Annotated in this window: 218 protein-coding genes, 5 tRNA genes, 3 rRNA genes and 1 riboswitch (2 of these 227 cut by a window edge); of the genes, 116 read left to right on the forward strand and 110 right to left on the reverse strand. The window is 37.8% G+C overall.

The annotated features are described in order from the left end of the window. Window positions 1-233, reverse strand: the beginning of a protein-coding gene (locus NOX80_RS07625) for a KpsF/GutQ family sugar-phosphate isomerase (protein WP_256552695.1). The gene continues 733 nt to the left of window position 1, outside the view; the window shows 233 of its 966 coding nt (coding positions 1-233); the start codon lies at window positions 231-233; its stop codon lies off the left edge, out of view. Between the two features lie 87 nt (window positions 234-320). On the opposite strand from NOX80_RS07625, the gene recQ reads away from it, so the two are divergent. Beyond that, complete coding sequence (gene recQ / locus NOX80_RS07630; RefSeq protein WP_256552696.1) at window positions 321-2,516, forward strand: DNA helicase RecQ; 2,196 nt, start codon at window positions 321-323, stop codon at window positions 2,514-2,516. Window positions 2,517-2,576: 60 nt separating this feature from the next. Here the strand turns inward: recQ and NOX80_RS07635 are convergent, their stop codons facing one another. Then, on the reverse strand, window positions 2,577-2,813 hold the full coding sequence (locus NOX80_RS07635; protein ID WP_256552697.1) for a hypothetical protein: 237 nt from the start codon (window positions 2,811-2,813) through the stop codon (window positions 2,577-2,579). A 127-nt stretch (window positions 2,814-2,940) separates the two neighbouring features. On the opposite strand from NOX80_RS07635, the gene NOX80_RS07640 reads away from it, so the two are divergent. Then, a complete protein-coding gene (locus tag NOX80_RS07640) occupies window positions 2,941-4,503 on the forward strand; it encodes an NAD(P)/FAD-dependent oxidoreductase (protein WP_256552698.1) in 1,563 nt (520 codons plus the stop codon). Between the two features lie 77 nt (window positions 4,504-4,580). Here NOX80_RS07640 and NOX80_RS07645 read toward each other — a convergent pair whose 3' ends face one another. Both NOX80_RS07645 and NOX80_RS07650 read right to left on the reverse strand, forming a co-directional pair. Further along, complete coding sequence (locus tag NOX80_RS07645) at window positions 4,581-5,516, reverse strand: S41 family peptidase (RefSeq protein ID WP_256552699.1); 936 nt, start codon at window positions 5,514-5,516, stop codon at window positions 4,581-4,583. A gap of 87 nt (window positions 5,517-5,603) precedes the next feature. After that, window positions 5,604-6,068, reverse strand: a complete 465-nt coding sequence (locus NOX80_RS07650; RefSeq protein WP_256552700.1) for a GNAT family N-acetyltransferase — start codon at window positions 6,066-6,068, stop codon at window positions 5,604-5,606. Between the two features lie 151 nt (window positions 6,069-6,219). On the opposite strand from NOX80_RS07650, the gene idi reads away from it, so the two are divergent. The 7 genes from idi to NOX80_RS07685 all read left to right on the forward strand — a co-directional run bounded on the left by idi (window position 6,220) and on the right by NOX80_RS07685 (window position 9,313). Further along, on the forward strand, window positions 6,220-6,747 hold the full coding sequence (idi, locus tag NOX80_RS07655) for an isopentenyl-diphosphate Delta-isomerase (RefSeq protein WP_256552701.1): 528 nt from the start codon (window positions 6,220-6,222) through the stop codon (window positions 6,745-6,747). 6 nt (window positions 6,748-6,753) lie between these two features. Continuing rightward, the gene (locus tag NOX80_RS07660) at window positions 6,754-7,164 is read left to right on the forward strand and encodes a 6-pyruvoyl trahydropterin synthase family protein (protein ID WP_256552702.1); all 411 of its coding nucleotides are present in this window, start codon (window positions 6,754-6,756) and stop codon (window positions 7,162-7,164) included. A gap of 2 nt (window positions 7,165-7,166) precedes the next feature. After that, the gene (locus NOX80_RS07665) at window positions 7,167-7,622 is read left to right on the forward strand and encodes a peroxiredoxin (protein ID WP_256552703.1); all 456 of its coding nucleotides are present in this window, start codon (window positions 7,167-7,169) and stop codon (window positions 7,620-7,622) included. Between the two features lie 83 nt (window positions 7,623-7,705). Beyond that, complete coding sequence (locus NOX80_RS07670; protein WP_256552704.1) at window positions 7,706-8,674, forward strand: type I phosphomannose isomerase catalytic subunit; 969 nt, start codon at window positions 7,706-7,708, stop codon at window positions 8,672-8,674. A 56-nt stretch (window positions 8,675-8,730) separates the two neighbouring features. After that, the gene (locus tag NOX80_RS07675) at window positions 8,731-8,997 is read left to right on the forward strand and encodes a hypothetical protein (protein ID WP_256552705.1); all 267 of its coding nucleotides are present in this window, start codon (window positions 8,731-8,733) and stop codon (window positions 8,995-8,997) included. Window positions 8,998-9,077: 80 nt separating this feature from the next. Further along, window positions 9,078-9,151 (forward strand) — tRNA-Thr (locus NOX80_RS07680). A gap of 88 nt (window positions 9,152-9,239) precedes the next feature. Then, a tRNA-Thr gene (locus NOX80_RS07685) sits at window positions 9,240-9,313 on the forward strand. Between the two features lie 89 nt (window positions 9,314-9,402). On the opposite strand, the gene NOX80_RS07690 is transcribed toward NOX80_RS07685, so the two are convergent. From NOX80_RS07690 to htpG, 11 genes are all read right to left on the reverse strand, one after another. Beyond that, window positions 9,403-10,137 carry a DUF4369 domain-containing protein gene (locus NOX80_RS07690; protein WP_256552706.1) on the reverse strand — a complete coding sequence of 245 codons (735 nt, stop codon included), beginning with the start codon at window positions 10,135-10,137 and terminating at the stop codon, window positions 9,403-9,405. Window positions 10,138-10,288: 151 nt separating this feature from the next. Next, on the reverse strand, window positions 10,289-12,136 hold the full coding sequence (locus NOX80_RS07695; protein ID WP_256552707.1) for a M61 family metallopeptidase: 1,848 nt from the start codon (window positions 12,134-12,136) through the stop codon (window positions 10,289-10,291). A gap of 45 nt (window positions 12,137-12,181) precedes the next feature. Further along, window positions 12,182-13,129: an alpha/beta hydrolase family protein gene (locus tag NOX80_RS07700; protein WP_256552708.1), complete on the reverse strand. Its 948-nt coding sequence runs from the start codon at window positions 13,127-13,129 to the stop codon at window positions 12,182-12,184. 14 nt (window positions 13,130-13,143) lie between these two features. Beyond that, window positions 13,144-15,726, reverse strand: coding sequence for a toxin-antitoxin system YwqK family antitoxin (locus NOX80_RS07705; RefSeq protein ID WP_256552709.1), 2,583 nt, complete (start codon window positions 15,724-15,726; stop codon window positions 13,144-13,146). A 120-nt stretch (window positions 15,727-15,846) separates the two neighbouring features. Continuing rightward, window positions 15,847-16,128: a TIGR03643 family protein gene (locus NOX80_RS07710; RefSeq protein WP_256552710.1), complete on the reverse strand. Its 282-nt coding sequence runs from the start codon at window positions 16,126-16,128 to the stop codon at window positions 15,847-15,849. A 437-nt stretch (window positions 16,129-16,565) separates the two neighbouring features. Continuing rightward, entirely contained in the window at window positions 16,566-17,246 is a 681-nt protein-coding gene (aqpZ, locus tag NOX80_RS07715) for an aquaporin Z (protein ID WP_256552711.1), read from the reverse strand. A gap of 416 nt (window positions 17,247-17,662) precedes the next feature. After that, window positions 17,663-18,559, reverse strand: a complete 897-nt coding sequence (locus NOX80_RS07720) for an EamA family transporter (RefSeq protein WP_256552712.1) — start codon at window positions 18,557-18,559, stop codon at window positions 17,663-17,665. Between the two features lie 172 nt (window positions 18,560-18,731). Beyond that, window positions 18,732-19,523 carry a hypothetical protein gene (locus tag NOX80_RS07725; protein WP_256552713.1) on the reverse strand — a complete coding sequence of 264 codons (792 nt, stop codon included), beginning with the start codon at window positions 19,521-19,523 and terminating at the stop codon, window positions 18,732-18,734. Window positions 19,524-19,650: 127 nt separating this feature from the next. Beyond that, entirely contained in the window at window positions 19,651-20,817 is a 1,167-nt protein-coding gene (locus NOX80_RS07730; RefSeq protein WP_256552714.1) for a DUF1501 domain-containing protein, read from the reverse strand. A gap of 19 nt (window positions 20,818-20,836) precedes the next feature. Beyond that, window positions 20,837-22,198, reverse strand: a complete 1,362-nt coding sequence (locus tag NOX80_RS07735) for a DUF1800 domain-containing protein (protein WP_256552715.1) — start codon at window positions 22,196-22,198, stop codon at window positions 20,837-20,839. 186 nt (window positions 22,199-22,384) lie between these two features. Beyond that, a complete protein-coding gene (gene htpG / locus NOX80_RS07740) occupies window positions 22,385-24,265 on the reverse strand; it encodes a molecular chaperone HtpG (RefSeq protein ID WP_256552716.1) in 1,881 nt (626 codons plus the stop codon). Between the two features lie 176 nt (window positions 24,266-24,441). Here htpG and NOX80_RS07745 point away from each other — a divergent pair, with 176 nt between their 5' ends. Beyond that, window positions 24,442-24,918: a lipocalin family protein gene (locus NOX80_RS07745; protein ID WP_256552717.1), complete on the forward strand. Its 477-nt coding sequence runs from the start codon at window positions 24,442-24,444 to the stop codon at window positions 24,916-24,918. A gap of 13 nt (window positions 24,919-24,931) precedes the next feature. Next, the gene (locus tag NOX80_RS07750) at window positions 24,932-25,627 is read left to right on the forward strand and encodes an OmpA family protein (protein ID WP_256552718.1); all 696 of its coding nucleotides are present in this window, start codon (window positions 24,932-24,934) and stop codon (window positions 25,625-25,627) included. Between the two features lie 56 nt (window positions 25,628-25,683). Here the strand turns inward: NOX80_RS07750 and NOX80_RS07755 are convergent, their stop codons facing one another. Further along, window positions 25,684-26,466: an alpha/beta fold hydrolase gene (locus NOX80_RS07755; protein WP_256552719.1), complete on the reverse strand. Its 783-nt coding sequence runs from the start codon at window positions 26,464-26,466 to the stop codon at window positions 25,684-25,686. Window positions 26,467-26,477: 11 nt separating this feature from the next. Then, complete coding sequence (locus tag NOX80_RS07760; RefSeq protein ID WP_256552720.1) at window positions 26,478-27,383, reverse strand: EamA family transporter; 906 nt, start codon at window positions 27,381-27,383, stop codon at window positions 26,478-26,480. 162 nt (window positions 27,384-27,545) lie between these two features. Here NOX80_RS07760 and NOX80_RS07765 point away from each other — a divergent pair, with 162 nt between their 5' ends. After that, window positions 27,546-28,007, forward strand: coding sequence for an Lrp/AsnC family transcriptional regulator (locus tag NOX80_RS07765; RefSeq protein WP_256552721.1), 462 nt, complete (start codon window positions 27,546-27,548; stop codon window positions 28,005-28,007). Here the strand turns inward: NOX80_RS07765 and NOX80_RS07770 are convergent. After that, window positions 27,996-28,373, reverse strand: coding sequence for a winged helix-turn-helix transcriptional regulator (locus NOX80_RS07770; RefSeq protein WP_305880318.1), 378 nt, complete (start codon window positions 28,371-28,373; stop codon window positions 27,996-27,998). The two genes, NOX80_RS07765 and NOX80_RS07770, sit on opposite strands and share 12 nt — an antisense overlap. A gap of 80 nt (window positions 28,374-28,453) precedes the next feature. Between NOX80_RS07770 and NOX80_RS07775 the strand changes: the two genes are divergently transcribed. From NOX80_RS07775 to NOX80_RS07805, 7 genes are all read left to right on the forward strand, one after another. Continuing rightward, on the forward strand, window positions 28,454-29,332 hold the full coding sequence (locus NOX80_RS07775) for an NmrA family NAD(P)-binding protein (protein ID WP_256552722.1): 879 nt from the start codon (window positions 28,454-28,456) through the stop codon (window positions 29,330-29,332). A 178-nt stretch (window positions 29,333-29,510) separates the two neighbouring features. Then, window positions 29,511-30,182, forward strand: coding sequence for a TetR family transcriptional regulator C-terminal domain-containing protein (locus NOX80_RS07780; protein ID WP_256552723.1), 672 nt, complete (start codon window positions 29,511-29,513; stop codon window positions 30,180-30,182). A gap of 11 nt (window positions 30,183-30,193) precedes the next feature. Continuing rightward, on the forward strand, window positions 30,194-31,507 hold the full coding sequence (locus NOX80_RS07785) for an ABC1 kinase family protein (protein WP_256552724.1): 1,314 nt from the start codon (window positions 30,194-30,196) through the stop codon (window positions 31,505-31,507). Window positions 31,508-31,577: 70 nt separating this feature from the next. Continuing rightward, complete coding sequence (locus NOX80_RS07790; protein WP_256552725.1) at window positions 31,578-32,522, forward strand: ABC transporter ATP-binding protein; 945 nt, start codon at window positions 31,578-31,580, stop codon at window positions 32,520-32,522. A gap of 10 nt (window positions 32,523-32,532) precedes the next feature. Beyond that, on the forward strand, window positions 32,533-32,922 hold the full coding sequence (locus tag NOX80_RS07795; RefSeq protein ID WP_256552726.1) for a hypothetical protein: 390 nt from the start codon (window positions 32,533-32,535) through the stop codon (window positions 32,920-32,922). Between the two features lie 137 nt (window positions 32,923-33,059). Then, complete coding sequence (locus NOX80_RS07800) at window positions 33,060-33,269, forward strand: hypothetical protein (RefSeq protein WP_256552727.1); 210 nt, start codon at window positions 33,060-33,062, stop codon at window positions 33,267-33,269. Next, on the forward strand, window positions 33,253-33,531 hold the full coding sequence (locus NOX80_RS07805; RefSeq protein ID WP_256552728.1) for a hypothetical protein: 279 nt from the start codon (window positions 33,253-33,255) through the stop codon (window positions 33,529-33,531). The genes NOX80_RS07800 and NOX80_RS07805 overlap by 17 nt, the downstream gene beginning before the upstream one ends. 305 nt (window positions 33,532-33,836) lie before the next feature. Here the strand turns inward: NOX80_RS07805 and NOX80_RS07810 are convergent, their stop codons facing one another. After that, window positions 33,837-36,254: a S9 family peptidase gene (locus NOX80_RS07810; protein ID WP_256552729.1), complete on the reverse strand. Its 2,418-nt coding sequence runs from the start codon at window positions 36,252-36,254 to the stop codon at window positions 33,837-33,839. A 223-nt stretch (window positions 36,255-36,477) separates the two neighbouring features. On the opposite strand from NOX80_RS07810, the gene NOX80_RS07815 reads away from it, so the two are divergent. Beyond that, window positions 36,478-37,485, forward strand: a complete 1,008-nt coding sequence (locus NOX80_RS07815; RefSeq protein ID WP_256552730.1) for a 3-oxoacyl-ACP synthase III family protein — start codon at window positions 36,478-36,480, stop codon at window positions 37,483-37,485. 198 nt (window positions 37,486-37,683) lie between these two features. Further along, window positions 37,684-38,352, forward strand: coding sequence for a sterol desaturase family protein (locus NOX80_RS07820; protein ID WP_256552731.1), 669 nt, complete (start codon window positions 37,684-37,686; stop codon window positions 38,350-38,352). 70 nt (window positions 38,353-38,422) lie between these two features. On the opposite strand, the gene NOX80_RS07825 is transcribed toward NOX80_RS07820, so the two are convergent. Then, window positions 38,423-40,813 carry a TonB-dependent receptor domain-containing protein gene (locus NOX80_RS07825; RefSeq protein ID WP_256552732.1) on the reverse strand — a complete coding sequence of 797 codons (2,391 nt, stop codon included), beginning with the start codon at window positions 40,811-40,813 and terminating at the stop codon, window positions 38,423-38,425. A gap of 298 nt (window positions 40,814-41,111) precedes the next feature. Between NOX80_RS07825 and argS the strand changes: the two genes are divergently transcribed. The 5 genes from argS to NOX80_RS07850 all read left to right on the forward strand — a co-directional run bounded on the left by argS (window position 41,112) and on the right by NOX80_RS07850 (window position 47,817). Continuing rightward, window positions 41,112-42,887, forward strand: coding sequence for an arginine--tRNA ligase (gene argS / locus NOX80_RS07830; RefSeq protein WP_256552733.1), 1,776 nt, complete (start codon window positions 41,112-41,114; stop codon window positions 42,885-42,887). Window positions 42,888-42,917: 30 nt separating this feature from the next. After that, window positions 42,918-44,378: a hypothetical protein gene (locus NOX80_RS07835; RefSeq protein ID WP_256552734.1), complete on the forward strand. Its 1,461-nt coding sequence runs from the start codon at window positions 42,918-42,920 to the stop codon at window positions 44,376-44,378. Then, the gene (locus NOX80_RS07840) at window positions 44,368-45,789 is read left to right on the forward strand and encodes a GDSL-type esterase/lipase family protein (protein WP_256552735.1); all 1,422 of its coding nucleotides are present in this window, start codon (window positions 44,368-44,370) and stop codon (window positions 45,787-45,789) included. Before NOX80_RS07835 ends, NOX80_RS07840 begins: the two co-directional genes overlap by 11 nt. 14 nt (window positions 45,790-45,803) lie before the next feature. Then, window positions 45,804-47,489, forward strand: coding sequence for an MBOAT family O-acyltransferase (locus NOX80_RS07845; RefSeq protein ID WP_256552736.1), 1,686 nt, complete (start codon window positions 45,804-45,806; stop codon window positions 47,487-47,489). 124 nt (window positions 47,490-47,613) lie between these two features. Then, on the forward strand, window positions 47,614-47,817 hold the full coding sequence (locus NOX80_RS07850; RefSeq protein ID WP_256552737.1) for a hypothetical protein: 204 nt from the start codon (window positions 47,614-47,616) through the stop codon (window positions 47,815-47,817). Window positions 47,818-47,913: 96 nt separating this feature from the next. On the opposite strand, the gene NOX80_RS07855 is transcribed toward NOX80_RS07850, so the two are convergent. Beyond that, window positions 47,914-48,828, reverse strand: a complete 915-nt coding sequence (locus NOX80_RS07855; protein WP_256552738.1) for a DUF7687 domain-containing protein — start codon at window positions 48,826-48,828, stop codon at window positions 47,914-47,916. Beyond that, on the reverse strand, window positions 48,806-49,066 hold the full coding sequence (locus NOX80_RS07860) for a helix-turn-helix domain-containing protein (protein ID WP_256552739.1): 261 nt from the start codon (window positions 49,064-49,066) through the stop codon (window positions 48,806-48,808). Before NOX80_RS07860 ends, NOX80_RS07855 begins: the two co-directional genes overlap by 23 nt. An 80-nt stretch (window positions 49,067-49,146) precedes the next feature. On the opposite strand from NOX80_RS07860, the gene NOX80_RS07865 reads away from it, so the two are divergent. Next, window positions 49,147-50,025, forward strand: coding sequence for a DNA adenine methylase (locus NOX80_RS07865; protein ID WP_256552740.1), 879 nt, complete (start codon window positions 49,147-49,149; stop codon window positions 50,023-50,025). 158 nt (window positions 50,026-50,183) lie between these two features. Here the strand turns inward: NOX80_RS07865 and NOX80_RS07870 are convergent, their stop codons facing one another. The 3 genes from NOX80_RS07870 to NOX80_RS07880 form a co-directional block, all read right to left on the reverse strand. Beyond that, window positions 50,184-50,639 carry a GNAT family N-acetyltransferase gene (locus tag NOX80_RS07870; RefSeq protein WP_256552741.1) on the reverse strand — a complete coding sequence of 152 codons (456 nt, stop codon included), beginning with the start codon at window positions 50,637-50,639 and terminating at the stop codon, window positions 50,184-50,186. 15 nt (window positions 50,640-50,654) lie between these two features. Next, window positions 50,655-52,199, reverse strand: coding sequence for a rhomboid family intramembrane serine protease (locus NOX80_RS07875; protein ID WP_256552742.1), 1,545 nt, complete (start codon window positions 52,197-52,199; stop codon window positions 50,655-50,657). Window positions 52,200-52,368: 169 nt separating this feature from the next. Continuing rightward, window positions 52,369-53,640: an NAD(P)/FAD-dependent oxidoreductase gene (locus NOX80_RS07880; protein ID WP_256552743.1), complete on the reverse strand. Its 1,272-nt coding sequence runs from the start codon at window positions 53,638-53,640 to the stop codon at window positions 52,369-52,371. 394 nt (window positions 53,641-54,034) lie between these two features. Here NOX80_RS07880 and ffh point away from each other — a divergent pair, with 394 nt between their 5' ends. From ffh to rrf, 8 genes are all read left to right on the forward strand, one after another. Beyond that, on the forward strand, window positions 54,035-55,372 hold the full coding sequence (gene ffh, locus NOX80_RS07885; protein ID WP_256552744.1) for a signal recognition particle protein: 1,338 nt from the start codon (window positions 54,035-54,037) through the stop codon (window positions 55,370-55,372). Window positions 55,373-55,436: 64 nt separating this feature from the next. Then, complete coding sequence (locus NOX80_RS07890; RefSeq protein WP_256552745.1) at window positions 55,437-56,324, forward strand: bifunctional 5,10-methylenetetrahydrofolate dehydrogenase/5,10-methenyltetrahydrofolate cyclohydrolase; 888 nt, start codon at window positions 55,437-55,439, stop codon at window positions 56,322-56,324. Continuing rightward, complete coding sequence (locus NOX80_RS07895) at window positions 56,325-56,819, forward strand: GNAT family N-acetyltransferase (RefSeq protein WP_256552746.1); 495 nt, start codon at window positions 56,325-56,327, stop codon at window positions 56,817-56,819. It begins immediately after the preceding gene. Between the two features lie 783 nt (window positions 56,820-57,602). After that, a 16S ribosomal RNA gene (locus NOX80_RS07900) occupies window positions 57,603-59,118 on the forward strand. A gap of 157 nt (window positions 59,119-59,275) precedes the next feature. Continuing rightward, window positions 59,276-59,349 (forward strand) — tRNA-Ile (locus tag NOX80_RS07905). A 95-nt stretch (window positions 59,350-59,444) separates the two neighbouring features. Then, window positions 59,445-59,518: transfer RNA gene (locus NOX80_RS07910), tRNA-Ala, on the forward strand. Between the two features lie 113 nt (window positions 59,519-59,631). After that, window positions 59,632-62,511, forward strand: a 23S ribosomal RNA gene (locus NOX80_RS07915). A gap of 111 nt (window positions 62,512-62,622) precedes the next feature. Continuing rightward, window positions 62,623-62,732: ribosomal RNA gene (gene rrf / locus NOX80_RS07920) — 5S ribosomal RNA — on the forward strand. The 16S, 23S and 5S rRNA genes sit together here with 2 tRNA genes alongside, the layout of an rRNA operon. 145 nt (window positions 62,733-62,877) lie before the next feature. On the opposite strand, the gene rluF is transcribed toward rrf, so the two are convergent. Genes rluF through NOX80_RS07940 form a run of 4 tightly spaced genes read right to left on the reverse strand, consistent with a single transcriptional unit; the run spans window position 62,878 to window position 66,516 of the window. Continuing rightward, window positions 62,878-63,693 carry a 23S rRNA pseudouridine(2604) synthase RluF gene (gene rluF, locus NOX80_RS07925; RefSeq protein WP_256552747.1) on the reverse strand — a complete coding sequence of 272 codons (816 nt, stop codon included), beginning with the start codon at window positions 63,691-63,693 and terminating at the stop codon, window positions 62,878-62,880. Between the two features lie 54 nt (window positions 63,694-63,747). Continuing rightward, on the reverse strand, window positions 63,748-64,605 hold the full coding sequence (locus NOX80_RS07930) for an alpha/beta hydrolase (protein WP_256552748.1): 858 nt from the start codon (window positions 64,603-64,605) through the stop codon (window positions 63,748-63,750). Between the two features lie 33 nt (window positions 64,606-64,638). After that, on the reverse strand, window positions 64,639-65,418 hold the full coding sequence (locus NOX80_RS07935; protein ID WP_256552749.1) for a zinc ribbon domain-containing protein: 780 nt from the start codon (window positions 65,416-65,418) through the stop codon (window positions 64,639-64,641). A 3-nt stretch (window positions 65,419-65,421) separates the two neighbouring features. Further along, on the reverse strand, window positions 65,422-66,516 hold the full coding sequence (locus NOX80_RS07940) for a Nif3-like dinuclear metal center hexameric protein (RefSeq protein WP_256552750.1): 1,095 nt from the start codon (window positions 66,514-66,516) through the stop codon (window positions 65,422-65,424). 100 nt (window positions 66,517-66,616) lie between these two features. Between NOX80_RS07940 and lpxK the strand changes: the two genes are divergently transcribed. Together lpxK and NOX80_RS07950 are read left to right on the forward strand one after the other, a co-directional pair. Then, the gene (gene lpxK / locus NOX80_RS07945; RefSeq protein WP_256552751.1) at window positions 66,617-67,642 is read left to right on the forward strand and encodes a tetraacyldisaccharide 4'-kinase; all 1,026 of its coding nucleotides are present in this window, start codon (window positions 66,617-66,619) and stop codon (window positions 67,640-67,642) included. Continuing rightward, window positions 67,614-68,426 carry a purine-nucleoside phosphorylase gene (locus NOX80_RS07950; RefSeq protein ID WP_256552752.1) on the forward strand — a complete coding sequence of 271 codons (813 nt, stop codon included), beginning with the start codon at window positions 67,614-67,616 and terminating at the stop codon, window positions 68,424-68,426. The genes lpxK and NOX80_RS07950 overlap by 29 nt, the downstream gene beginning before the upstream one ends. Here NOX80_RS07950 and NOX80_RS07955 read toward each other — a convergent pair. The 3 genes from NOX80_RS07955 to lipA are packed head-to-tail and all read right to left on the reverse strand — an operon-like array spanning window position 68,423 to window position 72,562. After that, window positions 68,423-70,615, reverse strand: a complete 2,193-nt coding sequence (locus NOX80_RS07955; RefSeq protein ID WP_256552753.1) for a tetratricopeptide repeat-containing hybrid sensor histidine kinase/response regulator — start codon at window positions 70,613-70,615, stop codon at window positions 68,423-68,425. The two genes, NOX80_RS07950 and NOX80_RS07955, sit on opposite strands and share 4 nt — an antisense overlap. 35 nt (window positions 70,616-70,650) lie before the next feature. Beyond that, a complete protein-coding gene (gap, locus tag NOX80_RS07960) occupies window positions 70,651-71,655 on the reverse strand; it encodes a type I glyceraldehyde-3-phosphate dehydrogenase (RefSeq protein WP_256552754.1) in 1,005 nt (334 codons plus the stop codon). Window positions 71,656-71,689: 34 nt separating this feature from the next. Next, window positions 71,690-72,562 (reverse strand): lipoyl synthase, encoded by an 873-nt coding sequence (gene lipA / locus NOX80_RS07965; protein ID WP_256552755.1) that lies wholly within the window; start codon window positions 72,560-72,562, stop codon window positions 71,690-71,692. A 171-nt stretch (window positions 72,563-72,733) separates the two neighbouring features. Here lipA and nhaA point away from each other — a divergent pair, with 171 nt between their 5' ends. After that, window positions 72,734-73,879, forward strand: coding sequence for a Na+/H+ antiporter NhaA (gene nhaA / locus NOX80_RS07970; protein ID WP_256552756.1), 1,146 nt, complete (start codon window positions 72,734-72,736; stop codon window positions 73,877-73,879). Window positions 73,880-74,069: 190 nt separating this feature from the next. Here the strand turns inward: nhaA and NOX80_RS07975 are convergent, their stop codons facing one another. From NOX80_RS07975 to recF, 7 genes are all read right to left on the reverse strand, one after another. Further along, complete coding sequence (locus NOX80_RS07975; RefSeq protein WP_256552757.1) at window positions 74,070-74,891, reverse strand: energy transducer TonB; 822 nt, start codon at window positions 74,889-74,891, stop codon at window positions 74,070-74,072. A gap of 163 nt (window positions 74,892-75,054) precedes the next feature. Beyond that, entirely contained in the window at window positions 75,055-75,621 is a 567-nt protein-coding gene (locus NOX80_RS07980; protein ID WP_256552758.1) for an RNA polymerase sigma factor, read from the reverse strand. Continuing rightward, window positions 75,612-76,718 (reverse strand): glycosyltransferase, encoded by a 1,107-nt coding sequence (locus NOX80_RS07985; RefSeq protein WP_256552759.1) that lies wholly within the window; start codon window positions 76,716-76,718, stop codon window positions 75,612-75,614. Before NOX80_RS07985 ends, NOX80_RS07980 begins: the two co-directional genes overlap by 10 nt. A gap of 88 nt (window positions 76,719-76,806) precedes the next feature. Beyond that, complete coding sequence (locus NOX80_RS07990; protein WP_256552760.1) at window positions 76,807-77,421, reverse strand: FMN-binding negative transcriptional regulator; 615 nt, start codon at window positions 77,419-77,421, stop codon at window positions 76,807-76,809. Between the two features lie 3 nt (window positions 77,422-77,424). Next, window positions 77,425-78,438, reverse strand: a complete 1,014-nt coding sequence (gene murB, locus NOX80_RS07995) for a UDP-N-acetylmuramate dehydrogenase (protein ID WP_256552761.1) — start codon at window positions 78,436-78,438, stop codon at window positions 77,425-77,427. 94 nt (window positions 78,439-78,532) lie between these two features. Continuing rightward, a complete protein-coding gene (locus NOX80_RS08000) occupies window positions 78,533-80,638 on the reverse strand; it encodes an ATP-binding response regulator (protein WP_256552762.1) in 2,106 nt (701 codons plus the stop codon). Between the two features lie 218 nt (window positions 80,639-80,856). Next, a complete protein-coding gene (gene recF, locus NOX80_RS08005) occupies window positions 80,857-81,936 on the reverse strand; it encodes a DNA replication/repair protein RecF (protein ID WP_256552763.1) in 1,080 nt (359 codons plus the stop codon). A gap of 135 nt (window positions 81,937-82,071) precedes the next feature. Between recF and NOX80_RS08010 the strand changes: the two genes are divergently transcribed. From NOX80_RS08010 to NOX80_RS08035, 6 genes are all read left to right on the forward strand, one after another. Further along, the gene (locus NOX80_RS08010) at window positions 82,072-82,854 is read left to right on the forward strand and encodes a tetratricopeptide repeat protein (RefSeq protein WP_256552764.1); all 783 of its coding nucleotides are present in this window, start codon (window positions 82,072-82,074) and stop codon (window positions 82,852-82,854) included. A gap of 3 nt (window positions 82,855-82,857) precedes the next feature. After that, a complete protein-coding gene (gene ribH, locus NOX80_RS08015) occupies window positions 82,858-83,346 on the forward strand; it encodes a 6,7-dimethyl-8-ribityllumazine synthase (protein WP_256552765.1) in 489 nt (162 codons plus the stop codon). Between the two features lie 181 nt (window positions 83,347-83,527). Continuing rightward, complete coding sequence (mutL, locus tag NOX80_RS08020) at window positions 83,528-85,453, forward strand: DNA mismatch repair endonuclease MutL (protein WP_256552766.1); 1,926 nt, start codon at window positions 83,528-83,530, stop codon at window positions 85,451-85,453. Further along, the gene (locus tag NOX80_RS08025) at window positions 85,450-86,202 is read left to right on the forward strand and encodes a rhomboid family intramembrane serine protease (protein ID WP_256552767.1); all 753 of its coding nucleotides are present in this window, start codon (window positions 85,450-85,452) and stop codon (window positions 86,200-86,202) included. Before mutL ends, NOX80_RS08025 begins: the two co-directional genes overlap by 4 nt. Before the next feature lie 54 nt (window positions 86,203-86,256). After that, on the forward strand, window positions 86,257-87,126 hold the full coding sequence (locus NOX80_RS08030) for a rhomboid family protein (RefSeq protein WP_256552768.1): 870 nt from the start codon (window positions 86,257-86,259) through the stop codon (window positions 87,124-87,126). 44 nt (window positions 87,127-87,170) lie between these two features. Further along, entirely contained in the window at window positions 87,171-88,247 is a 1,077-nt protein-coding gene (locus tag NOX80_RS08035) for an endonuclease/exonuclease/phosphatase family protein (RefSeq protein WP_256552769.1), read from the forward strand. A gap of 6 nt (window positions 88,248-88,253) precedes the next feature. Here NOX80_RS08035 and NOX80_RS08040 read toward each other — a convergent pair whose 3' ends face one another. The 15 genes from NOX80_RS08040 to udk form a co-directional block, all read right to left on the reverse strand. Then, window positions 88,254-88,865, reverse strand: coding sequence for a WbqC family protein (locus tag NOX80_RS08040; RefSeq protein ID WP_256552770.1), 612 nt, complete (start codon window positions 88,863-88,865; stop codon window positions 88,254-88,256). A 113-nt stretch (window positions 88,866-88,978) separates the two neighbouring features. After that, on the reverse strand, window positions 88,979-90,532 hold the full coding sequence (gene lepB / locus NOX80_RS08045) for a signal peptidase I (RefSeq protein ID WP_256552771.1): 1,554 nt from the start codon (window positions 90,530-90,532) through the stop codon (window positions 88,979-88,981). Between the two features lie 24 nt (window positions 90,533-90,556). Then, complete coding sequence (dapB, locus tag NOX80_RS08050) at window positions 90,557-91,258, reverse strand: 4-hydroxy-tetrahydrodipicolinate reductase (protein ID WP_256552772.1); 702 nt, start codon at window positions 91,256-91,258, stop codon at window positions 90,557-90,559. Window positions 91,259-91,269: 11 nt separating this feature from the next. Then, the gene (locus NOX80_RS08055) at window positions 91,270-91,842 is read right to left on the reverse strand and encodes a DUF5683 domain-containing protein (RefSeq protein ID WP_256552773.1); all 573 of its coding nucleotides are present in this window, start codon (window positions 91,840-91,842) and stop codon (window positions 91,270-91,272) included. Continuing rightward, complete coding sequence (locus tag NOX80_RS08060; protein ID WP_256552774.1) at window positions 91,842-92,741, reverse strand: ParB/RepB/Spo0J family partition protein; 900 nt, start codon at window positions 92,739-92,741, stop codon at window positions 91,842-91,844. Before NOX80_RS08060 ends, NOX80_RS08055 begins: the two co-directional genes overlap by 1 nt. A gap of 5 nt (window positions 92,742-92,746) precedes the next feature. Then, on the reverse strand, window positions 92,747-93,514 hold the full coding sequence (locus tag NOX80_RS08065) for a ParA family protein (RefSeq protein ID WP_256552775.1): 768 nt from the start codon (window positions 93,512-93,514) through the stop codon (window positions 92,747-92,749). A 308-nt stretch (window positions 93,515-93,822) separates the two neighbouring features. Then, entirely contained in the window at window positions 93,823-94,704 is an 882-nt protein-coding gene (locus NOX80_RS08070; RefSeq protein ID WP_256552776.1) for an SDR family oxidoreductase, read from the reverse strand. A gap of 155 nt (window positions 94,705-94,859) precedes the next feature. Continuing rightward, window positions 94,860-97,061 carry a multicopper oxidase domain-containing protein gene (locus NOX80_RS08075; RefSeq protein ID WP_256552777.1) on the reverse strand — a complete coding sequence of 734 codons (2,202 nt, stop codon included), beginning with the start codon at window positions 97,059-97,061 and terminating at the stop codon, window positions 94,860-94,862. Window positions 97,062-97,065: 4 nt separating this feature from the next. Next, window positions 97,066-97,911: a DUF3347 domain-containing protein gene (locus NOX80_RS08080; RefSeq protein WP_256552779.1), complete on the reverse strand. Its 846-nt coding sequence runs from the start codon at window positions 97,909-97,911 to the stop codon at window positions 97,066-97,068. An 85-nt stretch (window positions 97,912-97,996) separates the two neighbouring features. After that, window positions 97,997-98,389: an HYC_CC_PP family protein gene (locus tag NOX80_RS08085; protein WP_256552780.1), complete on the reverse strand. Its 393-nt coding sequence runs from the start codon at window positions 98,387-98,389 to the stop codon at window positions 97,997-97,999. 68 nt (window positions 98,390-98,457) lie between these two features. Beyond that, window positions 98,458-99,591, reverse strand: a complete 1,134-nt coding sequence (locus NOX80_RS08090) for a methionine aminotransferase (RefSeq protein WP_256552781.1) — start codon at window positions 99,589-99,591, stop codon at window positions 98,458-98,460. 197 nt (window positions 99,592-99,788) lie between these two features. Further along, window positions 99,789-101,912, reverse strand: coding sequence for a methylmalonyl-CoA mutase (scpA, locus tag NOX80_RS08095; protein WP_256552782.1), 2,124 nt, complete (start codon window positions 101,910-101,912; stop codon window positions 99,789-99,791). A 39-nt stretch (window positions 101,913-101,951) separates the two neighbouring features. Further along, on the reverse strand, window positions 101,952-103,319 hold the full coding sequence (locus NOX80_RS08100) for a methylmalonyl-CoA mutase subunit beta (protein WP_256552783.1): 1,368 nt from the start codon (window positions 103,317-103,319) through the stop codon (window positions 101,952-101,954). A gap of 9 nt (window positions 103,320-103,328) precedes the next feature. Then, complete coding sequence (locus NOX80_RS08105; RefSeq protein WP_256552784.1) at window positions 103,329-103,676, reverse strand: FtsB family cell division protein; 348 nt, start codon at window positions 103,674-103,676, stop codon at window positions 103,329-103,331. A gap of 22 nt (window positions 103,677-103,698) precedes the next feature. Then, the gene (udk, locus tag NOX80_RS08110; RefSeq protein WP_256552785.1) at window positions 103,699-104,307 is read right to left on the reverse strand and encodes a uridine kinase; all 609 of its coding nucleotides are present in this window, start codon (window positions 104,305-104,307) and stop codon (window positions 103,699-103,701) included. 156 nt (window positions 104,308-104,463) lie between these two features. Here udk and NOX80_RS08115 point away from each other — a divergent pair, with 156 nt between their 5' ends. Next, entirely contained in the window at window positions 104,464-105,033 is a 570-nt protein-coding gene (locus NOX80_RS08115) for a Crp/Fnr family transcriptional regulator (RefSeq protein ID WP_256552786.1), read from the forward strand. Between the two features lie 49 nt (window positions 105,034-105,082). On the opposite strand, the gene NOX80_RS08120 is transcribed toward NOX80_RS08115, so the two are convergent. Beyond that, window positions 105,083-105,226 (reverse strand): hypothetical protein, encoded by a 144-nt coding sequence (locus NOX80_RS08120; protein ID WP_256552787.1) that lies wholly within the window; start codon window positions 105,224-105,226, stop codon window positions 105,083-105,085. Window positions 105,227-105,354: 128 nt separating this feature from the next. Between NOX80_RS08120 and NOX80_RS08125 the strand changes: the two genes are divergently transcribed. From NOX80_RS08125 to NOX80_RS08145, 5 genes are all read left to right on the forward strand, one after another. Next, window positions 105,355-106,323: a quinone oxidoreductase family protein gene (locus NOX80_RS08125; protein ID WP_256552788.1), complete on the forward strand. Its 969-nt coding sequence runs from the start codon at window positions 105,355-105,357 to the stop codon at window positions 106,321-106,323. 87 nt (window positions 106,324-106,410) lie between these two features. Next, window positions 106,411-106,692 (forward strand): putative quinol monooxygenase, encoded by a 282-nt coding sequence (locus tag NOX80_RS08130; protein WP_256552789.1) that lies wholly within the window; start codon window positions 106,411-106,413, stop codon window positions 106,690-106,692. Between the two features lie 9 nt (window positions 106,693-106,701). Continuing rightward, the gene (locus NOX80_RS08135; protein ID WP_256552790.1) at window positions 106,702-107,376 is read left to right on the forward strand and encodes a TonB family protein; all 675 of its coding nucleotides are present in this window, start codon (window positions 106,702-106,704) and stop codon (window positions 107,374-107,376) included. Window positions 107,377-107,425: 49 nt separating this feature from the next. Beyond that, window positions 107,426-107,929, forward strand: a complete 504-nt coding sequence (locus tag NOX80_RS08140; protein WP_256552791.1) for a hypothetical protein — start codon at window positions 107,426-107,428, stop codon at window positions 107,927-107,929. Between the two features lie 106 nt (window positions 107,930-108,035). Continuing rightward, window positions 108,036-108,959: a hypothetical protein gene (locus tag NOX80_RS08145; protein ID WP_256552792.1), complete on the forward strand. Its 924-nt coding sequence runs from the start codon at window positions 108,036-108,038 to the stop codon at window positions 108,957-108,959. A gap of 309 nt (window positions 108,960-109,268) precedes the next feature. Here NOX80_RS08145 and NOX80_RS08150 read toward each other — a convergent pair whose 3' ends face one another. Both NOX80_RS08150 and NOX80_RS08155 read right to left on the reverse strand, forming a co-directional pair. Continuing rightward, window positions 109,269-109,469, reverse strand: coding sequence for a hypothetical protein (locus NOX80_RS08150; RefSeq protein WP_256552793.1), 201 nt, complete (start codon window positions 109,467-109,469; stop codon window positions 109,269-109,271). A gap of 70 nt (window positions 109,470-109,539) precedes the next feature. Beyond that, complete coding sequence (locus NOX80_RS08155) at window positions 109,540-110,388, reverse strand: tetratricopeptide repeat protein (RefSeq protein WP_256552794.1); 849 nt, start codon at window positions 110,386-110,388, stop codon at window positions 109,540-109,542. 220 nt (window positions 110,389-110,608) lie between these two features. Here NOX80_RS08155 and NOX80_RS08160 point away from each other — a divergent pair, with 220 nt between their 5' ends. The 9 genes from NOX80_RS08160 to NOX80_RS08200 all read left to right on the forward strand — a co-directional run bounded on the left by NOX80_RS08160 (window position 110,609) and on the right by NOX80_RS08200 (window position 119,211). Next, window positions 110,609-112,015: an aminotransferase-like domain-containing protein gene (locus NOX80_RS08160; RefSeq protein ID WP_256552795.1), complete on the forward strand. Its 1,407-nt coding sequence runs from the start codon at window positions 110,609-110,611 to the stop codon at window positions 112,013-112,015. 47 nt (window positions 112,016-112,062) lie between these two features. Then, on the forward strand, window positions 112,063-112,605 hold the full coding sequence (locus NOX80_RS08165; RefSeq protein ID WP_256552796.1) for a hypothetical protein: 543 nt from the start codon (window positions 112,063-112,065) through the stop codon (window positions 112,603-112,605). Window positions 112,606-112,799: 194 nt separating this feature from the next. Then, entirely contained in the window at window positions 112,800-115,556 is a 2,757-nt protein-coding gene (locus tag NOX80_RS08170; RefSeq protein WP_256552797.1) for a hypothetical protein, read from the forward strand. A 3-nt stretch (window positions 115,557-115,559) separates the two neighbouring features. Then, window positions 115,560-116,072 (forward strand): hypothetical protein, encoded by a 513-nt coding sequence (locus tag NOX80_RS08175; protein WP_256552798.1) that lies wholly within the window; start codon window positions 115,560-115,562, stop codon window positions 116,070-116,072. Window positions 116,073-116,236: 164 nt separating this feature from the next. Continuing rightward, a complete protein-coding gene (locus tag NOX80_RS08180; protein ID WP_256552799.1) occupies window positions 116,237-116,905 on the forward strand; it encodes a hypothetical protein in 669 nt (222 codons plus the stop codon). Window positions 116,906-117,082: 177 nt separating this feature from the next. Further along, entirely contained in the window at window positions 117,083-117,589 is a 507-nt protein-coding gene (locus NOX80_RS08185; RefSeq protein ID WP_256552800.1) for a hypothetical protein, read from the forward strand. A gap of 123 nt (window positions 117,590-117,712) precedes the next feature. Then, the gene (locus NOX80_RS08190) at window positions 117,713-118,321 is read left to right on the forward strand and encodes an imm11 family protein (RefSeq protein ID WP_256552801.1); all 609 of its coding nucleotides are present in this window, start codon (window positions 117,713-117,715) and stop codon (window positions 118,319-118,321) included. 32 nt (window positions 118,322-118,353) lie between these two features. Further along, a complete protein-coding gene (locus NOX80_RS08195) occupies window positions 118,354-118,527 on the forward strand; it encodes a hypothetical protein (protein WP_256552802.1) in 174 nt (57 codons plus the stop codon). Between the two features lie 3 nt (window positions 118,528-118,530). Continuing rightward, entirely contained in the window at window positions 118,531-119,211 is a 681-nt protein-coding gene (locus NOX80_RS08200; RefSeq protein WP_256552803.1) for an imm11 family protein, read from the forward strand. A gap of 13 nt (window positions 119,212-119,224) precedes the next feature. Here NOX80_RS08200 and NOX80_RS08205 read toward each other — a convergent pair whose 3' ends face one another. Next, entirely contained in the window at window positions 119,225-119,785 is a 561-nt protein-coding gene (locus NOX80_RS08205; RefSeq protein WP_256552804.1) for a hypothetical protein, read from the reverse strand. A gap of 640 nt (window positions 119,786-120,425) precedes the next feature. Here NOX80_RS08205 and NOX80_RS08210 point away from each other — a divergent pair. Further along, window positions 120,426-121,748, forward strand: a complete 1,323-nt coding sequence (locus tag NOX80_RS08210; RefSeq protein ID WP_256552805.1) for a HEPN/Toprim-associated domain-containing protein — start codon at window positions 120,426-120,428, stop codon at window positions 121,746-121,748. 17 nt (window positions 121,749-121,765) lie between these two features. On the opposite strand, the gene NOX80_RS08215 is transcribed toward NOX80_RS08210, so the two are convergent. The 3 genes from NOX80_RS08215 to NOX80_RS08225 form a co-directional block, all read right to left on the reverse strand. Next, on the reverse strand, window positions 121,766-122,839 hold the full coding sequence (locus tag NOX80_RS08215; protein ID WP_256552806.1) for a DUF3800 domain-containing protein: 1,074 nt from the start codon (window positions 122,837-122,839) through the stop codon (window positions 121,766-121,768). A gap of 141 nt (window positions 122,840-122,980) precedes the next feature. After that, window positions 122,981-126,748, reverse strand: a complete 3,768-nt coding sequence (locus NOX80_RS08220) for a YecA family protein (protein WP_256552807.1) — start codon at window positions 126,746-126,748, stop codon at window positions 122,981-122,983. 481 nt (window positions 126,749-127,229) lie between these two features. After that, window positions 127,230-127,304 (reverse strand) — tRNA-Pro (locus NOX80_RS08225). A gap of 169 nt (window positions 127,305-127,473) precedes the next feature. Here NOX80_RS08225 and trxB point away from each other — a divergent pair. After that, a complete protein-coding gene (trxB, locus tag NOX80_RS08230; protein WP_256552808.1) occupies window positions 127,474-128,421 on the forward strand; it encodes a thioredoxin-disulfide reductase in 948 nt (315 codons plus the stop codon). 61 nt (window positions 128,422-128,482) lie between these two features. Here the strand turns inward: trxB and NOX80_RS08235 are convergent, their stop codons facing one another. The 6 genes from NOX80_RS08235 to NOX80_RS08260 all read right to left on the reverse strand — a co-directional run bounded on the left by NOX80_RS08235 (window position 128,483) and on the right by NOX80_RS08260 (window position 133,708). Beyond that, complete coding sequence (locus tag NOX80_RS08235; RefSeq protein WP_256552809.1) at window positions 128,483-129,316, reverse strand: GIN domain-containing protein; 834 nt, start codon at window positions 129,314-129,316, stop codon at window positions 128,483-128,485. A gap of 121 nt (window positions 129,317-129,437) precedes the next feature. After that, entirely contained in the window at window positions 129,438-130,181 is a 744-nt protein-coding gene (locus tag NOX80_RS08240) for a head GIN domain-containing protein (protein WP_256552810.1), read from the reverse strand. 106 nt (window positions 130,182-130,287) lie between these two features. Next, complete coding sequence (locus tag NOX80_RS08245) at window positions 130,288-132,024, reverse strand: PspC domain-containing protein (protein ID WP_256552811.1); 1,737 nt, start codon at window positions 132,022-132,024, stop codon at window positions 130,288-130,290. A 2-nt stretch (window positions 132,025-132,026) separates the two neighbouring features. After that, entirely contained in the window at window positions 132,027-132,359 is a 333-nt protein-coding gene (locus NOX80_RS08250) for a PadR family transcriptional regulator (protein ID WP_256552812.1), read from the reverse strand. A gap of 79 nt (window positions 132,360-132,438) precedes the next feature. Further along, window positions 132,439-132,894, reverse strand: a complete 456-nt coding sequence (locus NOX80_RS08255) for a DUF4870 domain-containing protein (RefSeq protein ID WP_256552813.1) — start codon at window positions 132,892-132,894, stop codon at window positions 132,439-132,441. Window positions 132,895-133,318: 424 nt separating this feature from the next. After that, window positions 133,319-133,708, reverse strand: coding sequence for a DUF302 domain-containing protein (locus tag NOX80_RS08260; RefSeq protein WP_256552814.1), 390 nt, complete (start codon window positions 133,706-133,708; stop codon window positions 133,319-133,321). Between the two features lie 354 nt (window positions 133,709-134,062). Here NOX80_RS08260 and NOX80_RS08265 point away from each other — a divergent pair, with 354 nt between their 5' ends. Together NOX80_RS08265 and NOX80_RS08270 are read left to right on the forward strand one after the other, a co-directional pair. After that, a complete protein-coding gene (locus NOX80_RS08265; RefSeq protein ID WP_256552997.1) occupies window positions 134,063-134,515 on the forward strand; it encodes a DUF4442 domain-containing protein in 453 nt (150 codons plus the stop codon). A gap of 132 nt (window positions 134,516-134,647) precedes the next feature. After that, complete coding sequence (locus NOX80_RS08270) at window positions 134,648-135,556, forward strand: TIGR01777 family oxidoreductase (protein ID WP_256552815.1); 909 nt, start codon at window positions 134,648-134,650, stop codon at window positions 135,554-135,556. Window positions 135,557-135,621: 65 nt separating this feature from the next. Here NOX80_RS08270 and NOX80_RS08275 read toward each other — a convergent pair whose 3' ends face one another. After that, window positions 135,622-136,287 carry a YceI family protein gene (locus NOX80_RS08275; protein WP_256552816.1) on the reverse strand — a complete coding sequence of 222 codons (666 nt, stop codon included), beginning with the start codon at window positions 136,285-136,287 and terminating at the stop codon, window positions 135,622-135,624. Between the two features lie 287 nt (window positions 136,288-136,574). Here NOX80_RS08275 and NOX80_RS08280 point away from each other — a divergent pair, with 287 nt between their 5' ends. The 8 genes from NOX80_RS08280 (at window position 136,575) to NOX80_RS08315 (ending at window position 145,256) form a co-directional block, all read left to right on the forward strand. After that, entirely contained in the window at window positions 136,575-137,117 is a 543-nt protein-coding gene (locus tag NOX80_RS08280) for a nucleotide exchange factor GrpE (protein WP_371926084.1), read from the forward strand. A gap of 73 nt (window positions 137,118-137,190) precedes the next feature. Further along, a complete protein-coding gene (dnaJ, locus tag NOX80_RS08285) occupies window positions 137,191-138,318 on the forward strand; it encodes a molecular chaperone DnaJ (RefSeq protein WP_256552818.1) in 1,128 nt (375 codons plus the stop codon). A 168-nt stretch (window positions 138,319-138,486) separates the two neighbouring features. Then, window positions 138,487-139,410: an ABC transporter ATP-binding protein gene (locus NOX80_RS08290; protein WP_256552819.1), complete on the forward strand. Its 924-nt coding sequence runs from the start codon at window positions 138,487-138,489 to the stop codon at window positions 139,408-139,410. Next, window positions 139,410-140,714 (forward strand): ABC transporter permease, encoded by a 1,305-nt coding sequence (locus NOX80_RS08295; protein WP_256552820.1) that lies wholly within the window; start codon window positions 139,410-139,412, stop codon window positions 140,712-140,714. The genes NOX80_RS08290 and NOX80_RS08295 overlap by 1 nt, the downstream gene beginning before the upstream one ends. A 44-nt stretch (window positions 140,715-140,758) precedes the next feature. Continuing rightward, entirely contained in the window at window positions 140,759-141,550 is a 792-nt protein-coding gene (locus tag NOX80_RS08300; protein ID WP_256552821.1) for a mechanosensitive ion channel family protein, read from the forward strand. A gap of 94 nt (window positions 141,551-141,644) precedes the next feature. Beyond that, the gene (locus tag NOX80_RS08305; protein WP_256552822.1) at window positions 141,645-142,808 is read left to right on the forward strand and encodes a sigma-54-dependent transcriptional regulator; all 1,164 of its coding nucleotides are present in this window, start codon (window positions 141,645-141,647) and stop codon (window positions 142,806-142,808) included. A gap of 41 nt (window positions 142,809-142,849) precedes the next feature. After that, window positions 142,850-143,500 carry a DEAD/DEAH box helicase gene (locus NOX80_RS08310; protein WP_256552823.1) on the forward strand — a complete coding sequence of 217 codons (651 nt, stop codon included), beginning with the start codon at window positions 142,850-142,852 and terminating at the stop codon, window positions 143,498-143,500. A gap of 124 nt (window positions 143,501-143,624) precedes the next feature. Beyond that, window positions 143,625-145,256 carry an ABC-F family ATP-binding cassette domain-containing protein gene (locus tag NOX80_RS08315; RefSeq protein ID WP_256552824.1) on the forward strand — a complete coding sequence of 544 codons (1,632 nt, stop codon included), beginning with the start codon at window positions 143,625-143,627 and terminating at the stop codon, window positions 145,254-145,256. 77 nt (window positions 145,257-145,333) lie between these two features. On the opposite strand, the gene NOX80_RS08320 is transcribed toward NOX80_RS08315, so the two are convergent. The 5 genes from NOX80_RS08320 to NOX80_RS08340 form a co-directional block, all read right to left on the reverse strand. Then, on the reverse strand, window positions 145,334-146,488 hold the full coding sequence (locus NOX80_RS08320; protein WP_256552825.1) for an ABC transporter permease: 1,155 nt from the start codon (window positions 146,486-146,488) through the stop codon (window positions 145,334-145,336). 4 nt (window positions 146,489-146,492) lie between these two features. Beyond that, the gene (locus NOX80_RS08325) at window positions 146,493-147,446 is read right to left on the reverse strand and encodes an HlyD family secretion protein (protein ID WP_256552826.1); all 954 of its coding nucleotides are present in this window, start codon (window positions 147,444-147,446) and stop codon (window positions 146,493-146,495) included. A 10-nt stretch (window positions 147,447-147,456) separates the two neighbouring features. Then, the gene (locus tag NOX80_RS08330) at window positions 147,457-148,839 is read right to left on the reverse strand and encodes a TolC family protein (RefSeq protein WP_256552827.1); all 1,383 of its coding nucleotides are present in this window, start codon (window positions 148,837-148,839) and stop codon (window positions 147,457-147,459) included. Window position 148,840: 1 nt separating this feature from the next. Then, entirely contained in the window at window positions 148,841-149,287 is a 447-nt protein-coding gene (locus NOX80_RS08335) for a MarR family winged helix-turn-helix transcriptional regulator (RefSeq protein WP_256552828.1), read from the reverse strand. 232 nt (window positions 149,288-149,519) lie between these two features. Continuing rightward, window positions 149,520-150,353, reverse strand: a complete 834-nt coding sequence (locus NOX80_RS08340) for a DUF6929 family protein (RefSeq protein ID WP_256552829.1) — start codon at window positions 150,351-150,353, stop codon at window positions 149,520-149,522. Between the two features lie 130 nt (window positions 150,354-150,483). On the opposite strand from NOX80_RS08340, the gene NOX80_RS08345 reads away from it, so the two are divergent. Beyond that, on the forward strand, window positions 150,484-151,362 hold the full coding sequence (locus tag NOX80_RS08345) for a PPK2 family polyphosphate kinase (RefSeq protein ID WP_256552830.1): 879 nt from the start codon (window positions 150,484-150,486) through the stop codon (window positions 151,360-151,362). 30 nt (window positions 151,363-151,392) lie between these two features. Here the strand turns inward: NOX80_RS08345 and NOX80_RS08350 are convergent, their stop codons facing one another. The 3 genes from NOX80_RS08350 to NOX80_RS08360 all read right to left on the reverse strand — a co-directional run bounded on the left by NOX80_RS08350 (window position 151,393) and on the right by NOX80_RS08360 (window position 152,888). Beyond that, window positions 151,393-151,818, reverse strand: a complete 426-nt coding sequence (locus NOX80_RS08350) for an META domain-containing protein (protein ID WP_256552831.1) — start codon at window positions 151,816-151,818, stop codon at window positions 151,393-151,395. Between the two features lie 6 nt (window positions 151,819-151,824). Beyond that, on the reverse strand, window positions 151,825-152,286 hold the full coding sequence (locus NOX80_RS08355) for a copper resistance protein NlpE (RefSeq protein WP_256552832.1): 462 nt from the start codon (window positions 152,284-152,286) through the stop codon (window positions 151,825-151,827). A 110-nt stretch (window positions 152,287-152,396) separates the two neighbouring features. Continuing rightward, complete coding sequence (locus tag NOX80_RS08360; RefSeq protein ID WP_256552833.1) at window positions 152,397-152,888, reverse strand: hypothetical protein; 492 nt, start codon at window positions 152,886-152,888, stop codon at window positions 152,397-152,399. Window positions 152,889-153,116: 228 nt separating this feature from the next. On the opposite strand from NOX80_RS08360, the gene NOX80_RS08365 reads away from it, so the two are divergent. Beyond that, window positions 153,117-154,517, forward strand: coding sequence for an MATE family efflux transporter (locus NOX80_RS08365; protein WP_256552998.1), 1,401 nt, complete (start codon window positions 153,117-153,119; stop codon window positions 154,515-154,517). 20 nt (window positions 154,518-154,537) lie between these two features. Further along, window positions 154,538-154,765, forward strand: coding sequence for a hypothetical protein (locus NOX80_RS08370; RefSeq protein WP_256552834.1), 228 nt, complete (start codon window positions 154,538-154,540; stop codon window positions 154,763-154,765). A gap of 2 nt (window positions 154,766-154,767) precedes the next feature. On the opposite strand, the gene meaB is transcribed toward NOX80_RS08370, so the two are convergent. From meaB to NOX80_RS08385, 3 genes are all read right to left on the reverse strand, one after another. Further along, window positions 154,768-155,853, reverse strand: a complete 1,086-nt coding sequence (gene meaB, locus NOX80_RS08375; RefSeq protein ID WP_256552835.1) for a methylmalonyl Co-A mutase-associated GTPase MeaB — start codon at window positions 155,851-155,853, stop codon at window positions 154,768-154,770. Window positions 155,854-155,946: 93 nt separating this feature from the next. Continuing rightward, window positions 155,947-156,594, reverse strand: a complete 648-nt coding sequence (locus tag NOX80_RS08380; protein ID WP_256552836.1) for an NAD(P)-dependent oxidoreductase — start codon at window positions 156,592-156,594, stop codon at window positions 155,947-155,949. A gap of 46 nt (window positions 156,595-156,640) precedes the next feature. Continuing rightward, a complete protein-coding gene (locus NOX80_RS08385; protein WP_256552837.1) occupies window positions 156,641-157,048 on the reverse strand; it encodes an RrF2 family transcriptional regulator in 408 nt (135 codons plus the stop codon). A 123-nt stretch (window positions 157,049-157,171) separates the two neighbouring features. On the opposite strand from NOX80_RS08385, the gene NOX80_RS08390 reads away from it, so the two are divergent. Genes NOX80_RS08390 through NOX80_RS08400 form a run of 3 tightly spaced genes read left to right on the forward strand, consistent with a single transcriptional unit; the run spans window position 157,172 to window position 161,055 of the window. After that, a complete protein-coding gene (locus tag NOX80_RS08390; protein WP_256552838.1) occupies window positions 157,172-158,410 on the forward strand; it encodes a multidrug effflux MFS transporter in 1,239 nt (412 codons plus the stop codon). A 7-nt stretch (window positions 158,411-158,417) separates the two neighbouring features. Continuing rightward, complete coding sequence (locus NOX80_RS08395) at window positions 158,418-159,632, forward strand: MFS transporter (RefSeq protein WP_256552839.1); 1,215 nt, start codon at window positions 158,418-158,420, stop codon at window positions 159,630-159,632. 25 nt (window positions 159,633-159,657) lie between these two features. After that, window positions 159,658-161,055 (forward strand): FAD-binding oxidoreductase, encoded by a 1,398-nt coding sequence (locus NOX80_RS08400; protein WP_256552840.1) that lies wholly within the window; start codon window positions 159,658-159,660, stop codon window positions 161,053-161,055. A gap of 72 nt (window positions 161,056-161,127) precedes the next feature. On the opposite strand, the gene NOX80_RS08405 is transcribed toward NOX80_RS08400, so the two are convergent. From NOX80_RS08405 to NOX80_RS08470, 14 genes are all read right to left on the reverse strand, one after another. Further along, the gene (locus tag NOX80_RS08405) at window positions 161,128-162,372 is read right to left on the reverse strand and encodes a cation:proton antiporter (RefSeq protein ID WP_256552841.1); all 1,245 of its coding nucleotides are present in this window, start codon (window positions 162,370-162,372) and stop codon (window positions 161,128-161,130) included. Between the two features lie 141 nt (window positions 162,373-162,513). Further along, entirely contained in the window at window positions 162,514-165,876 is a 3,363-nt protein-coding gene (gene secA, locus NOX80_RS08410) for a preprotein translocase subunit SecA (protein WP_256552842.1), read from the reverse strand. A gap of 82 nt (window positions 165,877-165,958) precedes the next feature. Next, entirely contained in the window at window positions 165,959-166,180 is a 222-nt protein-coding gene (locus NOX80_RS08415; protein ID WP_002986941.1) for a DUF2795 domain-containing protein, read from the reverse strand. A gap of 173 nt (window positions 166,181-166,353) precedes the next feature. Continuing rightward, complete coding sequence (locus tag NOX80_RS08420; protein ID WP_256552843.1) at window positions 166,354-166,926, reverse strand: cob(I)yrinic acid a,c-diamide adenosyltransferase; 573 nt, start codon at window positions 166,924-166,926, stop codon at window positions 166,354-166,356. A gap of 43 nt (window positions 166,927-166,969) precedes the next feature. Beyond that, on the reverse strand, window positions 166,970-167,659 hold the full coding sequence (locus NOX80_RS08425) for an ABC transporter ATP-binding protein (RefSeq protein ID WP_305880319.1): 690 nt from the start codon (window positions 167,657-167,659) through the stop codon (window positions 166,970-166,972). A 104-nt stretch (window positions 167,660-167,763) separates the two neighbouring features. Beyond that, the gene (locus tag NOX80_RS08430; RefSeq protein WP_256552844.1) at window positions 167,764-168,543 is read right to left on the reverse strand and encodes an O-methyltransferase; all 780 of its coding nucleotides are present in this window, start codon (window positions 168,541-168,543) and stop codon (window positions 167,764-167,766) included. Window positions 168,544-168,606: 63 nt separating this feature from the next. Then, entirely contained in the window at window positions 168,607-170,058 is a 1,452-nt protein-coding gene (locus tag NOX80_RS08435; RefSeq protein WP_256552845.1) for a nicotinate phosphoribosyltransferase, read from the reverse strand. Window positions 170,059-170,143: 85 nt separating this feature from the next. Next, window positions 170,144-170,878: a metallophosphoesterase family protein gene (locus NOX80_RS08440; RefSeq protein ID WP_256552846.1), complete on the reverse strand. Its 735-nt coding sequence runs from the start codon at window positions 170,876-170,878 to the stop codon at window positions 170,144-170,146. Further along, the gene (locus tag NOX80_RS08445) at window positions 170,875-171,417 is read right to left on the reverse strand and encodes an RNA 2'-phosphotransferase (protein ID WP_256552847.1); all 543 of its coding nucleotides are present in this window, start codon (window positions 171,415-171,417) and stop codon (window positions 170,875-170,877) included. Before NOX80_RS08445 ends, NOX80_RS08440 begins: the two co-directional genes overlap by 4 nt. Further along, a complete protein-coding gene (locus NOX80_RS08450) occupies window positions 171,414-171,941 on the reverse strand; it encodes an O-acetyl-ADP-ribose deacetylase (RefSeq protein WP_256552848.1) in 528 nt (175 codons plus the stop codon). Before NOX80_RS08450 ends, NOX80_RS08445 begins: the two co-directional genes overlap by 4 nt. A 2-nt stretch (window positions 171,942-171,943) precedes the next feature. After that, window positions 171,944-172,486: an NADAR family protein gene (locus NOX80_RS08455; RefSeq protein WP_256552849.1), complete on the reverse strand. Its 543-nt coding sequence runs from the start codon at window positions 172,484-172,486 to the stop codon at window positions 171,944-171,946. A gap of 2 nt (window positions 172,487-172,488) precedes the next feature. Further along, window positions 172,489-173,331 carry a ribose-phosphate diphosphokinase gene (gene prs / locus NOX80_RS08460; protein WP_256552850.1) on the reverse strand — a complete coding sequence of 281 codons (843 nt, stop codon included), beginning with the start codon at window positions 173,329-173,331 and terminating at the stop codon, window positions 172,489-172,491. Between the two features lie 126 nt (window positions 173,332-173,457). Next, window positions 173,458-174,156 (reverse strand): NUDIX hydrolase, encoded by a 699-nt coding sequence (locus NOX80_RS08465; RefSeq protein WP_256552851.1) that lies wholly within the window; start codon window positions 174,154-174,156, stop codon window positions 173,458-173,460. Between the two features lie 45 nt (window positions 174,157-174,201). Further along, window positions 174,202-176,055 (reverse strand): ABC-F family ATP-binding cassette domain-containing protein, encoded by a 1,854-nt coding sequence (locus NOX80_RS08470; RefSeq protein ID WP_256552852.1) that lies wholly within the window; start codon window positions 176,053-176,055, stop codon window positions 174,202-174,204. A 111-nt stretch (window positions 176,056-176,166) separates the two neighbouring features. Here NOX80_RS08470 and NOX80_RS08475 point away from each other — a divergent pair, with 111 nt between their 5' ends. The 3 genes from NOX80_RS08475 to NOX80_RS08485 all read left to right on the forward strand — a co-directional run bounded on the left by NOX80_RS08475 (window position 176,167) and on the right by NOX80_RS08485 (window position 179,183). Next, entirely contained in the window at window positions 176,167-176,571 is a 405-nt protein-coding gene (locus tag NOX80_RS08475) for a hypothetical protein (RefSeq protein WP_256552853.1), read from the forward strand. Window positions 176,572-176,631: 60 nt separating this feature from the next. After that, on the forward strand, window positions 176,632-177,795 hold the full coding sequence (locus tag NOX80_RS08480; RefSeq protein ID WP_256552854.1) for a glycosyltransferase family 2 protein: 1,164 nt from the start codon (window positions 176,632-176,634) through the stop codon (window positions 177,793-177,795). Between the two features lie 83 nt (window positions 177,796-177,878). Beyond that, entirely contained in the window at window positions 177,879-179,183 is a 1,305-nt protein-coding gene (locus tag NOX80_RS08485; RefSeq protein WP_256552855.1) for a dihydrolipoamide acetyltransferase family protein, read from the forward strand. 40 nt (window positions 179,184-179,223) lie between these two features. On the opposite strand, the gene NOX80_RS08490 is transcribed toward NOX80_RS08485, so the two are convergent. Further along, a complete protein-coding gene (locus tag NOX80_RS08490) occupies window positions 179,224-180,237 on the reverse strand; it encodes a helix-turn-helix transcriptional regulator (RefSeq protein ID WP_256552856.1) in 1,014 nt (337 codons plus the stop codon). A 285-nt stretch (window positions 180,238-180,522) separates the two neighbouring features. Here NOX80_RS08490 and NOX80_RS08495 point away from each other — a divergent pair, with 285 nt between their 5' ends. The 14 genes from NOX80_RS08495 to NOX80_RS08560 all read left to right on the forward strand — a co-directional run bounded on the left by NOX80_RS08495 (window position 180,523) and on the right by NOX80_RS08560 (window position 192,526). Further along, a complete protein-coding gene (locus NOX80_RS08495; RefSeq protein WP_256552857.1) occupies window positions 180,523-182,040 on the forward strand; it encodes a TROVE domain-containing protein in 1,518 nt (505 codons plus the stop codon). Between the two features lie 640 nt (window positions 182,041-182,680). Next, window positions 182,681-183,481 (forward strand): nucleotidyltransferase domain-containing protein, encoded by an 801-nt coding sequence (locus NOX80_RS08500; RefSeq protein ID WP_256552858.1) that lies wholly within the window; start codon window positions 182,681-182,683, stop codon window positions 183,479-183,481. Further along, on the forward strand, window positions 183,438-184,499 hold the full coding sequence (locus NOX80_RS08505; protein WP_256552859.1) for a DNA polymerase beta superfamily protein: 1,062 nt from the start codon (window positions 183,438-183,440) through the stop codon (window positions 184,497-184,499). The genes NOX80_RS08500 and NOX80_RS08505 overlap by 44 nt, the downstream gene beginning before the upstream one ends. A 2-nt stretch (window positions 184,500-184,501) precedes the next feature. Next, complete coding sequence (locus NOX80_RS08510; RefSeq protein ID WP_256552860.1) at window positions 184,502-185,926, forward strand: RtcB family protein; 1,425 nt, start codon at window positions 184,502-184,504, stop codon at window positions 185,924-185,926. A 210-nt stretch (window positions 185,927-186,136) separates the two neighbouring features. Continuing rightward, window positions 186,137-187,318 (forward strand): WG repeat-containing protein, encoded by a 1,182-nt coding sequence (locus tag NOX80_RS08515; protein ID WP_256552861.1) that lies wholly within the window; start codon window positions 186,137-186,139, stop codon window positions 187,316-187,318. Window positions 187,319-187,496: 178 nt separating this feature from the next. Further along, complete coding sequence (locus NOX80_RS08520; RefSeq protein ID WP_256552862.1) at window positions 187,497-188,273, forward strand: 3'-5' exonuclease; 777 nt, start codon at window positions 187,497-187,499, stop codon at window positions 188,271-188,273. Window positions 188,274-188,291: 18 nt separating this feature from the next. Beyond that, the gene (locus tag NOX80_RS08525; protein ID WP_256552863.1) at window positions 188,292-188,903 is read left to right on the forward strand and encodes a fumarylacetoacetate hydrolase family protein; all 612 of its coding nucleotides are present in this window, start codon (window positions 188,292-188,294) and stop codon (window positions 188,901-188,903) included. Continuing rightward, window positions 188,903-189,247: an Hpt domain-containing protein gene (locus tag NOX80_RS08530; RefSeq protein ID WP_256552864.1), complete on the forward strand. Its 345-nt coding sequence runs from the start codon at window positions 188,903-188,905 to the stop codon at window positions 189,245-189,247. Before NOX80_RS08525 ends, NOX80_RS08530 begins: the two co-directional genes overlap by 1 nt. Window positions 189,248-189,313: 66 nt before the next feature. Next, window positions 189,314-190,561 (forward strand): competence/damage-inducible protein A, encoded by a 1,248-nt coding sequence (locus NOX80_RS08535; protein ID WP_256552865.1) that lies wholly within the window; start codon window positions 189,314-189,316, stop codon window positions 190,559-190,561. 79 nt (window positions 190,562-190,640) lie between these two features. Further along, a complete protein-coding gene (gene rpmB / locus NOX80_RS08540) occupies window positions 190,641-190,877 on the forward strand; it encodes a 50S ribosomal protein L28 (RefSeq protein WP_136403294.1) in 237 nt (78 codons plus the stop codon). Window positions 190,878-190,902: 25 nt separating this feature from the next. Continuing rightward, complete coding sequence (gene rpmG, locus NOX80_RS08545) at window positions 190,903-191,085, forward strand: 50S ribosomal protein L33 (RefSeq protein ID WP_008253902.1); 183 nt, start codon at window positions 190,903-190,905, stop codon at window positions 191,083-191,085. Between the two features lie 9 nt (window positions 191,086-191,094). Beyond that, window positions 191,095-191,247 carry a DUF4295 domain-containing protein gene (locus NOX80_RS08550; protein ID WP_091308981.1) on the forward strand — a complete coding sequence of 51 codons (153 nt, stop codon included), beginning with the start codon at window positions 191,095-191,097 and terminating at the stop codon, window positions 191,245-191,247. A gap of 136 nt (window positions 191,248-191,383) precedes the next feature. Further along, window positions 191,384-192,337, forward strand: coding sequence for a signal recognition particle-docking protein FtsY (ftsY, locus tag NOX80_RS08555; RefSeq protein WP_256552866.1), 954 nt, complete (start codon window positions 191,384-191,386; stop codon window positions 192,335-192,337). A 6-nt stretch (window positions 192,338-192,343) separates the two neighbouring features. Further along, entirely contained in the window at window positions 192,344-192,526 is a 183-nt protein-coding gene (locus tag NOX80_RS08560; protein WP_256552867.1) for a hypothetical protein, read from the forward strand. 5 nt (window positions 192,527-192,531) lie between these two features. Here the strand turns inward: NOX80_RS08560 and NOX80_RS08565 are convergent, their stop codons facing one another. Next, a complete protein-coding gene (locus NOX80_RS08565; RefSeq protein WP_256552868.1) occupies window positions 192,532-193,623 on the reverse strand; it encodes a serine hydrolase domain-containing protein in 1,092 nt (363 codons plus the stop codon). Between the two features lie 121 nt (window positions 193,624-193,744). Between NOX80_RS08565 and NOX80_RS08570 the strand changes: the two genes are divergently transcribed. The 3 genes from NOX80_RS08570 (at window position 193,745) to NOX80_RS08580 (ending at window position 195,108) form a co-directional block, all read left to right on the forward strand. Next, window positions 193,745-194,164, forward strand: a complete 420-nt coding sequence (locus NOX80_RS08570) for a lipocalin family protein (RefSeq protein WP_256552869.1) — start codon at window positions 193,745-193,747, stop codon at window positions 194,162-194,164. A 4-nt stretch (window positions 194,165-194,168) separates the two neighbouring features. Next, window positions 194,169-194,462 (forward strand): DUF721 domain-containing protein, encoded by a 294-nt coding sequence (locus NOX80_RS08575; RefSeq protein ID WP_256552870.1) that lies wholly within the window; start codon window positions 194,169-194,171, stop codon window positions 194,460-194,462. Between the two features lie 91 nt (window positions 194,463-194,553). Next, entirely contained in the window at window positions 194,554-195,108 is a 555-nt protein-coding gene (locus tag NOX80_RS08580) for a hypothetical protein (RefSeq protein WP_256552871.1), read from the forward strand. 44 nt (window positions 195,109-195,152) lie between these two features. On the opposite strand, the gene NOX80_RS08585 is transcribed toward NOX80_RS08580, so the two are convergent. From NOX80_RS08585 to bshC, 4 genes are all read right to left on the reverse strand, one after another. After that, a complete protein-coding gene (locus NOX80_RS08585; protein WP_256552872.1) occupies window positions 195,153-197,075 on the reverse strand; it encodes an amidohydrolase in 1,923 nt (640 codons plus the stop codon). 27 nt (window positions 197,076-197,102) lie between these two features. Next, window positions 197,103-198,536, reverse strand: a complete 1,434-nt coding sequence (locus NOX80_RS08590) for a hypothetical protein (RefSeq protein ID WP_256552873.1) — start codon at window positions 198,534-198,536, stop codon at window positions 197,103-197,105. Between the two features lie 281 nt (window positions 198,537-198,817). Then, on the reverse strand, window positions 198,818-199,237 hold the full coding sequence (locus NOX80_RS08595; protein WP_256552874.1) for a nucleoside-diphosphate kinase: 420 nt from the start codon (window positions 199,235-199,237) through the stop codon (window positions 198,818-198,820). A gap of 100 nt (window positions 199,238-199,337) precedes the next feature. Next, on the reverse strand, window positions 199,338-200,927 hold the full coding sequence (gene bshC, locus NOX80_RS08600; RefSeq protein ID WP_256552875.1) for a bacillithiol biosynthesis cysteine-adding enzyme BshC: 1,590 nt from the start codon (window positions 200,925-200,927) through the stop codon (window positions 199,338-199,340). Between the two features lie 558 nt (window positions 200,928-201,485). Here bshC and NOX80_RS08605 point away from each other — a divergent pair. The 3 genes from NOX80_RS08605 to NOX80_RS08615 are packed head-to-tail and all read left to right on the forward strand — an operon-like array spanning window position 201,486 to window position 204,100. Continuing rightward, window positions 201,486-202,877 (forward strand): RtcB family protein, encoded by a 1,392-nt coding sequence (locus NOX80_RS08605; RefSeq protein WP_256552876.1) that lies wholly within the window; start codon window positions 201,486-201,488, stop codon window positions 202,875-202,877. 3 nt (window positions 202,878-202,880) lie between these two features. Further along, window positions 202,881-203,570 carry a peptide chain release factor H gene (gene prfH / locus NOX80_RS08610; RefSeq protein WP_256552877.1) on the forward strand — a complete coding sequence of 230 codons (690 nt, stop codon included), beginning with the start codon at window positions 202,881-202,883 and terminating at the stop codon, window positions 203,568-203,570. After that, entirely contained in the window at window positions 203,567-204,100 is a 534-nt protein-coding gene (locus NOX80_RS08615; protein ID WP_256552878.1) for a tetratricopeptide repeat protein, read from the forward strand. Before prfH ends, NOX80_RS08615 begins: the two co-directional genes overlap by 4 nt. A 49-nt stretch (window positions 204,101-204,149) precedes the next feature. On the opposite strand, the gene NOX80_RS08620 is transcribed toward NOX80_RS08615, so the two are convergent. Both NOX80_RS08620 and NOX80_RS08625 read right to left on the reverse strand, forming a co-directional pair. Next, entirely contained in the window at window positions 204,150-204,692 is a 543-nt protein-coding gene (locus NOX80_RS08620) for a YceI family protein (RefSeq protein ID WP_256552879.1), read from the reverse strand. A 13-nt stretch (window positions 204,693-204,705) separates the two neighbouring features. Beyond that, window positions 204,706-205,071, reverse strand: coding sequence for a hypothetical protein (locus NOX80_RS08625; protein ID WP_256552880.1), 366 nt, complete (start codon window positions 205,069-205,071; stop codon window positions 204,706-204,708). Window positions 205,072-205,160: 89 nt separating this feature from the next. Between NOX80_RS08625 and NOX80_RS08630 the strand changes: the two genes are divergently transcribed. Both NOX80_RS08630 and NOX80_RS08635 read left to right on the forward strand, forming a co-directional pair. Further along, window positions 205,161-205,556 carry an OB-fold protein gene (locus tag NOX80_RS08630; protein ID WP_256552881.1) on the forward strand — a complete coding sequence of 132 codons (396 nt, stop codon included), beginning with the start codon at window positions 205,161-205,163 and terminating at the stop codon, window positions 205,554-205,556. A 44-nt stretch (window positions 205,557-205,600) separates the two neighbouring features. Next, complete coding sequence (locus NOX80_RS08635; RefSeq protein ID WP_256552882.1) at window positions 205,601-206,479, forward strand: DUF5777 family beta-barrel protein; 879 nt, start codon at window positions 205,601-205,603, stop codon at window positions 206,477-206,479. 78 nt (window positions 206,480-206,557) lie between these two features. Here NOX80_RS08635 and NOX80_RS08640 read toward each other — a convergent pair whose 3' ends face one another. Together NOX80_RS08640 and NOX80_RS08645 are read right to left on the reverse strand one after the other, a co-directional pair. Then, entirely contained in the window at window positions 206,558-208,567 is a 2,010-nt protein-coding gene (locus NOX80_RS08640; RefSeq protein ID WP_256552883.1) for an FG-GAP-like repeat-containing protein, read from the reverse strand. 39 nt (window positions 208,568-208,606) lie between these two features. Continuing rightward, window positions 208,607-209,728, reverse strand: coding sequence for a hypothetical protein (locus tag NOX80_RS08645; RefSeq protein ID WP_256552884.1), 1,122 nt, complete (start codon window positions 209,726-209,728; stop codon window positions 208,607-208,609). A 575-nt stretch (window positions 209,729-210,303) separates the two neighbouring features. On the opposite strand from NOX80_RS08645, the gene NOX80_RS08650 reads away from it, so the two are divergent. Then, window positions 210,304-211,218: a T9SS type A sorting domain-containing protein gene (locus NOX80_RS08650; RefSeq protein ID WP_256552885.1), complete on the forward strand. Its 915-nt coding sequence runs from the start codon at window positions 210,304-210,306 to the stop codon at window positions 211,216-211,218. Window positions 211,219-211,374: 156 nt separating this feature from the next. Here NOX80_RS08650 and NOX80_RS08655 read toward each other — a convergent pair whose 3' ends face one another. From NOX80_RS08655 to NOX80_RS08665, 3 genes are all read right to left on the reverse strand, one after another. Further along, on the reverse strand, window positions 211,375-211,920 hold the full coding sequence (locus NOX80_RS08655) for an acyl-CoA thioesterase (protein WP_256552886.1): 546 nt from the start codon (window positions 211,918-211,920) through the stop codon (window positions 211,375-211,377). Window positions 211,921-211,923: 3 nt separating this feature from the next. Then, a complete protein-coding gene (gene rmuC, locus NOX80_RS08660) occupies window positions 211,924-213,291 on the reverse strand; it encodes a DNA recombination protein RmuC (protein ID WP_256552887.1) in 1,368 nt (455 codons plus the stop codon). 241 nt (window positions 213,292-213,532) lie between these two features. Next, window positions 213,533-213,901, reverse strand: coding sequence for a helix-turn-helix domain-containing protein (locus NOX80_RS08665; RefSeq protein ID WP_256552888.1), 369 nt, complete (start codon window positions 213,899-213,901; stop codon window positions 213,533-213,535). 288 nt (window positions 213,902-214,189) lie between these two features. On the opposite strand from NOX80_RS08665, the gene NOX80_RS08670 reads away from it, so the two are divergent. The 6 genes from NOX80_RS08670 to NOX80_RS08695 all read left to right on the forward strand — a co-directional run bounded on the left by NOX80_RS08670 (window position 214,190) and on the right by NOX80_RS08695 (window position 220,082). Continuing rightward, a complete protein-coding gene (locus tag NOX80_RS08670; RefSeq protein WP_256552889.1) occupies window positions 214,190-214,417 on the forward strand; it encodes a hypothetical protein in 228 nt (75 codons plus the stop codon). 139 nt (window positions 214,418-214,556) lie between these two features. Continuing rightward, window positions 214,557-215,771, forward strand: a complete 1,215-nt coding sequence (locus tag NOX80_RS08675; RefSeq protein ID WP_256552890.1) for a lanthionine synthetase LanC family protein — start codon at window positions 214,557-214,559, stop codon at window positions 215,769-215,771. Window positions 215,772-215,790: 19 nt separating this feature from the next. Continuing rightward, on the forward strand, window positions 215,791-218,016 hold the full coding sequence (locus NOX80_RS08680) for a lantibiotic dehydratase family protein (protein ID WP_256552891.1): 2,226 nt from the start codon (window positions 215,791-215,793) through the stop codon (window positions 218,014-218,016). A gap of 7 nt (window positions 218,017-218,023) precedes the next feature. Further along, entirely contained in the window at window positions 218,024-218,911 is an 888-nt protein-coding gene (locus tag NOX80_RS08685) for a thiopeptide-type bacteriocin biosynthesis protein (RefSeq protein WP_256552892.1), read from the forward strand. Window positions 218,912-218,956: 45 nt separating this feature from the next. After that, complete coding sequence (locus NOX80_RS08690; protein ID WP_256552893.1) at window positions 218,957-219,538, forward strand: pseudouridine synthase; 582 nt, start codon at window positions 218,957-218,959, stop codon at window positions 219,536-219,538. 112 nt (window positions 219,539-219,650) lie between these two features. Next, on the forward strand, window positions 219,651-220,082 hold the full coding sequence (locus NOX80_RS08695) for a VOC family protein (protein WP_256552894.1): 432 nt from the start codon (window positions 219,651-219,653) through the stop codon (window positions 220,080-220,082). 44 nt (window positions 220,083-220,126) lie between these two features. Here the strand turns inward: NOX80_RS08695 and NOX80_RS08700 are convergent, their stop codons facing one another. The 4 genes from NOX80_RS08700 to NOX80_RS08715 are packed head-to-tail and all read right to left on the reverse strand — an operon-like array spanning window position 220,127 to window position 223,907. Continuing rightward, a complete protein-coding gene (locus tag NOX80_RS08700) occupies window positions 220,127-220,897 on the reverse strand; it encodes a dienelactone hydrolase family protein (protein WP_256552895.1) in 771 nt (256 codons plus the stop codon). 43 nt (window positions 220,898-220,940) lie between these two features. Continuing rightward, window positions 220,941-221,729, reverse strand: coding sequence for an ABC transporter ATP-binding protein (locus tag NOX80_RS08705; protein WP_256552896.1), 789 nt, complete (start codon window positions 221,727-221,729; stop codon window positions 220,941-220,943). Next, window positions 221,729-222,760: an iron ABC transporter permease gene (locus NOX80_RS08710; RefSeq protein WP_256552897.1), complete on the reverse strand. Its 1,032-nt coding sequence runs from the start codon at window positions 222,758-222,760 to the stop codon at window positions 221,729-221,731. Before NOX80_RS08710 ends, NOX80_RS08705 begins: the two co-directional genes overlap by 1 nt. 1 nt (window position 222,761) lies before the next feature. Further along, the gene (locus NOX80_RS08715; protein WP_256552898.1) at window positions 222,762-223,907 is read right to left on the reverse strand and encodes an ABC transporter substrate-binding protein; all 1,146 of its coding nucleotides are present in this window, start codon (window positions 223,905-223,907) and stop codon (window positions 222,762-222,764) included. Window positions 223,908-224,012: 105 nt separating this feature from the next. Further along, a riboswitch (cobalamin riboswitch) is annotated at window positions 224,013-224,252 on the forward strand. A 31-nt stretch (window positions 224,253-224,283) separates the two neighbouring features. Between NOX80_RS08715 and NOX80_RS08720 the strand changes: the two genes are divergently transcribed. From NOX80_RS08720 to NOX80_RS08750, 7 genes are all read left to right on the forward strand, one after another. Then, window positions 224,284-226,110, forward strand: a complete 1,827-nt coding sequence (locus NOX80_RS08720) for a TonB-dependent receptor plug domain-containing protein (protein WP_256552899.1) — start codon at window positions 224,284-224,286, stop codon at window positions 226,108-226,110. Between the two features lie 5 nt (window positions 226,111-226,115). After that, entirely contained in the window at window positions 226,116-227,195 is a 1,080-nt protein-coding gene (locus tag NOX80_RS08725; RefSeq protein WP_256552900.1) for a YncE family protein, read from the forward strand. 11 nt (window positions 227,196-227,206) lie between these two features. Further along, complete coding sequence (locus NOX80_RS08730) at window positions 227,207-228,253, forward strand: YncE family protein (protein WP_256552901.1); 1,047 nt, start codon at window positions 227,207-227,209, stop codon at window positions 228,251-228,253. A gap of 119 nt (window positions 228,254-228,372) precedes the next feature. After that, window positions 228,373-229,338, forward strand: coding sequence for a T9SS type A sorting domain-containing protein (locus NOX80_RS08735; RefSeq protein WP_256552902.1), 966 nt, complete (start codon window positions 228,373-228,375; stop codon window positions 229,336-229,338). A 151-nt stretch (window positions 229,339-229,489) separates the two neighbouring features. Then, window positions 229,490-230,008 (forward strand): RNA polymerase sigma factor, encoded by a 519-nt coding sequence (locus NOX80_RS08740; protein WP_256552903.1) that lies wholly within the window; start codon window positions 229,490-229,492, stop codon window positions 230,006-230,008. Continuing rightward, a complete protein-coding gene (locus NOX80_RS08745) occupies window positions 229,986-230,426 on the forward strand; it encodes a hypothetical protein (RefSeq protein ID WP_256552904.1) in 441 nt (146 codons plus the stop codon). Before NOX80_RS08740 ends, NOX80_RS08745 begins: the two co-directional genes overlap by 23 nt. A gap of 26 nt (window positions 230,427-230,452) precedes the next feature. Further along, window positions 230,453-230,686, forward strand: the 5' portion of a protein-coding gene (locus NOX80_RS08750; RefSeq protein WP_256552905.1) for a DUF4252 domain-containing protein. 306 nt of this gene lie beyond the right edge of the window; 234 of the gene's 540 nt are visible here — the first part of the coding sequence; its start codon is at window positions 230,453-230,455; the stop codon falls past the right edge of the window.

Genomic DNA, 230,686 nt, shown 5'->3' on the forward strand with positions numbered 1-230,686 from the left:
GCATGCAGGAACATAGATGGAGTGCCTGTAGAGTTTAATGTAGCTACTATTTTAGTGGCAATAATGGCGCTTTTTCCGATACCGGTAACGACCAATCGTCCATTGCTGTTATAGATGATATTTACGGCTTTTGCAAAATCCTCGTCAAGGTAGTGAATCAAGTTTGCAATGCTCTCACTTTCAGATTGTATTGTTTTTCTGGCTGTAGCCAAAATGCTTTCGATTGTGCTCAAATCAGAAGTTTTATAAAATTTGTATGTATTAAAGATTTTTGTATCTTTATATTCTGCAAATTTATGTAAAATACTGTATAATAAATAATGAAACTAACCGAAATTGACTTACACAAAGAGTTAAAAAAGTATTTTGGTTTTAACCAATTCAAAGGTTTACAGGAGGACGTTGTTCGAAGCATTATTACAGGTAATAACACTTTTGTTATCATGCCTACCGGTGGTGGAAAATCCCTATGTTACCAACTACCGGCATTGGTGTTAGACGGTACGGCAATTGTTGTTTCTCCGTTGATTGCTTTAATGAAGAATCAGGTCGATGCGATCAGAAGTTTATCTTCTGAAGCGGGCGTTGCCCACGTATTGAACTCTTCATTGACTAAAACAGAAATTAATCAGGTAAAAAAAGACATTACTTCAGGTCTGACGAAATTGCTATATGTAGCACCGGAGTCGCTGACAAAAGAAGAATATGTGCATTTTTTACGGGAAGTACCTCTGTCTTTTGTCGCGATTGACGAAGCACACTGTATCTCGGAATGGGGACATGATTTCCGTCCGGAATACCGAAACCTAAGAAATATCATCAAGCAGCTAGGCGATGTTCCGGTTATCGGACTAACAGCTACAGCTACCCCTAAAGTGCAAGAGGATATTTTGAAAAACCTGGATATGTCGGATGCTAATACTTTTAAAGCATCCTTTAACCGTCCCAATTTGTTTTATGAAGTACGAACAAAAACGAAAAATGTCGAGTCGGATATTATTCGTTTTATCAAACAACATAAAGGAAAATCAGGTGTTATCTATTGCCTGAGCCGAAAGAAAGTGGAAGAAATTGCACAGGTACTTCAAGTAAACGGAGTAAGTGCTGTTCCTTATCACGCCGGACTGGATGCGAAAACCAGAGCCAAACATCAGGATATGTTCCTTATGGAAGATGTTGAAGTAGTAGTAGCAACTATTGCTTTTGGTATGGGTATTGATAAACCGGATGTACGCTATGTGATCCATCACGATATACCAAAATCGCTGGAAAGTTACTATCAGGAAACCGGAAGAGCCGGACGTGATGGAGGCGAAGGACATTGTATCGCATACTACTCGTATAAAGACATTGAAAAACTCGAGAAATTCATGTCGGGTAAACCTGTTGCCGAACAGGAAATCGGTTTTGCATTGCTACAGGAAGTTGTAGCTTATGCGGAAACGTCAATGTCGCGTCGTAAATTCCTGTTGCATTACTTCGGTGAAGAATTTGACGATGTTAACGGTGAAGGTGCCGATATGGATGATAATGTTCGGAATCCGAAAAAGAAAATCGAAGCGCAGGATCAGGTGGTCACTTTGCTGGAAACAGTGCGTGATACCAAACAATTATACAAGTCCAAAGAAATTATATTTACGCTGATCGGTAAAATCAATGCGACGATTAAAGCGCATAGAACGGATGCACAACCCTTTTTCGGAAAAGGTCAGCACTTTGAAGAAAAATACTGGATGGCATTGATTCGTCAGGTTTTAGTGGATGGTCTTTTGTCTAAAGATATCGAGACGTATGGTGTTTTAAAGCTGACGCCAAAAGGAGAGACATTTATTAAAAAACCGAGCTCCTTTATGATGTCGGAAGATCATGAGTATAGTGAAGCGGATGATGAAGCGGTTGTAACGGCGTCTAAATCGACAGGAACGGCTGATGAAGCGCTGATGGGAATGTTGAAAGACTTGCGTAAAAAAGTAGCGAAAAAAATCGGTGTTCCGCCATTTGTAGTGTTTCAGGATCCTTCTCTGGAAGATATGTCGCTTAAATACCCGATTAACCTGGAAGAACTAAGTAATGTTCACGGGGTTGGTGAAGGTAAAGCTAAAAAATACGGAAAAGAATTTGTTGAGCTTATCGCCCGATATGTGGAAGATAATGATATTGTTCGGCCGGATGATCTGGTTGTGAAATCAACAGGGGCAAACTCGGCGTTAAAACTGTATATTATCCAGAATATCGATAGAAAACTATCGCTTAACGATATCGCAGCAGCGAAAGGTTTGGATATGGATGCGCTACTGAAAGAAATGGAGCAAATCGTATATTCCGGAACCAAATTAAATATCAAATACTGGATTGACGAAATATTGGATGATGATCAACAAGAAGAAATCCATGATTATTTTATGGAATCGGAATCAGATAATATTAAAGATGCCTTAAAAGAATTTGATGGCGATTATGATACGGAAGAATTACGTCTGATGCGAATCAAATTTATAAGCGAAGTCGCTAATTAATTTGATGATCAATTAATAAAATGAAACACCTGACAGATTTAAAGCTTGTCAGGTGTTTTTTTATTCGTATAGTTCACCGCGGTGTGGCTTTAAGGCGTCCCGAACGGAAATCATGGTTTCGTCAGTTACCACTATATAAGCAATGGCGTGCATGTCATTTAGGATTTCAAATCCGGTTATCGTAAGCGGAAGTTTTTCCATAGCGATATATTCTTTTAGATGAATTTCGTGATGCTCGGCTGTTTTAGCTGCTGCCGGACCGCGGAAATCCCAAATCAGTTTTATTTGTCTGGACATGTTATTAAATTTAAAAGACAAAATTACAAAGGATCATCAAACTGTAAAACTGAAAAATAGAATCAGCTGAAACATTTCTGTTTCAAATCACTATTTTTGCAGTCTGATTTAAAATCAACTCCATAAAATGCCAAGAGAAATACAAATACAGGTTACTCCGGATGTAGCAGCCAGCCAGGAATTATTACAGGAATATATTGCAAAACTGGTGCAAACGAACAGCTCGGATATTCAACATGTTTCAATATTGAAACGTTCTATTGATGCCCGCCAGCGATCGGTGAAAATCAATCTGAAAGTAGCGGTTTATTTCCGGGATGAAAATTTTACGGAGTTAAAGATCGATCTTCCGGATTATAAAAATGTAGCGAATGCGCAGGAAGTAATTGTTATAGGTGCCGGACCGGCCGGACTTTTTGCTGCACTGCAGTTAATCGAACTCGGATTAAAGCCTGTTGTGATAGAAAGGGGAAGAGATGTTCGCGGTCGACGCAGGGATTTAAAAGCGATTAACCGGGATCATGTTGTTGATGAAGATTCGAACTATTGTTTCGGGGAAGGTGGTGCCGGTACGTATTCAGACGGAAAACTGTATACCCGTTCCAAAAAGAGGGGTGATGTTAATCGTATTCTCGAATTATTAGTGGCTTATGGTGCTTCTCCGGATATATTGGTAGAAGCGCATCCGCATATCGGAACAAATAAATTACCGAAAATTATACAGGATATCCGGGAGAAAATTATTGAATGTGGAGGAGTAGTGCTATTTGAAACCCGGGTAAATGATATTTTGGTTAAAAATAATGAAGTATACGGAGTCGAAACGCATACCGGAGAACAGATTTTGGCGCAAAAAATCATATTGGCTACCGGACATTCGGCCCGGGATATTTTTGAATTACTGGATCGAAAAAAAATACTGATTGAAGCAAAACCTTTTGCATTAGGCGTTCGGGCTGAACATCCGCAATCGTTAATTGATAGTATTCAATATTCTTGTGATTTCAGAGGCGAATTTTTACCGCCTGCACCGTATTCAATCGTAAAACAGGTAAACGGAAGAGGAATGTATTCGTTTTGTATGTGTCCGGGTGGTGTTATTGCACCTTGTGCTACGAGTCCCGGTGAAGTGGTGACTAACGGATGGTCGCCTTCTAAGAGGGATCAGGAAACGGCTAATTCCGGTATTGTGGTGGAATTAAAACTCGAAGATTTTAAACCGTTTGCTAAATTCGGCGCATTAGCCGGAATGGAATTCCAAAAAGCGATCGAGCAAAAAGCATGGCATCTGGCCGGAGAAACGCAGAAAGTGCCGGCGCAACGAATGGTTGACTTTACGCAACAAAAAATATCAACATCCATCCCGAAAACGTCTTATGTTCCGGGTACAACCTCAGTGGAATTAGGTCAGGTTTTTCCTGGTTTTTTAACGCAGATTATGCGGGAAGGTTTTGTGGCTTTCGGAAAATCGATGAATGGCTATTTAACGAATGAGGCAATTCTGCATGCACCGGAAAGTCGTACCTCATCACCGGTTCGTATTCCGCGTGATAATTACACTCTGGAGCATTTACAGATAAAAGGTTTGTATCCTTGCGGAGAAGGTGCCGGATATGCCGGCGGGATTATTTCTGCTGCGATCGATGGTGAAAAATGTGCCCAGAAAGCGGCTGAAAGTATTGTAAGCTAGTTTTTTTTGCAGTTTTCATAGTCGACTATTTGTAGTATTTGTCTTGTTTTTAAGAAGGTGTATTCTAAATAAACAAGCTATTTTTGTTTTTGTAGCCAGGTTAAAGCGGCTTTAATCGTTTGGTTGGGTAAACTTTCCTGATCGGGTGTAACACCGTTTCGATATTCTTTTTGATTGCGATCAGCAAAAAATGCAACGGTAATTGTTAGTGTAGCGCCGTCTGAAAGCGTATAGGTTTCATTTGTAGAAGTGTGGCCATATGTACTAGCTCCGAAACTTCTGGTGTTGGGACGGCTTTTAAAGGCTACTGCTATAGCTTCTCCTGAATTTCGGGTGGTATTGTCGGTTATTACAGCAACCGGAGGAGTATTCCTTTTTAATTGGTGGAATTGGTAGATGTCTTCTATAATAGTAGTTCCGTATTGTACTTTTCCGTTTTCAATAATCCACGGTTCAGAAGAGTTTCCGTCTGTAAAATAACCAACAGTTCCGTTACCTAAAACCGGAGCTATCGAGGCGAGCATCGGACTGAGCGGGCCTGTAATATTACCTCTTAAATCAACGATCCAACCTTTTACATTGCGATTGTCCTGTGCGGTAATCTGTTGAATCAGATGTTGACGGTACATTTCAATCTCATCTTCGTCTTTTGGAAACCCTGTTAAATGCAGATAACCTATATTTTTCGGGATCGTTTCAGTAATAGTTGACGGTTGTGCAGTGTCGTTGTCGAAATCGTCTGTTTTCGGCGTGTTAAAAGAACTGTTCGGATCCTGTAATAGCTGTAAGGCATATACGATAGTAGCATGCGTGTCTTTATTCGAATCAGCGTGTGACAGTACATCGGCTTTAAATTGCGGCCAATTGATTTTATGTCGGTTTACGGATTTCGTTTCTAATAAAGTAAGTACTTCTTTCAGGTATGTTTTGGTTTCCGGAGCTATAGGCTGTTCTGCTTTTCGGCAACCGGATAATACGGTTACTACCAATAATATTGTGAATAATGATTTCATGATGTAGCTTCAATTACCGGTAAAGGTACTACATCTGTTAACTGAAAAAGGTATGCTTTAACGCTTTATTCAGATTTAGAGGCGTACTTATTTGTCGACCGGATGAAATAACGGACGCTCCATGCGTACCAGATCAAAACCGATATCCCAAAAATCTTTGACTATCTCTTTGGTTTCGAAACCGAACTTTTCGTAGAACGGATAAACTAATTGGGAGGTTCGCACTGAAATTAATTGAATGCCACCTAACTTCTGGATTTCCTGAATTCGGAATCGGGTTAGAGCAGATCCGAGACCTTTGCCTTGACTGTCCGGATGAAAGAGATCCCATGATATTTTAGCGGTTTTCAGATCTTCTGTTCGGTTAAATCCGCCGGAGCCTAAAATGATGCCATCAACTTCAACCACAAAATAATAGTCGAGATGATGTTCCAGGTATTCCTCAAAATCGGCTTCTTCATCCGGAGCAAAATAGTCAGGAATATTCAAACGGATTAAAGTCATAAGCTGACTTTTGTCGTTGCTGTGATAGGGACGGATATTGAGATTCATTTGTTGTGCAGTATTTTGTGATGAATAGGAGAAAGGTAATAAAAGTTTTGCTTATTATAAGAAAATACGCTTGTTTTTTAATAAGGAGACAATCGAGATACGTTTATTTAAACCGTTTCTTTTTTGTAATTTTGGCAGGTAATCCAAAACTATGATAGAAGAAAAAGTAATTTTAGTTAATGAAAACGACGAACCGATAGGGTTGATGCCGAAAATGGAAGCGCATGAAAAAGCGATGCTGCATCGTGCTTTCTCGGTATTTGTGCTGAATGAAAAAAACGAAATCATGCTGCAACAGCGAGCACATCACAAGTATCATTCGCCGTTATTGTGGACCAATACCTGTTGTAGTCATCAAAGGGAAGGGGAAAATAATATTCAGGCCGGATCAAGAAGATTACAGGAAGAGATGGGATTTACAACAGAATTGAAAGAGCTTTTTTCATTTATCTATAAAGCGCCTTTCGATAACGGATTAACGGAACATGAGCTGGATCACGTAATGATCGGATATTATAACGATGTACCGCAAATTAACCCGGAAGAAGTAGAAAGTTGGAAATGGATGACGATTGAAGCGGTTAAAGAAGATATGGAGCGCAATCCGGATATTTATACGGTTTGGTTTAAAATTATTTTTGACAAGTTTTATCATTATCTGGAAGCACATAAAGTTTAAAATACCATGAGAGTAACTGTAAGCCGAAAAGCCCATTTTAATGCCGCACACCGATTGTACCGGAAAGATTGGACGTTTGAAAAAAATCAGTCCGTTTTCGGGAAATGTAACAATCCGAATTATCACGGCCATAATTATGAGCTCATTGTAAGTGTGACCGGAGAAATAGATACGGAAACAGGTTATGTAATGGATCTTGGGGAATTGGCAACAATCATTCATCAGGAAGTAGAAGAAAAGCTGGATCATAAAAATCTGAATCTGGATGTCCCGGAATTTGAAAATCTGAACCCGACGGCGGAACATATCGCAGTAGTGATCTGGAATAAACTCAGAGCCAAAATCGCGTCTGATAAAGAGCTGGAAGTAGTTTTATATGAAACACCGAGAAATTTTGTAACCTATAACGGAAAATAAAGATGAGTTTAAAAGTAGGCGACCGTATTCCGGAATTTGAAACAACCGATGCGAAAGGAGAAGTTTTTACGATAAACACTGTATTAGGAAAAAAAGCGTTGGTGATTTACTTTTATCCGAAAGATGATACACCGGGCTGTACAAAAGAAGCCTGTGCTTTTCGGGATAGCTATGAAGATTTTCTTGATCTCGGTGCCGAAGTGATCGGTATCAGCGGCGATAGTAGTGCTTCTCATGAAAAATTTGCCGCACGTTATAATTTACCTTTTATCTTATTGGCTGATAAAGGCAATAAAATCCGAAAACAATTTGGTGTTCCGACGAATTTACTCGGATTACTTCCCGGACGTGTTACTTATGTGGTAGATAACAAAGGCGTTATTTGTTCTGTCTTTAATAGTATGAATGCCGCACAACATATGCCGCAAGCACTCGAAGTGCTTAAAGCGATGAAATAAGTTTTAACACAACTAAAAAGAATTGCTTTTGGTTATTTCCAAAAGTTTTTTGCATTTTTGCTGACCTAACGAATTTTAGATTTATGACAATAAATTGGTATCCGCTTGTTTTTAAACCCATTTTAAAAGATAGAATTTGGGGAGGAGCCAAATTATCCTCATTACTTCATAAAGATATTATATCGGAAACGACCGGTGAAAGCTGGGAAATTTCGACCGTTCCCGGTGATGTAAGCGTAGTAAAAAACGGTGCGTTGGCCGGAAAATCCCTGAACGAACTTTTAGAATTAGCTCCGGAAGCATTACTGGGAGAAAAAGTATATTCGAAATTCGGAAAAACATTTCCGTTGTTGTTTAAATTCCTTGACGCTAAAGAGGATTTATCGATTCAGTTGCACCCTAATGATGAATTGGCACGTAAACGGCATAATTCATTCGGGAAAACCGAAATGTGGTATGTTATGCAAGCCGATCCGGATTCCCGGATAATAGTAGGTTTTGAAGAAACTTCTTCGCCGGATGAATATCTGTATCATCTGGAACATAAAACACTGACCAAAATATTAAAAGAAATAAAAGTAGCTCCGGGTGATGTTTTCTTTTTGGAAACCGGAACGATACACGCTATCGGAGCAGGAATTGTAATCGCTGAAATTCAACAGACATCCGATATTACGTATCGTGTATACGATTGGGATCGCGTGGATGCACAAGGGAAATCAAGAGAGTTACATATCGAACTGGCATTGGATGCGATCGATTATTCAGTTTCGGATGCAAAATGTAAATATGCACAAACGGTTAATGTTTCCAATCCGGTTATTGACTGTCCTTATTTTACAACAAATTTTATCCCGTTAAACGGACAGCAGACTTTCTATAAGAATGGTGATTCCTTTACGGTTTTAGTTTGTACCAAAGGCACTTTTTCAATAATGGTCAATGATGTTGCCACTGCGTTCCGGGAAGGCGATACGATATTGATACCGGCAGTAATAACTGATTTTCAATTAAGCGGAGAAGCCTCATTGTTAGAAATATTCATTTCTTAATCTTTAATCAAAAGAATAGTTGTAATTTTGCCATCGAAATTTTAAACATTAGAAAAATGGCAAGCGTTAGAAATTTAAAAAAAGACATCAACTACGTTTTAGGTGATATTATTGAAGCAGTTTACATTTGGGAAATGACTACTACAGGAAAACCAACTGAAGCTTCTGACGACTTAGTAACGGAAGCGATCGCAACATTTGATAATTTGGTAACAAAAGTGAATCAAAAAAATGTTGAAAATAAAAAAGCGCATTTTAAGCAAATTAATAAAGAATTAGAAGAGGCTGCAAATCAGTTGGTTGATAAAGTTAACGCCCTGTAGTCTGAAAAATCAATAAAAAAGTGCTCAAAAAATATTTGGAAGTTTAAAAAACAACCTTATATTTGCAACCGAATTGAGACGCCGGTGTAGCTCAGCTGGCTAGAGCAGCTGATTTGTAATCAGCAGGTCGTGGGTTCGAGTCCCTCCATCGGCTCAATTTTTTTACCACAGTAATGTGGGCTTTTATTGAAAAATGAATATAAGGAATTTTGTAGAACCTTATGTTTAAACTGTATTGAGACGCCGGTGTAGCTCAGCTGGCTAGAGCAGCTGATTTGTAATCAGCAGGTCGTGGGTTCGAGTCCCTCCATCGGCTCAATCATCTACTTTAAGCCACTTGAAGAGAGTGGTTTTTTTATTTATAAAGGTTTAAAGCGGCTTATGAAAATAAGCCGCTTTTTTGTTTTATTGTGCGGAAGTTGTAGCTTCTTGTTGCTTGCGCTTGCCGATATACTCCTGTAATAATTTTCCGTAATGCGAACGGGTTACTTCCGGAGATAACGATTTCTGAATGGTATCCAGATATTTGATATTAGCGTCATAGATGTCGGTTAAGGCTATATAAGGTGCAACATCATATTTAGCGTTGTTTACGGCAAAATTAACGGCGCTAAGGTAACGTCTGATCACCAGTTTGTCACTACGATCTCTAAGACTGTCCAACATTTTTGTATCCCGCATCTTCTGGGCAAATAATGTCATACTTAAAGCCTGGTTCTCTTCGTCAGTATAACGGGACTTAATTTTTTTGTAATCTTCATACAAATCATTGTTTTTTGATCCGGTAACCTTTGCTTGGGCATAAAACTCTTTTAAATCGGTTTTAATAGTCATATTACCCGGTTCGGCAAAAAACATCAGACTGTTGTCTTTCGAATTACTTGTACCACGATCAATAAACAGATAATACATTTCCGGTGAGTCTATTTTAATAGTGCTTTCGAAATCAGAATTTCCTTTAATGGTAAAGCTGTCTATTGTAACAAAAGAGGTGTCAACTATTTTCTTCAGATATAACTTACCCTGCTTTAGTCCGTTTACAGTTCCTGTAAGGTGAAGGCTGTTTTCGGTCGCATCGTCTTTTTTACAGGCTGTAACTAATAGCGCTAAAGAACATAAGGTTATCAGTGTTTTTCTCATTATAATGTTGTTTTTTAAAGATTGCAAAGTAAAGAAAAAAAAGTTCAGTTCCTGTGTAGGAGCTATAAATAGTGTCCTTTACTTTCAGGTATAAAAAAAACCTGTCCGAACGAACAGGTTTTTATCAGTTTTGCAGATTACTGTATGATAGTTATCCTTTTAACCAGGCTTCTTTTATTTTGGCTTTGGAAGCATCAGTAAAATGTAATCCTTCCACATCTTCCATACTAAGGCTTACTTTTCCTTTTAAGGTTTGTTCTTTATTATTGCGTTTGATCTGAATTGTGATCGGATCGTTTTCTTTCCATTCCATACTTGACATAATCATTTCATAAATGTTGTCCAGATTGTATGCCGTTCCGTTGATCGAAAGAATAGTATCACCGTTTTTCAAACCGATTTTTTTCATAAAACCGCTTAACTCAATTCCCGGAAGTACTACGATTTCTTTAGTCGACGGATTAATTGTGATATAAGGCGTTTCTCCTTTTAAGAACGGATTAGACGGTTTTTTAACGGTTCCTTTTTTAACGCCTACTTTAGCAAAATAGACATCGTAAGGAATTGGGGTGTCACCGGCTACATATTTATTTAGGAATTCACCGATTTCCGGATAAGTCAATGCTGTTATTTTAGCAAATAGCTCATTATCATTAAACGGACGGTTATTTCCGTATTCTTTTGATAAAGCCTGCATCAGACTTAAAATACCACGCTGACCGTTACTGCTTTCGCGCATCTGAATGTCGATACACATTGCGATTAAAGCTCCTTTCTGATATACGTTATAGTAGGAATCTTTATATTGCTTGTCTAAAATGTTTTTACTCATTTTGGTGAACGGCATTTTATCATCAAAACGTCTTGCCGTTTCAATTTTTTCTTCCATTCGGGTATAAAATTCATCTTCATCAATCAAGCCCTGATTCACCTGGAACAGATTCGCAAAATATTCGGTTACACCTTCGTACATCCATAAATGCTCGGACATTTTTGGCGTATTATAGTCAAAATACTGAATCTCGTTCGAGTGAATGCTCAATGGTGTTACAATATGGAAGAATTCGTGGGAAACCACATCTTTTAATTGTTCAACAAGTTGTGCTTTCGGCATCATTTCCGGCATTACTACCGTTGTAGAAGTGGTGTGTTCTAATGCTCCGAATCCTTTAGCATCCGGTTTTTTCATATCTGAAAGATACAATAGAACGCTGTATTTTTTAGTCGTATTAAAAGGACCTAGGAATTTCTTTTGAGCGCGCATCATTGTTTCCATTTCCGGAGTGATGTCTTTTGCTGTATAAGTTCCATTAGGGGAATATACGCTGATCAAAATTTCCATACCGTCTACAGTAAAAGTAGTGTAATCCGGTTTAGAATACATAATCGGATTATCAACCAGCTCTGCATAACGCGATGTGGTAAATACATCTTGTTCGTTGCTTGGATCGGTATCGGTTAATGAAGTTGCTCCCCATAAAGTTGCCGGGTGAGAAACGGTTACGGTGTATGGAATTTCACCTTTTCCCTGGAAATAGCCAACAAAACCGTGTGTGTTTAGCATAAAATTCTCATTGGCTGCGATATTGGTACCAGCCGGTGAGAAAATTTCATGAGTTCCTTCTACATCATAGGTGTCATTAACCCAATAGGTTACTTTTGCTAATGTTTTTGCATTGGAAATCTGCCAGGAATTATCATCGGTTTTATTTACTGCCAATAGGTTCCCTTTAGCATCATAAGCTTTGAAGTCTTCGATAAACTTACCGTAATCGTCTTCTGAGTAAGTTCCCGGAATAATTTTGGGGATATGAAAGGTTGCTGTTTCAGTAGTAAAAGTCGGTGCCATGATCGTAACCATTACTTTGTCGTCTTTTACATTCTTTAAATCTATAGCAACTTTTACATCATTTACCGCAGTAGCAGCTTGTGGTTGCTGAGCTGTTTTACAACTCATAACCATTACGGCCATTGCAAGGGTGCAGATAAGTTTTTTCATTGTAAAGTTTTTAATTTATTATAGGTACGTTTTATTGCAGTTTTGTTACAATTTATTCTTCTTTAAAAAAAGATTTATCGATTTGGCCAGTTCAGGCGCATTTTTTAGATCAGGTTCGGCATATGAAGCTTTGTTTTCAGTATCATCTCCGGTTATTATTTTTAAAACATGGTTCATGTTGTCAATTATAACCAGTGTAGCATCCGGCTTTGCTTTTTTTAGCTTTTCCGCTTCGTTTGTCGTTACCTGAAGATCTTTTGTTCCGTTAAGCAATAATACCGGAATTTTTAATTTTTGAATCTCCAGTTGCGGATTGTATTTTAACCACGATCGCATATAAGGTTGGATACTTTCCCGTAATAAGGAATTAAGAAAAGGGCTTTTTACGGTGAATGATTCTCCTTTTTTTAATTTTTCGAGACTGGTAACGAGTTCTTCTTTTGCAATCGGTGCGATACGAGAAATCTGTTCGGTTAGAATTTCATCAATCGGACTTCCCGGCCCGGCAATCGATATAAAAGCATCAGCATTAGCTTCCCGGGCAGCTACCATTCCCACAAGCGATCCTTCACTATGTCCGGCAAAAACAATTTTACGGTAATTAGCGGTTTTTCTAAAATAATCCAAAACCGATTTGGCATCGGTAATAGTATCGTCAAAAAGCATTTCTTTTTCGTTAACATTTCCGGCGATGATTTGAGCGATTACTCGTTTGTCGTAGCTAAAAACAGCATATTTTTCTTTTGACAAATCTTCAGCCAGGTATTTTAACGAGTTATTTTGCATGCCGATCTGATTGCCGTTGCGATTGGTCGGACCCGAACCGGCTATCAGAATGATTAGTGTCGGTTTTCCGTTTTGAGGAACCGGTGTATACAAATCTCCTTTAATCAAAGGGTTAATCTGTACTTCGGTTATCGTATATGGTTTTTCCTGTGCGATACTGCTAATGAAGCTGCAAAGTAAAAATGTTGTAAAAAATTTTTTGATCATAATTAGTAATAGTTTTAATGGGTATTGCTATTTGTTGTATTGTCCAGATCTTCCGGTGCCAGATACAACTGATCAGATGAAAGTTCCTCTATTTCAGATAATCCGGAATTCTTTTTAGCATTGGAAATTGTGGATTTTGTAAAAGTTACGTTTCCGTCTTTACCGATTCCCGTAAGAATAATAGTGTTGTTGTTTTTTTCGATTTTAATGTATTTTGAATTGGTTTTGTTGAACGATTGGATAGGCGTTATCCATAATGTACCGTTTACAATAGTACCGTCTTTCATTGTGGCTTCATATTCCTTTTTACCGGCTGCGTTTATATAAAGCACTTTACCATCTAGCACATCCCCTTTTTCGGTATAGTGTATTTTTAGTTTACCGTCGCTGTGATACGCTTCAGTTTGATACCGTTGTTCGGATTCATCTAATAAAATGACTTTACCGGACAAAACATTGTTTGTAAAAGTATACTTTTCAATTATTTCTCCGTTGCGATATACTGTTTTGGAAGTTATAATTCCATTTTCGTATTGGACTTCCGTACCGTTTATCGCTTCTCCGTTTTCGTAAGTGACTTTTGCAGTTTCTTTTCCGTCGGAGTCATAATAAATTGCTTCCCCGTGGGCTAAGTCATTCACATAGGGCGTTGTGCTGATAATCGAATTATTGTAAAAATCAGATGCCAGAATCAACTTTTCGTTTTTGTAAACGGTTTTTCGGATAACCTGCTCCGTTTGTTCATTATAAAGTAACTGCTCACCATCCAGAATACCGTTTACATAATTTTCAATCCTTTTATAGTAGTAATCACCGTCATCATCGGTTACGACTTTACCGTTATAGGGGTTACCGTTTTTATAAGTGGCAGTATACGTCGGTTTTCCTTTTACATTGAAAATACCGGACTTATTATAATCAATTTCCCGGATTACTGTTGGAATTGACGGTGTGGAAGGGTTGTATACCATTACCTTTTCATATTGTAAAGTTCCGTTAGTATATTTTTCAATTGTGTTGATCATATCGTTTTCTTCGAAGAAAGTATAGCGGGTTCCGTCCAGTTTTACGTAATCGAATTCACTGATTTTTTTACCCTTATTGTTGAAAAAAGTTCCCTTTTTTTCATGTGAATCGCTAAATAGAATATCCGATTTTGTTTTTCCGTTTTTATAATATTCGAGTTCGCGGGTGATGGCGTTTTCGGTGTAAAAGGTTTCTTTTAACGGTAACAGTTCTTTGTCGGAAAAGTATTCAACCTTATAGATTAACTTGCCGTTTTGATGTCGGGACATCCATTTGATGGTATTCTTCTCTAAAGAATAGGCATCACCGGCATAGTAATGTTCGTAAGCCCCTTTGTTGTAAGGATCATAATATTCCAACTTCCCGATGATTTTCCCCTTTTTGTCATAGAAAGTAGCTTGTTTTCCTTCAAATTTTTTGAAAACGGTTTTATCATCGTAGTATACTGTTTCCGATATTATATTTCCGGCCTGGTAAACGCGAACACTGTTTTCCGTAATTTGTGTGCCTTCATAAGGATCTGAACTCTCATTGTAATAAGTAAGCTGATGACTAAAATTGCTTTTTGTATCGTAATTTTCGGTTTTGAGATATTCTCCTAAATCGTCATAATAATCTATTTTTAGAATACTTCCATCCGGGCGTAATTGTTTCACTTGAATCAGCTCGTAATTTTTATACAGATTGATGTATTCTACATTGTCAGAATCCTGACCGTTTTTCGGATCATCTGTAAAATAAAGAAACAGAGTACCGTTTTTTGGATTTGAGGCGTCAAGAGTATCAAGATCCGTTTCCAGCTCAGCAATTATTTGACCATTTTGATCATAAAATGAATCTGTACCATTTTTGTCTTTCTGCGGTTCGATAGTTCTTTGTTTTACTTTTCCGTTTTTGAAATAGTACGATTTTTCAATGTTTTTTTGGTTTTTTATTACATAAGTATTGATAAGGGTAAAAGGGGAGTAGTCATACAGTGCCATAATTCCATCAATAAAGGCTCCGTCAATAAGCTTTGTGTCGCCTATTACTTTCCCGTCTTTATCATACGAAATAACTCGTGTAGGAATTTTTCCTTTATAAAAAATCTTTTGACCGATTTTTGGATTATTAATACCGAAAATTCCGGTGTGATTATAATTACCGTCTTTTACATCCATAGTAACGCGATAATCTTCGGCCTCGTAAGCTACTGTTCCGTTATATAGTTCTCCATTTTTATAGATGCCTTCGCTTTTGGTACCGTCTTTTAGGAAAAATTCAGCTTTCCCTTCCGGTTTGTTGTTAACTAGGGTAACAATCGTGGCTATTTTTCCTTCCTCATTGTAAAATCGGACAGGGCCGATAAAAATATCACCGAATTTTTCAGTAGCAGTTCGCTCGTATTTTTTCTTCCCGGTTATGTAATATTCGGTTGAAGTAAAGGTTTTATTCTTATTTGGAAGATCAATTCTGTAACCTTCTGCTAAATAATTTTCAATCGGATTACTGTTTTTGTCTATCCAAAGGGTATCTTGCGACCAACCGGATACAACCGAAAGGAATATAAAAAATAATAAAAATTGTCTCATTTGTGTGATATAAAAAAGCGTTGTGAATTTACATCTAAATTTGAAAATGCAAAAAGCGAATGTAAAAAGAATAATACAAAGGAATGCTTATAAAAAAAGCCCGAATGTTCGGGCCGGGATTTAATCAAATTTATTTTTAAAGTAGTACTTACTATCTAAATCGTCATCTTCAAGTTCGTTATATCGTTGAAGCTTTGGTTTGGGTTTGTTGGCGGCAACCTTCTTTTTCCAAAGCTCAAAATTGTCTTTTGATAACTTTTTGCGCACCATTTCGGTAACTTCATTTTCAGAAATTCCAAATTCTTCCTTTAATACCTCAAAAGGTTTTCTTTCCTCCTGAGCCATAGTGACAATTCTTTCAATTGTTTCCTTGTCAAACTCTAAAACTTTGCTTTTTTTCATCAGATGAAAAATTAATCAAATAAATGTTTTTAATGGTTTAATTATATACTCAATATTACTAAAAAAATGAATTAGCAAATAGCGTAAAATCATTTTTTCAGAATTTTCAAAAATCAAGCCAAAAAGTTTTTCGCTTTTGAAGAAATGAAAAAAAATATATTGTATCAGTGCTATTTAGATGGGTTTTTGCATTGTTTTTTTGCTTTTTTATTTCAGAAACAAAAAAAAAAAAGGATGATTTATTGCTATAATGAATCGAATAATAGTAAAGGTAAAGGCTTTTTGAACTTGTAAATTAATGTATGCTAAAATGTATGGTGCAAAATGCGGTTTTTAGAAGATGATGGCTCGTTAATCAAAAAAACCTGTCCGGTTAATAATACGGGACAGGTTGTAAATGATAATAGTAAGGAAACTTTTTGTGTATTTTTAATTCATTATTCTTTACTAAAGATTGATTTGTATACAATACCGGCTATCAGAGCGCCAATAATAGGAGCTACAATAAATAACCACAGCTGACTTAAAGCTTCTCCGCCAACAAAAACGGCCTGGCTGATACTTCTGGCCGGATTTACAGAGGTGTTGGTTACCGGAATACTGATCAGGTGAATTAGTGTCAAAGCTAATCCGATGGCTAACCCGGCAAAACCTTTGGGTGCTCTTTCATCAGTTGCTCCTAAAATGACGATAAGGAAAATAAAAGTCATCACAACTTCTGTTAGAAAGGCTGCATTCATACTGTATTTTCCGGGAGAAAGTTCTCCGTATCCGTTGGATGCAAATCCGCCAATATCATTACCGTTACCGGTTGCAATAACATATAAAATCGCAGCAGCAGCTATACCGCCTAATACCTGTGCGATAATATACGGAATCAGTTCTTTTGCATCAAAACGACCACCAACCCATAAGCCGATGGAAACGGCCGGATTTAAATGTGCTCCGGAAATGTGTCCAAGTGAATAGGCAATCGTTAGAACGGTAAGACCGAAAGCTAGAGCAACTCCGGCAAAACCAATTCCTGCATCAGGGAAATTGCAGGCCAGTACGGCGCTACCACAACCGCCTAATACCAACCAAAATGTTCCGATAAATTCTGCAATAAGTTTTTTCATAAAAAATAAAGGGATTAGTTAAACAATTGGTAATAAATGTATTTTTTGGAAAAAGGACATGCTACACGTTAAGGCTGGTAGGGATAATTGACTAAAACGGTTCGTTTTTAGGATATACATACGAAACAGTTGTATCCGATTAACCGGTAAACGGGCGGAAAAAATAGAAATAACAGGTATGACCCACAATGAATACAGCTTTACGGCAATACCATTGCGATCTGCATATTGAAGGGAATCGGGTAAATAAAAAGGGAAAATTTTAGTATATAATCGTATACTTCTGTAATGACCGGCAATTTTGAAGCTTAGAAGCGAAAGAAGAAAGTGTGATTGCCAGGTTAAACTCATTTTCAGGTAGTTAAATGATTATATCCGTATTACGAATATAATCATTTTTACCAGAAAATTCTATATTAATTCTTTTTTTTGAAAGAAATGTTCATAATGATAATTGCCAGAATTATCAGGGCAATACCGGCCCATTGCGATAATACTACCGTTTCGTCAAGGATCACATAGGCCATCATTACGGAAACCGGTAATTCTAATGAAGAAACAATACTTCCTAAACCGATTCCGGTATGAGGAAATCCGGAGTTCATTAGCATAGGAGGGATGATGGTTCCGAAAAGCGATAAAACAATACCCCATTTTAAAAAGATATCGAAATTATACGGTGTGGTCTGTGTGAATATTCCGAATCCGAAAACAATAACAGCTCCGCCTAAAAGCATATACAAACTTCTTTGTGCCGATGATATTCCTGTTGCAACACTATTAGCAGTAAACATTGTAGTGGTAAATGAAGCTGCTGCAAGCATTCCCCACATTAAACCGCGCCAGTCAAGCTGGATTTCATTTTTAAAAATATTAGTTGCTAATGCCGTACCGCCTAAAACAATAAGTACAGAAATGACTTTTTGTAAGGAAGGTAATTTTTTATCGATAAACATTTCGAGTAAAACACCCATCCAAACGGTTTGCATCAATAAAACGATTCCGATGGAAACCGGAATGTATTTTACAGCCAGATAATAGAAAACACTGGTCATCCCTAATGATGTACCGGCCAACATTAAATGGAAAATATTCTTTTTTGTAGCTTTTACTACTGTGCCTTTATTTTTAGATTTTTGAAAAGCATTGATAATTAAAACACCGATGATCCCCAAAATAAACTGGGAAGAAGTAACCTCGGCTGTGGTGTAGTTTTCCTGGTAGGCTAACTTAACAAATGTAGCCAGCATTCCATAGCTGGTTGCACCTAATCCTACTAAAAAAACTCCTTTTAAAACTTGGTTTCCTGACATTATTATTTGATTTTAAAACAGCCTGCAAAGATAGGGTATCCCGTTTATTTAGAAGTGTCTATCGGGAAAAAAATACGTAATTGTGATTAAATGTGTTGATTTTTAGTGTTATATATAAAAAAATAAGGATTGATCCGAAGAGCAATCCTTATCCTTCTATAGTATTTCGGGATTATTCCGACCAGTATACTAAAGTAACTTCGATAATACCGTTAGCATTAACAAGGCTGTCTGATAAAGTTACTGTAGTGGAAGAAGCACCGCTGAAATAACCGTTATAAGCAGCAAAAGTATAAGTACCCGGTGCTAAGTTATCGTAACAATCACCGTAGTTTTCAGGGTAAAAATAAGCGTTAGACTGATTGTATGCATAATAACCGTGTAAGTCATTGTATGTTACCGGATTTCCAAGATAGTCTACTAATTTGATACAAACATTATACGTTTTAATTGAGCTGGCAACAGAATTGATTGCATCGATCAAGTCATTTGTAGTTGTATATTGCTTATCCAATACGCTTTTTACATTTGGAATCAAATTTAAAGCAGTAGTATTATCATTAGCCGCTAATGCATCGTTGATTTGATACGTTAAACCGATAAGGATATCATTCAGATTGACCAATTCGGCTGTAATAGCGTTGATTCCGGCTGTTGAAAAAGCATTTTGTGATGCCGTACGAGCCTCGTTTACGAAATAGTCCACATCGTCTGAATTATTCTGAACAGACGCTACCTGTGTAAACATGGCATTATAAAATTGTTGTGCATTCGGAGCATTTAAAATGGCAATCTGTTTCGCCAGTTGTATTGCAGCTCCTTTAGCGGTTGGAGTGTCCTGCTGAATGTTTTCAGCCGACTGAATTGCATTGTTTAAATTTTGTTGCGCTGTAGATTGTGCAAAAACAGTGCTGGTTACTAATGACACAAATAAGGTCATAGCATAAAAAGTAATTTTTTTCATAAAATAGATTTAAGGTTTTGTATACCAAATGTATTAAAATGTCTTAAATCAATTACATATTGAGTATTATTATTGTATTAATAAAATATTATTTGGGGCGAATTGCGTTTTGTTTAAGGGTGAAATATCAAAATAATGATGCTAAAGGTCGGTTTTGAATACCGATTTTCGCAGGATCAAAATGAAGTTTGTTTTGTAATAAACCGGCATATACACTTCTGAAGTCGGTTTCAAATCGTAAATCACCTTGATCAAGGTTTTGCAAGTCGGGATTTTGGCCGATTATTGTTCCTTTGTTTTGACCGCCAATTACAAACATAGGTGCTGCTGTTCCGTGATCGGTTCCGTTTCCGTTGTCTTTTACACGTCTGCCGAATTCGGAAAATACAACAAGCGTTACGTTCTGTAACAGGTTGGCTTGTTTTAAATCGGAATAAAAACTATAAATCGCATCGTTTAACTCAGACAATTTATTTTTATGAATTGAAAGCTGATTATCGTGGGTGTCAAAACCGTTTAGTGAGGTGTAATATACTTTTGAATTTAGATTTCCTTTAATTAATCGGGAAATCCACTCCAGATTTTTAGCTAATCCGGTTTTCGGATAACTTATGGCTGTAGTCGATTTAGACAATGCCTGTTGAATTTCCTCTGCGCCTTCGGTTACGGAACCGGCTATCTTTCGCACAAAATCCAATTGCGGATTATCAGATAGTTTTTTATCGGATTCATTGTTTTTGCGAACCAAAAAACGTTGCGGATCTTTTACCGTGATGGAATTCGGTTCTTCTCCTTTTAAAGCAAGATTGTCGATATTGTCAATGTTAACGCCGGCCGTAGGTTGGTGTTCTTTGCATTGTAAATCAAGGTAACGTCCAAGCCAACCGTCATTCAGGTATTCGGACGAGGAAGAACCGGTTTGCCATATTTCCTGACTTCGGAAATGAGAACGATTCGGTTGCGGATAACCAACATTTTGAATAATACTCAAATCACCGTTTTGCTGGATATTAGCCAGATCTTTTAATGCCGGATGAAAGGCCATTCCTTTGTGAGATGCAATTACGTCTTCTTTGGATAGGGCTATCTTCGGACGATTGGCATAGTATAGCGGATCGTCAAACGGAATAAAAGTATTTAATCCGTCATTTCCACCATTCAATTGGATAAAAACAAGACATTGCTCACCTGTTACAAGCGTACTTTGTGTTGCATATGAATACAGGAAATCCGGCATCAGTAAAAGACCTCCGGTACAGGTTCCTGTAAGTTTAAAGAAGTTACGTCTGTTCATCTCAGGAAATTTTGAAGTGTTATATTAACTGATATTCGGGAGTTTTAATCATTGCGTTAAAAAGGCGTAACACGGCCAGATCAGCATTGTCTGCTTTCGGATTAAAATCATACTTTAGAATGTTTTCAAAATCCTGCTGCAAGTTGGAGTCCGTTTGAAACAAAAGACGCTCTTTTAATTCCGTGATAATGGTTTTATTAGTTCCGTTTGGATTCCATTTCAGGGAAACCGCTATGGATTTGTCGTTGTCTTTATTCGGATTAACAAACCTTCCGCGGCATAACAGATCGGCTACTGTATTGCGTTGCAGATAAACTTGTGAGGTAAGCCACGATTTTCCGCCGTCCCATCCTTTAACGTTGGGCTGGTTAAAAAGATCCATTTGTTGCTGTCTTAAAAAAACGGCAATTGCTTTTAAATTCGGCTCGCTAATGTGTAATTCGTCTAAAAGCGGGAGGATATATTCCAACGGATTTTTAATTTTTGAACCGGCGTTTTGTTTGTCGTATTCTTCAGTAAACATCTTGATCAATAGTGGTTGAATTTCGAAGTTCTGTTTCCTTAAATAGTCGCCGTAATATTGTACCAGTTCTTCTTTCGGATTGTCATAGATAAACCATTTTAAAAGTTTACGTGTGATGCGATAGGGACTATTTTTTTGTTCGAAAATAATATCGACTAGATCATCGGCTTTGAATTTTCCTGTTTTACCCAAATAAGTTATCGTGTCGGGATCTTCGAATAGGGGGCGGTATTGTGCGTTTTTTTCGCCTAAACCTAAACCGGAAAGCGCTTTTGCTCCGTTTTTTATGTCATCTTCTGTATAATTTCCGATTCCAAGTGTAAATAATTCCAGTAATTCCCGACTTAAATTTTCATTGATTTTGCCTCGTTTGTTGTCCACATTATCAAGATAGCGAACCATTGCATTGGTTTGAATGACCTTTTTGGTCAGTGTTTTAAAATTACCGAAAGCCTGTTCGCGTAATAATTGATTGTGAAGATAAATCCAGTAATTCACTTTTACTTTTTGAGAAGTGGACACAAAATGATTGTGCCAGAAACAAACCATTTTTTCCCGTAGCGGATAAGTATCATTGATCATTTTGTCCAACCACCAGGTTTTTAATTCCAGACTGTTTTGCAGCTGATCACGTAACATTTTTTTACTTTCATCAGAATCGGCATTTTTAATCCGGTCGCGAAAGTCTTTTAGTTCGGCTAATGTTTTGGGATCATCTGACAAAAATGCAGGTTCTTTTGTGTCGAAGGAAGCAGCAAAAGAATCTTTCAAGAAACCTTTTATACCTTTTCGGGTAATACTATCGGACTGCTTTCCTGAAAATCCAAGTCGTAAGGACCAAAGTGTGTCTGTTTTCATAAACATTGGACTGTTATTGCGAAATAAAGTTTAATAAAGGTAGTAAAGTGACACTAAAAAAGATAACGGATTTTGTTGTAAGGTTATTGTTGAAAGGACTGAAAGTCAAAAGGAACCGTTTTTTAATAAAAAAAGCAGCAAGATATCTTGCTGCTTTTCCCTATAAATCGAATATAATAAGCGGAGTTATTTAATTAACTCGAAACTTCTTTTTACAAAGGCTGTCAGTTCTTCTCCTTTTAATAGGTTTTGTGACAGTTTGGCTAAATCCAATGCTTGTTTTACCAAGCCTTCCTGTGTTGTCTTATCGGAAGTAGTAAGGATGGTTGTCGCTAAATCTGAATTGGTATTCACAATCAGATTGTACATTTCCGGGAAATTCCCCATACCAAACATACCGCCGCCACCGGATTGACTCATCTCTTTCATTCGGCGCATAAACTCGGGCTGTGTAATGATAAACGGTGCTGCTTTACTGTCCATCGCTTCCATTTGAACCGTATAAGTCGTTTTCGGAACAAGTTCTTCCAATACTGTTTTCAGACTGTTTTGCTCGTCTTCTGATAATTTAGAAATCGGATTGTCATCTTTTTTAATCAGATTGTCTACATGATCCGAATCCACACGGGTGAAAGTCAGCTTTTCATTGTCCGCTTCCAGTTTTTGAATCAAGTGAGAAACAATCGGACTGTCTAATAGCAACACTTCATAACCTTTTTCTTTAGCTGTTTCAATATAACTGTGCTGCGTATCTTTGTTTGAAGCATATAAAACAACCAATTTGTCGTCTTTGTCGGTTTGGTTGTCTTTTAAAGCTTCTTTTAATTCTTCTAAAGTATAATATTTGCCATCCACTGACGGATATAAAACAAAAGAACCGGCTTTTTCGTAGAATTTCGGTTCGGAAAGCATACCATATTCCAATACGATTTTGATATCATTCCATTTCGTTTCAAAATCCTCACGGTTTTCAGTAAACAAGGATTTTAATTTGTCGGCTACTTTACGGGTAATGTAGTTCGAAATTTTCTTTACGTTACCATCAGCCTGAAGATATGAACGGGAAACATTTAACGGGATATCCGGAGAATCGATAACTCCTTTTAGCATTGTTAAAAATTCCGGAACGATTCCTTCTACATTATCGGTTACGAAAACCTGATTCTGATAAAGTTGAATTTTGTCTTTCTGAATTTGTAAATCAGCTGACATTTTCGGGAAATACAGAATACCGGTCAGGTTAAACGGATAATCAACATTTAAGTGGATGTTGAATAAAGGTTCTTCAAACTGCATCGGATATAATTCACGATAGAAGTTTTTATAGTCTTCATCTGTCAGATCACTTGGTTGTTTGGTCCATGCCGGATTCGGATTGTTGATAATGTTATCTACGGTAATCGTTTCTTCCTGTGTATCATCTCCTTCACCGGTTGTTACCTTTTCAGTACGGGTTCCGAATTTAATCGGCACCGGCATGAATTTATTGTATTTAACCAATAACTCACGGATTTTTCCTTCTTCAAGGAAATCCAATGAATCTTCGGCAATATGTAGGATAATTTCAGTACCTCTTTCGGATTTATCAGATGAAACAAGCGTGAATTCCGGGCTTCCGTCACAAGTCCAGTGTGCTGCCGGTTCGTCTTTATAGGATTTGGTGATGATTTCCACTTTTTCCGCTACCATAAATGCAGAATAGAAGCCCAACCCGAAATGACCGATGATACCGGAATCTTTTGCCGTGTCTTTGTATTTTTCAAGGAATTCTTCAGCACCTGAAAAAGCAACCTGATTGATGTATTTTTCAACCTCTTCCGCGGTCATACCCAATCCCTGATCAATAATGTGTAACTTCTTATTGTCTTTGTCAATCTTTACTTCAATAACCGGATTGCCGTAGTCAACTTTAGCTTCGCCAATACTCGTCAGGTGTTTTAATTTTAATGTAGCATCCGTAGCATTTGATACCAGCTCACGAAGAAAAATTTCGTGGTCACTGTATAAAAATTTCTTGATTAGAGGAAAGATGTTTTCTACCGATACATTAATTTTTCCAGTAGTCATAGTATAAAATGTGTTTTTTTGTTAAACTTTTCCTGATTCGTACAAATTAGATACCAAACCAAAGAAATGTGACAAAATGACGGAAATGCAATCTTAACGGAAAAATTCTTACTCAAAATTTAACAAATTAATTCTGTAGGTAGTATATTTGTGATAGTTATTTTAAAGCGCTCGATATGAAAAAATTAATTTTGTTAAGTGCACTTACAATGATGCTGTTTGCATGTAAGTCAACATCTGTAACCAACACGAAGCTGGACCGAACTTCACAGGTTGCAATCAAAGGTAATTGGGTGTTAAGCTCCGTTAGCTACCCTGGTTCTGAATACATAAAGGTGAATTCTTTTCAAATCGCCGATTCTAAGTGTTTTGAAGGAAGTAGCTGGAAATTTATTTCAAACAACAATAAAGGAGAAATGGCGCTGGAAAAAGCAAATTGTCCTGCTTTCAGTTCTTCGTTTACCTGGTTTGTAAATAAAGAAGGTGAGTTTGTTCTGAAACTTCTGAATGCCGGTGAAAAAGCCAAAAAAGTAAGAGACGGGTATGTACTGAAGTTGGCTAACCAGTCGGAAACTTCTTTCCAGTTGGTTGATAAAATCAATGTAGGTGGCAAACTGACAGACGTGGTTTACCAATTTGAAAAACTGAACTAATAAAACAAAGAATATGAAAAAGATAACAATTTATACATTAGCGGCAGTATTCATGATCGGATCTGTTTTTATAAGCTGTGAATCGGTTAAAAATGCTAATAATACGCAAAAAGGAGCCGGTATAGGAGCTGTAGCAGGTGCGGTTTTAGGAGGTGTATTAGGAAATAACATCGGTAAAGGTGGAAACGGTGCTTTAGGAGCAGTTCTTGGAGGTGTTGTTGGAGGTGTTGCCGGAGGTGTTATCGGTAACAAAATGGATAAGCAGGCTCGTGAAATTGAGCAGGCAATCCCAGGTGCTGAAGTAGAGCGTGTTGGTGAAGGAATTAAATTAGTATTAGGTGAAAATGCCGTGCGTTTTGATACCAATAAATCGACTTTAACAGCTGCTGCAAAAGCAAATCTTGATAAATTGGTTCCGGTATTCCAAAGCTATCCGGATACTGATATCGTAATCTACGGTTATACTGATAATACCGGTAAAGCAGAATACAACCTGACATTGTCAGAGCAAAGAGCTGCTTCTGTAAAGAGCTACCTTGCAGGAAAAGGATTATCCGGTAATCGTTTTAAAACAAGCGGTATGGGAATCGCTGATCCGATTGCTACAAATGATACTCCTGACGGAAGAAGCAAAAACCGTCGTGTAGAATTTGCTATTACGGCTAACGATAAAATGGTTCAGGATGCTAAAAAGCAAGCCGGAAACTAATCTTCATTGATAATAATATAAATGGCTGTCTTTCGGACAGCCTTTTTTTGTGGTTCTTATTTTAAATTTTCAATAAAACGCTTTGCAGCCAGTAGGGTTAATTCCGGGGCTTCTTTATGTGGAGTATGACCAATATCGGGAATAAGATATGTTTCCGATTTTCCGGAAACCTGGCGGATGGTTTTGTGTACTTGTTCTAAAGTTCCGTATTCATCTGCTTCTCCCTGTATAAATAAAAGCGGACAGGTAATTTGAGGTAACAGCGATTCGATATTCCAGTTTTTAAAATCAGAACGTGTCCAGGTTAATGTCCAGGCTTTAAAAAGCAGATCCACTTTATCACCGTGGTATTTCTGAAGGCGAAGCGGTAAGTCGGTTGACGTATACGCTTCCATGGCTTCGCGAATTCCCTTTAGGGTAACCTCTTCTACAAAAATATGAGCAGCTTCTGCAATTACAGCTTTGATTCGTTCGGGATATTGAGCCGCAGTGATTAAAGCAATCGAACCGCCGTCACTATGTCCGAATAGAATAATAGCATTGATGTCAAGTTGGGTTAACAACTCGTTTAATACAGAAGCTTCTTGTTCAAGGTAATTAACTGCTCTTTCATAAGTGGGCATCGGGTCGGATTTACCGTATCCTAATCGGTCATAGGCTAATACGTTACATTGTGTCGCTTCCGCCAATTTTTCAGGGAAGTCACGCCATAATTGCGTGCAGCCTAACGAATCGTGTAAAAAAACAAGTGTCGGTTTTTGGGAATCGAAATTTTGATGGTATACATAAAGCGCCTTTTCATTTATGTGTATTTGGGTAGCGATCGGATTAGGTGTCATAGCTGGTTATACTAATGGGGGTTATGATTGGATTTTATTGTTTTCGATTTTCTAAAATTGACCAGGTTGAGGTAGGTAATGGCGCTCAACATCACAATAATTCCAAATAGTTGTACAAATGTAATGTTTTCACAAAGTAAAATATGGGCACAAAAAACGGCAACCGGTAATTCAAGAGTTAGTAGGATAGAACTTAGTCCGGCACCGATTTTTGGCATACCGATACTAAAGCATACGGGAGGAATAACGGTACCGAAAACAGCGAGAAATAATCCCCATTGTAATAATCCGAAATCCAAATGATTGCTGGTGGTTATCGATTGTAAATTAATCACGAATATAATCATCGCGGAACCGCTCATCATCAAGGCACTTTTTTCAAATACAGGTGTTTCTTTTCCGAGTTTACTGGTGAAAATAATAGATATACTGTAAATTACGGCTGATAGTAAGCCCAATAAAATGCCGATTACCGATAGGTCTGCCTGTTTTACAGCGGATAAATTTCCGGCTAATATCGTTCCTATGATGATAAAAACAGTCGCAAATATCGTTGTCGGAGAAAGCCGTTTTTTAAAAACCAGCCATTCTACCACATTGCCGATCCATGTAATTTGCATCAGTAGTACGATGGCAAGTGAAGCCGGAATATAGGAAACGGAAAGATAGTAGATATATGTAGTGACCCCTATCGAGGTTCCGGCTAAAAGTAATTTCCAACCTTCAACAATTCGGAATGTTTTCTTTTTTATACTTCGGAATATAACAGCTCCCCATAATAAAAGCGCACCCAAAAAAGCTTGCGCAAGTGTGATTTCACCGGCGTTATAACCTTCTTTGTATGCGATTTTGGCAAAGGAAGCTAACATTCCGTAACTAATGGCGCCCAGGATAACGATGATGATATATTTAAGCATAAATCAATGTTTTTATTGTGTTTTATCCTGACAAATCTATTTATATATGAAATAAGTTGTTTGTTTTGAATTTAAATACGTAAATAATTCTTTAAAACTGGTATTTTTAATTTTTCTGTTCAAAATGGTCTTCTTTTTTGTAAATTGAGCGGAAAAAATCCGATGGAAGAATTAAGTAAACAAGAAGTAGAGTTGTTGCGTATACTCCAGAAAAACGCTCGTTTTGATATCACTGATCTTACCGAACGACTCCATATGTCCCGTACTTCGGTTTATGACAGAATAAAAAAATTGGAACAGGAAGGATATATTAAAAATTATGCAGCTATAGTCGACCATAAAAAGGTTGGACTAAATTTTATAGTGATTGTCACTGTTTCACTTAACAGTCAGCGATTAGATTATGTAGAAGAATTTTCCAGACAGGTTGCCATGCTGGACGAAGTGGTTGAAGCGTATGTAACCGGTGGAATTTTTGATTACATATTAAAAGTAATTGTTAAAGACCCTGAAGCGTTTAATGATTTTATAGCAACTAAATTATCGGTGATTCCGAACATCAGCAAAATTAAAAGTTCGTTTGTGATGAACTATGTCAAACAGTCTACCGTGTTACCGATCTGATGACGGGGTAAAACCGCCCTCCATATCCTGGAAAGCCCATTGTGCCATTGCCTCAATTACCGGTAATAAACCAACACCAGCATTGCTTAAACGATACGTAACAAATGGCGGAACTACCGGTTTGGCTTCCCGGATCAGCAGATTATCGTTTTCCAACTGCTTTAAATGTTGAATCAAAACCTTTTCAGTTATCGCCGGAATGGCTCTTTTTAATTCACTATAGCGTTTATCTCCTTTTGATAGATGGTATAAGATAATCGGTTTCCAATAACCGCCGATTCTTTCCATAACATAACTCACCGGACATTTTTCCAGTGCATATCGTTTATTCTCCTGTATTGTTGATGTTTCTTTAATTGCTGTCATAATACATACTTTGGGGTAAGTACTTGTATAAAAGTAAGTGCAAATATACCTTTGTTTTGTCAAATTAAAAACACTTTTATATGAAAATAACAATCTCAGGTTCTTTAGGGAATATAGGAAAATCATTGGCAACCCAATTAGTTGCAGTCGGACATGATGTAACGGTTATCAGTAGTGCAGCCGACAGAAAAGAAGCAATTGAAAAATTAGGAGCTAAGGCGGCAATCGGATCGGTTAGTGATCCGGAATTTTTAAAAGAAGCTTTTGTCGGTGCCGATGCTGTTTTTGCGATGACACCGCCAAATATGGGTGGCGCCAATATTATTGCGAATACTGTTGAAGCCGGAAAAGCATTTGCTAAAGCGATTACCGAATCGGGAGTAAAACGAGTTGTGATGTTAAGTAGTATTGGCGCGGATCTGCCAACCGGAAACGGACCGATTGCCGGATTGTATCATATCGAAAATTTATATCGCGATTTACAAGCGGTTTCAGTAACGTTCCTTCGTGCCGGTTTATTCTTTACAAACTTTTATAATGACATTCCATTGATCAAAGGAATGGGAATAATGGGAGCAAATTATCCGGGGACGATACAGGTACCGATGGTGTATCCGGAAGATATTGCAACTGCCGCTTCGGAAGAACTTCAGAAAAACACCGAAGGAAAAAATATTCGGTATATCGTTAGTGATGTCCGTACACCAAATGAAGTGGCACAAGTATTCGGAGCAGCGATCGGAAAACCGGAATTGCCATGGGTAGAATTCACAGATGAACAATCGTTACAAGGAATGATTCAGGCCGGATTGCCGAATGAAGTGGCTCATTTATATACTGAAATGGGAACCGGATTCCGAAACGGAACTATCCCGGCTGATTTCGAACTTCAGGGTTCACCGGTAAACGGATCGACTAAACTGGAAGATTTTGCTCAAATCTGGGCAACTCGTTTCTAAAAATAATAAATCAAACTTAACTGCGGCCTGACAGGATTTATAGAATCTGTCAGGCCTTGTTGTTTACGATCCTGTTGTTCATTTTTTATGAAAGATATTTAACAAATATTTTGTTTATTTTTTAGGGTATGGAGTTAAACGCTTTGTAACTTTACAAAAGCTTTAAAAAAAACATAGTATGGCGGTAACGAAAAGAACCAACGGAAAGAAAGAAACGATTACGGAAGATGCCATTATTGCAAATTATATGAATCAGGTACTGGAGAATCACCAGGAGCCGACAAGTGTATATCTCTTTTGTAAAGAAAATAAAATTGAAGAAACCGTTTTCTACAGTTTCTTCACCACATTAGACGGAATAAAGGAAACCATCTGGATTAAACTGTTTGAAAATGCAGTAACCAGTCTGAAAAATGATGAGTCCTTTGCTACGTATTCCAATCGAAATAAATTACTGGCACTTTATTTTACCTTTTTTGAAGTGCTGACTTTAAACAGGAGCTATGTGTATTTTGTTTTAAAAGAAAACAAACAAGGTTTACATAATCTGAAACAGTTGCGAAAGCTTCGTAGCCGTTTTAAAAAGTTTATCAAAGAAGAAGTGCAGGTAGCATTAATCGAAAAACAGGAAAAGATCGATAAGATTGCGAAACCGGTATTGTCGGAAGCAGCTTGGGTACAATTCCTTTTTATCCTGAAATTCTGGCTGGAAGATACTTCAGTTGGTTTTGAAAAAACCGATATCATGATTGAAAAAGCGGTAAAAGCGACTTTTGATGTATTGGATACAACGCCGTTGGAAAGCCTTTTTGATTTAGGTAAATTCGTCTGGAAAGAAAGATTTAATTAAGCTTCAATCGTATGAAAACACTCAATAAAATCCCGACAAACAAAATGGAACGGGCAGGAGCTCTTGTGAAAACCGGATTGAAAGTAGGAGGAAATTATCTGGCCTATTATGGCGAAAAAATGGTAAATCCGTCATTGAGTAAAGAGAAGCTCAATGAGAATAATGCGGAAGATATCTATGACGGATTAAAAAACCTGAAAGGAAGTGCGCTTAAAGTAGCGCAAATGTTGAGTATGGAAAAAAACATTATGCCGAAAGCATATGTGGAAAAATTTTCATTGGCTCAATTCTCCGTACCGCCATTGTCGGCTCCGCTAGTGCGAAAAACATTTAAAAAATATCAAGGCGACTATCCGGAAGCGTTATACGACACTTTTACACCCGATTCAGTTAACGCAGCGAGTATCGGACAAGTACATAAGGCAACTAAAAACGGAAAACAACTGGCCGTAAAAATCCAGTATCCCGGAGTAGCCGACAGTATTAGTTCGGATCTGGCAATTGTAAAACCTTTTGCAATAAAAATGTTTAACCTTCAGGGAAAAGATTCTGATAAATATTTTAAAGAAGTCGAACAAAAACTACTTGAAGAAACTGATTATAAACTGGAATTAAAACAAGGTGTGGCTATCGCCAAAGCCTGTGCGGCTATAGAAAATCTGAAATTCCCGGTATATTATCCGGAATGGTCATCCGAAAAGATCATCACAATGGATTGGATGGAAGGACTACATTTATCGGAGTTTGCGGCTATCAATAATGATCAGGCTAAAGGAGACCGAATCGGACAGGCATTGTGGGATTTTTATATGTTCCAGATGCATACTTTAAAACAGGTTCACGCCGATCCGCATCCGGGAAATTTCCTTGTGGATACTGAAGGTAATCTGGTTGCAATCGATTTTGGTTGTATCAAACAGGTTCCGGAAGATTTTTATATTCCGTATTTTGAATTGGCTCGACCGGAAGTGATTAATAATCCCGAACAATTCCGCGAAAAACTCTATGAACTCGAGATATTAAGACCGGATGATACAGAAGAAGAAATAGCTTATTTCTCCGATTTATTCCATCAGCTGTTAAGTTTGTTTACACAACCGTTTCACGGTGATTATTTTGATTTTTCTAATGCAGAATTTTTCGAAAATATTGCCAAAATGGGAGAAGCTTTTTCTAAAGATACACAACTCAGAAAAATGAACGGAAACCGGGGATCCAAACACTTTTTATATATCAACAGGACTTTTTTCGGATTGTATAATCTGTTACACGACCTGAAAGCACGGATTGATACCCGAAATTTTGAAAAATATACAGTTTCCTGACAATGATTATAATCACGTTAGTATTATCGGATTAGGAAACTTTGTAATTTTGCGCCTTTAAAAATTAAGAATGCTACACGTTAAAAATATATCGTTCGGTTATAACGAAAAAACGATAATTAAAAATATAGATTTTACCATCGAAAAAGGACAGCATATAGCGGTTATCGGTGAAAGCGGATGCGGAAAGAGTACGCTTTTAAAATTGATTTATGGCTTATATGATCTGGATGAAGGACAGATTTTTTGGAATGGTACTGAAGTACTCGGACCGAAATTTCATTTGGTTCCGGGTATGCCGTTTATGAAATACCTGGCTCAGGATTTTGATCTGATGCCCTATGTGACAGTGGCGGAAAATGTCGGAAAGTTTTTATCTAATTTTTATCCGGAAGAAAAAAAGCAACGTATAAAGGAATTATTGGAAATTGTTGAAATGACGGAATATGCAGATGTTAAAGCAAAATTCCTAAGTGGCGGTCAACAACAACGGGTGGCATTAGCCAGGGTTTTAGCATTGGAGCCGGAAGTGTTAATGTTGGATGAGCCGTTTAGCCATATTGACAATTTTAGAAAAAATGCATTGCGCCGTAATTTGTTTGCTTATCTGAAAGCAAAAAAAATTACTTGTATTGTGGCAACACATGATAGTACGGATGCGCTGTCTTTTGCTGATGAAACTTTTGTGTTGTATGACGGCAAGATTGTCGATCGCGGACCTTCTACGATTGTCTATAATAACCCGGTGAATAAATATACGGCTTCTCTTTTCGGGGAAGTGAATGAATTAAAACTTTCGGATATTGTTGAAGTAGATGGTGAAGATGAAACCGTATTGTTATATCCGCATCAGTTACGGGTGGTGGAAAACGGTAAAATGAAAGTAATAGCAAAACAATCCTATTATAAAGGAAGCCATTATTTGATTAAAGGTGTTTTTGAACGTAAAGTAATCTTTTTTGAAAACGATACGGAACTGGAACTTAATCAGGAAGTAACTTTAATGATCAGTTAAATAAAATAAGATGCCGAGAGAAGATAGTTTAATGCGCCAGATAAGTGAGCTGGGATTTGCTTTGAAACGTTTGATGGAACGAATGAAAGGGGGAAAAGCAGGCGGCGGACTTACATTGGATTCCGATACGGTAAACGGGGCTATGAACGAAGAACTTGGTTTTGATCTGAATAGATTACTTGCCGTTGAACGTGAAGATCTAATTCCGTTGCTATTGGAAAATCCGGGTTTTTCAGCAGACAATCTGGAGTTTTTTGCCGACTATCTTGTGGATTTGGGAACTGGTAATAATAATCAGGAAAATCTGTATGGTAAAGCCGCCGTGATTTATGAATATGTCGATAAAATTACAGCGACCTTTTCAATGGAACGTTTTAACAAGTTGCAAAAGATCCGTTAGAAACAGAAAACTAAAAATAGAGATCCCTTTACTGTATTCGGTAAGGGGATTTTTAATTTGTACCGGTTCTTATTCTGATTTGGGTTCTGATTTTTGTTTTTCTACTTTTAAAAATAATCCATTTAAAAAGGGGAAAGATGAAGTTTAAAATTGCATTGGAAACAATTAGAAAAGCTAATGACAATCTTATAAAGAGTGGCATTACGGTTAAAGGTACGGAAAAATTTCGCGGAGTAATTACGGCCCGAATTAACTTAGACGGTATAATCTTGATTAGAGAGATCAGTCATGACAAGATTAACGAGGCATATGGTAAAGCATTGAAAAAATATGCAGCGAAATTATAACGATATCTATTCAAAGTTGGTTGGGAATGAAATGGATGTCTTGGGACATATTGCATATTCACTTTATAAAGAAAATAAAATAGAGTATATAGAAAAGCAGGAGTTAAGAGGTTACTGCGTTACGGATCAGGATTTAGTTCCGTTTAATCATTTTTCGTCTTCAGATACTACTGTTCATAATTATAAAATAAGAGCGGAACTGATTTTACAGGAATTTGTTGATAATATGCTTCTGGAAGAATTAAAGGATTATGATGTATAATTAACGCATCGGCAAACGGAAATTCTAAAGGACATTATCGCACCGTTAGCACCATCGTTTTGGAATAATATCGTTATAGGCGTCATAAGCTCGTTTGTGTTTACTTTACTGATTGTGTTTTTGACAATTATAGCAGAGCATAAGGATTCGGCTATTCATATTACTGTCGGTAAGATACAAGTACCAACGGGAACAAATAAGTAAGGATATTTGCCTAATATCCATAAAAAAGGATTGCTTTGCTGCAATCCTTTTCTTTTTAGGAATAAAACGTTTTCGAAAGGGAATCCGCTTTATTTTGAAATTTAATTTTTAAGATATTTTTCCAAAAACTGATCTTGTTCCCAAAGCAGGTGAAAGATGTTTTCTTTAGCTACATATCCGTGTGATTCTTTCGGAAGGATAACCATTCTGGCCGGTGCACCTAAACCTTTTAACGCCTGGAAATAACGCTCGGTTTGTAATGTAAAAGTTCCCGGATTATTATCGGCTTCACCATGTACTAACAAAAGTGGCGTTTTCATTTTTTCAGCATTCATAAAAGGAGACATTTCATTATAAATGTTCGGTACTTCCCAGTAATTACGCTGTTCACTTTGGAATCCAAATGGGGTTAACGTTCGGTTGTAAGCCCCGCTTCTTGCAATTCCGCAGGCAAATAAATTAGAATGGGTTAATAAGTTAGCAGTCATAAAAGCACCGTAAGAGTGACCGCCTACAGCAACTTTTTTACGGTTGATGTAACCCAATTTGTCAACAGCATCAATAGCAGCTTCGGCATTACCAACCAATTGCGGAATAAAAGTGTCGTTCGGTTCCGTTTTTCCTTCTCCGATAATTGGGAAAGCAGCATCATCCAAAACAGCATAACCTCGCGTCACCCAATAAATAAATGAACCGTAATACGGGAATGTAAATTCGTTCGGGTTAGAAGATGTTTGTCCGGCACTGTTTTTATCTTTATATTCCGTAGGGTAAGCCCAGATTAATAACGGTAGTTTTTCTTTTTTAGCAGTGCGATCATAACCGGCCGGTAAATAAAGCGTTCCGGATAATTCGACACCGTCTTTACGTTTGTATTTAATGACTTCCTTGTAAACATTCTTAATACTTTCAAACGGGTTTTTAAAATCCGTTATCTGTGTTAGCTGGTTTTTCTTTTTGATGTTTCGGAAATAATAGTTCGGGAATTCGCTTTTCGACTGAATCTGTACTAAAGCATCTCCTTTTTTGAAATCTTCTATAGAAAGAATGTCTTCTTTTTTGTCGGTATAAGCCGATTGATATAAACGTTTTGTTTTTAAGGTTTTGATGTTGAATTCATCAATAAAAGGGAATTGTCCGTTTTTTGTATAGCCGGCACCAATTAAAAAAGCATTGTCATTTTCTAATGCCAATACATGTTTGCCATAACTGTTTTTTACCGTTTCAAAATTCCCCGGATCAGAATAAATATCCTGTTCGTTTCTGTCCCATACCAGTTTCGGTGATTCGGAAGGATTAGATGGATTGATCAGGTAAGTTTTCTCGTTACGGGTGTCGTACCAGTAATCTTTAAGAACTGCAATCTTATCGTTGCCCCAAACGATTCCTTGGAAACGTTGTTGTGTTTTGGCTAATGATGTCGGATTTGATGTGAAAGGAGCATTCCATAAATAAAGTTCGTCTCGGTAAGCTACTTTATTTTCAGGATTTCCTTCGTCAAGTGCTTCTACGAAAAACAAAGTGGCAGGAGTATCGTTTCTCCATCCCATCGATCTTTTTCCGGTGCGGGTAGCCATAAAACCTTTTGGCATAATCTCGGTTAGAGGAACTTGATTTACAACTTTAACTTCTTTTCCGTTATTGTCATACACAACGGTTTTTTGAGGAAAACGGTTTAACGGTACGATATACGAAAACGGTTTTTGGATTGTTGTAACCATCAGATAATTTCCGTCAGGTGAAAAACTCTCCCCGGCATACATATCGGCTGCTTTGAAAAGTGTGCTTTTTCCATCCAAACCGATACGGTATAACTCAGAAGTTGTGATGTTTTCGAAATTGGCTTCATCAGTTCGGTTCTTCAACAGATCCTGATAAGTCCTGTTTTGAGATACCTTTCCTTCACTGTTGGAAATGATCGGACCGTTTGGTAAATCTTTTTTAGCATCGATTAAGGCCGGTCTGTTTTTCGGAAGCATTTTTACCAAAAGGCTTTGTCCGTCACGAAACCAACTCATCGGATTACCTAAATTAGCATTCAGATTGGCATCGGTAAGCTTTGTTGCTTTGGCATTGGCTATATCCAGAATCCATAATTCAATTCCGGTAGCAGTTGTATGGGTGAAAGCAATTTTTTTCTCATCCGGTGACCAGGAAAGGTTACTGATCTTTGGATTTTGAGGTAATCCTTGTACTTGAATTACGTTTTTGTCTTTAAAACGTCTTACTTTTATGTTGTTGAGGTAGGTAACCGTACTTGAGATGTTGGTAACCGGATTGATACGTAAACCACCTAATCGGAGTTCCTCCTGATTTAGATCATCCAAAGTTTTATAAGTGTTGCGATAGGTTAATAACATCCATTCTTTCTTGGTGTCCATAGAAACAGAGGGTGCGCGTTCAAAGTCTGCCAATTGTAAAATGCTGGCCGGAGGTTTCTGATAGGTAATGTTTTCCTGCGCAAAAAGCGGTGTAGCACCTAATAGCAGAAATAAAACCGATTTGTAAATTAACTTCATATTCGTGTTATAATTAATAGTGATTGATAACTGCGATAGTCTCGCATTTAAGATAGGTCTAAGATAAGGGGCTCTTGTTACAAAAGTGCTATAAGTTTTGTTAAAAACGACTTTGAGTTTTAACTGTAGGATTGAGATGGTGTAAAAAATGTGGCTATATGATGGCAGGTTTTTTTAGAATGTGTAAATTTGCATCCCTGTTTTTAATAAATAAATAAAAATAATGTATCAGTCAAAAATTTCAGGATTAGGTTATTATGTTCCGGAAAATGTGGTAACGAATGATGATTTGTCAAAAATTATGGATACCAATGATGAGTGGATTCAGGAGCGAACCGGTATTCAGGAAAGACGTCATGTGATTAGAGGTGAAGATACCACGACAACCATGGGTGTTAAAGCGGCAAAGATTGCGATAGAGCGTTCGGGTGTTGCCAAAGAAGATATTGATTTTGTAGTTTTCGCGACTTTAAGTCCGGATTATTATTTTCCGGGACCGGGTGTAGCCGTACAGCGGGATTTAGGCTTGAAAACGGTTGGAGCATTGGATGTTCGGAATCAGTGTTCCGGATTTGTTTATGCAATTTCCGTAGCCGATCAGTTTATCAAAACCGGGATGTATAAAAATATTCTGGTAATCGGATCAGAAGTACATTCTACCGGTTTGGATATGACGACCCGAGGTAGAGGAGTATCTGTGATATTTGGAGATGGTGCCGGAGCAGCGGTTTTAAGCCGAAGTGAAAAACCGGGTCAGGGAATATTGTCAACTCATTTACATTCGGAAGGAGAACATGCAGATGAACTGGTGTTAAAAGCACCGGGAATGGGGAAACGTTGGGTTACGGATATCCTGGCTGATAACGATCCGAACGATGAAAGTTATTATCCGTATATGAACGGACAGTTTGTATTTAAAAATGCTGTAGTTCGTTTTAGTGAAGTGATCATGGAAGGCCTACAGGCAAATAATCTGCAAGTATCGGATATTGATATGTTGATTCCGCATCAGGCCAATTTGAGAATCTCGCAGTTTATTCAGCATAAATTCCAACTTTCGGACGATCAGGTGCATAATAACATTCAGAAATACGGAAATACGACAGCGGCTTCTATTCCGATTGCGTTGACAGAAGCCTGGGAACAAGGAAAAATTAAAGAAGGGGATACGGTTGTACTAGCAGCTTTCGGTAGTGGATTTACCTGGGCAAGTGCTATTATTAAATGGTAAAATCAGAAATATATCGTTATAAAAAAAGAGCAGCTATCCGATAGCTGCTCTTTTTTTATTGTGCTCTCTGTATAAGAATATTGTAATTTATAACAGGTACTTTGTTGGTTTTTAGGAGAGTATTGTTTTGTGTTTTTTAAAAAATAGTGTAAATTACACTGAGGTTGTTGAAATTATGTTTCACTAAATAGCAATACGATGAAGCACAAGATTATTCATAACAAAGGTCAGGCGCAACTTTTTAGGAACAAATATCTGGAAATGCTCACTAAAACTCATCCGGCTGTAATCTGGAGTATGTATATTCCGATATTGGGTGCCTTATTATTTACAGCACACCGAAATTATCATATTGAAGTCCGAAATGTAGTTTATCTGTTTTTCGGAGGAATGATATACTGGACTTTCTTCGAATATATTGCACATCGTTACCTTTTTCATTTTATTTCCGATAATCCGCGAATGAAAAGGATCTCATATGTCTTACATGGTAATCATCATGAATATCCGCGAGATCGGGATCGCTTGTTTATGCCGCCCGTACCCAGTCTGATTCTGGCTACCAGTCTGTTCTTATTGCATTATCTTCTGTTATGGGAGTACACCTGGGCTTTTTTTCCGGGTTTTATGTTTGGTTATTTATTGTATGCATCAATGCATTACGCGATCCATGCCTTTGCTCCGCCTTTTAAGTTTATGAAACCCTTGTGGCGCAATCATCATCTCCATCATTATAAAGATGAGCACCTGGGGTTTGGTGTTAGTAATACTTTTTGGGATCGTATTTTCGGAACCATGTTTGATCTGACTAAAAATGCAGAAGATCCGGAAAAAACAAAAGCATTACAATTTGAAAAGAAAAAATAAGAAAAAACCCCGGAATTTACTCCGGGGTTTCTCAAACAAATTATAATAAAAATCTAAAACTTCTGGATTGTTAAAACATTCCGCCGCTGCTTTGTTTTGTGTTGTCTTCACGTTGCTTACGTTGTAATGCTCTGTTTTTACCACCACCGAACATATAGTTGAAACCAACGAATAACGATTGACTTTCCCAACGGAATTCACCTTCTCCCGGATAAGGGTTAACGCTTTCAAAACCGTATCGCATTGTCTTAAAGATATCGTTAAAACGAACACTTAAAGAAGCTTTGTTTTCCCAGAAACTGTAACGGCTTCCTGCATCGATTTTGTACATGGCTTTACTGTTGGCCTGAACACCGTCTACCGGGCCTCTATAGAATCCGAATAAAGAGAAACGTAAGCTCTTAGTAGCTTTGAAATTGTTATTTAAACGAGCGTTAAACGCAGCTGCATCGATTTGTTTTAAAGTATAATCGAAATCACCGGTTACCTCATTTTTGACAGCTACAACACCTTTCTGACGGATGTTAGAGAAGTCGATACTAGGTTGAACATCCCACCACGAGTTGAATTTGTAATTAGCCGAAACTTCGAAGCCATAAGCCAGGTTTTTGTCGAAATTGGTATAACTCATGATGATCTTTTTAGTGTCCGGATCAGCATTCGGGTCCGGGTAGAAAGTACGAGTGATTTCATCATTGATGTCACGGTAATATACGCCCGCTGTTACAGAACCGTTTTTCAACATTCGGGTATAGTTTACTTCAACTGAATTTGTAAACTGCGGAACCAATTCCGGGTTACCGATAGAAGTTACTCTTGGCGTACTGAATTCACGGATCGGTTTAGTTTGCTCTACACTCGGACGATCAACACGACGACTCAAACTGATTTGAAACTGGTTTTTATCCGTAGGGGTATACGTCATATAAGCCGATGGATATACGGTAATATAATCGTTTTTAAAAGGTGCATTCTGACCGTTTTGGTAATAATCCGCCTGAACTTTATAGCTTTCCAAACGAGCACCAAGCTGATAACTGAATTTTTTAAATTTCTGACCGAATGTCGTATAGAAGGAATAAATATCCACATCATAGTTGAAATTCGCATTCGGCGTGTTGAAACGTGATGTCAGGTAGTTGTTGTCAGTACGCATTAAACGTGCTTCAGCTCCCATTTCTAAAGTCGATTTTTCATTCAACGGATTTACATAATCTACGTTGATGATCGTGCTTTTACGATTGTCTTTTATATAATCTGCATAAGGACTTAAACCACCACCTGTCGGGTTAAAAGAAGCATCCTGATTGCTTTTAGTATAATTATAGTTCGCTTCTACATCCAAAGTGTGTCCTTCTTTTGCAAACAAATGTTTGAAAGCCAGGTTATATGTACTGTTTACGTTATCTGTATCGTAAATATCCTTTTGTGTAATGTTATTAGCCGAATTTGGGAAAGATAGATCAGTACGTACATTTCCTAAACCGCTGGTAAAGCTTTGGTTGGTATAAGCTGAAATCGTGTTTTTATCATTGATGTAAAAATCCATTCCGGCTTTAAACATATGCGTTTTGTTATCGTTTTTGATATCAAAAAGCTGTAAAGAGTTGTCGTCAAACTGATTGATTTCTCCCCAGTTTAATCGTTCGCCTAATGTATTACCGTAAGTACCAAAAAAGTTCACTTTTCCCGTACGGTAGTTCATGTCTAAAGTATTGTTGTATTTCGGAACATCAGCAAAAGTAATTCCGGTATTAAAGTTACCGTTAAATCCGTTATTCGAATTTTTATGCAATACGATATTGATGATTCCGGACATTCCCTCCGGATTGTATTTCGCAGACGGATTCGTGATTAATTCAATTTTTTTAATAGAAGTCGACGGGATTTGTTTTAATAATTGAGACGCATCCATATTCGTCGGTTTTCCGTCAACCAAAATTCTTACGTTTTCGTTACCGCGTAATGAGATTTTACCGTCCTGATCTACGTTAACAGACGGAATGTTGTTCATAATTTCAGATGCAGTAGCACCGGCAGTTGTTAAATCACGCCCTACGTTAATTACTTTTCGGTCGATTTTCTGTTCAATTGTCGAACGTTCCGCAACTACGGTAACCCCTTCTAATTGTTTTGCCTCCGATTCCAGTCCGATACTTCCTAAAGCTACCGATTTGTTTTCCGGAGTGATGGTAAAGTTTCGGGTAAATGTTTTGTAACCCATATATTGGATTTCCAATACATACGATTTTGGTGCCAGTCCGGTAATGTTAAACGAACCGTTATCTTCTGTAATACCTCCGGTAACTACTTTGTTGTTCTCTTTAATAGCAATAGTGGCATAGGATATAGGCTCCTTAGAAGCTTTATCGCTCACCTTACCGGAGACAGAACCCGGATTTTGGGCGTAAAGATTACCGATTGCGGTAAGTACACAGATTAAAAATAGTTTTAGTTTCATGTCTGATTGTTTTACTAATTGATGATTGTATTCCGATTGCAAATGTATAGCATTAATTCAGTTGTTTGTATAACAAGGTACTATTTATAATAAATTTAAATAAAATGCTCACAAAACGAAGGGCAGATACAATAAATAGACATAAAAAAGGTTCTTTTGTTACAAAAAAACAGCAAAAAATGAAGAAATAATCAGATGGAAATATAATAGCTTGAAAATCAATAGCTATTTTTGTTATTTTCAGATTAACAAATTACTGAATTAAACGTATCTTTGCACGCTTAAAAATAAAATCACCATGACATTATCACATATTCTTACGCCCCATATACAGAAAGCAGTTCAGGCTTTATTTGATGTTACACTTGAAAAAGTTGAATTTCAGGTTACGCGCAGGGAGTTTGAAGGTGATATTACGATGGTTATTTTTCCGCTTTTAAAACTAATTAAAAGTAATCCGGTAGAACTGGGTTCTAAAATCGGACAATACCTGGTGGATAATACAAATGAAGTAGTGCGTTTTAACGTAGTTTCAGGATTCCTGAATATTGTAATTGATGATACGTACTATCTGAATTTTTTCAATACAATTAAAGGTGATAAACAATATGGCTTCCGCACTCCGAAAGAGGGCGATAAAGCTATTATGGTAGAATATTCATCTCCTAATACAAACAAACCGTTGCATTTGGGACACGTTCGTAATAACTTATTAGGTTTTTCCGTGGCTGAAATCCTAAGAGCATCGGGTAAAAAAGTATATAAGACACAAATCATCAACGACAGAGGGATTCATATCTGTAAATCCATGTTGGCGTGGCAGAAATTCGGACAAAATCAGACACCGGAAAGTACCGGATTAAAAGGAGATAAACTGGTAGGAAATTTTTATGTAACTTTTGATAAAGAATATAAAAGTCAGATCAGCGAATTAATGGAACAGGGTAAAACAGAAGAGGAAGCGAAAAAACAAGCTCCGATTATTCTGGAAGCTCAGGAAATGTTACGTAAATGGGAAGCCGGAGATGCTGAAGTTGTCGCACTTTGGAAAAAAATGAACCAATGGGTTTATGACGGATTTGCCGTAACATACAAAAATCTGGGTGTTGATTTTGATAAAGAATACTTTGAAAGTAATACGTATCTGCTTGGAAAAGATGTTGTACAAATCGGACTTGAAAAAGGTGTTTTCTATAAAAAAGAAGACGGATCAGTATGGATCGATCTTACAGCAGACGGATTGGATGAAAAACTGGTATTGCGTTCCGATGGAACTGCGGTTTATATGACACAAGATATCGGAACTGCTATCCAACGTGTAAAAGATTTTCCTGATGTAGGCGGTATGGTTTATACCGTTGGAAATGAACAGGATTATCACTTTAAAGTGTTATTTCTGATTCTTAAAAAATTAGGGTTCGACTGGGCGGAAAGCTTATATCATTTATCATACGGGATGGTAGAGTTGCCTAGCGGAAAAATGAAATCACGTGAAGGAACTGTAGTTGATGCCGATGATCTGATGGAAGAAATGACAGATACTGCTCAGACTATTTCGGAAGAATTAGGAAAGTTGGACGGATATACGGATGCAGAAAAACAAGCATTATACCGCGTAATCGGAATGGGAGCGCTTAAATATTTTATGCTAAAAGTAGATCCGAAGAAAAGCATGTTGTTTAACCCGAAAGAATCCGTGGATTTTGCCGGAAACACAGGACCTTTTATCCAATATACCTATGCGCGTATTCAGTCGATCTTAAGAAAAGCCGATTTTAATCTGGACGAAACGCTAACGGTAACCTTACATGAAAAGGAAAAAGAACTTTTAAAACAAATCGAGTTGTATCCGGAAGTGATACAAAATGCAGCTTCGCACCATAGTCCGGCTTTGATAGCAAATTATACTTATGACCTGGTAAAAGAATATAATTCGTTCTACCAGTCGGTTTCAATACTAGGTGAAGAAGATCAAAATAAAAAAATCTTCCGTGTACAATTATCCGAAAAAGTAGGAGCAATCATCAAATCGGCTTTCGAACTTTTAGGGATTCAGGTGCCGGAGCGAATGTAATTCAGCATAAACGATATAAATAATAATACGGTGAATCAGCCAAAATCATATTTTTTTCAATCACTTGCGATAATCGCAATTTCGATTGTAGCTTTTATCGCTTTCAAATCTTTCCTGCCTAAAAAACTGTTTACAGAAACAGGAGGGAACTCTAAAAATGTAGTCATAGACAGTTTGCTTTTAGAAGCGATTGAAAAGGATACTATTGATAAAGGAGAAGATACTATTTCCAAACAGCCCATTAAGTTTAAAGCGGTGGACGGTATTGTTTTTCCAACGGAAACGTTTGAAGATTACAAAGGATTCCAGCACTTAGTCGGTTTCTTTGAAAAACTATTCCAATTGGAAACCAATCATGAAGGTAAAGTTCGTATCGCTTATTTTGGGGATTCAATGACCGACGGTGATATGATCGTACAGGATTTTCGTGCGAATTTTCAAAACCGATTTGGTGGAAACGGAGTTGGTTTTGTTAATATTACATCTGAATCAGCAGCATCACGCGGATCGATAAAACATGAATTTTCGACCAACTGGAAAACACAATCCTATCTGAATGTAAAGCGTCCTAGAAAACCGTTCGGAATTAACGGACATGTTTTCTTTGCTAATGATACCGCACATGTGGAATGGGTAAAATATAAAGCTTCAAACTTACAGCATCTTAGCGAATTGTATAATCCGACGTTATTCTACGGAAAATCAGGTAACAAAGAAGCTAAAGTTGCATTTAAAATCGGAAATGATACGATTTATAAGAAGTTAAACCCGTCACGACTGGTAAACAGTATTGCATTGGGGAATACGGTTAAAAATCTTAAGGTCGATTTTATTAAAGCGGATTCCATTCCGGTATACGGATTCAATTTTGATGATGGAAAAGGAGTTCATGTAGATAATTTTTCCAACAGAGGAAATTCAGGATTACCGATCACAACATTTAATACGGAAGTAATGCGTCAGTTTAATGAAAAGCTGGGATACGATCTGATTGTATTGCATTACGGAACCAATGTGCTTAATTATGGTTCCTATAATTACGGATGGTATGAGCGTAAAATGACAAATGTTGTAAACCACCTGAGAGAATGTTTTCCGGGTGTAGCGATTTTGATCATATCAACTGCGGATAAATCGACCAAATACGATTTAGAAATGAAAACCGATTCGGCTGTTGTTCCGTTAACCGTGGCACAGAAAAAATATGCCATTCAAGGACAAGCGGGATATATCAATTTATATACCCTGATGGGCGGTGACGGATCGATGGTGAAATGGGTAGAAGAAGTACCTGCGTCTGCCAATAAAGACTATACACACTTTAACCATAGAGGTGCTAAAAAAATATCCGATATAATCTATAATCAGATTAATCAGGGATATGAACAATATAAAAAATTACGAGCAGCAAGAAAAGCACCGGCTACACCTAAGCCGGTTGTCAAAAAAGACAGTGTGACAGTTAAAAAAGATACCACTCATGTGCAATAAATTTCTTTTTATACTGCTGTATGCTTTGTATGGCGGCCCTGCATTTTCCCAGGTTGATTCGCTTGAAACAATAGTAGATTCTGTATCGGTTGAAGAACAACCGGTTGTGTATGGGGAAAACAAGATTGCAAACACAGCTGCTTTACAAAAGTTTTTTGATAAACTTTATACGCTGGAAGTAACCGGAAAGGGAAAGGTGAATATTCTTCATATAGGGGATTCGCATATTCAGGCCGATTTATTTACCGGTGTTATCCGTAAAAATCTGCAATATAAATTCGGAAATGCCGGTCTTGGTTTTTCTTTTCCTTATAATCTGGCTAAAACTAACGGTAATCATTTTATCCGGTATTCCTCCAATGAATCCTGGAGCAGTTACCGGAATATAAATCCGGTAAACGGAAATCCGGTTGGATTAAGCGGAATTGCGCTGACAACAAATGCAAAAGATTTTGCGATTGAGATCAATGTAAAAGATCCGGTTTATGAATTTAATACCTTGAGAATTCTGACGCCGCAAAACCAGAATTTATTTGATGTGGCAACCAGTTCCAAAACAATCGTGCTGGAATCGAATGTGCCGAAAAAAATCAATCATAAGATTAAAAAAGGGGAGGCTATATCGATTATTGCAGATAAATACAACATATCTGTAGCAGAATTGAAAAAAGCAAACGGTTTAAAAAATAATAATATACGAGCCGGTAAGATATTGCGCATTCCAACCAATGAAATGCAAAAGAAAAGCATTAAACGATCGGAATTTATCCCGTTGCCACTGGAACAGCAAGACGGTACTTATAGCTATTACAATGCGGAAACAATCAAAAAGATCTATTTACTGCCTAATAAAAGTGCTTCTAAGTTTGCCTTAAACGGGTTGGTATTTGAAAAAGATGCTCCGGGCGTTGTTTATAACAGTATCGGAGTAAACGGAGCTAAATTTTCGGATTATAATAAGTATCCTTTATTCTTTGATCAAGTACCGGCATTACATCCGGATCTGATAATTGTATCGTTGGGTACGAATGAAACGTTCGATAAAATGGATGTAGCAGCCTATATGGCACAGTTAAACCAATTTGTTGATGCGATAAAACAAAAAAATCCGGATGTTGAGATATTGGTGATGACACCGCCTCCATCAATGCTTTATCGTCGTTCATTAAATACTTTTGCTGCTGATTATGCGCGTGATATCAATGCGCAATCGGAAGCCAGACAACATGCGGTTTGGGATTTATTTTCCATTTTTGGCGGATTATACGGTGTAAACAGTAATTACCGCCAGGGATTAATGGCAGGAGATAAAGTACATTATTCCAAATCAGGATATGAAAAACAGGGAACCCTGTTTACAGAGGCACTTTTACAAGCCTATGAGAATTATAAAACAAGTTTGAAAAATTGATTACGTTTTTGAATATGCAAGATTGGTTCGCCCAAAATATAACGTCGCTTTTTACCGGCATTACTGCTGAAACAGTAAAGAACTGGTTTGTATACAATCCGAAAGAACCGTTGTTGTTTAATACCGGATTGTTCCTGGGGTTATTTCTCGTTTTTTATTCGGTTTATATTCTGACCCGGAAAACTTTCCATCTAAGACTGATCTATGTGATCTGTTTTTCACTGTTTTTCTACTATAAGTCAAGCGGGATTTATTTCCTGTTGTTATTAGCATCATCCGTAGTAGATTATAATCTGGGGAATATTTTACATCGGGAAAGCAGGGTAGTAGCTAAAAAGTTATATCTGGCTTTTAGTGTGGTGTTAAACCTGAGTTTTCTGGGGTATTTTAAATATACCAATTTTATCATTGAAAATTACAACGCCTTGTCGGGTGAACATTTTGATTTTCAGAAAATTATTCTTCCTGTAGGGATTTCCTTTTATACTTTTCAGTCAATCAGTTATATTATTGAAGTATATCGAAAAGAGATCGAACCGACTAAAAGTTATATTGATTACTTGTTTTTCGTTTCGTTTTTCCCGCAGTTAGTGGCCGGACCTATTGTTCGGGCGAAAGACTTTTTACCGCAGATATACCAAAAGTTAAGCCTGACAAAAGACGATGTTAATAGAGCATTGTTGCTGATTATCGGAGGTTTGATTAAGAAAACGGTTATCTCGGATTATATATCGATCAATTTTGTGGATCGTGTATTTGATGCACCGTCCAGTTATACGGCATTTGAAAATTTAATGGCCTCTTATGGTTATGCGATCCAGATTTACTGTGATTTTTCCGGATATTCTGATATGGCGATTGGAGTTGCTTTATTATTAGGATTCAAATTACCAACGAACTTCCGTACTCCTTATCAGTCGGCTTCAATTACCGAATTCTGGAGAAGATGGCATATTTCGTTATCGACATGGTTAAAAGACTTTTTATATATATCAGTAGGAGGAAATCGTAATGGATCTTTTGCGGGATTCTTGTTTCCGGCTCTGTTTTTCTTCGGTCTTATAGTATGGGGAATTACGTATGCGCCAACCAGTAATATTCCGTTGATTTTGGCAGTATCTTCATTGGTAGTATTTTCATTGACATTTTTGTTGTCACGTGATAAGGAGCGTACGATGTATACAAATGTCAATCTCTTAACAACAATGTTATTAGGTGGTTTATGGCATGGTGCGAGTCTGCGTTTTATCATTTGGGGAGCCTTACATGGTGTAGCTTTAGCGGTTCATAAAATTTTTATAGAATTTTTTCCGCCTAAAAAAGAAGAAAAGAAACGTTTTGGCGGATGGGTATGGCACGTACTCGCTGTAATTTTTACATTTCACTTTGTGACTTTTTGCTGGATATTTTTCCGTGCAAAAGATTTTACAACAGCTCTAGAATTGATTAATAATATAGGGAAGCTGACTTTTGATCCGGGACAGTGGAAAGTGATTGCAGAAGGATATAAGAATGTGTTTATATTAATGACAATCGGTTTTGTTTGGCATTTTCTACCGGAAAAGTTGGTTAATGGTATGCAAGGAAGTTACAGAGCGCTGCCTATTGTAGGGAAAGCAATCATTCTGGGACTGGTATACTGGTTAGTTTATGCGACAGCATCAGCAGGACCACAGCCTTTTATTTATTTTCAGTTTTAAATCATAAGGAAATATTAAGAAGGTATTGTGAAGATGATTTTATTTTTTTGCTAAATTTGGAACAATTCTACCGAAACGGGTAGTAATTAAAATAAATCTAATAATTAATCAAAATAGGAAGACAATGAAAAAATTAATGGCAGTTGCAGCAGTAGCACTTTTTACAGTATCAATGAATGTTAATGCACAGGAGCAAAAACCAAAAGAGAAAAAAGAGTGTTGTTCTGCTAAAGGAAAAGAAACAAAAAAAGCATGTTGTTCAGCTGATAAAGCTACAGCAAGTGCTGAGAAAAAAGCATGTTGCTCTAAAGATGCTAAAAAAGCATAACACCGTAATAAGCTTATATGAAAAGCCGCTTTTTTTAAAGCGGCTTTTTTAGTGATCATTTTGAATCACAATGAAAAACATTATATAGTAATTGGCTTATTCTGACATTTGATTTGTAATTATACTATTGGTTTTGTTATGTTGATTTTTCGATATTGTTTCCAGATCATTTTTCCATTCTTCTACTAATTCCGGAATTCGGGTAACGACCTCTCTTCCGAAGATGACTTCATCAACCAGTCCGATGTGCATTAAATCAACTAATCGACACAAATAGGATTTTCCTTTTGCCCACCAAGTATAATAATCATCTATGATAAGGTAATTTTTTATTAGTTTTCCGGTTTTATACTGAGCTTCGCATAGTTCCCAACCATCTAGTTGGGCAGCATATACACTATCAGAGACACGACTTCCAAATGTTGTGGTATAATAATATTCTTTAATTTCCCATATCGCTTTCGGATTGATAACCGATGGAAAAACGCCGTTTGCTCTGCGGGGTAAAACCCGAATAGGAAAGTTGTTTTCTGTAATAACCGTTAATTCTTTCGGAGAGAAATCACAATTGTAATCTCCTTTGTGCTTACAGATTAACATATTGACGATACCTTTTAGATAGGCATAATCCTTTTTCTCTTTTTTCTGCTTATTAAGAGGAAGCGGACAATTCGGATCTAATTCTTTTTTCATTGAATAGAATAATTCCTGAGCCTGTTCCCGTGTCATTAAAAGCGGTAATATAGCATTGGTTAATAATTCTCTTCGATACCTCATGTAAGAGATGATATGTAATCCTAATTTGGTTAAACCTTTATCATCAATTAATTTACTATAATCAAGATGATCACTTTTAAAGGCATCGATGATTTGTTCTACCGTTGGGACTACTAAATTGGTTTGCGGGTTAACTGCACTTGGTTTTTTTGTAAAACCGAGTCTTTGGTTTAATATTTTTATGTTGGCCCAAAATTCCAACGGCTGGTTTTTAAAGCGATCGTTTGGTTTCATTTAATTTCTGTTCAAATTTTACTATAAATTCCGTTAAAGTCATATTCATTGTTTCTACGAAGTATTTTAATTCAATAATATCTATTCTCCTTTCTCCGTTTTCCACTTTACTGATTAAGGATTGTGGAACGGCTAGTTTTGTTGCCAGATCAAATTGTCGTAAGTTGTTTTCAACTCTTAAATTGTATAAGATTTCGCGTAAAATCCGATACTCCCTGCTGTAAAGACTTTTGTTCATATAGACTAAAGGTATTTATTGGAATTCTATATCCCAAATCAGGATGTCAGAATACACTGGTTATATTTGTTCAAAAATTAATGTTGGTTTTAAAAAAAAATAAGGAGAATTGTACACTCCCAAAGGCTCAGTTGTTGAAATGGGTAGGAAATAAACAGAAAATAGCAACTCAGATTATAAAGTACTTCCCCAGGAAGTTCAATACTTTTTATGAACCGTTTCTTGGAAGTGGGGCAATAATGGCAACTTTATGTCCTAAAAAAGGCATTGGCTCTGATATTTATCCACCGCTTATGGCCATTTGGGATATGTTAAAGCAAGATCCTCAATGTTTAATTGACTGGTATGAGGAACGAATTGACCGAATTAACGACCAGGATAAAGTAACGGTTTACAACGATATTCGCGATTCCTTTAATAAAAATAATAATGGCGCCGATTTTATTTTCCTGTTAAGGGCCTGTTATGGCGGAGTTATCCGATTTCGAAAAGCAGACGGTTTTATGAGTACTCCCTGTGGAGTGCATACCCCGATTTCGGCAGAAACTTTCCGGAAAAGGGTATATGAATGGAGTGAAAGAATGGCTAATGTTGAATTTCGGCAATGTGATTATAAAACAATTTTTGATCAGGCGCATGAAGGGGATCTTATTTATTGTGACCCTCCGTATCCAATCAGTCAGAATATCCTCTACGGTGCTCATGACTTTAAATTGACGGAATTATTCGATTGTATTGATCAGGCTAAAAATAGAGGTGTATTTGTTGCATTGAGTATCGATGGATCTAAAAAAGCAAATCGTTATTTGGAAAATTTAGAGTTTCCGGATGATTTGTTTCAACGTGATATTTCTTTGTCATTGGGAAATTCTATGCTGAAAAGATTCCAGATGGAAGGCCTTAAAATCAGGAGCGAAAAAGCAATTAAAGATCGATTGTTATTAACCTATCGCTTGTGATAAGGTGATCAATAGTAGTGTAAATTATATAAGCGAAATGGTAAAATGTCTCGTTGATTTCTCTTAAGAAAAAGAAAAAAGGGAATTACTAAAAAAGGATAGCTGTAAGCTATCCTTTTTTAGATATAATGATGTCGGTAGTTGATTCTCCGCTTTTTTTAAACCTCAAGTTGATAGATACGTGATGTTTCTTCCCAGGGATGATGACCGTCACCGATATATTGAAAGCCATATTTTTCGTAATAACCGATATGATCCGTGCAAAGATTCAAATATTTGAAGCCGGCTGCCCGTGTGTCTTTCCTGGCCTGTTCTAATAGTAAAGCGCCATATGCATTACCACGATGAGCTTCCGCAATAAACATAGCGCAGACCCATGGGTATAAATCCATTCTACTGATAAAATCATTGGTGATCAAACCGGCACAACCGATTAAATCGCCCTCTTTTTCTAATAAATACCATTGCGGTAAAGATTGTTCCGCATCTATACAATGACGGATACAGTCTTCATAAATGATAGCCGGAACTTCCGGCCAGCTTTGTTGTAAATAATGTATTGCTTTTGTCGCATATTCCGGGTTCTTCCGGATGGATATAATGTTTGTTTTCATAATTTGTTTTTAAGATTAATCTTCTTTCTCCTGAAAAAGAGCCAGAATAAATCCAATGCCTAAACCACTTATTAAGCCTCCAATATGACCTGCATTGTCAGTTCCGAAATGAGCAAAGCCGGCTAACAGGTTAAATCCGATATAAGGAAGTACGAGTATTAAAAAACTTTTGTTGACTTCTACTGCAAAACGTTTCATAAGAAGAAGTGCCAATAAATAACCGTATATACCGAATATCGCACCGGATGCACCGGAAGATACGACATCGTCATACCATAAAATACTGGCAAGGCTGGCGATGATACCGGTAATCATATAAACGGTAATCAATTTTATACGCCCTACAAGAGGTTCCAATAGCATACCGGCTAACCATAATCCGGAAATATTGGCTACTAAATGTATGATACCACCGCCATGTACAAACATGCTGGTAATTAACCGCCACCATTCGCCGTCAGCAACTAATGTAGCATTGTTTGCGCCCCATTTTATCAGATCATTAGTCTTAAAGACCATAAAGCCGGATCCGCTTAAAAACATTAGTATGAAAACAACGATATTAAGATTGATCAGAATTGGGGTTATATAGTAATTGTCGGAAGGTTTTAAAAAAGCAATGATAGCAGCGATGTCTTCTTGTGCGGATTTGTCGCGTTGTCCGGATTTGATCCGATTCATTTGATCCGGATGTGCTTTCGGAATCCGGATTAATAGTAAAAATACTAATGATCCGACGATTATGGAACCGATCAACCAATATAACTTGTTTCCGTTATGTGCTTCAAATGGCTCATTAATACCGATTAAAATGGTTTGATCAGTATCATATGCAAAACGATTTGTTATGGCTGTGATATAATTTTCTTTGTCATCAGAATTACCAAGCCTTTCCAGATATTGAAAAACGGAAACATCTTTTTGTAAAAAATCTTCTTCACTTTCTTTTAAAAATTTACGGGCAGCATATTCCTTTTCACTTGGATCCAGTCGGTTGCTAATCGTTTTTGCATATTGAATACCAAGCCATATATGAGGAATTCCTTTGGTTGCATCCTCCTGACTTTCGAATATAGGCAGTGCTGCATATATTTTCATGTCAAAATTGGTATTGTTTTTACCGGAGATGCCGTAGGTTGTATTAACTCCGATCAGGTTTTTATCTACATAATAATCCTTAAAGGTGTAGTATTTGGACGCCTCAAATTGATCGATTTCTTTCGGACTGGTAAGGGATGTTAATTTGCCGGAAGCACTGGTAAGGTATTTTTGAGCGATGATAAGCGGAACGGAAAGGACAACAAGCGTTATAATAAAGCTTAAGGTTTTACCGTCTAGTCGTTGCGGATTGATGTCCAGTATTTTTAAGCGCGGCAGAAGAAACAACCAGGTTACTAATCCGGCCAATACAGCAGGAATAAAAAAGTTCGGAATAATTTCGTCTAATGAAAGAAGGTTCCATTTGATAAAAAGTAACCAGTTTAGCAAAGTGTAACCGATTAATAAGCCAAAGAGAACAAATAAATAAGGGATAAAAATAAATCGTAATTTTTCTTTCATAATTTCAAAGCTGTTACAAGAATAGTAATGTGACCTACAAATATAGGAAGTGAAGTTGTGAAATGTAGGATTTTATTTTAAATTTTGGAAAGATAAGAGGGAAGTGAAGTGAATTATAACTGAAACCGATAAAAAAACGGAACCATTGAATGTGGTTCCGTTTTTTATTTTATGATGAAGTGTCATCGTTTTTTCCCGGTCGAATGATCATTCGCAATGGCTGATCTTTTGAAAAGTAGGCGACCGTCCAGTTGTAAAGTGTTTGCAATCGGTTTCGATAGGTAACTAACGACATCAGGTGAATAAACAACCAGACTAACCAGGCAAAGAATCCGTTAAAATGAACTTTTGGTTTTTCAAGATCTACGACAGCTTTATTTTTGCCGATGATCGCCATGGAACCTTTGTCATTATAACTAAAAGGAGTTAACGGTTTGTTCGCAACCATAGCTTTAAAGTTTTGTGCCAGATGACGTGCCTGTTGTATGGCTACCTGTGCCAATTGCGGATGTCCGTTTGGAAACTTAGGATCGGTAACTTGTAAGCAGGTATCGCCAACAGCATATATATTCGTGAATCCTTTGATCTTGTTGTGCTCATCCACCTGCATTCGTCTTCCGCGCCCGTAAACTTCTTCCGGAATTCCGTCAAATAGTTTAGCACTCACACCCGCTGCCCAGATTAATATTTCCGTTTTAATGGTTTTTCCGTCGGCAAAATAAACCGTACCGTCTGAGTAATCTTTAACCTGTGAATTAAGGCGTACTTTAACCCCCAGTTTTGTTAAGGCTTTATAGGTGTTTTGCTGGGAATTAACACTCATCGGAGCTAGTACTGCCGATCCGCCGTCAACCAAATAAATGTCACTTAAAGTATTCGCCAGTTCCGGATATTCTTTTCGCATGATACCGTTACGCATTTCGGCAAACATACCGGATAATTCCACTCCGGTTGGTCCGCCGCCAGCCACAACGATGGTTAATAACTGACGTCTTCTACGCGGATCTTCACAAATCGCGGCCTTTTCCATTTGTTGCAACAAACGATTACGCATTTCAACAGCATCATTCAACGTTTTCATCGGAATAGCATTCTTACGTACATTTTCCATACCGAAATAGTTACTCTCGGCTCCGGTTGCAAATACCAGTTGATCGTATTCCAGTTCTCCGTTTGAGAGAATCACTTTATTATTTGGGGCGTCTACCCGAATTAGTTCGGCTAGTCGGAATGTAATATTCTTTTTACCGGAAAATAATTTTCGGAAAGGATAGCTAATACTGGAAGGTTCCAGAAAGGCTGTAGCTACCTGATATATCAGGGGAGGGAAAAAGTTATAATTGTTTTTGTCAACCAGTACAACTTGAAAATCTTTATTGTTGGCTAAAGATTTGGCCAGATTGATACCGGCAAAACCACCTCCTATTATGACTATTTTCATATGTATATTATTTAAAAAACAGATATTTTGACAGTAGTATTCGTGTTAAAACGGTACTATAAATTTACCCATTTTAAAACCGATAACCAATTGAAAAACAATATTTCGCATAAATAATAACAAAGCATTAACTTTTAAACAGGATTTTGATTGAAATGACAAAAAAAGCGATAAAATAAAACCGACTCCTAAAATGAAGCGTACTATTATTGCTAAAAATAATGGTAAAAAATGGGCGTTCAGTGTGTTTTTTGCACTGAAAAGGCTGGGAAAAGCACACATTTCGTAAAAGAATGACGGTAGAGTTGCAATTCCTGCTTTTTTATCAAATGATACTGTGGAACTTCAAAATCAAATTCTTAAATTTGCACCTCATTAAACGAAACACAAAATCATGTTTGATAATTTAAGTGATAAACTCGATAAAGCCTTTCATATATTAAAAGGTCATGGAAAAATTACTGAAGTAAACGTTGCTGATACCTTAAAGGAAGTGCGCAGAGCTTTACTGGACGCCGACGTTAACTTTAAAATTGCCAAAGATTTTACCACACGAGTAAAGGAAAAAGCTATCGGTGAAGACGTATTAACGACTTTACAACCGGGACAATTGATGGTGAAAATCGTTAAAGACGAATTAACCGAATTAATGGGAGGTGATGTTGCCGGAGTTAATTTGTCGGGAAATCCGTCTGTGATTTTGATGTCCGGTTTACAAGGATCCGGTAAAACAACTTTCTCCGGAAAGCTGGCTAATTTCCTTCAAACAAAAAAGAACAAAAAACCATTATTGGTTGCCTGTGATATTTATCGTCCAGCTGCGATTAATCAGTTACATGTAGTTGGAGAACAAATCGGAGTTGAAGTATACTCGGAACCGGAAAATAAAAATCCGGTTGAAATTGCATTAAACGCAATTAAACATGCTAAAGCTAACGGTTTTAATGTTGTAATTGTCGATACAGCCGGACGTTTGGCAGTTGACGAAGAGATGATGACGGAAATCGCTAATGTACACAAAGCGATTCAACCTCAGGAAACACTTTTCGTAGTCGACTCAATGACAGGTCAGGATGCTGTAAATACAGCTAAAGCATTTAATGATCGTCTTAATTTTGACGGGGTAATCCTGACAAAATTAGATGGTGATACTCGTGGTGGAGCAGCTATTTCTATTAAATCCGTGGTAGATAAACCTATTAAGTTTATCGGTACCGGAGAGAAAATGGAAGCTATTGATGTATTCTATCCTTCGCGTATGGCTGATCGTATCCTGGGAATGGGAGACGTGGTGTCGTTGGTAGAAAGAGCTCAGGAACAATATGATGAAGAAGAAGCGAGAAAATTACAAAAGAAAATCGCTAAGAATGAATTCGGTTTTGATGACTTTCTGACGCAAATTCAGCAAGTGAAGAAAATGGGTAACATGAAAGACCTTGTCGGAATGATACCGGGAGCCGGAAAAGCATTGAAAGATGTGGAAATTGAAGATGATGCTTTTAAGCATATCGAAGCGATTATTCATTCGATGACACCGGACGAAAGAAAAAAACCGGCTATTCTGGATGCAAAACGTAAAGCAAGAGTAGCAAAAGGTTCCGGTACGAATATCCAACAGGTGAACCAATTGTTGAAACAATTCGATCAGATGAGTAAAATGATGAAGATGATGCAGGGCGCAGGAGGGAAAAACCTGATGCGAATGATGGGAGGAATGAAAGGAATGAGATAATATATAAGACGCGATTAGTCGCGTCTTCTTTTTTTAGAATAAGCAACACACAAATAATACAGGAATGCAACTACTAGACGGAAAAAAGATTTCGGAGGAAATCAAAAATGAAATTGCTGCCGAAGTGCAGAAAATGAAAGAAAACGGAGAAAAAGTGCCGCACTTGGCCGCGGTTATCGTTGGAAATGACGGAGCCAGTCTTACTTATGTAGGAAGTAAAGTGAAAGCTTGCGAGCGAGTAGGTTTTGAATCGACATTGGTTAAAATGCCGAGTACAACATCGGAAACGGAATTGTTGAAGAAAATTAAGGAATTAAACGAGGACGATGATATCGATGGATTTATTGTACAGTTACCGTTGCCGGATCAGATTGATACGCAGAAAGTACTGATGGCAATTGACCCGAGTAAAGATGTTGATGGTTTTCACCCTGAGAATTTCGGAAAAATGGCTTTGGATATGTCAACTTTTATTCCGGCAACACCTTTTGGAATCCTGGAATTGTTGGAGCGTTATAATGTAGAAACGAAAGGGAAGCATACGGTGGTAATCGGAAGAAGTCATATTGTAGGACGTCCGATGAGTATTTTGATGGGAAGAAAAGGATTTCCGGGGAATTCAACCGTTACCTTAACACATAGTCATACTAAAAATATAACACAGATTACCAGTCAGGCGGATATCATCATTACAGCTTTAGGAGTACCGAATTACCTGAAAGCGGAAATGGTTAAAGATGATGTCGTAATTATAGATGTGGGAATTACGCGTGTTGCTGATGAAAGATCAGAAAAAGGATATGTGATCACGGGCGATGTTGATTTTGAAAATGTAAGTAAAAAAGCTTCGTTTATCACGCCGGTTCCGGGTGGTGTTGGTCCGATGACTATTGCAATGTTGATGAAAAATACATTATTGGCAAGAGAGCAAAAAAGATTAAAAGCAGAATAAATGATAATTACACAGGTAACATCACCGCAACAACTGGAAATTATACGGTCTTTAGCTTATACGATTTGGCCGGATACATACGGAGCTATTTTATCGGAACAGCAATTGAATTATATGTTGGATAAAATATATGCAATTCCATCGTTGCAAGAACAGCAACAAAATGGTCAGCATTTTGTATTAGTTGAAGAGGATGGTGTATATTATGGTTTTGCTTCCTATCAAATTAATTATAAAGAAGGAAAAACCAAGTTACATAAAATATATGTTTTGCCGCAAACGCAAGGTAAAGGAATAGGGAAGCTATTGCTTGGATATATAGAGCAAGTGGTAGTGGAAAATAAAAACCAATCGTTATTGTTAAATGTAAATCGTTTTAATAAGGCTATTGATTTTTATACTAGACAAGGTTTTGAAGTTGTAGGTGAAGAAAATATTGATATAGGTGAAGGTTACCTGATGGAAGATTATATAATGGAGAAAAAAATAAAATGATATAAGACCGCAGGATTTCCTGCGGTTTTTTTATTTCATCCGGACACACCCGCCAGATTTTTAAACCTGTCGGGTTTTATATTTTAGTTGAAGAATTTTAGTTATAGTGTTTTCTACTCTATATATATTATAGTGTAAAGTATCCGTTTTTGATACCCGAAGGTTTTAAAAACCCGTGAGATATGAAAAAGAGCATTCTTTTTTCTTTTCTCTTTCTTCTTTTTTCGGGATGATTAGCATTAAAAACCGCCCTATATATAGGAGTAGATGTCTTTTCTCTAGCTTCTTTTCTCTTAGATCTTATGATTGCAGCAAAAAAGGAGTTGTGTTACTAAATGGTAATGAGGGAGTTAAAAAATAGTTTTAAAAAAAGGTTTAATAAAGTTTGCGAAATCGGAAAAAGGTTCTAGTTTTGCAGCCGCAATAAGGAAGTTCATTGAGAGTTAGCAGCAGATTGGAAATTGACTAAGGAATAGAAAAAAAGTCAAAAAAAGATTTGCGAGAAACAAAAAAGCGAATTATCTTTGCAGCCCGCAAAACAGGGAAGTTCTTAAAGATATTGAGTGAGGAAAACGAAGAAAATTTTTTCAAAAAAAACTTCAAAAAAATCTTGCACAGTTTTAAAAAAGTTTCTACTTTTGCAGCCGCTAACCGAGAGAGGTTAGTTGGAAAAAGAGAATGACACGTTCATAGACATATTGGATTGACAGCATACAAAGAGAGAGTAAGATTTTTCGAGTATAAAAAATTAGACCTGAGAATTATCGACAATATTAAAAATATACGATGAAGAGTTTGATCCTGGCTCAGGATGAACGCTAGCGGCAGGCCTAACACATGCAAGTCGAGGGGTAGGATTAGCTTGCTAATCTGAGACCGGCGCACGGGTGCGTAACGCGTATGCAATCTACCTTGTACAGAGGGATAGCCCAGAGAAATTTGGATTAATACCTCATAGTGTTTTAGAGTGGCCTCACTTTATTACTAAAGTTCCAACGGTACAAGATGAGCATGCGTCCCATTAGCTAGTTGGTGTGGTAACGGCATACCAAGGCAATGATGGGTAGGGGTCCTGAGAGGGAGATCCCCCACACTGGTACTGAGACACGGACCAGACTCCTACGGGAGGCAGCAGTGAGGAATATTGGACAATGGGCGCAAGCCTGATCCAGCCATGCCGCGTGCAGGATGAAGCATCTATGGTGTGTAAACTGCTTTTATACAGGAAGAAACCCTACCACGTGTGGTAGATTGACGGTACTGTAGGAATAAGGATCGGCTAACTCCGTGCCAGCAGCCGCGGTAATACGGAGGATCCAAGCGTTATCCGGAATCATTGGGTTTAAAGGGTCCGTAGGCGGTTTTGTAAGTCAGTGGTGAAATCTGGTCGCTTAACGATCAAACGGCCATTGATACTGCAGGACTTGAATTACCAGGAAGTAACTAGAATATGTAGTGTAGCGGTGAAATGCTTAGATATTACATGGAATACCAATTGCGAAGGCAGGTTACTACTGGTTTATTGACGCTGATGGACGAAAGCGTGGGGAGCGAACAGGATTAGATACCCTGGTAGTCCACGCCGTAAACGATGGATACTAGCTGTTGGGCGCAAGCTCAGTGGCTAAGCGAAAGTGATAAGTATCCCACCTGGGGAGTACGAACGCAAGTTTGAAACTCAAAGGAATTGACGGGGGCCCGCACAAGCGGTGGAGCATGTGGTTTAATTCGATGATACGCGAGGAACCTTACCAGGGCTTAAATGTAGAGTGACAGATTTGGAAACAGATTTTTCTTCGGACACTTTACAAGGTGCTGCATGGTTGTCGTCAGCTCGTGCCGTGAGGTGTCAGGTTAAGTCCTATAACGAGCGCAACCCCTGTTGTTAGTTGCCAGCGAGTGATGTCGGGAACTCTAACGAGACTGCCGGTGCAAACCGTGAGGAAGGTGGGGATGACGTCAAATCATCACGGCCCTTACGTCCTGGGCTACACACGTGCTACAATGGCCGGTACAGAGAGCAGCCACTGGGCGACCAGGAGCGAATCTATAAAACCGGTCACAGTTCGGATCGGAGTCTGCAACTCGACTCCGTGAAGCTGGAATCGCTAGTAATCGGATATCAGCCATGATCCGGTGAATACGTTCCCGGGCCTTGTACACACCGCCCGTCAAGCCATGGAAGCTGGGGGTACCTGAAGTCGGTGACCGCAAGGAGCTGCCTAGGGTAAAACTAGTAACTGGGGCTAAGTCGTAACAAGGTAGCCGTACCGGAAGGTGCGGCTGGAACACCTCCTTTCTAGAGAAAGATAAGCATCAGGTTTATGATACAAGAGATTTTACTCTCGCTGTTAGTTCAAAAAAAAGAAAAGTAAAAAGAGTTTAAACTATTTTTAGAGGAAAATGTGAGTTTTAATTTAAAATTCAGCATTTAAAATTTAAAATACGTTAAAAATAGTCTCGTAGCTCAGCTGGTTAGAGTACTACACTGATAATGTAGGGGTCGGCAGTTCGAGTCTGCCCGGGACTACAACTTTTACTTAGAAGGAAATTCTGGAAGTTGGGATTTGGATTAAGGGTTATTAATTCAAAATTCGAAATTCAACATTCAAAATAAGAAAGAATGGGGGATTAGCTCAGCTGGCTAGAGCGCCTGCCTTGCACGCAGGAGGTCATCGGTTCGACTCCGATATTCTCCACGATTCCATAATAATGGAAAATAGTTCATTGACATATTGAGATAAGAAAACAAAAAAATTAGAAAGCACAGAATTTAGGGTGCATCGTAAGATGTATTTTAAAAAAGTAAGTACAATAAGCAAAATAAGGGCGTATGGGGGATGCCTAGGCTCTCAGAGGCGAAGAAGGACGTGATAAGCTGCGAAAAGTTACGGGGATTGGCACATACGAATTGATCCGTAAATATCCGAATGGGGCAACCCACTATGTTGAAGACATAGTACATCGATAGATGGGCGAACCCGCTGAACTGAAACATCTAAGTAGGCGGAGGAGAAGAAAACAAAAGTGATTCCGTAAGTAGTGGCGAGCGAACGCGGAAAAGCCCAAACCAGTGCTGTTACGGCAGTGCTGGGGTTGTAGGACCACGACATTTCTTGCGGATTGAATTGGAATAACCTGGAAAGGTTAACGATATAGGGTGATAGTCCCGTACAAGTAAGAGAAGATAAGAATAGTGGTATCCTGAGTAGGGCGGGGCACGTGAAACCCTGTCTGAATCTGGCGGGACCATCCGCTAAGGCTAAATACTCCTGAGAGACCGATAGTGAACCAGTACCGTGAGGGAAAGGTGAAAAGAACCGTGAATAACGGAGTGAAAAAGATCCTGAAACCATACGCCTACAAGCGGTCGGAGCCCTTAAGTGGGGTGACGGCGTGCCTTTTGCATAATGAGCCTACGAGTTACCGTTGCTGGCAAGGATAAGCACTTCAGGTGTGGATCCGTAGCGAAAGCGAGTCTGAATAGGGCGCCATAGTCAGTAGTGGTAGACGCGAAACCGTGTGATCTACCCATGGGCAGGATGAAGCTGTGGTAACACACAGTGGAGGTCCGAACCGGTTGACGTTGAAAAGTCTTCGGATGACCTGTGGGTAGGGGTGAAAGGCCAATCAAACTCGGAAATAGCTCGTACTCCCCGAAATGCATTTAGGTGCAGCGCTGATTTAGTTATATAGAGGTAGAGCTACTGATTGGATGCGGGGGCTTCACCGCCTACCAATTCCTGACAAACTCCGAATGCTATATAATGATTTTCAGCAGTGAGGGCATGGGTGCTAAGGTCCATGTCCGAGAGGGAAAGAACCCAGACCATCAGCTAAGGTCCCCAAATGTATGCTAAGTTGAAAAAACGAGGTTTGTCTGCCCAGACAGCTAGGATGTTGGCTTGGAAGCAGCCATTCATTTAAAGAGTGCGTAACAGCTCACTAGTCGAGCGGACGAGCATGGATAATAATCGGGCATAAGTATACTACCGAAGCTATGGATTTGTATTTGATACAAGTGGTAGGGGAGCATTCTAAACTGGGTTGAAGGTGATATGTGAGTATTGCTGGACTGTTTAGAAAAGAAAATGTAGGCATAAGTAACGATAATGCGGGCGAGAAACCCGCACACCGAAAGACTAAGGTTTCCTCAGCTATGCTAATCAGCTGAGGGTTAGTCGGGTCCTAAGGCGAACCCGAAAGGGACAGTCGATGGCCAACGGGTTAATATTCCCGTACTACTTATAATTGTGATGGGGTGACGGAGTGATGAAAGTACCGCGAACTGACGGAATAGTTCGTTAAAGCACCTAGCTATAGGTCCCGTAGGCAAATCCGCGGGAACTGGTGAAATGCGATAGTACACGGAGTCTTCGGACAAAGTGATAGTGTACCTAAGGGCTTCCAAGAAAAACCTCTAAACTTAGATTATAAGTACCCGTACCGTAAACCGACACAGGTAGTCGAGGAGAGAATCCTAAGGTGCTCGAGAGATTCATGGCTAAGGAATTAGGCAAAATAGACCTGTAACTTCGGGAGAAAGGTCGCCAGCAGCAATGCTGGCCGCAGTGAAAAGGTCCAGGCGACTGTTTATCAAAAACACAGGGCTCTGCCAAATCGTAAGATGAAGTATAGGGCCTGACACCTGCCCGGTGCTGGAAGGTTAAGAGGAGATGTTATCTTCGGAGAAGCATTGAATTGAAGCCCCAGTAAACGGCGGCCGTAACTATAACGGTCCTAAGGTAGCGAAATTCCTTGTCGGGTAAGTTCCGACCTGCACGAATGGTGTAACGATCTGGACACTGTCTCAGCCATGAGCTCGGTGAAATTGTAGTATCGGTGAAGATGCCGATTACCCGCAGTGGGACGAAAAGACCCTGTGCACCTTTACTATAGCTTAGTATTGACCTTGGATAAGTGATGTGTAGGATAGGTGGGAGACTATGAAGCGGCTTCGCTAGGAGTTGTGGAGTCATTGTTGAAATACCACCCTTTGCTTATCTGAGGCCTAACTCTTCGGTGAAGAGGACATTGCTTGGTGGGTAGTTTGACTGGGGTGGTCGCCTCCAAAAGAGTAACGGAGGCTTCTAAAGGTTCCCTCAGCACGCTTGGTAACCGTGCGTAGAGTGCAATGGCATAAGGGAGCTTGACTGAGAGACATACAGGTCGATCAGGTACGAAAGTAGAGCATAGTGATCCGGTGGTTCCGCATGGAAGGGCCATCGCTCAAAGGATAAAAGGTACGCCGGGGATAACAGGCTGATCTCCCCCAAGAGCTCATATCGACGGGGGGGTTTGGCACCTCGATGTCGGCTCGTCACATCCTGGGGCTGGAGAAGGTCCCAAGGGTTGGGCTGTTCGCCCATTAAAGTGGCACGCGAGCTGGGTTCAGAACGTCGTGAGACAGTTCGGTCTCTATCTACTGTGGGCGTTAGAAATTTGAGTGGATCTGACTCTAGTACGAGAGGACCGAGTTGGACAAACCTCTAGTGTATCTGTTGTCCCGCCAGGGGCACCGCAGAGTAGCTACGTTTGGAAGGGATAAGCGCTGAAAGCATATAAGCGCGAAACCCACCACAAGATGAGATTTCTTTAAAGGGTCGTGGGAGATGACCACGTTGATAGGCTATAGGTGTAAAGGCAGTAATGTCATAGCCGAGTAGTACTAATAACCCGTAAGCTTATGTACGTGTCCTTCCGCCGCAAGGCGGAAGGGAAGTCTTTCTGACTGATGTTTTTGATTTTTTATCTCAGTATGTTAAAATATTAGTGTCTCGTTTAGAGAACGAGACCAACGATTTAAGGTGGTTATTGCGGCGGGGCTCACCTCTTCCCATTCCGAACAGAGAAGTTAAGCCCGCCTGCGCAGATGGTACTGCAATCCTGTGGGAGAGTATGTCGCCGCCTTTCTTTTAAAAACCCTATCATTACTGATAGGGTTTTTTGTTTTTATAGTTTTGAGAATAAAAAGCTTTGCTTTAAGCGAATAATAAGTACTTATAGACATAAAAAAAACCGGCATATAGCCGGTTTTTTTTGTAAGAATTTGAAATAGTTACTTTTTATTTCTAAAATGATTATTTCGGTTGTTATTGTTTTTCGGATTAAAGGCTTTTTTAGGTGTAGTTTCCACTTTTGGTAAGCTAGCTTCTTCCGTTTTACTTGATGGTGCAATAAGTTGGTTTAACGTCTTTATTTCGTTATCTGTCAATTCTCTGTATCGTCCCACAGGTACATCAAGAGATATGTTAATGATACGAATACGTTTTAAAGCAGTTACTTCATAACCCAGATATTCGCACATTCTTCGAATTTGCCGGTTTAATCCCTGAGTAAGAATGATCTTAAAAATAAACTTGCTGACTTGTTCTACTTTGCACTTTTTGGTTACGGTGTCTAAAATAGGGACTCCATTACCCATTCGTTCTATAAAACGATCCGTAATAGGTTTGTTAACCGTTACAATATATTCTTTTTCGTGATTGTTACGGGCTCGTAATATTTTGTTTACGATGTCACCGTCGTCAGTCATAAAAATAAGACCTTCACTGGCTTTATCCAGTCGGCCTATAGGAAAAATACGTTTGGGGTAATTGATATAGTCTACGATATTGTTACGAACGTCGGGATTGGTGGTACATTCAATACCTACCGGTTTGTTAAAAGCCAGATAAACGGATTTTGTAGTTTTTTCCCGTACTAATTTACCGTCGACTCTTACTTCGTCATCAGGAGTGACTTTAGTGCCCATTTCCGGAACTATTCCGTTAAGGGTAACTCTTCCTTCTTCAATTAGCCTGTCGGCTTCTCTCCGGGAGCAAAATCCGGTTTCAGACAAAAATTTGTTGAGTCTTTTTAAATTTTCTTCCATCCGACAAAAATACGCTAAATATAAAAGAATGCCAATTAATTGCTTCCGAATAGCTTAATCGGCTTCAAAAAGAAAATGATAGATCTGTTGATATAGTTGATCATCATGAAGACTGTGTCCTAATCCTTTAGTTGAAATAAATTCGGCCGATTTCCAGGCTTCAGCAATTTGTTTTCCTTCATTATAGGAAACAACAGTATCATCTTCGTCATGAGCAATAAGTCCTTTCAAACTAAGACTCGATGCAAAATGTTTTCCGGAAAAAGCATAAGGATCAATATTAAAACGTTCCATAATTCGCTGGTCCAAAAGACGGGATACCTTTTTATTTAGACTTATTGTCTTTTTGTAATTGTTAAGGACGATGATAAATTCACTTGGAGCGCCTAAAATAACCATTTTTTCTAATAATGGATTTTGATAGGTGTATTGATAATAGATACAGGTTGCACCACCCATAGAGTGTCCTATAATATATTTAGGATTAAATCGCTGCATGATAGCATCGACAAAACGTGCGTATTCGGGAATATTAAATTCGGTTCCGCTGGATAATCCCTGTGCCGGACCGTCTAATGCGATGATCGTACTGCCTGATTTTTTAAGCCAATTGATAATGCGTTCCCAACGGGAAGCATTGCTTTCCCAACCGTGAACAAGTAATATACGATGATCATTTCCTTTCCAGGTATAGGTTTGGATCTGGTGTTGGCCAAATGAAACGATTTCAGGATGCGCTTCACTCAGGATTTTCGGGATTTTGTTTGAATCCAGTTTACCGTCACGCGGTTCTGTAAAATAACGGTAGGCCAATTTAGTGGCTTTTTCAGGGAACAGGAATCCCATCAGGTTGATGTATAACCCGATGGATTTGGTTAAAATAAAGTAGGATATTTTGTGAATCAGTTTCATAAAAAAAGCCTCCGGTTGGAGGCTTTAAGTTACTTATATTTTAGAAAATAATTGTTGCATTTTTTCTTTTTCTTCATCTGCTAATGCACTGTCAACAAGAATTCTTCCGCTATGCTCATCCGTAATGATTTTTTTACGGGAAGCAATTTCCATTTGCGTTTGTGGCGGAATCGTGAAGAATGATCCTGCAGAAGCACCTCTTTCAATAGAAACAACAGCTAAACCATTACGAACACTTGTACGGATTCTTTTGTAAGCATTTAATAAACGCTCTTCAATTAGATCCTGGAATTCAGCTGATTTTTCTAATAAGAAGTTTTCTTCTTTTTCAGTTTCAGACATGATATCATCCAACTCTGCTTTTTTGTGTTTTAAATGCGACTGTCTGGCATCTAGCTTCTCTTTCGTTTGCGACACAACTTCTTTTTTGTGTTCAATAGAGGCTTTCATTTCACGGATGTGTTTTTCCGCTAATTGAATTTCTAATTCCTGGAATTCGATTTCTTTAGATAAAGAGTTGAATTCTCTGTTGTTACGAACATTCTTTTGTTGTTCGGTATATTTCTTAATTGCTTCTTTGTGGCCTTCGATAGCATTCTTTTTTTCTTTGATTTGCTCTTCGATTGTCTCTAAATCAGCTTTCAGTTTCTCTAAACGAGTGCTTAATCCAGCTACTTCATCTTCTAAATCTTCCACTTCAAGAGGTAATTCACCTCTTACATTTCTAATTTCATCAATGCGTGAATCGATTAACTGTAAGTCATAAAGTGCTCGTAACTTATCTTCTACACTTAGTTCTTTGATGTTTGTCATATTTTAAAAGTACTTAACTGGATTTGTATTTTCTTCCGATAAAATGATTGCAAAATTAGGGATTTTTTTCGTAAGATAATCAACTATATAGTTTTTTGTGTACCTTTCACTTTCAAAATGACCAATATCGGCCAAAAGTAGTTTGTTTTCGGCTTCATAAAACTTGTGATATTTCAAATCCGCAGTAAGAAATGCATCGGCTCCGGCTGTTATAGCATTGCGAATTGCAAAACTTCCCGAACCACCCAGAACGGCCACTTTCTTTATATTTTTACCGATAAAAGCGCTGTGACGGATTCCTCCGGTTTGCATATTCTTTTTGACCAGTTGAAGAAATTCGGTTTCCGTTAACGCGGTTTCAAATTCACCGATCATTCCCAAACCGATATTCTGATGGTTATTTTGCAGTTGGTAAATTTCATAAGCTACTTCTTCATAAACATGATTTTGAAACAGCGCTTTTAGAATTTTACCTTGTAAATGTTTTTCGAAAGTGATTTCGATTTTAATTTCCGGTGCTTCAACAAACTCAAAACGCGCTCCTATTTCAGGATTACTGTTTTCATTCCCCATATAGGTACCGATACCTTGTGAGTTAAAACTACAATCTTCATAATTGCCTATTTTTCCGGCTCCGGCTTCGAAAAGCGCATTGCGTAGTTTTGCTGCATTTTCAGGAATGGTATAGGTGACTAATTTTTGAATGAAATTTTGTTTCGGTACCAATACCTTAGTATTAAGGAGACCAAGTGCATCACAAAATATTTTATTTACGCCCTGTTGATGATTGTCCAGTGCCGTATGAACGGCATAAATAGCGATATCATTTTTAATCGCTTTTAGAATGGCCCGTTCTACATAATTTTTGCCGGTAATTTTCTTTATACCGGAAAAAAGAATCGGATGGAAGCAAACCACAAGATTACATTGTCGGCTAATCGCTTCTTCGATTACATTTTCAAGTGCATCATGGCAAACGAGTACACCGGTTGCATCAGCATCGGCATCGCCAACCAATAAGCCTACATTATCAAAATCTTCGGCATAAGCCAACGGAGCCATTTCTTCCAGCAGGTCGAGTATTGCTTTTATTTTCATCTGGTCTGATTTTAGGATTTAGCCGATGCATTAGGCCATAACAAGGCAAACTTTACGGCAAAAGTTATTTTCAAAGATAAAAAATAGCTACTTTCGTAATATGAATTTTCTGCGAAAAATACTTTTTCCTTTTTCAATTCTTTACGGATGTATCACCGGGGTTCGCAACTTTTTGTATGACAACGGAATACTGAAATCCCAATCTTTTACGATACCGGTTATTGCTGTTGGGAATCTGAGTGTAGGAGGAACCGGAAAGACACCTCAAATCGAATACCTGATCCGATTGTTGTCGGGTAATTATAAAGTGGCTACTTTAAGCAGAGGGTATAAGAGAAAATCGGAAGGTTTTGTTTTGGCCGATAAAACTGCCAATGCTGCCATTTTAGGAGATGAACCCTATCAGTTTTATAGAAAATTCCCGGATGTCTCCGTTGCTGTCGATGCCAATCGTTGTAATGGAATAACGCAATTATTGACGTTGTCTGAAAAGCCGGAAGTGATTTTATTAGATGACGCTTATCAGCATAGAAAGGTAAAAGCCGGATTTTATATTTTACTGACGGCTTATGACGATCTATATATCGATGATTTAATTTTGCCGGCCGGAAACCTTAGAGAGAGTCGGAAAGGTGTTGAACGTGCTGCTATTATTGTCGTTACAAAATGTCCGGAAACGCTCACACAAACTCAGCAAAATCAGATTCGTACCCGATTAAAATTAAAACCGGAGCAACAGTTATTCTTTACTTATATTAAATATGATGCGAAGGTGTTTTCGGAAAAGGAAAGCCTGTCGGTGGACAATCTGGATCGAAATGCATTTGCGTTGGTCGCTGGGATTGCAAAACCTCAGCCTTTTTTTGAGTATCTTAGCGGGAAAGCAGATCAATGTATGACTTTTCCGGATCATCATGAATTTACGGATAAGGATATTGCAATGATACGGGAAAAGGCTGGTGCTAAAAAAATCATTACAACCGAAAAAGATTATGTACGACTACAGGGAAAATTGCCTTCTGAGCAATTGTTTTACCTACCGATTGTCAGTGCATTTTTAAATAATGAAAACGATTTTGATAAAACTATTTTAGATTATGTGGGAGCAAGTACAAGAAACAGTTAGTTACATTAAAGAAAAAACAAATTTTACTCCTGAATACGGTGTTATTTTAGGTTCCGGATTGGGCGGATTTACCAATGATATTGCAATTGAATTTACATTACCGTATAATGAAATACCGAATTTTCCGGTGTCGACCGTACAAGGACACAAAGGTGCTTTGGTTTTCGGAACCATCGGGACAAAAAAAGTGGTTGCCATGCAAGGCCGTTTTCATTTTTATGAAGGCTATAGTATGAAAGAAGTGACTTTTCCGGTACGGGTAATGAAATACCTTGGAGTAGAAAAATTAATCGTTTCAAATGCATCGGGAGGTGTAAATCCGGATTATAAAGTAGGATCAATAGTGATTATTAAAGATCATATTAATATGATGCCGGAACATCCGTTAAGAGGAAAAAATGATGAACGTTTCGGTCCGCGTTTTGTAAATATGAGCGAACCGTATAGCCGTAAGATGATCGCTAAAGCGAAAGAACTGGCTGCTGATTTAAATATTGAAGTAAAAGACGGTGTATATCTTGGATTACAAGGACCAACTTTTGAAACACTGGCCGAATACCGAATGGTAAAAGCGGTTGGAGGTGACTGTGTCGGTATGTCAACGGTTCCGGAAGTAATTGTTGCCCGTCATATGGATTTGCAATGTTTCGGAATTTCAGTGATCACAGATATGGGCGATGAACATAGTATTGACACCATAACACATGATGAAGTGTTGGAAGCGGCTCAGGCTGCGGAACCGCATGTGCGTCATTTAATTCAGAATCTGATAACGGCTTACTAATTGCCGTTTTTTGAAATGATGGTGGTTGCAATAATCTCGTAGAACTTCTCCGGATCAAAAGGTTTTGTAATCACCTCATTCATACCGTATGAAAGCAACATTTCCCGGTTTTCGTCCAGTGAAATAGCCGTTAATGCAATAATTGGGGTTTGCATGTCAAACTTACGAATCTCTTCGGTAGCAATTGTACCGTTAATTCCCGGTAGATGAACATCCATTAATACCAGATCATATACGTTTCGATTCTGGTTCAAATGTTCGATAGCATCTTCACCATTTTCAATAATGGTGCAGACCATCTGTTTGCGTTCCAGCATTTTTTTAGTGATCATCTGATTGATTTTATTGTCTTCAACCAAAAGGATCTTTTTATCTGTTAGCCATTGCTCGTCATATCCGAGACCGGTTTTCTTTTCAACGTTTATTTCTTCACCGATAGGGAACGATAAATCAAAGTAGAATTTAGCGCCTTTATCCAGCTCGCTTTCCAAATTGATTTTTCCGCCTAATAATTCTACCAGACGTTTTACAATAGCAAGGCCTAATCCGGTACCGCCGTATTTTCGGTTAATCTCAACGGAACCTTGTGTAAAACTGTCAAAAATAGTTTCCTGTTTCTCTTTTAAAATTCCGATACCGGTATCGATAATTTCAAAATGAAGCGTGACAATGTTGTTCTGATTGTCTTTTTGTGTGATGTTAATCCATACGTCTCCGTCTTTCGTAAATTTAAGCGAATTGTTGACTAGATTGATCAAAATTTGTGACAATTTGGTCGGATCACCAACCAGAAAACTTGGGATTGTTTCTTCGATGCTCAGACGACAGATTACGTTGTTATTATTGGCGATCTCAATAAAAGAGTCCATAATATTTTTGAATAACTCCCGGATATTGAAATTGATTTTCTCGATTTCCAGAGCATTTGATTCAACACGGTTGATTTCCAGAATATCATTGATAAAAGTTGACAGGTAATTACCGGAAAACTTCAATGAATTCAGATAGGCCAGCTGACTTTCCTTTGGTTTGTCCTCCAATAAGATATGCGTGATTCCGTTGATTGCATTTAACGGCGTACGTAACTCGTGACTGACTGTAGATAAAAATTCCGAACGGGCTTTGGATGCTCTTTCCGCGCGTTCTTTCTCTACTTCCAATTCCAGATTTTTATCTTTTAATAGCTGATTGGTTTTCTTTCGGATGATATTGTTCTTATAGAGCGAAAGACTGAGTAATGATAAAATTGAGATTAAGGCAATACTTAGGATGCTGATCAATTTTGAGAATTTGATCGATTTTTCCTGCTCCTTATTCTCTTTGTCCATTTTCTCAATGGTTTTGAGTTGTTCGTTGGCAATATACCGCTCGAAAGCCGCTTCTCCAATACTGTCGTTATTAATCGCCGAAAGAGAGTCTTTTAAATGAACATAACGTTTCAGGTAATAAAAAGATTGGTTGACAGCGTTGGTTTTATTGTATAACGTACTGATCTTACGAATGATTTTTAGCTTCTGGGAGACGTTGTTATTACTCGTTAGTACGTTAGCCTTTTCCAAATAATCAATGGACTTTTTAGGATTATTCCTTTCATTGATTTCAGCTAACTGATAATAGGCTTCGGCTTTGGTTTCGAAAAGGTTGTCGATATTATTCTTTGAAATAATATTTTTAAACAATGCAGTAGCGAGATTGATATTCCCTTTCTTTTTATAGATGATTCCTTTTTGCAAATTGATCAATTCAATTGCGTCCGGAATTTGGATCTGTTCGTAGATTGAAATTGCTTTGTCGAAATAATTTTCGGCTATTGCAAAGCTGTTTTTATCCAGATAACATAAGCCCAGATTATAATAGCAAAAAGCAATATTGGATGACGGCTTTAAATTATTGTAGATGGCAAGACTACGGATGAAGTTTTCAATGGCGTCATCGGTTTTTTTGAGTTGATAGTAAATACCGCCAATAGCCAGATAAGTGTCAGCCAGGCCTTTTTCAAGGTTGTTCCTGGTGGCATAATTAACGGCTTTTTTTCCGAACTCTAAAGCCTTATTATAGGTGTAATTGTTTTTGTGGAAATTTGATAACTCCAAATAATAAGTAATACTGTCTACTTTTATGGGGGCGTTTTTTTCCTGTGAAAAACCAGTTGTTCCTATAAAAAATAATAAAAGTAGTATATACCGCATTCCTTTGTTTAAAAAATCAGCATAAATATAGTTAATTATTTGTTATATGTGTGCGTGATCAAATCAATTATTCGGGAGGAATAGCCGATTTCATTGTCATACCATCCGACAACTTTTACCATTTTATCGATTACAGAAGTCAGCTGAGCATCGAATAAACAGGAATTCGGATTACCGATGATATCGACAGAAACAATAGGGTCTTCGGTATAGGCTAAGATTCCTTTTAAATGGGTTTCGGAAGCTTGTCGGAATGCCGTATTAATTTCCTCAATGCTTACCTGACGTTTTACATTAAACGTAATATCGGTTAATGATCCGTCCGGAACCGGTACACGAATACCGCAGCCTCCCATTTTACCATCCAGATCCGGAAAAATTTTAGTTAAGGCTTTTGCTGCACCGGTGGTTGTCGGTACGATCGATTGCGCGGCACCACGGGCTCTTCTTAAATCTTTATGCGGTTGATCATGTAAACTCTGATCTGTCGTGTAAGAGTGAACGGTTGTGATATAAGCCTGTTCGATTCCGCATAATTCCTGAATTACTTTGATCATCGGAGCGGCATTGTTTGTAGTACAACTGGCATTGGAGATAATAAGTTCTGTTCCGTCCAAAATGGACTCATTAACACCTAATACTACTGTTTTTATAGTATCGTCTTCAGCCGGAGCTGAAAGGATTACTTTTTTTGCACCGGATTGTATATGTGCTTCTGCTTCCGGATACGTTTTGAATTTTCCGGTTGCTTCTACAACGATATCAACATTTAGTGGTTTCCAGTTTAAATTGGAAATCTCTTTTTCATGAAAAAAGGGAAACGATTTACCGTCAATGATAATGGATTGTTCATCAAAAGTAACCGCATTAGGGAGTACACCATGAATACTGTCGTATTTAATTAAATGTGCCATGGTCCTGTTATCGGCAATATCATTAATCGCTACTACTTCAATAGAAGGATGATTTAATAATAATCTGAACAGGTTACGCCCGATTCTGCCGAACCCGTTAATGGCAATTTTAATTTTTGAATTCATTTCAGTGTCAGTATTCGTATATGGGTTGCCCGATTTATAAAATGTGTTTTTGAGCGTGGTAAGACGAACGAACCAAAGCACCGCTTTCTACATGGCGGAATCCTAATTCTTTACCGATTGCTTCGTATTTGGCAAATTGTTCCGGTGTGATAAACTCTTTTACCGGTAAATGCTTTTTACTGGGTTGCAGATATTGACCTATGGTTACAATATCAACATTAGCTTCGCGTAAATCGGTCATTGTTTGGATTACTTCCTCTTCGGTTTCACCTAATCCTAACATAATTCCGGATTTGGTACGACGGATGCCTTTGTCTTTTAAATATTTTAATACGGCAAGACTACGATCGTATTTTGCCTGGATACGCACTTCTCGTGTTAAACGACGAACGGTTTCCATGTTGTGCGATACTACTTCAGGATTTGCTTCAACGATACGGTCGATATTACGTTCCATTCCCTGAAAATCCGGGATAAGGGTTTCTAAAGTAGTTTCCGGATTCATTCGACGGATCGCTTTTACGGTTTCTTTCCAGATAATAGAACCGCCGTCTTTAATATCGTCACGGTCAACACTGGTAATTACCGCGTGTTTAATATTCATCAATTTGATAGAACGGGCCACTTTTTCAGGTTCGTCCCAATCCACTGTTTCCGGACGTCCGGTTTTTACGCCGCAAAAACCACAGGAACGCGTACATACGTTACCTAATATCATAAAGGTAGCCGTTCCTTCTCCCCAACATTCACCCATATTCGGACAACTACCTGACGTACAGATGGTATTCAGTTTGTATTTGTCTACAAGGCCTCTTAATTCCGTATATTTTTTTCCCGTTGGCAACTTTACACGTAACCATTTCGGTTTGCCGGTAGGGATGATATTCGTATCTAAAACAGTTTCCATTACTGATAATTTTGAAGTGCAAAGATACGTAATGTTGTTTATTTGTGATAACCCGTTTAACGCATTTTTAATAAGGCGGATTGATAACCCGGTTGTTCCCGAAATGCTTTATTTTAAAAATAGTACCTTTGTAAGTATTGTTAAAAAGCCTTTTGATTTATTTTGAGTAGTATGAAAGCAACAAAACTGTTTACCGAATTTTTTAATAACGAAAAATCATCCGGAATCGTATTGATTTTTTGTACCGTGATTTCACTTTTACTAGCGAATTCAGGACTACAGGAAGCATATGAAAGTATCTGGCATTTTAAATTAGGTTCTCATTCTTTTGAACATTGGATCAATGACGGATTAATGACGATTTTCTTTTTTCTGATCGGATTGGAATTGGAACGGGAAATATACAAAGGAGAGCTTTCGAATATTAAAAATGCTTTATTACCGATTTTTGCAGCAATGGGGGGGATGTTGGTTCCGGCCGGAATTTATATGATTTTTAATCACGGCACACTAACACAATCCGGAGCGGGTATTCCAATGGCGACGGATATTGCTTTTGCATTAGGCGTACTGTCTTTATTGGGAAGTCGGGTTCCGTTATCACTAAAAGTTTTTCTGACGGCTTTAGCGGTAATCGATGATTTGGGCGCGATTTTGGTGATAGCCATTTTCTATACGGATCATTTATCGGTTATGAATCTTGGGATTGCGTTAGGTATAATGGCTGTTTTATTTGTTTTTAACCGATTAAAAGTGAATAACCCGTTTCCGTATCTTTTAGGAGGTGTACTGATGTGGTATTTTATGTTGAATTCCGGAATTCACGCAACAATTACAGGTGTTTTACTGGCTTTTGTAGTGCCTTTCGGAGATGGCGGTAAAAAAACGATTTCCTATAAAATGCAGCATGCCTTACACAAACCGGTGGCCTTTTTTATATTACCGTTATTTGCATTGGCGAACACAGCTATTGTAATCGGTAATGATTGGGTAGAAGGTTTAATGCATGAAAATAGTATCGGTATTTTTCTGGGATTGGTTGTCGGAAAACCACTGGGGATATTCCTGTTTAGTTTTTTTGTTGTTGCTATCGGACTCTGTAAGTTACCGGAGGATTTACGTTGGAAACAGATACTGGCTACCGGATTCCTCGCCGGAATCGGATTTACAATGTCGATATTTATAACACTACTGGCTTTTAAAGACCAACCGGAGGATGTTACAATTTCTAAAATAGCTATTCTGATCTCTTCACTGGTTGCCGGCCTGATTGGATTTGCGTTTCTAAAGGTTTCGCTTGGAGAGCGTAAAGAGTGAAGAGTAAAGAGTGAAGAGTAAAGAGTGAAGAGTAAAGAGTAAAGAGGAAAGAGGAAAGAGGAAAAGTACTCTTGCTATATAGCAGTAAAACCTGTCAGTATTTAGCCGGCAGGTTTTTTATTTAGGAGTAAAGTGACTCTTTTTTCTTCCTTCTTTTTTCTTGTTTCTTTCTTCTTGTTTCTCTCTCCGTCTAATTGACATTCACCGTTATCGGTAGGTTATAAGCAGTTCTAACCGCATTACCGTTTCTGTATCCCGGACTCCATTTGGTGGTCATGGTGCTTAAAACACGAATAGCTTCTTTTCCTAAGCCATAACCCGGATCTCTGGTTACACGGATATTAGATAGACTACCGTCTTTTTCAACGATAAAATAAACCAATACTTTTAAGGTTTTAACATCTTCCAGTTCCGGTGTTTTAAAACGTTTACCAATTGTTGACAGAAAAGCGTCAATTCCTCCCGGATATTGCGGTAAAGCTTCCAGTTCATATGTAGCGTTGACTGCATTGTTACTTTCCGTTCCGTTTCCGTCTCCGTTTCCGGTTGGTTGTGAAGCAACACTCATACTAGTAGTCGTACCGGTACCTTCTGCATTTTCAGAACTGATAGCCGCATTTTTTAATTCATCATTTGTAGGAACTTCCTGTGTGGCCTGATTTTTAGGCACCGGTGTAAAACCGGTGAATTTGATTTTTTTTACCGGATCGGATGGTGTCGTTTCTAACTTCGGTTCCTCAATCTTTTTAGGTAGCGTCGGTATAAGATCAACAACGACAATTGTATCATCAAATAGTTTCGGAATATTACCGGCTACATTGGGATCCGGTTTAAAGTAATTTGAAATTATCGGAACGGCAATAGCAGATCCTAATAATAAAACACCGGTACATAAGGCTTTTAGTGTTGTTTTCGGATTTTCTGAACGTAATTGATAAGCGCCGTAAGCCTTGTTACGGCCCTCAAAAACCAAATCAAGCCATTTGGTTTCGTAAATGTTTAATTTAGACATGATTAACGTAGTTTAAGGTTATTATATAGTGGTATTACCTTTAATAACGTTATTTTTGTAGGAATAGTATTTAGCTTGTTAATATTTTGAATACTTTATTTTAATTGTATTGATTTGTTGTGTTTTTGTTGGTGGTAAAGAAGAATGTTTGAGAATATTGAGTTTATTTTTTCTGCTGAATAATTTCGGCTAATAGCTTTTTAGCACGAAGCAGTTTAATTTTTACATTGTTTAACGGCTCTTCCAGTTGATCTGCAATTTCCTGATAACTCATTTCCTGAAAATAACGCAATTGGATTACTTCCTGATAAGCCGGTTTTAATTCTTTAATATATTGTAATAATCGGGCAAGATTTTGCTCTTTGATGATTTCATCCTCAATAGTAGGAGTGGAATCAATAACATTATAAGCTTGTTGGTTTTCTTCGTCTATTGTACCTAAGAATAAAGCCGATTTTTTTTTGCGTAACATGTCGATATGTACGTTCTTGGCTATTGCGATCAGCCAGGTGTTAAAACCGAATTCAGGATTGTAAGAGGTAATTTTGTCAAAAGCTTTAGCAAAGGTTTCAATTACGATGTCTTCCGTATCCGTTTCGTTTTCGGTACGTTTTAGCATAAATCCGTAAATCTCATTCCAGAAAAAATCCAGTAAAAAGGTAAAAGCAACCTGATCACCGGTCTTTGCTTTTTCAATATTCCGTTGAATTATTTCCGAATTTATTTCCAATGTACCGGTTTTGAAAAGGAGTTGGTAAAATACACGTTTAGTTGTGTGAAGATAAGGATTAATTCGATTACAGGAAACCAATACATCACATCTTTTTCCTGTAATTTACCGGAAGCATAGCCCAGTGTAATCCAGGTGATGATATAACGGAAAACAACTAGTCCGGCTACAATCATCCATTGGAACTGAAAAGCGAGCAATACGATCGCCAGAATAAAAAAGGATAGTTGTGAGAAAAAGAATAATCCCAATTGGAATTTGTCAAATCCTTTATAATAAGAGGCTGTCGATACATGACGGCGTTTCTGCTGAAACCAGCTTTTATATGTTTTTTTAGGAGTCGAAACGGTAAAGCTTTCCGGACTGTAGCAAATGGTTGTATTCTTACTGTTGGCAGCCTGATTAATAAAAAGATCATCGTCTCCGGAGCGTACTTTCATATGGTCCATAAAACCGTTTACTTTAAAAAACTCCTCTCTTTTATAAGCAAGATTACGACCAACTCCCATATAGGGTTTACCCATTTTTGCCCATGAAAAATATTGGACTGCTGTTAAAAGCGTTTCAAAGCGAATAATTTTATTAAGGAAAGAGCCTTTAATCTTTTCATAAGCGCCATAGCCTAAAATAATCGTCTTATGTAAGGTGAATTGAGAGGTCATTTGCATGATCCAATCTTTAGATGTCGGATAGCAATCGGCATCCGTAAAAAGTAAATACTCTTTGCGGGCGGCTTTAATTCCTAAAGTTAATGCGAATTTTTTGTTCCCCCAGAAAGCCTCGTTATTCTGCACTTTTACCAGTCGGATATTCGGGTATTTTTTTTCAAAATCCTCAAAAATTTCGAGCGTGTCATCGCTCGATGCATCGTCAATTAAAACGATTTCATAATCAGGATAATTCTGCTCGGCTAAAATCGGGATAAATCGGGCTACATTTTCGGCTTCATTTTTAGCACATACAATGACGGAAACCGGAATGCGTTTTGAAGTTATTTTTTGAGGCTGAGCAAACGCAAATTTGCCGAATACAATTAAATAATAAAAAACCTGGATGGCAAGAATTCCGATAAAAATGTAAAGTAGAATTGTTAGCATATGCAATTCATCAGGGGATTAATGAAGTGGCAAAGGTACGAATCAAATGTTAAATTTCAACCGGATTTTTACAAATTCCTGCTTCGATTTATTTTCTGTTTTTTCGCATTTCACAGGCAATACTGATCGCATTGGGGTCTTTTTGAGCTTCCAGTCGGTCAATAATGGCAGAATAATTTTTATTATCCCGGTTTTGGGAAAGCTTATGAACAGCCTGTATTTCGGTAATAGTAATTTCAAAACCGATGATGCCGTTTAGCTGTCGCATGGTTTTATCGGATAAATCTTCAATTCGTGTCGGATTCCCGGATGTTGCTTCGTATTTGTCAACTAGTTTTTTTAAGGAAGATACCAACGCTGCGCCTTCAATAATTCGGATGGTTCCGTAAATATGAACCGCTATGTAGTTCCAGGTAGGTACGTTTTCATGATCATACCAGGATGATGAAATATAGGAGTGCGGCCCGTTAAAAATGGCAAGTACAGTATCGCCGTTTTGTAAAGATCCGGATTGCGGATTGGCTTTTGCAATATGTCCGTGGAGTATTTCCGTTCCATCAGCCTGATAATCCAGTTCTAACGGAATATGAGTTCCCCAGGGTTTGCCGTCAGTTTGATTAATAAGGATGCCAAAGCTATTTTCCCGAATAAAGGAGCGAATAGCTTCGGGGTCATTATTCCTATATTGATCATCAATATACATACTTTAGATAATATTGACTTCGGCTTCTATAGCAATGCCGAATTTTTCAAAAATGGTTTTCTGAATGTTTTGTGATACAGCCAGGATTTCTTTTCCGGTAGCATTACCGTAATTCACCAAAACCAAGGCCTGATGTTGATGTATTCCGGCATCACCAAAACGTTTGCCTTTAAATCCGGCCTGTTCAATCAACCAGCCGGCCGGTACTTTGACTTCTGAATCGGATACTACATAATGTGGCATTTCCGGATATTGACTGTGTATTTTTTCGAATTCGGTTTTACTGATAACGGGGTTTTTAAAAAAACTACCACTATTACCCAATTCTTTCGGATCCGGTAATTTACTTTGGCGTATGGCAATTACAGCATTGCTTACGTCTTTGATGGTCGGGTTTGAGATGTTAAGTCGGGCTAATTCGGTTTCAATTGCGCCATAGGAAGTATTGATCTTATGGTTGTTTCGGGTTAACTTAAAAGTAACGGATGAAACGATAAAACGGTCTTTTTCCTCATTCTTGAAAATGCTTTCCCGATAACCGAACCGACATTGTGTTTTGTCAAATGTTACGATTTCCTGTGTTGCGATATTCATAGCCCGGCACGATACAAAAGTGTCTTTGATTTCTACGCCATAAGCTCCGATATTCTGAATGGGCGTTGTGCCTACATTTCCCGGAATCAGCGACAGGTTTTCTAAACCGCCCAATTGCTGATCAATGCACCATAGTACAAATTCATGCCAGTTTTCACCGGCTTGTGCGCTCACCAAAGCATAATCGTTGTTTTCTTCCAGGATGTTTTTTCCCTTTAAATTGACGTGAATCACTAAACGATCAATATCCTGTGTGAGCAGCATATTACTGCCTCCGCCTAAAATAAACGGTTTTTCCGAATGGTGTTTTTTTAAAACTTCGGCCAGTTCGGTCTCGTTTTCAACTGCAATAAAGGTTTTTGCTTTGGCTTCGATACCAAATGTATTGTATTTTTTAAGTGAAAAATCGGAAGAAATTGTCATGAATAATGCTGATTTTTTAACGATGTAAAAATAGGTAAACCATTTTAAATTCCGTTTCTTTTCGATAATAGAAATGCTAAAAAAACGAAAGACATCAGGATACTGTTTTTAGGATCTTGGCATAAAATTCTTCTTTGTTTACCGGTTTGCTGACAACGGATTCAAAAGGAAGTTCTTCTATATTTCCGTTACGGGTAATATTATCGTCTCCTGTGATTGCTATAATCGGAATTGTATACAGGCTTCGGATGTCACGAGCCAGTTGAATACCGGATTGGGTGTCCAATTGTAAATCGGTTAGAATTAGATCGACCGGGTGAACAGACAAGTGATTTTTAAGTTCCGGAATGGAAGTAAAGCCGGTAAAACGGGCATTTGTAGTTGTAATCAGTTTTCCTACTATTGATAAAGCAATGGGATCATCGTCTATGGCAACTATCGAAAGTGGGTTTCTTTCATTGATTTCGCGTAATTGTTCCAGACCGGTTTTGGTTGTTCCGTTTTTATCGAGTAATAATGAAAAACGAACTTCTGTTCCTTTTTGTAAAACGCTGGTTACGGATATGGTTCCTCCGAAAAGCGCTACGATTTCTTTACAGAGGTTTAATCCTAAACCGGCGCCCAGTTTGATTTGTTCGGAGTGAAATTTACTTTGGTAATGCTCGTTAAAGATGTTTTCAAGATCTTCAGCCGGAATGCCGGCTCCGGTATCTTTTATAATTACATCGAGAAGGTATTGATTGCCTTTGTCGGATAAATCGGCTGTTACTTTAATATGTCCCTGTTTGGTAAACTTAATGGCATTTCCGATGATGTTATAGAAAAGTTGGTGTATTTTGACATTATCAGCCCAAACCATAGTGTCTGACTTTGAGTCAATAGCCAGAATCAAATCGATTTTTTTGATTTCGGCCAAAGAACGAAGGGATTCTAAAACGGAAAGAATTTCGTTTTTTAGATTAAAAGCGGAGTTATATACAACGAGTTTACTGTTACGGTTTTTAAAAAAATCCAGTATCTGGTTCATGGTAATCTGAAGTGAATTAGAGGTGAAAATTAACGAATTTACGGTTGGAATGTCGGTTTCCGGTAAACGGGAAGTTTTGAGCTTCTTCGAAAAATTGGAAATAATATTTAACGGAGCTCTCATTTCATGACTAAGCATTCCGATAATCCGGTTTTTGAATTCCAGATTTTTCTCGGCCTCAGTTTTGGCATTCAGTAGGTTTTTTTCGTAGATGTAAGCAAACTGAGTATAAAATAAAAGTATGATTGTAATGATAATCATAATCGCCAGTAACGTCAGAATCAATGTTTTTTGCTTCTCGATGTTATTAAGTGCGGTTATGTATTTTAACTTGTCGAGCTCTTGTGCCGAATCGGAATACATCTGGAGTATTTCCTGACTGTTTTTTAAAATCGTTTTATTGATTTCAAGTAGTTCCCGGTCTTTTTTGCGAAGATTATTATACGTCTGATTTAGTTTTTTAAACTCTTGGGTATAATAATGATCAATACTTGTAAAAGTATTTTTTAACTGATCTTCAAAAGAGCCGACCTTTTCTGTGTTGCCGTATATCATTTTGATTCGCACCTGAAGACGCTCTTTCATAATGTTATTTTTCCCTGAAATGGCTTTCCCTATTCGTGTGAAAAAACCGTTTTTTCGGTCTTTATCAGTCGTTAGTATCGTGTCATAACTAATCGAATTCAGGGTTTTGTTGTAATTGTATTTCCGGATGTTGTAATTGGGCGGAAGAGAGTCGCTTTCCATTAGCGGAATGATTCCTCTTCGCATCAGGGAATCCAGTTGCTTACGGATGCGATAAATTTCTTTTTCAGTTGTCTCTTTCGATTTGATAACGTTAAAAAAATCTTTGTTGACTTCCGTAAGTTTGTCCAAACTGTCCAGATAAACCGTCATCTCACGAATAGAACGTTCATACTGACCCAATGATGCTTTCTTATAACTTAACAGATAATCGTTAAAAGCATTCTGAGCATTTAAAAAAGACTGGGTAGCCTGATTGGAAAAATAAATAGCTTCATTCGGTTTGTTGGCGTTTTGAACCGATTCCGACAAAGTATTGTACTCTTTGTTTTGTTGGTACCACATCCAGAAAAAAAGCAGTTGGATGATTATTATGGAAATGAAAAGCGCAATATGAACTTTTTTTCGCTTTTGTAAAGGAATCTTCATCAGCTATCTTTATAAGTCAGTTACTAAATTCGGTAGCATTAAAAAGAAAGGCAGGTAGTGGTATTTGGGGCTGTAAATTTAGGAAAGTCGATGTTGTCAATTAATAGATTTGGGAATCAAAAAAATAAATATCATGAATATTTAATTAAAATCCAAATAAATAAGTGATGAGGGGTGAAAAAGGCTAAATTTGTTCCTGATGTTGCTGTTTACAACATTTAAAGTTGAAAGATACGGTAGGTTTGCAGAGTCGATTTAACGATGGCTTCCGTACGTTCCGGATGGGTATCGGAAATAAACAATTGTCCGAAGGTTTCGTCATTTACCATTTCGACAATTTTATGAACTCGGCTTTCGTCCAGTTTGTCGAAAATGTCATCAAATAATAAGATAGGAGCGGTGCCGCTTAGTTTTTTGATAAATTCAAATTGCGCCAGCTTTAAGGCGATCAAAAATGATTTTTGCTGTCCCTGTGAACCGAATTTTTTAATTGGGAAATGATCAATTTCAAATGAAAGGTCGTCTTTATGAATACCGACACTCGTATATTGTAAGGTACGGTCTTTTGCCAGAAACTCATCGAAAAGCGCTAACAGGTCTTTTTCAAAAAGCTGACTTTCATAAACAATCTGTACCGTCTCCGCTGAATTGGTAATGGCCTGATGATGCTTGTTGAAAATCGGAATGAATTCCTGAATAAATGCGTTACGTTTTTCAAAAATTTGCTGACCGATTACTGCCAGTTGCTCATTATATATAGCTAATGTGTCTTTGTCGAAAGTGTGATTTAAAGCGAAATATTTTAATAAAGCATTGCGCTGTGCCACGATTCGCTGATACTGAATTAGCTGTTGCAGATACAAACTGTCGGATTGCGAAATAACACTGTCGATAAATTTACGACGGGTTTCGCTGCCTTCAATGATAAGATCCTGATCGGATGGTGAAATGATCACTAACGGAATAAAACCGATATGATCTGAAAATTTATCATAGGGTTTACCGTTGCGTTTCAGAACTTTTTTTTGCCCCTTTTTTAAACTGCAAACGATTTGCTCTGTACGCTCTTCTTTTTCAAACTGACCTTCAATAACAAAAAACTCTTCACCGTGCTTAATGTTTTGGACAGCAAGGGGATTGAAATAGCTTTTTCCGTAAGCAAGATGGTAGATGGCATCCAGAACATTGGTTTTGCCAATGCCGTTTTTGCCGACAAAGCAATTGATTTTACGGTCAAAATCATAAGTAGCTTCGGCTATATTCTTATAATTAAACAGTGAAAGCGTCTTTAAATACACGAAGGATGCGGTTAAATCTGGAATTTATATCAGTTTTTTTTGAAAGCGGGTGCAAATTATTGAAAAATATCGATAAAAAGGGCTTTTAAGTTTCAATAAAAAGTATATTTTTGCAGCTCATTAAATTTAAAATAAATGGCAACATATAACAAAAGAGGATACAAAGCCCCAAAACCAAAGGAAGAAGCTGTTGAAAACGAATTTGAGCAAGTAGAAGAAATTCAGGAAAAAGATAGTGCTACTGCCGAAGTTTTTAATAAATTGGACGAAGGTGCTTCCAGAACGGAAGAATGGGTAGCTAAGAATCAGAAATATATCTTCGGATTTGTAGGTGCTATCGCTATAGCAACTGCAGGTTATCTTTTGTATAACAAATTTGTAGTAGGCCCGAAAGAGGACGAAGCTGCAAATGAAATGTTCCAGGCACAACAATATTTCCAACAAGCTGTTGACGGTCAGGCTGCTGATTCATTATTCGCATTATCATTAAAAGGTGGTGACGGTAAATTAGGATTCCTTGGAATCGCAGAAAACTATTCCGGAACGAAAGCGGCTAATTTGTCACATTATTATGCCGGAATGGCTTATTTAAATACCGGAAAATATAAAGAAGCGGTTCAGCAGTTAGAGCAGTTTTCTTCTGATGATATGATGCTTAAAGCATTGGCTTTAGGAGGAATCGGAGATGCTTTTTCTGATTTAGATAAAAAAGAAGATGCTTTAAGCTACTACAAAAAAGCAGCTGAAGCTAACGATAACGAATATACAACACCGCGATTTTTGTTTAAAGCGGGTGAGATAGCTTTAGCAATGAATAAAAAAGCGGATGCGGCTAACTTCTTTAAGCAAATTAAAGAAAAATACGAAGGATCGGCTGAAGGTGCTAATATCGATGCCTTGATCGCAATGACAGAGTAATATATGGCTACTGCTAATAAAAATTTATCCAATTACGATAAAAACACAATCCCAAACGCGAAAGATTTTCGGTTTGGGATTGTTGTTTCGGAATGGAACGATAAGATAACTGAAGGATTGTATTCCGGTGCCGAAGCTGCTTTGCTTGATTGCGGTGCTTTGGAAAATAATCTGGTTCGATGGAATGTACCCGGCAGTTTTGAACTGATTTACGGCGCGAAAAAAATGATTGAAACCCAAAATGTGGATGTAGTCATTGTAATCGGTTGCGTGATTAAAGGGGAAACAATGCATTTTGAGTTTGTTTGCGAAGGGGTAACGCAAGGGATTAAAGACTTGAACGTACAAACGGATGTTCCGGTTATTTTTTGTTTGCTTACCGATAATAACGAGCAACAGTCAATCGACAGAAGTGGCGGTGCTCATGGAAACAAAGGAACTGAAGCTGCGATTGCAGCAATTAAAATGGCTGACCTGAGAAGAAACGCCTGATAAAAAATCAAAATAGAGTAAAGAACCTGTAATGTTTTGCGTTACAGGTTCTTTGTTTTTAGGGCTTTGCCTGTTAACAAAAAATTGAGAGTCTCGATTCGTTAAATGTCTGTCATTTTCTGTAAATTTGGTGGTTCAGAAGGAAAAACCTTTTTAATCTAAATAGCTTCAAAACGTACGAATGTCGAGTATTATCCAATTACTTCCCGATCATGTTGCCAATCAGATTGCTGCAGGTGAGGTGGTGCAACGTCCCGCTTCTGTTGTCAAGGAATTGATAGAAAACGCAGTGGATGCCGGTGCAACAGAAATTAAATTAATCGTGAAAGATGCGGGTAAAACACTGATTCAGGTAATCGATAACGGTAAAGGAATGACAGTTGCCGATGCGCGTTTGTGTTTTGAACGACATGCGACTTCTAAAATCCGACATGCGGAAGATTTGTTTTCATTGCATACAAAAGGATTTCGCGGTGAAGCATTGGCTTCGATTGCAGCTATTGCTCATGTTGAATTAAAAACAAAACAGGATCAGGAAGAACTGGGAACTCATATTGTGATTGAAGGAAGTAAATTCGTGTCACAAGAAGTGGCTGTTTTACCGAAAGGGACTTCCTTTTCCGTTAAAAACCTGTTTTTTAATATCCCGGCCCGACGTAATTTCTTAAAGTCGGATACAGTTGAGTTTCGACACGTAATTGATGAGTTTGAAAGGGTAGCTTTGGCACATGCTAATATTCATTTTGTTTTGTTTCATAACGGAAGTGAAATGTTTAATTTACCGGCTTCTAACTTTCGCCAGCGTATTGTGAATGTATTTGGCGGAAAAACCAATGAAAAACTGGTTCCGGTGAAAGAAAGTACTGAAATTGTAGAAATACAGGGATTTGTTGGTAAACCGGAATTTGCTAAAAAAAGCAGAGGGGAACAATTCTTCTTTGTAAACGATCGTTTTATTAAAAGTCCGTATCTTCATCATGCGGTTATGGCGGCCTATGAAGGTTTGTTAAAGGATGGCTGTCAACCAAGTTATTTCCTTTATCTGGACTTACCGCCGCATACTATTGATATCAATATTCATCCGACAAAAACGGAAATTAAGTTTGATGATGAACAGGCATTATATGCTATTTTACGCTCATCAATCAAGCATAGTCTGGGACAATTTAATGTAGTTCCGGCGCTTGATTTCGAACGGGATGCGACATTGGATACTCCTTATGAGTATGCCAATAAGGAAGCGGAAACACCATTGATTCAGGTGGATGCTAACTTTAATCCGTTTTTGGATGAAGACCCGAAACCGGCTAAAACATTTGCCTCGTCTTTTTCCGGAAATATGACTTCCGGGACAAGGTCCGCGGGTTCGAATCCCTCTTTCTCCGCAGGTGGCTATAAAAAAGAAACATCCGGTCAGAATTGGGAAAGTCTGTATGTCGGACTCAAACAGGCTACTGAAGAGGTAGAATTGGGAGAGATTCAATTAGAGAGTGAAGAAGTGACCGGCTCGCTGTTTGATGAACATACTATTGAAGAAGCATCAAACAACAGAACCTATCAGATTCATAAAAAATATATTGTTAGCCCGATTAAATCGGGAATGCTAATTGTTGATCAGAAAAGAGCGCATCAGCGTATCTTATACGAACAATTTTTGGCTAATATTACGGTAAATCAAGCGTCGAGTCAACAATTACTGTTTCCGTTAGAATTGCATTTTACGAAAACAGAACTAGCTATTATTGCTGAATTAAAGCCATCTTTGGAAGGAACCGGCTTTGTTTTTGAGGCTTTTCGTGATGATAGTCTTGTTATTTCCGGATTACCGGTTAATGTGACTGAAAGTGAAGTGTCTGTTTTGCTGGAAGGCCTTATCGGAGATCTTCAGGGCGAATTGCCGGAAAATAGTTTTAGCCAATGCGATAGAATTGCCAAATCGATGGCAAGAAGTTTGTCGGTTAAAACCGGAGCTTATTTAACCGAACACGAACAGGAAACAATGGTGAATGCCTTGTTCGCCTGTAAAGAACCTAATATTTCCCCATTCCTTAAACCGACTTTCATCACAATGCGGGTGGAAGACATTGATAAACGATTTGCGATATGATGAATATAACCGAAACCGTAAAACAGTTAATTATTATTAACGTTATTTTTTTCCTGGGTTCTTTAGTTGTTCCCGCGGCTTCTACTTATTTGGCACTTTGGTATTTTGAAAATCCAAATTTCGAATATTGGCAACCGTTAACGCATATGTTTATGCACGGTGGCTGGATGCATATTTTCTTTAATATGTTTGCCTTGTATTCTTTCGGTTCGGCATTGGAACATTTCTGGGGCGGAAAAAAATTCCTGTTCTTTTATATTTCATGCGGACTGGGAGCTGCTTTACTGCATAGCGGTGTGAATTATTATTTATACCATGAAGGCTTGAATACACTTGTTGCTTCAGGATATCCGAGAGAGCAAATCATACAGGTTATGGCTGAAGGGATATACAGTCCGCAATGGGGCGATTTTATGTCGAAAGATACATTAAATGGTTTTCTTCAGGCCTATAATGCTCCTGCTGTTGGTGCTTCCGGTGCCATTTACGGACTTTTAGTTGCCTTTGCGTTTATGTTTCCGACAGCTGAATTAGCATTAATGTTTATTCCGGTTCCGGTTAAGGCAAAATATTTTGTTCCGGGTTTGTTACTAATTGACTTGTATTTGGGACTTTCAGGCCGTTCAATCTTTGGCGGACCAAGCGGAATTGCCCATTTTGCTCATATCGGTGGTGCTATTGTTGGTTTCCTGATGATGTGGTTCTGGAAGAAAAACCAGTTTAACAATAACCGTTGGGATCGTCGGTAATTAAAAAATAAAGGCTAAATTAGTAGTATAAAAACCACAAAAATTAAAGAGAGAATGAATATCCTGGATGATTTAAAAATGCAATATAAAATCGGAGGAATAGCGCAAAAGCTAATCTTCTGGAATGTAGGTATTGCTATTCCGTTCTTTCTTTTAAAATCGTTTGCACCGGATCTTTTTAGTGTACTATTAGATTGGACCAGTTTGTCATCCAATGTGATAAAAATGATAACGCGTCCCTGGACATTGCTGACGTATGCTTTTTTACATGCCGAATTTTTCCATCTGTTGTTTAATATGATCGTGCTCAATTTTGCGAGTCGTTTGTTTACGACTTACTTCACGCAAAAACAACTTTTCGGAGTCTATCTTTTAGGCGCGATTTTTGCAGGTTTGCTATTTGTTGCAACCGATTTTATTTTTCAAAATAATACATTGTTGGTGGGTGCTTCCGGTGCGATTATGGCAGTATTGGTTGCCGCGGCAACGTATACGCCTTTTTCAGAAGTTCGTTTGTTGCTTATCGGAAATGTAAAAATGTGGCATATCGCATTGGCTTTGGTGTTGTTAGATCTGATACAAATTCCGCTAAATAATACGGGTGGACATATCGCGCATTTAGGTGGTGCTTTTTTTGGCTTTTTGTATATTAAAATGCTACAAGGCGGAACGGATATGTCGAAAGGTGTTTCAGCTTTCCTTGATTTTTTTGCGGGTCTTTTCCGTCCGAAAAAAAGCGCACCTTTTAAAACAGTTCACCGAAATACAAAACAACAGCAACAACAACAAACAACTACCTCATCACCTTCAGGGAAAGATATGACCCAAAAGCAAATTGATGATATTCTGGATAAAATCAGTAAATCCGGTTATGATAGTCTGACCAAAGAGGAAAAAGAATTCCTGTTTAAAGTCGGAAAATAATCCGGTTTTTTGAATAATACTGTAAGCGGACAACCGGTGTAAATATGAAAAATCTGTCATGGTTTAATAAAGTAATTCTCTTTTTCAATATAGTGCTGACTATATTGAGCTTTATTGCCTATGTATTGCCGTTTCTGGCTCCGAAGCTATTTCCGTTTTTGTCGGTGCTAACGCTTGTTTTACCGTTATTACTGATCCTGAATCTGCTGTTTCTGTTCTATTGGCTGATTCAGTTGAAAAAGCAGGTATTGCTTTCGCTTTGTGTATTTCTGATCGGGATTACATTCTTTAATAAATTTTATAAATTTTCTTCAAAAGATCTGATTGCGGAAGATGAAGATTTTACCGTGATGAGTTATAATGTACGGCTGTTTAATGTCTTTGAATGGATAAAACAGGATAATGTAATTGATAAGATCGAAGCTTTTGTGTTGTCGCAAAACCCGGATATATTATGTTTACAGGAATATTCGAATACACAACCGGTGCATTTTGAAGGCTATAAACATCAGTTTATTTATATGCAGGGCGATAAGGTTAAAACCGGTCAGGCTATTTTTTCTAAGTTTCCGATAGTAAACGGTGGGAATATTAAATTTCCGAATTCCAATAATAATGTGATTTTTGCGGATATTAAAAAAGGAAGAGATACATTACGTGTTTACAGCATGCATTTGCAGTCGATCAAGATTAGCCCCGATATTCATGAGAAAATTGATGAGGTGAAGTCTAAAAAGATTTTCAGACGTATTAGTGAGGCGTTTACAATACAACAGATACAATCAGAATTGATCAAGCAGCATAAAGCAGAATGTCATTACCCGTTAATTATTTGCGGAGACTTAAATAACAGTGCTTTTTCGTATGTGTATCGCAATATTAAAGGGAATATGAAAGATGCTTTTGAAGAAGCCGGTAAAGGTTTCGGTAAAACGTATGATTATGATTATTACCCGGCACGAATTGATTATGTTTTTGTAGATAAACGAATTGAAGTCAAAAACTTTGTCAATCACGATAATTTTATTAATTCGGATCACTTTCCGATTACGACACGATTAACTTTGCGGGATGAAACACCGCAACACAATGCTGATGCTGTTGAAAAGATAAAAAAATAGTCGCTTTTACAGCGACTGATTCTTTAGGTATTCCATTGCATAACGCCCTTCATTAAAAAGCAGGTCAAGTATGCTAAGGTTATTTATAAAACCGTGTTTTTCTTCAAAAACCTGTGTGTAAGGTTCAAATTCAGAAGTGTCTTTTTTACCGTTGGTTAAATTTCTGAAATCGGTTTTGTCGGTCACTTCGTGAAAGTATTCTTCGGTTTGTGTGTACTTAAAATCCATTCCGAGACAATCGGTTACGATATCAAGGACTTGGTAATTAAGATCCATCATAAAAGTGTGTTGCTTTTCGAAAATGGGGCGAAGATCATCTTCAAAATATTCAAAAAACGGAGAAGTTCTGTAAGCTGCTTCTAATGACTTAAAATGTTGTTTCTGCCAGTTAAAAGCATTTTCAATTTTTACATCTTTAAATTTCTGAGAAACATCTTTACTGTGCTTAACAGGAATATTTAATAACTGTATTCCGTTCGGACTGTAGATATACATTCGGTTACGGTTGGTCTGTTTCTGGAAATTATCTTCCGCTTCAAAGATAATATTGTCTGCTTTTGTCATCGCAACAAAATGACTGATAGAAGGGAAGTAGGTTGGATGTATTAAAATGTCCATAGGCTTTGTTTTTATGAAGAAAGAGAAGTAAAGATCAGGTTGATGACTAACCGACAATCTTACTTCTCATTTCGTTTGGTCTACATTGTAAACCGTTTTATCGTGATTTTGAACTACGATTTGCTGTTATTCTTCGCTTTTCTTTTTCTGTAAAAATCATATCCGAACCAGGCTGCCAATACAATTACAAAATATTTGAAATAGGATACCGGTTCGCCGCTTCCGCCTACAGTTGTAAACAGACGTTCCCAACGGATTTTGTCGATCGCTTTAGCCCAAGGTACATTCTGATCCAGACTCATCCAGATAAATACAGGTTTACCTACAACGTTTTCAAACGGAACATAACCCCAGTAACGACTATCTTGTGAATTATGACGGTTGTCTCCCATCATCCAGTAGTAATCTTGTTGGAAAGTATAGGAATTAACCACTTGGCCGTTAATACGAATCTCATCACCGGTTACTTTTAAATCATTGTGTTCGTATTCGGTAATAATTTGTTTGTAAAACGGAAGTGATGCTGTGTTTAAAGCTACAGTCTGTCCTTTACCCGGAATATAGATCGGTCCGAAATTATCCTGATTCCATTTATTGGTGCCGGGGAAGATATTCGATTCCGGTGTTTTTCCGATTTGTTTTGTAACCGATTTTACAATCGGGTTATTACGTAAACGATTTGCTGTATCATCTGTCAGACATTGAAATATAAAAGTATTATCCGACACCATTCCGATTTCATTCGGATTCAATTGTAAGTCATGAATCAGGTAATTGTAGTCAAAACGGTTCCCGTCGGTTACAACCTGATATGAAAATTGTATTTTCTGACGATCGTGTAATGCTAATGGCTTATTATTGATCATTACTACACCGTCTTTAATCGAAAGACTATCACCCGGAATACCTACACAACGCTTAACATAATTGGTTTTTTTATCAACCGGTTTGTAAGTATATTGTCCGGAATTGTCACCAAACATAGTTTTAACGGTGTCAACCGGCCAGTTGAATACCACAATATCATTGCGTTCGATCTTTTGGATTCCCGGTAAACGGAACGACGGAATTTGTGGCCAGTTAGTATATGATTTGGTTCCGATAAGCGGAATAGAGTCGTGTACCATCGGCAAGGCAACAGCTGTTTGTGGTGTACGCGCTCCGTAATGAAATTTACTTACAAAAAGAAAATCCCCGATCAACAATGATTTTTCTAATGATGAAGACGGAATTGTATACGGTTGCATTACATAGGTGTGGACTAATGTAGCCACAACTATGGCAAATAATAACGAACTTAAGGTATTGTCTGTCTTTACTTCGTTTTTATTCGGAATGTATTTTACATCCTGTGTGTAATTGATATAGTAGATGTATAAACCTAAAGTAACAACACCTAAAATAGTATCAGTGGTTGATTTTTTTCCGAAACTACGCAATGTTTCGACCCAGATAACCGGAAACATGATCAGGTTTACGATTGGAATAAAAAGAAGAATAGTCCACCATCTCGGGCGGTCAATAATTTTCATCAGTACGATGGCATTGTAAACCGGAATGGAAGCTTCCCACGATTTTCTGCCGGCTTTTTCATATAATTTCCAGGTTCCTATGTAATGTACAACTTGGATTACAAGGAAAAAGATAAACCATTGAATTAGTGTCATATTTGTTCGTTTATGTCTATATTATTAAATCAGGTTTAATACGTCTTTCATGGTATGAACCCCTTTTTTACCGATCATCCATTCGGCTGCGATTACAGCTCCTAATGCAAAACCTTCACGGTTATGTGCTACGTGTTTGATTTCGATAAAATCAACATCGGAGTTATAGGTAACGGTATGGGTTCCGGGTACGTTTTCAATCCGTTTGGCCTCGATATGGATTTCATTGGCTTTAGCCGTTTCCATTGTCCAGTCGGTATATTCGGAATTTTCAATGATTCCTTTTGCCAGTGAAATCGCGGTCCCGCTAGGCGCATCTAATTTTTGCGTATGATGAATTTCTTCCATCGTTACGTTATATTCCTTTAGATTGGCCATTATTTTAGCCAGATAATTGTTCAGTTCAAAAAACAGATTAACACCCAGACTAAAATTGGATCCGTATAAAAAGGCTCCGTTTTTTTGTTCACATTCCTGTACTACGGCATCATATTGAGTCAGCCATCCTGTTGTGCCGGAAACTACCGGTATATTAGTATCAAAACAGGCCGAAATGTTACTCACAGCACTTGTTGGTACGCTAAAATCAATGGCAACATCGGCATTTTCAAGACCGGTATAATCATCGCTGCTGGATTTTCGAAGTACAATTTCATGACCTCTTTCCAATGCAATGCGTTCGATCACTTTTCCCATTTTGCCATATCCCAAAAGTGCTATTTTCATTCTTGTATGCTTTAAAAATTATAATTTAACGTCAGTCCCAGACTGTGTTTGTAGTTCATGTCATTCTGATAAACATCAGGACGGATTGATAGATTGTCGTTTACGTTAAATTGCATTAAATGCGCATCAACGTTGGCATCTACAATATTTAAGATATAAATACCGACCGTTACCAATATCGAAAGGTCACGATTTCGCTGATAGAAACGTTGCGCCTCAATTAATCGGTTGTTATCCAGTCCTCCGAAATACGGATCGTTCGGATCGGCAGTACCGTTAAGACGTTTTTTATATTCGTTACGGAAATCGTGGTATTTGTTATTATTGCTGTTGTAAAAGTACAAACCGGTTCCAAGTCCGATATAAACCAAAGGAACTTTCCAGTATTTTTTGTTGTAAATCTGACCTAATCCCGGTACAACTGCTGAGTAGAAAGCCGCTTTTGACGGGGCAAGCGGATTGATACGGGTAGCTTTAACCGTGTCTTTTACTTTTAAAAGCGCATCGTCTTTTTTGTTTTGGGAAAAAGCAAATGTGCTGATCAATAGCAACGTGATAACCAGTATGGAAGTAAAGCAACGCACTAACCTTCTATTAGCTTAATAATTCGTTTAAAATCTTCTTCAGAGTGGAAAGGTATGGTGATTTTTCCTTTACCGTTTCCGGCTACTTTGACATCAACTTTGGCCCCGAAAAAGTCGGTTATGGCTTTTTTGTTGTCTTCCGGAACAGCAAAACTGTTTCCTTTCGGCGCTTTCGCCGGAGCAGGTTTTAAACTTTCATGATACGCTTTTACCAAAGCTTCCGTTTCACGAACGGATAGGTTTTGGCTCACGATTTTCTGATAAATATCGGTTTGAACGTCCAGATCATCAACGTTAATAATGGCACGTCCGTGTCCCATAGTAATAAATCCGTCGCGAATACCGGTCTGGATAATCGGGTCTAGTTTTAGTAAACGAAGGTAATTGGCAATGGTAGAACGTTTTTTTCCTACACGATCACTCATTTGTTCCTGTGTTAATTGAATTTCATCAATCAATCTTTGATACGATAGTGCAATTTCGATCGGATCAAGGTCATGACGCTGAATGTTTTCCACAAGAGCCATTACCAGTGAATCGTTGTCGTTTGCCAAACGGATATAAGCCGGTACCGTTGTTAATCCGACTAATTTTGAAGCACGTAAACGACGTTCTCCGGAAATCAACTGGTATTTGTTGAATTCCATCTTTCGAACGGTAATCGGTTGGATTACACCTAATTCCCGAATAGAAGTGGCCAATTCCTGAAGTGATTCTTCGTTGAAATTAGTACGCGGTTGAAACGGGTTTATTTCAATAGCATCGATATCAAGCTCAATAATATTCCCAACAACTTTATCGGCATTTTTGTCCTCAACGGATTTAATATCGTTTTCCGGATCTTTTAATAATGCAGATAAGCCTCTTCCTAATGCTTGTTTTTTAATCGCTTTTGTCATAAAACCTAGTTACTGTTTTTTTTGATTATTTCTTCTGCTAAATTGATATAATTGGTGGCACCTTTACTGGTAGCATCATAGTTAATGATACTTTCTCCGAAACTCGGTGCTTCGCTCAATTTTACATTACGCTGGATAACGGTTTCGAATACCATATCGTTGAAGTGCTTCTGTACTTCTTCCACAACCTGATTGGAAAGGCGTAAACGGGAATCGTACATGGTCAATAGAAGACCTTCAATATCCAATTGCGGGTTATGAATTTTCTGAACACTTTTAATCGTATTCAATAATTTTCCTAAACCTTCAAGTGCAAAATATTCACACTGAATCGGGATCACTACTGAATCGGCAGCAGTAAGCGCATTAAGCGTTAATAAGCCCAATGACGGAGCGCAATCGATGATAATATAATCATACTTTTCCTTTACGCTTTCAAGAGCTTGTTTTAGCATATATTCCCGGTTTTCTTTATCGACTAATTCGATCTCGATAGCCACCAAGTCAATATGAGCCGGAATTAAGGATACATTGGGAGCAGTGCATTCCAAAGTAGCTTCATCCGGGGTATTGCTATGTTCCAATATCTGGTAGGTTCCGATTTCTACGCTTTCAACATCGATTCCTAATCCGGAACTGGCATTTGCCTGTGGATCAGCATCAATCAATAAAACTTTTTTTTCTAATACGCCTAATGAGGCAGCTAAATTTACTGAAGTTGTAGTTTTTCCAACGCCTCCCTTTTGATTGGCTATAGCAATGATTTTACCCATTTGTCTTTAAAAATTTTGAACCGTAAAAATACAATTTATTATGGTTTATGAAAATCTTATTTGTTAACAATCTAATAAAGTTCCGAATGATGCCGGAAGGCATTTATCTGACATTTAGATGGGGGACGATTTAAAAATATCGGAAGGGCATCTTTTTTAAGTAGATCTTTTTTTATAACATTTTGTATAGCAGATGTGATTTGTTAGATTTCTGAATGTAAGCCCGTTTGCAGGCTATAGATCGTGACTTTTTTGAGCGATACTCCAGTATTTAAAAGAAAAAAGCCGTCTGTTCGGACGGCTCACTTTTATTTACTTCCTTTTTGTTTAATCATCGCTTCCAGCATATCCCACATTTCTTTCGGAATTGCTTCCAACAGATTAAATTGTCCGGCTCCCTGAAGCCATTCACCACCGTCAATTGTGATAACTTCTCCGTTGATATATGCTGAAAAATCAGAAACAAGATAAGCTGCCAAATTTGCTAATTCCTGATGATCACCTACACGTTTTAACGGGACTTTTTTGGCCAGGTCAAATTTGTCTTTTAAATCGCCGGGTAATAAACGATCCCAGGCTCCTTTAGTAGGAAATGGCCCCGGTGCGATTGCATTGGTACGGATTCCGTATTTGGCCCATTCCACCGCCAGACTTCGGGTCATCGCTAAAACTCCCGCTTTGGCTGTAGCGGACGGAACAACATAAGCCGATCCGGTCCAGGCATAAGTGGTCACAATATTTAAGATGTTGGTATTCGTTTGTTTTGTGTCAATCCAATGTTTACCAAATGCCAGCGTACAGTTTTTGGAACCTTTTAAAACGATATCGATAATGGTATCAAACGCATTGGCGGAAAGACGTTCTGTAGGTGAAATAAAATTTCCGGCAGCATTATTCAGTAATACATCCACTTTTCCATAAGCATCCAAAACTTCTTTAAGCATATTTTCTACTTGCTCATAATGGCGTACATCACATTGAACGGCCAAACATTTCCCTCCTGTTTCCGTTTCGAGTTCGTTTGCAGTAGTTTTTAGTTTTTCCAGATCACGGGAGGTTATCGCTACTTTCGCTCCGAGTTCCAGAAAATAGCGGGTCATGGCTTTTCCAAGTCCGCTACCGCCACCGGTTACAACGATTACTTTATCTTCCAAAGCATCATCGCGAAGCATTTTTGCTGTAAAATTCATAGGATTTGTTTTTTAGTATCCGTAAATATAATAAAAAATAATATTATGCGTGCATAGTAAAATCAGTATTTTAAAATCGATCCGATAATCCGTGGAACTTGTTATTTGAGCAGAAAAACAAAACCGGACTATTCAATACTCCGGTTTTTGTTTTTTTAATAAGTCAGAACTAATCCGCCGCCTAATCCCATGTCACTGTCATAATGAGCGGAAAGCGACCAGTATTTGGTCAGAATATAACGGGAACCGGCACTATATTCGAAATCGGTATTCCAGGCTCCCCATAATCGCAATCGCTCGGTTACCGGAATGTCTTTTCGGGTAAACTGTAAACGGGTCTTTCCTTCGTGGTCGACCCGCATATCGGCATTGATAAGCCACGGAAGCTGATAAATGATTCCGATACAAGCAACCGCTCTTTGATCCTGAGTGCTAAGCTGACCAAAAAGATTTTTTTCGCGCTCCAGACTATTGTGATAACGGAAATCAAATCCGGTATAAACGGATAAGTACTGGTTTTTATCCAGATAACGTCCGAAATGAGCTTCAGTTTCGTATCCTGCTTTTTTGTCTAATCCCAAACGCCATTCGACATCAAAAAAGTTTCGGGTATTTTCTAAACGCATTTCACCGTCACTACCGTTACTTTCAAAGCCTACTTCAGCTGAAAAATAATAACGACGATCATCATTGTATACCATTTTAAGGGCTTTTTTCGGATCCGGGAATTGTGGATTCGGCGGAGAGTTTTCGTAAGTGAAGATACGTCCCATTCCTGCCATCATATGATATAAAATATGACAATGGAAATACCAGTCGCCATATTCTTCTGACGCATGAAATTCAATTGTATCCGTTTCCATCGGCATGATATCAAGTACATTTTTTAAAGGAGCATAATCACCCTGGCCGTTTAAGATTCTAAAAAAATGGCCGTGTAAATGCATCGGGTGGCGCATCATCGAATTGTTGGTAATCACAATACGGATGTTTTCTCCTTTTTTGATCATCACCTTATCGGATTCGGATATCGTTTTGTTGTTCAATGTCCAGACGTAACGATTCATATTTCCGGTTAGTTCAAAATGAAGAGTACGAACCGGCCCGTCTGGTAGATTGGTTTTTACCGGTGATTTCAGCATCGCATAATTAAGGGTTACAATGTCCGGATTGGAGGTGCTATTTTGACTATGATCGTGTCCTTCCATATCGGCCATTTTAACATCCTTTTTATTCTCTTCCTTTCCGGTGATTTCAGGGTACATCACAGCATTCATATCCATCTGTTGCAGACTCATGTTCATGCCCATGTCTTTCATGTTACCGCCTACAGTCATCATGTCGTTCATCATTTTCATTCCTTCAAAATACTTTAACTTCGGTAAAGGTTGCTGTAGTTGTTTAATCCCCTTACCAAGCCAAAGTGATGCTTGTCCGGTACGATCCTCAGCAGTCGCAACCAACTCAAAAGCAGTATTGTTTTCCGGTATAGTGACGATAATATCGTAGGTTTCGGAAACACCAACAATAAAACGATCAACGGAAACGGGTTGCACGTCCATACCATCACTGGCTACGACATCCATTTTTCCACCGGCATAATTGAGCCAGAAATAAGTAGAAGCACTTCCGTTAATAATCCGTACCCTAACTTTTTCTCCGGGTTTGAATTGCGGCGCATGATCTTCGGTTTTACCGTTCACAAAGAAACGCTCATAATAAACATCACTGACATCCATAGCATGCATACGTTTCCATTCATTTGTCAGTTTTGTCTTAAAATGGCCTTTGCCGATAGCTTCTGCGTAATTTTGAGTAGCGCCTTTTTTTATTGAATACCAATCGTTAGCCTTGTGTAATGAGCGTTCAATCTCGTGTGGATTGGCATCCGTCCAGTCACTCAACAACATTGTATATTCCGGTAATTTAGGTTCCTCTTTTTTATGGATGATAAAAGCACCGTACATACCGTTTTGTTCCTGTAACATCGTATGAGAATGATACCAGTAGGTTCCGCTTTGTTTGATCGGAAACTTATAAGTATGCGTTGTCATACCTTTTATCGGAGCGGTGGTTAAATACGGTACACCGTCCTGTTCATTAGGCAATAGTAAACCATGCCAGTGAATAGATGTTTCATGATGCATTTCGTTGTGCACGCGGATAATCGCTGTATCGCCTTCTGTGAAATGTAGAGTAGGAGCGGGAATACTACCGTTTATGGCAATACCTTTTACTTTTTTGCCGGTGTAATTAACAATTGTATCCCTGACATACAAATCGTATTCTTTGGTGTTTTGGGACCAGCCGCTCCAGAACACCAATAGTAACAGGAAAAGGGAAAAACCAGATTTCATCCTGTTATTGTTTTAAAGTTTCAACGGTACTCCCACATGTTAACATAGCGGAACCGTAATAAGGATTTTTTACGGTATTTTCTTTACTTAGCCAATAAGCACCTTTACCGTCGTTATACATCGGACATTTTTGATAGTATATAGTAGTACCTTTTGTAGTCAGTTTTGCCAGCGTAAACAAATCTTCTGATAAAGAAGCAAAATGATCCCGTTGATGTTTGATGTCATTGGTTTCGGCAATATGTTCTGCGTCGGTTTTAAGATTGTTTTGGATTTTCATCCATACCGTATGCTGATTTGCTTGTATCGCACTCATCGGAACAGATCCGATTGCTTTTGTAAGTTCGGAAGCTTTGGCAGCAGCCATTTTACCGTCTGATTTGATTAAGGCTTCTTTAAGGGAAAAATAGGCGTTGAAAACAGCACCGAATACCGAATTGTTTTGAGTTGCCGCCGTCATATCATGATTGGTATGTGTTGTATGATTATCCGCTACTGTATTATTTTTTACCGGGCGATCATATTGGCAACATTCCGGTAAATTTTTATAGGCTTCATCCGGAGCGCGGAAAGAATCACTGTCATATCCGGCATAGGCTACCTTTTTTAGAATCGCTTCGGTATTGGTTTTGGTTTGATCGAAAGTAACGGTTAGTTGATCGGTGTCAATGTTCCAGTCGGCTTTAACGATACCTTTTTCGTTTGCTGCTTTTTCAATCGTTTTTTTACACATACCGCAATTACCGTATACGGTAACGGTTTCTGTTTTCGGATTCTTAATTTGTGCTTCACAGCTTGTTAAAAATAAGGTAGCAATAGAAGCCAGGAATATATTTTTAAATGTTTTCATGGTATTGAAATTTTAGATTAATGAATTTGGCAAAATGCCGTAAGCCGGCAAAAAGAGCCGGTAATGATCAATTAAATTCTAAAAATCAAATTCGCAATACGTTATTCAGCAGGTAAATAGGCCGCTTATAGAAAAGATTAGGTGGATTGTAAAGAGAATGATGTGGGTTTTCGATACTTTGAAATACAAAAGGTATTTCTAATATTGAAGGAATGCTGAACTGTATGTGAAACGGGTTACTGAATTTGGGCGACAGCAATTCTGTTTTTTGCTGATTGTCGTCGATTTTAAATTGCAGTTGTTTGTCTTCACAACAACTTTTTTTCATCGGTTGCATACCGCAAAGGCATTTATCGGCCTCTGTTACGGGATGGTTTACTGATGCCAGTTCCTGACCACAAAAATGCGCAGAAAGATTAACCCCTACAGCAGGGATTAAATACAATAGCATTAATAAGGTTACCAGAAACTTTTTCATCAGAATATATTCTTGGTCAAAATTATTGAATTAATAAGATTTTATCACTAAGAATGTGTTAAAAAGAATTATAACGTTATTTTTTGCAATCGCTTAGCGGCTTGTTCTAATGTTTGATCATCTTTAGCAAAACAAAAACGAACCAGTTTCAGGTCTTTATTGTCGGCATAAAATGTAGAAATCGGAATAGTCGCCACACCATACCGGGTGATCAGTTCTTTGGTAAAGTCAATATCATTTTGGTTGGAAAACGAAGCATACGAGGCAACCTGAAAATAAGAGCCTTCGCAGGGTAATAAGTCAAATGGTGTTTCAGCCATTAATTCGCTGAATAAAGCTCTTTTGCGACGATATAAATTTGCTATCGCATTAAAATCCACTACATCTAAATACTGACTGATAGCAGCCTGTGACAAACTGTTTACACTAAAAACCAGAAATTGATGTACCTTTTTAATTTCCCGCATCAGATGTTCGGGTGCAATCGCATAACCGATTTTCCATCCGGTTATATGTAATGATTTTCCAAAGGAAGAGATAATGACACTTCTGTCACGTAACGCTGTACGGGTGTTTACAGAAATATGTTTTTGTTCGAACGTAATATATTCATATACCTCATCTGATAATAAGATCACATCGGGATATAAAGCCAATATTTTTTCCAACTGTATAAAATCCGTTTCCGACCATGTTTTTCCGGTAGGATTATGCGGATTGTTGATGATCAACATTCTTGTGTTAGCGTTTATCTTGGTTTCGATAGCTTCCCAGTTAGGGGTGTAATCGTCATTTAAAGATACTCGTATGGGATTTGCATTACTTAACAGGATCGGCGCTTCATAACAATCATAACTCGGATCAAGGATAATGACGTCTTCATTTTTGTTAACCAACGCTTGTATTGTGGCAAAAATGGCCTCAGTAGCACCGGCTGTTATTACAATATCGGTAGCAGAATTAATATTTCGTTGATATGATGCTGAGGTGAGTCGGGTTATTTTGTCCAGTAACCCGGGATGACCGGCCATAGGTGTATATTGGTGTACGTTTTCTGTAGCCAACTTTGCTGTAATTGCGGTTAACCGTTCGTCAACCGGAAAGTTCGGAAAACCTTGCGCCAGGTTGATGGCCTGATGTTCGTTAGCCATTTGTGACATTACGGTAAATATACTGGTGCCGATATGCGGGAGTTTTGACATGTTTTCTGTTTTAGCATCTGACAGTTTTTTAAAAGCTGTCAGATGTATTATCTGTTGGGAATAATATTGGAATTTTTCTGTCTGTGAATATATTCAAAATTTTCCAAGCCGCCGAATAAATTAAGTACCGTTTCCCGCATTAGAGTTGTCTCTTTTTTCAAAAAAGATAAGCCAACCCTAAGGCTGGCTTATTATGTCTAGGCATCAATCAGGATCTCAAGGATCTTAATGGCTGCTTCACTGATTTTTGTACCGGGACCGAAAACAGCTACGGCTCCGCTGTCAAATAAATACTGATAATCCTGTGCGGGAATTACACCACCTACGATTACCATAATGTCTTCCCGTCCGTATTTTTTAAGCTCTTCAATAACCTGCGGGACCAACGTTTTATGTCCGGCAGCCAAAGAGGATACTCCTAAAATGTGAACGTCATTTTCTACAGCTTGTTTGGCTGCTTCAGCAGGAGTTTGGAATAGCGGACCAATGTCTACGTCAAAACCGACATCGGCATATCCGGTGGCTACAACTTTAGCACCGCGATCATGCCCGTCCTGGCCCATTTTGGCAATCATAATACGCGGACGGCGTCCTTCCTGTTTGGCAAAAGCATCAGCTAATTGCTTGGCTTTTTCGAAACTTTCATCGTTTTTGATTTCTTTGCTATACACACCACTAAAAGATTTAATTTGTGCTTTATATCGTCCGAAAACCGATTCGAGTGCATCGCTGATTTCACCCAGAGTTGCTCTGTTACGCGCTGCATCTACGGCTAATTCTAATAAGTTCCCTTGTCCGGTTTTGGCACATTCGGTTAGCTGAGCTAAACACTCCTGAACCTTAGCCGTATCACGGGTTGCTTTAATATGGTCTAAACGTTCGATTTGTTGTTTTCGAACGGTTTGGTTGTCTACTTCTAAAATATGTAGCGGATCTTCTTTTTCAAGACGGTATTTGTTTACGCCTACAATAATATCTTGTCCGCTATCGATACGAGCTTGCTTACGTGCTGCCGCTTCTTCAATACGAAGTTTCGGAATTCCGGCTTCAATGGCTTTTGTCATACCACCCAGTTCTTCCACTTCTTCGATTAACGCCCATGCTTTCTGTGCAATTTCATGAGTCAGACTTTCTACATAATAACTTCCGGCCCACGGATCAACCGTTTTGCATATTTTGGTTTCTTCCTGAAGGAAAATCTGTGTATTACGGGCAATACGGGCAGAGAAATCGGTTGGTAAAGCGATCGCTTCATCCAAAGCATTGGTATGTAGCGATTGTGTTCCTCCGAATGCAGCGGCTGCGGCTTCAATTGCAGTACGGGCTACGTTATTAAAAGGATCCTGTTCCGTTAAACTCCATCCGGAAGTCTGACAATGCGTTCGTAAAGCCAGTGATTTGTCATCTTGAGGATCAAATTGTTTTAGCAGTTTGGCCCAAAGCATACGTCCGGCACGCATTTTGGCAATTTCCATAAAATGGTTCATACCGATTGCCCAGAAAAAGGATAAACGGGGAGCGAACTCATCAATTTTCATTCCTGCTGCTAATCCGGTACGGATATATTCCAATCCGTCGGCAAGGGTATACGCTAACTCGATATCAGCAGTTGCTCCGGCTTCTTGCATATGATAACCGGAAATGGATATGGAGTTGAATTTCGGCATCTTTTTACTGGTATAGTCAAAGATGTCGGCTATAATTTTCATCGATGGTGTCGGCGGATAAATATAAGTATTCCGTACCATGAATTCTTTTAAGATATCATTTTGGATGGTTCCGGATAACAGTTTTGCTTCTACACCTTGTTCTTCAGCGGCTACGATATAAAAAGCCATGATGGGCAATACGGCTCCGTTCATGGTCATTGAAACAGACATTTCGTTTAACGGAATCTGATCAAATAGAATTTTCATATCTTCAACACTGTCGATGGCTACACCGGCTTTTCCGACATCACCCACTACGCGTTCGTGATCACTGTCGTAACCGCGGTGTGTGGCTAAATCGAAAGCAACGGATAAACCTTTTTGTCCGGCAGCAAGATTTCTACGGTAGAAAGCATTACTTTCTTCGGCCGTTGAAAACCCGGCATACTGACGGATAGTCCATGGTCGGCGAACGTACATGGTCGCGTAAGGTCCGCGTAGGTTAGGGGCAAATCCGGCTCCGAAGTGAAGATGTTCCAAATCTTGCAAATCGTCTTCGGAATACGTTTTTTTTACCAAAATTCCTTCTGCATTTACAACCGATTCGGTGTTCGTTGCTTCCGGTTTTGTTTTGGAATTTTCCAGGGTTATATGTTGAATGTTTTTTCTCATTTCAAAGCTGCTGTTATGATGCTGATACGCTCGGTAAACTTATTGTTTCTCGGTTTCCAGTCGTTCCTGTTCCAGTTTTTCTGCCAATCGTTTTTCGATAATAGGCGTGATTAAGGTTTTACGCGGATTGATCTTGATAAACGGATACAGTTCTAAATCATGGCTCATACGGTCTTCTTTGTTCGGATATTTGTTGGTTCCTAATAAGATTTCTTTACCGTTGTCGAATAAATCCTGCTCTTTTTTAGCACTTTCTCCGATTTTTCGCTGAATAGTACCTTCAATCAGTTGTGTAATAAAACCTCCGTTTGCTTCAATATCTTTAAAGAGTGTCAGTGCTTTTTCGGCCAGTTGCTCAGTAAGCGTTTCGATATAATAAGCACCGTCGGCCGGATTGTTTACCAGATCAAAATAACTTTCGTGTTTTAGCACTAAAAGCTGGTTTCTGGAAATACGGTCGCCAAACTCATTGTCTTTATGGTAGATTGCATCATAGGCTAAATTTGAAACCGCATTGGCTCCGCCTAAAATAGCACTCATACATTCGGTAGTTGTCCTAAGCATGTTTACATTATAATCGTAAAGGGTTTTGTTCCGTTTTGTCGGTACGGCAATAATATGGCAATCCTGTTTGTGGTCGTATTCTTTTGCCAATACATTAAAAAGTAAACGGATGGCGCGTAGTTTGGCTATCTCGAAAAAATAGTTGGTTCCTACCGCTACCTGAATTGTTATCGGATTCGCAATAGTGGCCACTCTATTAAAATATTCGTTTACATGGGCTAATGTGTAGGCGACTTGTTGTACGGCATTGGCACCTGCATTTTGATATAAATCGCTGTTTACACTTAGAAAATTCAGATTCGGACATTTTAGTGCGATATCATTCAGTGTATTAAAATCGGTATCCAGATTCGTATGCCAGTTTCCGTCTTTTGCCAGTTGTCCGATCGGATCAATGTGCAGGTAGATCGTCGCATTGTATTTTTTGGCAACAGCATCTATTTTCTGAATAAACGGAAGATCGAGGAAATGGAAATTCAAATAGACCGGAGTAGTTTCCAGCGGAAGAGCTGTCAGTAGTTTTTCAATAGCTACTTTTTCATTTTCCAATGTAAAGCGCAGGCTTTCGGCTCCTCTGGATAAGGTTTCTTTAGCTCTGGCAATTGATTTGTCAAGATCGTGAACAAAAATATTCTGTACAATCTTAAAACCGGATACTTCGGTTGAAACGTTTAAAGGTTCGGCGGCTTCGTCAATATGATAAAACGGGCGTACTTTAATGCCTTCCGGGCTTTCCCAAACAAGGGTTTCGTTATAATCGGCTCCTTTTAATTCGTATTGAATCTGTGTTTTCCATTGTTTGGACGATACAGGTTCAAAATCCGTAAACAGTTTGTTGCTCATAATGCAAAATTAAAGTGATTTTGTGTCCTCTTCGGGCACATCTTCTTCAAACTCGATGATATAAATATCTTCACTATCCCGTTTCATATAATATTTTTCACGGGCATATTTCTCTATCTGGTCAGGATTTTTAAGTTTTTTGATATTCTCGCTGTCTTTTTTAATCTCTTCCTGATAGTATTTTTTATTGTCTTCGAGTTCATTTATTTCCTTGTCCAGAACACGGTGTTCGAGATAAGAATAGTTGTCCAGAAACAGCATCCATATGGCAAAAAAAAGGGTTACCAAAACATAACGATTCCCGAATATTTTCAGAAAAGGATATTTTGTAACTATTTTTTCAAATGCTTTTTTCATGGCTTATAAAGGTAACGATAAATTATGATATTCTTTGGTTGATAACCGCTCGTACTACATCGATAGCAACGGTGTTGTATTTGTCGTTCGGGATGATAATATCGGCGTACGCTTTAGACGGTTCGATAAACTGTTCGTGCATTGGTTTTAATGTCGACTGATAACGGTTTAATACTTCTTCCATATCACGACCGCGTTCGGCAATATCACGTTTTAAACGGCGAATCAGACGTTCGTCAGAATCAGCATGAACAAAGATTTTGACATCAAACATATCGCGTAATTCCGGATTGGTCAGAATTAAAATTCCTTCCACAATCATCACTTTACGCGGATGAGTTACAATAGTGTCGTCCGTTCTGTTATGGGTTACAAAGGAGTATACCGGTTGATCAATGGTCTTTCCTTCTTTTAAATCTTTCAGATGGCTTACCAGTAATTCGAAATCAATGGCTCTCGGATGATCGAAGTTGATTAACGCTCTTTCATCAAAGTTGAGGTTGTGTGTTGCTTTGTAGTAGGAGTCCTGTGAAATGATTCCTACTTCTGTTTCGGGTAATTCATTCATAATCTGATGAACTACCGTCGTTTTTCCACTGCCAGTTCCTCCGGCAATACCAATTATAAGCATAAATAGTTTAGTTGTTTTTTTCTCCGCAAAAATAATAATTAATAGGAAGTGGGGTTTATTTTTTTTAGTTTTATGCTGTAAGCGTATTATTCAGACCCGGTATAAATTGTATCAGCGGTAACAGACTTTGTTTTAAAACCTTATAGTAAAAACACAATGGCAATAGTGATTCAGGACGATACAACGGCAGGAAGGATGATGCTTTATCTGGCCGAAAAATATGACCTTGAGCAAATAACAACCGATGCACGGATCACTTTATTAAAGGAAGGTGAAAAGGCAAAACGTATTTATTTTATAAAAGAAGGCTGTTTGCGTTTGTGGATGAACAGTAACGGAAAGGAAATTACAAACCAATTCTTTTTTGAAGGAAGTCTTGTTGCTTCACTTGAAAGTGTGCTGACGGATCAACCGAGTGATTTTTATCTTGAAACATTAGAAAAAAGCACGCTTTATGTATTGGAAAAAACACAGTTTGAACAATTATTGAAAGAAGACCCGGAGTTTAAAAGCTGGTTTGATAACTACATTCTAAAACGATTTATCTATTATTCGAAACATTTATTGTCGTTTTTAAGAGACAAACCGGAAGATCGTTACCGAAGTTTACTCCAAAAGAATCCGACTATTTTTCAGCGAATCCCGCAACATTATATTGCTACTTATCTCGGTATTACAGCTGTTTCGCTGAGTAGAATACGGAATAAAGTGGCTAAAATGAAATAAACCCGTAAAATAATTATAATGTCACTTATTAATTGAGATTACGGGTTTATTATAAAGTTACTCTAAACGTCTTATTATGTATAACAAGAGAATCGGAGTTCGGATGCGTAATTTCTGCCTTAAAAAGTACTTTGCTTTCTTGTGCGTAAAGTCCGGCCGAAACCAGTAATAGCGATGTGAGTATTTTTTTCACGGATTATAGTTTATAGGTTTAAATATAATGGGAATATTCTGATATATTAAAATTTTCGAAGTTGATCTTAACAATTGTTATCGTTCTGTGATGGTCGTTCATCAGAACTTTGCCTGAAAATATAAAACATGAAAGCAGCAGTAATAAAACAATTAGGAACAACACCGGTTTATGCCGATTTTCCAAATCCGGTTCCGCAGAATGAACATGAATTAATAATCAACGTAAAAGCCGCATCGGTAAAAAATCTGGACAAACTTCGCGCCAGCGGAAAGCATTATGCCGGTTATACGAAACTACCCGCAGTAGTTGGCTTTGACGGTGTGGGTACTTTAACCGACGGAACATTGGTATACGCACAGGGTATGACGGGAATGCTTGCCGAACAGGCGTTGATTCCTAAAGGAAAATACCTGATTCTCCCTCAAAATAGTGATGTTGCAACCGCGGCAGCTTTACCGAATGCAGTGATCGGTTCGGCGATGGCTTTACTGTTTCGGGCTAAAATTCAACCGGGCGCAATAGTTTTGATCAACGGAGCAACGGGTGTGACAGGTCAGGTTGCCGTACAATTAGCAAAACACTACGGAGCATCGAAAGTGATCGCTACCGGTAGGAATTCGGAAGCATTAGAAAAACTAAAAAGTCTGGGAGCCGATGTGATTTTGTCTTTAAAAGACGCAGATACCACTATTGTTGAAAATCTAAAAGCAATACAAAATGAAACGCCTATTGATATTGTGATCGATTACATTTGGGGACATTCAGTCGAATTACTATTACAGGCTTTCAAAGGAAAAGGCGGTTATACGCATCCGGTGAAAATGGTAACGGTGGGCAGTATCTCAGGTGAGGAAATTCAGTTGCGTTCGGATGTATTACGTAGTACGGCTATTGAAATTTTAGGATCGGGTATCGGAAGTCTTTCTGAAAAGGAAATGCAGTTATTTATAGCGGAAGTCTTACCGGAAACTTTTGAGTTGGCGGCCAACGGAAAATTGAGCATTGAAACGGAAGTGGCGCCGTTATCTGAAATTGAAGACTATTGGAATAAAACAATTGATGCCGGAAAACGTTTGGTGATTGTTGTGGGGTAGAGGGGAGATAAAAGAGGAAAGAGGAAAGAGAGGGGGGAAATGTTAGAAAAATATCCGATGTTTGTGAAAAAATAAATAACATCGCATATGATTACTATTGTGGCTACACTCAGAGCAAAAGAGCAGTACCGGGAAGCGGTTCTCGAAGCATTACAGGAATTGGTTAATGCTTCGTTACAGGAAGAAGGATGTCGGGAATACCGATTGCATACTTCGATTGCGAATCCGCTGGAATTTCTTTTTTATGAATCCTGGGAAAGTAAAGAGGCGATCGATAAACATACACAAACGACACATTTTCTGAATTTTCAGCAAAAAGCAGCCGAGTGGTTGGACAAAAGCGAAATTAACCTTTATAAACCGATATAGATTATTATTATGATTACAAGATTACAAACATTGGCTGTATGCCTACTGATTTCAGCCGTTTCATTTGCCCAAAGTGCGGTCAATTACGAAGGCGAAACGATTAACCGACTGGATAAGGACGGAAAGAAATATGGCGTCTGGAAATTGTTTGACAAAGAAAGAGATATTGTAATAAACGGAAAAATGGAGAATGATGCCTTTGTGTCCAATATTGAATATTTCTACAAAAATAAATTAGTCGTAACCTTTGATACCGCCACCAAAGCCTATGTTTTTTATGAAGGTGTAAAAGGAACTCCGGTTACAATTGAAAGAAAAGAAAATAAGCCTTCGGATGTCGTTAAAGAGGACGGAGAAGTATTGAATGAAAAAAATAGAAACCTGTTTTTTAGCGTTTTGGAAATGAAACCTACATTTTACGGAGGTGATGCAGCGATGCGGAAATTTCTGGCCAATGAAATGAATAAAAAAATGTGGAATTTTTCCGGAAAAGTAAAACTAACCTGGCAAGTAGATACTAGCGGATTGGTAAAAAATATAAAGGTACTGTCCAGTGAAAACGAAGCACTCAATGAAGATGCCATCCGAATTATAGAAAAAATGCCGAGATGGCAACCGGGTATTCAAAACGGTCGTCTGATAAAAGCTAATTTCTCGACAACGATTAGTTTTAACGGGAATTAAGATTGTAGAATAAAGAGGAAAGAGGAAAGAGGAAAGAGGAAAGAGGGATATGAAGTTACTGCCTTATGGAAAAATAACCTATCGGACGAAATTGACTGAAGCTGAAGTTGTCCACAACCTTTCGGAGCAAGTCCGGATATGGGGTATTGACCGTTCGGGCAATTCAGAAGCGAATGCTTCAAAGCGTTATGAAGGTAGTATTGGTAAACAAAGTTTTGATATAAAAAGAGTTATTACCTATCGGAATTCTTTTCGTCCTGCTATTACCGGTATAATAGATAAAGAAAGTAAAGGAACTATAATTCAGGTTAAAATTGGCGGACAAGGAATACTGTGGGTTTTAATATTGTGGTTGGCGGGGATGCTTTTTGCCGGTATTACAACAACTTTATTTGAAACATACGATAATAAAGCCGATTTTCAGGCTGTAATAGCATTGCTGATTATGATGTTCTTATTTGTTTACGGAATGGTAATGATGAGCTTTGTCTCAGAATGGGAGCTCTCAAAAGACAATCTCAAGAAAATTTTTGAAGCGGAAATTATAAACTAGAATATAAAAAATAAACGATTTTTTGGCCGCTTAATGCGGCTTTTTTATTGCGAATCAGGTAACGGATAAAAAGGTTGGTGTATATTTGAAAACAAAGACAAAAAATATGAACTTCCTCCGTTTTTTCCGAAAAAAGAAATCCGCTCCGAGTCAGCAGCAATCCCGGCCGATTCAGCAGCAATCCTGGCCTGACGAAATTCCTGTAATTAGTAACGGGAAGGATTATACGATCAAAATAGATAATCAAATGAGTCTGGAAGCGATCACACAACTTTTAAAAACGTTACGAAAACATAAAATAGCGTTTAGTGTACATGATCGGTTGTTGTATTCGTACGAAATTGGTGATCCGGGAGCTTATGTGACTTATTCACAGGATAAAAATGATCTGGAAGATTGTTGGAGTATGACATTCGGTAATCACGGATGGTCAGGGGGAACTTTTACGATTGAAGAGAAAAATATAGCTTTGCAATTGTTCAATCTCGCACAAAAAGAGGAAATTGATTCGATAAGAATTGGTAATGTCAGGTTGTTTAACTATGAAAAGAAAAATCCGGACAGAAATAAAAATATGAATGCCCTTTTATATACAATTCATAGTAATCTGCCTTCCTTTAAACCGGATTTTCTGATCTTCGGAATCTTTAAAAGCGGCGATTACCCCGAATCGTATACTATTTATAAGCTAACCGATACCCAATTGTTTGCTGACACCCGGGGAATATGGCATTCGGATAGATTTACATCAAAAGGCTACGTTTTTGAAGGTTTGGAACTTTCTGATGAAAAACGGAATAAAGTGAAAGCGTTAATCAATGGCATACCGTTAGAATTGCTAACTCGTATTTGGGACAGTTTTTACGAAACGGAAAATAAAAATGAAGATAAATTGGTTTTGGCATTTAGTACTGCGGAATGCCATAAAACAATTATTATTGATGAGTATATAAGGGCTAAGGAAAAACTTCCGCCGGCAATACGCGATTTTAGAATAACTATTGAAAAGTTAGTTGAAGAATTAGACTAATAAATTAATTAATTAATGAAGCATACTGAGGATTGGAGTGATAAGGTCGATTTTTGCGAAGGAGCTATATTTCGGAATAATAAAAACAATTGTAAACGAAAGCCTTAAAAGAATAAAATAAGATGGAACAACAACTAATAATACAGTTGTCTGATTTACATTGGATACAAAATACCTGACATTCTGGAAAGAGTGGCATAATTTAAGAGAACAATGGAAATGAAATTGTAAACCCGAAATTCCTATTATAAAACAAAAGCCTTAAAAATCATTTTTTAAGGCTTTTTAGATTGTGTTTTAGAAAGAGCGTTATGCTTTCTGAATGTTTTGATAAACAAAAGAAGAGGCAAAATAAACGGATGCCATCAACGTAAACAGAATCCCGTTCATAGCGATAAATTCTATAAATCGCATTGCCATACTCGGATCTTTCGCGTCACCGTCCATTAAAAAACCGATCGTTGTTAGAACAGATGACAGGGCTAAAATGTTTAAAAATTTTCTTTTCATAAATATTAGATAATGGTTGTTATCCGAATAACGGATTTTGTAGGATAATATTTCATGAAGTAAGCCCGATTTATAGTTTTAATTCTTTTTTCATTCCCTCTACATGAACCATGAAATCTTTGTTTTCAGCTAATTGTGACTGATGTTCTTTTAACCATTTTGTAAATTTAGCAGTATCTTTTTTCAAAAAATAACCGTGTAAAACCGAATAAATATTCTCGGTATTATAACTCTTGTCCGGACAATCTTTTAATACTTTCCGACAAATGATTTCTGCTTTTTCCGGTGTCCCGTTTTTTGCTAATGCATATATGAGCTCTTTATTGGTGTAAGCATTCAAAGGTTCTTTTTTAAGTGCTTTTTCCAAAACAACAATGGACTTGGGATAGTTTTGCAGACAATTATAGGAAAAAGCTAATTCAGTAGCTAATCCGTCGTAATCAGGATTAATTTTATAGGCTTTTTCTAAAAATTCCAATGCTTTTTCACAGGCGCTCCAGGCATTATAGGTATAACCTTGTCCGTACAAGCGTCGAACGGGATCACCACCCTGATAAATTGTAAGCCAATCCGGAGTTGAGGTAATCTTTAACTCCTCAAATCTCGATTCCGGAATAAAAGCAATTTTTAATCCGTTGCCAATACCGATCCGTTGTTTAAAATTAACGGATGTTGTTTCATCAGGATCGACTATATAACGTTTTTTGTCATCAACCTTAAATGAGCCTCCATAATGAAACATCAAACCGGCTTGTGTATCAATATAAACAAACCCGAACATATAAGTATTACTACTGTCGGCAGGCATAGTAATCCATTTGTTTTCGCTTTGAATAAAACCTTTGTCGAAAGTAAGATCGCTCTGCGAAAAGACGGATGCTGAAAGAATAAAAAAGATTCCTGAAATGAGTTTCTTCATGTTTTTGGTTTTGGATTGGTTATGAAAATTGTAATACGAATATAATGTGAAAATTATAATATTGACAAAAAGGGATTACTTTTTTCTCTTTTTTGAGAAAATATTTAAATATTCCGGACAGACATTTTTTGTTGGTAGAAGTGATAAGATACAACTGAAGTTGAATATCGTTAATTTTGTGATACAGCTATACAATTTGTAAAAATGAGCAGTACAAGTAATGAAGACCTATAAATTTGAGCTATTCACTTCGGAGATCGAAAAAAATATCCGGAACGGGAATTATAAACCGGGATTTAAGTTGCCGTCTGTAAGGACTTTAAAGGAGCAATATCAAACCAGTATCAGTACGATACAGCACGGCTATGAATATCTGATGCTTCAGGGATTGGTAGAAAGTATTCCAAAATCGGGTTATTATGTAAGTAATCAGCCTGACCGTTCGGATCTTACGGTAAATATAAAACAACGACCGGTTGTTCGGGATGCTGTTTTTACCAACAATCTTGATCAAATTACTTCGGTTAAAACGGAACGAAAATTGGTTTCGTTTAATGTCGCGGCACCGGACGACCTTATGATTCCGCAAAAATTAATACTGCGAACCATGCAACAGGTTATCCGGGAAGAAGGAGCCGGTTTGCTACGCTATTATCCTTCCGGCGGATCGGAACGATTAAAAGAGACTATTATACAGCGCGCGATTTCTTATCAGACAATATTACATCCGGAGGAATTACTTATCACTGACGGTGCACTTCAGGCTTTGTATATTGCTCTGGCAGCTGTATGTAACACGGGTGATATTGTGGCGGTTGAAAGTCCCTGTGTATTTTCGGTTCTGGAAGTGATCCGAATGCTCCGCTTAAAAGTAATTGAGATTCCGGTTGTACCGGTTACAGGATTGGATGTGGATTTTTTACAAAAAGCTTGTCACACGAATACGGTTAAAGCCATTGTGGTAACACCGAACTTTCATAATCCGACCGGAATTTTGTTAGGAGATGAACAGAAGAAGAGGCTGTTATCGGTTGCACTACACTATAATATTGCCATAATTGAGAATGATATTTACGGCGATCTTTACTTTCAGGGAAAACGACCTGCGACAATTAAAAGTTTTGATGATAGCGGACTGGTGATGATTTTTTCGTCTTATGCAAAAACGTTAGCGCCCGGTATTCGCCTGGGTTGGCTGGCAGCCGGAAAATTTACGGAACGAGCAGAGCAAATCCGGTTTTCATTGGGAAGTACGGTAGCACCGGTCTATCAGGAAACCGTCAATCGTTTATTGTCGGGAAATAGCTACGATCGTCATCTTCGTACTTTTAGAATGCAATTGGCGAAAAATGCCTATACGGCTATTCATCTGCTATCGGAACATTTTCCTGTCGGAACGTCAATTGCAACACCCGCCGGCGGATATGCCATCTGGGTCGGAATGCCGGAAGCAACGAATATGGAACAATTTTATAAACAATGTGATCAAATCGGAGTCAAATTTACACCCGGTTATACCTTTTCATTTTCGAATACTTTTAGCCGCTATTTTCGAATAGTTTTCGCAAATACTTTTTCACCAAAAAGAATCGAAGCCATACAGCTTGCCGGCCAATGGATACGATAATCTGTACTGCTTTGTATTTCCTGTTCTGTACTGTTTAAAACGGTTTTATGTCGGTAACTTTGATCAATACATTGGAATACATTATGAAGATCATTACAAAGTTTACAATTGCCACGGAACAGGGAGTAGCAGAATTACTGGAGCTGACAGAAAAGAGCACTGCTGAAAAATTATCCGGTTTGATAACGGATGCTGCTTTAACCGATTTTATAACCGTTAATTATAATAAACAAACCCTTATTGCGGAACTAAACAGTATGTCAAATCAGTTTCTGGTTGTTTATGTAGACGGTGTGCCCGCTGGTTATGCCCGAATAACTTCAAAGGGAAAACAACCGCTGAAATTAGAAAATAAACGGGCTATTCGTATAGCCGATTTTGGAATACTTCAACACTATAACGACGAAGCTGTCCGCCATTCCTTATTTGAAAAATGTATGGCTGTTGCCAAATTTTACGAAAGCATCTGGATATCGGAATATAGCGAAAATCCGTTATTGCCCTTTTTTGAGGATAATGGCTTTATCCGGCAGGAAGTAGCGCCGGATTGGGAAGGATTATCACTGTCTTCTGTCTGTTTGATCAAATAGAAGAATGTATAAAATCGATTATTATCCTTTAATCTTCTTTACCGTTACAAAATTGATTTTTAAGAATTAAATCTGTAGTCGCATCAGAAATAAAGTGAATTTTATGTTCTGATGCAACTACAGAATTGAGCGCCCGAAAAACTATCATTGGAAGCAAAAATAGATGAATTTCGTATTCTAAATATATTCTTTCAATGAAAATAATGCACAACGAAAAAGAGAAAGAGACTCAGCAGAAAGTAGAGCAAAAAAACAGAGACAAACAAAATGATCGGGCTGTTGCTGTACCGGATAGCGGACGAACAAGTAACGAAACACTACAGGCAGACGACGCTAAAGCAGGCAAAACCGGAGATCTGAGTAGCAATAAAGCCACTCACGGCTCACAGTCGGCCTATGCCGAAGGATCGGAACGAATGTATCAGCAATTTCAGGAAAGTTTCGGACAAACAGGCGATTTAAACCATCCGGAGACACAAAAGAAAGAGCAGGATTATAAAGGGACACTGGGAATTTCGGGTCTGAGGGAATATTATGATATGAAATCAGAAAAAGAAAGTTCCGGACAAGCTGTAGCGGTTCCGGCGGCGAATACACAGAGTCAGGATCCGCCGGTTAGCCGTTTGATAACCGTTCGTAAAGGACAACGTTTCAATAATAAAATCATTGCGAATCAGGATGATCTGAACCGTTTTGCCGAATCGGAAATGGGAATTACCCGTCAGTTAAACTGGAATAAAGTACTATCGGATGCCGAAGTTCAGGCAATGGTAGCTAATGGTGGTACGGTTTGGTATACAATTAACGTAAAATCAAATGACATTCAGGAAGAAGCGAAATCATTGTCGGAAGACCGAAAAGGTTTTATAAAAGATGCCGGAAACAGTGCCGATTACATTCAGAACCTGCGTATACTGGATCTTTTAAAACAATTATCCGATGAAGAAATCGCCGATTATAAGAGTAAAGTGTATACGGAAACCAACGATCCGGCGGCCATCGAAGCATCGTTAAAAGCCTATATCGAAAGTGTTAAGCAGCGACGTAAAGAACAGGACGAACACGAATCCGTTAAAACAAAACTATACGGATTGGAAGCGTTATACGAACAGTATATCCGATTTTCAAAAACATCAGCAAGTACAACCTATACGGCTACCGGAGGGATTCCGGTAACTGTGGTTAATACGGAGTATGAATCGGACAAACAAAAATTAACCAACGATTTAATTGCCAATGGTTTTAAAGGAGGTATAGCCGAATTTAAAAAATTTATTGAAAGTTATGAGAACGGTTTCGAAAGTAAAACAGCACAGATTGGTATTGATTACCTGCAACAATACAAACATTTCTTATTTGAAGAACAAAAGAAACTAAGTAATGAGGCTTATCTTGAAAAGTTACTAAGTCAGTTAAAAGCAACGGGTGCCAAACAAAAATTTGATGCGGCAGACAGGGCAAAAAGTAGTGCCTCCGTATTGCATTATGCAGATAAACCATCAGCACAGGAGCGTTCTTTTCAGATGGAAATGAAAGCGGAAGCGGATCAGAAACAGGCCGAAGCCGAAAATAATATAGCCGATTTCACGAATCTGACACCGTTAGTAATTGATGAAGGTTTTGACAGTGAAGGTTTTGCTAATTGTAGTAGCACAGCTGAGATAAAAAGCTTTTTACAGTCGTATATTCTGGAGAAAAATGAAAAAGCTAATGATGCCATAGATAAGATCCGAAATAACCCGGAACATGTTTATGAACTGGATAAACTTTTTGAAACGGCCAGACAACAGGAACATATTGAAGACGGTTCAATTTACGACCGAATCCTGAAAGCAAAATACGAAGAAATTCATAAGTATGACGTATTAAAAGCGGTCGGATTGGGTATTTTGGCACTGGCGATTATTGTCGTTACCTGGGGAGCGGCTACTCCGGTTGTCGTTGCCGGCGGAATCATCTCAACGGGTATCAGTATTGGTCTTGCGTATGAAGCAATTGATGAATATAAAACCAAAAAAGGTTTCCACGATGTCGGATTGCTCAGTGAAGATCCTAGCGTGGCCTGGGTGGTTATAGCCATTGCAGGTGCGGCACTAGATGCGGGCGCTTTGGCAGCGGTGTTACGATCAGCAAAACCGATTACATTGGCAGCAAAAGCCTTTAATGATGCGGAAGATGCGGCAAGTGCCTTAAAGAAGTTGGGAGATGATCTGGCAAAAATCGAAGGACTTCATAAAAAAGTACAGGAAAATATTCTGAAGCAGGCCAGAATAAAAGCCCAGGAACAAAAAATAATGGCAAGTTTTGCGCAAACCAGAGGAATGGCCTTATCATCACTTCCATTACTGGTTCAAACGGGTGAATTACTGGCGCGTGCCGTATTTGCAATCCGAAAAGGAATCGTTACATTTGATAGTTTCATTGCCGAACTTAGGCTGGCTAAAGTAATAAGTGATGCCAGTTTAAGCCCGGAAGATCTGGTATCGATAAAAGAAGCTTTTGGTAAAGCGAAAGCATTTGGGAATAATGAAGTACTGGCAGCAGATTTAGGGAAAATTCTGGAAGAAGGAAATAGTGCAAAATTAAAAGAGTTTTTAGATTTTTCGGATGAGTTTTTTCGGATCAACTGGGATCATAAAAGTGATAAAACGTTTGGGCATGCTTTTCTAAGACATGGTAAAAAACGATTTACAAATTTAATCGACCGGGCAAATACATTGAAAATACCGCAAGGTGTTTGGATGGATGATGCCAAAGCGGCCGAACTTATAAAACAAAATTGGAGAAATTTTGTTGTAGGTGAAAATATAATTGATATTCCGCCGGGATTGGGGAAAGTAATACTACCCGATGGGAGGGTTATTGAAAACGTTATTAAAGCAGTAGTGGTTAAGAACCCAAAAGGAGCAACAAACTTAATAAACACAGCATATCCAAAAATAATAGAGTAACATATGAAATTTGACCTGATATATAAAGATTTAAAAAAGTTAAACGATTTTGAATATGAAATCTACGAAGGCGACAGCGATTATCTGAATGCTTACATCGGTGTGATTCAGGATGCATTGCGAGCGTCTGAAAATGTTACGTTTGAACTGAACTGTTTAGGGGAAGACTGGAATGTGATGGTTTTCTATGATTTTTCGCTTTTCACGGAACATTTACTGGATATTTACCAATTGTGTGACAAAGAAAAAGACGCTTCCTATGCCATGTGGTATTATGAAGATGGAATTGACAGAGATATTTTATTTACCAAAGTTGATCATGATACCGTTAAAATAGAAAACGTATCGGGCGAAAAATGGATTACTCCGATTTCGGCCGAATATATGACCACAAGCGGATTAAAAGCAGAATGTGTCAATTTTGTACAAAAGATAAAAGAAGCGATAAGTATGCTATACCCGGAAATTAATGAACTGGAAATGATACAGGAATGGTATCGAAAGTTTGGTGTATAGTAAACTGTACTTTAAATAAAGTAAATCAAAAATGGGGTTATAGTAACCTCATTTTTTGTTTTAAAGGGATGAGTAATCCGTTTGGGATTATTTTCTAAATTAGTGTCGCTTTAACATGGGAATCTGTGGTTTTGCTTTACAGATAACCGGAAAACCGTATAAAAATGAAAGATAAATTACAATATTGGATCGGCTTAAGTGTTTTTTTAATGGTCGTTTTTACGAGTTGTACCGATCGGCAACCGGCAATCAAAGAAATAAAAATAGAACCAGATGAAGTAGGGATAATCGGTTACGGATCACTCACATCGGTTAAAAGTATGGAAAGCAGTTTGGGTAGGGAATATAAAGGAATATTTGAGGTCACCCGCTTAAAAGGATGGAAACGGAAGTGGAATGTTTTTATGCCGAATGAAGGAGAATACAAAAAGTTCTATTATCTGGAAAAGGATAGTGCTGTTTTTCCGAAACGTATTATTTATCTGAATATCGAAAAAGATCCCGATTCGTTTCTGAATTGTTGTTTGTTTGTCATTAAAAAAGACGACTTGCTGAAATTCGATCAAAGAGAATGGATTTACAGTAAGGAAGATGTTTCCGATGATCTGGAAAACATAAAGATTGTAGGAGGAAAGGTATATGCTTATGTGGCATTGGATCAGTTTATCCTAAAAGAACCGGCTTCAAAAAATGAGGCAGCCATAAGAAAGACGTACCTCGATATTTTAGATGCTGCTTTTCTGGATTTAGGTGAAAGCTATAAAAAGGAGTTTTATAAGACAACTGAGGCTTTTCCGGATTCGATTGTAGTTAAGGATTTGAAAGTGAAGTAGCTTTTATTATTACGGGTACGAACGTTATGCTCCTGTAAACAGAGCGGAATAAAAAACGGTATCTGAGAATTATATATCACATGTTTGAGAGATAATCCTTACTTTAGCGATAGCTATGTCAGATCCTATACTGTATAAGTAAAGTAGGATCGGGTCAAATAACTTTAAGTCAAATATATGGTCGTACAATTCGAAAAAGAAACAGATGGTGTTTTGTTATTATGTTCCAAAAAAGGGTTAAAAAAGTATTATGAAAAACGTGAATTTAATTATGATTTTCCGGAAGGAATAATTCCATTAGTGAATCAGGGCATTATTGCAGCCATTGTTACAGAAAGTGGGGATGATGTTACGGGTGAGATTCTTGTAATGGAAGGAATGAATGATAAAGAAAATTATACTCTCTCATCAGAAAATAAACTCTTTATCGAACCGGAGGACGACATATTTGTTTTGTCACATAGTGAATTTACTCAGATTTGCGATCAGTATCAGGGTGATATTGACCGTTTTGATTTTTGGAACGAAAAAATAATGATTTCAAATCTTAGAAGTGGCTGGGCATTTTTATTTATACATACAAAAGTGTCGGATGAAATCCCCTATATCAACATCATATTTCAATTGACATTTTCGACTATTGAACCGCCTTATGAAAATGTAAACTCAATTAGTGCGGTTTAATTTAGAAGTATAAACCGCTAGTGTGAGCGTCCCGTTCGTGCCAATAAAGTCTCCCCGTAGCTATAGAAGAATAAAATAAAATAATAAAATCTAAAAAAAGTTATGTCAAATTTTGTCAGAATAATGAGCTACCAAAGAGATGGTGATTTATATTACACGAATATAGAGAACATCAATAAAGAAGCTGAAAAATTAGAATTCGAAGGCGTTTTAATTGAAGATATCGGAGATCCGACAATTAAATTCCGAAATAAAAAAGCAAAAATAACAGATTATATAATGGGAATCGGGCGTTTTCCGATTGTCTCAACCCGGTTTAAAGATTTATTAAGTTCGCTTCCGGATAGTGAATACATTCAGTTCATTAAATGTAAGTCGAATTATTTCAAACAAACAGAAGAATTTTGGATAATGAATATCCTTGAATTAGTTGATTGTTTTGACTGGGAAAAAAGTGAATACGTAAAAAGAACAAAATATAGTAATCCGAATGAATTTTGGCCGGATGATGTTACAAAAGTGGAAATGATTGATGAAAAAACGAACGGAAGAAATATTTTTAGAGTACTTGATTTTCCGACGTATATTTTCATCAGTAAACAGTTGGAGGGGCTTATTTTAGAGAATAAAATAAAACTGACTTTAGTAAGGACACAAGATTTAACACAGGTTATAGATGCTGATCCGAATGATCCGGGATTAGCGAGATGGGGGCATGAAAATTTAGATTAAAAGAATATTTAGCCGGAAAAAAACGCCTCAGGTTGGCGCGGGCAGAGGGTTATAAAAATATTCTAAAGACAAGCGTTGAAGTAGTGACAGAGAGAAAGATGAAATTATTTATGGAAGATTTTGCTAAAGAAATCGATGAAATTATTGAGGCTAGTTTAAAGTCAGATAAACCTTTAAAAATTGACTTATTAATTTTTCAATTATAAAAAATGAAAAAAGTAAATTATTATAAAATAAATTACTCAGTTGATAAGAAAATAACTGGAGCCAAAGATTCCCAGATTATTAATTTTATTGATCCTGAGAATAATAGTGTAGAAAGAACTAAAAAATATTCATATATAGGATTAGATCACGTAGATTCTTCTCTTGATTTTACAAAATTTAAAGCCGATGACAAAGCAAAGGTAACTGATATTCTAAGTAGTAATTTCTTTTCAAGCTATTACATTATAAGTGAAAAATTCAAAAAAATAATTGAAGATTTTACGTTTCATAATGTCCGTTTTTTGGACTCAGTAGTTACATTTAAAAACAATAAGTATAATTATTTTATTCTTAGTATTATTGAAAGAATTGATATTGTAGATTTTTCAAAGTCAACACTTATTTTAGATAGGGTTTCTCCAATGCTTAGATTTGGAGGAGATATTATAGAAGTAACTTCAAGCGAGGATTATTCTTTAAAGTCGGCTAAAATATGGGATGAAAAAGGTTTTGGTTATGGATTGATTCCGACACAGATTGTATTAAATTATAGGTCAGATTTAGTTAAACTTCCGTTCGGAATCACCTTAATATCTGAAGAGTTAAAACAAAAAATAGAAGAAGAAAAACTTACAGGAATAGTATTTGAAAAAACAGAAAGTGAGTTCTATTTGAAAGATTAGACTAATTTATCTCTTACAGAACCCCTCGCTGGTGCGAGCCTCCCGCTCGTGGGACTAGTCCTAAAATAGGTTGCCTTTTTTGTTTTGGCTTAAAGTATTTTTTTCGGTTGTAGATAAAATACAAAAAGGTTGCAATTAGCCCTCCGATTCCGATATAAATTCCAATACTTTGCTTGTTTTCAAATTCCGATTTATTGATCAAGACTTTATTGTTTCGTTCAACCTGAATAAGATTAATATTTACATTTTCACGTTGATCTTCATTTTCGTAATAATATAGCGTTAATTGGTCTCCGGTATTTATTAGTGCGATCAGATCGTCATAATTATTTGACATTCTATATATTCCCAATTTTTTATTGACCTGCTTAAGTTTAATAAAGAAAACGTCACTTGTTTTTCCTTTACTCCCATATTTTAAGTCAATTCCATGATCTTCTACAATACCGGTAATTTTGTCTGCTTTAGTTAAATCGATGTTTTGATTTTTGAATCCTAAAAAAACTAAAAAAACAGATAGTAGTGTAGGTAAGGCCAGTTCGAATATGAATTTTGCTTTTTTATTTCGTTTCATGCTTTGGTCGTTATTATTTTTAGCATCGATACTTACTGCTCAAGAACAAATGAAAAATTTAACGGGTTTTGGGCTAAAATAAAACAAAAAACTAAGATTGAGTAATGTTGAAATAATTAGGATGGTAAAATTTGAGCCTACAATCTTCCCGATTGCAATAGAGATTTGGTAAAGTGTAGGTGTAAAATGAAAAAAGCTGAACATTTCTGTTCAGCTTTTTGTCGGGGTGGCAGGACGACCTGCCTATTCCTTAATCCGTTGATTTTATTGGTGTTCTCAAGTACTCTTCCAAAAAGGGTAGCCGAATAGGTCTCATTTTTTTTGACTTGCTTTGCAGTCTTTTTTAGACCTGTTAACTTCTATTGCCAGTCAGTCAAAGTATATTATTAATGTAAATGTATTAAAAATTTAAGTCGAAAACAAGCAAAAAAGATATAACAAAAAGCTCAATTAAGAATAGACCCGTCATTGAAATCCAAAGTTTGACTTTGTAATATAAGGTATATTTGTATTTAACTTTGAGAAATAAAAGATGAACAATTGAAGTTGATTTTATCACTTTTATGTGAGCAAAAATTGACTAAGCTTTGGGCGGTTCTCTGGTAGATCAATTAGAAATTTAAATATAGTTAATATAAATATGGGAAGTTATTGCTCTTTAACTTTGGGAGGTTATGAAATAGATCAGTCAAAAAGCTACATTAATCCTTTTTGGTCTTGTTTCTTTAATGAACAAGACAAGCGCAGTCGTTCTGTCCCATATGATCTTTATTATACACAGCCATTAAGTGATACTGATGAAGTGCCTACTTACGAATATGCAGCCTCGGTGGAGACCATGAAACTGCGTCTTGAAATTATGGGTTATACTTTAGAAAAGGTTAAGAGGGAGTTCGTAGAAGGGATAGAAAGGGCTTTACATAGTAGGCAGCAAAGCAGTCAAGAATTCGCAGGTAGTTTACAAAACAACGATGTACAGCATCTTAGTACATTAATGAACGGAGGGTTTGAGCACTGGTTAATATCTATCAGATATATATTCGATCAAAATATTACAATTTACAGCGAGGACATCGACAAGTATGATGGGATTTATCGATTTATTCTTGAATACAATGATATTGATGAAGACTTATATTTAGGTTATCCAAATATTGGAATGGGATATTTTATTCGGGCCGCGTTAGAAGCTGTAGATTTAGAATCTGAATTAATTTTAGATGTCACATCACTTGTAAGCTCGGGATATTATGAAGAAGATGAGCTGATCTGCGCTGGCACCGCCCAAAGTCATATTGATTCAACATTAGCATTTCAGAAAGTCATAATTCTCACTGAAGGGAGTACTGACAGCGAGATTTTAAGCAAATCCTTAAAATTACTGTTTCCGAAAGTTGAAAGTTATTTCTCGTTTCTTGATTTTGACAGTTATAAAGCTGAAGGCGGGTCTGCTATGCTTGAAAAAACAATTAAATCCTTTGCGGCCGCAGGAATAAATAATAAAATTATAGGCCTTTTTGACTATGATGCTGCTGGTGTTGCAGCTATCGCGAGATTGAAAAAAAGAAATCTACCAGCTAATTTTAGAATAATGAATCTCCCCTCAATACAACTTGCAGAAAAGTATCCAACGCTTGGACCTCAAGGCAATACAAATGAAAATGTAAATGGACGCGCCTGCAGTATAGAAATGTATTTGGGGACGGATATATTGACCGATATAAGTGGCCAACTAGCCCCAGTTGAATGGAAGGGGATTGAACATCAGATAAACATCTATCAAGGAGAATTATCGCGTAAGGCTGAGCTGCAAAAAAAATTCTATCTAAAGGTACAAAGCAGCATCGACGCGGGGGCACTTCAACCTGGACATGATTGGTCGGGTTTGACACTAGTCTTTGAAAATATTTTTGCTGTTGCGGCTACCATCAATCAGGAAAAAAAACGTCCTAATGTCAGTTGATAAATATTCTACCCGCCTTAGTTTTTTCGCTGGCTTAGAAATGCGAGACTGTCGAGAATGTTTTCGCCTCCATCATGTTGGGTTCCAAGCTCCTCAGGCGTAAACGCCATATGGGGCCACACCGGGCTATAAGTCAATTCAACAAGTTTTGTCTGGCCAAGCATTTCAGAAAAATTGTCAACGTGGCGGGGATCAGCGACAGCCTTGAAGTAGTGATTCGCTGCACCGGCAATTACGTCAGCTATTTGCACCGCATGGAAATCCTTAGAATCGGCAAATTCAATGTCAATCAATTTTAGAGGCAGTTTTAGTTTCCTCCTGTCAGTGCCTATTTCTCCTTCCTTGTTTATGCTCGTAACCAGATCGATAAGTTCCTTGTGATGAACAAGGGGTTTTGAATTATCAACAATGGCATTAAAAAATGTATTTGTTTTTCTTCCCCAGTAATCTATCAGATTAATAAAGCCAGCCAATGTTGAATCAAAATTGTATTTATCCCAACGGTTTAAGATTTCATCGATATACCGATAGCTGCCCAAAATTGGCAAGAGTGCGTCTACGAACTTTTCATCCTTACTTGATGCGATAAGGTTTTCAACTGCCGTGTAAAACTTATCTATATGAACTTCATCCCTAAACTGGAATAAATTAATGAAAGCTTGTTTATACTCTTGAACTGCCTGCGGATCGCAGAATGCCGGAACACAGAAAAACAGCATATTTGTTATGGCGATGTTTTGGCCATCTTCATATACATCACAACCAATATCCTCCCTAAGAACGTGTTCTATCAGTCTGTCAACAGTATGAAGCCATATGCAGTACTGTTTATGAAATAAGGCAATCTGTACGGTCTCATTAGATATAATTTCGTGGTTTAACAGTGCTACTATTTCTTTCTGATACCTCGTACTCTTCTTTAGGCGGCTGAATTTTAACTCATCTGCTTTAGCTGTTAGTAAACCTCTCAAAAGGGTAGCCTGCGCTTCAGTTAAGCGTACAGAAGACAAGACAAAAACCGGCTGGTCTCTGTTTAAAAGATCGCCGCCTGTATTTCCTGACTCATCAAAAGCATATAATTGTTTCTCCATCTGCTTTATGAAATTATTGATTATGAAAAAAGACTTAAAAAGCGGGTATATTATATACCCGCCGGTTTTTCTTATATCCTGTAAAATTACTAAATCAAATTATAAATATTACAGATTCAATATACTGGTAATATTTAGCAGCTATTTTCTGATCTGATGGTCATAATTTTTTTCTAAGGTACTAAAACCATTTTTTTCAAGATCGTATAAAGTTATAAAAGGCAGAGGAAGCGCCTCCTTTCGCAAGTGCGGAGTTAGCATTTCTTCATTTGTAACAAAGAATGACTTTACCTTAAAACCAGTCATGTCGATGTTATAGACCTTGCCAACTGTGGAAAGATTGTTTTCCAGCCAGACATGTCTGGTCATATGCTTTTCAATCCAGCCTTTGTCTGATGAATTTTCTCCGAACAGTTTCGTCACTTCTTCAATCATTTCCTTTACGTTCCTGCTTGGAGACATACTCTTGCATTCAAGACTATATAGGATTTTATTTGTCTGGTCAATTATTAATACATCTACATCTCCAATATCTTCTGTGTGGTTTAAGAGAGCCTTAGGTTTAATGTAAGCATCCGTATCTATTATCAGATTGGTGGGGTCAATTGATTTTACGACCGCTTTAACCAATTCATCGCCCCGCTCATTGGCAAACTTTCCTATGGCTTTGCTTACTTCACTGCCGTCAGATGACCTAAAACGGCCCGATAGCAGCTGCTGCACCCAGGTCATTCTGCATTGAAGCATTTGTCGGACTCCCCAATATGCAGTACTATCGCCATCTTCGTCAACTATTACTAACGGTTTTCGAAGTAGGGACAGTATTCTGTTATATCTCCAAGGAATAATGTCAATAAATTCATATTTTCCAGCCGGCAACTTATCTACTTTCCCTCTTGCCCGAAGACTTAAAAACTCAACTGCATTATCAAATTCATCGCTTGAAAATGAATCCACATATTTGTTTATCTCTGCATTTAACCTACTGAGCGGGAAACTGGCACATGCATCCTCCTGCAGAAAGCCAATGTGGCATAAGCCTTCCACAAATTCACATAAACGGGAAAAAGTAATGCCATAATCTTTTAAAAATGCTTTTTCCAATGCTACAGGGACATCTTTTTTTTCGGTGGTCAGATGCTGAGGAAAAACATGTTTGTAAGTTTCAATTGCGTCAGTAATATTTTCTTCTGTTTTTGCACTTTGAAATGGGTCAAAAATATCACGTATGTTTTCTTTCTTGCTTCCAATTCTTTTTGAAGGAAGAACCGATAATTCTATGTCAAGGAGGTCGAAATGTATCTGATCCCCGGTAGAGCCCCATGCAAGTATCTGCTCCATAATAGCCATAAGTTCATCGATTGCTGTTTTGCTCACGGGGTGGCTTCCTTTGTAAGGCTCGGCGGTAACATGTTCAATGAGGCAGCGAACAGATATGGTAGATTTGTCCAGATCTTGCAAATCTTTAGCCAAATCTACTTGATGCTGCTCAACACTAACAAAACATGCTATTCTTGTTGGAGTATTGATTCTTAATCGCTCTCTTTTATTAATCAGCCCCTCATTAATCCTGATGAGTCTTTTTAATAATTCAGTAGAATCGTATTGCTGTATTTTAGTTCTTAAATATGGAAGCAATGCTTTTTGAACTATAGCCGAGGTAAGCTTTTCCTTTTCTTTTTTTGTAGTTAATTCTCCAACAGGGGGAGCATGCTCTCCAAGAAGCGGAACTATATTGTCGAGCACAACATTGACATCATGCTGTTCAACCAGCCTATATCCGGAAAGATTCTTGGGTTCCAGCAGGAGGTTGTCATTAGTATCCAGGACATATATTTTTTTCTTAATTCCCAGAGGAGCAGCTTCATCTATCTTGCTGGTTATTTCTGCCTTTGTAAAGCCTGGCTTTGAATTGCTGATTAGCAAATCATTCAATCCAGTCAGGATAGCTCTTACCAGCTGTCTTTCACCCTCATTGTCTGCTCCATATAAATAAGGCAGAATTTGATGAGGAATGGTAATATTTATAGAATCTTCCGTTGCTTTTACGATGAAATAGTCAAATAATGCTGGGTCTCTTTCAAAATTACGATCTATTTCAGCAAATTTACTTTCATCATCTAAGGTGAATATTATTTTAATAGGTACCGATCCTAATGATGATAATTTTTCTTTAATACTGTCTTCTAGCTGCCACAACCAATAAGCAATTGCGTCGCATAATTCCCAATACATATTATTTAGCGCAGGATTTGTTCTAGTTGACATCTCTAAAGGTGATATCCAAATGTATACTGGCAGATTTTCTACCAGCAAATTGAGTTTTCCAGTCCCAATTTCCTCAAGATTTAAATAGGTGCTTCCGTATTTATCTGTCTTCATGACTTCCATTAATTTCACCTTGCCATCTTCTTTAAAACGGGCTGAATGGAGGTCAACATTCTCTTTAGATTTTAGAAGGAGGTCAAATCCATAACCTGGTTCAATTATAATGCTTGTTGGGCCTGCATTGTCAGAGCAATAAAATGAATTGTCGTTGTCCTGATAGAATTTAAATCTGTCAAGAAAAGAAGTCGGAACCATCATCGAATCATGTGCCTTATCATTTGCTGTCGCAAATTTGTACAGGTCAATTGCATTGACATCTTTCAGTCCACTGATAATATTTAGTTCTGAAGCCTCAAGGATGAGTGTCTGTCTATCGGCATTTTTGTCTGCGCCAGCAAAAAACATTTCATTAATACTCGAAACAATCGGCAGTTCTAATATTTCAAATTCTTTGAATTCTGGCATGCCCAATACCGTCTTAAAAGAAGTTTCTTGATCTTGTTTCTCTTTCAAACTCTGCCCGGGATATTTTTGATATGCCAGTGCGATCTTATCATCGTCAAATTTATATACACCATATCTCAAGGAAGGTCCGTTTAGGTTTTCTGTAACTTCAAGAGGAATATACGTAAACCCGAGTTTTTTAATTTTTAACTGTAAATCCAACCATATAAAATCATGATATGCTTCAACCAACAATTCATAACAGCCGATTCTTTTTGCTTCACTTTTTATAAACTCTACCAAGGCATAGCTTAAATTGCTTGGCGAAACAACCACAAACCTGTCTTGAGCATTTACAATTGGATGTGTAGTCAGCGGACTGTCCTGCCCATATCTTCCACCCAGATCAGGAGAAGATATTTCAAGAAGAAAAGAATCAAGGATTGATTTCTCGATATTGAAGGTCTGCAGCAGTCTGTACATTTCCGCTCTAGTAATCTCAACGGATTTTTTCAGTATGTCAAATCTCTCCTCCGATGGAAACTTCACAAGTCCTTTGTCTATTTCACCCGTAAGATAACGTGCGTAACCATTCACTTTAGCAATATGGTCGGATATTTCCAAAATAAACATAGAAGCCTGGTAGGCAATTTTCATAAATTCATCTGGAAGCTGATTGTCTGGGGTCTGAAAAATTGCTTTCAGAAGGCTCCCAAGAATAAAAGAAGTACTCTCGCTTATTCCTGGAAATATAATGTAATCTCCGCCATGAAAAGTTACTATCTCCGTAAAAAGGTTAAAAGGATCGTCTTCCATTGCCTCACTTGGATACTTTGACGAAAGGAAATCTCGAAGTTCAGGTATGGAGGCACTCGCAGCATTAGTGTTAAAATACAAAATCGCTTCCTCGGTTATCTGTTCAAACCTATAATTTTTCCCGTGATTTTCCTTTAAGATGCTTAACCCTGCTATGGATTGCAGTAAATCTGTTGTATTGTATTTGTTGAAAAAATCAATCTCATCTGTAGAATCGTTGACATAAGAACTGTCTTGTTGCACCAGCGGCTTGTTAAGGCAGCATTTTTTGTACTTTTCCCCGCTTCCGCATGGGCATTGGTTATTTCTTTGTATTTTCATAGTTGGGTTTGTTTAGTTATTAATACAAATTTAGCATTTGTTGTACAATAAACTTTTGAGGTACAATCAACTAATTTTTATTATACAGCGTTTAAAAACGATTCAGTTATTTTTTTCTCCTAAAATAGGAGAAAGAATATTCTTTATTACATTACCCTACTAGTTTAGTATACAGTGAAATATGTTTTTTATGAAGAAACCATAAAAAAAACTACTTAAACTTTAAATTTTTTATATATAATTCAAGTAGAATAATTAATTATTTGTAATTCAGTGCTTTGAGTGGATATTCTGGATAAATTGACTGAATAGCAATATGTTAATCTCATATTTGGGACCTAAACTTAAAAAAACAAAATGGGTAACCGAATAGGTCCCTTTTTATCTGATATAACCTGATTATTTTGGAGTTAAATAAATAGAAAAACCCCTTAAATCATACGATTTAAGGGGTTTTGACGGCCTGTATAAGGCTTTTGTGTCGGGGTGGCAGGATTCGAACCTGCGACCTCCTGGTCCCAAACCAGGCGCGATGACCGGGCTACGCTACACCCCGTTTCGGTCTGTTATTGTGGGTGCAAATATAGAACTAAAATTTAATTTGCAAAACGTTTTTGAAAAATAAATCATTTTTATTTTCGGATAGTTAAAACTGATCTCTTTTGTGCGAATCTTTTTTAATTAAAACTTACATTTGCTATCACTAAAAAATTAAAAACAAAATTATGTCAGATACGATTGAAAGAGTAAAATGTTTGATTATCGGGTCGGGGCCTGCTGGTTATACAGCAGCTATTTATGCGGCCAGAGCAAACATGAACCCGGTGCTTTACCAGGGAACACAACCCGGCGGACAATTAACCACAACCAATGAAGTCGAAAACTTTCCGGGTTATCCGGATGGCGTAACCGGACCGGAAATGATGGTACAGTTACAAGATCAGGCAAAACGTTTTGGTACTGATGTTCGCGACGGATGGGCTACTAAAGTCGATTTTTCAGGGCCTATACATAAAGTTTGGATAAACGATACCAAAGAAATACACTGCGATACTGTAATTATCAGTACCGGAGCTTCAGCAAAATATTTAGGATTACCGTCAGAACAAAAATACCTGCAATTAGGAGGTGGTGTTTCTGCTTGTGCGGTTTGTGACGGATTTTTCTACCGTAACCAGGATGTAATTATCGTTGGAGCAGGGGATAGTGCTTGTGAAGAAGCACACTATTTGTCAAAACTATGTCGAAAAGTGACCATGTTGGTTCGAAGCGACAAGTTCCGTGCATCCCGTATTATGGAAGATCGTGTTCGTAAAACCGAAAACATCGAAATTTTGTTGCATACCGAAACAGATGAGGTTATCGGAGACGGACAAGTGGTAACAGCTGTACGCGTGAAAAACAGAGGAACGGGTGAGTTAACCGAAATTCCGGTAACCGGATTTTTCGTAGCAATCGGACACCAACCGAATACCGATATCTTTAAAGATTTTATCACATTGGATGAAACCGGATATATCATTAACGAACCGGGAACTTCTAAAACAAACGTACCGGGTGTTTTTGTTGCCGGAGATGCTGCTGATCATGTTTACCGTCAGGCAATTACAGCTGCGGGAACCGGATGTATGGCGGCTTTGGATGCCGAAAGATATTTAGCTGCTCAGGAATAAACTATCCTGGTATATATAAATAAAAAACGCCCTGATTATCAGGGCGTTTTTTTATGATCGATTATTGTTGCTTTTTATATAAAGTAGCGTTATCTGCAAAATTTTTCATGTCTACTTTCGGAGCTCCTAACAATTGAATTTCCGATTTTCCCGTTGCAAAGATGCTGATCGTTTTAGCTGCATTTACATTACAGCTGGTATAGGCTTCCGCAATCAGTTCCATATCAGTTACAGCAAACTTCTTGGCATTTAGCACAGCATTGTTGTCTAAACGGATTTTTGAAACACCGGAATCCCCCTCAAGGGTCGCCGTACTCTTCTGATATAAGTCAATTTTTGATTCTGCTGCGGCAATCAAGGCTTTTAACTCGGCATTTTTACTCAATTCAAATGCCGCAAATTCTGCTTTTACATTCAATTCCGCTTTACTTTTGTCATTTAGCAGAATGGTAAAAGAAGAGGATTTTACATTTAGGAAAGATTTGGAATAATCAAAATTCTTTACCGTAATATTGTCTAACTGTAAATCCGCCAGTGCATTTAATTTGGTTTCGTTTTTAGCGGAAATCATTTTAAGATCATTGGTATAGGTAACGCGAACACTTAATTTTTTAGCATTCGAAATGTCTTTATCGGTATAAACGCGTAAGGTACTGCCATACATCTCCGCTTTAATGGATTCGTGAAGATTGTCATCGGCTTCAATTTCTAAAGCTTGTTTGTCTCCTTTTACAAGGAATACTTCCAGATTGTCTTCAAATTCCAGACTTTCGAATTTTTCAACATCTTTTTGGGTAACGGTTACAATTTTAGAACCTTTAAGTTTTTCTTTTTTCTGAGCGAAAGAAAGCGTTGCAGTCAATAATAGGGCAAATAATAAAATCGTTTTTTTCATGAACTATCAGGTATTTGAAGCGCAAATTTAGCTAAAAAATTACTGCCCGAGACTATTTTAGCATTTGCTTATCAATTTAAAGACATAAAAAAAGCACCGTCTTTACGATGCTTCTGATTTTTTAATATGGGGATACGCTACCGCCGGAACTTGCTTTTTTACTGATATTACCCGGAGAACCGATATAGGAAACTGAACTTCCGCTCGATGCTTCGGCTGCAAGGCTTTGCGTAGTATTGAGTATGATACTGCTTCCGCTGGAGGCATCGGCTATCGCATCTTTTGTCGCTAATTCTTTGGCATCGATGGAGCTACCACTTGAAGAATCGGTTTCCAGGCGATTGGCTTTTCCGCTGATTCTGATTTCACTACCGCTACTACTTTCACAACTCACGGTTTCTGCACTCACTTTTACGGTGATACTGCTACCGCTGCTGGATGAAAAGGCAATTACATTATTGTGTAAAGTGTTTTTACTGCTTACGCTTACGCCGCTTGAAGCTTCGAATGAATCCAGTTTGGGTAACATTACGTATACTTTTTTAGCTTCGGCATTTCGGATGTTAACATCAGAAGTGATGCGCAATTCACCGTCTACTACTTCCGTTTTGATGTGATTTTGTAAGTTATCGTCTGCTTTTACCGATACTTTTGTTTCAGAAGCTTGTTCCAGAATGACCTCTAAACCGCGTGACGCTGAAATAGAAGTGAAATTGGAGGAAACATTTCGTGTTTTGGTTACAACATTACCGCTTCCGTCTACTCTTTCCAGATTTGATATGTTGAAATTGTTACAGGAACCAAATAGCAGTGCCACCACTGTAGCAATGACTACTTTTGCAAAATGAATAGCTAATTTGATCATAATATTTGTTTTTTGATTGATTGGATGATGTTAAGCAAGTCGGGATTTCCGATGTCACTTTAAAAAGGATAAAGCCGCCTTTTGTCCGGCGACTTTATCGCTCTGTTTATTTTGTGTTGATGATGATCTGATCTTTTTTCAACTGTACACCTTCTACACTTTTGGTCACTTCTTTTTTAGTACTTTCTTTAATCTGAACGCCTTTACTGTTGATGGTAATTGTGGTATTAGTACTGTCGGCAGGATCATTGTCTTCGTCCCATTCTTCGCTCTCTTCGTCCGGACAATTCAAACATTTTAATTCATCTTTCAGTACTTTATAATAATATTGATCCGCATCACCATGTAAATAATAGTTTGAAGTGTTGTTTCTCACATAATCATCTACATTTTCACCCGGATGAAGAATCGTACCTTCCGGTAGGTATACATAAATCCGAACTTCCTGATTGCGGTATTTGTTTGTAATACCGGTTAGTAAATAGTTGTCTAAAATTAATGTATTTCCTTGAATTTCAAAATTATATTTAATTTTTTCAGCTCTTTTACGGGCATCAGATAATGATCGTCCTCCGGCAACTTTTTCAATTTGTACATAAGGAGTGTCCGTTGATCGTAACAAATGAATTTCAATATTGTTGGAATAGATTACTTCATTTTGAGCGGAATCCTGTTCAAATCGGAATTCAGTATCACCATCGGCAGTTTTTGAAAAATAATCATTAAAACGCATTTTGATGTGTAATGTGTCATTCGTAATCTGAGTCAGATTTGCTTTTTCTACAACTTTACCTTCAAAGCCTACTTCAGTTGCCTGACGAATTCCAAAATAACCTAACATGATCAAGGCAATAATCCAGATACCCAGCAAAGTGAATTTAGCTACATTTCCGATGGATCTCAGATTGTTTACCAATATCTTTAATCCTAAAAGGAAGAAGAAAAATAATGGAATTCCTACGCTTAATAAGATTAAGATTCCTAATAACCACATCGGCATATCGGTATAGTTAAAAGCATTCATAAAATCAAAGAAAGGGGAGTTCGGAATGGCTGCGGTAAAGATCATCATAATAGAACTTATTACGATTCCGATTAAACCCATTAGCGAAAACATCACGATTATGGCTCCGATTACTTTTGCGAAAACTTTAAAAATTACCAGGAAAATATCTTCTATCGTTGTAGCAACTTTAGTGGCTCCGCTTTTTGCTTCGTGTGCTATTTTCTGATGATCAAGATTGTTGATTTTGTCGGATATTTCTCCAAATCCTTCGCGAACTTTCTTCTCGATATTCGAAATGGTTATCGGTTCACCGGTCATTTCCAACTTTTCTGCTGTTGTTTTAGCTTCCGGAATCAGAATCCATAAAATGAGATAAGCAACAATACCTGTCCCGAACCCGGCCACAACCAATAAGATTAAAATGATACGTATCCAAAGCGGATCGATACCGATATAGTGACCGAAACCGGCTGCAACACCACCTAACATTCCTTTTTCTTTGTCACGGTATAATTTTTTAGATCCGTTAGAAGGAGGATAGGCTGTATAGGTCGTTTTTTCGTTGTCGGTATCGTCTTCAAGGCGATAGTCTTCCGGCTGACCCATTACGGCTATTACCTGATCAATTTCGGTTAAACTTACCACTTGTTTATCATTTGAAAGCTTTTCGGATAATAGTTCAGCTATCCTGCTTTCAATATCATTCATGATTTCGTCTCTGCCATCAGGAGATAATGAACGCTTGATTGCATCGAAGTATCGGTTTAATTTCTGAAAGGCATCTTCATCAATGTGAAAGAAAAAACCTCCTAAATTTATACTTACTGTTTTGTTCATGGCTATTGGTTTTGGCTAGTTATAATGTTTACTGCATCAGACAATTCTGTCCAGGTATTATTTAATTCTTTTAAAAATTCATGTCCTTCTTCGGTCAGACTATAGTATTTTCTCGGTGGCCCCGATGTCGATTCTTCCCAGCGATAGTTGAGTAAACCGTCATTTTTTAATCGGGTCAATAAGGGATATACGGTGCCTTCCACTACAAGTAGTTTTGCGTTTTTCAAAGTGTCCAGAATTTCGGATGTGTAGGCATCTTTTTCTTTGATTACAGAAAGGATGCAAAATTCCAGAATTCCTTTGCGCATCTGAGCTTTGGTGTTCTCAATGTTCATAGAATGTCTTTTTTGATATTAAACTGTTCATTTTTTGATTGATGATTGATGATGATTGATATAATTGATGATTGATTTTTTATTTTAAAAAGGAAATCGTTAACGGATAATTGTATAGTTCGCCGTTGCTGCTTTTAACAGCTGCATAAATGACAAGGAAAAACTCAATTACTTTTAGAAAACAGAACAACAATCCGGCTATTAGGGCTACAATTACAATTCCGGATAAATTGGCTGTTGACATATCGCGAATTAAAAAGTCGCCTTGGTCAAAACTTGTAAAAGAAATGTTTTTAAATATTGTATAAAGTAAAACCGGTACTGCTATTAATAATAATATTAAAGAATACAGTAACATACTTAATTGAAAATTTAAAGTTTGCTTTCCGTTAAAGTCTACGAATTCGGATTTATTTCTTTTAAAAGCCCAAATCAAAATTGGAAAGAAATAATTTCCAAATGGAATAAAATACTGACTAAATGTACTTAAGTGCATTATCGTCGCAGTGTTCTTTTCGTTGGTCGTTGTTGTCATGATACTATTGTTTTTTGATTGATGATTGATTCTCGTTTTTATAATACTATTGATTAGCTATTATTTTCTTATACAAATATATGGCTAAAGAATGGTATCTTGTATTGCATAGTACATTAATTTAACTTTTTTTTAACAATTGAGAAAAAGGGTAATCTTGCTGTTTAATTATGTAATGCCTTTAAAACAGAGGGTTTACGTTGAAAATGATAAAATGAAGTATTTGTGAGACGAAAAATAAAATAGTCAGAAGATGCTCTTTATTTTTCTTAGAAGATTAAATAATTGCACTACCGGCACTTGAAAATCATAGGATATTCAACAGAATAGCGGGAGCAGATAATCAAAAAGGAGTGTTAATTAAGCGAAGGGTTTTATTATAAATAAAGGAAAGATTGGAAAAGTTACATTTTAGACATCGCTCTTATTGGCAAACGCTCTCTATTATATGATGCATCTTTGTGTCGATCATAGTTAACTGATCAGCAGATTTCTGAATACTATAGGTGTTTTTTAGCGGATGTAAATTTTTGTAATACACCCAAACCTGTTTTTTGTCGTCTTCAACCAAAAGTATTTTTAACGGAAGTTCAATCGCTATAAGCGGATCTTCGAGCATTAAGGGTGTGCCGGCTTTGGCATTCCCAAGAATAAAAACTTTGGAAGGATTCATTTTGATTCCGATATCTGAAGCATTTTTTGAGTGATCTGTTGCTGAAAAGATGTGTATGTGTTGTAGTTCCAATTCTTTTTTCAGATGCTGTTCGGTGGTATAAAAATCGGAATTACTTTTCTTTTGGTATAAGGAATCCATAGTAGTTGTATTTTGAGTGAATAAACATTTTATAGTCATTAAAAGTGTAAAAGCGGGATAAATGAAAAGCGTTCTCATTATAAGAATAGTGTTTTTAATTGGTATTGTCTGCTATACTATATATAAGTATTCTTCTTCTGATGGAGCCTGTAAAAAGAGTATACTTCTTTGATTAAAATCATATTAGGTAAATTTAGAGGTAAAAAGTGAGAGTGAAATAGACAAAAGAACATTTGAAATGGACTATTCGGAATTACCAACGATATCTTCTGAATAGAATGGATTATATTGTACTATTAAATTTTGTTATGAATGCATAGTATTTTTTGTATTTTTATAGAAAATAAAGGCTTTATGGAATTTACACCTTCAAAATTAAATACCTTTTTATTCTTTAAGTTGCCGTCTGCTTTTTGGACTGGTGTCAGAGTACGAAAGATATCGGAGACTTCTTGTGAAGTAACTGTAAAACACCGCTGGATCAATCAAAATCCATTTAATTCGATGTATTTTGCCGTTCAGGCTATGGCGGCCGAATTAACTACCGGAGCTCTTGTGATGTATCAGATTCAGCGTAGCGGTAAGAAGATCTCGATGCTTGTGGCTAATAATAAAGGTAACTTTTCAAAAAAGGCACGAGGCAGGATTACTTTTCTTTGTCAGGATGGCCATTTGATTGAAGAAGCAATTAAAAAGACAATTGCAACCGGAGAAGGTCAGACATTTTGGATGAAATCGGTTGGACGAGATGAAAAAGGCGATCCGGTATCGGAAATGGAATTTGAATGGAGTGTAAGAATTAAGTAGCATTTTTATACGTTAAACCTAACTTAAATAACTTTTATAGTCCCCTTATTGTGGTTAAATTTGTAATAAAATGCTGAAAATGAAAAGGCTGTGGCCTGATTCTATAGTGTTTTAAAAAAGAAAGGGGAGTCTATGAAAGTATTAATTACGGGAGCTACAGGCTTAGTGGGAAAAGAGGTGGTTGCTCTACTGTTGCAGAACGGTATTGCGATTCATTATCTGACTACTTCCCGGAAAAAAATAGAAAAGGAGTCCTATTACCATGGTTTTTTCTGGAATCCGGAACAAGGTATTATTGATGAAAATTGCCTTTTGGGTGTTGATGTAATCGTGCACCTGGCCGGAGCTTCTATCTCAAAACGTTGGACTTCAGCTTATAAATCCGAAATTATCGAAAGTCGGATTTTGTCGACCAATCTGCTGTATAAAGTGCTGAAAGAAAATCCGAATCAGGTACGACAGATTATCAGTGCGTCTGCCATTGGAATTTATCCGGATAGTCTAACTGAATTATATAGTGAAGAAGCAAAAGACGTAAGCGATACGTTTTTAGCAAATGTAGTTGTGAAATGGGAAGATGCTGTTGATCAGTTTCGGCGTTTGAATATTGGAACCTGTAAACTTCGCTTTGGATTAGTGCTGTCGAATCAGGGTGGTGTTTTAATGGAAATGCTAAAACCGATCAAAGCGGGAATCGGATCCGGATTTGGAAGCGGAAAACAATGGCAGTCCTGGATTCATATTCATGATCTGGCGGATATGATTTATTATGCAATGGAAAATAACTGGATCGGTATTTATAACGCGGTTGCTCCGAATCCGGTAACCAGTCAGGAAATGATTAAAGCGATTGCTGATGCTGTAAATAAGGATATAATACTGCCGAATGCACCGCGCTTTATGATGAAACTGATTTTAGGAGATATGCACATTCTCTTGTATGAAAGTCAGAAAGTAAGTGCACAAAAGGTACTGGATAATGGTTTTCAGTTTAAATATAAGTTTCTGGATAAAGCATTGGATAGCTTGCTGCGACCTTAGCCAATAAAAAAAGTGCTGAAAATTTCAGCACTTCGTTGAATTATAATCGTAAGATGAGGTAATAATTATTTTGTTGCTTTTACGCTAACTTTTAATTCGATATCGTCATTGATAAATTTGTCTCCTAAATTGTCAAATACAGATTTAGAACCGTAATTTACATTCCATAATGTTCGGTTAATTGTAAAAGGCTCACTTTCGATGCTGATTCCGTTTGCGTCAACAGTAATCGTTGCCGGGAATTTAACACTTTTCGTGATTTCTTTCATTGTAAGGTTACCTTCAACCATCTTTTTACCGGCTTCATCGGTAACTTTAGTGATTTCAAATACAGCTTCAGGATATTTTTTAGTGTTGAAGAAATGATCTACATCACTTTCTTTTCCAAGACCTTTTAAATGGCCTTCCAATGATGTCTTTTCTTCCCCTTTTAAGTCGGTTACAACAATCGAAGTCATATCAATAAAAACCTTTCCGGTTTCAATAACTCCGTCTTTGGCATACAGTTCCCCGTTTTTAACAGCAATAGTTCCGGTATGTTTTCCGGTTGGTTTGCTGCCGATCCAGTCAATAAGAGATGCTTTTGCATCCACATTAAACTTCTCTGCTTCGTTTGAAGTCACAGGAGCTTCTACAGTTTCTTTGATCTCGGCTTCATTTGTCTTGTCTTTTTTACACGAAGCCAATGATAAAGTCGCTAAAACGAATAAACTTAAAATGCCTTTTTTCATAAAAATAAATTTTTAGTTTTTACAAATCTATCGAAATGAAATGAAAAACTTCTTAAAATTATATTAAAATTAGTTTATGAATCGCATTAAAAAGCCGTTTTTCTTGTGTTTTTTATGGTTTGTAAATGATCAGTCGACAGTGATAAAACCTTGTCTTTTTAGCAGTTAAAAGGGGTTTTGAAAAAATAGTTAGGTGACAAATTGACATTTTTAAATATTTGGCAATACTTTTGCAATCCAAATTAGCGATCCAAATTGAGATAATGTTCAAGAAAATATTTAAAAATATGAGCCAGGAAAATACTGAAAACATAGAAAAAGAAACGTTACAAGGAGAAAATAGTACGGAAAATCAGGGGATTCCACAACCGGAACTGACAGTTGAAGAGCAGTTACAGGAGGAGCTTGCAAAAGAAAAAGATAAATTCCTGAGATTGTTTGCAGAGTTTGAAAACTATAAAAAGCGTACCGCTAAGGAACGTCTGGATTTATTTAAAACAGCAAACCAGGAAGTATTACAGGCAATGTTGCCGATTGTGGATGATTTTGACAGAGCTTTGCCTGAAATTGCAAAGAATCTGGGCGATGAAAATCTGACTAAAGGAGTAACGCTGATTTATGATAAGTTGAAATCAACTTTGGTGTCGAAAGGTCTGGAGGAAGTAGCAATACAAACCGGTGACGCTTTTGATGCAGATTTTGCTGAAGCCATTACTTTAATCCCGGCTCCGTCAGAAGAGCTAAAAGGGAAAATTGTAGATGTAATTGAAAAAGGGTACAAACTCGGAGATAAAATTATCCGTTTCCCTAAAGTAGTGGTTGGACAATAAAGCTTTAAAAAAATAGAAACTCCGGAGCCCTTTCTAAGAGCATCCGGAGTATTTCAATTCGAACAATAGGTTTATGAAAAAAGATTTTTACGAAATATTAGGAGTGGATAAAAGTGCTACGCCGGAGCAAATTAAAAAAGCATACCGCAAAAAAGCAATTGAATTTCACCCTGATAAAAACCCGGGCGATAAAGAAGCCGAAGAAAAATTCAAATTGGCAGCTGAAGCTTATGAAGTATTAAGTGATGCTGACAAAAAAGCACGTTATGACCAATACGGTCATGCCGCATTCGATGGTGCCGGCGGATTTGGCGGTGGCGGACATATGAATATGGATGACATCTTCAGTCAGTTCGGAGATATTTTCGGAAGTGCTTTCGGTGGCGGATTCGGTGGATTTAGTGGTGGATTCGGTGGCGGTGGCCAACGTCGTATGAAAGGTAGTAACCTGAGAATCAAAGTGAAATTAACACTGGAAGAGATTGCGAACGGAGTTGAAAAGAAAGTTAAAGTAAAACGTAAAGTTCAGGCTCAGGGCGTAACCTATAAAACCTGTCCGACTTGTAACGGTTCGGGTCAGGTGATGAAAGTGACCAATACAATTCTGGGAAGAATGCAAACGTCTTCTCCGTGTCATACCTGTAGCGGAACCGGTCAGATAATCGATAGTAAACCGAACAATGCCGATGCACAGGGAATGATCATGGAAGATGAAACCGTATCGATCAAAATACCGGCCGGTGTTGTAGACGGTATGCAGCTTAAAGTTGCCGGTAAAGGTAACGATGCACCGGGTGCAAACAGTGTTCCGGGTGACCTGATTGTAGCAATTGAAGAAGTTGAACACGAAAAACTGAAGCGTGAAGGAGAAAACCTGCATTATGACTTATATATTAGTGTAGCCGAAGCCGCTTTAGGAACATCAAAAGATATTGATACCGTAAACGGAAAAGTAAGAATCAAACTGGAAGAAGGAATCCAGTCCGGAAAAATTCTGAGATTAAAAGGGAAAGGAATTCCAAGCCTTAATAATTACGGAAGCGGAGATTTGTTAGTTCACGTTAATGTGTGGACGCCGAAAACACTGAATAAAGAACAAAAGCAGTTTTTTGAGAAAATGCTGACTGATGAAAACTTTACACCGAAACCGGAAAAGTCCGATAAATCATTTTTTGAAAAAGTTAAAGACATGTTTTCATAATGATTATAAAAGTTATACTTTTGAAATTCACTAGCTAAGGCTGGTGAATTTCTTTTTCATAGCAATTTTTCCCATCCTTGCGAAAATCAGGGGTGGGTTTTTTTATAAGAATCAATCCTGAATATAGTAACTAATTTTTTATTTTTACATAAATCTATAGTAAATCAAATGAGTTCAATCTTAGAGGTTAAAAACGTTGTAAAGCAATATGGTGACTATACGGCTTTAAACAGCGTTTCTTTAAAAGTTCCCAAAGGAAGTATATACGGACTGCTAGGTCCGAACGGAGCAGGAAAAACATCACTGATCCGAATTATCAACCAGATTACCATGCCCGATAGTGGAGAGGTAATTCTTGACGGTGAAAAACTGGCACCGCACCATGTACAACATATCGGTTATATGCCGGAAGAAAGAGGGTTGTACAAAACCATGAAAGTAGGAGAGCAGGCGTTATATCTGGCACAGCTAAAAGGACTTTCAAAAGAGGAAGCCAAAAAACAATTGCAGTTCTGGTTCGATAAACTCGAAATTCAAGGCTGGTGGAATAAAAGAATTCAGGAACTTTCTAAAGGAATGGCTCAGAAAATTCAATTTGTGGTAACGGTATTGCACCAACCGAAATTGTTGATTTTTGACGAACCTTTTTCCGGTTTTGACCCGGTTAATGCCAATATTATAAAAGATGAGATTCTGGAATTGAAGAAAAAAGGATCCACCATTATTTTTTCAACACACCGAATGGAAAGTGTGGAAGAAATGTGTGACGATATCGCGCTTATCCATAAATCCAACAAACTGATCGAAGGAAAGCTGATCGATGTAAAGAAAGAACACCGTTCCAATGCTTTTGAGGTCGGAATACTTTCGGATAATGTAGAACGTCTGATGTATGAACTGACACAGAAATTTACGTTGCAGCAAACCAATTTTAAATCACTGAATGATGAGTTAAAACTGGAAGTGCAATTGGGAAGTGAAACACCTAATGCCTTGTTGCATCTGTTAACTCAAAACGGACAGGTTACCCATTTCGTTGAGAAAATTCCAAGTGTGAACGATATTTTTATTCAAACAGTAAGCCGTAAATAATGAGCGTTTTATCCTTAATTATAAAAAGAGAATTTATCGCCAAAGTGCGAAACAAATCTTTTATCGTAATGACATTTCTTAGTCCGTTGTTGATCGTGGGAATGTCATTTCTAATTGGCTACCTGGCCAGTATGAACGATAAAGAAGTTAAAAAAGTGGCTATTCACGATGAAGCCGGTATTTTTAAAAACGATTTTAAAAATACAGAAAAAACGGTTTATATCGACCTGTCGGCAATGCCGTTACAAGTCGCTAAAGATACGGCCAGTAAAAATTATGAAGGAATGATTTACATTCCCAAAGTAACCGATACCAAAGAATTACTGAAGAAAGTAGAATACATTTCGGATGATAGTCCGAGTATCGATTTTATCATGAGTATGGAAGAAGTAATCGATCATCAGTTAACACAAAACAATCTGAAAGAACTGGGATTTGATTATGATAAGATTGAAAAAGCAAAGACGAATGCGGATATTCATCTTACAAAATTTTCTGGGGAAGACAGTATAAAAGGACTAAACGAGATCAAAATTGTCATTGGATCGGCCTTTGGATACCTTATCATGATGTTTATCATTATTTATGGTAACTTTGTGATGCGCAGTGTAATTGAAGAAAAAACAAACCGTATTATTGAAATTATCATTTCATCGGTAAAACCTTTTCAATTGATGCTTGGAAAAATTATCGGAAACTCATTGGCCGGAATTTTACAGTTTGCTATCTGGGCTATTGTAGGGGTTATTTTGTTGGTTGGAGTGGCGTCCTTTTTCGGAGTTCAAACCGGTGCTCAGGCATCAATTGATCCGGAAATGTTAAATGCAGCCCAACAGGAAATGGGCGGAAGCGTTCAAATGTATATCAGCGAGATATTCAAGCTTCCGTTGGGAACTTTGGTAACCTGCTTTATTGTCTATTTTATCGGCGGATACTTTTTGTATAGTTCGTTATATGCGGCTATCGGAGCGGCTGTAGACAGTGAAACGGATTCGCAGCAATTCCTGTTACCGATTATTATGCCGATGATGCTAGGTGTTTATGTTGGATTCTTTACAGTGATGAATGATCCGCACGGAACGGTTGCAACCGTATTCTCAATTATACCGCTAACATCACCTATCGTAATGCTGATGCGTATTCCGTTCGGAGTGCCGTGGTGGCAGTTGGCTATCTCAATAGCACTGTTATTCGGAACATTTTTATTGGTAGTATGGTTTGCTTCCAAAATTTATAGAGTCGGTATCCTGATGTATGGTAAAAAACCGACCTGGAAAGAATTATATAAATGGCTTAAATATTAGATAATACAATGCTGGAACATATAAAGAATATATTAGGATTTCGGTTGATAGATACTAAAAGTATTGACTTTTCGGTTTTCGATTTACTGGTTCTGACTTTTGCTTTTATGTTTACCGGTATCGTCCTGAGAATAATTTTCAGGATTATCATAAAAAAAATACCGGAACAGGATAAAAATAAGTTTGTAGGGGTATTTCAATTCTTTAAATATGTCGTTTACATTTTTGTAGTAATGTTTACATTACATGCTTCAGGAGTTAATATGAATGTATTCCTGACAGCATCAGCGGCTCTTTTTGTCGGAATTGGATTGGCGCTACAAACTTTTTTTCAGGATATTATTTCCGGAATTCTGATGATATTGGATCAGTCGTTACACGTGGGTGATATTATAGAAGTAGACGGTAAAGTAGGTAAAGTAACGGAAATCCGATTGCGAACCACAAGAGCTGTAACCCGAAATGACAGGGTTATGATTATACCGAACCACGTGTTTATGAGTGAGACACTATTTAACTGGACGCAAAATAACAGTACGAACCGGGAGCATGTAACCGTAGGTGTGGCGTATGGAAGCGATGTACAGTTAGTTCGAAAACTATTGGAAGAATGTGTACAGTCAACAGATGGTGTCGTAGTAGAAGAAGGAATTGTAGTGCTGTTTGAAGATTTTGCCGATTCTTCCCTTAATTTTGCCGTTAGTTTTTCGGTTAATGACGGTATGCGAAGCCCGCGAATTCAAAGTGAAATCCGATTTAAAATTGAAGAAGCATTCCGCATCAATAATATCAGTATACCATTCCCGCAACGGGAAATTACAATCCTGAACCGTTAAAATATTTTTTACAACGGAGTTTAGCATAAACTTCACAAACTTTGTTTTGCTTTTTGTTATTTTAGCAAACAGATAACTTTCAAATACGGTCTATATGCCCAAAATACTAATCATAGAAGATGAAGCAGCAATCAGAAGAGTGTTGTCAAAAATACTTTCTGAAGAAAATGATACCTATAAAGTAGAAGAAGCTGAAGATGGATTACAAGGATTGGAAAAAATCAAAAATGAAGATTATGATCTGGTTCTGTGTGATATCAAAATGCCGAAAATGGACGGGGAAGAAGTACTCGAAGCCGTAAAAAAAATAAAACCGGAAATCCCGATGGTGATGATCTCCGGACATGGCGATTTAGAAACAGCTGTAAATACTATGCGTCTTGGAGCCTTCGATTATATTTCAAAACCGCCGGATTTAAATCGGTTACTGAATACCGTTCGAAATGCATTAGACCGAAAACAATTGGTTGTCGAAAATAAAATACTGAAAAAGAAAGTCAGTAAAAATTATGAAATGATCGGTGAAAGCGGAGCGATTAACCAGATCAAAGAAATGATCGATAAAGTTGCACCGACGGAAGCCAGAGTATTAATTACCGGACCAAACGGAACCGGAAAAGAATTAGTAGCGCATCAGTTACATGAAAAAAGTGAACGTTCGGCTGCACCGTTAATTGAAGTAAACTGTGCTGCTATTCCATCAGAATTAATCGAAAGCGAATTATTCGGACACGTAAAAGGTGCTTTTACATCGGCAGTTAAAGACCGTGCCGGAAAATTTGAAGCAGCTGATAAAGGAACTATTTTCCTGGATGAGATCGGAGATATGAGTTTGTCGGCTCAAGCCAAAGTATTACGGGCTTTACAGGAAAATATGATCACAAGAGTAGGTGCTGATAAAGATATTAAAGTTGATGTCCGTGTCGTAGCCGCGACCAATAAAGACCTGAAAAAAGAAATTGAAGAAGGGCGTTTCCGTGAAGATTTATACCATCGTCTGGCTGTAATCCTGATTAAGGTACCGGCGCTGAACGATCGTCGGGAAGATATTCCGTTACTGATAACGCATTTTGCAGAAAAAATAGCAACGGAGCAAGGGAGTACCTGTAAAAAGTTTTCAGCACAAGCCGTTAAATTACTACAGGAATACGATTGGACCGGAAATATCCGGGAACTTCGAAATGTGATCGAAAGATTGATCATTTTAGGAGGAACGGAGATTTCAGAAAGTGATGTAAAAATGTTTGCAAGTAAATAATTTAAAAGAAAGGGGAATCCTTCTTTTTTTGTAATAGTAGTATGAAATTAAAAAAGATAGACGAAAAACTAGCGCTGGCATTAGAAGAAAACGGAATTACCGAGCCGAATGAAATCCAGAAAGACTGTTTCGGAACGTTAAAAAGCGGCGCAGATGCTGTTGTAATTATGGCTGATAGCGGAGGAAAATCCACTACAATTGTTTATACCGTAATCCAAAAACTCGAAAAAGCAGAAGGGGAATCCACACGGGCTGTGGTCATTGTAAAAGATAAAGAAGAAGTGTTGGAAATGGTTGAATTGTTTAAGAAATTCGGACATTATCACAACCTGCGTGTTTTCGGAGTTCATGATAAAGGCGATATCGATTACGATAAAAATCAGATTTCGTTGGGGATGGACATTCTGGTAGGAACACCTAATAAGATTAATGCGATGTTCTCATCAGCCGGATTCAATATGAATACAGTAAAATTGTTTATTGTAGATGATGCAGATGAATTGTTCCGGGCACGAATGGATGCGATAGTATTGCGATTGTCAACCAGTATCGAAAAAACACAACGCGTTTTCTTTGCTCATGCGCTGACGGAACGTGTTGAAGCTATGGCCGATAAAATTATGATTGAGCCTGTATTGTTCGGATTGGAAGAATACGACGAAGAAGCAGAAGATGAAAATTTATATATCTGATAAAGTTATAAAGCCGGTTGATTCCGGCTTTTTTATTTCCGAAAACTTAGCGGTAAAATCCAGTGTAACTGACTAATAAAAACTATCTTTGCGCCTTAAAATTAAAAAGGCATACAACCATACCATGATTACAGTTAACGATATTTCAGTGCAGTTTGGAGGTACAACATTGTTTAGTGATGTAACTTTCGCCATCAATGAAAATGATAAAATCGCTTTAATGGGGAAAAACGGAGCGGGAAAATCAACCTTGCTAAAAATTATTGCAGGGGAGAACAAACCGTCAACCGGTGCTATTTCAGCGCCTAAAGAAGCCGTTATTGCCTATTTGCCACAGCATTTACTAACAAAGGATGACGCTACGGTTTTTGAAGAAACATCGAAAGCTTTTGCTGAAATTTTTGCAATGAAATCGGAAATTGATGATCTGAATGAACAACTAACGGTTCGTACTGATTATGAAAGTGACGATTATATGAAGTTGATCGAAAGGGTTTCGGAATTAAGCGAAAAATTTTATTCGATCGAAGAAGTTAATTACGAAGCTGAAGTAGAAAAGGTATTAAAAGGATTGGGATTTGTACGTGAAGATTTTAACCGTCCGACATCTGAATTTAGCGGTGGATGGCGTATGCGTATCGAATTGGCTAAAATATTATTACAGAAACCGGACCTGATCTTACTGGATGAGCCAACAAACCACATGGATATTGAAAGTATTCAATGGTTGGAAGATTTCCTGATCAATTCTGCTAAAGCCGTTATGGTAATTTCCCACGACCGTGCTTTTGTTGACAATATTACGAATCGTACTATTGAAGTAACAATGGGCCGTATTTATGATTACAAAGCAAAATACTCTGATTATCTGGAGTTGCGTAAGGACAGAAGAGTACACCAACAGAAAGCATACGATGAGCAACAAAAGATGATTGCTGAAACGCAGGAGTTTATCGATCGTTTTAAAGGTACTTATTCTAAAACCCTACAAGTTCAGTCGCGTGTGAAAATGCTTGAAAAGTTGGAACTGGTTGAGGTGGATGAAGTGGATACATCGGCACTACGCCTGAAATTTCCGCCGTCACCGCGTTCAGGACAATATCCGGTTGTTGTAGAAGAGTTAACCAAGACATACGGAGATCATGTGGTATTTAAAAATGCCGGTATGGTAATCGAAAGAGGTGAAAAAGTAGCTTTTGTAGGAAAGAACGGAGAAGGAAAATCGACAATGATCAAGGCGATCATGAAAGAAATCGACTTTGAAGGGAAACTGGAAGTAGGGCATAATGTGAAAGTGGGCTATTTTGCACAAAATCAGGCGTCACTTTTAGATGAAAATCTAACGGTGTTCGAAACAATCGATCATATTGCTGTGGGCGATATCCGTACAAAAATTAAAGATTTATTAGGCGCTTTTATGTTTAGCGGTGATAATACAACTAAAAAAGTAAAGGTATTATCCGGTGGTGAAAAAACCCGTTTAGCAATGATCAAATTATTATTGGAACCGGTTAACGTGTTGATTCTGGATGAGCCGACAAATCACCTGGATATGAAAACCAAAGATATTATTAAGGATGCATTAAAAGATTTTGACGGTACTTTAATTTTGGTATCGCACGATCGTGACTTCCTTGACGGTTTGGCGACAAAAGTATTTGAGTTCGGAAACAAAAGAGTTCGCGAGCATTTCGAAGATATTAAAGGATTCCTGGAATTTAAGAAAATGGAAAACCTTCGGGAAATCGAAAAATAAAAAAAAGAGCGGTAATAATCATTACCGCTTTTTTTATACCTGACAGGTTTCACAAACCTGTCAGGTATAAAAACCTATCAGGTTTTTAAAACAGCTTTTCGTTTATAGTATAAGGCTACATAGGAAGCGATACCGCAAATTACCGTTATGATAAGCATATTGCGAACCGCGCTTATGGTTTGAGATAATTCCCCGTTTTCAATGATCAGAATCCGGAAAGCTTTTAGGAAATGGGTCAACGGAATTACATCTGCGACACACTGAACCCAAAACGGCATCTGACTTAACGGCCACGTAAAACCACTCAAAATAAAACTCGGTGTAGCGATTACCATTAAAACTTCAGTGGCTTTAAGTTGATTCGGAATCAAAATACTGACCAGAATTCCTATAAAACATACGGCGATCACAAAAACACCGGCAACCAAAGTTAGAGCCCACAGATTATCAAAAAACGGAATTCGGAACCATAGCGTAAATAACCAGTATAAAATCCAAAGTCCGAAACTCATAATCAGATAGGGAATAATTTTTACGGAAATCAGTTTTAGCAATGAAGGACATTTTTGAACCAATTCTTTAAAAGTTCCGTTTTCGTATTCAGAAGCAAACGATAGCGCCAGTCCCAATAATAAAACCTGCTGTAAAACCGTTGCCAGAACACCGGGCCATAAAAAATACATATAATTGGTGCTTCGGTTGTACTTTTTGATAAAAGTCGTACGAAAAGGCTCGTATTGGGTCATAACCAGATTTTCAGGAGTTCCCTGTTTTCGTAAGGTTTCAATTTGTACACCGGCTTTTAAAGTGCCCAGACAAACCTGTAAAGCGGTAGAGGCATAGTTCGCCGTTAAAACATTGGACGTATTCACAATCGTGACTATTTCGGGATATTTTTTAGTCAGAACCATCTTTTCAAACCCTTTTGGAATCAATACAATGCAAGTGGCTTCTTTATCAATAGCGATTTGCGATAAATTGTTTTGATCATATAAGGTTGCGGCTATATTCAGAACTTCATTATCCTGAAACATCTGAATGGCTTTGGCACTCATCTCGCTTCGGTCTTCATCCACAACAACAATCGGTAAATCGGTTACTTTTCCTTTACCGTATACATAACCTAACAAGATGCCATAAAGTAATGGCGCTCCTATAAACAGTAAACGTAGCACTTTGTTTTGCCAGAAGAAGCGAAATTCTCTTTTTAATAATGATCCGAAATTTTCCATAGGCTTATAAAGATAAAGTGACTGTCGTTTTGGTAATCAGCTCTTTGGCCGCATTATTGTCGGTTGGCGTAATTTTTATTTCAAAAAGACTTTCCTGCATTTCATAATCCGGATAGGCGGTAGCAATATTACCATAAGCACCCAATTGTTTGATGGTGGTTACTTTGCCTTTAAAATCCTGTTTTTTATACGGAACATAAACAGAAATTTCCTGGCCTTTTTTAATTTTATCAAGCTGACTTTCGGGTAGTGTAAAACGGAAATATAACGAATTGTCAAGATAACCGTTAAACAGCGTATAGCCCGGTAATGCCAGTTCGCCTACATTTAACGTAATCGTTTCAATACTCATGTTTTGCGGGGCGATTACATAACGTTCTTTATCGGCAGTTTCCACCTCTTTTAAAGCACCCAAAGCCCGATCTTGCTGACCTAAAGCCATGGTTTGTTGTTCTATACGAGCGCCTTTTCGGGCATCGTCTAGTTCGGCTTGAACAGCAATATATTGGGATTGTGCACCTTGATATTTTGCAAAAGCTTCGTCATAAGTTTGTTGCGATACCAAAGAATCTTTTAGCATATTACTCAGTCTGCGTATGGATTTCTGAGCAAAGTCATATTGTTCTTTCAATGCTTTTTGTTTGGCCTCCAATTGTTTGATCTGGTTATCCGTTGCGCCTTTTACGGCCATGTTGTATTGGGCTTTTGCTGAAATCACAGCACCTTCTGCCTGACTTTTTTTAGCATCAACTTCCGGAATGTCCAATATAGCAAGTGTATCTCCTTTTTGTACCAGATCACCTTCTTTTACAAAAATCGTTAGGATTTTACCCGGAACTTTGCTCACAACGGCAATCTGCTCTTTTTCGACTTTTCCCTGTATTTTTTTGTCGTTTTCAGGTTTGTTACATCCGATAAAGACAAATACTGTGACTATTAGCGTAAGAATTGGTTTCATAATACTGGTTTTATTTGGATAAATATTTGGTCAAATCTCCGGTTGCAATAACCGTTTCTATGGCGGAGAGACGTTGTTCGATTAAGGTACTGATTTTGCCGAGAGAAGCTTTGTAAAGATCATTTTCAGCTTCCAGACGTTCAGATATATTGATTAGTCCTTCTTTGTATTGTTTGATGGCCAGATTAAGATTGTTTTGAGCTACTTTTTCTTGTTGTGCTGCAATTTCTGTCTTCTGATTTAATACGGTATAGTTGGCATAATTGTTTTCTAATAATAATTGTAATTTTTCTTTGGTGTCGTCAATCTGGTTCTGAACTTGTTCAATATTGATTTTGGCTTCATGAACCTTATGTTTTCGTTCAAAGCCACTAAATATTTCCCATTTTAAAGCCGCTCCGATCATCCAGTTCTGACTAATAGTTAGTTCGTTTAATCCCAAATTCGACGGTTGTCCTAATATCGGAAGCGGAGGTGTGGTCGCATTGGCATCGAAAAGACTGGAATAGGTAAGCCCGCCAAAAGCACCTAAAGTCGGTAAATAAGTTCCCTTTTCTTTTTTTAAGGCATATTCGTAAGCCGATTTAAAGGATTCCAGTGCTTTTATTTCCTGTTTGTTTTCGGTGGTCAGATTTTGACCGATCAAATAAGGACTCAATTGGTATTGCACATTTTTGATTTCTTCATTGGAATATCCGGTCAGATAATTAATCTTTTTAAAAACGACTTTGCGTTTCCCTTCCATTTCAATTCTTTTAGAAGCTAATTCCAATGTAGCCAGTTTTATTTTATCCCGATCATACGGAATAGCCAAACCTTGTTCGATAGCTTTGGTTACCCGAAGTGTTTCTGCATTCAAACGTTTTTCGCTATCATTGATTAATTTCTCGACTTCATCCAGTAATGCTAGTTGATCAAACGTGTTGATAACATCTTTAACGATGCCGTCTTTTTCCGATTCGGTAAGATAGGCCGTCCCGATAGCCTTTTGTTCAATGGCTTTGGCGCCGTTTGGAATCTGAAATCCGCTGAAAAGTACCGTTTTGGCCATTATACCGCCATGGAATATGTTACCGTAATTATCAAATGATGTTTTGCCGTCCAATAAAGGGTAATTAATAACCGGAACAGTTACGGTTGGTAAATCGACGGTCATCCGATTATCGAAATATAGATACAATGCAGTTGCCTCGACTGTCGGGATATACTTATTCCAGATCCCTTTTTTTTGTAGATTGAGTTTCTCGATCTCCAGTTCCTTGTTTTTTATGGAACTGCTTTTTTCCAAAGCTTTTTGTATGGCATCATCCAATGAGGCAGTTACCGCTATCTGGGAATGGAGCTGCGTCAGACAAAAGAGCGAAATCAAAAATAGGAGTCTGTTTTTTTTCATCTTATTTCTTTGTTTCCAGGTTATTGTATATCTGAATAAAAGTATCTCGTACTATTTGTAGTATTTCAGGATCGATATTCCGAACGGCTTCGGTAACGGTTTGGTCTACTATTTTCATAACACCTTCTTCCATCGCTTTTCCTTTTTCGGTTAGAAAGATGAGGTTTAGTCTACGGTCATTTTTATCCGGTCGGCGTTCCACTAATGCCTCTTTTTCCAGATTATCGATCAGTCGGGTAATGCTGGGTTTATCGCGATAGGTGTCATCAGCTAATACTTGTTGGGAGCAACCGTTCTTTTTCCATAAAACAGCCAGTATTGACCACTGTTCTTTGGTTAAGGTAATACCATTGGCTTTAAAATGGGTCATTAAAGCGCGATTGAATGCAGACGGGATTCGTCCCGATAACAGGTTGTAAAGATTCTCCGTTGTAAAAATAGTTTCCATAACAATAGTTGTTTAGACAACTACAAAAGTAAGGACTAAAAAACGAACGACCTTAGCTTTTGTTGAGATTAACAAATTTTTATAGGAAAGACCCTTTATAAATGTAAGAATAATTTTTTTAAAATGCTTTTGGATAAGGTAAAATTTTGATTTTTAGTAGGTGGAAAAAACAAAAAAATCCGTCGGGTAAACGGATTTCTATTTTATAAGTGTAATAATTGTAGTGTAAAATCTATTTCTTTAAGCGTAACTGATAGATGTCGGCTTGTAATTGTTCCGTGTCATTATCTTCACATAATAAAAATGAAATTTCCTGATCAGAATCGGAATATAGCGTTAAGCCTTCAAATTTATGGCTGTCTGTTATTTTTTTTGTAAAATCAATTTTCATCTTTTCGATGTCGATTCGGCCGATTAAACTTCCTAAAACAGCTCCGTCGTTATAGGTAGAACTCGTATCTTCTGCGGCTGCTAAAAAATAAAGTTTATCGCCAACAAGTATCGCATCGGTAAAACCACTGCGTACGCCTTTGATTTTAGGTAATTTTAATTCGCTGAATATGATGTTGAAATCGTCAACAAGATTTTTACCTTCGATAGTAAAAACAATATTTTTTCCGGTAGCGCCATTACCTCGGTTAAAAAAGTACCAGCTTTTGCCGTTATAGGCTACACCTTCAATGTTGAAATTTTCAGCATTAAGTTCTGCAAAAGTTTGCATGGCGGCATATAAATCGGAAATATCGGTTACGGAAATGACTTCTTTGGATTGCGCATTGACCTTAATCATTTTGGAACGATTTGCAGTTGAACCGGAACCGAAAAGATATAATGTATCTGCATAGGAAGTAATCGCCTCAAAATCGGGCTTGATTTTTTTAGCAATGTTTTCTGATGGATTTTCCAGTAACGGATGCCGTTTTAAGGAGGACGATTTTACGCCATATTCATAAAAATACGAACTATTATCACTGATGATATTTAAATGATCATGGTTGTAGATAAGACCGGAAGCCGATCCGACTCCTATAATTTGGAACAGCAGTTCGAGTGTAAATCGATTCATGATGTGGCGGTTAATGTTGCATTATCAAAGTACTGTATTATTTTTTAAAATTGCGAAAAAAGCAGCCGGAAATTCTCCCCGATGCTCTTAAATATTCTTATTTTTATAAGGAATGTAAAATCGCCTGCCTATGAAAACTATTAAATGTGATGACTTTAGAGTGGATAAAGAAATCAAATTATCGGAGTTACCGACTTTTTTGAATATTGATACTTCTGAAAAAAAGAAATCAAAAGCACTGGAAAAAACAAGAGAAAAATTAAGTAAACTACAGGATAAAATGTATGCACACAACCGTTATGGGGTTCTGATTTGTTTGCAGGGAATGGATACAGCGGGGAAAGATAGCCTGATCCGGGAGGTTTTTAAAGAATTTAATTCAAGAGGTGTCGTGGTTCATAGTTTTAAAACACCCAATTCAACGGAACTGGAACACGATTATTTATGGCGTCATTATTTGGCTTTGCCCGAAAAAGGAAAATTCTCGGTTTTTAATAGGACGCATTATGAAAACGTATTGGTAACGCGGGTTCATCCGGAATATATACTAAATGAAAATTTGCCCGGAATTGAAGCTGTGGAGGATATTCCGAAAGATTTCTGGAAAAAACGATACGATCAGATTAATAATTTTGAGAAACATATTGTTGAAAATGGTATCATCGTTCTGAAATTTTTTCTGCACTTAAGTAAAGAAGAGCAACGACAGCGTTTGTTACGCCGTTTGGAGAAGGAAGAACACAACTGGAAATTTTCGCCCGGAGATTTAAAAGAACGTGCCAGATGGGAACTTTATCAGCAATATTATGAAGAAACAATCAATCATACGTCTAAAAAACAGGCGCCTTGGTACGTGATTCCCGCAGATAATAAAGAAACCTGTCGGTATATCGTAGCCAAAACAATATTAGATGAGATGGAGAAGTACACTGATATTAAAGAGCCGGAACTGGATCCGGAAATCAAAAAAAATATTGTTGTGTATAGAGAACAATTGCAAAAAGAATAAGGATAAAAAAAACGCCCGGAGGCGTTTTTTTTATTTTACAGCTTCAAACTTGGCAAGTGGTGCCATTCGGGCTTTATTCAATTGAAGAGTTTTGCCGTTGTGGTTGTAATTGTCAACAGTACGCAATACTTCAAGAAAAGCAGTTTCAGTTTCTAAATCCGGACAGGCCATAAGTGTACCCATCATTTGCGATAGTTCGATACGGTTTCCGTCTTTTAGTGTGTAAGTACCGCCAAATCCGTTGCAACCGCTAAATCCGGATACGCGATGTTCTTTCTGGTCCAGTTGCAGGTAAACATCTTTTCCCATTTCTGTTTTTGAAACCGGTTTGCCTCTTAGTTCAACTAATTTCCATTTCGTGCCTTCCAGGGCAACCGTTGTATCGGATTTTTTATAGGTATTACACCCAACTGACACTAATGCCACTGCTAGTAATGATAAAGTTACTTTTTTCATATTTTGTTATTCTTCTGGGACATTCATCTCTTTGTTTAGCACATATTTTTTTGCTAAAGCCCCGGTTATTTTTTTTCCTTCCATATCAAGCATGATCAATTGATTGGCACCTACCAGAAACTGACTCGGTCCGTCTTTGATGTTTTCCAATTTAACCGTACTGCCGTCATCACTCCAGCTAAAGGAACCTGTGACCTGGAGGATGTCATTTCCCTTGCCTTGATATTTGGTCGTCATCACATACGTTTTATCCCGGTTTAGGGTAACGGTAGTTTCGATGCCTTCACAATCTGCGCAAGGAGTCACGCCTTTATATGTTCCGTCCCAATCTAATACGTTTTCACTACTTTTCGCCAGTGCTGAATTACTTTTTTCTGAATTGGCTCCGGCACTCTCAATTTTGTTTTCTTTTTTGCAAGATGTCACCGCAAACGCGATACAAGCTATCGCTAGAATTACTTTTTTCATAAGAAGTGATTTATAAGTTGTTGATTATCTTTGAGAATTCTCATATAAAGGTAGTGATATTTTCTTAACATTTTTGGAGTTAATGCTAAAAAAATATCACTTTTTTCCTATTATAATTTAAAACCGTAGGCAAGTCTGAGTGAGATCTGACCGGTGTTAAAATGGTTGTAATCTTCATATCGAAGACTAATGTCGATATTTTTTGTTGCAATACCGATTCCCGGCGCCCAAAGGAAGGAAGTACCCATACCGTCTTTTACACCAATTCCGGCACCGACTTCACCCAAAACGTAGATCTGGTTTCCTAAAAAGGATTTAAAACCCAGTTTGGCCGGAATAAAGCCGCCGTCTTCTTCATTACTGAATAAATGGGTATAACCCGTTGTTGCAGCCAATGACGTTTTCTGCGTTAAATCGTATTGCAATCGCGCATCAGCTCCTAAACTGAAGTCATACGAACTGTTTACCGGAATACCACCGTTTAGTCCGAATCCTAACCGCCATCCTTTTTCATATCCCTGTGTCTGTGCCTGGGAATCTGTTGAGAAGAATAGTGCTGAAGCAATTGCAGTCAGTCCTAAAAGCTTTTTAACATTTTTCATATTTAATACGTTTTATGTTTAACATTAAGGGTTTTAACAATAATCAGACCACTTTGTTATATTTTAAACCTTAATTTTATGTTAATTTAGTATAAAATATCGTAATAAAATAGTGTAAAATATTGGTTTATAGTGTTTTGTGATTGAATCTGACATGAGCTAAAAATTGTATTTTTTAATGATACTATGGCGTTGCAAGTTCTTACCTTTGCCGGAAAATACAATAAAATGAGATGGTCGGTATATACAAGAGAGTTTGGTTATAACCTGCGATTGGCCTATCCTATTATTTTAGGAATGTTAGGGCATACAATGGTTGCTATTGTGGATAATATCATGGTGGGTAAGCTTGGACCTACTGAGTTGGCAGCTGTTTCGCTGGGAAATAGTTTTGTATTTATTGCCATGTCTTTGGGTGTTGGTTTTTCAACTGCTATAACACCGTTAATTGCTGAAGCCGACGGAGAGAAAAGCCTGGAAAAGGGGAGAAGTGTGTTCCATCACGGACTGGTATTGTGTACGGCATTGGGAATTTCGTTATTTACCCTAATCTATTTCTCAAAACCGATTATCAGCTTTATGGGACAACCGGAAGAAGTTGTGGAAATGGCGAAACCTTTTCTTGATATTGTAGCTTTTTCACTTATTCCGTTGATCATATTTCAGGGCTACAAACAGTTCGCTGATGGGAAGTCGGAAACTAAATATGCAATGTGGGCTACAATTATTTGTAATGTCGTTCACCTGATTATTAATTATTTTTTGATCTACGGAATCTGGATTTTCCCCAAAATGGGAATTGTCGGGGCGGCTATCGGAACGGTATCATCCCGTTTTGTCATGCTAATCTACATGCATTATGCTTTAAAGACAAAAGAAAAATTCAAACCGTATTTTGAAGGTTTTAGTTTTGCAGCGATCCGGAAAACAATGGCTAAAAAAATTATCAACCTGGGATTACCTTCTTCAATGCAAATGTTTTTTGAAGTGGCTTTATTTACCGGTGCGGTATGGCTTTCCGGACGTTTGGGAACAACAAGTCAGGCTGCGAATCAGATTGCACTAAGTATGGCTTCTTTTACATTTATGTTTGCCTCCGGACTTAGTGTGGCCGGAATGGTAAGGGTAGGGAACTATAAAGGAATGCAGGATTATAAAAAATTACAGGTAGTTGCGCGTTCTATATTTTTACTGGCGATTATCATTGAAACCATTTTTGCATTATTATTTGTAGGATTACATCAAATATTACCGGAACTGTTTGTAAGTGCGAATAATGCGGTACATATTGCTGATAATACGGAAGTAATTCGTATTGCATCTCAATTACTATTGGTTGCTGCGGTTTTCCAGATTTCCGATGGTGTACAGGTTGCGGTTTTAGGTGCCTTAAGAGGAATACAGGATGTGAAAATACCGATGTATATTACGTTTATTGCTTATTGGGTAATCGGATTTCCGATATCCATTTATCTGGGATTATATACGAAATTAGGCGGTGCAGGAATCTGGATCGGATTATTAGCCGGACTGACAACAGCAGCAATATTTTTGTATATTCGCTTTAGCCGATTAACGCGTAAATTGCTTTTGGAGGATCAAAAAGCAGTTTCTGAATTTGTAAATTAAAGAACTAAATAGAGAATAACATGGAATTACCAAAATTTGTACTGGCCGATAATACGGATTTCCCGGATGATATTTTTATCATTCACCTGGAATATCCTCGTTTTCTGATCAACCTTAAAGACGATTCAATCGAATTTTTGGAAGAATTGGATGAGGAAGATGAAGAAGATATGGAGGCTGAAATGGAAAAACTAATCCAGTTTGCCGGCGAATTTTACGATCGGGAAATGGAGCGTTACGAAGAATAAGCTTATTTAAAATAGTTGTCAAGTAATAATTGAGCGGCTGCAAAAGGTGATATTTCATTATTTTGCACCGCTTTTTTGTTTTCTTCCAGTAAAATCTGAATATCCGGATGGTTATAAAAATGCTGTTTTAATTGCTGATTGATGGTTTCCAATAACCAATATTGACTTTGTTCTTTTCGCTTCTGATTAAAATAACCATTTTCTTTAGTCAGTTGAAAATAGTCTTGTATCGTATCCCAAACATCTGAAATTCCTTCCTGAGTTAGAGCACTACAAGTCGTTACTTTTGGCGACCACCCTGAACTTTTCATCGGAAATAGATGAAGCGCTCGGTTGAATTCGGTTTTCGCCAGTCGGGCCCGTTTGATATTATCGCCGTCTGCTTTATTGATTACGATTGCATCGGCCATTTCCATGATCCCTCTTTTGATTCCTTGTAGTTCATCTCCGGCACCGGCAAGATTTAAAAGCAGAAAAAAATCGGTCATACTGTGTACAGCGGTTTCACTTTGGCCTACACCAACGGTTTCGATCATAATCGTATCAAAACCACAGGCTTCACAAAGAATAATGGCTTCTCTTGTTTTTCGGGCGACACCGCCTAAACTTTCACCGGATGCAGACGGACGGATATAAGCATTTTCATCTTTTACCAGTTCTTCCATACGGGTTTTGTCTCCTAAAATACTGCCATGTGATATCGAACTGCTCGGATCTACTGCTAATACCGCTACTTTTTTGCCTAATCCGGTCAGGTATTTTCCGAAAGCTTCGATAAAAGTACTTTTCCCGACTCCGGGTACACCGGTGATTCCGATTCGTACGGATTGATTCGCATGTGGCAGACAGGCTTTGATTATAGCATTGGCTTTTTCCAGATGATCGTTACTGGTGCTCTCAATTAACGTTATGGCACGACTTAGCGCAATTTTATCTCCGCTTACTATTCCGCTTATAAGTTGCTCTGCCGTTGGTTGTTGCCGGCGAAACTGCCGAATCTGAGCCACGGATGCGGAACTGATAATTTCCGGTTGTTCGATACCGTCTTTTTCATGTAAAGCCGAAGGATGCGATTTCTTGTGTGCCACTGCGATTAATTTGAAATGTAAAATTAAAGAAAAAGTGCACAATCTTCAAGTAGAATTGAACATTGTACACTTTCGGGTTAAATTAGGGGAAAATTAGTAAGCTGCTGTAAAGCGTACCTGGTGGTGTTTTGGGTTTTCGGTTTCATCGGCGATCACTACAGCCAAATCCTGAACGGATAAGATACTTCGCTGATTGTCATCGAATACCGGATTGTCAAGCCCTAAACGGTAGTTTCCGGTTCTTCCGGTTGTGATACCCGGATGCATTTCGAAAGCCGGACTAAAAAAGGCCCAGTCCAGTTCTTTTTCATTTTTTAAAGTATTCAAATAATCACGCGCTGCTGTTGCACCGGCATGATATTCTTTTGGGAAATCCGGAGTATCTACCGCTTGTAAACCGGGAGCAACAAATAAACTTCCGGCTCCGCCAATTACGATATAACGTTTTACGCCGGATTGTTTTACCGCTTCCTGAATGGATTCGGAACCTTTGATAAAATCAGCATAAATGTTCGGATTCGTCCATCCGGAATTATACGCACTGATCACAGCATCATGTCCGACTAATACATTGGCTAATTCCGTTACATTAAAAATATCCGCTTTTACCCAGTGTACACCGGCATCCGTTGTGTCTTTCGGATTACGGGCAATGGCGGTTACCTGATGATTACGACTGATGATTTCGTTTAAAATGTTGGAACCTACAAATCCTGTGGCTCCGATGATCGCTATTTTCATATTTTAATATATAATAAAATTTGTTACAGTTTTGGGTAAAAAAATATCAGAACTTCTCGCTGAATTCTTCAAGCGAAATGGCCTTTAATCGGTTGATGATTGTCATATTGATATCATCATATAATGCAGTCAGATTAACATTGATTTGTTTGCCGACAGGACAATCCGGATTGGGATCGTTTTTCGAAAAACCAAAGCTTAATTTCTCTAAAGTCACCTGAAATACTTCTTCCATTGAAATCAAAGAAGCCGGTTTGATTAATTTGGTTCCGCCGTTTTTCCCTTCTTTGCTCTCGACAAGATTGTACTTTTTCAGGTTCGCAATTTCTTTACGTACCAATACCGGATGAATGTTCAGACTTCCGGCAATATATTCGGAAGCCATATATTCGTCAGGGAATTTTGCTAAGAGCGTTAATATATGTGTGGTGATGGCAAACTTACCGGTAATCATAACTGTAATAAAATATGTTACAAATGTATGGCGGTAATTGGGAATAAAAAATATTTTGGCTTTTTTTTAAGAAAATTTATTGCTGTGGATTACCGAAATTTGCACCTTGATTTTATAATTGCAATGACATTTAAGCAAAAATACACGATTCTCTTAATTCTCGCAGGTTTATCTGCACTGGCTCCTTTCAGTATTGATATGTATCTGCCGGCATTTCCGGCCATAGCAAAAGGATTGCATACGGATATCGCTCAGGTAACACTTTCATTAACCAGTTATTTTATCGGAATTAGTATCGGTCAGCTTTTCTACGGTCCTGTGATCGATAAATTCGGACGGAAAAAACCACTGTTATTCGGTTTGTTTCTGTTTATAGCAGCTTCAATCGGTTGTGCTTTGGCACCCTCTATTTATTGGTTGATCACAATGCGGGTTGTATTGGCTTTAGGAGGTTGTGTCGGCATGGTTGTAAGTCGGGCTGTAGTTCGGGACTTATTCCCGGTATCGGAAATTGCAAAGATATTTTCTATCCTGATGCTGATTGTGGGTGTAGCGCCGATTCTGGCACCGTCAATAGGAGGATGGGTATTAGCTGCTCTCGGATGGCGTTCTATTTTTTATGTGCTCACCTTAATCGGATGTATTCTGGTGGCATCGGTTTATTTTTATCTGCCGGAAAGTAAAAAAGAAACGACAACGGAACCGCTTAATTTTAAAAACAGTATTCGGGATTACAAGATTGTGCTCTTTGATAAAGCTTTTGTATTCTATGCTTTTGCGGGAAGTATTGCGATGGCGGGAATGTTTGCTTATATCAGCGGATCACCTTTTGCTTTTATGAAATATTTCGGATTAACGGAAACGCAATACGGCTGGATTTTCGGAACCAATGCCATGGGCTATATCGCCGGAAGCCAGTTAAACCGTTTATTATTAAAACGAATGACCTCATTACAAATCATTTCACTAGCCGGCGGAATTTTATGTATAGTAGCACTTTCAATGATTTCATTGTTGCAACTGCAATTATTTACGCCCGGATTATTAATCCTGCATATTTTTACATTCCTGTTTTGTCTTGGTATATTGGTGCCGAATAGTACGGCTATGGCATTGGCGCCGTTTACTGAAAATGCAGGAAGTGCTTCAGCATTGATCGGTTTTTTACAAATGGTTTGCGGAGCGATATTGTCGGTCGTAGTTAGTGCACTACACGATGGTACATTATTGCCGATGGTTTCCGGAATGGCATTGGCCGGTGTATCGGCATTTGTGATTATTCTCCGATTGAATATGACCGTTAAAAAAGGAAAAATTACTACTGAACCGATAGCAATACCGGTTGAAAATAAAAAGTTATAAGTTTATTATGAAAACTACCGACATTGCTTTAGAAGCAAACCAGTCGAAAGAACTGGTACAGAAAACAGCCTATTCGATTCTGTTTTCAATTAGTTTTGCTCATTTATTAAATGATTTATTACAAGCGGTTATTCCGTCTGTTTACCCGATATTAAAAGATGATTTTCAATTGTCGTTTACACAAATCGGATTGATCACTTTTTCTTATCAGATGGCGGCTTCCATTTTACAGCCGTTCGTAGGATTTTATACTGATAAACATCCGAAACCTTTTTCGCAGTTATATGGAATGTTGTTTACTTCCGTTGGAATTATAGCCCTCTCGTATGCCACTAATTTTTATATGATATTACTGGCGGTGATTTTAGTCGGAATCGGATCTTCGATATTTCATCCGGAGTCATCACGGGTTTCGTATTTGGCGTCGGGCGGTAAAAGAGGATTAGCACAGTCAATTTTCCAGATCGGCGGAAATGCCGGAACGGCAATAGGTCCTTTATTAGTCGCTCTTTTTGTGGTGCCAAACGGACAACGTTATATTTTGTGGTTCCTGATTTTTGCCATCGTTGCAATGGCTGTTTTAAGTAGAATTGCTTTCTGGTACCGCGATCATTTGAGTTTGCGTAAATCAAAAAAAACAGAACCGGAAATACTGCATAATTTGTCACCGGCGAAAGTGAAGCTTTCAATCGTAATTTTATTACTATTGATCTTTTCAAAGTTTTTTTATACGGCAAGTATGTCAAGCTATTTTACTTTTTACCTGATGGATAAATTCCACGTTTCCGTACAAGATGCCCAGTTTCATTTGTTCTTATTCTTAATGTCGGTTGCCGCCGGAACACTTTTAGGCGGTCCGTTAGGAGATAAATTCGGACGAAAATATGTCATCTGGTTTTCGGTATTAGGTGTAGCGCCGTTTACGTTGTTATTGCCTTTTGCCAATTTATTCTGGACCGGTGCGCTTTCCATGATCATTGGTGTTATCCTTTCCTCGGCTTTCCCTGCGATTTTAGTATATGCTCAGGAATTATTGCCTAAAAAACTGGGAATGGTTTCCGGATTATTCTACGGATTTGCTTTTGGTATGGGAGGATTAGGATCGGCACTTTTAGGTTATCTGGCCGATAAAACGAGTATCACTTTCGTGTATCATATTTGCGCCTTTTTACCGCTAATCGGACTTATTGCGTATTTTCTTCCGAATATTAAGAAGAAATAGTAATTTCACAGTAAAATAACAGACTATGAATCCGGAAATTATACAGAAGCTTCAGGATATATCAGGTGTTTCTTATGTGTTTACTGACGAAGAGACCCGTAAAAATTATGGACATGATGAAACGGAAGACCTGGTTTTTCCGCCGCATGTTGTAGTAAAGCCGGCTTCGACTGCCGAAATTTCAGCCATTGTTATTTTGGCTAACGAATATAAAATTCCTGTAGTTCCTATTGGCGGACGAACAGGTTTAAGTGGCGGTGCATTGAGTATTCACGGAGGTATTGCCCTTTCGACCGAACGCTTGAACCGGATTTTGGAAATCGATGATAAAAACCTACAGGTAATAACAGAACCGGCTGTAATCACACAGCTATTACAGGATACGGTTTTGGAAAAAGGACTTTTTTATCCGGTAGATCCGAGTAGTAGAGGAAGTTGCTTTATTGGTGGAAATGTGGCTGAAAATGCAGGTGGTGCCAGAGCGGTAAAGTATGGAGTTACCAAAGATTATGTGTTAAACCTGGAAGTGGTTTTGCCAACGGGTGAGATTATCTGGACCGGAGCCAATACGCTTAAAAATTCCACAGGGTATAATATGACACAATTGATGGTGGGAAGTGAAGGAACACTTGGAATCATCACAAAAATTGTACTGAAATTATTGCCGAAAAATAATCATAACGTATTGATGTTGGTTCCGTTTTATAAATCGGGAGAAGCATGCGAAGCGGTTTCGGCTATCTTTAGAGCCGGTATTGTTCCGAGTGCTCTGGAGTTTATGGAACGTGATGCAATTGACTGGACGCTGCGTTTTATCGATGGCATTAATGTTCCGGTAAAAGAAAGCATTCAGGCGCATTTATTGATTGAGGTCGACGGAAATTACCCGGATATATTATTTGCAGAAGCTGAAAAGATCATGCAGGTTTTGGAGGCATTTGAGATTGATGAAATTCTTTTTGCCGATACGGATGATCAGAAAAATGCATTGTGGAAAATGAGAAGGGGCGTGGCGGAAGCCGTAAAAGCCAATTCGGTTTATAAAGAAGAAGATACGGTAGTGCCGCGTTATGAATTACCCCGATTATTAGAGGGAATTAAAATCATAGGAGCCAAATACGGATTCAAATCGGTTTGTTATGGACATGCCGGCGATGGCAATCTGCACGTCAATATTATTAAAGGTGATATGACCGATGCAAATTGGAAAACGGAAGTGCCGAAGGGAATTCGGGAAATTTTTGAATTGACTGTCGCTTTAAAAGGAACATTGTCCGGTGAGCATGGAATCGGTTATGTTCAGAAAAACTATATGGATATTGCTTTTAGCGATAAACAGCTACAACTGATGAAAAGTATTAAAATGCTATTTGATCCGAATAACATCTTAAATCCCGGGAAAATATTTCCGGATACATTATAAAAAAGCAGCCTTAAATAAGGCTGCTTTTTTATTACACGATAGGTTTCAAAAACCTGTCAGGTGTGTGTAGTATTAGGCTTCTTTCGGTAAAACCCGGTTGGCCAGCTTACCGATACTTAATCCTTGTACTACGATCGAGAATACCACCACAAAATAAGTAATCGCCAGGATCATTTGTTTGTGCGGGCCTTCTTCAATTGATAAGGCCAATGCGATGGAAACACCACCTCGTAAACCACCCCAAACCAACATCTTAATGGTGCCGCGACTAAATTTATCCTTAAACGGAATAACCAATGTCGGTATCCAGATTGATAAGAAACGGGAAAATAATACTAAAAGAATACAGATAAATCCGATTTGCCAGTAACCTAATATATTCGGAATTAATAGCAATTCAAATCCGATAAAAAGGAACAGGATAGCATTCATTATTTCGTCGATCAGTTCCCAGAATTTATTCAGATAATCTTTGGTGATAGGCGACATAGCCGTCTTTTTACCGTAATTCCCTATGATCAAACCGGCAGCAACCATCGTTAGCGGCCCGGAAATATGCATCGCATGTGCAATCAGATAACCACCCATTACAACCGATAATGTAATTAAAACGGAAACTTTATAATCGTCAATTTTACGCATCGCTTTTGAAGCGGTAACACCTAATAGCATACCTAATAAAAAGCCGCCAAGTGCTTCTTTAATAATCAACCATGAGATGTGACTAAAGGATAAATCAATATTACTTCCTTGTGCCAATTGCAGAATTACAGCAAAAACCACTACGGCAACACCGTCATTAAATAGCGATTCTCCGGCTACTTTGGTTTCAAGTGACTTGGGAACATTGGCATTTTTAAGAATACCCAATACAGCGATAGGATCGGTTGGTGAGATAAGAGCTCCGAATAAAAGACAGTATATAAATGGTATTTCGATTGACAAAATCGGTAATATATAGTAAAGTAATCCGCCAACAATAAATGTAGATAAGATAACACTTAACGTAGAGAATACAATAATGGGCCATCGTTGTTCTTTGAGATCCAGCATGTTAATATGGATCGCTCCTGCAAAAAGCAAGAAGTTTAACATGGCGCCCATCAGGACTTCCGTAAAGTCAAATTCGGCAATAAGTTTGGAAAATTTGGTTAAAGTATCCGGAAAAATATGTCCGAAAACAACCAGAATAATAGAGGTTATCATAGCGATAACCATAACTCCGATCGTGGAAGGGAGTTTTAGAAAACGAAGATTTAAATAGGCAAAAAATGAGGCTAAAACGAGTAAAATTGAAAAAGAATAGTATAACTCCATACTAATAATTTAAGGATTAGAAATAAATTTTATATCGTAAAAAGGTAAGGAAAAAACAGTAAAAAGATGTTAAGCCTATTATAAAAAACAAAAAAACCGGTATTTACCGGTTTTTTTTTAGATTTATATGTTTTGTTTTGATTATTCGTTAACCAGAACCCATTCGCCTGAAGCTAATAATGCTTCCGCTTTTTTAAATTTCATCGTTTCTGATTTTCCGGACATTACATGTTTAATAGTCACGTTATCATTACGGTTAATTTTCGGAGCATCACGTACAATCGTTTCCGTTACCGGTTGCTGTTGCGATTGTTGCATGGCTGCCTGATGATTTCTTTCTGCAATTTCTTCGGAGTTTAATACTTCTTCTTTTGAAATAGTGTATTCTTCCTGTGGTATTGCAATTTCTTCTGCTTCCTGAATGTTATCCGGGTTTTGAGACGGAAGATCCCCTTTGAATAAGAATGAAATTACATCTGTATTGACATGGTCTAACATGTTTTTAAACAAGTTGAAAGCTTCAAATTTGTAGATAAGTAGCGGATCTTTTTGTTCGTGAACGGCTAACTGAACAGACTGTTTTAATTCGTCCATTTTGCGTAAATGTTTTTTCCACGCTTCATCCACAATAGCCAATGTGATGTTTTTCTCGAAATCCGTTAATAATGATTTACCTTCAGTTTCGTAAGCTTTTTGTAAATCAGTGAAAACATTTAACGATTTGATTCCATCTGTAAACGGAACTACGATACGCTCAAATTGTCCGTTATTGTTTTCGAATACATTCTTGATTACAGGGAATGCTTCTTTTGCACTTCTTTCGGATTTTTCAGTGTATTGTTGTAATACAGCTTTGTATAATTTACCAACGATTTCACGATCGGATAGACGAGCAAAATCACTTTCTGAAATCGGAGAAGTAGTCGCAAAATAACGAATCAATTCGAATTCAAAGTTTTTATAGTCTCCGGATTGTTTGTTGGTTTCTACTACTAATTCGCAAACATCATACATCATGTTAGCTAAATCCACTTTCAGACGTTCTCCGTGTAAAGCGTGTTTTCTACGTTTGTAAACCACTTCACGTTGTGCGTTCATTACGTCATCATATTCTAATAAACGTTTACGAACACCAAAGTTGTTTTCTTCTACTTTTTTCTGCGCTCTTTCGATAGACTTGGTCATCATAGAGTGCTGGATAACTTCTCCTTCTTTTAGTCCCATTCGGTCCATAATCTTAGCTACTCGTTCTGATCCGAACAAACGCATTAAGTTATCTTCCAATGAAACGTAGAATTGAGAACTTCCCGGATCTCCCTGACGTCCGGCACGACCTCTTAACTGACGGTCAACACGACGGGAATCGTGACGCTCGGTTCCGATGATCGCTAAACCTCCGGCAGCTTTTACCTCGTCGGTTAGCTTAATATCGGTACCACGACCGGCCATATTGGTAGCAATCGTTACCACGCCCGGATTACCGGCTTCTGCAACAATTTGTGCCTCTTGTTTGTGTAATTTCGCATTTAATACGTTGTGATTCACACCGCGCATTTTCAGCATTCGGCTTAATAACTCGGAAATCTCTACCGAAGTTGTACCGATCAATACCGGTCTTCCGGATTGCGAAAGTGTTACTACATCTTCGATAACAGCGTTGAATTTCTCACGTACCGTTCTGTAGATTAAGTCTTCTTTATCTTTACGGGCAATTCCTCTGTTGGTTGGAATTTCCACAACATCCAATTTGTAAATTTCCCAGAACTCACCGGCTTCTGTAACCGCAGTACCGGTCATACCCGATAGTTTGCTGTACATTCTGAAGTAGTTCTGAAGTGTAATCGTTGCAAACGTTTGTGTAGCTGCTTCGATTTTTACGTTTTCCTTCGCTTCAATTGCCTGGTGTAATCCGTCAGAATAACGACGTCCGTCCATGATACGTCCGGTTTGCTCGTCAACGATAAGGATTTTGTTATCCATGATAACGTATTCCGTATCTTTTTCAAATAGAGTATATGCTTTTAAAAGCTGAGTTAACGTGTGGATTCTTTCGCTTTTTACACCGAAGTCCTGGAATAAACGCTCTTTTGCTTCCGCTTCTTCTTCTTTCGAAAGTTTCAATCTTTCAATAGCGGCAATCTCAGTTCCGATATCCGGTAAGATAAAGAAAGAATCGTCTGTATCTTTAGAAAGGAATTTGATACCGTTATCGGTTAATTCCACCTGATTGTTTTTCTCTTCAATAACGAAATATAAAGCTTCGTCCACTTTAGGCATCTCACGGTTGTTATCTGCCATATAGTGGTTCTCTGTTTTCTGAAGAATTTGTTTTACACCTTCTTCACTCAGGAATTTGATCAATGCTTTATTTTTCGGTAGGGCACGGTGTGCTCTTAATAACTGGAATCCACCGTCTTTTGTGTTACCTTCTTTTAAAAGACGTTTCGCTTCGGTTAAAAATCCGTTCGCTAATTGTCTTTGAAGGCCATATAGGTTTTCAACTTTTGGTTTTAATTCGTTGAATTCATGTCGGTCACCTTGTGGAACCGGACCTGAAATAATCAATGGCGTACGGGCGTCATCGATTAATACGGAATCCACCTCATCGACAATCGCATAATTGTGTTTGCGTTGTACCAATTCTGCCGGCGAATGCGCCATATTATCTCTTAGGTAGTCAAAACCGAATTCGTTGTTAGTTCCGTAAGTAATGTCTGCTTCGTATGCTTTTCTACGACCTTCCGTATTCGGTTGGTGGTTATCGATACAGTCTACAGTTAATCCGTGGAATTCAAATAAAGGCGCTTTCCACGAGCTATCCCGTTTTGCAAGGTAGTCATTCACGGTTACCAAATGCACTCCGTTTCCGGTTAAGGAATTCAGGTACATAGGTAAAGTAGCTACTAACGTTTTACCTTCACCCGTTTGCATTTCGGCAATTTTACCTTGGTGTAATACCACACCACCAATTAACTGTACGTCATAGTGGATCATATCCCAGGTAATTTCTTTTCCGGCAGCATTCCATGAATTAGCCCAAACGGAATTGTCACCTTCAATTACGATATACGGTTTAGAAGCCGATAATTCGCGGTCTTTTGGAGTTGCTGTAACAGTAATGTGTGTATTCTCTTTGAAACGACGCGCTGTTTCTTTTACAACAGCAAAGGCTTCCGGGAGGATATCCAATAAGGTTTTCTCAGTAATGTCGTAAGCTTCTTTTTCTATAGCATCGATTGAAGCATATAGATCTTCTCTTTTATCAATATCTTCCGTTTGTTCAACTTCTAGTTTTAAAGCTTCAATTTTCGCGTCTTTTTCAGCGCGTGCTTTTTTGATTATGTCTTTAAAATAGACCGTCTTCCCACGTAATTCGTCATTTGATAATGCCGATAAAGGACCTTCATATGACCTTATTTTATTGATAATGGGCTGGATTGCTTTTACGTCTTTTTGAGATTTATCTCCAACAAAAGCTTTTAATATGCTGTTTATGAAACTCATAATTTTTAGTTTTCTAATAAAAGTGTGCAAATTTAAGCAAAAAAAAAGCCTCATAAGGAGACTTTTCATTGCTTTTTATTTTTTAGTATTCATCCTCGTTCCAAAGATAATCTTCGTCGGTTGGATAATCTGGCCAAATCTCTTCCATTGATTCATAGATTTCCCCTTCGTCTTCTATAGATTGCAGGTTTTCCACCACTTCTAATGGGGCACCGGTTCTAATAGCGTAGTCGATAAGTTCGTCCTTTGTGGCTGGCCACGGCGCATCACTTAAATAGGATGCTAATTCTAATGTCCAATACATCTTATTATCGATTTATAGTTTTATGCAAAAATAAATTTTCTACTGAAATAGTCAAGTAAAATTTTGTTTATTTTAAAAAAATTAAGAACGTGTGTCTGGTTGTCTGATCCCGTACTGTATTTCCGCTTTTAAATTATAGGAAATAAATGCACCGTCCTGATTCCAATTCGGGCTTATGATTTTCGCGGGATCCACTTTACTTCATCGGCCTGAAGGTCAAATGACAACTTTCGTGCCAATACGAAGAGGTAGTCAGAAAGTCGGTTCAAATAGGTTAAAACAAGGGTGTCGATGGGTTCCAGTTCATGTAAATGTGTCGCTAAACGCTCGGCACGGCGACAAACACAACGTGCAATATGACAATATGACACAGTGGTGTGACCGCCGGGTAACACAAAATGTGTCATTGGCGGCAATGCAGTATCCATCTGATCGATTTCATTTTCAAGAAATGTAATATCTTCCGGGGAAATACGATTGATATTTAATCGTTGCTGACCGTTTTTCAAAACTTCTTTTTCCGGTGGAGTCGCCAGAATCGCACCTAAAGTAAAAAGACGATCCTGTACTTCGATTAAAACATTTTTATAAAGCGGGTTGATATCCTGATCACGAATTAATCCGATATGAGAATTCAATTCATCTACGGTTCCGTAACTTTCAATACGGATATGGTGTTTGGGAACCCGGGTACCGCCAAAAAGTGCAGTAGTTCCCTTGTCGCCGGTTTTGGTATAAACTTTCATGATTATGCTGTTTGGTTAATCCTGTTCAAAGCTGGATTTGGGGTTATTTATTTCTGTTGTCGCTTTCTACAACTCCGTCTCTTAATCGAATAATACGGTGCGCGTGTTCGGCGATATCTTCTTCGTGAGTTACCAGAATAACGGTGTTTCCGTTGGCGTGAATTTCATTAAAAAGATTCATGATTTCTACGGAAGTTCTACTGTCCAGGTTACCGGTCGGCTCATCAGCCAGAATGATAGAAGGATGGTTAACCAGTGCGCGGGCTACAGCTACACGTTGGCGTTGTCCTCCGGATAGCTGATTGGGTTTGTGATCCATTCGATCGCCTAAGCCAACCTGTTTCAGTACTTCAGTAGCGCGTTTCATACGTTCCTCTTTTGAAAATCCGGCATAAACCATAGGTAGCGCTACATTGTCTAAGGCAGTTGTACGCGGTAATAAGTTAAAAGTCTGGAATACAAATCCGATTTCTTTATTTCGGATTCCGGCCAGTTCATCATCATCCATTTTACTTACATCTTTACCGTTAAGGATGTATTCTCCGGATGTTGGTGTATCCAAACATCCCAAAATGTTCATTAATGTTGATTTTCCGGAACCGGATGGTCCCATTAATGCCACGTATTCCCCTTTATTTATCGTTAAATCTATTCCTTTTAATACGTATACGGTTTCGTTACCTAAAGGAAAGTCTCTTTTAATCTCCTTAATTTCTATAATTGGTTTAGCCATTGGTAGTCTAAGAATCGTTAGTTGATTTTAGTTTTTAAAAATACTAAAAAGGTTTTTCTAATACTATATAAGTGGGATAAACTTTAGAAATGTTACAACTGAAATCAAACGCGTATCGTAAAATGTTCTTTTTCCTGTTCGCTGCGGAAAAAAACAAAGCCCCATTGGAAGGTGTCGATTGTAACGGTTACTTTCGGATGTTGTTGAATGATTTGCCAGGCCTGATCCATTTCTGGTGACCAATGTATGTCGTCGAAAATCCAAACGCTATCATTTGTAATAGTAGGGAGTAGGGAGTTAAAATAATGAAGAGTGGCTTCTTTCTGATGATTTCCGTCAAAGTAAATCAGGTCGTATTTTTTATTTTCATTAGCAACCGAATCGAGATACGACTGAAATTCAGATATGACCGGTGTGATATTCGTATGACCGAAAGCAGTAAAGTTTTCCCGGGCGATTCGGGCTGTTTCCGGACAACCTTCTATAGTTGTTATGTTGGCTTTCGGATTACCGGCTGCCATTGCTGATGTGGCTAATCCAAGTGATGTACCGATTTCTAAAATAGTGTCCGGTTGGAAATAACGGACAATTCGGAAAAGAAGTCGGGCTCTTTTTTTTGAAATTCCCGCATTACGGGCGATTTGTGCAATTTGTCGGGTATTGGATTTAAAAACTCTTGATCCGGCTCCGAAATCGGTTACCGAAATCTGATTTTTATTTTGTAAAAGTGTCGTTCTGAAACGATTTAATATTGCATATTCCGGTTTACTTTTTTTATCATAAAAACATTTGGTCACCAGACTAAATACAAAAGGGGAATGCACTCCGTGTTCGTTTTTGGAGTGCCATAAAAAGTTCAGATAGGCTTTTATTTGCGGATACATCGACAAAAAATTAAACAGCAAAGATACAGAGTCCCGTGTATCGATGCTGTTTTAAAATTGAAATTATGCGATTCGGTTTCGAATTTCCTGTAGATTATCATTGATCAGCAATTTACCGTCACGGAAAACTTCCCGTAATTCACCAAGTGCTTCTTCTTCCCAGGTACAATTGTCTTTTAATTGATATACACCGTTTGCATCTTTGAAAATCTGGATCAAACCTTTTGCTGATTTTTTAGTACCGTCATCAGTAACCGGATCTTTATAGATAGCACGTCCGTTTCCGTTTACTTCACCATATGTTGCTTTCATGGCAAAACCAAAAGTATCCCGTGTATTATATTGATAGGTGTAAGAACCGATGCCGAGAACAATGTTTGTAGAGGCAAATCCTTTTTGTTTTAATTGTTCGCAGATTGTTGTCGCTCTTTCAACGGTAATACTGTCGCCGTAAATAGCACCGATTTGCGGAATTAATTCTTTATATCCTTTATCATTTACAGTACCGCCGAATATATCCCAAAGGATTTCGATAACTCCTTTTTGTTCTTCTGTCGTTTTTCCGTTTTTGTTTCCGCATATAATGGCAATCGGATCTCCGGAATCAGGACGGATTACTACTTTTCCTTCACGGGACGTTATGCTGTCTTTTAATTTCGGAAGGTATTCGGTTAGCACTTTCCATAAATCCCAGGTATCGGATACAATCGATACAATTCCTTTCGGATAAATTTCTGTTGTTAATCTTTTAAAAGTATCGAATTCCCCTTCGTTAGTTCCCATACACATTACACTGTGTTCGGTAGCGGCAACGGAACCTCCGATCAGTTCTGTGTCAGAATCGGCATTGTAATATTGTTCCAGAAATTCAATAGCAGGAATCGTATCTGTTCCGGTAAAACTTAGTAAATGTCCGGCTCCGGAAATAGTTGCCGCTTCAATTCCGGCCATTCCCCGCATTGAGAAATCGTGTGCCTGCCAATTCACAAATTCCGGAACAGTTGATGTTGCAGCTGCATAGCGATCTAAAACTTTTCGGTATTGTTGTGCTATTGTAGCCGATGTACAAGGCATCCAGATTACAGCAGATAATAAGGTCTCAAAATAATTGGTTAACCAGAAAAATTCCGGTTTGGTATTGTACATGGTAAACATCGGAATACGAATCGGAACCGAACTTCCTTCCGGTAGGGCTTTAAATACCATAGGGATATAACCTAAATCGTGAAGCGCCTCAATATGCTGCGTGCCTACCTGATTTTCGCCGAGGTAATTATTGATTCGTCGGGCATATTTTTGTACTACCGTTGCTTTGGGTTGCTGAAAAAAATCCTTTTCAAAACTTTCAATGATGTATTTTTTTATAAAATATTGCAAACCAAAGAAGACAACTTCATTTACACCTTCTATTCTGCTTTTTCTTGGAGTCCAGTTGGAATATACCAGACTTGTATGATCCGGATATTGGCGTCTGTGATCTACTTTATAGCCGTCGGTTAATAATAATGGATTCATGATAATTGGTATTGGAGTTAGTGGTTCGATTTTAAGATTGTCCTTTTTTGATATAATTAATGATCAAATAAAGGTAATTGTGCTATTATTTGTTTCTTCCTTTTTCATTCGGGTATAGACTGGTTAGGGTGTCACTTTGCCAGAATTCTTTGGTATCGATATTCATTGCGGTAAGTTTGCCGGTAAAAGCAGCACCCGTATCAATATTCCAGACGTTACAACCTTGCATTGGTTCTGTGACATCGTATAATAGAGTAGGTGTATGCCCTATAAATATTTCCTTAAACAATAATAAGCGTTTCGGATATATTTTCATATTATCTGCAATGCGATAATTCATGGTTAAGGCCATTTCCCAAAGCGTTCTGTCCCAATTGTAATTGGACGTGTAAAATTCCTTTTCCGGACCGTGCATTGATGTAAAACCTGCGTGTATAAACAAGCGATTTTCACTGTCAATATAATAGTTTTGCATTTTTTCGAAAAAAGTAAGATGCTGTTGTTTTACGGATTCATGCAAATCTTTGTAACTGTCGTAAGTGGATTGGCCGCCGTGTTGTAACCATGTAGGGTTAGCAATTCCGGTTTTTAGCCATTGTTCGCACCAGTAATCGTGATTGCCTTTTATGAAAATACAGTTATACTGTTGGTCTAAGGTTATCAGATAACTGACAGTTGCTGCGGAATCACTCCATCCGTCTACCAGATCACCTAAAAAAATAAAGGTGTCATTTTGAGTAGCTTCCGTTTTTGAAATCACTTGCTCCAGTCCTTTTAATCCGCCATGAATATCGCCAATTGCTATTGTTCTTGCGGTCATTTGGTAATATATTCAGGAGCGACAAAATCGGTTAGCCATACACCGTTTTCGGATTGATAAAACAAAATTCCGTCACGATACATTTGTCCGGCCATTACGTTTAAAATTACAGGCTTACCACGGCGGGAACCAACTTTATGAGCTGTTTCCGTTTCCTGACTAAGATGCACATGATGGCGATTCATTTTCTTGATCCCTTCTTCTCTGATAATAGCTGCAAATTTTTCGGGTGTTCCGTGATACAGTAATTCCGGTGGTGTGATCGGGGTTAGCGCCAGTTCAATTTCCAGTGAATGTCCTTGATTCGCTCTTATTTTTGTTTTGTCGGCATTAAACGTAAAACGTTTTTTATCGTTGGTAGCGACAACTTCTTCTAATTCTGCAAGGGTTAAAATGAAACCTTTCGGAACTATTTTTTCAATAAGTTCGTTGATGTCAGCCCAACCGTTTTCATCCAGTTGTAACCCTATTTTTTCAGGTTGGTGACGTAATAGTAAACTTAAAAATTTACTTATTCTTTTTTTATATTCTTCTGTCATGATTTTAAATTTTTTAAGCCTTCCTCATAGAGAACAAAATTTTCCTGATCAAAACATACAAAATGAATAGAATTCAAAGTATGTTGCTCTTTTTTTAGAAAGGTAGTAACGGTTTCAATAGCAATAGTTGCTGCAGTTGCCTTAGGAAATCGATATATACCGGTACTGATATTAGGGAAGGCAATAGTTTTAATGTTTAATGCTACGGCTAGTTTCAAGGAATTGTAATAACAATTTGCTAGTAATGTTTCATCATTTTGCTGATTATTCCATACCGGTCCCACAGTGTGAATTACGTATTTACAAGGAAGTAATCCTCCTGAAGTGTAAACAGCTTCACCGGTTTTGCAGCCACCTTGTTTATTTCGTATAGCAATACATTCTTCTAAAATTTGCTTCCCACCGGTTCTGTGTATGGCACCGTCAACACCGCCGCCGCCTAAAAGAGAGCTATTGGCTGCATTGACAATTGCATCAACGTTGATCTTAGTGATATCGCCTTGAATTAGTTCTAACCGTGTCATAATTATAATGTTGTTAATTCATCCCGGACTTCCATTAGGGCAAATCCTAAAAGGTTTAATCCTTTCCATTTTTCAGGGAATTGAATATTCGGATCATCCGATGCCATACCAATTCCCCAGATAGGATCAACCGGACTGGCTTCGACTAATATTCGGTTTGCGGTGCTTATTAAAAACGAACGCAATTCAGGATGCTGACCGAATTTATGAAAGTTTCCTTCTTTGACAATTGCATAGCGGTTTTCCAACCAGATTGCATCGTTATAGTTGATCACTTCCCGACCTAATTTTTTCGCTTCGGCTGCTGTTTTCGCCTGAAGTATTTTTTCGAATGTGACCGTATCGTTAAACAGAACCGCTTTTTGCGCCATCATCCAATGTTCGGCCGTTTTGTATTCGACATTGTTTACAGTAAAAGGACTTTCCCACCACTGACTAAAACAGGTCTTGGTAATAGTTCCGTCTTTTGTCGGTTGATGACCCCAAAAGAAAATATACTTCTGGGTATTCGGATTTTCAGTTAATTGTTCTATTGTGTATTTCATGATTACCGTTTCAGATTTTCTAATTTAATTTGGATTACGTTTTCATGAGCAATGTCTTTAAACGAATCGGTTGTGAAAATTTTGGTGAAATAACCGGATAAAGATTCAAAGCCTTTATTAAAGATACCGTGACTAATAGCCAGATACAGATTACCGGCATTCTTTTGTTTTAATTCTGCTGCCAGACCTAAAAAAGTACCGCCGCCATCACAAATGTCATCTACGATAAGACAATCTTTACCGTTTAAATCGTCTTCATAAACTTTAAAACCGGATAATTTACCTGTTTTTACATCGCGGCTTTTTGAGCATTCTACAACCTCAATACCGCTTAAAGCTTCTGATACTTTGTATATTTTTTTTAGAGCGCCACCGTCGGGAGAAACCAGTTTTAGATCGGATTGAATATACCCGGTTACTTTTTTTATAAAGCTGTGATTGTCGATCACTTCACAATTGTTTAAAAGTGCCGGCGTTACTTCCGAATGCGGATCGTAAACCATTATCTTCTGTAATTGAAGACTATTGATGATATCGGCATATACCTTAACGGATAGTGATTCTCCTTTGATCATAACCCGATCCTGACGTGCAGCCGGGAAATAAGGAATAAAGGCTTCAATCGCTTTAACACCCATTCGTTTTAAGGCGTCTACGGTGATACAGAATAAGCCTAAATCATTAAAAGAATTAATTCGATGCGTGATTGTTATCGTTTGATTGCTATCAAAGTTGGTGTCAATTTTTATATGAGGTTCACCGCCGGAAAAAACAAATGATTGGAATGTCAGTTGGTTTTCAGTTCCGAAAGGTGTAAATTCCGGTGTTAAATTTAGTGTTGTCATATTTGTGTTATTTTTACGCAAAGTTAAAGTAAAATTCTAAAGTAGAAAAATAATATGTGTAAAAAATACGCAAAATAATAATGCGGTAATTTTAGTAAAGGTTAAGGTGTTGATTTACAGAATTGTTTAGTTGAATTTTATTTCGAAGTGAAATCCGTTTTGTTCCAGTTCCCGATACTTTTTTTCATTGAATTTGAAAAGTTTGGCCGGGCGACCGCTTTTAACGGAAGCAATTTTATCGGTTTCATCAATAATTCCGAAACCGAGGATTTTTTTTCGGAAGTTACGACGATCGATATTTTTTTCAAGCAGCGTAGTGTATAGATTTTCGAGTTCTGAAAAAAGAAATTCAGTCCCCAGTAAGTCAAAACCAATAGGTTGGTAGGTTAATTTGTTTTTTAAACGGGAAAAAGCGGTATCAATTATTTCCCGGTGATCATAAGCGAGTTGAGGTAGTTGATCAATTGGAAACCATTTTGCTTTTTCAGCATCGGTATCGGTAATGGTTTTTAATGTTAATTTGGAGGGATCAACCAGAGCAAAATAAGCTACGGAAACCACTCGGAATCTGGGATCGCGTTCGATGTTATCGCCAAAGGTGTACAATTGTTCCAGATAGTTTACCGAAACGCCGGTTTCTTCTCTAAGTTCTCGGGTAACAGCTGTCGTTAGTGATTCGTCATTTAAAACAAATCCGCCCGGAAGACACCATGAATTTTTAGCATCACCGAATTTTTGTTTCACCAAAAGAACAAAGAGCTGGCTATTCTCATAACCGAATACAATGGCATCCACTGCAATTTTTATGTTTTGAATAATAGCCATTTCGTTCTTTTAATAATGTAAAAATAAATATTTATCAGGAATGTGTTATTCCATTTTAGCACTCAATTCAAACCAACGTTCTTCTTTTTCTTCTAAAAGTGAAATAACGCTTTGTAATTCGTTGGCTTTAGTTCCAATTTCAGAATCGGCTACTTTTCCATCGGAAAAAAGCTTTTCGATTTCCGCTTTTTTGTATTCCAGATCTTTGATTTCGCGTTCGATCTTTTGGAATTCTTTCTGCTCATTAAAAGATAATCCTTGTTTTACCTGATTTTGTTTCCAGTTGACCTTTTCTTTCGCTTCTTCTTTTTCCGGTTCAACACTGTCTTCATACGCTCTGAAATCGGAATAGTTACCCGGAAAATCTTCAATTACACCTTGTCCGCGGAAAACAAACATATGGTCAACGATTTTATCCATAAAATAACGGTCGTGTGATACAACCAGTAAACAACCCGGATAATCCAACAGGAAGTTTTCCAATACATTTAAAGTAACAATATCAAGATCGTTGGTCGGCTCATCCAGAATCAGGAAGTTCGGATTCTGAATTAAAACGGTACACAAATACAATCGTTTTAATTCGCCTCCGCTTAATTTTTCAACATAATCATGTTGTTTCTTACGGTCGAAAAGAAAACGTTCCAGTAATTGTCCGGCGGAAATAGTTCGGCCTTTAGTTAACGGGATATATTCGCCGTATTCTTTAATAATATCAATTACCTTTTGTTCCGGTTTCGGATTGATACCGCTTTGGGTATAATAGCCTACTTTGATGGTTTCTCCGATGATTACTTTACCGTTGTCCGGTTCAATCGTCTGTGTCAGAATGTTTAAAAAGGTTGACTTTCCGGTTCCGTTTTTTCCGATGATACCAATACGTTCACCGCGATTAAATGTATAATCAAAGCCATTCAGGATGATGCGATCATTGAATTTTTTAGATACTTTGTGAAGTTCAATGATTTTACTTCCCATACGTTCCATATTGATTTCCAGTTCTACCTGGTTTTCTTTACGACGACTCTGGGCTTTTTCTTTAATTACATAAAAATCGTCAATCCTTGATTTGGATTTTGTTGTACGGGCTTTCGGTTGGCGACGCATCCAGTCCAGTTCTTTTACAAAAACGTTCTGCGCTTTGTCAATACTGGCGTTTTCGGAGGCAATTCGCTCTTCTTTTTTAGTAAGATAATAGGAATAGTTACCTTTATATTGATACAGTTTACCGTTGTCTAATTCGATGATTTCATTACAAACACGCTCTAAAAAGAAACGGTCGTGCGTAACCATAAACAAGGTGATATTTTCTTTGGCAAAGTAATTTTCCAGCCATTCGATCATTTCAAGATCTAAGTGGTTGGTCGGCTCATCCAGAATTAATAAATCCGGCTTGTTGATCAGAATGATAGCCAATGCCAATCTCTTCTTTTGTCCGCCGGATAGATTTTTGACCTTTAATTTCAGATCTTCCAGCTTTAATTTAAAGAGGATTTGTTTGTATTGGGTTTCAAAATCCCAGGCATTGTGCAAATCCATTTTTTCAAAAGCTTTTTGATACACTTCTTCGTCTTCCGGATTTTGAAGGGCTTTTTCGTATTGCTCTATTACTTTTAGTATCTCGTTGTCTGATGCAAAAATACTTTCCTCAATTGTAAGCTCCTGTTGTAAATTAGGATCCTGTGACAAAAATGCCATTCGGATTTCTTTTCGCATTACAATCTGACCGTTGTCGGGTGTGTCTTCTCCGGTAATGATTTTTAATATCGATGTCTTTCCGGTTCCGTTCTTCGCTACAAAAGCAATTTTCTGGTCTTTGTTAATTCCGAACGAAAGATTTTCGAATAAAACACGCTCTCCAAACGACTTGGAAATATTTTCAACTGATAGATAATTCACAATGATACTTTTTTGCAAAAGTAAGCTTTATTTATAATTTTCGTTTTGGGAAAATCTTTAGAATTGCAAAGAAGGAAAATTTTTACTTTTGAGCCCATTTTAAAAGATTTGATGATGAAAAGTGAAATGATAAAAATCCTTGTAATATCTGCTAGTGCGATTGTATTGCAGTCTTGCAGTTACGGCGCTTATGTGAATGAGACCTTTACACCGCTAACCGAAGCAGTTCCCACTTGCGAAAAACAACCGGAGCAGGTGGAACTTTATTTTGACGGAGAAAAAACAGATTTTGACTACGTTAAAATCGGACTGATTCAGATTGAAGGAGCAATAAATACGCAGCAAGCGGAATTGATCGAAAGATTTAAAAAGCTCGCTAAAAGTAAATGTGCTAATGCGATTATCGGCATTAAAAAAGTTTATAAAACAAGAGAACAAGGATTGATAGGTATCGATGAAAAACCGGAAGCGTATACATCGGAAGTATTTTATGGTATTGCAGTAAACAAAAGTTAAATTTTAAACCGCTTTCCTGACCTTGCTTTATTTTGAAGTTTTACTGTTTATATTTGTGGCATGCAGCTATCGGTTATTATCCTGAATTACAACGTCCGTTATTTTTTAGAGCAATGTGTTTTGAGTGTTCAAAAGGCATTGCAAAATATCGATGGTGAAATTATTGTGGTTGACAATGCTTCTGCGGATGACAGTTGTGCCATGATGCGGGAGCGTTTTCCGGACATTACATTAATTGCCAACAAAGATAATTTAGGGTTTCCGAAAGGGAATAACATTGGTGTGGCACAGGCCAAAGGAGAATATGTCTGCATCTTAAATCCGGATACGGTAGTGGCGGAAGATACTTTCGAAAAAGTGTTGAATTTTGCCCGTCAACAAACGGATACAGGTATCATCGGCTGTAAGCTGATTGACGGTACCGGACATTTCTTGCCGGAATCCAAAAGAGGTGTGCCAACTCCTTGGGTAGCCTTTACAAAAATTACAAGTCTGTATAAATTTTTTCCGAAGACAAAGCTGTTTAATCAGTATTATGCGCAACATCTGGATGAAAATCAAACAGGAAAAGCTGCTATTCTGGTTGGTGCTTTTATGGTGCTAAAGCGGGATTTATATCTGGAAGTGGATGGTTTTGACGAAAACTGTTTTATGTATTCGGATGATATCGATTTGTCGTATCTCGTGCTAAAAACAGGAAAGTCGAATTATTATTTCCACGAAACTACAGTGATTCACTATAAAGGAGAAAGCACAGTGAAAGACGGAACGTATATGAAACGCTTCCGCGAAGCAATGCAGTTTTTTTACCGGAAACATTTTAAAGCCTCCTTTTTCTTCGATGTTTTTATGCAAATCGGAACTTTTGTTTTCGCGATGTTTAAAAAAAAGCAGACAGGTAAGAAGAAGTCGGCAGAAGTAAACGCTTATTGGCTGTTTTCCAAGGAGGAACGGTTAAAAGAAAAATTAGCGCAACAGCTTCAAAAAAAGCTGTATTGGAATAAGGATATTAATGAAAATGCGTTATTTTCGCAATCGGATTTAAAAGAGAAACCAATAACGATTCTGTTAGATAATAACAGTTTTAGTTTCCGGGAAATTATCGCTTTTTTAGAGCGCCATAAAGATGAAAAATTTACATTCAGAATCATTCCGGAAGGAACGGCTTACTGGATTGGCAGTGATAGCAGTAACGACAGAGGTGAGATTGTAAAAATTAAATAATAATTGCATTTTGTGAAATAATAAATCGAAATAAATATTAATTTTGCAAAGTGAGTAAGAAAAAACAACTTTAGTTTAAAGATATGGCAAGGTTTGAATTAAAACTGCCCAAAATGGGAGAAAGTGTTGCTGAAGCAACGATAACCAACTGGTTGAAAAACGTAGGCGAGACTATTGAGGCGGATGAAGCGGTTTTGGAAATCGCTACCGATAAAGTAGACAGCGAAGTACCATCAGAAGTTTCCGGTACATTAGCGGAAATCCTTTTTAACGTGGATGATGTTGTAAAAGTAGGTCAGACGATCGCTATCATCGAAACGGAAGGTGCTGCTGCGGAAGCTCCGAAAGCGGAAGCTGCTCCGGCTGCTGTTGCAGAAGTAACGAAAATGGTTGAAACAGCTGCTGCCGTTACTGCTCCTGCTGATTTTTCAGATTCGGATAAGTTTTTCTCACCGTTAGTAAAAAACATAGCTAAAGAAGAAGGAGTATCGGTTGCTGAATTAGAAGCAATTAACGGTACCGGTAAAGACGGAAGAGTAACTAAAAACGATATATTAGATTACGTTAAAAACAGAGGTAGCCAGCCTGTAGCGGCTCCGGTAGTTGCCGAAGCTCCTAAAGCTGCTGCTCCGCAACCGGTTGCTACTGCTGCTAAAGCGGTTCCGGTATCGGTAAACGGCGGAGACGAAATCGTTGAAATGGACAGAATGCGTAAACTGATCTCCGGTTATATGGTTCAGTCAAAACAGACTTCTGCTCACGTACAATCATTCATTGAAGTAGATGTAACGAATATCGTTAAATGGAGAGATAAAGTTAAAAATGCTTTCGAAAAACGCGAAGGTGAAAAATTAACGTTTACTCCAATCTTTATGGAAGCGGTAGCAAAAGCGTTAAGAGACTTCCCTGGAATGAATATTTCAGTTGACGGTGAATACATCATCAAAAAGAAAAATATTAACTTAGGTATGGCGGCTGCTTTACCGAACGGAAACTTAATTGTTCCGGTAATTAAAAATGCAGATCAGTTAAATCTGGTTGGTATGGCTAAAGCGGTAAACGATTTAGGTAACCGTGCAAAAGCCGGTAAATTAAAACCGGATGATACTCAAGGTGGTACTTATACGGTAACGAATGTCGGAACGTTCGGAAGCGTTTTCGGAACGCCGATTATCAATCAACCGCAAGTGGGTATCTTAGCATTAGGAGCAATCCGTAAAGTGCCGGCAGTTATCGAAACTCCTGAAGGTGATTTTATCGGAATCCGTCAGAAAATGTTCTTATCGCACAGTTATGACCACCGAGTGGTAGACGGTGCATTAGGAGGAAGCTTTGTAAAACGCGTAGCGGATTACCTGGAAGCTTGGGATATCAATAGAGATATTTAATCAAACTAATTATATAAAAGCCCCGTTTTCGGGGCTTTTTTTATGAGTTATATTTTAGATTGGCTTTTTCCAATCGGCGCTTAATGCTGTCGGCTAGTCTTTTTGGAGACAGTACCTTAATGTTTTCCCCGAAACCTAATATTTCCCGTTCCAATTCAAAATTTAATACAACATCAATACGAATGATCAATCCGTTTTCATCTTCTTTTACAAGCTGTTGTGAATGATGTAACGGCTTGGTTTTTACATACGGACTGTTATACGGATCAAATTGTAAAATAACCCGACATGCCCGGTCTTTTTGCGTTTTGGTTACACCGATGGTATCATCAAAATAGCGATCAAAATCAACGCCTTCATAGGGAATGTATAGATCTTTGGACAAGGTGTAAAAAGCTTCTATACGGTCGAGTGCCAAAGTGATCAGTGTGGTTCCCTTTTTGGGTTTTGTTATCAGAAACCAACGATTCCGGTATTCTTTTAAAAGATACGGATGATAAATATCTTGTTTGGATTCTTTTGCGCGGAATGATCTGTACTCGATTAATAAAGGAGTTTGATTTAAAATAGCCTGATATAACGGCGTCAGGTGTTCAATTCCTTTTAACCGGTTGTTGCTTTCAAATTGGATATGATTTTTGGTTTTATCAGACGATTTGTTAAGATTGTTTTCCAATCGGGCTATCATTTCACTCATCTCATCAAAATAATTGAAACCGTTGAATTGTTTTAAAAGCGCAACAATTTCCTTCATCTTTTCCATATCCATAGTATTGATAGGCGAGTTGGTAATACTATATTGATCATCTTCATAAGTATAAAACTTCCGGTCGATCACAATAATCGGAGCGTTATAGCCCAATCGGTCACTGCGCATCATTTGAATGTCACCTTGTATGGTTCGCTTACTGATGCCGGAAGTGATACCTTCATATTCATATAGCGAGTCGGCTACTTTTTCAATCAGATCTTCCAATGTCCACTTTCGAAAACGGTTACGCAGACAATTATCGATGGTTTTATAACGAATTAATGCGAGTTTATTGGTAGCCATAATAAAGGTGAATTGATGGTTTTGATGAATTATTGCTGAATCAGACTCCGATTCGGATGCAAAATTACATTTTATTGCGCAATATATTTGCGTAGTAGTATGAAATGTATTCGGTTTATTGATTTTTTTTAATTGTATTTTATTGTTTTATAGTGTATTGTGATTTTTATTGAAAAAAATATTTTATTGCGTATTTATGATGCGTAGTTGAGTAGTCATCTTTGCAATGTCAGAATGAAACAACATTCCGGACACAAATAAAGTGTAACAACTAAAAGTAAAACGATGAAATTCAATTTGTTAAATAAAGAAAGAATCACGACTGTAAATCATGCGAAAGCAAAAGCATTTACAATGTCGCCGGGAGAAGAATTGTATACTGCGGTTGTTACAACCGGAATAAGCGATTCTTTTTATGAAAAAGAAAATAGCAGACTAATACGAATTAAAGAATTGGTGGCGGTTTGTGATCCGGAATTTGTTGCAAAATTAGCGGCCTATGCTCGAAATGAAATGAACTTGCGTTCCGTTCCTATGGTGTTGACGGTCGAATTGGCTAAAATGATTTCGGGAAGCTCAATCGTAAGTAAAACGGTGACTAATGTTGTAAAAAGAGCAGATGAAATTACGGAATTACTGGCTTACTATCAATTAGCAAATGAACGTAAAGAAATCAAAAAATTAAACCGACTTTCAAAGCAGATTCAAAAAGGATTGGCAAAATCGTTTAATACTTTCGACGAATACCAGTTTGCTAAATACAACCGAAATACAGAAGTGAAATTAAAAGATGCATTGTTTTTAGTGCATCCGAAAGCAAAGGATGAAAGCCAACAGGCGATTTTTAATAAGATTGTAACCAATACATTAGCCATACCTTATACATGGGAAACGGAGCTTTCGATTTTAGGGACTTTAAAATTTGAAAATAACAACGCCCGAAAGTCAGCTTTTACTCAAAAATGGGAAGAATTGATCGAAAGCAAAAAAGTAGGCTATATGGCTTTGATGCGAAATCTTAGAAATATACTCGAAGCGAATGTGTCAGCACAGCATATTGCTATGGTTTGTGATTATTTGGCTAACGAAAAAGCGGTGGAAAACTCGAAACAATTGCCGTTTCGGTTTTTAGCAGCCTATAGAGAGATCAAACGAACGAATTCACAATTTACGCCTAACCTATTGGATGCTTTGGAAGAAGCCGTTACAATAAGTGCAAGAAATATTCGCGGATTTGATTATAACACTTCTGTCGTAATTGCCTGTGATGTATCGGGTTCGATGCAAAAACCGGTATCTGCTAAAAGTAGCGTGCTATTATATGATATCGGTTTAATGTTGGGGATGTTAATGCAATCCCGTTGTCAAAATGTGATTAGCGGTATGTTTGGCGATACCTGGAAAACGATTCATATGTCCCGAAGAAATATTTTGGCGAATGTCGAAGAATATTATAAAAGAGAAGGGGAAGTAGGATATGCAACCAACGGACATTTGGTATTGGATGATTTGATCGCTAAAAACCAGATTGTTGATAAAGTGATGTTGTTTACTGATGTCCAGATGTGGAATAGTACGTCATTATTTGGTTCCTTTTCGAGGTCATGGAAAAAATATAAAAAGATAGCACCGGAAGCCAAATTGTATTTATTTGATTTGGCAGGTTATGGCCATCAACCGATTGATATTCGACAAGATGATGTGTATTTGTTGGCCGGATGGTCTGATAAAATATTCGATGTTTTAAATGCTTTGGAAAATAAAGAAACAGCCCTTGATACGATTAATAAAATCGGGTTGTAGCTGAGGCACTCCCGTGGTTAAGAACACTGCGGGAGTTATAAAGAAAATAAAAAACAAGTGTCGTAAAGAAGGGTTACTTCGTATTTAAAGTATTCGGGACGCGGGTTCAAGTCCCGCCATCGGTAAGATGTAGCTCAGTTGGTAGAGCAGAATTAATACTCTTTTTGATAGGTTGCCTTGTTTTAAAATAAAACAGGATGTTGTAGAAAAAAGTTACTTCGTCACCATTTGGGGGAGGAATAACGAAGTTGTAAAAGCAGCAAGGTTATCCGGTTCGACTCCGGCAATGATGCGCCCCCGTACTTTTTTCGAATGTTACTCCTGTTACAATAGATGTCGTAAACAAATGTTACTTCGTTGGTTGATTAAATCGGGTTCGAGTCCCGAATGTCATTTGTTGCTTGTTACTCAAAAAAAGAGTGCCGTGTTAAAATGTTACTTCGTTCCAAAAAAGATCCCATTTTACAATAGTTGCCTCTTTTAAAATTTAAAAATCAGCTACCGGTGCCGTAAAAAAAAGATACTTCGATTAGGGATCGGGTATTGCAGGTTCGATTCCTGCTCTGTATAGATAGTGTAATGGTAACACACCTTTAGAACTTTTTTTGATCATTGCCCGGTTTTATAAAAAAGATTAAAAATGAAAACAATAATAGTTGATAAACTAAAAGAAATAGAAAAAGCGAATAATATAAAAATAGTATTTGCCTGTGAATCCGGAAGCCGCGCCTGGGGATTTCCGTCTACCGATAGTGATTTTGATGTTCGGTTTGTATATGTCAGAAATGTAGCGGATTACCTTTCGGTAAGAGATGTTAAGGATCATTTAAACTTTCCGATAACGGATGAGCTGGATGTATACGGTTGGGATCTGAAAAAAATATTGGTATTGATGCTGAAATCGAATACCACAATATTCGAATGGCTACAATCACCGGAAATATATTATGAGGATAAAGCTTTCCGGGAGGCATTATGGCAATTATCGCAACATTTTTTTAGCCGGAGAAGCAATACCTTCCATTATCTTGGAATAGCAAAAAGTGCTTTGGCGGCTTTGGAAGAAAATAATGAGATAAAAATCAAAAAACTGTTTTATGTGCTTCGTCCGTTACTGGCAGCAAAATGGTGTCTGGAAAAAGAAAAAATAGCTCCGATGACCATGACGGGTTTGCTGGAGCTACTACCGGGGAATGATCAGGTTAAAACAGCAATAACGGAATTAATACAGTATAAAGAGACAACAAAAGAAGGGGATCGGATAGTGGTTAGTCGGGAACTTCGGGAATTTATAAATACAACCTTTGAAAGAATAGCGGAAACCGGAAAATCACTCGGAAAAGATACATTTGAAGCGGAAATGCTGGATACTTTTTTTCAAAAAACAATACAACATTATGACGATAAAAGAAATAAAGGAGAAAGGACTGTTGCTGTTTGAGTGTGTTAGCGGTAGTAAAGCCTACGGGTTGGATACGCCTACATCCGATACGGATATCAAAGGTGTTTTTTATCTGCCGAAAGAACAATTCTTCGGATTGGATTATGTAGCTCAGGTACAAAATGAAACCAATGATGAGGTGTATTATGAACTGGGTCGGTTTGTGGAATTGCTGGTTAAAAGTAATCCGGGCGTACTCGAATTGCTTGCTACTCCGCCGGAATGGGTGTTGTATAAACATCCGGTAATGGTTCAATTACCATTGGAAATGTTTTTGTCGAAACAAGCGAAAGATACGTTTGCCGGATATGCGGTAACGCAGATCTATAAAGCAAGAGGATTGAAAAAGAAAATCGTTAATCCTTTTCCGAAAGAACGAAAAGAAGTAACCGATTTTTGTTTTGTTTTGCAAGATTGTAATACGGTTCCGTTACAGGAATGGTTATTGGAGAACGATTTGGAACCGAAACGATGTGGCTTGGTAAAACTACCGCATTCCAAGGGAATCTATGCCGTTTATTATGATAATAGTGGTGTAAAAGGATATCGCGGCATACAAAAAAATAAGGAGGCCAATGAGGTGTGTTTATCATCGATACCGAAAGGAGAAAAAACGGTCGCCTACATGAGTTTTAATGTGGAAAGTTATTCGTCTTACTGTAAAGATTACGCAGCTTATTGGGATTGGGTAGCAAAACGAAATGAAGAACGATATACAGTCAACCAAAAACATCAGGGCGGATACGATTCTAAAAACATGATGCATACAATACGATTGTTGCAAGTGGCAGACGAAATTCTGCTGACCGGAAAATTGAATGTAAAACGGGATAACCGGGATGAATTATTAGCGATAAAAGCCGGAGAAAAGAAGTATGAAGAACTTTTGGAAATGGCGGATAGACTGATAGCGAATATCGAAAAAGAAGATAAAAAAAGTAGCTTAAAAATGTTCCCGGATGCTGTAAAAGCAAAAGAGGTATTGGTAACAATCAGGGAACAGTTATATAACGAATAACAATGGAAACAAAAATTACAGGAACCGACTTAATTGCGGTTGGATATAAAGAAAATGCCATTTTAGGATTGGCATTGCAATTAGTGACGCAACACAAGGGAACAAATGAAAAAGCGACATTATTGGAGGTGTTTAAAAAGATAAAGGAGAATCCGGAAAATTATCTTGATGATCCGATTTGGGAGGATTTGGCAACAAAGTTAATTGAAGAAGCCAATGCGCCGGTAGATGAAACCATTCCGTTAAGAGAAACGGCAAAAGAATATCGTGTTTTCGGAGCAGAACAGATTGAAGAAGGCGCCCGAAATCAAATGCATATTGCAATGAAATTACCGGTTACGGTTGCCGGTGCGTTAATGCCGGATGCGCATCAGGGATACGGATTGCCGATCGGAGGTGTATTGGCAACTAAAAATGCGATTATTCCATATGGTGTCGGAGTCGATATCGGTTGTAGAATGGCGCTGTCGATTTATGATATTCCGGAACATCATTTCTATGAAAATGAAGGGAAATATAAAAGAGAATTGATCGTACATACCAAATTCGGAGCGGGTCACGGTTATCACGGACAATACAAGTCAAATCATGATGTTTTGGATAGAAATGAATTTAATCTGACACCGTTTATTAAAAATTTGCAGGATAAAGCCTGGTCACAATTGGGAACTTCCGGTGGCGGAAATCACTTTGTGGAGTTTGGAATTATTGAGTTTGAACAACGGGATGAGGTGTTAAATATTGATAAAGGACGATATGTGGCTTTGTTAACGCATTCCGGATCAAGGGGAATGGGTGCTACGATTGCGGGTTATTATACGCAATTGGCTAAGCAACGTTGTAAATTGCCTGCCGAAGCTGCTAATTTAGCTTATCTGGATATGAATTCACAAGAAGGAATGGAATATTGGTTGGCTATGAATCTGGCCGGTGATTATGCTTCGGCTTGTCATGAAATTATTCATGATAAAATGCAAAAAGCGATTGGTGGAACACTTTTGGCTAAAGTGGAAAACCATCATAATTTTGCATGGAAAGAAGTCTGGAACGGCGAAGAAGTGATCGTACACCGAAAAGGTGCCACGCCGGCCGGTAAAGGTGTGATGGGGATTATTCCCGGATCGATGACGGCGCCGGGATTTCTTGTGCGTGGAAAAGGAGAGACAGATGCTATTAATTCGGCTTCACATGGTGCCGGAAGACAAATGAGTCGTACAAAAGCAATTAAAAATATTTCCAAAGCCGATATGAAAGCGGTGTTAAAAGAACATGGCGTTACTTTAGTCGGCGCCGGAAGAGACGAAGCGCCTATGGCTTACAAAGATATTACCGTAGTGATGGAAGCGCAGAAAGAATTGATTGATGTGGTGGCGAAATTTACACCAAAATTGGTTCGAATGGCTGATGACGGAAGTCACGAAGATTAAAATAAATGCCCTGAAATGTGTTTTCGGGGCTTTTTTATTACAGTTAACCCGGATTTTAAGGATTGGAAAATACTCGGATAACAAACAATAGTTTGAAATAGAGTTGGCTCTTGTGATGATCAGGTTAAAAGAAAAGTATTTATTTAATTTTAAAATTACATATTGTATAAGAAATTTCTTTAAATTTATCGACTTAAGTTTTAATTATTTATGAAAACATTTTATTTACTTTTTTTATTGAGTGTTACTGCTGCATTTTCTCAGCATGCAAAAAAGAACGAGTTGTTGGTGCCGTATCGGGATGGCAATCTTTGGGGGCTTTGCGATACTTTGGGCAGGGTGAAGGTGAAACCTTTTACAACCGGTATGAGTATGGTGAATTTTGCAACTACGCCACCGGACTTTAAAGGGAGATATGTTATTCAGAAAAACGGAAAAATCTCAATTATTGATCAACATAAGAGAGTCTTACTGGCTGAAACGAATTTGGATTCGGTACAAATGTACCTTTTTTCAAAGGTTGTTGTGATGTATAAAAATAATAAGAAGGGACTTCTCCGGGATTTTAAAATGCTGATACCTGTTCAGTATGATGATGTTGAATTTGCTGAAAATGAAAGTTTTACTGTCGAAAAGAAAGGGAAAAAAGGATTGGTTAACTCGAAAGGAAAGCTGATTATCCCTATTGCATATACTAATATATATGAATCCTGGTCACAAAACAGTGATGAAAATAGCAATAAATTTTACTGGATAGCTAAAAATGAAAATAGCGATGGAGAGGAGGAGGAAGTTACTTTTACCGACAATAGAGTTGTGGGAGAGGAACGACCGGAATGGTATAATCCACCAGTTGTTGGAATGAAAATACAGGTAACGGAGGAAGAAGAAAACAGACAGAAAAGAATAGGAGAAAAATACGGTAAAGTAGTTTCTTCTTCGATCAATGCCAATTCGGGAAATATCGATATGTATATTGTAAAAATGAGCGAAGGGTATGGCGTGTATAGTATCAATCAGGATAAAATTATTTTAAAAAGTGACGATAATATCGAAGTGTGCGGATCGAATAATGACTATACTACATTCCTGATAAAAAAGAATGGCCAAATGGGATTAGTAGACGAAACCGGTAAGGTGTTGCTGGATTATGAATATGATACTATTGAAGTGGCGTGGGGAAATGTTTGTATTCTTAAAAAAGGGGATAAAAAAGGAATGTTTGTTTTAAATTCAATTTACAAACCCGTTAAACCAAAATATAAGGAAATCAAAATCTTAGATGCCATTCCGGTGAGTGATACTTGGCAATTCGGTGTGTTTGAAGTAACTACCGTAGCCGGTAAAAAAGGATTATTGGGGGAAAACGGAGTGGAGTATTTTAAGAATTAATGAGGAAGTAAGGAATGTAATACAATTGATGTAAAAGCATATTGAAACAACCGACTTGTGTAGATTAAGAGCATAACAAAAAGACCGTCAAAAAAGATTTTGAAGCGGTCTTTTTTGTTATAAAGCTTTTTGTGTAGTTTCAAAACTGTTATATTTGTAGCTATATCAAATTATAAAAATGGAACTTAAATTAAACAGACCTATTTGTTTTTTTGACCTGGAAACGACCGGAATTGATGTAGCAAAAGACCGAATAGTAGAAATATCGATATTTAAAGTATACCCTAACGGGAATAAAGAAAGTAAAACATGGCTGGTTAATCCGGAAATGCCGATACCGCCCCATTCTACGGCTATTCACGGTATTTCGGATGAAAAAGTAGCGAATGAACCAACCTTTAAACAGTTGTCCGCGCAGGTTTATAACATGATAAAGGATGCCGATCTGGCCGGATTTAATTCGGATCGCTTCGATATTCCGTTGTTGGCTGAAGAATTACTGAGAGCTGAGGTGGATTTCGATATGAAAAACAGAGTGTCAGTTGATATTCAAACAATTTTTCATAAAATGGAAGAACGTACACTTAGTGCGGCTTATAAGTTTTATTGCGGACAAACACTGGATAATGCGCATAGTGCCGAAGCGGATACAATGGCAACCTATGAAATTCTGAAAGCACAGTTAGATCGCTATCCGGAACTGGAAAATGATATCAAAACATTGTCGGAATTTACAACACGTAAAAAGTCGGTGGATTTTGCCGGTTTTATTGCGCTAAACGCTGAAGGACAGGAAATCTTTACTTTCGGAAAGCACAAAGGTGTTTTGGTAGACGAAGTCTTCGATAAAGAACCGGGTTATTTCGGATGGATTCAAAATGCCGATTTCCCGCTGTATACCAAAAAAGTACTAACCGGAATCAAATTGAGAAAACTCAATAATAAATTAAGTTAAACCCTACGCAGCATTTTTATGAAAATTATCTGTATTGGCAGAAACTATACCGAGCATATCGAAGAACTGCAAAACGAACGCCCGGAAGAACCGGTGGTTTTCCTAAAACCGGATACCGCTGTTTTACCAAAGCAATTTCCGTTTGTTATCCCCGAATTCTCTGATGATATACATCATGAAGTTGAAATTTTGATCAAAATAAATAAAGTTGGGAAATATATCGAACCGAAATTTGCGCATAAATATTATGACGAAATCGGACTGGGTATCGACTTTACAGCACGTGATCTGCAATCCCGGTTAAAAGAAAAAGGATTGCCGTGGGAAAAAGCCAAGGCTTTTGACGGATCTGCGGTTATCGGTGATTTTTTGCCGAAAACAGAATTTAATTCATTGGAAAATATTACATTTGAATTAACCAGTAACGGTCAGACGGTGCAAAAAGGAAATACCAGTCATATGCTGTGGAAGATAGATGAACTGATTGCTTATGTATCGCAATACTTTACACTGAAAACCGGTGATATCATTTTTACAGGAACACCGGCCGGAGTAGCAAAAGTAAATCCGGATGACGTACTGGAAGGATTCATAGAAGGAAAACAAATGTTTAGAATACAGGTAAAATAATGGCAATACATTATAACTTATCTAAAGTCTACGAGATTTCAGATAATGATGCCGAATTTGCACAACAGATCATTCATCTGTTTGTGACGGAAATTCCAAACGAAATACGGCTTATCAAAGAAGGAATCGAAGAAAAAGACTTTAACAAGACATACAGTGCCTCCCATAAGATTAAGCCTACGCTGGACCTGATGGGAATGGATTTAGCTTATGATGAAAACCTCCAGATTATGGAGTGGACCAAATCACAAGGGAAAAAGAAAGAAATAAAAGAAGTATTCAAATGTTTGAAAGAACACGTTGATAATACGCTAAAAGAAATTAGAAAAGATTATAATCTATAAGATATCACTTGGAAAAAGGCAAATCAGCACTTCATGATTTGCCTTTGTTCTTTTACAGATCAAAAAATGAAAGCCAGTATTGTTACCATCGGAGACGAAATCCTTATCGGACAGATAGTGGATACCAATTCTTCCTTTATCGCTAAAACACTAGAAAAAATAGGAATAAAAGTACATGAAATGCAATCGGTTTCTGATGATCGGCAGCATATTCTGAATACGCTCTCCGAACAGGAAAGTAAAGTGGATGTTGTGATTATCACCGGAGGTTTGGGGCCGACAAAAGATGATATTACCAAAAAAACACTTTGCGATTATTTCGAAGATGAACTGATTGTTGATGAAGCTGTTTTGGTACATGTAGTGGATATTATCGAAAAAGCATTTAATCGTCCGGCTTCTCAAATCAATAAAGATCAGGCATTGGTACCGTCAAAAAGTACCGTGTTGTTTAACAAAGTTGGAACAGCACCCGGAATGTGGATGGAACGAAACGGAACGGTATTTGTCTCGTTGCCGGGAGTGCCGTATGAAATGAAATACTTAATGGAAAACGAAGTTATTCCGCGACTGATTGCTCGTTTTGACCGGCCGTATATCGTTCATAAAACAATTCTTACCTATGGTGTGGGCGAAAGTCTTTTGGCAGAAAGAATTGAAAACTGGGAAAATAACCTGCCCGAATTCATTAAACTGGCTTATTTACCAAGTCCGGGACGTGTTCGCTTGCGTCTTTCGGCAATGGGAATCGATGAGTTTGTTTTACATCGTGAAATTAAAATTCAGGTGGAAAAACTGGAGTATATTATTAAAAGCGATATCGTAGGTTATGACGATGAGGAAACGCTGGAAGTAATGCTTGGAAAATTGCTAACCGAAAAAGGACTAACTATCGGGACGGCCGAGAGTTGTACCGGAGGAAGTGTTGCGGCAACACTGACGTCTGTTCCGGGTTCATCGGCCTATTTTAAAGGCAGTATTGTAAGTTATGCGACGGAAACAAAAATTAATGTATTGGGAATTCCGTCGGAAATTATCGAAAAACATTCAGTGGTGAGTGCTGCTGTTGCTGAAGAAATGGCGGGAAGAGTGCAAAAAATACTCGGAGTGGATTATGCAATTGCAACTACAGGAAATGCCGGTCCGGCGAAGGGAGATTCGGATGCAAATGTAGGAACCGTTTTTATCGGGATTGCAACTCCCGAAGGTATTTACAGTGAAGAATTTAACTTTGGCCAACCTCGCGAAAAGGTTATAGATAGGGCGGTTAATAAAGCGATGGAAAAAATTTATAAAGAAATTTTAAAAAACTAATCAAAATAGTTTGTGTAATAGGTTTCTTTTTTGTTACTTTGCACCCTGATTTTGAATAACGAATATAAAGATAAGTATAATGTCAAGAGTTTGTGAACTTACAGGTAAAAGAGCGATGGTTGGAAACAATGTTTCTCACGCTATGAATAAAACCAAAAGAAAATTTAGCGTTAACTTAGTTAAGAAACGTTTCTACATTCCTGAAGAAGACAGATGGGTTACTTTACGAGTATCTACTGCTGCTTTAAAAACAATTAATAAAAATGGTATTGCTGCTGTTTTAAAACAGGCAAAAGCAAACGGATTTGTAAAATAATCCTACCTAAATAATATAGATCAAGATGGCAAAGAAAGGTAATAGAATTCAGGTGATTTTAGAATGTACTGAACACAAAACTTCTGGTGTACCAGGAACTTCAAGATACATTACTACTAAAAACAAAAAAAATACTCCAGACAGATTAGAGATTAAAAAGTTCAATCCGATTTTGAAGAGAGTAACTGTTCATAAAGAAATTAAATAATCGTAAGTCATGGCAAAGAAAACCGTAGCAACTTTACAGACAGCTTCAAAAAGATTAACTAAGGCTATCAAGATGGTAAAATCACCTAAAACAGGTGCTTATACTTTCGTTGAGTCTGTAATGTCTCCTGAAGAAGTGGATGAATTCTTAAAAAAGAAATAATTCCGGTATACAATTTATAGAAAAGCTACTTTCGTATGGAAGTAGCTTTTTTATTTTTATATTTGTCGTAAGAATTGTAGGTGAACGATTTTAGCAGCCTGCTTTTTGAAACTGTAATTTAATTGTAAATAATTTAATGAATTTCTTTAAAAAAATATTTTCATCGGAGAAAAAAGAAACTCTTGATAAAGGGTTGGAAAAAACAAAAACTTCCTTTTTCTCCAAACTAACCAAAGCCGTTGCCGGAAAATCAAAAGTGGATGATGAGGTTTTGGATAACCTTGAGGAGATTTTGGTTTCATCAGATGTTGGTGTAAATACCACACTGAAAATCATTGAAAGAATTGAAGCGCGTGTTTCCCGCGATAAATATCTTGGAACGGAAGAATTAAACGGAATATTACGCGAAGAAATTGCCGGGCTATTGTCGGAAACCAATTCCGGTGAAGCCAGCGAATTCGATATTCCTGCGAATAAAAAACCATATGTAATTATGGTTGTGGGAGTAAATGGTGTAGGTAAAACAACAACAATCGGAAAATTAGCGTATCAGTTTAAAAAAGCCGGTTATAAAGTGGTTTTAGGTGCGGCAGATACATTCCGTGCAGCTGCAATCGATCAGTTACAAATCTGGGCAGATCGGGTAGGTGTACCTATTGTTAGACAACAAATGGGAAGTGATCCGGCTTCCGTAGCTTTTGATACATTACAATCTGCTGTAGCGCAAGATGCCGATGTGGTTATTATTGATACTGCCGGACGTTTACATAATAAAGTGGGCTTAATGAATGAGCTGACAAAAGTAAAGCGTGTTATGCAGAAAGTTCAGGAAGATGCACCGCATGATGTATTGTTGGTGTTGGACGGTTCGACCGGGCAAAATGCTTTCGAACAGGCAAAACAGTTTACCGCTGCCACAGAAGTGACCTGTCTGGCTGTAACCAAACTGGACGGAACGGCTAAAGGTGGTGTGGTTATCGGTATTTCCGATCAGTTCCAGATTCCGGTAAAATATATCGGAGTGGGAGAAGGAATTGAAGACCTTCAGGTGTTCAACAAATTTGAATTTGTAGATTCATTTTTCAAATAAAAATAAATGAGCAAGGTAATCGCTTTTTTCAAAAATCTGACACCAATTAAAATGGTGCTCATTAGCGTATTGTTAGGAGGAATAACCGTTTTTATCGAAAAACCATTTCCTAATATTTTTCTCGCATTACGGTTGATAAGTTTTATACTGATGATGTGGGCGATTATCAAATATTTCAATAAAAAATAAAGGCGTTATTCATATAACGCCTTTATTTTTTGCCAGAGTACCTCGTCAAAATCAGACAGAGCCATATTGCTGCCATCGGCGGCATCACCCATTCGGATGATAACCATTTTCATACTGGGAACGATATAGATCTTCTGATCGTTTTTACCAAGTGCCATGTACATGTCTGACGGAGCAGACGGAATAATACTGCCGGTAAACTGAAACTGACTTTGCGGTAAATGGTAACTCGCCTTTCCGTTTAGCCACCATAAATAACCATAAGCCAGATTGATATTTTGAGAAGTTTGGGTTGCTTCATTCCAATAGGCTTCATTTAGAATCTGCTGATTCTCCCATTTTCCTTTGTTTAAGATCAATAACCCAAAACGAGCCATACTTCGCGAATTACTGGAATATACGCTTAATCCGTCTGAAGTATTGGTCCAGATGCCGTTCATTCCTATTTTATCACGTAACCGACTGTTGAAATAACTGGAAAAAGAAGTTTGTGCCGCAGTGGCTACTACATCCTGAAGCTTTACATAAACGTTGTCATAAGCCCAGCGTGTTCCGGAATCGGCAAGATAAGTTAAACAGGCGGGAGTTACACAATCACCGTTACTATTGTCGTCCAACCCGGATGTCATAGTCAACAGATTTTTACAGCTAATCAGGTTTTCTTTGGCTAATGGCGCACTGGTCCATCCGTTGCCGAGATAATCGGAAACCTTGTTATTTATATTTAATAAGCCTTCCTGCTGTGCAATCCCGGTAATCGTAGAGGTTAATGTTTTTCCGGCACTCGCCCAATACCATAAACTGTTAGCGGTATGACCATTAAAATAATTTTCCATTACAATTCGTCCGTTAACCAGAATGATAAAGGATTTACTGTGTTTTAGTTCCAGATAATCCAAAAGAGGTTGTACGGCATTGCTATGCCATCCCAGATCGGAAATACTTTTTGTTTCCCAGGTCGTATTTCCGGAAGTAACCGGTGGGAAATATAAATTTTCTGTTGGAATTACCGGAGTCGTTTCCGATACAACTTCGTTTTCCGAACTGCAACTCATTAATGAAAAAAGAGTTAGCGCCGAAAGGAATATTGTTCTCATATAGGTTGGTGTTTCTGTTAAGACTAAGCAGTTGTTAAATGGTTTAAAGCTACTTGTTTTTTTGTTCTAAAGTTGTATTTGTCCCGTTTTAAAAGGTAAATTTGTAAAAAATGTTGAACTCATGAAAAAAATAATTGCAGTAGTACTTTTTGGACTCACTTTTACGGCATGTCAGAAAAAAATAGACGATGCAGCGATTGCGAAAATCAACGGTTATTGGGAAATTGAAGAGGCTATTATGCCCGATGGCGGTAAAAAAGAATACACTGTAAATCCTACGATTGACTATTTTGAAATTAAAGATAATAAAGGCTTTCGTAAAAAAGTTATGCCGCAACTGGACGGAACCTATCTGGTTAGTGAGTTAGATGAGAAATTAGCGGTTATAAAGGAAAATGATCATGTGTATCTGAAATATACAACTCCTTATGCAAAATGGAAAGAAGAGTTGGTTAAGGTAACAGATGAAGAGTTGGTGTTAAAAAATGAACACGACATGGAATACCACTACAAAAAAGCAACTTCATTTTCTATAAAATAAAAACATGGCAAAACGGTTTGAAGAATCCCCGATATCGGATGTATTAAAACAATTTATTCAGGACAATAAGCTACAGGGCGGCATGGACAAAATCGATGTACGCGATGCCTGGAAAAACCTGATGGGTAATGGGGTGAATAATTATACAACCGAAATCATGTTAAAGGGGACCACGCTCTATGTCGCTTTATCGTCTGCGGTTTTACGCGAAGAATTAAGCTACGGTAAAGAAAAAATCATCAAGATGATCAATGAAGAGTTGAGACGCGATCTGGTAAAAGAGATCGTGTTGCGCTAGAAGGAAGGATTGAATTGTTACGACTACATATAGCTTTAAAATTTTTTGATCAATATAAATGATAAAGGCACTTGCAAAAAAAATCTCATTGTTGAGTTTTGTAATACTGATGTTACCCTTTTTTCAAACTTGTTCCGATAAAAATATTATCCATAATAGATTTTTAAAAGACGGGCCTGCATTGGAAATGATTTCCTCATTCCCGGAAAAAGAAATAAAGGCAAATGAAAAGGAATATCATTTGTCATCCGGTGAATTGTTTCAGTTAAAGGAACAGGCGATTGAGACCTTTTTAAAGAAGAAAAAGGAATTAACCTATAATGGTTACGAAATGAGTTTTTTCAGAACGGATACCGGTGATAATCGTTTCAGTTTAGAATATGCTTTCTTTACAATAATTATATTGCTTTGCGGATTACAATCATTTTCCTTGTTTAAGGAAAGATATGTCCTGTCTGTTATTTCGGGCTTGATTACTATTGTTTTATCAGTTGGGGCGCTATTATTTCTTTATCTCTGCGAAATTTTAGAAGATAGTAATCAGGTAAAATACGGTTATTATCTTTTTGTGTTACAGCTCGTATTGTTGCTCTATATGTCCTTCAAACTGAAAATGACAGAAAATAACAATAGCAGTAAAGTATAACAAAAAAGCAGGATTTTCATCCTGCTTTTTCATGATCAGAAAACCTAAACGGTCTCTGAAACGGTTATTTCCACCTTTTTATGATGCACTTTTACGCCGCCTTTCCAGGTTTCCAGTACAGCAACGTCGCGCAATTTTTTATAGTACTCTTTCATCGTTAACGGATCTTGTTCCAGGATCACGAAATCAGCAAAATAACCATTGTCTAACGAACCGGTCCAATGTTCCGCATGGCATTGCCAAGCAGCGTCATACGTTACCGAAAGTAAAGCTTGTTCCGGAGTTAAACATTCTTCCGGATTTAATACTTTATTCGGATAACTATCCGGAGCGGCTTCCATCATACGGGTAATGGCTTGTTCCATCATTCGTAACGGACCAATCGGACTTACAGAATAATCCGTGTGTAGCGAGATTCGCAATCCGGCATCGACTGAGGAACGGCACAAATCCAGTTTTTCTACTTTCTCTTCAAAAATAGCTTCTTTAAACGGATAACCGTAATAACCAACGTGTCCGATCAGGAAACTAGGTACAATACCCAACGCTTTCATTTCTAAAATCTGATGCTGTTCCAAAATGGAGCAGTGCTCAATACGATGTCTGCGATCATCTACCTTCTTTGTCTTAAAAGCATCGGCATATACTTCAATCGCAAATTTTACAGCTAAATCACCATTGGCATGAATCATTAACGGCCATTCTTTTTCCGCTACAACCGTTTTTACGATGTCACTGTATTCCTGAGTCGGTTTCATCGGATGAGGATGTTTACTGTCTTTAGCAAAGTTAAACACTCCGTAATTGTTAGCCGGATAACAGCAATACGGTTCCGATTGAAATCCGGTTAATCCTTGATTCGAACCGTCTGAAATGATCTTAACACTTCCGAAATACAAATCTTTGTATTCTTTTATAGGAGCGAATGTCGGTAGCTTTTTAGCGTCATCAAGACTTAAGCACGTTTGAGCCGCGCCGATTCGGACTTTTTTCTGATGAAAATCGAGATAAAGCTGTAGCAGAAGTTGTTGTACTGGTGTCATTCCGGCATCATACATAAAGGTTACACCTCGTTTTACAGCGGTATCAAATATTTCTTCCAGATGTTTAAAAGAAGAAAGAGCTGACTCTCCAATCTGTAAGATCGGAAAGCATTTTAAGGCCGGTCCGATTTGCTCGGTTTCTTGTAACTGCCCGTTAGTTTGCTTCTGATATTCCTCGAAAGAACCATACTGTTTTTGTACACTTTCGTTTTTATCGTAAATTTTACGCATTGCGGCTGTATTGACGTAGGCCGTATGCATAGACGCACTCATGATAAATACCGGATAATCCGGAACAATTTTATCAAAATAGGTATAATCAAAAGTAACCAGCTTATTTAATAATCGCGGGGAATCCGTTTTTTCGAATGGCATAAATGCCGGATCAAGATTACATCCCAATATCCAGTAACCCTTTTCAAGCTTGGTTTTGTTTTGCGTTACATAATCGGATATATCCTTTTTCAGTGTATTTAGATCATATTCCTTTTTTAGATCTTGCTCTTTATATGGGGTCAGATCCAGCCAGCTACCTAAAATGGCCGATGGTACCAGGTGAACGTGCGGTTCGATTAAACCCGGTAATAAGGTATGACCGGGTTTTAATTCCTGAGTTCTGAAATGATGTCCCGTTTTCTCCATAGCAGCAGTTACATCCGATAGCGTACCGGAAGCCACAACTTTTCCTTTGTGAAATCCGATGGCATCTACTCTGTCTGTGTTTCCGTTGATCAAAGGGCGAATGACACCGCCGTAGAAAAGGACTGATTCTTCTAGCGGATCATTAAAAAGCACTTTGTCTGCCGATAATTTTTTCATAAGCTCCGGAGCGAAAAGCTCAGCTTCCAGAATTTTTAAAACCGGGTTGTTGCAACCGCAATGGGTACAACCCTGATGAATGTGATCGTGATCGTGATGGTGCATACTATTGAGATTTGGGGTTAATACAAGTTATTTTTTGGTATTGATATTGCTCTGAATTGACCAGGCAAAATCAAGTTGTATCTGATTACGGAAGAAGCTCATGTCTTTCATATCGATATATTGATCAGCAGTGTAAACATTACCCTGAACTGTAGCCAAAGCATGACAACTCATACAGTTGGTTTGTACTCCATACTGGAAATTCGGATTTAGCTGATTATTACTACCGGTAAATACGCCCGGACCGAAAGAACCTTCCAGATAAGGATTAAATGAAATGATACTTCTTACTCCTTTGTTAGTTCCGCCGGTAATCGGTTGGTTAGGCCATACCATAGCATACGATGTTGAAAGCGCATAATTAGCGGCTGCTCCTTTAATCTGTTGCGGACGTAGTTTAGCATTGAAAGAAGAACTTGGCGCAAACGGATTGTCTTTGTCGTAGCTCCAGAAATAAGTTTGCCAGGTCCAGTTGTTGATTTCTTTGGTTCCTACGTGCATGGCAACCAGTAATATATAATCGCCGGCTTTGAATTTTCGTTTATTGCTTTTTTGGTTTTTGTTCAGATAAGCAGCCATCCCGGCATCAATCTGATCGTTAATGAATTCATTCAGGTTACAAGTAGCGGCTGCCATTTGTGCCGGAGTTGGAGTTTGTGTTGTAACCGGAACAATCTTTTTGTTTTTAGCCTGTTTGTTGCTGGTGTCTACGTAAATATAGGTTTGCCAGTCATCATAGCCATATACTTTGGCCGGTTTCGGTGTTCCGGGCCAAACCGGTACGCGGATAAAACCGTTTTGATCGACATCACTGGCAAAATAAGTCGGTTTAGTGGTGATTCCTTTAGTTGGGAATCCGGGGATGCTTCCGATACCGTTGTTCACCGCATATTTGTTTAATACCGATTGGTTGAAGATTAGGTTTTGGGTGGCATAACAAGCAGCTTCCGGATTATAGGAAACCGTTTCAAAGATGTTTGTTACTGTATCAAGAACGGCTTTTTTGTTGGCAAATAATTGAGCATGTACAAACTGTTTCGGTACTTCCAATGCACTTCTTTCTTTTTTAATCTGATTACAGCCGCCTTCTTTATTTCCGTCGGCTGCCATTTGAGCCAGTTCTTTTACGCTCATCCAGGTTTCAAAAACCAATAGCGAATCACCGTTAAAAACCTGTCCGGATTGTGAAGTCAAACCGGCCCATAGTCCCCAGGCATGTCGGGCGATACTGGCTGTATCCTGTTTGTTTAACCATCCGTAAATTGCAGTAGAATCTTCAGGAAAATTAAAGCCCGGAATCTTTAAATCGCTTGGAAATTCAACAGGTTTAATGATAGGAGCTGAGCCTAATAATCCGGCATCCGGAGTAGTGTTCTTCTTGCAGGAAATGGCCATTCCGGTTACGGTCAGGGCAACCAGAACACCAAAAGAAATGGTCTTGATGGGTAGTAGTTTTTTCATGTTTGTTTTAGATTTGGTTAGTATTTATACGTTTTGTTTTTGTTGAATAGCTTATTCTGTATTACACTTAAATGACAAATGCATAATTTTAATTATGCAATTTGTATTGCGTTTTTATCATTGAATAAGGCATTTTGTAAAATTAAAGGCTTGGGGAAACCTATGAAAGCGTATAATTACGCGTTTTTTAACCTTTCGAGTAATAAAAGGCAAAAACGAAAGTAAGAGGTATAAAAAAAGCCGTTCCAAAAGGAACGGCTTTGCTATAAGATATTTTGAGATTAGAATTGCTCTCTTCCTGCAAAATGGAAAGCACTTTCGATAGCAGCATTCTCATCGCTGTCAGATCCGTGAACTGCATTTTCTCCGATTGAAGTAGCATATTTTTTACGGATAGTTCCTTCAGCAGCTTCAGCCGGGTTTGTAGCACCGATTAAAGTACGGAATTCTTCAACTGCATTGTCTTTTTCAAGGATAGCAGCTACGATCGGACCTCTTGACATGAACTCAACTAACTCACCGTAGAAAGGTCTTTCACTGTGAACAGCGTAGAATTTCTGAGCATCAGCTACAGTTAATTGCGTTAATTTCATTGATACGATTCTGAAACCTGCTTCAGTGATCATGTTAATAATTCCTCCGATGTGTCCTTTTTCAACAGCATCAGGCTTAATCATAGTGAATGTTCTATTCGTTGCCATTTTGATTTGTTTAAATTTTTCGCAAAAGTAATTTTTTAAGCTAAATAATCGGCTATCTTTTCTATTGAAATTTTAAAAATAGTAAAGAATCGTGATTGTTTTATAAGGTTATAACCGTGAAATCCTGTTCTAATGGCTTAAGTTGACGGAATAATTCGGGGATCAGATTTTCTCCGTACTCCAGATAAAACTCTGAAAAATTTGCAATTCGCTCCTGTAAATTCTGATTTGGAAAAAGCTCGTTCTGAAGTGATGTAATACGACTTAACTGTTCGTGATGATTTCTTTTTTCGGCTTTTAATAATCGTTTTTCCAGATTGTCTAATCCTTTAAGTTGTTTCTTTTCCTGAGCATTAACGGCTCCTGAAAACGATGGATCTGTTTGATTAGCGATCTCACGTAATTTTGCAAATTGTTGTTCCAGGTGTGCTCGCTGTTCGGAAAAGTCAATGGTGAATTCGGAAAATCCGGCTACTTTTTCATTGATCAAATCTGGTTGTTTTTTAAATAAATCAGCCCAGGATAACCCCAATTTGTCTGCTTTTTGCGCTTGTTTTTGTGTTGCCAGTAAAGCAGAATTTCGCAATAATAAAATTGGAAAAGGTATTCCGGAAGCCTCAAAAAATGATTTTAATTCCAACCAATAAGCCAATTCACCTCCGCCACCGATATAAGCTAAATTGGGTAAAATGACTTCCTGATATAACGGCCGCATAATAACATTCGGACTAAATTTTTCCGGACATCGTTCCAATTCATCTAAAATTTCTTCGGTTGTAAACCAGCGTGAAGTACCGTTAACGAAGTATTTTCCGTTTTCATAAACAATTCGTTCACGCAACTGATCTTCAATATAAAAAAGATTGATTTCTCTTGGATTTACCTGTATGTTGTAGGCTTTTAGTAAGTCGGAAGTAGCCGTAACATTTTGAAACGAAGTCTGTTCCAAAAGTTCCTGTTTTACATACGGAATAAATTCTCGTTTTAATGCTTCGTTATCGCCGTCAATAATAACCAATCCTTGTTCTTTAAAAAGTTCATTCGCAAGATATCGGGTTGCATCGGCCAGATTGGTATGTTTTAAATAAGCATTTTTAAACAGTTGACGCAGGGATTCAGCATTATTTCCGATGCCTAATTCTTTAGAAAAAACATCAAAAACACTGTCAAGTCCTTCGGTTGAAAGTCGACCTACAGGTCCTGAACTGTCCCGGTTCCATTTGATCTTCTTACTCTTAAAATTAAAATAATTAATTTCTTCAAAATCGTGGTCTTCGGTTGCCATCCAGTATACCGGAACAAAATGATAAGTAGGATAAGCCGCTTTTAATTCCTTTGTCAGATTGATCGTAGAAATGATTTTATAAAGAAAATATAACGGTCCGGTGAAAAGATTTAGCTGATGACCGGTTGTTATGGTAAATGTATTTTCGTCTTTTAATAGGGTAATATTTTGAAGAGTGGCTGCTGAAGCAGTCGTTGCAGCATATTGCTTTTCGAGAACATCGGCAAGTTTATTTCGATGATCGGAACTAAAATGAGCCGCTTTTTCTTCCAGTTGGTTTCTGAAATTTTCCAGGGTCGGAAAACGATGATATAAGGACTGTGTTTCTGTTTTTTTATCTAAATAATCAACAATTAATCGGGTGAAATAATTGGATTCTTGATAGCTGATACAGTCAGTAGGCATAATATAATAGCGTTATAGAGGTGTAAATTTTTATAAAAAATAAAGGTAAATATAATGACTTTTTAATCTCACAAGTTATTGTTAATTTTTTTGAAAGGCAATAATAGCGGCTTCTACGATAGGTTTTTTTAGTTTTTATTTAAAAAATAGAGAAAGTATTGATTTGAAAATGAATAGGTTTTAAAGTAGGATTAGCAAAATAGTTCGGAAATATTAGGAAATGTCAAAAACATTTTGCAAAATTTGCAAAGTGAAAATTTAATAACCTTTTAAAAACGAAGAAAAAATGTTTGTAATGCAATCATCTCTTATCAGTCAGACGCCAAAGCATGGTGTGGCTGTTCTTCGTGGTTTTGCTCAATCCTAGAAATTACTTTTCAAGATAGCAAAGCCCGAAGACAATATGTTTCGGGCTTTTTTGTATACCTTTTACTCTAAAGTTCCCGGTTTAGCCCTTTAATTTATCCGAAAGCGGATAAAATGTTACGCAAAATATTCAGTATTTCTCAGAATTACTGCACTGTTGTTTGCGTTCCAAAAAAATCAAAGAATAAAACAATGGGAAATAAATTATCCGGGAAAGACTTGATTAAACTAGGCTTTCCTAAAGACAACAGCATAAATATTGCCTTGGGGCAAATTAACAGATATAGAAAAAGAGAAAAAAAAGAGAGCATTTTAACGGAAGCAAAAGAAGTATTGCTGTCTCCGGAAAAATTCAAAAATCACGGTACCTGGGGAAAAGTAGCTGAGGGATTGGTTAATCCGGTTCAGGTAAAGATGCAACAACTGAAAACGACTCGAGCTCCCTTTTCGATTTTCGGTGAAAATGAAATTGATCAACAGGCGAAGTTTCAATTGTATGATGCTTTGAAATTACCGATTTCGGTTGCCGGAGCTTTAATGCCGGATGCGCATTCCGGATATGGATTACCAATCGGTGGTGTATTGGCAACAGATAACGCCGTAATTCCTTACGGAGTAGGTGTTGACATCGGATGTCGTATGAGTCTGTCCATTTTTGATTTATCGGCTTCTTTTATAAAAGGAAGGGATCAGCAATTGCAATCCATTTTGGCGGATCATACCAAATTCGGAATGTATGAAACGCATCAGATCAAAGCGGATCATGAGATTTTTTCCAGGTCGGAGTTCCGGGATATTCCTTTTGTAAAAGGATTATTGGATAAGGCTTATAAGCAATTGGGGACTTCCGGAGGCGGGAATCATTTTGTAGAATTCGGAATCGTAAAACTGGACACGGTATTGCCGGAATGGAAAATACAGCCGGGCGACTATTTTGCTGTATTATCCCATAGCGGATCACGCGGATTAGGAGCAAATATTGCAAAACAGTACACGTATCTGGCTACAAAACAGTGTCCGTTACCTAAAAATGTACAGCATCTGGCCTGGCTGGATCTGAATACGCATGACGGACAGGAATACTGGATGGCTATGAATTTGGCCGGTGATTATGCTAAAGCTTGTCACGATGATATTCACAGACGAATTGCTAAGATACTGGGGAAAAGAGTCGTGGTAACAATTGAAAATCACCACAACTTTGCATGGAAAGAATTTCATGACGGAAAGGAATGTGTTGTACATCGTAAAGGAGCAACTCCGGCTGCCGAAGGACAACTCGGGATTATTCCCGGTTCGATGACAGCTCCCGGTTATATTGTGATGGGGAAAGGAAATCCGGAAAGTCTTAATTCAGCTTCACATGGAGCCGGAAGGGTGTTTTCCAGAGCAAAATGCAAAACAATGTTTACACAAAGTGACATTAAAAAAGAACTTAAAAAGCACGAAGTAACCCTGATAGGAGGGAATATTGATGAAGCTCCGATGGCCTATAAGGATATTATGAAGGTGATGGGGAACCAACAGGAATTAGTCAGTGTAATGGGAACATTTACACCGAAAATCGTGCGAATGGACAAATAACAAATGGAAAAAATAATACAATTAACTTCCGGCAGAGGACCGGAAGAATGTGCCTGGGTAGTCGCCCAGGTACTTAAAAAAGTGTTGGAAGAGGCGAGAACGGAAGGACTTGAAGCACGGGTGTTACAACGCGAAGCGGGATCGGAAAACGGAACGGTTAGTACAGCAACGCTTATTATTAAAGGTGTGGGTAGCGCTGATTTTGTCGATTCCTGGACCGGAACAATACAATGGATTGGAGTTAGTCAGTTTCGAAGAATGCACAAACGGAAAAACTGGTTTATCGGAATTTTTGAAATTCAGCAATCTTCAGTACCGAAAATCTCGTATGTAGATATAAAATACCAGGCGATGCGAAGTTCCGGAGCCGGTGGGCAAAACGTGAATAAAGTGAGTTCGGCCGTACGTGCGACGCATATTCCAACCGGTATCAGTGTGGTAGCAATGGATAGTCGTTCGCAACATCAGAACAAAAAAATAGCAACGGAGCGTCTGGTTGCGAAACTGGAAGAAGCTTCATTAGAATTATTAAAGAAGGAGGTAGAAAAGAAATGGGAAAACCAGTTAAATATTGTAAGAGGAAATCCTAAACGTGTATTTAAAGGAACCGATTTTAAAAAGCAACAAGTGGAAAAAAGCTTTAAATCCACACGACAACAATTAAAAAACAACTTGAAAAACGAGATCGAATGAAAACAGATAAATTAGATAAGTTTTTATTTCAGGCTATGGACGCTTATCCGTCTTACCTGGAAGAAACCGTGGAATCGTTAAGTTATGCGTTATCATATGACGCTAAAAACACAATGGCGCTTTGCCTGTTGGGAAGACTTCACGCGGAACAACTTTACGATTATGAAGGAGCAAAGACCTATTTTGAACAGGCTTTATCCGAAAATATTAATGCTTTGGAAGTGTATCCGTATTTTATCGATACCTTATTGCAGAACGAAGATTTTGATCAGGCGGAAAAGCTAATCGATTTTGCACTGACGATCAAAGGATGTAATAAAGCAGATATTCTTTTGAAAAAGGTAATGTTACTGGAAAGAAAAAGAGAATTCACGGCTGCAAAAGAATTGCTGAAAGAAGTGAAATACAATGTCTATAATTCGGATTTACATTATTATATCTCAGATACTGAAAAACGATTGAAGGAAAAAATCGAATTGTCTGAAGGTAAAAAAGATAAAAAGAGTAAGTCGAAAAAGAAGAAAAAGTAATCGTAAAAAAGCTCCCGAAAGGGAGCTTTTTTTATGCTATTCTAATCCGTCACTTTAAAAGGCAATCAAAACTGACAGCTACCGTTTTAGAAACTTTTTTGCTGACTACACTAGGAATTTCAATGTTGAAATCGTCAGATGTTACATTAAAATTGGCCTGAATGGCAATATCATCGCCCACTTTTTTAATTTTAGCCGGAACTGTTACCTCTTTTGTTTTACCGTGTACTTCCAGTTTGCCCCGGATAGTGAAATCTTTTGCGGTTTCTGTCAGAGCGCCTACTTTAAAATTGTCGATTTTACCTTTAAAAGTGGCTTTCGGATAACGATCACTTTCAATATAGTTTTCATTAAAGTGCTCTTCCATCAACGCAATTTTAAACCGAAAACTTTTAACCAGTACCAGACTGGCAATTTCTCCGTTCTCCGTATTCAATACAAAAGTTGCGTTACGGCTTTTGGCTTTAACTTCTTCAAAAGCAGGAACTGATGCTTCAAAAGTGATTTCACCGGTTTTGGTTACTTTTTTTGATTGTGCCTGTACTGCTGTAACAGCAAAAAACAGTGCGAGAAAATATACTATTCGTTTCATGATTCATGATTTATTATTCGACAAGACCGTTATTATTCCATTCTATTATTTTGTTGATTGAAGTCTGTGGTAATCGGGTTCCGCCTAATGGCATCATACCATCTGCACCTTGTGGCCGGGATATCCGATCAATGAGTCCCCGGTTTAATACCGCATTTTTAACATCGGCATATGTCATTAACGACATGGGAGCTCCGTTGGAAGGAATTGTACCGTGACACGAAATGCAATTATTGGTGATAATACTTTTAACGGCATTGGTATAGGTGATCGGTTCCGAACCGGAATCATTGATCAAAAGATCAGAATCAGAATCGTTGGTGCAGCCCGTTAACAATAAAAAACCGGATAATACGGTGAATAATAATTTTAATTTCATTTGGTTTGATTATTTAGTTAAAGTTATGATTAAAATTTAATTTTTGAAACATAATATTGTTAATTTTGTATTGATTAAATAAAAAATTTATGAAAAAAAAGAGAGTTGTAATAATTTTGATACTGTTGGTAATTCTGGGGTTTGCCGGGTATGCTTATTTGTATCAGGGACATCGTGATATCGCTTCCGAAAAAGAAAGTTATCTGGTAACGGCTAATTCTATTTTTAGCGAATTTCAAACCAGTGAAGCGAAAGCAAATCAGAAATATCTTGATAAAACGATAGAAGTTTACGGGAAAATCAGCAGTGTGGATCCGGAAGCGAATTCAATAATTATTGATGAAAAACTATTTGTTGTTTTTAAAGAGAAAATCAAACCGGAAGAACTGATGGTACTGTCTAATGTTAAAGTAAAAGGGCGCTTTATCGGTTATGATGACCTGTTAGGGGAGCTTAAGATGGATGAATGTTCTCTGGTAAAATAAAAAATACTGTAAAAACAAAATAAACCTGAACCAATTATACTTTTATGAAAAAAAGTTTACTCTCTTTACTCTTATTGCCTTTTTGTGCATCGGCTCAAAATGATTTGTTATCGGAAATCGATACGGTAAAAACCGATAATCGGGTCGAATCGGTATTTAAATCGTTGAAAATTGTTAATCTCGAATCGACTAAACTGGCCGCAAAAGGCGATTTTTATTTTATTGTAGCGCATCGCTTCGGTTATGTAAAACACGGTTTTGAAGATTTTTTCGGAATGGACGATGCTAATACGCAGATCAAGTTTACTTATGGATTGACAAATTGGTTAACAGCACATGTTTCCCGTAGCGGATTTCAGAAAACCTATGAAATGGCCGTAAAATATCGGTTAATGGCACAGGAAAAAGACGGATTTCCGGTTACTTTGGTCGGATTCAATAGTTTGGCGATTAATACGGAAATGAAAAAAGAAGACTATCCGAATTTAAAGTTCGACAATCGTTTAAGCTATGTAACTCAATTGCTTATTTCAAGGAAATTTACCGAGCGACTTTCGTTAGAATTGGCGCCGACCTATTTCCATGAGAATACAATCCGTGATTTTCTGGATGCCGATAATAATGTTATAACGCCAAATCCGCAATCGAATGATCAGTTTGCTTTGGGGATGGGCGGGCGTTATAAGCTCACCAAGCGTTGGTCAATTAATATGGATTATGCGGCTCATTTAAACCGGGCTAAAAATTCAATCTATACCAATCCGTTGTCTATCGGGGTCGATCTGGAAACCGGCGGACACGTATTTCAGATGCATTTTACCAATTCGAGAGCGATGAATGAAGCCGGATTTTTAGGACAAACAACCGGAGATTGGGGAAAAGGAGAGATCTCGTTCGGATTTAATCTCGTTCGTGTATTCTAAAATAAAAAACCTGTCGGTAGGTTCCGACAGGTTCTGATATAGAAAGAGCGGTCTTTGATTCAGGCCGCTCTTTTTGTTTTAATTTTTGATGAATTTCGTACTTAGTTTTTCTCCGGTACTACTTTCAATATTCAGAATATAAGTTCCTTGTGACAGACTACGTACATCGATTACGTCAGCATCAATCGTAGTTGATAATGAAATACGTCCGGTAACATCATAGAAAATTGCTTTGCTGGCAATAACACTAGGATCGCTGAACTGTATTTTAATAAAATCACGGGAAGGATTCGGATAAATCGCAAATTGCTCTTTATTGTGATCGGTTGTACTCAGCGTATTACCTTCTACAACAACCAAGTGTTGGTTTTGATTCACATTAGTGTAAGTGTCAACAATACCTGAAGGCCATTTTATCACGACAAGATCTGCTTTTACAGCATTTCCTAACCCGAAATGAACATTAAGGGAACTCATGTTTCTAAAACCGTCACCACTTCTTACATCACGAATTTGTTTTCCCCACGGACCGTAAATTTCAACTCGGGCACCAATACCGTTAGCGTTACTTTGAATTCCTTTTAACGATAATTTTAACCATTTATTAGCGTTAGGAGTATTCAGGTAAATATTATCTCCGTTATGAATGTCAAGGAATCCGTCGTTATTTAAATCACCGATCGGACCATTGGAAATACCACCTAAAGCTTGTTTTGTAAAAGTCATATTACCATTGTTGAACAGTATCGTATTTCCGGGACCGAAAATATCAATATAGCCGTCATTGTTAAAATCGTGGGCCACATTTTCTTGCCCTAAACTGGTTAAAGCAGGAATACCGGTAGTTGAAGTTATATCGGTAAAAGTACCGTCTCCGTTATTTCGCATTAGCTTATGCATTCCGTTAGTATTGGAACTGGCGCCCACAAAAACATCCATGTCACCGTCATTATCAAAATCGCCCCAGGCAGATGACCAGGTTTGAATCGGATCAGCTAAACCGGCTTGAGCGCTAACATTTGTAAAAACACCGTTACCGTCATTACGATGTAACTCGTTAATACTGGCTGAAATATTTCCGCCGCGACATTTCGCAATAAATAAATCGGAATCACCGTCATTGTCATAATCAACCCAAATAGAACCGTAATTTCCACCTTGAAGATGATCGCCAAGTCCGCCCTGGCGGTAGGTCAGATTGTTGTTCCCGTCATTTATAAAAATAACATTCGGGTTTACATCATGACAAACAAAAATATCCAGATGGCCATCATTGTTAAAGTCGATAAAGTTAGTACGCTGACAGAAAATATATTGAGAGAATGACTGAGCAATATAAGCAGAACCATCGGCATTGGACTTAACAAATGTTGCGCCGTTACCACCACCGAAAATCAGATCATTGTACCCGTTTTTATCCAGATCACCGGCAGCAATACTCCAGGAAGGAAGATGGGAAACTCCTGATAACGGAAAGGTTGTGCCGGTATAAGTACCGTTTGCCGACTGGTATAAAATGCGCATTTGGTTGTTACCCACAGCAACGATATCATCCAGATAATCGCCGTTCATATCCACAACGCAATTCTTGTAGGAAAAACCGGCAAGTGATTGTGGTTGCACTGTAAAACTTATTAGCGGAGCTATATAAGGTTGTTCGGTAAGAGAGAAATCAAAACCGATAGCATCCCATTTATTGTCAAAAACGATATAATAGGTATTGCCCTGAAAAGCGCTGAAACTCGCAACAGAGGTACTTCCGTTTCCGCTGTCATCATCGCCGGTTACGCAAGTTATAGCGCCACAGCTACCTTTGTAAACATGGATACGGGTATCTCTGCCGTTACTGGCCGGAAGATCGGTTGATACTGTCACGCTGAAGTTACCGGTAGGTGTATAGGAATACCACTCGAAAGCAGTTCCTAATGAAGGACTTCCGGGAACACAGGTTTGCGACGGAACTCCTGTTCCGTCAATAAAAGGAACGGTATATTGTCCGGCTCCAATTGCAAGAGCGGTACCACAAGTGTTTTGGGCATGTAGATTTACATATCCCAGCAAGAAAAGTAATAAGGTAATTTTTTTCATGTCGTTTTGTGTTTTTTGGTTATTAGATAAGATTTAGGATTAAGGGCAAGTCGGATTTAATGAACTGATCCATTGTTCGATCATTTGAAGCGCTTCTTCGTGTGCTATAGTACGACCTAATAATGGCATTCGATTAGCTTCATCAGTCGATTGTAGTCGGAAATGTAGCATGGAACGCTGAAACTTACCGCGACTTACAATATGAGTCAGATCGTTATCGATAAATTCCTGCGGTTGTACGCAAATCCCAAGATTAACCGGATTTGTGGTTTCACTAAAAGCAAAACGCATCGGGCGGTAATCACAATGACTGTTTTGAGAGTGACAGTGCGCACAGTTAATGTCCAGATAAGAACGCACTCGTAATTCCAGTGGTTGAGAAGTATCCTGCCAGTTTATTGTACTGGTAATAGTAGAAGGGTAGCCGGATTGTAACATACCGCGCTCCATCCATTTTGTAAGCTGATTTTTAGCTCCGTCAGTATAATTATAAGTAATGTTGAGGTTTTGCGGTTTAGGGCCGATCGGAATGGCTTTTTCATCTTTTTTATGACAGGTAAGACATTCTACAGCAGAAGGAATACGATAATTAGTGGACTTCGTTTGATTGTTTTCTGTCCAGGTTAACGATCGGAAACTGCCGTTCATATCAAGAACAGCTTCGGTTTGTGTATCGTTCCATATATAATTGGCAAAAACCCACTGGTCGACACCTTCATTGTCAACTCCTTTTTTGATCATTAGTCGGGTTTCAATAATCTGAGTTTTATTTTCCGGTTGAACATTATCGTAATAAAAAGTTTTGATCAACACTGTTCCGATAGGAAATTTTAATACAGTTCCGTCACCGTTATACACGGCTTTGGTATTTTCGGGCATCCATACAAAACGTTTTTTATGCGCATAATCGGTAAATAATCCGCTAGCGATTTCATAGGGTAATACGCGTTCATTAGGGGTATTGTTTTTAAGCGCACCGGTAAAAAAATGGTAATCCGAAAGATTTTGATAGGGAACCTGAGCCAGATTTACTGAAACAGGAGTTCCCGTAGGAGTTGGAGTGGTGATTTCTGTATATTCATCATTGTCAGATTGACAGGAAAATAATACAAAAAGCACCAGTGTAAGCAGTAATGATGGGGAAAAGTAGTTTTTTTTCATGTAATTGTTATTCAAATGTTTATGTTTTGTATAACAAATATATAGGAATTACTTATTTAATTTTTAATTAACATTAATTTTAAAAAATATTAATTTTTTTGTTAAAAATATTTAGTATGATATTGTGGAATTGCTGACTTTAAATGAATTGTGTTATTGATGTGTAAGACCCGGAAAGCATTAGGTTTCCGGAGAGTGTTCATTTGTAATTTGGATTCTTTGCAACTTAATTTCCGTTCTTTTCTCTTTTCGTGCTATTGTTTGTTGCGATAGCGATAATTGGTTAAATTGTCTAAGGTTGTGCGTTTTTTGTCTGTTTTATTTCAAATTGATCTTTTTAAATTTGTGATAAGATTGTATGTCACGATGATCTCTAATATTTTCCTCTATTAATGGTGGTTGTTTTTTGTTTACTCCATGATATTGAGCATTGAAATAGTTTTGGAGAAAAGATTCTTTTATTAATTAAAAGAATAGCAATTAAACCCCATCGTTAAAATTTCTTTTCCCCTTTATTTAATTGTTTCCGGATGGAATCATGATGTCGTTTATTAATCATGAATAAAATATAGTTTATGAAAAGAAGATTACAAGCTTTAGCGTTTTGTTGTTTGACCGTTTTTGTTTCTTTTTCGGGTTGGAGTCAGGAAATACAGATCCCGGTACTTGATTTGGTTAGTGAAACTGTTATTTTTAATCAAGATGTTTGGAATGAAGCTGTTTCTGCTCAAAATATTTCGACTGTAACAATGACTAAAAAAGTTCTTTTAGCGGATGATTTTTTGTTAGCACATCAAAGTAAAATAACAGGTTTTCATTTTTTCGGGCAATTTGGAACTACTGTTTCAGAAAATTTACCTCCTGTTTTAGGTGTTCATTTGTATGTCATTAAAAATAGCAGTCTCGCCGAAATGGTACTTCCGGATGCTTATATAGCTCATTTTTATCTGGAAGAAGGTAATCCGGGATTAGGGATAACTCGTGAAAATGAAAAAACGTCCTTTCATGTTGATTTAGGCTTAGCTGGTGAAGAATTGATTTTAGAAGGTCAAACAACCTATTGGCTGGCTTTTGCACCTGAAGTGAATACGATTGACTTACCGGAAGATCAGATGTGGTATTGGTATACGGGAGATGGAGGAAGCCATGATCCTAGGCGATTGAAAACGGGAGCAACAAGTTGGGAAAACGATAATGTACCTTTCGCTTTAGCCTTTAGTATAGAAGGAGAGAATGAGGTATTGGGGAGATCGGATTTCGGTAAAGGAACTGTTTCCGAAAAGGTATTCCCAAATCCGTCAAATGGTATTTTTACGATTGCTTCTGATAAAGAGATTACTTCTGTCGAAGTTTATACACTAACGGGACAATTGCTGCTGAAAGGGAATTCTCCAAAGGCAGATCTGACAGATTATCCCAATGGAGTTTACCTGTTAGTTGTTAATTATGCAGATGGTTATAGTTCTAATAGAAAACTGATTAAGAATTAAATCGGTAAAGAATCGTGGTAATTTTCAAAACACGTATCTCAGGATAGTGTAAAAATAAGCGATGATTAAAATAGGATTTTAAAGAAAGTACTAGCTTATAAGTCTACTTGTTGTAAAAAAGAAAAAAGGAATCAATTCCCTTTTTTCTTTTTTGATTTATAAGGTTAGTATAGCACCGTAATCAGAAAGTCGGTCCAAAGCTTCCCGGCTTGTATGATCAAAACTATTGGTGTCTTCCATATGTTCCTTTTTGGCTTTAATCCGTCGAAGAGAATCGTAAAAACGACGTACTTCATCCAGTGTAGTTAATATCGGTCTTGGAACGGCTACAGTGTTACCGTCATCGTCTTTGGCGACCATTGTAAAGTAGGAAGAATTACTATGCTTTATTTTTCCGGTTTGAATGTTTTGTGATATAACCCGAATACCTACCACCATCGAACTTCGTCCTACATAATTCACACAAGCTTTTAATGTGACCAGTTCGCCTACTTCAATCGGACTTAAAAAATCAACGGTATCTACAGACGCCGTCACACAATAACGTCCCGAATATTTCGAGGCGCAGGCAAATGCAATTTTATCCATTAAAGAAAGAATATAACCACCGTGTATTTTGCCGCTGAAGTTGGAATGAGACGGCAACATTAACTCCGAAATACTAATCCGGGATGTGTTGATTTTTTTCGAGTCCGTATTCATAATTTATTCGGTTAATTCGTTATTGGCATTAGCTCTGTTGATAATACTTTCGGGTAAAGCCTTTTTAGCTTTCGCTCCCATCTTTTTAAGTTTTTCTACACTTGTGATCAGATTTCCTTTTCCGTCAACCAATTTATTCATTGCACCCTGATATTCTGTTTTGGCTTCGTCCATCTTTTTACCGATCTTGATAAGATCATTTACAAAACCTTCAAATTTATCATATAAAGCACCGGCCTGTCGGGCAATTTCATAAGCGTTTTCCTGTTGCTTCTGATTGGTCCACATACTGTCGATAGTGCGAAGCGTAGCCAGTAATGTCGATGGTGTTACAATAACAATATTCTTTTCAAAAGCTTTATTGTATAAAGTAGCATCTTCGTTTAAAGCAATCGCAAAAGCCGGTTCCATCGGAATAAAAAGCAATACGAAATCCGGACTTTCCATTTGATACAGATCATGATAGTTTTTACTGCCCAATTGCTCCACGTGACGCTTAATGGAACTAACGTGTTCTTTCAGATAATGAACACGGGTAGTTTCGTCATCTTCGTTAACATAGCGTTCATAAGCCGTAAGGGAAACTTTTGAATCCACGATCATTTTCTTTCCGTCCGGAAGATTAATCACTACGTCCGGCTGAACACGGGCGCCTTCTTCTGTTACAAAACTTTGTTGTACTTCATATTCACGGCCTTTTTCCAAACCGGATTTTTCCAACACTTTTTCGAGAATTAATTCACCCCAGTTTCCTTGCATTTTAGTATCACCTTTTAACGCTTTGGTCAGGTTCAGCGTTTCTTTGCTCATTTGCTCATTCATTTCCCGTAAGCCTAGTATTTGCTGACGTAAAGCAGCGTGATAGTCGATACTTTCTTTGTGTGTATCTTCTACCTTTTTCTCAAACAGATGAATCCGCTCTTGTAAAGGGGATAGTATGTTTTTTAAGTTTTCTTTGTTTTGTTCGGTGAATTTTGTGGTTTTTTCTTCCAGGATTTTATTAGCCAGATTTTCGAATTCTTTAGTGAATTTTTCCTGTAGCTGATTCACTTCTTCTTTTTGTTCTTTATTGCGTTCCCACAGGTTTTCGAAATCGGCTTCTTTTTTAGAAAGCTGAATGATAAGTGCTTCTTTTTCAGTGCGTATGTTTTCTTTTTCGGTATTGGATTGTACTAAAAGCTGATCCAATTGACTACGTTCCTGTGAAAATTGCTGTTTAAGCTGGTCAATTTGAAGTAATAAACCGTTAATGCGTTCTTCTAAACCGGATTTTTCAGATTGGGATCGGGCTGAAAATAAAAGCTTCCCGATAAAAACTCCGATTGCTAAGGCGATTATAAATGCGGCAAGTATAACAAGTGTTTGTGACATCGTTAAATTTAATTTTTTAGGTTTTGTAAAAGTAGGTATTTGTTTTTTAGAATGCTAAAAAATACCGCCGGAACAATATTACTGAACCGTAACTAAATAGACTCAAATATAGTAAAAACAAAAGGGTACGGTATTGAGGAAATCCGTATATACGACTTAATATAGTTGATCATGTTATAAATCCGAAACCGACTAAAATATTGATGAAGTAACAATCGGAATTGTCGGAAGTTAAAAAGAATTAGAAACTGTTGTGATGCGTTTTTTTTAGCAAAGCAATTAGTTCGTCTTTTTCCTGAAGTCGTTTTTCATATTGATCAATTAATTTTTCATAAACCTCATTAAGGACAATTAGACTATCTCGTAATAGCAATTTGTCCTTTTGTTTTTTTGTTGAGGTGTTGTCCTTATGCTTGGATAAAAAGCTTTTGGGTTTGACTTCAAAGATAACGCTCAGCTGTTCGATGTGGGATGCCCATGATTGACTTTCTCCGTTTTCGATTCGGGCATAAGCCGATTGGGAGATATTAAGTTTTTCTGCTACTTCTTCCTGTGAATAACCTCTTGTTTTTCTCAAATGGCGAATTTTTGCTCCTACAGTCCGATTCATGAAAATGCTTTTTTTTAATGTCCTAAAAATAGGAAAAATAAATATTATCCTATAAAAAACGGGTAGAATTACCCTTAAAACGAATAAGGATCTGTTTTTTTAGTCCTTAAATTTGAAAAAATAGGATTTTGAATTGTTTTTAAATGCGACTTATTTGTTTTTAATATGGTTCAAAATGTATTGTTTTTTATTGGTGGAAAAGTCAATATAAGGTGTCAAAAAGATTACCGATACGAATGATTCAGAAGCTCAATTTTTAAGAAGTGCAACCAAACAAATCTATTATATATGAAACGCTTAAATTTAAAAAAGAAAGTGGTATCCGTATTAACGGATAAAGAAAAAGCAAACATCCAGGGTGGAGGAACTAACGAGACTTGCGCTAGCTTTAATACCGAAATTCAATGGACTAAAGAGCCATGTGGTATTAAATTGACAAGAATTGATTGCGTTAGTGTGAAAATCGAATGTGTTACACATTTGGTTTGCCCTACGACTACCCTTGAGGAAATGTAAGAGGACTTTCGCAAAATAAAATAGCATTTACAGCCTTTTGTCAAAAAACAAAAAGTAAAGTAAGCTGTTTTAAACCGTTGGAGAATAGAAATCTCCAACGGTTTTGCATTTTAAAACGATCATAAATTTTATTTCATTTATGAAATTGGATAGCTATAAGGAACTGAGTGCAATAGCTGCACAACTCCAAAATGAAGCCGTACTTTTCGACGACAAAAAAGCGGCTCAGATTGGATTACATAATGGATTATCGGGTGTTATACTGGCATTGGCTGATATCCGAAAAGAATTTCCGGAACTGATTAATCCGGAGATATTCGGAAAATATATTGAAAGAGCCTACGCAATATTGGCCGAGAGTGAAGTGTGTTACCCGTCTTTTAGCGGCGGATTGGCCGGATATGCCTTTTTATTACAACAATTGGCAGCAGAACACTATATCGATGGATCGGATTATCATGAAGTCATTGCGGAAATCGATGAAATCATAATTGAACATCTGGAGAATGATTTGGAAGGTGATCATCTGGATATTTTACACGGAGCTATTGGAATGGCTTTATATCTTATCGATAAAGAGCAGTACGAATATGCAGAAAAAATAATTGACAGGTTAGATCAAAGTGCTATAAGAGAGGGAAATCGTTGCTATTGGCGAACATTCGATTATTATAAAACGCAAAAATACCGAATCGATTTCGGACTCGCACACGGTAATGCTGGAATCCAGTTTTTTTTAGGAAAATGCCTGAAGAAGGGAATCAAAACCGATACCTGTACGAAAATGTTAAACGAAAGCCTGGCCTTTTATCAGCATACGATACAGGATGTAAATCTGGTGAAATCCTATTATCCGACAATATGGGTAGAAGACGACTATCTGACCGGGAAAACAAAACCGGAAATTTCAAGAGTAGCCTGGTGTTATGGCGATCTGGGGATATTGTTTACGCATTTATTAGTAGCAGATGCGTTACAGGATGAGTTGTTAAAAACGAAAACAATTCAACATCTTATACAGGTAGCAGGAAGGAGAACTGAAGAGGAAGTGATGTATAACGATGCCGGATTTTGCCACGGAACCTGTGGTTTGGTACTGCTTTTTAAAAACGCGTATGATCAAACCGGTGAAGGCGCTTTTCGGGAAGCATCTGAGTACTGGCTACAGAAAACGTATGACTATAAATTAGAAAAAAACGATCAGGTGGCTTATTCGTTGTATGATGGAAGCATCAGGAATGAAACGGATCCGACCTTACTGGAAGGACTTGCGGGAGTAGCAGCGTCTTATCTTTCGGTACTTTCAACTGCCGGAACACCTTTAATTGATAAAGCCGTATTTATCAGGTTCTAATAATACAACACAATAGTTTATGGAATGGAACAAAATGCCCTATACTAGTTTTGATAATTATATACTGAGAACACCTTTAATGCCGGTTGGTTTCTTTTCGAAATTGATGGCGGAAAGTAGTGTGGATAATGAAAAACTGAAATTGCAATTTGAAAACCCGGTCGTGAAAGAAGCGGTTTTTCTGGCTTCACCGGTTTTGTATCGCGAAATTGTAAAATGGACGGAAGGAAAAATAAAAGAAGATAAAGAAGCGGAGAAGATTAAACTCTCTTTCCTGAAATATCTGACCCGAATGGCTTCGCGACCGACACCTTTTGGTCTTTTTGCTGGTTGTGGATTAGGATCATTTTCGGATGAAAATAATATTCGAAATACCGATTATACCCGAAATAAGCGACATACCCGATTGGATATGAATTTTGTAGGCGCTTTAAATCAATTGTTTACAAGCGATGCCAATATCCGGGAACAATTACGCTATTATCCGAATACCAGTTTGTATTTTATTGGTGATCAAATTAGATATGTTGAATGTTTGTATAAAAACGGAAATCGGATACATCATCTGGTTGAAATTGAAACATCCGATTATATTCGGGATTGCGTTGAAAAAGCGCGGCAGGGTATCTCAAAAGGCGTATTGATTGAGCAGTTGATCTCAGATGAAATTACAAAAGAGGAAGCAACGGATTTTATTGATGAATTGATCGATAATCAGTTGTTGGTTAGTGAAATGGAACTTTCCGTTTCGGGAGAAGAATTTATCGGTCAAACACTCAAAATTTTAAAAAAATTAAAGGGAGTCGATACTCTTGTTGATTTGCTGGAGGAAACTGCTGTAAAAATAGCAGAACTGGATCGTACTATGGGGAACGATCCGGAAGTGTATACGGAATTGATTGAAACACTTCGGCGTTTTGAAATCCCGTTTGATGAGAAGTATATTTTTCAGACGGATATGATTCTGAATGCCGACCGAAATGTATTGGCTCCGGAAACGACGCTTCCGCTACAAAAAGCAATTGTATTTCTAAATAAGATTACACCGAAAAACGATAACCCGCAATTACAAAAGTTTACTGAAAAATTCCGACAGCGCTATGAAGACCGGGAAGTGCCGCTTGCTTTGGTTCTGGATAACGAATTAGGTATCGGTTATCCGGTAAATAATTATAAAGGAGGAATGAATTCGTTACTCAATAATATTAATTTACCGGGTGTAGGAAGACAAAGGCCGAAAGAAGTCCGTTGGGCGGCGATTGACAGTATTTTATATCGGAAGATGCAGGAGGCTCGCGAAAATAAAAGTGAGGTCATTCGGATGACAGATGAAGATGTAAAAGGTTTGGAAGCAAGTTGGGACGATTTGCCGGATACTTTTTCGGTAACTACTGAAATGATAAACGGATCGGAACAGCAACAGTTTGTAATTCGATCGGTTGGAGGATCCGGAGCTGCGAATCTGATGGGACGCTTTTGTCTGGGTGATGCCGGAATTGATCAGCATGCGCGAAAAATTATCCGGGCGGAAGAACAATTAAATCCGGATAAATTAGTATCGGAAATTATTCACTTACCGGAAAACAGAGTCGGAAATGTATTAATGCGACCGGATTTCAGACAATTTGAAATCCCGTATTTGGGAGCTTCGGCAAAACCGACTGAAAATCAACTGCTGATTAACGATTTATTGGTGTCGGTAAAATCAGGTAAAATTGTACTTCGTTCCCGAAAACACAATAAGGAAATACTACCTCGTTTGACCAATGCACATAATTATTCCTATAATGCTTTACCGGTATATCATTTTTTATGTGACTTGCAAACGCAGGGAAAACGTGGCGGTTTGTATTTTAACTGGGGCGTACATCGTGATGAATGCGACTTCCTGCCCAGAGTAGAATACGACGGCATTATTCTGTCGAAAGCAAAATGGAAAATCACGGCAAAAGAAATGGAAGAAATCAACACAATTGATACGGTTTCGGGATTGCCGGAAATTAAAAAATGGAGGGAAAAAAGACAAATTCCGGATCATGTGGTTTTGGTCGAAGGCGACAATAAATTACTGTTAAATCTGGAAAATATTACATCGTTCCGTATGTTGGTTTCGGCTGTAGCGAAAAGAAACGTGTTTGAACTTGAAGAATTTCTTTGTGGCGATGAAACAATCGTAAGCGGAAAAGGATCGGATCATTTTGCTAACGAGTTTATTTTTTCCTTTTTTAAAACAATGCCCAAATAGTGTGAGTATGAAGACAAATACCAAAACATCTTTTATTTTAGGAGAAGAATGGTTATATTATAAAATATACACCGGATTTGCGACAACAGATGCAATTCTGTATAATCAGTTGTACCCTATAATTACCGGTTTACTGCGTGACGGATTGATTGATAAGTGGTTTTTTATCCGTTATACCGATCCGGAACATCATCTGCGCTTGCGTTTACATCTGATAAAACCGGAACATATCGGAACGGTAATTCTGGCTTTTCAACATGTTTTTCGCCGTCTGACAGATCAGCATAGTGTGTGGAAAATTCAAACGGATACCTATGAAAGGGAACTGGATCGATATGGGCATGAGCTGATAGAACAAGCGGAAACGCTATTTTTCTATGATAGTGAATGTATCGTTAATTTGCTTTCGGTATTGGAAACAACTGATGATGAAAATGAAAAATGGATAACGGGTATGGCCGCAATTGATACTTTTTTAGATGTTTTTCGTTATGATTTTGAAGCAAAAAGAGCTTTGATGGAACAACTTAGAACCTCCTTTTTCAAAGAGTTTAAAGTCGGTACAGGAACGAAAAAAGAGCTAAGTACCAAATACCGGAACCATAAAAATGAGATCGAACGTTTTATGAAATTGACTTCACAAACCAATGATCTTAAAGCGATATTGGATAAACGAAATAGCAATATTACAGAACAGGCAGATAATATCCGGGAGCAATTATCGGATCCGGTTACAATAAACACCCTGTTAGGAAGCTATATTCATATGACGATGAACCGGTTGTTTGATTCTAATAACCGACAATGTGAAATGATTCTGTATGATCTGTTATGCAGTTATTATACTTCGGTATTAGCCCGGCAAAAGAAAGAACAACAGGTTTTGTCGGAATAAACGGTTAGGGTAAAAAGTGTACTTTTGCGGAAAAATAACCAACGCATGTCACACCGCCATTTCCTGATCCATAAACCGCACGGCTACCTAAGCCAGTTTATTTATGAAAAGAAAAGACATAAAAAACTACTGGGTGAACTATATTCTTTTCCGGAAGGAACTATGGCTATCGGACGATTGGATGAAGATTCGGAAGGCTTGTTGTTACTCACTACAGATGGTGTGATGAGTGAAAAAGTGCGAAGTAAAAAAGTCGCTAAAGAATACTATGCTCAGGTCGACGGAATGATCAGACCTGAAGCGGTTACTGCACTACAAAAAGGCGTGGAAATAGGGGTAAAAGGAACCCGATATACAACCCGGCCTTGTTTAGCGGAAATAATAACGGAACTTCCGGATTTTATTGGTCCGGGTAGGAGAATTCGCGATGAACGACATGGGCCAACCAGTTGGGTTTCGATCACTTTAACCGAAGGGAAATACCGTCAGGTGCGTAAAATGACAGCCGCAGTGGGATTTCCTACGTTGCGATTAGTACGGGTTCGGGTAGGAAATTTATCCTTGCAAAATCTTAACGCCGGAACGGTTCGGGAAGTAGATCATTTTGATTTGCCGGAACAGGTATAAAAAGTACTCTCATCCGGAATTATCTCTTTAAAAATGATATTCCGTTTACCTTTCCATTCTGAATATTGTCTACATTTGATGTTCTAAACGAAGCAAACAAAAAACACAAATTATGGCAACAGTAAATCCTTATTTAACATTCAACGGCACCTGTGAGGCAGCCTTTGATTTCTATCAGTCGGTATTTGGCGGCGAGTTTCAGTACAAAGGGAAATTTAAAGATATGCCTTCGGAAGAACCGATAGCAGATTCTTTAAAAGAAAAAATCATGCACGTGAGCTTGCCAATCGGCGGAGCAGTATTAATGGGAAGTGATTCCGGTGAAGGTTGTGGCGGTCACGCAGTTACAGTTGGTGATAATATCTCAGTTTCGATAAACACGGATTCAGAAGATGAAGCAAAACGTATTTTCGAAGGATTATCAGCCGGAGGAAAAGTAACCATGCCTTTGGAAAAAACGTTCTGGGGTGCGTTATTCGGAATGTTTACCGATAAATTCGGAATTAACTGGATGGTCAACTACGATTACGGACAGCAAGAGTAATATAAAAAAGCCTGTCAGGTTTCTAAAACCTGACAGGTACTTGTTTAAAAAATCTCGTCAAAAAAGTCCAGCATAGCTTTCCAGGAACGTTTGGCTGCTTTTTCGTTATAAGCTACACCTTTGCTGTTGTCAGTTCCGGCATCTTTATGGGTAAAACCGTGAACGGAATTAGCATAATAAACCATTTGCCAGTCGGCTTTGGCATCCCGCATTTCTTGTTGGAAATTTTTAATATCGTTTTCCGGAACATAAGGATCATCTGCACCGTGAAGAACCAAAACTTTAGGTTGGATGAGATTTGTTTTTTCGCCGGGTTCTTTTGCAAGTCCGCCGTGAAATGAAACAACACCTTTAACCGGTAAATTAGCCCGGGCCGCTTCAATAGCACCGGTTCCTCCGAAACAATAACCGATTACGGCTAGTTCTTTAGGATTGGCACCTTGCTTGATCAATTCGTCTAGTGCCAGTCGGATTCTTTTTTGATATTCGATCGGGTTCTTTTTATAATATCCGGCGCGTTCACCCGCTTGTTTGGTGTTTTCCGGTTTGTTGCCAACACCATATATATCCGCTACAAAAGCATAATAACCAAGTTTTTCTAAATCCTGTGCGCTTTCTTTTGCATTGGCATCAATTCCCATCCAGGCAGGTAAAACCAAGACACCCGGTTTATTAGCCTTTGCTTTTTTTGGACTTGCGAGAAAACCTTGTAAGGGTTGCTTCCCGTCAGAATAGTCGATTGTTTTTAATTGCGCCTGAGCAGTGATGCCGGTTACGATCAATATCAGAGCTGTGGTAGGTTTTTTCCAGTTCATAACAATTCGTTTAGGTTAGCTAAAATTACAAAACCCAACCGGATTAACGAATGATGAACTTCCCTTTTTCACTGTCAAAAACAATATTTTCATCTTTGAATAAGCGATCGAAAGTATGATTGGCGATAAAATTGCAAGGCGTATCCTGTAATACTTCACCGGGTAACATTACAATCATTTCATCGCTTAATTGAATTGCTAAATCAATATCGTGAGAGGAAAACAAAATGCACTTACCGGTTTCATGCGCCAGTCGTTTTAATAATTGATATAAAGTTACTTTGTGTAACAAGTCCAGATGGGTTGTAGGTTCATCCAGAATGATAAGCGGTGTATCCTGAGCCAATGCGCGGGCAACTAATACTTTTTGTAATTGTCCGTCACTGATTTCATAATGTCTTTTATCTGCCAAATGGGTAATTTGGCTTAGTTCCAATGCTTCTTTTACTTTAATCGTATCGAGATCGGATAAGGTGCCCAACCAGTTGGTATAAGGCTGTCGACCGAGTGCAACTAATTCAAAGACGGTAAGATTGCTCGGAGGTAATTTTTCAGTCAGTACAACACTTAAATGTTGTGCCAGTTCAACCGGTTCATAGCTGTTAATGTTCTTCTGATTCAGTAAAACGTTACCTTTTAGCGGTTTTTGTATTCCGGTAATGGTTCGCAATAAGGTCGATTTACCAATTCCGTTACTACCGATTAATGTGATCAGTTTTCCTAACGGAAATTCCAGATGTAACTGCTCGGCGATAACCGTTGCGGCCTTTTTGGATTTATAACCGATACTTAAGTCGGATGTCACTAATATGTTGTTTTTTGGCACTTCCATTAGTTCATCATTTTACGTTTTCGAAGCAATAACCAAATTACTACCGGCGCACCGATTAACGATGTGATAGCATTGATCGGTAATGTCATCTCACTACCCGGCAATTGTGAAAGGCAGTCGCATAAGAGCATAATTGCAGCACCGAGTAATAAAGTACCCCAAAATAAAACAGCGTGATTACTGGTTTGAAATACCAGTTTGGCCATATGCGGAACTGCGAGACCTACAAAAGCGATCGGACCGGCAAAAGCGGTAATACTACCGGCAAGTAAACTGGTCGCGATAATAATGATAAAACGAACTTTACCGAAATTAATACCCAGACTTCGGGCATAATTTTCACCTAAAAGCAGCGCATTTAACGGTTTAATGCTGATCAGACTTAATATTAGTCCGATAAGAACCGTTGAGAAAAGTATAATGATAGCGGTCCAGGAAAGATTGCCGAGGCTTCCCAATGACCAGAATGTAAATTTTTGTAGTTGTTCAGCTGTACTGAAATAGGTAAGTACGCCCACGATCGCAGAAGTAAAGTTACCGAACATTAACCCGACAATCAGTATGGCCATGGTATCTCTTAGTTGACGCGATACAAACAGAACGGCCAACAATACTGAAAAGCTACCCAAAGTAGAAGCGATCACAATACCATAAGACGATACGACCAATTCCCGTAAGAATGTAGGTAGCAATCCGGCGCCTAATATGATAAAAGCAACGCCCAGACTGGCTCCGGAACTTAAACCCAAAACATAAGGCCCGGCAAGCGGATTACGAAACAAAGTTTGCATTAATAAACCGCTGATTGATAATCCCATTCCGGCTAAAATAGCAGTAATCGCTTTCGGTAAACGGTAGTTGAGAATAATATATTCCCATGATTTTTTTGAGACTTCATTACCGATAAGGCTGTTCAGAATTTCTTTTAGCGGTATGGCAACAGATCCTGTTCCGATATTGATCAGAAAAAGCCCGATAAGACTGATGCTTAACAATCCGAAGAGTAGTTTATTTCGGTTGGCAGGTGTCAAATTAATTCAGTTTTTGGAAAAAATACAATTGATAATCCGGTAATAATTCCGGATGTACAATACGGATCATATCTTTTAATACCAAGTCAGGACGGGTAGGAGCCAATTCAAAATACATAAAACCGCCTTTTGGTCCTCTTTTTAAAGCAAAGGAATAAACCTGTTTCTTTTTCATGGCATTAAATTGTCCGTAATGCGGGTTGGCATCCATTAAATCTTTAATAGAAGAATAATCACCGGGAGCAATCCAGAAATCAGCATTTTGAGCTTTGTCAAAAACCGCTTCAAACGATAAGGAGGCACTTCCGGTTCCTTTAGAATCCTTCCATAAATAGTTGGCATTAGCATCTTTCAGGAAAACAGCGGCCCAACTATCACCTTGCGGTAAATACCAGGTATCCTGATACATCGCTCCGCTAAAAACCGTCGGATGTGTTGTCGCATTTTTGGCAATAGCCTGCGCGTCATTATAATCTTTTCGGATCGTATTGAAAATCGTTTCCGCTTCTTTATTTTTACCCAGTAAGGCCCCGAATAATTTGATCCATTCGGCTTTGCCCAGTGGCGTTTGCTCGGTCCAATCACCGTTGTAAACCACTTTTAAACCGGCTTTTTCAAGTGCAGCATATGTTTTATTGTTACTGTCAATGCTAAAACCTACAACCACTTCGGGATCCAGATCAATCATAACTTCGGTGTTCAGGCTTTCGTTTTTGCCTACTTCAGCGACTTTTTTGGCAGCAATCCGGGCGCGGGTTTTTTCAGAAGAAATATAATCCGTGTTCGGGAAACCAACCAGTTTGTTTTCAGCGCCTAATAATTCCAATGCCGGAATATGAGTGGTTGAGGTAACTACGATCGATTGTACCGGTACTGAAATGGTCGTATATTTTTGAAGACTATCCGGGATAATTCCTCCTTTTTCCTGTAAGATATAAGTAAAACCGTCTTTTGCTTCCGGCCATGGATTCGTCACTTTTACGACACTGTATCCGTCATAACTAAAAATGGAAAGTCCTTTGGCATAATGAATATTGTTTGTTCCGGCAACAACAGTTTTTTCGGTAGTTGACTGTTCTTTTTTACAGCCGGTTGTTGCGGTTAATAATCCTAAAGAAAGTAGGGCAAATAGCACGATTTTTTTCATGATAGAGCAGTTGCGGTTTCTGCAAAAATAAATTTATTTTCGTTCTATTTTTGTGATATGTGTAAAAAAAAGGAATTAGGATTAGATAATTTCAATCTTACGACTATCTTTGCAACGTATTATGGTTATACTTAAGCGGTTCGCTAAGTATATTAAAAGGGAATCAAGTGCCTGTCGGATTTTAAAACGATTTAATCTTGAGCTGTACCCGCAACTGTAAGCTTTGTTCCTGCGGGTTACCGCGGAATGCCTGTAGTTATGCTTCGACCACTGTAACATTTGTTGTTGCGGGAAGGTGAACCACAGGACGCAAGCCAGGAGACCTGCCATAGTAAAAACTGTTAAAAGCTTTCGGGAAAAAAGGCTTATTAAAACTATGAGATTAAAAATACTTTTTGCTTTTCTGTTTCTGAGCCAGTTACTATTGGCCCAGAATGATACTATTCGTTTAAATGAAGTAGTCGTTTCTGACGTGCAGTTACGGGACAATACTGTTACGCAAACGGTATTAAAACTGAACGATTCGATTATTCAGCAAAACCAACCGGCTTTAACATCACTTTTAAACTATAATTCGGTTATCTATTTTAAAGAAAACGGATACGGAATGGTTTCGTCTGCCTCTTTCCGCGGAACGACAGCGCAACAAACTGCTGTTTTGTGGAACGGGATTAATATAAATTCACAACTTTTAGGACAAACGGATTTTAATACGGTGACCACACGTGATTTTAATTCCATTTCAGTAAAATCAGGTGGCGGAAGTGTGATCTACGGTAGCGGAGCCATTGGCGGGACCGTCCATTTGAATACCGAGTTTCAGTTCCGGGAAGCTTTTCAAAACGAATTGTACCTGGGATACGGAAGTTTTAATACGATTAATACACAATATCGCTTAAATACAGGGAATAAAAAGTGGAATACCCAGATTAGTTTTAGCCGAAACAGTTCGGATAACGATTATCCGTTTATCGGAACAGATGAAAAAAATACGAACGGTGCTTATTATAATTCAACTGTCAATGCTAATATCGGATATAAGATCAATGCTAAAAACGTATTGAAAATATACAGTCAGTTTTATGAAGATGAACGCCATTTTTCAATTACTTCCGAAAATGCGATACGAACAAAATACCGCAATATAAACAGTCGGAATTTATTGGTTTGGACAAATAACGCCGGAGCTTTTACCTCGAATGTCAAAGCAGCTTTCTTAAAAGAGCGTTACCAGTATTATGACAATATTGAAAATGATAATTTTTCGTTTGGAGCAGTACAAACGTTTATTGCCAAATACGATCTGGTATATGCGATTTCGGAAAATATGAAGCTGAACGCAATTTTCGATTATACAATTAATGACGGTGAAGGAGAAGGAATAGGCGAAGCCAAACGAAAGATCGGTTCCGGAGTCGTATTGTTTAAACACAAAGTATCGAATGCTTTTACCTATGAAGTAAGCGGAAGAAAAGAAATTACCGATGCTTATCAAAGTCCGTTTTTGTTTTCAGCCGGAGCGACGTACGGAATTACAAACTGGTATAAATTAAAAGTAAACGGGTCTCATAATTTCCGTATACCGACCTTTAATGACTTATACTGGAAACCGGGAGGGAATCTGAATCTCCGACCGGAAGGTGCTTATCAAGCTGATTTCGGACAGGAGTTTACCTTCGGAGGATTCCAGTTGACCGCTACGGCTTATTATATGAAGATAAAAGATATGTTGCGCTGGCTTCCTACGAGTGAAGGATATTGGGCGCCGGTAAATACGGATAAAGTACAATCATACGGTGCTGAGTTGTTACTGGATTATACCCGTAAATTCGGAAGTCACGAGTTGGGAATAAAAGGGACTTATGCTTATACCGTATCGGAAGATGAAAATACCGGAAAACAACTGATTTATGTGCCGTATCATAAAACAACCGGATCTTTGTCTTATAGTTTTAAAAATTTTGCTGCTTATTATCAGGCACTTTATAATGGTGAAGTATTTACTTTATCCGACAATGATCCGAAATATATGGTAAAAGATTATCTGGTTTCCAACTTTGGAATCGATTACCGTATCGGGAAAAAAAATACGTATCGTCTGGGCGCTCAGGTGCGGAACCTGACGAATGAAAAATATGAAAGTGTTGCCAGCCGTTTGATGCCAGGCAGAAACTATAATGTAACCCTAACTTTAATTTTTTAAAACAAATGAAAATCAACAAATTACTTGGTTTAGGCCTTTTATCAGCTTTGTTCTTTGCGTCATGTACCGATGAGGAAATCGTTTACAAAGAAGGACCGGCAGCGGTATCGAAAGGTGCTTATGAAAAAGGAATCCTGGTACTGAATGAAGGTAACTTCGGAGCTCCGAATGCTGAAGTAAGTTATATCTCTTCAGAATTCCCTTCATTATTTCAAAATACGATTTTTAATGCTGTTAACCCTACAAAAGTATTAGGAAATACAGCTCAGAGTATTGGTTTTAACGGTGACCTGGCGTATATCGTTTTAAACGGAAGCAATAAAATTGAAGTGGTAAACCGTTATACATTCGAAAGTGTAACAACAATTCAAACCGGATTACAAAATCCAAGATATATTGCTTTTGCAAACGGTAAAGGATATGTAACCAACTGGGGTGATGCGGGTGTAGCTACTGATGACTATGTAGCGGTATTAAACCTAACTACAAACCAGATTACAGGTAACATTGGCGTAGTAGAAGGACCGGAACAAATCATTGCGTATAATAACACCTTATATGTAGCACATAAAGGAGGGTATAGCTTTAACGATAAAATTTCAGTAATTAATAGTTCTGATGTTGTTCAGACTACAATTACTGTAGGAGATGTACCGTCTTCAATGGAAGTAAGTAATAACGAATTGTATGTTTTATGTTCCGGAAAACCGGCTTGGTCAGGAACGGAAACAACAGCAAAACTGGTAAAAGTGAATCTTGCAACTAATGCTTTAGCGCAATCATTGAGTTTTGCTGCCGGAGAACACCCCGGATATATGGATATTGAAAACGGAAATATCTATTATATGAAAGGTAAAGATGTATTTAAAAAAGATCCTGCAGCTGCAACGTTACCAACCACTCCGGTTTTTAGCGCAACTGCAACTACAGTTTACGGATTTGCAGCATTAAACAATAAATTCTATGTTGGTGATGCAATCAATTATACTGATAATGGTAAAGTAACCGTTTACGATACAGCGGGTACATTACAAAAAACATACACGGTTGGTGTAATGCCAAACGGATTCTATTTTAACAATTAATAGAAAAAAATATGAAATGGAATAAAATGAAATGGAGCAGCGTAATTATACTGCTCCTTTTGTCTCTGACTTTTGCTTCTTGTAGTAAAAGTGAAGAATTAGTGGTGGAAACACCTTTAGAAGCATATGATAATGGTATTTTTATGCTGAACGAAGGTAACTTTATGACTCCGAATGCTTCTGTTTCTTTCCTTTCGAATGACTTTCAGGATTTTCAGGCTAGTATTTTTTCAGCAGTAAATCCCGGAAAAACATTAGGAGATGTTGCTCAGAGTATGACACTTTACGGTGATAAAGCTTTTATTCTAATCAATAACTCTAATAAAATTGAGGTTGTTAACCGTCATACGTTTGCATCATTGGGAACGATTACGGATGGATTAAGTCAACCCCGTTATAGTGCGGTGTTAAACGGTAAACTCTATGTAACGAATGCGGTTTCTAAAGCTGTAACGGTATATGATGCCGAAACGTTTAGTAAAATCAGTACGATTTCATTAGGCGTAACAGTAGAAAAAATTGTAGCTGTAAGCGGTAAGGTTTATGTTCAGAATGCGGCATTTGGTAGCGGTAATACAATTTCTGTAATTGATGTCAATACGAATACGGTAACGCCGTTAACATTAACGGATGGTGTGAATTCAATGGAAGTTAAAGGAACACAACTTTATGTATTATGCGGAAACCAGAACGAGAGCGTATTGTACACTATTAATACGGCAAATAACCAGATTGCAGCAACCAAAACATTTCCGGCTTCTTTGTCAAATGCCCGTAACATGGATATCGATGGTGATGTAATTTATTTTACCAAAGGTAACGGTGTATATCGTATGAATAGCAATAACACAGTAATTAACGAAACACCGGTTTTTACAGTAGCGGATAATGATTTTTCAACATTTTATGGTTTCGCTGCGATTAACGGACGTATCTATGTTTCGGACGCTAAAGGTTTTGTGAGCCGAAGCTCAGTTACGGTTTATACGAATTCCGGAATGGTTTTAGTACAAAAAGAGACAGGTATAGGAACAAATGGTTTCTATCTCAATAATTAAAACAAAGAAATATTAAATAGGCTATCTTACAACAGGTAGCTTATTTTTTACCATTTAAAATACACAATTGACAATTGCTGTAAATAAAGATAATTTATAAATAGAAATAAAAACAACACATGAAGCGAATACTACTTATTGCCTCTTTAGGACTAACAACAATTATACAAGCACAATCTTATGCACCGCCGGCAGGAGTAGAAGGATCTACGGCAATTGCGGCGAGTAGCTCACAATTTGTAGGATGGGCAACAGCGGCTACAGTTGTACGCGGACCGCAAGATATTATTAATCCTACAGGAGCATTGGCGAATGCAGGTTCACCTGAGTATGCAACCGGAGCTGCTGATGGTAGCGGAATTGTAAGTCTTGGAGATGGCGGAAGTGCGGTATTAACATTTGCCACACCGATCGCAAACGGACCCGGATTTGATTTCGCTGTTTTTGAAAACGGTTTTTCTGATACCTTTTTGGAATTGGCCTTTGTAGAAGTAAGTTCCGATGGCGTGAATTTTTTCCGTTTCCCGGCACATAGTGAAACACAAACTGCAACACAAGTTGGCGGTTTCGGTAGTGTAGACTGTCGTTATATTAATAATCTGGCAGGAAAATATAAAGCAAGTTTTGGTACGCCGTTCGACTTGTCAGATATTCCGGATAGTCCTTTATTGAATAAAGATCGGATAACTCATGTTAAAGTGATTGACGTTATCGGTACTATCGATCCGCAGTATGCTTCACGTGATAGTTTCGGAAATATCGTAAATGATCCGTATCCGACACCTTTCGGATCAGGAGGTTTCGATCTTGATGCAGTTGGAGTGATCAATCAGGCTGTTTTAGGAACAAAAGATTTTGTAACCGAAGAATTCAGTATCTACCCGAATCCGGCTCGTGATATCGTTTATATCAACTCAGAAAAAGAGGCAAGTATCGTAATCTACGATTTATACGGACGTCAGGTTAAAACAGTTGCAAAAGGGAATCATAAACAAATTTCAGTATCCGATCTAACATCAGGAACTTATTTAATTACTTTGGAAGCCGAAGCTAAAAAAGAAGTTAAAAAGCTGATTATTAAATAGACATACTTATTTTTTATATCGTATAGCAGGAGGGAAATAAACTTTTTCTCCTGCTTTTTTTATTATTTTTAATAAAATTTAAAAATGGTTGTAACAAAGTATACAGCTGTTCGTCTTCATTATATAAACCAAAACTAACCAACCCCAAATTATGAATCAACAGGAGTTTATCAAGTTAATTTCTCCTTTTAAAGACAAACTGTTCCGGATGGCGAAACGTTTGCTAGTGAGTACTGAAGAGGCTGAAGATGCCACTCAGGAAGTTTTGGTGAAATTATGGAAAAACAACGAAGTGCTGTCTAAATATAATAGTGTAGAAGCTTTTGCAATGACAATGACTAAAAATTATTGTCTGGATCAGTTAAAATCAAAAAGGGCATCCAATTTGCAGATTGTACATAATAATTATTCCGACGGAACGGCAAGTGTTCAGAAACAACTGGAAGACCGGGATAGTTGGAATTGGGTAGAAAAAATAATGCAGGATTTACCCGAACAACAACGTTTGATTCTTCAGTTAAGGGAAGTGGAAGAATATGAATTCTCCGAGATAGCTAAAATTATGGACATGAATGAAACGGCAGTGCGAGTGGCGTTATCGAGAGCAAGAAAAATAATAAGAGAACAATTGGTTAAAAAACACAATTATGGAATTCAATTCAATGGATAAGTTAATCGAAAAATACTTTTCAGGAGAAACCAGTATTGCCGAAGAGAAAGAGTTGAAAAACTACTTCTCGCAGCCGGATGTGGCGCCACATCTAGAGCAATATCGTGCAATGTTTGGTTACTTCGGACAGGCAAAAGACGAGCAGTTTACAAAAACAGTTCCACTAAAACCCAGAAAACGTAGTTATGTAGCATGGATTTCTGTTGCTGCGAGCGTCGCTCTTTTGTTTGGCCTTATCACGTACCTGAATCCGAAACAACAGGATCAGCAGGATCTTGGAACATTTGACAACCCGGAAACAGCTTATATGGAAACCCAGAAAGCGCTTGAAATGGTGTCGGAAAATGTGAACATCGGAGTTAAAGGTATGGGATACATGAAAGAATATGAAAAAACAACCAAAACAATTTTTAAGTAAAACAAAAAGTAAAAACTAACAAGAATATGAAAACGATAGTAAAGAAAATAGTAGTAGCAATTGCCTTAATAATAATGCCAAGTATGGTTTTTGCACAATCGCCTTTTGAAAAATTTGCCGACCAGGATGATGTAACATCTGTAGTAGTAAATAAGAAAATGTTCGAAATGATGAGTAAGGTGAAGATGGATACATCGGACAAACAAACTCAGGTTTATATCAGTTTGTTAAAAAAACTGGATAACCTTAAAGTGTATACG

Origin of the sequence: Flavobacterium cerinum (genome assembly GCF_024496085.1) — a bacterium.
GTDB lineage: Bacteria > Bacteroidota > Bacteroidia > Flavobacteriales > Flavobacteriaceae > Flavobacterium > Flavobacterium cerinum_A.

What these genes read in the sequence shown, in the direction of transcription:
- NOX80_RS08385 (WP_256552837.1), bottom strand. Translation starts at nt 157,048, where the DNA reads ATGATTACCGGTAAGTTTGCCATCACCACACATATATTAACGCTCTTA.
- NOX80_RS08125 (WP_256552788.1), top strand. Translation starts at nt 105,355, where the DNA reads ATGAAAGCAGCAGTAATAAAACAATTAGGAACAACACCGGTTTATGCC.
- NOX80_RS08435 (WP_256552845.1), bottom strand. Translation starts at nt 170,058, where the DNA reads ATGAATCCATTATTATTAACCGACGGCTATAAAGTAGATCACAGACGC.
- NOX80_RS08575 (WP_256552870.1), top strand. Translation starts at nt 194,169, where the DNA reads ATGGCAAAACGGTTTGAAGAATCCCCGATATCGGATGTATTAAAACAA.
- NOX80_RS08695 (WP_256552894.1), top strand. Translation starts at nt 219,651, where the DNA reads ATGGCAACAGTAAATCCTTATTTAACATTCAACGGCACCTGTGAGGCA.
- NOX80_RS08420 (WP_256552843.1), bottom strand. Translation starts at nt 166,926, where the DNA reads ATGAAAGTTTATACCAAAACCGGCGACAAGGGAACTACTGCACTTTTT.
- aqpZ (WP_256552711.1), bottom strand. Translation starts at nt 17,246, where the DNA reads ATGAAAAAACTTATTGCAGAATTTATCGGAACATTTTGGTTGGTATTA.
- NOX80_RS08240 (WP_256552810.1), bottom strand. Translation starts at nt 130,181, where the DNA reads ATGATCAAATTAGCTATTCATTTTGCAAAAGTAGTCATTGCTACAGTG.
- NOX80_RS08645 (WP_256552884.1), bottom strand. Translation starts at nt 209,728, where the DNA reads ATGAAAAAAAACTACTTTTCCCCATCATTACTGCTTACACTGGTGCTT.
- NOX80_RS08040 (WP_256552770.1), bottom strand. Translation starts at nt 88,865, where the DNA reads ATGGACATTTTAATACATCCAACCTACTTCCCTTCTATCAGTCATTTT.
- NOX80_RS08475 (WP_256552853.1), top strand. Translation starts at nt 176,167, where the DNA reads ATGATGAAAAGTGAAATGATAAAAATCCTTGTAATATCTGCTAGTGCG.
- NOX80_RS08500 (WP_256552858.1), top strand. Translation starts at nt 182,681, where the DNA reads ATGAAAACAATAATAGTTGATAAACTAAAAGAAATAGAAAAAGCGAAT.
- NOX80_RS07850 (WP_256552737.1), top strand. Translation starts at nt 47,614, where the DNA reads ATGAAAAAATTAATGGCAGTTGCAGCAGTAGCACTTTTTACAGTATCA.
- prfH (WP_256552877.1), top strand. Translation starts at nt 202,881, where the DNA reads ATGGAAAAAATAATACAATTAACTTCCGGCAGAGGACCGGAAGAATGT.
- NOX80_RS08070 (WP_256552776.1), bottom strand. Translation starts at nt 94,704, where the DNA reads ATGAATTTTACAGCAAAAATGCTTCGCGATGATGCTTTGGAAGATAAA.
- NOX80_RS07640 (WP_256552698.1), top strand. Translation starts at nt 2,941, where the DNA reads ATGCCAAGAGAAATACAAATACAGGTTACTCCGGATGTAGCAGCCAGC.
- NOX80_RS07870 (WP_256552741.1), bottom strand. Translation starts at nt 50,639, where the DNA reads ATGAAAACAAACATTATATCCATCCGGAAGAACCCGGAATATGCGACA.
- NOX80_RS08330 (WP_256552827.1), bottom strand. Translation starts at nt 148,839, where the DNA reads ATGAAAAAAAACAGACTCCTATTTTTGATTTCGCTCTTTTGTCTGACG.
- NOX80_RS08565 (WP_256552868.1), bottom strand. Translation starts at nt 193,623, where the DNA reads ATGAGAACAATATTCCTTTCGGCGCTAACTCTTTTTTCATTAATGAGT.
- NOX80_RS08355 (WP_256552832.1), bottom strand. Translation starts at nt 152,286, where the DNA reads ATGAAAAAAGTAATTCTAGCGATAGCTTGTATCGCGTTTGCGGTGACA.
- NOX80_RS08010 (WP_256552764.1), top strand. Translation starts at nt 82,072, where the DNA reads ATGGCAACATATAACAAAAGAGGATACAAAGCCCCAAAACCAAAGGAA.
- NOX80_RS08650 (WP_256552885.1), top strand. Translation starts at nt 210,304, where the DNA reads ATGAAAAGAAGATTACAAGCTTTAGCGTTTTGTTGTTTGACCGTTTTT.
- NOX80_RS07805 (WP_256552728.1), top strand. Translation starts at nt 33,253, where the DNA reads ATGCAGCGAAATTATAACGATATCTATTCAAAGTTGGTTGGGAATGAA.
- NOX80_RS08400 (WP_256552840.1), top strand. Translation starts at nt 159,658, where the DNA reads ATGAATCCGGAAATTATACAGAAGCTTCAGGATATATCAGGTGTTTCT.
- NOX80_RS08035 (WP_256552769.1), top strand. Translation starts at nt 87,171, where the DNA reads ATGAAAAATCTGTCATGGTTTAATAAAGTAATTCTCTTTTTCAATATA.
- NOX80_RS07735 (WP_256552715.1), bottom strand. Translation starts at nt 22,198, where the DNA reads ATGAAAACAGACACACTTTGGTCCTTACGACTTGGATTTTCAGGAAAG.
- NOX80_RS08295 (WP_256552820.1), top strand. Translation starts at nt 139,410, where the DNA reads ATGAGCGTTTTATCCTTAATTATAAAAAGAGAATTTATCGCCAAAGTG.
- NOX80_RS08740 (WP_256552903.1), top strand. Translation starts at nt 229,490, where the DNA reads ATGAATCAACAGGAGTTTATCAAGTTAATTTCTCCTTTTAAAGACAAA.
- NOX80_RS08135 (WP_256552790.1), top strand. Translation starts at nt 106,702, where the DNA reads ATGATTACAAGATTACAAACATTGGCTGTATGCCTACTGATTTCAGCC.
- NOX80_RS08200 (WP_256552803.1), top strand. Translation starts at nt 118,531, where the DNA reads ATGAAAAAAGTAAATTATTATAAAATAAATTACTCAGTTGATAAGAAA.
- NOX80_RS07985 (WP_256552759.1), bottom strand. Translation starts at nt 76,718, where the DNA reads ATGCTAACAATTCTACTTTACATTTTTATCGGAATTCTTGCCATCCAG.
- NOX80_RS07840 (WP_256552735.1), top strand. Translation starts at nt 44,368, where the DNA reads ATGTGCAATAAATTTCTTTTTATACTGCTGTATGCTTTGTATGGCGGC.
- NOX80_RS08640 (WP_256552883.1), bottom strand. Translation starts at nt 208,567, where the DNA reads ATGAAAAAAATTACCTTATTACTTTTCTTGCTGGGATATGTAAATCTA.
- NOX80_RS08515 (WP_256552861.1), top strand. Translation starts at nt 186,137, where the DNA reads ATGAAAACATTTTATTTACTTTTTTTATTGAGTGTTACTGCTGCATTT.
- NOX80_RS08155 (WP_256552794.1), bottom strand. Translation starts at nt 110,388, where the DNA reads ATGAAGAAACTCATTTCAGGAATCTTTTTTATTCTTTCAGCATCCGTC.
- NOX80_RS07935 (WP_256552749.1), bottom strand. Translation starts at nt 65,418, where the DNA reads ATGACAAACATCAAAGAACTAAGTGTAGAAGATAAGTTACGAGCACTT.
- NOX80_RS07650 (WP_256552700.1), bottom strand. Translation starts at nt 6,068, where the DNA reads ATGAATCTCAATATCCGTCCCTATCACAGCAACGACAAAAGTCAGCTT.
- NOX80_RS08115 (WP_256552786.1), top strand. Translation starts at nt 104,464, where the DNA reads ATGGCAATAGTGATTCAGGACGATACAACGGCAGGAAGGATGATGCTT.
- nhaA (WP_256552756.1), top strand. Translation starts at nt 72,734, where the DNA reads ATGAAAGCAACAAAACTGTTTACCGAATTTTTTAATAACGAAAAATCA.
- NOX80_RS07755 (WP_256552719.1), bottom strand. Translation starts at nt 26,466, where the DNA reads ATGACACCTAATCCGATCGCTACCCAAATACACATAAATGAAAAGGCG.
- NOX80_RS07975 (WP_256552757.1), bottom strand. Translation starts at nt 74,891, where the DNA reads ATGTCTAAATTAAACATTTACGAAACCAAATGGCTTGATTTGGTTTTT.
- ribH (WP_256552765.1), top strand. Translation starts at nt 82,858, where the DNA reads ATGGCTACTGCTAATAAAAATTTATCCAATTACGATAAAAACACAATC.
- NOX80_RS08085 (WP_256552780.1), bottom strand. Translation starts at nt 98,389, where the DNA reads ATGAAAAAGTTTCTGGTAACCTTATTAATGCTATTGTATTTAATCCCT.
- NOX80_RS08465 (WP_256552851.1), bottom strand. Translation starts at nt 174,156, where the DNA reads ATGGCTATTATTCAAAACATAAAAATTGCAGTGGATGCCATTGTATTC.
- NOX80_RS08680 (WP_256552891.1), top strand. Translation starts at nt 215,791, where the DNA reads ATGGAATGGAACAAAATGCCCTATACTAGTTTTGATAATTATATACTG.
- NOX80_RS08080 (WP_256552779.1), bottom strand. Translation starts at nt 97,911, where the DNA reads ATGAAAACATTTAAAAATATATTCCTGGCTTCTATTGCTACCTTATTT.
- NOX80_RS07800 (WP_256552727.1), top strand. Translation starts at nt 33,060, where the DNA reads ATGAAGTTTAAAATTGCATTGGAAACAATTAGAAAAGCTAATGACAAT.
- NOX80_RS08395 (WP_256552839.1), top strand. Translation starts at nt 158,418, where the DNA reads ATGAAAACTACCGACATTGCTTTAGAAGCAAACCAGTCGAAAGAACTG.
- NOX80_RS07665 (WP_256552703.1), top strand. Translation starts at nt 7,167, where the DNA reads ATGAGTTTAAAAGTAGGCGACCGTATTCCGGAATTTGAAACAACCGAT.
- trxB (WP_256552808.1), top strand. Translation starts at nt 127,474, where the DNA reads ATGTCAGATACGATTGAAAGAGTAAAATGTTTGATTATCGGGTCGGGG.
- NOX80_RS07660 (WP_256552702.1), top strand. Translation starts at nt 6,754, where the DNA reads ATGAGAGTAACTGTAAGCCGAAAAGCCCATTTTAATGCCGCACACCGA.
- NOX80_RS08625 (WP_256552880.1), bottom strand. Translation starts at nt 205,071, where the DNA reads ATGAAATTAAAATTATTATTCACCGTATTATCCGGTTTTTTATTGTTA.
- argS (WP_256552733.1), top strand. Translation starts at nt 41,112, where the DNA reads ATGACATTATCACATATTCTTACGCCCCATATACAGAAAGCAGTTCAG.
- rpmG (WP_008253902.1), top strand. Translation starts at nt 190,903, where the DNA reads ATGGCAAAGAAAGGTAATAGAATTCAGGTGATTTTAGAATGTACTGAA.
- NOX80_RS08150 (WP_256552793.1), bottom strand. Translation starts at nt 109,469, where the DNA reads ATGAAAAGAAAATTTTTAAACATTTTAGCCCTGTCATCTGTTCTAACA.
- NOX80_RS07820 (WP_256552731.1), top strand. Translation starts at nt 37,684, where the DNA reads ATGAAGCACAAGATTATTCATAACAAAGGTCAGGCGCAACTTTTTAGG.
- bshC (WP_256552875.1), bottom strand. Translation starts at nt 200,927, where the DNA reads ATGCCTACTGACTGTATCAGCTATCAAGAATCCAATTATTTCACCCGA.
- dnaJ (WP_256552818.1), top strand. Translation starts at nt 137,191, where the DNA reads ATGAAAAAAGATTTTTACGAAATATTAGGAGTGGATAAAAGTGCTACG.
- NOX80_RS08485 (WP_256552855.1), top strand. Translation starts at nt 177,879, where the DNA reads ATGGCAAGGTTTGAATTAAAACTGCCCAAAATGGGAGAAAGTGTTGCT.
- NOX80_RS08145 (WP_256552792.1), top strand. Translation starts at nt 108,036, where the DNA reads ATGAACTTCCTCCGTTTTTTCCGAAAAAAGAAATCCGCTCCGAGTCAG.
- NOX80_RS08065 (WP_256552775.1), bottom strand. Translation starts at nt 93,514, where the DNA reads ATGGGTAAAATCATTGCTATAGCCAATCAAAAGGGAGGCGTTGGAAAA.
- NOX80_RS08370 (WP_256552834.1), top strand. Translation starts at nt 154,538, where the DNA reads ATGGAATTACCAAAATTTGTACTGGCCGATAATACGGATTTCCCGGAT.
- NOX80_RS08165 (WP_256552796.1), top strand. Translation starts at nt 112,063, where the DNA reads ATGTCGGTAACTTTGATCAATACATTGGAATACATTATGAAGATCATT.
- NOX80_RS08175 (WP_256552798.1), top strand. Translation starts at nt 115,560, where the DNA reads ATGAAATTTGACCTGATATATAAAGATTTAAAAAAGTTAAACGATTTT.
- NOX80_RS07825 (WP_256552732.1), bottom strand. Translation starts at nt 40,813, where the DNA reads ATGAAACTAAAACTATTTTTAATCTGTGTACTTACCGCAATCGGTAAT.
- NOX80_RS07635 (WP_256552697.1), bottom strand. Translation starts at nt 2,813, where the DNA reads ATGTCCAGACAAATAAAACTGATTTGGGATTTCCGCGGTCCGGCAGCA.
- ftsY (WP_256552866.1), top strand. Translation starts at nt 191,384, where the DNA reads ATGAATTTCTTTAAAAAAATATTTTCATCGGAGAAAAAAGAAACTCTT.
- NOX80_RS08505 (WP_256552859.1), top strand. Translation starts at nt 183,438, where the DNA reads ATGACGATAAAAGAAATAAAGGAGAAAGGACTGTTGCTGTTTGAGTGT.
- NOX80_RS08210 (WP_256552805.1), top strand. Translation starts at nt 120,426, where the DNA reads ATGGGAAGTTATTGCTCTTTAACTTTGGGAGGTTATGAAATAGATCAG.
- NOX80_RS08250 (WP_256552812.1), bottom strand. Translation starts at nt 132,359, where the DNA reads ATGAACATTGAGAACACCAAAGCTCAGATGCGCAAAGGAATTCTGGAA.
- NOX80_RS08105 (WP_256552784.1), bottom strand. Translation starts at nt 103,676, where the DNA reads ATGAAAAAAGCATTTGAAAAAATAGTTACAAAATATCCTTTTCTGAAA.
- htpG (WP_256552716.1), bottom strand. Translation starts at nt 24,265, where the DNA reads ATGACTACTGGAAAAATTAATGTATCGGTAGAAAACATCTTTCCTCTA.
- NOX80_RS08715 (WP_256552898.1), bottom strand. Translation starts at nt 223,907, where the DNA reads ATGAAAAAAATCGTGCTATTTGCCCTACTTTCTTTAGGATTATTAACC.
- NOX80_RS08315 (WP_256552824.1), top strand. Translation starts at nt 143,625, where the DNA reads ATGATTACAGTTAACGATATTTCAGTGCAGTTTGGAGGTACAACATTG.
- NOX80_RS08000 (WP_256552762.1), bottom strand. Translation starts at nt 80,638, where the DNA reads ATGAAGATTCCTTTACAAAAGCGAAAAAAAGTTCATATTGCGCTTTTC.
- NOX80_RS07790 (WP_256552725.1), top strand. Translation starts at nt 31,578, where the DNA reads ATGCTACACGTTAAAAATATATCGTTCGGTTATAACGAAAAAACGATA.
- NOX80_RS07845 (WP_256552736.1), top strand. Translation starts at nt 45,804, where the DNA reads ATGCAAGATTGGTTCGCCCAAAATATAACGTCGCTTTTTACCGGCATT.
- NOX80_RS07695 (WP_256552707.1), bottom strand. Translation starts at nt 12,136, where the DNA reads ATGAAAAAACTTATCTGCACCCTTGCAATGGCCGTAATGGTTATGAGT.
- gap (WP_256552754.1), bottom strand. Translation starts at nt 71,655, where the DNA reads ATGAATTCAAAAATTAAAATTGCCATTAACGGGTTCGGCAGAATCGGG.
- NOX80_RS07940 (WP_256552750.1), bottom strand. Translation starts at nt 66,516, where the DNA reads ATGAAAATAAAAGCAATACTCGACCTGCTGGAAGAAATGGCTCCGTTG.
- NOX80_RS07810 (WP_256552729.1), bottom strand. Translation starts at nt 36,254, where the DNA reads ATGAAGTTAATTTACAAATCGGTTTTATTTCTGCTATTAGGTGCTACA.
- NOX80_RS07760 (WP_256552720.1), bottom strand. Translation starts at nt 27,383, where the DNA reads ATGCTTAAATATATCATCATCGTTATCCTGGGCGCCATTAGTTACGGA.
- NOX80_RS08705 (WP_256552896.1), bottom strand. Translation starts at nt 221,729, where the DNA reads ATGGAAGTGCCAAAAAACAACATATTAGTGACATCCGACTTAAGTATC.
- NOX80_RS08345 (WP_256552830.1), top strand. Translation starts at nt 150,484, where the DNA reads ATGAAAACTATTAAATGTGATGACTTTAGAGTGGATAAAGAAATCAAA.
- NOX80_RS07890 (WP_256552745.1), top strand. Translation starts at nt 55,437, where the DNA reads ATGCAACTACTAGACGGAAAAAAGATTTCGGAGGAAATCAAAAATGAA.
- NOX80_RS07855 (WP_256552738.1), bottom strand. Translation starts at nt 48,828, where the DNA reads ATGAAACCAAACGATCGCTTTAAAAACCAGCCGTTGGAATTTTGGGCC.
- NOX80_RS08455 (WP_256552849.1), bottom strand. Translation starts at nt 172,486, where the DNA reads ATGAAATACACAATAGAACAATTAACTGAAAATCCGAATACCCAGAAG.
- NOX80_RS07795 (WP_256552726.1), top strand. Translation starts at nt 32,533, where the DNA reads ATGCCGAGAGAAGATAGTTTAATGCGCCAGATAAGTGAGCTGGGATTT.
- NOX80_RS07700 (WP_256552708.1), bottom strand. Translation starts at nt 13,129, where the DNA reads ATGATCAAAAAATTTTTTACAACATTTTTACTTTGCAGCTTCATTAGC.
- NOX80_RS07675 (WP_256552705.1), top strand. Translation starts at nt 8,731, where the DNA reads ATGGCAAGCGTTAGAAATTTAAAAAAAGACATCAACTACGTTTTAGGT.
- NOX80_RS08280 (WP_371926084.1), top strand. Translation starts at nt 136,575, where the DNA reads ATGAGCCAGGAAAATACTGAAAACATAGAAAAAGAAACGTTACAAGGA.
- NOX80_RS08025 (WP_256552767.1), top strand. Translation starts at nt 85,450, where the DNA reads ATGATGAATATAACCGAAACCGTAAAACAGTTAATTATTATTAACGTT.
- murB (WP_256552761.1), bottom strand. Translation starts at nt 78,438, where the DNA reads ATGACAATTTCTTCCGATTTTTCACTTAAAAAATACAATACATTTGGT.
- NOX80_RS07875 (WP_256552742.1), bottom strand. Translation starts at nt 52,199, where the DNA reads ATGAAAGAAAAATTACGATTTATTTTTATCCCTTATTTATTTGTTCTC.
- NOX80_RS08530 (WP_256552864.1), top strand. Translation starts at nt 188,903, where the DNA reads ATGGCAATACATTATAACTTATCTAAAGTCTACGAGATTTCAGATAAT.
- NOX80_RS08220 (WP_256552807.1), bottom strand. Translation starts at nt 126,748, where the DNA reads ATGAAAATACAAAGAAATAACCAATGCCCATGCGGAAGCGGGGAAAAG.
- NOX80_RS08255 (WP_256552813.1), bottom strand. Translation starts at nt 132,894, where the DNA reads ATGACAACAACGACCAACGAAAAGAACACTGCGACGATAATGCACTTA.
- NOX80_RS07710 (WP_256552710.1), bottom strand. Translation starts at nt 16,128, where the DNA reads ATGAAAAAAAGCAAAGTTTTAGAGTTTGACAAGGAAACAATTGAAAGA.
- rluF (WP_256552747.1), bottom strand. Translation starts at nt 63,693, where the DNA reads ATGGAAGAAAATTTAAAAAGACTCAACAAATTTTTGTCTGAAACCGGA.
- secA (WP_256552842.1), bottom strand. Translation starts at nt 165,876, where the DNA reads ATGAGTTTCATAAACAGCATATTAAAAGCTTTTGTTGGAGATAAATCT.
- recQ (WP_256552696.1), top strand. Translation starts at nt 321, where the DNA reads ATGAAACTAACCGAAATTGACTTACACAAAGAGTTAAAAAAGTATTTT.
- NOX80_RS08390 (WP_256552838.1), top strand. Translation starts at nt 157,172, where the DNA reads ATGACATTTAAGCAAAAATACACGATTCTCTTAATTCTCGCAGGTTTA.
- NOX80_RS07775 (WP_256552722.1), top strand. Translation starts at nt 28,454, where the DNA reads ATGAAAATAACAATCTCAGGTTCTTTAGGGAATATAGGAAAATCATTG.
- NOX80_RS07720 (WP_256552712.1), bottom strand. Translation starts at nt 18,559, where the DNA reads ATGTCAGGAAACCAAGTTTTAAAAGGAGTTTTTTTAGTAGGATTAGGT.
- NOX80_RS08265 (WP_256552997.1), top strand. Translation starts at nt 134,063, where the DNA reads ATGGAATTTACACCTTCAAAATTAAATACCTTTTTATTCTTTAAGTTG.
- NOX80_RS08495 (WP_256552857.1), top strand. Translation starts at nt 180,523, where the DNA reads ATGAAATTCAATTTGTTAAATAAAGAAAGAATCACGACTGTAAATCAT.
- NOX80_RS07930 (WP_256552748.1), bottom strand. Translation starts at nt 64,605, where the DNA reads ATGAAACTGATTCACAAAATATCCTACTTTATTTTAACCAAATCCATC.
- NOX80_RS07950 (WP_256552752.1), top strand. Translation starts at nt 67,614, where the DNA reads ATGTGGGAGCAAGTACAAGAAACAGTTAGTTACATTAAAGAAAAAACA.
- NOX80_RS08735 (WP_256552902.1), top strand. Translation starts at nt 228,373, where the DNA reads ATGAAGCGAATACTACTTATTGCCTCTTTAGGACTAACAACAATTATA.
- NOX80_RS08450 (WP_256552848.1), bottom strand. Translation starts at nt 171,941, where the DNA reads ATGACACGGTTAGAACTAATTCAAGGCGATATCACTAAGATCAACGTT.
- NOX80_RS08510 (WP_256552860.1), top strand. Translation starts at nt 184,502, where the DNA reads ATGGAAACAAAAATTACAGGAACCGACTTAATTGCGGTTGGATATAAA.
- NOX80_RS07785 (WP_256552724.1), top strand. Translation starts at nt 30,194, where the DNA reads ATGAAAACACTCAATAAAATCCCGACAAACAAAATGGAACGGGCAGGA.
- NOX80_RS08730 (WP_256552901.1), top strand. Translation starts at nt 227,207, where the DNA reads ATGAAATGGAATAAAATGAAATGGAGCAGCGTAATTATACTGCTCCTT.
- NOX80_RS08310 (WP_256552823.1), top strand. Translation starts at nt 142,850, where the DNA reads ATGAAATTAAAAAAGATAGACGAAAAACTAGCGCTGGCATTAGAAGAA.
- NOX80_RS08570 (WP_256552869.1), top strand. Translation starts at nt 193,745, where the DNA reads ATGAAAAAAATAATTGCAGTAGTACTTTTTGGACTCACTTTTACGGCA.
- NOX80_RS08415 (WP_002986941.1), bottom strand. Translation starts at nt 166,180, where the DNA reads ATGTATTGGACATTAGAATTAGCATCCTATTTAAGTGATGCGCCGTGG.
- NOX80_RS08520 (WP_256552862.1), top strand. Translation starts at nt 187,497, where the DNA reads ATGGAACTTAAATTAAACAGACCTATTTGTTTTTTTGACCTGGAAACG.
- NOX80_RS08260 (WP_256552814.1), bottom strand. Translation starts at nt 133,708, where the DNA reads ATGGATTCCTTATACCAAAAGAAAAGTAATTCCGATTTTTATACCACC.
- NOX80_RS08615 (WP_256552878.1), top strand. Translation starts at nt 203,567, where the DNA reads ATGAAAACAGATAAATTAGATAAGTTTTTATTTCAGGCTATGGACGCT.
- NOX80_RS07780 (WP_256552723.1), top strand. Translation starts at nt 29,511, where the DNA reads ATGGCGGTAACGAAAAGAACCAACGGAAAGAAAGAAACGATTACGGAA.
- NOX80_RS07690 (WP_256552706.1), bottom strand. Translation starts at nt 10,137, where the DNA reads ATGAGAAAAACACTGATAACCTTATGTTCTTTAGCGCTATTAGTTACA.
- lpxK (WP_256552751.1), top strand. Translation starts at nt 66,617, where the DNA reads ATGAATTTTCTGCGAAAAATACTTTTTCCTTTTTCAATTCTTTACGGA.
- NOX80_RS08380 (WP_256552836.1), bottom strand. Translation starts at nt 156,594, where the DNA reads ATGAAAATAGCGATCATCGGAGCCACAGGATTTGTAGGTTCCAACATT.
- NOX80_RS08180 (WP_256552799.1), top strand. Translation starts at nt 116,237, where the DNA reads ATGAAAGATAAATTACAATATTGGATCGGCTTAAGTGTTTTTTTAATG.
- NOX80_RS08635 (WP_256552882.1), top strand. Translation starts at nt 205,601, where the DNA reads ATGAAAAAAAGTTTACTCTCTTTACTCTTATTGCCTTTTTGTGCATCG.
- NOX80_RS08190 (WP_256552801.1), top strand. Translation starts at nt 117,713, where the DNA reads ATGAGCTACCAAAGAGATGGTGATTTATATTACACGAATATAGAGAAC.
- NOX80_RS08690 (WP_256552893.1), top strand. Translation starts at nt 218,957, where the DNA reads ATGTCACACCGCCATTTCCTGATCCATAAACCGCACGGCTACCTAAGC.
- NOX80_RS08425 (WP_305880319.1), bottom strand. Translation starts at nt 167,659, where the DNA reads ATGGCTAAACCAATTATAGAAATTAAGGAGATTAAAAGAGACTTTCCT.
- NOX80_RS08685 (WP_256552892.1), top strand. Translation starts at nt 218,024, where the DNA reads ATGAAGACAAATACCAAAACATCTTTTATTTTAGGAGAAGAATGGTTA.
- NOX80_RS08320 (WP_256552825.1), bottom strand. Translation starts at nt 146,488, where the DNA reads ATGGAAAATTTCGGATCATTATTAAAAAGAGAATTTCGCTTCTTCTGG.
- NOX80_RS08350 (WP_256552831.1), bottom strand. Translation starts at nt 151,818, where the DNA reads ATGAAAAAAGTAACTTTATCATTACTAGCAGTGGCATTAGTGTCAGTT.
- NOX80_RS08745 (WP_256552904.1), top strand. Translation starts at nt 229,986, where the DNA reads ATGGAATTCAATTCAATGGATAAGTTAATCGAAAAATACTTTTCAGGA.
- lipA (WP_256552755.1), bottom strand. Translation starts at nt 72,562, where the DNA reads ATGGAAACTGTTTTAGATACGAATATCATCCCTACCGGCAAACCGAAA.
- NOX80_RS08075 (WP_256552777.1), bottom strand. Translation starts at nt 97,061, where the DNA reads ATGAAATCTGGTTTTTCCCTTTTCCTGTTACTATTGGTGTTCTGGAGC.
- ffh (WP_256552744.1), top strand. Translation starts at nt 54,035, where the DNA reads ATGTTTGATAATTTAAGTGATAAACTCGATAAAGCCTTTCATATATTA.
- dapB (WP_256552772.1), bottom strand. Translation starts at nt 91,258, where the DNA reads ATGAAAATAGCACTTTTGGGATATGGCAAAATGGGAAAAGTGATCGAA.
- NOX80_RS08100 (WP_256552783.1), bottom strand. Translation starts at nt 103,319, where the DNA reads ATGAGCAACAAACTGTTTACGGATTTTGAACCTGTATCGTCCAAACAA.
- scpA (WP_256552782.1), bottom strand. Translation starts at nt 101,912, where the DNA reads ATGAGAAAAAACATTCAACATATAACCCTGGAAAATTCCAAAACAAAA.
- NOX80_RS08445 (WP_256552847.1), bottom strand. Translation starts at nt 171,417, where the DNA reads ATGACAGAAGAATATAAAAAAAGAATAAGTAAATTTTTAAGTTTACTA.
- NOX80_RS08170 (WP_256552797.1), top strand. Translation starts at nt 112,800, where the DNA reads ATGAAAATAATGCACAACGAAAAAGAGAAAGAGACTCAGCAGAAAGTA.
- NOX80_RS08480 (WP_256552854.1), top strand. Translation starts at nt 176,632, where the DNA reads ATGCAGCTATCGGTTATTATCCTGAATTACAACGTCCGTTATTTTTTA.
- NOX80_RS08245 (WP_256552811.1), bottom strand. Translation starts at nt 132,024, where the DNA reads ATGAACAAAACAGTAAGTATAAATTTAGGAGGTTTTTTCTTTCACATT.
- NOX80_RS07895 (WP_256552746.1), top strand. Translation starts at nt 56,325, where the DNA reads ATGATAATTACACAGGTAACATCACCGCAACAACTGGAAATTATACGG.
- NOX80_RS08700 (WP_256552895.1), bottom strand. Translation starts at nt 220,897, where the DNA reads ATGAACTGGAAAAAACCTACCACAGCTCTGATATTGATCGTAACCGGC.
- NOX80_RS08440 (WP_256552846.1), bottom strand. Translation starts at nt 170,878, where the DNA reads ATGACCGCAAGAACAATAGCAATTGGCGATATTCATGGCGGATTAAAA.
- NOX80_RS08490 (WP_256552856.1), bottom strand. Translation starts at nt 180,237, where the DNA reads ATGGCTACCAATAAACTCGCATTAATTCGTTATAAAACCATCGATAAT.
- NOX80_RS08405 (WP_256552841.1), bottom strand. Translation starts at nt 162,372, where the DNA reads ATGGAGTTATACTATTCTTTTTCAATTTTACTCGTTTTAGCCTCATTT.
- NOX80_RS08585 (WP_256552872.1), bottom strand. Translation starts at nt 197,075, where the DNA reads ATGCACCATCACGATCACGATCACATTCATCAGGGTTGTACCCATTGC.
- NOX80_RS08030 (WP_256552768.1), top strand. Translation starts at nt 86,257, where the DNA reads ATGAATATCCTGGATGATTTAAAAATGCAATATAAAATCGGAGGAATA.
- NOX80_RS08720 (WP_256552899.1), top strand. Translation starts at nt 224,284, where the DNA reads ATGAGATTAAAAATACTTTTTGCTTTTCTGTTTCTGAGCCAGTTACTA.
- NOX80_RS08290 (WP_256552819.1), top strand. Translation starts at nt 138,487, where the DNA reads ATGAGTTCAATCTTAGAGGTTAAAAACGTTGTAAAGCAATATGGTGAC.
- NOX80_RS07745 (WP_256552717.1), top strand. Translation starts at nt 24,442, where the DNA reads ATGAAAAAATTAATTTTGTTAAGTGCACTTACAATGATGCTGTTTGCA.
- NOX80_RS08620 (WP_256552879.1), bottom strand. Translation starts at nt 204,692, where the DNA reads ATGAAACGAATAGTATATTTTCTCGCACTGTTTTTTGCTGTTACAGCA.
- NOX80_RS08630 (WP_256552881.1), top strand. Translation starts at nt 205,161, where the DNA reads ATGAAAAAAAAGAGAGTTGTAATAATTTTGATACTGTTGGTAATTCTG.
- NOX80_RS08595 (WP_256552874.1), bottom strand. Translation starts at nt 199,237, where the DNA reads ATGGCAACGAATAGAACATTCACTATGATTAAGCCTGATGCTGTTGAA.
- NOX80_RS07750 (WP_256552718.1), top strand. Translation starts at nt 24,932, where the DNA reads ATGAAAAAGATAACAATTTATACATTAGCGGCAGTATTCATGATCGGA.
- udk (WP_256552785.1), bottom strand. Translation starts at nt 104,307, where the DNA reads ATGCTTATAATTGGTATTGCCGGAGGAACTGGCAGTGGAAAAACGACG.
- NOX80_RS08090 (WP_256552781.1), bottom strand. Translation starts at nt 99,591, where the DNA reads ATGTCAAAACTCCCGCATATCGGCACCAGTATATTTACCGTAATGTCA.
- NOX80_RS08675 (WP_256552890.1), top strand. Translation starts at nt 214,557, where the DNA reads ATGAAATTGGATAGCTATAAGGAACTGAGTGCAATAGCTGCACAACTC.
- idi (WP_256552701.1), top strand. Translation starts at nt 6,220, where the DNA reads ATGATAGAAGAAAAAGTAATTTTAGTTAATGAAAACGACGAACCGATA.
- NOX80_RS08430 (WP_256552844.1), bottom strand. Translation starts at nt 168,543, where the DNA reads ATGTATCCGCAAATAAAAGCCTATCTGAACTTTTTATGGCACTCCAAA.
- rmuC (WP_256552887.1), bottom strand. Translation starts at nt 213,291, where the DNA reads ATGTCACAAACACTTGTTATACTTGCCGCATTTATAATCGCCTTAGCA.
- lepB (WP_256552771.1), bottom strand. Translation starts at nt 90,532, where the DNA reads ATGACACTAATTCAATGGTTTATCTTTTTCCTTGTAATCCAAGTTGTA.
- NOX80_RS07990 (WP_256552760.1), bottom strand. Translation starts at nt 77,421, where the DNA reads ATGTATATTGATGATCAATATAGGAATAATGACCCCGAAGCTATTCGC.
- rpmB (WP_136403294.1), top strand. Translation starts at nt 190,641, where the DNA reads ATGTCAAGAGTTTGTGAACTTACAGGTAAAAGAGCGATGGTTGGAAAC.
- NOX80_RS07880 (WP_256552743.1), bottom strand. Translation starts at nt 53,640, where the DNA reads ATGAAAATAGTCATAATAGGAGGTGGTTTTGCCGGTATCAATCTGGCC.
- NOX80_RS08725 (WP_256552900.1), top strand. Translation starts at nt 226,116, where the DNA reads ATGAAAATCAACAAATTACTTGGTTTAGGCCTTTTATCAGCTTTGTTC.
- NOX80_RS08365 (WP_256552998.1), top strand. Translation starts at nt 153,117, where the DNA reads ATGAGATGGTCGGTATATACAAGAGAGTTTGGTTATAACCTGCGATTG.
- NOX80_RS08655 (WP_256552886.1), bottom strand. Translation starts at nt 211,920, where the DNA reads ATGAATACGGACTCGAAAAAAATCAACACATCCCGGATTAGTATTTCG.
- NOX80_RS07860 (WP_256552739.1), bottom strand. Translation starts at nt 49,066, where the DNA reads ATGAACAAAAGTCTTTACAGCAGGGAGTATCGGATTTTACGCGAAATC.
- NOX80_RS08665 (WP_256552888.1), bottom strand. Translation starts at nt 213,901, where the DNA reads ATGAATCGGACTGTAGGAGCAAAAATTCGCCATTTGAGAAAAACAAGA.
- NOX80_RS08205 (WP_256552804.1), bottom strand. Translation starts at nt 119,785, where the DNA reads ATGAAACGAAATAAAAAAGCAAAATTCATATTCGAACTGGCCTTACCT.
- NOX80_RS08215 (WP_256552806.1), bottom strand. Translation starts at nt 122,839, where the DNA reads ATGGAGAAACAATTATATGCTTTTGATGAGTCAGGAAATACAGGCGGC.
- NOX80_RS08340 (WP_256552829.1), bottom strand. Translation starts at nt 150,353, where the DNA reads ATGAATCGATTTACACTCGAACTGCTGTTCCAAATTATAGGAGTCGGA.
- NOX80_RS07955 (WP_256552753.1), bottom strand. Translation starts at nt 70,615, where the DNA reads ATGCGGTATATACTACTTTTATTATTTTTTATAGGAACAACTGGTTTT.
- NOX80_RS08360 (WP_256552833.1), bottom strand. Translation starts at nt 152,888, where the DNA reads ATGAAAAATGTTAAAAAGCTTTTAGGACTGACTGCAATTGCTTCAGCA.
- NOX80_RS08270 (WP_256552815.1), top strand. Translation starts at nt 134,648, where the DNA reads ATGAAAGTATTAATTACGGGAGCTACAGGCTTAGTGGGAAAAGAGGTG.
- NOX80_RS08590 (WP_256552873.1), bottom strand. Translation starts at nt 198,536, where the DNA reads ATGAAAAAACTACTACCCATCAAGACCATTTCTTTTGGTGTTCTGGTT.
- NOX80_RS07645 (WP_256552699.1), bottom strand. Translation starts at nt 5,516, where the DNA reads ATGAAATCATTATTCACAATATTATTGGTAGTAACCGTATTATCCGGT.
- mutL (WP_256552766.1), top strand. Translation starts at nt 83,528, where the DNA reads ATGTCGAGTATTATCCAATTACTTCCCGATCATGTTGCCAATCAGATT.
- NOX80_RS08305 (WP_256552822.1), top strand. Translation starts at nt 141,645, where the DNA reads ATGCCCAAAATACTAATCATAGAAGATGAAGCAGCAATCAGAAGAGTG.
- NOX80_RS08325 (WP_256552826.1), bottom strand. Translation starts at nt 147,446, where the DNA reads ATGAAACCAATTCTTACGCTAATAGTCACAGTATTTGTCTTTATCGGA.
- NOX80_RS08560 (WP_256552867.1), top strand. Translation starts at nt 192,344, where the DNA reads ATGAGCAAGGTAATCGCTTTTTTCAAAAATCTGACACCAATTAAAATG.
- NOX80_RS08670 (WP_256552889.1), top strand. Translation starts at nt 214,190, where the DNA reads ATGAAACGCTTAAATTTAAAAAAGAAAGTGGTATCCGTATTAACGGAT.
- NOX80_RS07765 (WP_256552721.1), top strand. Translation starts at nt 27,546, where the DNA reads ATGGAAGAATTAAGTAAACAAGAAGTAGAGTTGTTGCGTATACTCCAG.
- NOX80_RS08235 (WP_256552809.1), bottom strand. Translation starts at nt 129,316, where the DNA reads ATGAAAAAAACGATTTTATTATTTGCCCTATTATTGACTGCAACGCTT.
- NOX80_RS07705 (WP_256552709.1), bottom strand. Translation starts at nt 15,726, where the DNA reads ATGAGACAATTTTTATTATTTTTTATATTCCTTTCGGTTGTATCCGGT.
- NOX80_RS08535 (WP_256552865.1), top strand. Translation starts at nt 189,314, where the DNA reads ATGAAAGCCAGTATTGTTACCATCGGAGACGAAATCCTTATCGGACAG.
- NOX80_RS08550 (WP_091308981.1), top strand. Translation starts at nt 191,095, where the DNA reads ATGGCAAAGAAAACCGTAGCAACTTTACAGACAGCTTCAAAAAGATTA.
- NOX80_RS08335 (WP_256552828.1), bottom strand. Translation starts at nt 149,287, where the DNA reads ATGGAAACTATTTTTACAACGGAGAATCTTTACAACCTGTTATCGGGA.
- NOX80_RS07865 (WP_256552740.1), top strand. Translation starts at nt 49,147, where the DNA reads ATGTTGGTTTTAAAAAAAAATAAGGAGAATTGTACACTCCCAAAGGCT.
- NOX80_RS07770 (WP_305880318.1), bottom strand. Translation starts at nt 28,373, where the DNA reads ATGACAGCAATTAAAGAAACATCAACAATACAGGAGAATAAACGATAT.
- NOX80_RS08185 (WP_256552800.1), top strand. Translation starts at nt 117,083, where the DNA reads ATGGTCGTACAATTCGAAAAAGAAACAGATGGTGTTTTGTTATTATGT.
- NOX80_RS07730 (WP_256552714.1), bottom strand. Translation starts at nt 20,817, where the DNA reads ATGAACAGACGTAACTTCTTTAAACTTACAGGAACCTGTACCGGAGGT.
- NOX80_RS08275 (WP_256552816.1), bottom strand. Translation starts at nt 136,287, where the DNA reads ATGAAAAAAGGCATTTTAAGTTTATTCGTTTTAGCGACTTTATCATTG.
- NOX80_RS08525 (WP_256552863.1), top strand. Translation starts at nt 188,292, where the DNA reads ATGAAAATTATCTGTATTGGCAGAAACTATACCGAGCATATCGAAGAA.
- NOX80_RS08060 (WP_256552774.1), bottom strand. Translation starts at nt 92,741, where the DNA reads ATGACAAAAGCGATTAAAAAACAAGCATTAGGAAGAGGCTTATCTGCA.
- NOX80_RS08130 (WP_256552789.1), top strand. Translation starts at nt 106,411, where the DNA reads ATGATTACTATTGTGGCTACACTCAGAGCAAAAGAGCAGTACCGGGAA.
- prs (WP_256552850.1), bottom strand. Translation starts at nt 173,331, where the DNA reads ATGACAACACTAAATTTAACACCGGAATTTACACCTTTCGGAACTGAA.
- NOX80_RS08605 (WP_256552876.1), top strand. Translation starts at nt 201,486, where the DNA reads ATGGGAAATAAATTATCCGGGAAAGACTTGATTAAACTAGGCTTTCCT.
- NOX80_RS07725 (WP_256552713.1), bottom strand. Translation starts at nt 19,523, where the DNA reads ATGAAAAAAATTACTTTTTATGCTATGACCTTATTTGTGTCATTAGTA.
- NOX80_RS07815 (WP_256552730.1), top strand. Translation starts at nt 36,478, where the DNA reads ATGTATCAGTCAAAAATTTCAGGATTAGGTTATTATGTTCCGGAAAAT.
- NOX80_RS07670 (WP_256552704.1), top strand. Translation starts at nt 7,706, where the DNA reads ATGACAATAAATTGGTATCCGCTTGTTTTTAAACCCATTTTAAAAGAT.
- NOX80_RS08140 (WP_256552791.1), top strand. Translation starts at nt 107,426, where the DNA reads ATGAAGTTACTGCCTTATGGAAAAATAACCTATCGGACGAAATTGACT.
- NOX80_RS08160 (WP_256552795.1), top strand. Translation starts at nt 110,609, where the DNA reads ATGAAGACCTATAAATTTGAGCTATTCACTTCGGAGATCGAAAAAAAT.